This window comes from Natrinema sp. 74 (assembly GCF_046097095.1).
Lineage (GTDB): Archaea > Halobacteriota > Halobacteria > Halobacteriales > Natrialbaceae > Natrinema.
This window is the reverse complement of sequence record NZ_CP175698.1, coordinates 895,670-1,119,364: the sequence shown is the minus strand read 5'-3', so window position 1 is coordinate 1,119,364 and position 223,695 is coordinate 895,670. Positions and strand designations below refer to the sequence as shown.

At 64.3% G+C, this 223,695-nt stretch carries 223 protein-coding genes, 4 tRNA genes and 1 other RNA gene (1 of these 228 running past the window's edge); 100 read left to right on the top strand and 128 right to left on the bottom strand.

The window, feature by feature from the left end:
• Positions 1-253, bottom strand: partial view of a DNA adenine methylase gene (locus ACJ70B_RS05555; protein WP_408959423.1) — the start only. Its footprint begins 596 nt before the window's first position; the window shows 253 of its 849 coding nt (coding positions 1-253); the start codon lies at positions 251-253; its stop codon lies off the left edge, out of view.
• 141 nt (positions 254-394) lie between these two features.
• Between ACJ70B_RS05555 and ACJ70B_RS05550 the strand changes: the two genes are divergently transcribed.
• The 3 genes from ACJ70B_RS05550 to ACJ70B_RS05540 all read left to right on the top strand — a co-directional run bounded on the left by ACJ70B_RS05550 (position 395) and on the right by ACJ70B_RS05540 (position 4,444).
• Positions 395-3,064: a DUF1156 domain-containing protein gene (locus ACJ70B_RS05550; protein ID WP_408959422.1), complete on the top strand. Its 2,670-nt coding sequence runs from the start codon at positions 395-397 to the stop codon at positions 3,062-3,064.
• Between the two features lie 392 nt (positions 3,065-3,456).
• Positions 3,457-3,993, top strand: coding sequence for a hypothetical protein (locus tag ACJ70B_RS05545; protein ID WP_408959421.1), 537 nt, complete (start codon positions 3,457-3,459; stop codon positions 3,991-3,993).
• 67 nt (positions 3,994-4,060) lie between these two features.
• The gene (locus ACJ70B_RS05540) at positions 4,061-4,444 is read left to right on the top strand and encodes a hypothetical protein (protein ID WP_408959420.1); all 384 of its coding nucleotides are present in this window, start codon (positions 4,061-4,063) and stop codon (positions 4,442-4,444) included.
• Positions 4,445-4,466: 22 nt separating this feature from the next.
• Here the strand turns inward: ACJ70B_RS05540 and ACJ70B_RS05535 are convergent, their stop codons facing one another.
• The 6 genes from ACJ70B_RS05535 to ACJ70B_RS05510 form a co-directional block, all read right to left on the bottom strand.
• Positions 4,467-5,105, bottom strand: coding sequence for a hypothetical protein (locus tag ACJ70B_RS05535; RefSeq protein ID WP_408959419.1), 639 nt, complete (start codon positions 5,103-5,105; stop codon positions 4,467-4,469).
• Positions 5,106-5,112: 7 nt separating this feature from the next.
• Positions 5,113-6,870 carry a 5-methylcytosine restriction system specificity protein McrC gene (locus tag ACJ70B_RS05530; protein ID WP_408959418.1) on the bottom strand — a complete coding sequence of 586 codons (1,758 nt, stop codon included), beginning with the start codon at positions 6,868-6,870 and terminating at the stop codon, positions 5,113-5,115.
• The gene (locus ACJ70B_RS05525) at positions 6,870-8,099 is read right to left on the bottom strand and encodes an AAA family ATPase (protein WP_408959417.1); all 1,230 of its coding nucleotides are present in this window, start codon (positions 8,097-8,099) and stop codon (positions 6,870-6,872) included. Before ACJ70B_RS05525 ends, ACJ70B_RS05530 begins: the two co-directional genes overlap by 1 nt.
• A 1,860-nt stretch (positions 8,100-9,959) precedes the next feature.
• On the bottom strand, positions 9,960-10,439 hold the full coding sequence (locus ACJ70B_RS05520) for a hypothetical protein (RefSeq protein WP_408959416.1): 480 nt from the start codon (positions 10,437-10,439) through the stop codon (positions 9,960-9,962).
• A 176-nt stretch (positions 10,440-10,615) separates the two neighbouring features.
• A complete protein-coding gene (locus tag ACJ70B_RS05515) occupies positions 10,616-14,032 on the bottom strand; it encodes a hypothetical protein (protein ID WP_408959415.1) in 3,417 nt (1,138 codons plus the stop codon).
• Between the two features lie 347 nt (positions 14,033-14,379).
• Complete coding sequence (locus tag ACJ70B_RS05510) at positions 14,380-14,745, bottom strand: hypothetical protein (protein WP_408959414.1); 366 nt, start codon at positions 14,743-14,745, stop codon at positions 14,380-14,382.
• A 1,782-nt stretch (positions 14,746-16,527) separates the two neighbouring features.
• Between ACJ70B_RS05510 and ACJ70B_RS05505 the strand changes: the two genes are divergently transcribed.
• On the top strand, positions 16,528-17,325 hold the full coding sequence (locus tag ACJ70B_RS05505) for a hypothetical protein (protein WP_408959413.1): 798 nt from the start codon (positions 16,528-16,530) through the stop codon (positions 17,323-17,325).
• Positions 17,326-17,364: 39 nt separating this feature from the next.
• On the opposite strand, the gene ACJ70B_RS05500 is transcribed toward ACJ70B_RS05505, so the two are convergent.
• From ACJ70B_RS05500 to ACJ70B_RS05490, 3 genes are all read right to left on the bottom strand, one after another.
• Positions 17,365-18,393 (bottom strand): tyrosine-type recombinase/integrase, encoded by a 1,029-nt coding sequence (locus tag ACJ70B_RS05500; protein ID WP_408959412.1) that lies wholly within the window; start codon positions 18,391-18,393, stop codon positions 17,365-17,367.
• 1,595 nt (positions 18,394-19,988) lie between these two features.
• Positions 19,989-21,569: an acetolactate synthase large subunit gene (locus tag ACJ70B_RS05495; protein ID WP_408959411.1), complete on the bottom strand. Its 1,581-nt coding sequence runs from the start codon at positions 21,567-21,569 to the stop codon at positions 19,989-19,991.
• Positions 21,570-21,782: 213 nt separating this feature from the next.
• Positions 21,783-22,172, bottom strand: a complete 390-nt coding sequence (locus tag ACJ70B_RS05490; protein ID WP_408959410.1) for a pyridoxamine 5'-phosphate oxidase family protein — start codon at positions 22,170-22,172, stop codon at positions 21,783-21,785.
• A 223-nt stretch (positions 22,173-22,395) separates the two neighbouring features.
• Between ACJ70B_RS05490 and ACJ70B_RS05485 the strand changes: the two genes are divergently transcribed.
• The 3 genes from ACJ70B_RS05485 to ACJ70B_RS05475 all read left to right on the top strand — a co-directional run bounded on the left by ACJ70B_RS05485 (position 22,396) and on the right by ACJ70B_RS05475 (position 23,929).
• Positions 22,396-22,689 (top strand): hypothetical protein, encoded by a 294-nt coding sequence (locus ACJ70B_RS05485; RefSeq protein ID WP_408959409.1) that lies wholly within the window; start codon positions 22,396-22,398, stop codon positions 22,687-22,689.
• Between the two features lie 74 nt (positions 22,690-22,763).
• On the top strand, positions 22,764-23,492 hold the full coding sequence (locus ACJ70B_RS05480; RefSeq protein ID WP_408959408.1) for a hypothetical protein: 729 nt from the start codon (positions 22,764-22,766) through the stop codon (positions 23,490-23,492).
• Between the two features lie 179 nt (positions 23,493-23,671).
• Positions 23,672-23,929, top strand: a complete 258-nt coding sequence (locus ACJ70B_RS05475; protein WP_408959407.1) for a hypothetical protein — start codon at positions 23,672-23,674, stop codon at positions 23,927-23,929.
• Positions 23,930-24,016: 87 nt separating this feature from the next.
• Here the strand turns inward: ACJ70B_RS05475 and ACJ70B_RS05470 are convergent, their stop codons facing one another.
• Entirely contained in the window at positions 24,017-24,292 is a 276-nt protein-coding gene (locus tag ACJ70B_RS05470) for a PadR family transcriptional regulator (RefSeq protein ID WP_408959406.1), read from the bottom strand.
• 198 nt (positions 24,293-24,490) lie between these two features.
• Between ACJ70B_RS05470 and ACJ70B_RS05465 the strand changes: the two genes are divergently transcribed.
• Positions 24,491-25,054: an NUDIX hydrolase gene (locus tag ACJ70B_RS05465; protein ID WP_408959405.1), complete on the top strand. Its 564-nt coding sequence runs from the start codon at positions 24,491-24,493 to the stop codon at positions 25,052-25,054.
• A 45-nt stretch (positions 25,055-25,099) separates the two neighbouring features.
• On the opposite strand, the gene ACJ70B_RS05460 is transcribed toward ACJ70B_RS05465, so the two are convergent.
• Entirely contained in the window at positions 25,100-26,281 is a 1,182-nt protein-coding gene (locus ACJ70B_RS05460) for a hypothetical protein (protein ID WP_408959404.1), read from the bottom strand.
• A gap of 276 nt (positions 26,282-26,557) precedes the next feature.
• Positions 26,558-26,749: an HVO_0649 family zinc finger protein gene (locus tag ACJ70B_RS05455; protein WP_408959403.1), complete on the bottom strand. Its 192-nt coding sequence runs from the start codon at positions 26,747-26,749 to the stop codon at positions 26,558-26,560.
• 105 nt (positions 26,750-26,854) lie between these two features.
• On the opposite strand from ACJ70B_RS05455, the gene ACJ70B_RS05450 reads away from it, so the two are divergent.
• From ACJ70B_RS05450 to ACJ70B_RS05440, 3 genes are all read left to right on the top strand, one after another.
• On the top strand, positions 26,855-28,744 hold the full coding sequence (locus ACJ70B_RS05450; RefSeq protein ID WP_408959402.1) for a bacterio-opsin activator domain-containing protein: 1,890 nt from the start codon (positions 26,855-26,857) through the stop codon (positions 28,742-28,744).
• Between the two features lie 109 nt (positions 28,745-28,853).
• Complete coding sequence (locus ACJ70B_RS05445; RefSeq protein ID WP_408959401.1) at positions 28,854-29,042, top strand: DUF1328 family protein; 189 nt, start codon at positions 28,854-28,856, stop codon at positions 29,040-29,042.
• Positions 29,043-29,313: 271 nt separating this feature from the next.
• On the top strand, positions 29,314-31,284 hold the full coding sequence (locus ACJ70B_RS05440; RefSeq protein ID WP_408959400.1) for an aldehyde ferredoxin oxidoreductase family protein: 1,971 nt from the start codon (positions 29,314-29,316) through the stop codon (positions 31,282-31,284).
• Positions 31,285-31,503: 219 nt separating this feature from the next.
• Here ACJ70B_RS05440 and ACJ70B_RS05435 read toward each other — a convergent pair whose 3' ends face one another.
• Positions 31,504-31,896, bottom strand: coding sequence for a helix-turn-helix domain-containing protein (locus ACJ70B_RS05435; RefSeq protein WP_408959399.1), 393 nt, complete (start codon positions 31,894-31,896; stop codon positions 31,504-31,506).
• 231 nt (positions 31,897-32,127) lie between these two features.
• On the opposite strand from ACJ70B_RS05435, the gene ACJ70B_RS05430 reads away from it, so the two are divergent.
• From ACJ70B_RS05430 to ACJ70B_RS05420, 3 genes are all read left to right on the top strand, one after another.
• Entirely contained in the window at positions 32,128-32,787 is a 660-nt protein-coding gene (locus ACJ70B_RS05430) for a helix-turn-helix domain-containing protein (protein ID WP_408959398.1), read from the top strand.
• Between the two features lie 256 nt (positions 32,788-33,043).
• Entirely contained in the window at positions 33,044-33,706 is a 663-nt protein-coding gene (locus tag ACJ70B_RS05425; RefSeq protein ID WP_408959397.1) for a hypothetical protein, read from the top strand.
• A gap of 174 nt (positions 33,707-33,880) precedes the next feature.
• Positions 33,881-34,039 (top strand): FmdB family zinc ribbon protein, encoded by a 159-nt coding sequence (locus tag ACJ70B_RS05420; protein ID WP_408959396.1) that lies wholly within the window; start codon positions 33,881-33,883, stop codon positions 34,037-34,039.
• A gap of 39 nt (positions 34,040-34,078) precedes the next feature.
• Here the strand turns inward: ACJ70B_RS05420 and ACJ70B_RS05415 are convergent, their stop codons facing one another.
• The 11 genes from ACJ70B_RS05415 to ACJ70B_RS05365 form a co-directional block, all read right to left on the bottom strand.
• On the bottom strand, positions 34,079-34,531 hold the full coding sequence (locus ACJ70B_RS05415) for a pyridoxamine 5'-phosphate oxidase family protein (RefSeq protein WP_408959395.1): 453 nt from the start codon (positions 34,529-34,531) through the stop codon (positions 34,079-34,081).
• Positions 34,532-34,628: 97 nt separating this feature from the next.
• Positions 34,629-34,991, bottom strand: coding sequence for a hypothetical protein (locus ACJ70B_RS05410; RefSeq protein ID WP_408959394.1), 363 nt, complete (start codon positions 34,989-34,991; stop codon positions 34,629-34,631).
• A complete protein-coding gene (locus ACJ70B_RS05405; protein ID WP_408959393.1) occupies positions 34,991-35,251 on the bottom strand; it encodes a hypothetical protein in 261 nt (86 codons plus the stop codon). The genes ACJ70B_RS05410 and ACJ70B_RS05405 overlap by 1 nt, the downstream gene beginning before the upstream one ends.
• Before the next feature lie 50 nt (positions 35,252-35,301).
• Complete coding sequence (locus ACJ70B_RS05400) at positions 35,302-35,622, bottom strand: AzlD family protein (RefSeq protein WP_408959392.1); 321 nt, start codon at positions 35,620-35,622, stop codon at positions 35,302-35,304.
• Positions 35,612-36,403, bottom strand: coding sequence for an AzlC family ABC transporter permease (locus ACJ70B_RS05395; protein WP_408959391.1), 792 nt, complete (start codon positions 36,401-36,403; stop codon positions 35,612-35,614). Before ACJ70B_RS05395 ends, ACJ70B_RS05400 begins: the two co-directional genes overlap by 11 nt.
• A gap of 81 nt (positions 36,404-36,484) precedes the next feature.
• Complete coding sequence (locus tag ACJ70B_RS05390) at positions 36,485-36,694, bottom strand: hypothetical protein (RefSeq protein WP_408959390.1); 210 nt, start codon at positions 36,692-36,694, stop codon at positions 36,485-36,487.
• 76 nt (positions 36,695-36,770) lie between these two features.
• Positions 36,771-37,049, bottom strand: coding sequence for a ubiquitin-like small modifier protein 1 (locus tag ACJ70B_RS05385; protein ID WP_408959389.1), 279 nt, complete (start codon positions 37,047-37,049; stop codon positions 36,771-36,773).
• An 80-nt stretch (positions 37,050-37,129) separates the two neighbouring features.
• The gene (locus tag ACJ70B_RS05380) at positions 37,130-37,480 is read right to left on the bottom strand and encodes a hypothetical protein (protein ID WP_408959388.1); all 351 of its coding nucleotides are present in this window, start codon (positions 37,478-37,480) and stop codon (positions 37,130-37,132) included.
• A gap of 53 nt (positions 37,481-37,533) precedes the next feature.
• On the bottom strand, positions 37,534-38,049 hold the full coding sequence (locus ACJ70B_RS05375) for a hypothetical protein (protein WP_408959387.1): 516 nt from the start codon (positions 38,047-38,049) through the stop codon (positions 37,534-37,536).
• A 166-nt stretch (positions 38,050-38,215) separates the two neighbouring features.
• Positions 38,216-38,602 carry a hypothetical protein gene (locus ACJ70B_RS05370; protein ID WP_408959386.1) on the bottom strand — a complete coding sequence of 129 codons (387 nt, stop codon included), beginning with the start codon at positions 38,600-38,602 and terminating at the stop codon, positions 38,216-38,218.
• 58 nt (positions 38,603-38,660) lie between these two features.
• Entirely contained in the window at positions 38,661-39,524 is an 864-nt protein-coding gene (locus tag ACJ70B_RS05365) for an N-acetyltransferase family protein (RefSeq protein WP_408959385.1), read from the bottom strand.
• A gap of 1,751 nt (positions 39,525-41,275) precedes the next feature.
• On the opposite strand from ACJ70B_RS05365, the gene ACJ70B_RS05360 reads away from it, so the two are divergent.
• A complete protein-coding gene (locus tag ACJ70B_RS05360) occupies positions 41,276-41,740 on the top strand; it encodes a response regulator (RefSeq protein WP_408959384.1) in 465 nt (154 codons plus the stop codon).
• Positions 41,737-43,428: a bacterio-opsin activator domain-containing protein gene (locus tag ACJ70B_RS05355; protein ID WP_408959383.1), complete on the top strand. Its 1,692-nt coding sequence runs from the start codon at positions 41,737-41,739 to the stop codon at positions 43,426-43,428. The genes ACJ70B_RS05360 and ACJ70B_RS05355 overlap by 4 nt, the downstream gene beginning before the upstream one ends.
• Here ACJ70B_RS05355 and ACJ70B_RS05350 read toward each other — a convergent pair whose 3' ends face one another.
• From ACJ70B_RS05350 to arcS, 4 genes are all read right to left on the bottom strand, one after another.
• Entirely contained in the window at positions 43,429-44,448 is a 1,020-nt protein-coding gene (locus tag ACJ70B_RS05350) for an LLM class flavin-dependent oxidoreductase (RefSeq protein WP_408959382.1), read from the bottom strand. It abuts the gene before it with no gap.
• A gap of 86 nt (positions 44,449-44,534) precedes the next feature.
• Entirely contained in the window at positions 44,535-45,134 is a 600-nt protein-coding gene (locus ACJ70B_RS05345) for an HdeD family acid-resistance protein (RefSeq protein ID WP_408959381.1), read from the bottom strand.
• Positions 45,135-45,476: 342 nt separating this feature from the next.
• Complete coding sequence (locus ACJ70B_RS05340) at positions 45,477-46,148, bottom strand: SdpI family protein (protein ID WP_408959380.1); 672 nt, start codon at positions 46,146-46,148, stop codon at positions 45,477-45,479.
• Between the two features lie 120 nt (positions 46,149-46,268).
• Entirely contained in the window at positions 46,269-48,020 is a 1,752-nt protein-coding gene (arcS, locus tag ACJ70B_RS05335) for an archaeosine synthase subunit alpha (RefSeq protein ID WP_408959379.1), read from the bottom strand.
• Between the two features lie 170 nt (positions 48,021-48,190).
• On the opposite strand from arcS, the gene ACJ70B_RS05330 reads away from it, so the two are divergent.
• Positions 48,191-50,173: a hypothetical protein gene (locus tag ACJ70B_RS05330; protein ID WP_408959378.1), complete on the top strand. Its 1,983-nt coding sequence runs from the start codon at positions 48,191-48,193 to the stop codon at positions 50,171-50,173.
• 74 nt (positions 50,174-50,247) lie between these two features.
• Here ACJ70B_RS05330 and ACJ70B_RS05325 read toward each other — a convergent pair whose 3' ends face one another.
• Positions 50,248-50,610, bottom strand: coding sequence for a TRAM domain-containing protein (locus tag ACJ70B_RS05325; RefSeq protein WP_408959377.1), 363 nt, complete (start codon positions 50,608-50,610; stop codon positions 50,248-50,250).
• Positions 50,611-50,749: 139 nt separating this feature from the next.
• Here ACJ70B_RS05325 and ACJ70B_RS05320 point away from each other — a divergent pair, with 139 nt between their 5' ends.
• Together ACJ70B_RS05320 and ACJ70B_RS05315 are read left to right on the top strand one after the other, a co-directional pair.
• Complete coding sequence (locus tag ACJ70B_RS05320; RefSeq protein ID WP_408959376.1) at positions 50,750-51,220, top strand: Lrp/AsnC family transcriptional regulator; 471 nt, start codon at positions 50,750-50,752, stop codon at positions 51,218-51,220.
• Positions 51,221-51,382: 162 nt separating this feature from the next.
• Positions 51,383-51,703 (top strand): HalOD1 output domain-containing protein, encoded by a 321-nt coding sequence (locus ACJ70B_RS05315; protein WP_408959375.1) that lies wholly within the window; start codon positions 51,383-51,385, stop codon positions 51,701-51,703.
• Positions 51,704-51,781: 78 nt separating this feature from the next.
• On the opposite strand, the gene tgtA is transcribed toward ACJ70B_RS05315, so the two are convergent.
• Entirely contained in the window at positions 51,782-53,263 is a 1,482-nt protein-coding gene (tgtA, locus tag ACJ70B_RS05310) for a tRNA guanosine(15) transglycosylase TgtA (RefSeq protein WP_408959374.1), read from the bottom strand.
• A gap of 341 nt (positions 53,264-53,604) precedes the next feature.
• Between tgtA and ACJ70B_RS05305 the strand changes: the two genes are divergently transcribed.
• The 3 genes from ACJ70B_RS05305 to ACJ70B_RS05295 all read left to right on the top strand — a co-directional run bounded on the left by ACJ70B_RS05305 (position 53,605) and on the right by ACJ70B_RS05295 (position 56,567).
• Positions 53,605-55,068 carry a hypothetical protein gene (locus tag ACJ70B_RS05305; protein WP_408959373.1) on the top strand — a complete coding sequence of 488 codons (1,464 nt, stop codon included), beginning with the start codon at positions 53,605-53,607 and terminating at the stop codon, positions 55,066-55,068.
• 163 nt (positions 55,069-55,231) lie between these two features.
• Positions 55,232-56,332 carry an archaeosine biosynthesis radical SAM protein RaSEA gene (locus ACJ70B_RS05300; protein ID WP_408959372.1) on the top strand — a complete coding sequence of 367 codons (1,101 nt, stop codon included), beginning with the start codon at positions 55,232-55,234 and terminating at the stop codon, positions 56,330-56,332.
• Positions 56,333-56,411: 79 nt separating this feature from the next.
• Positions 56,412-56,567 carry a hypothetical protein gene (locus ACJ70B_RS05295; protein WP_408959371.1) on the top strand — a complete coding sequence of 52 codons (156 nt, stop codon included), beginning with the start codon at positions 56,412-56,414 and terminating at the stop codon, positions 56,565-56,567.
• 15 nt (positions 56,568-56,582) lie between these two features.
• Here the strand turns inward: ACJ70B_RS05295 and ACJ70B_RS05290 are convergent, their stop codons facing one another.
• The 4 genes from ACJ70B_RS05290 to ACJ70B_RS05275 form a co-directional block, all read right to left on the bottom strand.
• Complete coding sequence (locus tag ACJ70B_RS05290; RefSeq protein WP_408959370.1) at positions 56,583-59,759, bottom strand: PAS domain S-box protein; 3,177 nt, start codon at positions 59,757-59,759, stop codon at positions 56,583-56,585.
• Between the two features lie 129 nt (positions 59,760-59,888).
• Entirely contained in the window at positions 59,889-60,569 is a 681-nt protein-coding gene (gene purQ, locus ACJ70B_RS05285; protein ID WP_408959369.1) for a phosphoribosylformylglycinamidine synthase I, read from the bottom strand.
• Positions 60,570-60,821, bottom strand: a complete 252-nt coding sequence (gene purS / locus ACJ70B_RS05280; RefSeq protein ID WP_408959368.1) for a phosphoribosylformylglycinamidine synthase subunit PurS — start codon at positions 60,819-60,821, stop codon at positions 60,570-60,572. It lies immediately after the preceding gene.
• Positions 60,822-60,950: 129 nt separating this feature from the next.
• Entirely contained in the window at positions 60,951-61,265 is a 315-nt protein-coding gene (locus ACJ70B_RS05275) for a HalOD1 output domain-containing protein (protein WP_408959367.1), read from the bottom strand.
• 373 nt (positions 61,266-61,638) lie between these two features.
• Here ACJ70B_RS05275 and ACJ70B_RS05270 point away from each other — a divergent pair, with 373 nt between their 5' ends.
• Positions 61,639-62,589: a formyltetrahydrofolate deformylase gene (locus ACJ70B_RS05270; RefSeq protein WP_408959366.1), complete on the top strand. Its 951-nt coding sequence runs from the start codon at positions 61,639-61,641 to the stop codon at positions 62,587-62,589.
• Positions 62,590-62,735: 146 nt separating this feature from the next.
• Here ACJ70B_RS05270 and ACJ70B_RS05265 read toward each other — a convergent pair whose 3' ends face one another.
• The 5 genes from ACJ70B_RS05265 to ACJ70B_RS05245 all read right to left on the bottom strand — a co-directional run bounded on the left by ACJ70B_RS05265 (position 62,736) and on the right by ACJ70B_RS05245 (position 65,781).
• The gene (locus ACJ70B_RS05265; RefSeq protein WP_408959365.1) at positions 62,736-63,380 is read right to left on the bottom strand and encodes a dienelactone hydrolase family protein; all 645 of its coding nucleotides are present in this window, start codon (positions 63,378-63,380) and stop codon (positions 62,736-62,738) included.
• Between the two features lie 71 nt (positions 63,381-63,451).
• Positions 63,452-63,616: a hypothetical protein gene (locus ACJ70B_RS05260; RefSeq protein ID WP_408959364.1), complete on the bottom strand. Its 165-nt coding sequence runs from the start codon at positions 63,614-63,616 to the stop codon at positions 63,452-63,454.
• Between the two features lie 164 nt (positions 63,617-63,780).
• On the bottom strand, positions 63,781-64,188 hold the full coding sequence (locus ACJ70B_RS05255; RefSeq protein ID WP_408959363.1) for a DUF2267 domain-containing protein: 408 nt from the start codon (positions 64,186-64,188) through the stop codon (positions 63,781-63,783).
• A gap of 141 nt (positions 64,189-64,329) precedes the next feature.
• Positions 64,330-65,349, bottom strand: coding sequence for a phosphoribosylaminoimidazolesuccinocarboxamide synthase (locus ACJ70B_RS05250; RefSeq protein ID WP_408959362.1), 1,020 nt, complete (start codon positions 65,347-65,349; stop codon positions 64,330-64,332).
• 141 nt (positions 65,350-65,490) lie between these two features.
• Positions 65,491-65,781, bottom strand: a complete 291-nt coding sequence (locus tag ACJ70B_RS05245) for a hypothetical protein (RefSeq protein ID WP_408959361.1) — start codon at positions 65,779-65,781, stop codon at positions 65,491-65,493.
• A 229-nt stretch (positions 65,782-66,010) separates the two neighbouring features.
• Between ACJ70B_RS05245 and ACJ70B_RS05240 the strand changes: the two genes are divergently transcribed.
• From ACJ70B_RS05240 to ACJ70B_RS05225, 4 genes are all read left to right on the top strand, one after another.
• Positions 66,011-67,039 carry an ion channel gene (locus ACJ70B_RS05240; RefSeq protein ID WP_408959360.1) on the top strand — a complete coding sequence of 343 codons (1,029 nt, stop codon included), beginning with the start codon at positions 66,011-66,013 and terminating at the stop codon, positions 67,037-67,039.
• A gap of 121 nt (positions 67,040-67,160) precedes the next feature.
• Complete coding sequence (gene cofH, locus ACJ70B_RS05235) at positions 67,161-68,540, top strand: 7,8-didemethyl-8-hydroxy-5-deazariboflavin synthase subunit CofH (RefSeq protein ID WP_408959359.1); 1,380 nt, start codon at positions 67,161-67,163, stop codon at positions 68,538-68,540.
• Positions 68,541-68,646: 106 nt separating this feature from the next.
• Positions 68,647-69,405 (top strand): SDR family NAD(P)-dependent oxidoreductase, encoded by a 759-nt coding sequence (locus tag ACJ70B_RS05230; protein WP_408959358.1) that lies wholly within the window; start codon positions 68,647-68,649, stop codon positions 69,403-69,405.
• A gap of 62 nt (positions 69,406-69,467) precedes the next feature.
• On the top strand, positions 69,468-69,920 hold the full coding sequence (locus tag ACJ70B_RS05225; RefSeq protein WP_408959357.1) for a nucleoside deaminase: 453 nt from the start codon (positions 69,468-69,470) through the stop codon (positions 69,918-69,920).
• Between the two features lie 20 nt (positions 69,921-69,940).
• On the opposite strand, the gene ACJ70B_RS05220 is transcribed toward ACJ70B_RS05225, so the two are convergent.
• The 5 genes from ACJ70B_RS05220 to ACJ70B_RS05200 form a co-directional block, all read right to left on the bottom strand.
• On the bottom strand, positions 69,941-70,114 hold the full coding sequence (locus ACJ70B_RS05220) for a hypothetical protein (protein ID WP_408959356.1): 174 nt from the start codon (positions 70,112-70,114) through the stop codon (positions 69,941-69,943).
• A 68-nt stretch (positions 70,115-70,182) separates the two neighbouring features.
• A complete protein-coding gene (cofG, locus tag ACJ70B_RS05215; protein ID WP_408959355.1) occupies positions 70,183-71,355 on the bottom strand; it encodes a 7,8-didemethyl-8-hydroxy-5-deazariboflavin synthase subunit CofG in 1,173 nt (390 codons plus the stop codon).
• A 62-nt stretch (positions 71,356-71,417) separates the two neighbouring features.
• Complete coding sequence (cofC, locus tag ACJ70B_RS05210; RefSeq protein ID WP_408959354.1) at positions 71,418-72,122, bottom strand: 2-phospho-L-lactate guanylyltransferase; 705 nt, start codon at positions 72,120-72,122, stop codon at positions 71,418-71,420.
• 144 nt (positions 72,123-72,266) lie between these two features.
• Positions 72,267-73,451 carry a tubulin/FtsZ family protein gene (locus ACJ70B_RS05205; protein ID WP_408959353.1) on the bottom strand — a complete coding sequence of 395 codons (1,185 nt, stop codon included), beginning with the start codon at positions 73,449-73,451 and terminating at the stop codon, positions 72,267-72,269.
• A gap of 245 nt (positions 73,452-73,696) precedes the next feature.
• The gene (locus ACJ70B_RS05200; protein ID WP_408959352.1) at positions 73,697-74,614 is read right to left on the bottom strand and encodes a complex I NDUFA9 subunit family protein; all 918 of its coding nucleotides are present in this window, start codon (positions 74,612-74,614) and stop codon (positions 73,697-73,699) included.
• Between the two features lie 111 nt (positions 74,615-74,725).
• On the opposite strand from ACJ70B_RS05200, the gene tmk reads away from it, so the two are divergent.
• The 5 genes from tmk (at position 74,726) to ACJ70B_RS05175 (ending at position 77,271) form a co-directional block, all read left to right on the top strand.
• The gene (gene tmk / locus ACJ70B_RS05195; protein ID WP_408959351.1) at positions 74,726-75,331 is read left to right on the top strand and encodes a dTMP kinase; all 606 of its coding nucleotides are present in this window, start codon (positions 74,726-74,728) and stop codon (positions 75,329-75,331) included.
• 66 nt (positions 75,332-75,397) lie between these two features.
• Entirely contained in the window at positions 75,398-75,628 is a 231-nt protein-coding gene (locus ACJ70B_RS05190; RefSeq protein WP_408959350.1) for an Lrp/AsnC ligand binding domain-containing protein, read from the top strand.
• A 157-nt stretch (positions 75,629-75,785) separates the two neighbouring features.
• Positions 75,786-76,565 carry a potassium channel family protein gene (locus ACJ70B_RS05185; protein WP_408959349.1) on the top strand — a complete coding sequence of 260 codons (780 nt, stop codon included), beginning with the start codon at positions 75,786-75,788 and terminating at the stop codon, positions 76,563-76,565.
• On the top strand, positions 76,565-76,795 hold the full coding sequence (locus ACJ70B_RS05180) for an Lrp/AsnC family transcriptional regulator (protein ID WP_408959348.1): 231 nt from the start codon (positions 76,565-76,567) through the stop codon (positions 76,793-76,795). The genes ACJ70B_RS05185 and ACJ70B_RS05180 overlap by 1 nt, the downstream gene beginning before the upstream one ends.
• A 290-nt stretch (positions 76,796-77,085) precedes the next feature.
• Positions 77,086-77,271, top strand: a complete 186-nt coding sequence (locus ACJ70B_RS05175; RefSeq protein WP_408959347.1) for a hypothetical protein — start codon at positions 77,086-77,088, stop codon at positions 77,269-77,271.
• A gap of 50 nt (positions 77,272-77,321) precedes the next feature.
• Here the strand turns inward: ACJ70B_RS05175 and ACJ70B_RS05170 are convergent, their stop codons facing one another.
• The gene (locus ACJ70B_RS05170) at positions 77,322-77,852 is read right to left on the bottom strand and encodes a DUF5813 family protein (RefSeq protein WP_408959346.1); all 531 of its coding nucleotides are present in this window, start codon (positions 77,850-77,852) and stop codon (positions 77,322-77,324) included.
• Between the two features lie 225 nt (positions 77,853-78,077).
• On the opposite strand from ACJ70B_RS05170, the gene ACJ70B_RS05165 reads away from it, so the two are divergent.
• Positions 78,078-78,281: a hypothetical protein gene (locus ACJ70B_RS05165; RefSeq protein ID WP_408959345.1), complete on the top strand. Its 204-nt coding sequence runs from the start codon at positions 78,078-78,080 to the stop codon at positions 78,279-78,281.
• 183 nt (positions 78,282-78,464) lie between these two features.
• On the opposite strand, the gene ACJ70B_RS05160 is transcribed toward ACJ70B_RS05165, so the two are convergent.
• The 7 genes from ACJ70B_RS05160 to ACJ70B_RS05130 form a co-directional block, all read right to left on the bottom strand.
• Complete coding sequence (locus ACJ70B_RS05160) at positions 78,465-79,757, bottom strand: O-acetylhomoserine aminocarboxypropyltransferase/cysteine synthase family protein (RefSeq protein WP_408959344.1); 1,293 nt, start codon at positions 79,755-79,757, stop codon at positions 78,465-78,467.
• A 110-nt stretch (positions 79,758-79,867) separates the two neighbouring features.
• Positions 79,868-80,881, bottom strand: a complete 1,014-nt coding sequence (locus ACJ70B_RS05155) for a sodium:calcium antiporter (protein ID WP_408959343.1) — start codon at positions 80,879-80,881, stop codon at positions 79,868-79,870.
• A gap of 80 nt (positions 80,882-80,961) precedes the next feature.
• Positions 80,962-81,762, bottom strand: coding sequence for a hypothetical protein (locus ACJ70B_RS05150; RefSeq protein ID WP_408959342.1), 801 nt, complete (start codon positions 81,760-81,762; stop codon positions 80,962-80,964).
• Complete coding sequence (locus ACJ70B_RS05145; protein WP_408959341.1) at positions 81,762-84,413, bottom strand: alkaline phosphatase PhoX; 2,652 nt, start codon at positions 84,411-84,413, stop codon at positions 81,762-81,764. Before ACJ70B_RS05145 ends, ACJ70B_RS05150 begins: the two co-directional genes overlap by 1 nt.
• 429 nt (positions 84,414-84,842) lie before the next feature.
• Complete coding sequence (locus ACJ70B_RS05140; RefSeq protein ID WP_408959340.1) at positions 84,843-85,253, bottom strand: hypothetical protein; 411 nt, start codon at positions 85,251-85,253, stop codon at positions 84,843-84,845.
• A 269-nt stretch (positions 85,254-85,522) separates the two neighbouring features.
• Positions 85,523-87,091: a 2,3-bisphosphoglycerate-independent phosphoglycerate mutase gene (gpmI, locus tag ACJ70B_RS05135; RefSeq protein WP_408959339.1), complete on the bottom strand. Its 1,569-nt coding sequence runs from the start codon at positions 87,089-87,091 to the stop codon at positions 85,523-85,525.
• 163 nt (positions 87,092-87,254) lie between these two features.
• Complete coding sequence (locus ACJ70B_RS05130) at positions 87,255-87,518, bottom strand: hypothetical protein (protein ID WP_408959338.1); 264 nt, start codon at positions 87,516-87,518, stop codon at positions 87,255-87,257.
• A 125-nt stretch (positions 87,519-87,643) separates the two neighbouring features.
• On the opposite strand from ACJ70B_RS05130, the gene ACJ70B_RS05125 reads away from it, so the two are divergent.
• Positions 87,644-88,921 carry a DNA double-strand break repair nuclease NurA gene (locus ACJ70B_RS05125; RefSeq protein ID WP_408959337.1) on the top strand — a complete coding sequence of 426 codons (1,278 nt, stop codon included), beginning with the start codon at positions 87,644-87,646 and terminating at the stop codon, positions 88,919-88,921.
• 88 nt (positions 88,922-89,009) lie between these two features.
• Here the strand turns inward: ACJ70B_RS05125 and ACJ70B_RS05120 are convergent, their stop codons facing one another.
• Entirely contained in the window at positions 89,010-89,342 is a 333-nt protein-coding gene (locus ACJ70B_RS05120) for a hypothetical protein (RefSeq protein WP_408959336.1), read from the bottom strand.
• Positions 89,343-89,679: 337 nt separating this feature from the next.
• On the opposite strand from ACJ70B_RS05120, the gene ACJ70B_RS05115 reads away from it, so the two are divergent.
• From ACJ70B_RS05115 to ACJ70B_RS05105, 3 genes are all read left to right on the top strand, one after another.
• Positions 89,680-90,297 carry an ArsR family transcriptional regulator gene (locus ACJ70B_RS05115; protein WP_408959335.1) on the top strand — a complete coding sequence of 206 codons (618 nt, stop codon included), beginning with the start codon at positions 89,680-89,682 and terminating at the stop codon, positions 90,295-90,297.
• A gap of 161 nt (positions 90,298-90,458) precedes the next feature.
• Positions 90,459-91,268 (top strand): cohesin domain-containing protein, encoded by an 810-nt coding sequence (locus tag ACJ70B_RS05110; RefSeq protein WP_408959334.1) that lies wholly within the window; start codon positions 90,459-90,461, stop codon positions 91,266-91,268.
• Positions 91,269-91,324: 56 nt separating this feature from the next.
• Positions 91,325-93,175: an ATP-binding protein gene (locus ACJ70B_RS05105; protein WP_408959333.1), complete on the top strand. Its 1,851-nt coding sequence runs from the start codon at positions 91,325-91,327 to the stop codon at positions 93,173-93,175.
• 41 nt (positions 93,176-93,216) lie between these two features.
• Here ACJ70B_RS05105 and ACJ70B_RS05100 read toward each other — a convergent pair whose 3' ends face one another.
• Complete coding sequence (locus ACJ70B_RS05100) at positions 93,217-94,830, bottom strand: long-chain-fatty-acid--CoA ligase (RefSeq protein ID WP_408959332.1); 1,614 nt, start codon at positions 94,828-94,830, stop codon at positions 93,217-93,219.
• A gap of 202 nt (positions 94,831-95,032) precedes the next feature.
• Entirely contained in the window at positions 95,033-95,791 is a 759-nt protein-coding gene (locus ACJ70B_RS05095) for an SDR family NAD(P)-dependent oxidoreductase (RefSeq protein ID WP_408959331.1), read from the bottom strand.
• A 205-nt stretch (positions 95,792-95,996) separates the two neighbouring features.
• Here ACJ70B_RS05095 and ACJ70B_RS05090 point away from each other — a divergent pair, with 205 nt between their 5' ends.
• Complete coding sequence (locus ACJ70B_RS05090) at positions 95,997-96,482, top strand: STAS/SEC14 domain-containing protein (RefSeq protein ID WP_408959330.1); 486 nt, start codon at positions 95,997-95,999, stop codon at positions 96,480-96,482.
• Here ACJ70B_RS05090 and ACJ70B_RS05085 read toward each other — a convergent pair.
• Both ACJ70B_RS05085 and ACJ70B_RS05080 read right to left on the bottom strand, forming a co-directional pair.
• The gene (locus ACJ70B_RS05085) at positions 96,470-97,102 is read right to left on the bottom strand and encodes an alpha/beta hydrolase (RefSeq protein WP_408959329.1); all 633 of its coding nucleotides are present in this window, start codon (positions 97,100-97,102) and stop codon (positions 96,470-96,472) included. The two genes, ACJ70B_RS05090 and ACJ70B_RS05085, sit on opposite strands and share 13 nt — an antisense overlap.
• A 26-nt stretch (positions 97,103-97,128) precedes the next feature.
• Entirely contained in the window at positions 97,129-98,724 is a 1,596-nt protein-coding gene (locus ACJ70B_RS05080) for a M23 family metallopeptidase (RefSeq protein ID WP_408959328.1), read from the bottom strand.
• Positions 98,725-98,852: 128 nt separating this feature from the next.
• On the opposite strand from ACJ70B_RS05080, the gene ACJ70B_RS05075 reads away from it, so the two are divergent.
• From ACJ70B_RS05075 to ACJ70B_RS05065, 3 genes are all read left to right on the top strand, one after another.
• Entirely contained in the window at positions 98,853-99,716 is an 864-nt protein-coding gene (locus ACJ70B_RS05075) for an ArsR/SmtB family transcription factor (RefSeq protein ID WP_408959327.1), read from the top strand.
• Positions 99,717-99,863: 147 nt separating this feature from the next.
• Positions 99,864-100,706: a PspA/IM30 family protein gene (locus ACJ70B_RS05070; protein ID WP_408959326.1), complete on the top strand. Its 843-nt coding sequence runs from the start codon at positions 99,864-99,866 to the stop codon at positions 100,704-100,706.
• Positions 100,707-100,866: 160 nt separating this feature from the next.
• The gene (locus ACJ70B_RS05065) at positions 100,867-101,214 is read left to right on the top strand and encodes a hypothetical protein (protein WP_408959325.1); all 348 of its coding nucleotides are present in this window, start codon (positions 100,867-100,869) and stop codon (positions 101,212-101,214) included.
• Positions 101,215-101,259: 45 nt separating this feature from the next.
• Here the strand turns inward: ACJ70B_RS05065 and ACJ70B_RS05060 are convergent, their stop codons facing one another.
• Positions 101,260-101,769 carry an FxLYD domain-containing protein gene (locus ACJ70B_RS05060; RefSeq protein ID WP_408959324.1) on the bottom strand — a complete coding sequence of 170 codons (510 nt, stop codon included), beginning with the start codon at positions 101,767-101,769 and terminating at the stop codon, positions 101,260-101,262.
• Positions 101,770-102,009: 240 nt separating this feature from the next.
• Here ACJ70B_RS05060 and ACJ70B_RS05055 point away from each other — a divergent pair, with 240 nt between their 5' ends.
• The 4 genes from ACJ70B_RS05055 (at position 102,010) to ACJ70B_RS05040 (ending at position 105,184) form a co-directional block, all read left to right on the top strand.
• Positions 102,010-103,047: a hypothetical protein gene (locus tag ACJ70B_RS05055; RefSeq protein ID WP_408959323.1), complete on the top strand. Its 1,038-nt coding sequence runs from the start codon at positions 102,010-102,012 to the stop codon at positions 103,045-103,047.
• Positions 103,048-103,230: 183 nt separating this feature from the next.
• On the top strand, positions 103,231-103,677 hold the full coding sequence (locus ACJ70B_RS05050) for an AAA family ATPase (RefSeq protein WP_408959322.1): 447 nt from the start codon (positions 103,231-103,233) through the stop codon (positions 103,675-103,677).
• Positions 103,678-103,788: 111 nt separating this feature from the next.
• Positions 103,789-103,989 (top strand): hypothetical protein, encoded by a 201-nt coding sequence (locus ACJ70B_RS05045; protein WP_408959321.1) that lies wholly within the window; start codon positions 103,789-103,791, stop codon positions 103,987-103,989.
• Positions 103,990-104,371: 382 nt separating this feature from the next.
• Positions 104,372-105,184, top strand: a complete 813-nt coding sequence (locus ACJ70B_RS05040; RefSeq protein ID WP_408959320.1) for a TrmB family transcriptional regulator — start codon at positions 104,372-104,374, stop codon at positions 105,182-105,184.
• Between the two features lie 56 nt (positions 105,185-105,240).
• Here the strand turns inward: ACJ70B_RS05040 and ACJ70B_RS05035 are convergent, their stop codons facing one another.
• From ACJ70B_RS05035 to ACJ70B_RS05020, 4 genes are all read right to left on the bottom strand, one after another.
• Entirely contained in the window at positions 105,241-105,795 is a 555-nt protein-coding gene (locus tag ACJ70B_RS05035) for a metal-dependent hydrolase (RefSeq protein WP_408959319.1), read from the bottom strand.
• Positions 105,796-105,919: 124 nt separating this feature from the next.
• Positions 105,920-106,795, bottom strand: coding sequence for a hypothetical protein (locus tag ACJ70B_RS05030; RefSeq protein ID WP_408959318.1), 876 nt, complete (start codon positions 106,793-106,795; stop codon positions 105,920-105,922).
• A 114-nt stretch (positions 106,796-106,909) separates the two neighbouring features.
• Positions 106,910-107,962 (bottom strand): dipeptide epimerase, encoded by a 1,053-nt coding sequence (locus ACJ70B_RS05025; RefSeq protein ID WP_408959317.1) that lies wholly within the window; start codon positions 107,960-107,962, stop codon positions 106,910-106,912.
• A complete protein-coding gene (locus ACJ70B_RS05020; protein ID WP_408959316.1) occupies positions 107,959-108,975 on the bottom strand; it encodes a DUF1611 domain-containing protein in 1,017 nt (338 codons plus the stop codon). The genes ACJ70B_RS05025 and ACJ70B_RS05020 overlap by 4 nt, the downstream gene beginning before the upstream one ends.
• 430 nt (positions 108,976-109,405) lie before the next feature.
• Here ACJ70B_RS05020 and ACJ70B_RS05015 point away from each other — a divergent pair, with 430 nt between their 5' ends.
• The gene (locus ACJ70B_RS05015; protein ID WP_408959315.1) at positions 109,406-109,600 is read left to right on the top strand and encodes a hypothetical protein; all 195 of its coding nucleotides are present in this window, start codon (positions 109,406-109,408) and stop codon (positions 109,598-109,600) included.
• Positions 109,601-109,617: 17 nt separating this feature from the next.
• Here the strand turns inward: ACJ70B_RS05015 and ACJ70B_RS05010 are convergent, their stop codons facing one another.
• Entirely contained in the window at positions 109,618-110,550 is a 933-nt protein-coding gene (locus ACJ70B_RS05010; protein WP_408959314.1) for a Vms1/Ankzf1 family peptidyl-tRNA hydrolase, read from the bottom strand.
• A 29-nt stretch (positions 110,551-110,579) separates the two neighbouring features.
• Positions 110,580-110,972, bottom strand: a complete 393-nt coding sequence (locus ACJ70B_RS05005) for a DUF5802 family protein (RefSeq protein WP_408959313.1) — start codon at positions 110,970-110,972, stop codon at positions 110,580-110,582.
• Positions 110,973-111,338: 366 nt separating this feature from the next.
• On the opposite strand from ACJ70B_RS05005, the gene ACJ70B_RS05000 reads away from it, so the two are divergent.
• Complete coding sequence (locus tag ACJ70B_RS05000; protein WP_408959312.1) at positions 111,339-112,172, top strand: hypothetical protein; 834 nt, start codon at positions 111,339-111,341, stop codon at positions 112,170-112,172.
• Between the two features lie 86 nt (positions 112,173-112,258).
• Positions 112,259-112,918, top strand: coding sequence for a metalloregulator ArsR/SmtB family transcription factor (locus ACJ70B_RS04995; RefSeq protein WP_408959311.1), 660 nt, complete (start codon positions 112,259-112,261; stop codon positions 112,916-112,918).
• Position 112,919: 1 nt separating this feature from the next.
• Here the strand turns inward: ACJ70B_RS04995 and ACJ70B_RS04990 are convergent, their stop codons facing one another.
• Positions 112,920-113,558, bottom strand: a complete 639-nt coding sequence (locus tag ACJ70B_RS04990) for a DUF456 domain-containing protein (protein ID WP_408959310.1) — start codon at positions 113,556-113,558, stop codon at positions 112,920-112,922.
• Positions 113,559-113,636: 78 nt separating this feature from the next.
• On the opposite strand from ACJ70B_RS04990, the gene ACJ70B_RS04985 reads away from it, so the two are divergent.
• Positions 113,637-113,846, top strand: a complete 210-nt coding sequence (locus ACJ70B_RS04985) for a hypothetical protein (RefSeq protein WP_408959309.1) — start codon at positions 113,637-113,639, stop codon at positions 113,844-113,846.
• A gap of 35 nt (positions 113,847-113,881) precedes the next feature.
• Here the strand turns inward: ACJ70B_RS04985 and ppsA are convergent, their stop codons facing one another.
• The 4 genes from ppsA to thiC form a co-directional block, all read right to left on the bottom strand.
• The gene (gene ppsA / locus ACJ70B_RS04980) at positions 113,882-116,224 is read right to left on the bottom strand and encodes a phosphoenolpyruvate synthase (protein ID WP_408959308.1); all 2,343 of its coding nucleotides are present in this window, start codon (positions 116,222-116,224) and stop codon (positions 113,882-113,884) included.
• A gap of 180 nt (positions 116,225-116,404) precedes the next feature.
• Positions 116,405-117,304 carry a PhzF family phenazine biosynthesis protein gene (locus ACJ70B_RS04975; RefSeq protein ID WP_408959307.1) on the bottom strand — a complete coding sequence of 300 codons (900 nt, stop codon included), beginning with the start codon at positions 117,302-117,304 and terminating at the stop codon, positions 116,405-116,407.
• Between the two features lie 80 nt (positions 117,305-117,384).
• Positions 117,385-118,728, bottom strand: a complete 1,344-nt coding sequence (locus ACJ70B_RS04970) for an alpha/beta fold hydrolase (RefSeq protein WP_408959306.1) — start codon at positions 118,726-118,728, stop codon at positions 117,385-117,387.
• A gap of 138 nt (positions 118,729-118,866) precedes the next feature.
• Positions 118,867-120,306, bottom strand: a complete 1,440-nt coding sequence (gene thiC / locus ACJ70B_RS04965) for a phosphomethylpyrimidine synthase ThiC (RefSeq protein ID WP_408959305.1) — start codon at positions 120,304-120,306, stop codon at positions 118,867-118,869.
• A gap of 309 nt (positions 120,307-120,615) precedes the next feature.
• On the opposite strand from thiC, the gene ACJ70B_RS04960 reads away from it, so the two are divergent.
• The 4 genes from ACJ70B_RS04960 (at position 120,616) to ACJ70B_RS04945 (ending at position 125,329) form a co-directional block, all read left to right on the top strand.
• The gene (locus ACJ70B_RS04960) at positions 120,616-121,677 is read left to right on the top strand and encodes a TAXI family TRAP transporter solute-binding subunit (RefSeq protein WP_408959304.1); all 1,062 of its coding nucleotides are present in this window, start codon (positions 120,616-120,618) and stop codon (positions 121,675-121,677) included.
• 6 nt (positions 121,678-121,683) lie between these two features.
• Positions 121,684-123,690, top strand: a complete 2,007-nt coding sequence (locus tag ACJ70B_RS04955) for a TRAP transporter permease (RefSeq protein WP_408959303.1) — start codon at positions 121,684-121,686, stop codon at positions 123,688-123,690.
• Between the two features lie 57 nt (positions 123,691-123,747).
• On the top strand, positions 123,748-124,446 hold the full coding sequence (locus ACJ70B_RS04950; protein WP_408959302.1) for a phosphoribosyltransferase: 699 nt from the start codon (positions 123,748-123,750) through the stop codon (positions 124,444-124,446).
• 154 nt (positions 124,447-124,600) lie between these two features.
• Complete coding sequence (locus ACJ70B_RS04945; protein WP_408959301.1) at positions 124,601-125,329, top strand: sporulation protein; 729 nt, start codon at positions 124,601-124,603, stop codon at positions 125,327-125,329.
• 46 nt (positions 125,330-125,375) lie between these two features.
• Here ACJ70B_RS04945 and ACJ70B_RS04940 read toward each other — a convergent pair whose 3' ends face one another.
• Positions 125,376-126,833 (bottom strand): MATE family efflux transporter, encoded by a 1,458-nt coding sequence (locus ACJ70B_RS04940; RefSeq protein WP_408959300.1) that lies wholly within the window; start codon positions 126,831-126,833, stop codon positions 125,376-125,378.
• 165 nt (positions 126,834-126,998) lie between these two features.
• On the opposite strand from ACJ70B_RS04940, the gene mtnP reads away from it, so the two are divergent.
• Positions 126,999-127,856, top strand: a complete 858-nt coding sequence (gene mtnP / locus ACJ70B_RS04935) for an S-methyl-5'-thioadenosine phosphorylase (protein ID WP_408959299.1) — start codon at positions 126,999-127,001, stop codon at positions 127,854-127,856.
• Here mtnP and ACJ70B_RS04930 read toward each other — a convergent pair whose 3' ends face one another.
• The 4 genes from ACJ70B_RS04930 to ACJ70B_RS04915 form a co-directional block, all read right to left on the bottom strand.
• Positions 127,857-128,525, bottom strand: a complete 669-nt coding sequence (locus ACJ70B_RS04930) for a hypothetical protein (protein ID WP_408959298.1) — start codon at positions 128,523-128,525, stop codon at positions 127,857-127,859.
• 299 nt (positions 128,526-128,824) lie between these two features.
• Entirely contained in the window at positions 128,825-129,889 is a 1,065-nt protein-coding gene (locus tag ACJ70B_RS04925; RefSeq protein ID WP_408959297.1) for a segregation/condensation protein A, read from the bottom strand.
• Positions 129,882-133,454 carry a chromosome segregation protein SMC gene (gene smc / locus ACJ70B_RS04920; RefSeq protein ID WP_408959296.1) on the bottom strand — a complete coding sequence of 1,191 codons (3,573 nt, stop codon included), beginning with the start codon at positions 133,452-133,454 and terminating at the stop codon, positions 129,882-129,884. Before smc ends, ACJ70B_RS04925 begins: the two co-directional genes overlap by 8 nt.
• Before the next feature lie 93 nt (positions 133,455-133,547).
• Entirely contained in the window at positions 133,548-133,856 is a 309-nt protein-coding gene (locus tag ACJ70B_RS04915) for a hypothetical protein (protein ID WP_408959295.1), read from the bottom strand.
• Between the two features lie 148 nt (positions 133,857-134,004).
• Here ACJ70B_RS04915 and ACJ70B_RS04910 point away from each other — a divergent pair, with 148 nt between their 5' ends.
• On the top strand, positions 134,005-134,862 hold the full coding sequence (locus ACJ70B_RS04910) for an SDR family oxidoreductase (protein ID WP_408959294.1): 858 nt from the start codon (positions 134,005-134,007) through the stop codon (positions 134,860-134,862).
• Positions 134,863-134,864: 2 nt separating this feature from the next.
• The gene (locus tag ACJ70B_RS04905) at positions 134,865-136,940 is read left to right on the top strand and encodes an AMP-binding protein (protein ID WP_408959293.1); all 2,076 of its coding nucleotides are present in this window, start codon (positions 134,865-134,867) and stop codon (positions 136,938-136,940) included.
• A gap of 3 nt (positions 136,941-136,943) precedes the next feature.
• Here ACJ70B_RS04905 and ACJ70B_RS04900 read toward each other — a convergent pair whose 3' ends face one another.
• The 8 genes from ACJ70B_RS04900 to ACJ70B_RS04865 form a co-directional block, all read right to left on the bottom strand.
• A complete protein-coding gene (locus ACJ70B_RS04900; RefSeq protein WP_408959292.1) occupies positions 136,944-138,185 on the bottom strand; it encodes a hypothetical protein in 1,242 nt (413 codons plus the stop codon).
• Positions 138,182-139,465 carry a Glu/Leu/Phe/Val family dehydrogenase gene (locus tag ACJ70B_RS04895; RefSeq protein ID WP_408959291.1) on the bottom strand — a complete coding sequence of 428 codons (1,284 nt, stop codon included), beginning with the start codon at positions 139,463-139,465 and terminating at the stop codon, positions 138,182-138,184. The genes ACJ70B_RS04900 and ACJ70B_RS04895 overlap by 4 nt, the downstream gene beginning before the upstream one ends.
• Before the next feature lie 69 nt (positions 139,466-139,534).
• On the bottom strand, positions 139,535-139,924 hold the full coding sequence (locus ACJ70B_RS04890) for a helix-turn-helix transcriptional regulator (RefSeq protein ID WP_408959290.1): 390 nt from the start codon (positions 139,922-139,924) through the stop codon (positions 139,535-139,537).
• A gap of 86 nt (positions 139,925-140,010) precedes the next feature.
• On the bottom strand, positions 140,011-140,337 hold the full coding sequence (locus tag ACJ70B_RS04885) for a hypothetical protein (RefSeq protein WP_408959289.1): 327 nt from the start codon (positions 140,335-140,337) through the stop codon (positions 140,011-140,013).
• Positions 140,338-140,522: 185 nt separating this feature from the next.
• On the bottom strand, positions 140,523-142,064 hold the full coding sequence (locus tag ACJ70B_RS04880) for a cbb3-type cytochrome c oxidase subunit I (RefSeq protein ID WP_408959288.1): 1,542 nt from the start codon (positions 142,062-142,064) through the stop codon (positions 140,523-140,525).
• The gene (locus ACJ70B_RS04875) at positions 142,061-143,437 is read right to left on the bottom strand and encodes a transporter (protein WP_408959287.1); all 1,377 of its coding nucleotides are present in this window, start codon (positions 143,435-143,437) and stop codon (positions 142,061-142,063) included. Before ACJ70B_RS04875 ends, ACJ70B_RS04880 begins: the two co-directional genes overlap by 4 nt.
• Positions 143,438-143,537: 100 nt before the next feature.
• Positions 143,538-145,043: a permease gene (locus tag ACJ70B_RS04870; protein ID WP_408959286.1), complete on the bottom strand. Its 1,506-nt coding sequence runs from the start codon at positions 145,041-145,043 to the stop codon at positions 143,538-143,540.
• Between the two features lie 263 nt (positions 145,044-145,306).
• Positions 145,307-145,750, bottom strand: a complete 444-nt coding sequence (locus tag ACJ70B_RS04865; protein ID WP_408959285.1) for a hypothetical protein — start codon at positions 145,748-145,750, stop codon at positions 145,307-145,309.
• A gap of 208 nt (positions 145,751-145,958) precedes the next feature.
• Between ACJ70B_RS04865 and ACJ70B_RS04860 the strand changes: the two genes are divergently transcribed.
• From ACJ70B_RS04860 to ACJ70B_RS04845, 4 genes are read left to right on the top strand one after another with little or no spacing between them, the layout of a single operon-like run.
• Positions 145,959-146,525 carry a hypothetical protein gene (locus ACJ70B_RS04860; RefSeq protein ID WP_408959284.1) on the top strand — a complete coding sequence of 189 codons (567 nt, stop codon included), beginning with the start codon at positions 145,959-145,961 and terminating at the stop codon, positions 146,523-146,525.
• Between the two features lie 50 nt (positions 146,526-146,575).
• The gene (locus tag ACJ70B_RS04855; protein ID WP_408959283.1) at positions 146,576-147,589 is read left to right on the top strand and encodes a TIGR00341 family protein; all 1,014 of its coding nucleotides are present in this window, start codon (positions 146,576-146,578) and stop codon (positions 147,587-147,589) included.
• Positions 147,590-147,613: 24 nt separating this feature from the next.
• Positions 147,614-149,059 (top strand): hypothetical protein, encoded by a 1,446-nt coding sequence (locus tag ACJ70B_RS04850; protein ID WP_408959282.1) that lies wholly within the window; start codon positions 147,614-147,616, stop codon positions 149,057-149,059.
• A complete protein-coding gene (locus tag ACJ70B_RS04845; protein WP_408959281.1) occupies positions 149,056-150,027 on the top strand; it encodes a WD40/YVTN/BNR-like repeat-containing protein in 972 nt (323 codons plus the stop codon). The genes ACJ70B_RS04850 and ACJ70B_RS04845 overlap by 4 nt, the downstream gene beginning before the upstream one ends.
• 83 nt (positions 150,028-150,110) lie before the next feature.
• Here the strand turns inward: ACJ70B_RS04845 and ACJ70B_RS04840 are convergent, their stop codons facing one another.
• Positions 150,111-150,437 carry a 2Fe-2S iron-sulfur cluster-binding protein gene (locus tag ACJ70B_RS04840; RefSeq protein WP_408959280.1) on the bottom strand — a complete coding sequence of 109 codons (327 nt, stop codon included), beginning with the start codon at positions 150,435-150,437 and terminating at the stop codon, positions 150,111-150,113.
• A gap of 157 nt (positions 150,438-150,594) precedes the next feature.
• Between ACJ70B_RS04840 and gatB the strand changes: the two genes are divergently transcribed.
• Entirely contained in the window at positions 150,595-152,091 is a 1,497-nt protein-coding gene (gene gatB, locus ACJ70B_RS04835; protein ID WP_408959279.1) for an Asp-tRNA(Asn)/Glu-tRNA(Gln) amidotransferase subunit GatB, read from the top strand.
• A gap of 48 nt (positions 152,092-152,139) precedes the next feature.
• Here the strand turns inward: gatB and ACJ70B_RS04830 are convergent, their stop codons facing one another.
• The 3 genes from ACJ70B_RS04830 to ACJ70B_RS04820 all read right to left on the bottom strand — a co-directional run bounded on the left by ACJ70B_RS04830 (position 152,140) and on the right by ACJ70B_RS04820 (position 156,013).
• On the bottom strand, positions 152,140-153,264 hold the full coding sequence (locus tag ACJ70B_RS04830; RefSeq protein WP_408959278.1) for a S1C family serine protease: 1,125 nt from the start codon (positions 153,262-153,264) through the stop codon (positions 152,140-152,142).
• A 71-nt stretch (positions 153,265-153,335) separates the two neighbouring features.
• The gene (locus ACJ70B_RS04825; RefSeq protein ID WP_408959277.1) at positions 153,336-155,099 is read right to left on the bottom strand and encodes a Na+/H+ antiporter; all 1,764 of its coding nucleotides are present in this window, start codon (positions 155,097-155,099) and stop codon (positions 153,336-153,338) included.
• A 119-nt stretch (positions 155,100-155,218) separates the two neighbouring features.
• Positions 155,219-156,013 carry an N-acyl homoserine lactonase family protein gene (locus tag ACJ70B_RS04820; RefSeq protein WP_408959276.1) on the bottom strand — a complete coding sequence of 265 codons (795 nt, stop codon included), beginning with the start codon at positions 156,011-156,013 and terminating at the stop codon, positions 155,219-155,221.
• 141 nt (positions 156,014-156,154) lie between these two features.
• Between ACJ70B_RS04820 and ACJ70B_RS04815 the strand changes: the two genes are divergently transcribed.
• From ACJ70B_RS04815 to ACJ70B_RS04805, 3 genes are all read left to right on the top strand, one after another.
• Positions 156,155-156,289: a transporter gene (locus ACJ70B_RS04815; protein WP_408959275.1), complete on the top strand. Its 135-nt coding sequence runs from the start codon at positions 156,155-156,157 to the stop codon at positions 156,287-156,289.
• A gap of 115 nt (positions 156,290-156,404) precedes the next feature.
• A complete protein-coding gene (locus ACJ70B_RS04810) occupies positions 156,405-157,703 on the top strand; it encodes an NAD(P)/FAD-dependent oxidoreductase (protein ID WP_408959274.1) in 1,299 nt (432 codons plus the stop codon).
• Positions 157,704-157,868: 165 nt separating this feature from the next.
• Positions 157,869-158,081, top strand: coding sequence for a hypothetical protein (locus ACJ70B_RS04805; protein ID WP_408959273.1), 213 nt, complete (start codon positions 157,869-157,871; stop codon positions 158,079-158,081).
• 667 nt (positions 158,082-158,748) lie between these two features.
• Here the strand turns inward: ACJ70B_RS04805 and ACJ70B_RS04800 are convergent.
• Positions 158,749-159,468, bottom strand: a complete 720-nt coding sequence (locus tag ACJ70B_RS04800; RefSeq protein WP_408959272.1) for a metallophosphoesterase — start codon at positions 159,466-159,468, stop codon at positions 158,749-158,751.
• Positions 159,465-160,580, bottom strand: coding sequence for an archaeosortase A (artA, locus tag ACJ70B_RS04795; protein ID WP_408959271.1), 1,116 nt, complete (start codon positions 160,578-160,580; stop codon positions 159,465-159,467). Before artA ends, ACJ70B_RS04800 begins: the two co-directional genes overlap by 4 nt.
• A gap of 130 nt (positions 160,581-160,710) precedes the next feature.
• Between artA and ACJ70B_RS04790 the strand changes: the two genes are divergently transcribed.
• The gene (locus tag ACJ70B_RS04790) at positions 160,711-161,490 is read left to right on the top strand and encodes a MarR family transcriptional regulator (RefSeq protein ID WP_408959270.1); all 780 of its coding nucleotides are present in this window, start codon (positions 160,711-160,713) and stop codon (positions 161,488-161,490) included.
• A gap of 257 nt (positions 161,491-161,747) precedes the next feature.
• Here the strand turns inward: ACJ70B_RS04790 and ACJ70B_RS04785 are convergent, their stop codons facing one another.
• The 5 genes from ACJ70B_RS04785 to ACJ70B_RS04765 are packed head-to-tail and all read right to left on the bottom strand — an operon-like array spanning position 161,748 to position 163,958.
• Positions 161,748-162,515, bottom strand: coding sequence for a proteasome assembly chaperone family protein (locus ACJ70B_RS04785; RefSeq protein ID WP_408959269.1), 768 nt, complete (start codon positions 162,513-162,515; stop codon positions 161,748-161,750).
• Between the two features lie 6 nt (positions 162,516-162,521).
• Complete coding sequence (locus ACJ70B_RS04780; RefSeq protein ID WP_408959268.1) at positions 162,522-162,701, bottom strand: RNA-protein complex protein Nop10; 180 nt, start codon at positions 162,699-162,701, stop codon at positions 162,522-162,524.
• Positions 162,701-163,501 carry a translation initiation factor IF-2 subunit alpha gene (locus ACJ70B_RS04775; RefSeq protein WP_408959267.1) on the bottom strand — a complete coding sequence of 267 codons (801 nt, stop codon included), beginning with the start codon at positions 163,499-163,501 and terminating at the stop codon, positions 162,701-162,703. Before ACJ70B_RS04775 ends, ACJ70B_RS04780 begins: the two co-directional genes overlap by 1 nt.
• A complete protein-coding gene (locus tag ACJ70B_RS04770; protein ID WP_408959266.1) occupies positions 163,498-163,671 on the bottom strand; it encodes a 30S ribosomal protein S27e in 174 nt (57 codons plus the stop codon). Before ACJ70B_RS04770 ends, ACJ70B_RS04775 begins: the two co-directional genes overlap by 4 nt.
• A gap of 5 nt (positions 163,672-163,676) precedes the next feature.
• Positions 163,677-163,958 carry a 50S ribosomal protein L44e gene (locus ACJ70B_RS04765; protein ID WP_179262743.1) on the bottom strand — a complete coding sequence of 94 codons (282 nt, stop codon included), beginning with the start codon at positions 163,956-163,958 and terminating at the stop codon, positions 163,677-163,679.
• Between the two features lie 155 nt (positions 163,959-164,113).
• Between ACJ70B_RS04765 and ACJ70B_RS04760 the strand changes: the two genes are divergently transcribed.
• Positions 164,114-164,380 (top strand): HAH_0734 family protein, encoded by a 267-nt coding sequence (locus ACJ70B_RS04760; RefSeq protein WP_408959265.1) that lies wholly within the window; start codon positions 164,114-164,116, stop codon positions 164,378-164,380.
• 36 nt (positions 164,381-164,416) lie between these two features.
• Here ACJ70B_RS04760 and ACJ70B_RS04755 read toward each other — a convergent pair whose 3' ends face one another.
• On the bottom strand, positions 164,417-165,727 hold the full coding sequence (locus ACJ70B_RS04755; protein ID WP_408959264.1) for a hypothetical protein: 1,311 nt from the start codon (positions 165,725-165,727) through the stop codon (positions 164,417-164,419).
• 196 nt (positions 165,728-165,923) lie between these two features.
• Here ACJ70B_RS04755 and ACJ70B_RS04750 point away from each other — a divergent pair, with 196 nt between their 5' ends.
• The 3 genes from ACJ70B_RS04750 (at position 165,924) to ACJ70B_RS04740 (ending at position 167,139) form a co-directional block, all read left to right on the top strand.
• Positions 165,924-166,370 (top strand): GtrA family protein, encoded by a 447-nt coding sequence (locus tag ACJ70B_RS04750; protein ID WP_408959263.1) that lies wholly within the window; start codon positions 165,924-165,926, stop codon positions 166,368-166,370.
• Between the two features lie 66 nt (positions 166,371-166,436).
• A tRNA-Met gene (locus ACJ70B_RS04745) sits at positions 166,437-166,511 on the top strand.
• A 301-nt stretch (positions 166,512-166,812) separates the two neighbouring features.
• The gene (locus ACJ70B_RS04740; protein ID WP_408959262.1) at positions 166,813-167,139 is read left to right on the top strand and encodes a HalOD1 output domain-containing protein; all 327 of its coding nucleotides are present in this window, start codon (positions 166,813-166,815) and stop codon (positions 167,137-167,139) included.
• Between the two features lie 60 nt (positions 167,140-167,199).
• Here the strand turns inward: ACJ70B_RS04740 and ACJ70B_RS04735 are convergent, their stop codons facing one another.
• From ACJ70B_RS04735 to ACJ70B_RS04680, 12 genes are all read right to left on the bottom strand, one after another.
• Positions 167,200-167,730 carry a hypothetical protein gene (locus ACJ70B_RS04735; protein WP_408959261.1) on the bottom strand — a complete coding sequence of 177 codons (531 nt, stop codon included), beginning with the start codon at positions 167,728-167,730 and terminating at the stop codon, positions 167,200-167,202.
• Positions 167,717-169,060: an ABC transporter ATP-binding protein gene (locus ACJ70B_RS04730; RefSeq protein WP_408959260.1), complete on the bottom strand. Its 1,344-nt coding sequence runs from the start codon at positions 169,058-169,060 to the stop codon at positions 167,717-167,719. The genes ACJ70B_RS04735 and ACJ70B_RS04730 overlap by 14 nt, the downstream gene beginning before the upstream one ends.
• On the bottom strand, positions 169,057-170,151 hold the full coding sequence (locus tag ACJ70B_RS04725) for an ABC transporter ATP-binding protein (protein WP_408959259.1): 1,095 nt from the start codon (positions 170,149-170,151) through the stop codon (positions 169,057-169,059). The genes ACJ70B_RS04730 and ACJ70B_RS04725 overlap by 4 nt, the downstream gene beginning before the upstream one ends.
• Positions 170,151-171,227: an ABC transporter permease gene (locus ACJ70B_RS04720; protein WP_408959258.1), complete on the bottom strand. Its 1,077-nt coding sequence runs from the start codon at positions 171,225-171,227 to the stop codon at positions 170,151-170,153. The genes ACJ70B_RS04725 and ACJ70B_RS04720 overlap by 1 nt, the downstream gene beginning before the upstream one ends.
• Positions 171,228-171,229: 2 nt before the next feature.
• Entirely contained in the window at positions 171,230-172,177 is a 948-nt protein-coding gene (locus ACJ70B_RS04715; protein ID WP_408959257.1) for an ABC transporter permease, read from the bottom strand.
• A 6-nt stretch (positions 172,178-172,183) separates the two neighbouring features.
• Positions 172,184-173,830 carry an ABC transporter substrate-binding protein gene (locus ACJ70B_RS04710; RefSeq protein WP_408959256.1) on the bottom strand — a complete coding sequence of 549 codons (1,647 nt, stop codon included), beginning with the start codon at positions 173,828-173,830 and terminating at the stop codon, positions 172,184-172,186.
• 177 nt (positions 173,831-174,007) lie between these two features.
• Complete coding sequence (gene hpt, locus ACJ70B_RS04705; protein ID WP_408959255.1) at positions 174,008-174,577, bottom strand: hypoxanthine/guanine phosphoribosyltransferase; 570 nt, start codon at positions 174,575-174,577, stop codon at positions 174,008-174,010.
• A 49-nt stretch (positions 174,578-174,626) separates the two neighbouring features.
• Positions 174,627-175,289: a hypothetical protein gene (locus ACJ70B_RS04700; RefSeq protein ID WP_408959254.1), complete on the bottom strand. Its 663-nt coding sequence runs from the start codon at positions 175,287-175,289 to the stop codon at positions 174,627-174,629.
• A gap of 114 nt (positions 175,290-175,403) precedes the next feature.
• Positions 175,404-176,576: a bifunctional phosphopantothenoylcysteine decarboxylase/phosphopantothenate--cysteine ligase CoaBC gene (gene coaBC, locus ACJ70B_RS04695; protein ID WP_408959253.1), complete on the bottom strand. Its 1,173-nt coding sequence runs from the start codon at positions 176,574-176,576 to the stop codon at positions 175,404-175,406.
• An 82-nt stretch (positions 176,577-176,658) separates the two neighbouring features.
• Positions 176,659-177,393: a competence/damage-inducible protein A gene (locus ACJ70B_RS04690; protein WP_408959252.1), complete on the bottom strand. Its 735-nt coding sequence runs from the start codon at positions 177,391-177,393 to the stop codon at positions 176,659-176,661.
• A 75-nt stretch (positions 177,394-177,468) separates the two neighbouring features.
• On the bottom strand, positions 177,469-179,601 hold the full coding sequence (locus tag ACJ70B_RS04685; RefSeq protein WP_408959251.1) for an IucA/IucC family protein: 2,133 nt from the start codon (positions 179,599-179,601) through the stop codon (positions 177,469-177,471).
• A gap of 99 nt (positions 179,602-179,700) precedes the next feature.
• Positions 179,701-180,438 (bottom strand): FAD-binding protein, encoded by a 738-nt coding sequence (locus tag ACJ70B_RS04680; RefSeq protein ID WP_408959250.1) that lies wholly within the window; start codon positions 180,436-180,438, stop codon positions 179,701-179,703.
• Between the two features lie 133 nt (positions 180,439-180,571).
• Here ACJ70B_RS04680 and ACJ70B_RS04675 point away from each other — a divergent pair, with 133 nt between their 5' ends.
• The 3 genes from ACJ70B_RS04675 to trkA all read left to right on the top strand — a co-directional run bounded on the left by ACJ70B_RS04675 (position 180,572) and on the right by trkA (position 183,926).
• On the top strand, positions 180,572-181,759 hold the full coding sequence (locus ACJ70B_RS04675; RefSeq protein ID WP_408959249.1) for a M48 family metalloprotease: 1,188 nt from the start codon (positions 180,572-180,574) through the stop codon (positions 181,757-181,759).
• A gap of 108 nt (positions 181,760-181,867) precedes the next feature.
• Positions 181,868-182,389: an SRPBCC family protein gene (locus ACJ70B_RS04670; RefSeq protein WP_408959248.1), complete on the top strand. Its 522-nt coding sequence runs from the start codon at positions 181,868-181,870 to the stop codon at positions 182,387-182,389.
• Positions 182,390-182,588: 199 nt separating this feature from the next.
• On the top strand, positions 182,589-183,926 hold the full coding sequence (gene trkA, locus ACJ70B_RS04665; protein ID WP_408959247.1) for a Trk system potassium transporter TrkA: 1,338 nt from the start codon (positions 182,589-182,591) through the stop codon (positions 183,924-183,926).
• A 9-nt stretch (positions 183,927-183,935) separates the two neighbouring features.
• On the opposite strand, the gene ACJ70B_RS04660 is transcribed toward trkA, so the two are convergent.
• Both ACJ70B_RS04660 and ACJ70B_RS04655 read right to left on the bottom strand, forming a co-directional pair.
• Positions 183,936-184,982, bottom strand: coding sequence for an NAD(P)/FAD-dependent oxidoreductase (locus tag ACJ70B_RS04660; RefSeq protein WP_408959246.1), 1,047 nt, complete (start codon positions 184,980-184,982; stop codon positions 183,936-183,938).
• A 78-nt stretch (positions 184,983-185,060) separates the two neighbouring features.
• Positions 185,061-185,660, bottom strand: a complete 600-nt coding sequence (locus ACJ70B_RS04655; protein WP_408959245.1) for a heme NO-binding domain-containing protein — start codon at positions 185,658-185,660, stop codon at positions 185,061-185,063.
• Between the two features lie 267 nt (positions 185,661-185,927).
• On the opposite strand from ACJ70B_RS04655, the gene ACJ70B_RS04650 reads away from it, so the two are divergent.
• The 8 genes from ACJ70B_RS04650 (at position 185,928) to ACJ70B_RS04615 (ending at position 192,086) form a co-directional block, all read left to right on the top strand.
• Positions 185,928-186,728: a prephenate dehydrogenase gene (locus tag ACJ70B_RS04650; RefSeq protein ID WP_408959244.1), complete on the top strand. Its 801-nt coding sequence runs from the start codon at positions 185,928-185,930 to the stop codon at positions 186,726-186,728.
• Positions 186,725-188,323: a small ribosomal subunit Rsm22 family protein gene (locus tag ACJ70B_RS04645; RefSeq protein ID WP_408959243.1), complete on the top strand. Its 1,599-nt coding sequence runs from the start codon at positions 186,725-186,727 to the stop codon at positions 188,321-188,323. The genes ACJ70B_RS04650 and ACJ70B_RS04645 overlap by 4 nt, the downstream gene beginning before the upstream one ends.
• Positions 188,324-188,374: 51 nt before the next feature.
• On the top strand, positions 188,375-189,172 hold the full coding sequence (surE, locus tag ACJ70B_RS04640) for a 5'/3'-nucleotidase SurE (RefSeq protein WP_408959242.1): 798 nt from the start codon (positions 188,375-188,377) through the stop codon (positions 189,170-189,172).
• 313 nt (positions 189,173-189,485) lie between these two features.
• Positions 189,486-189,881: a helix-turn-helix transcriptional regulator gene (locus ACJ70B_RS04635; RefSeq protein WP_408959241.1), complete on the top strand. Its 396-nt coding sequence runs from the start codon at positions 189,486-189,488 to the stop codon at positions 189,879-189,881.
• Between the two features lie 154 nt (positions 189,882-190,035).
• A complete protein-coding gene (locus ACJ70B_RS04630) occupies positions 190,036-190,215 on the top strand; it encodes a hypothetical protein (protein ID WP_408959240.1) in 180 nt (59 codons plus the stop codon).
• 899 nt (positions 190,216-191,114) lie between these two features.
• Complete coding sequence (locus ACJ70B_RS04625; RefSeq protein ID WP_408960076.1) at positions 191,115-191,171, top strand: hypothetical protein; 57 nt, start codon at positions 191,115-191,117, stop codon at positions 191,169-191,171.
• A gap of 166 nt (positions 191,172-191,337) precedes the next feature.
• Positions 191,338-191,466, top strand: coding sequence for a hypothetical protein (locus tag ACJ70B_RS04620; protein WP_408959239.1), 129 nt, complete (start codon positions 191,338-191,340; stop codon positions 191,464-191,466).
• A gap of 191 nt (positions 191,467-191,657) precedes the next feature.
• On the top strand, positions 191,658-192,086 hold the full coding sequence (locus ACJ70B_RS04615) for a DCC1-like thiol-disulfide oxidoreductase family protein (RefSeq protein WP_408959238.1): 429 nt from the start codon (positions 191,658-191,660) through the stop codon (positions 192,084-192,086).
• A gap of 192 nt (positions 192,087-192,278) precedes the next feature.
• On the opposite strand, the gene ACJ70B_RS04610 is transcribed toward ACJ70B_RS04615, so the two are convergent.
• Positions 192,279-192,554: a hypothetical protein gene (locus ACJ70B_RS04610; RefSeq protein ID WP_408959237.1), complete on the bottom strand. Its 276-nt coding sequence runs from the start codon at positions 192,552-192,554 to the stop codon at positions 192,279-192,281.
• Positions 192,555-192,841: 287 nt separating this feature from the next.
• Positions 192,842-192,913, bottom strand: a tRNA-Ala gene (locus tag ACJ70B_RS04605).
• A 246-nt stretch (positions 192,914-193,159) separates the two neighbouring features.
• On the opposite strand from ACJ70B_RS04605, the gene ACJ70B_RS04600 reads away from it, so the two are divergent.
• From ACJ70B_RS04600 to ACJ70B_RS04590, 3 genes are all read left to right on the top strand, one after another.
• Positions 193,160-193,861 (top strand): class I SAM-dependent methyltransferase, encoded by a 702-nt coding sequence (locus ACJ70B_RS04600; RefSeq protein ID WP_408959236.1) that lies wholly within the window; start codon positions 193,160-193,162, stop codon positions 193,859-193,861.
• 194 nt (positions 193,862-194,055) lie between these two features.
• Positions 194,056-194,126: transfer RNA gene (locus ACJ70B_RS04595), tRNA-Gly, on the top strand.
• 152 nt (positions 194,127-194,278) lie between these two features.
• Entirely contained in the window at positions 194,279-194,446 is a 168-nt protein-coding gene (locus ACJ70B_RS04590) for a hypothetical protein (RefSeq protein ID WP_408959235.1), read from the top strand.
• 94 nt (positions 194,447-194,540) lie between these two features.
• Here the strand turns inward: ACJ70B_RS04590 and ACJ70B_RS04585 are convergent, their stop codons facing one another.
• From ACJ70B_RS04585 to ACJ70B_RS04570, 4 genes are all read right to left on the bottom strand, one after another.
• Positions 194,541-196,034 (bottom strand): ABC transporter permease, encoded by a 1,494-nt coding sequence (locus tag ACJ70B_RS04585; protein WP_408959234.1) that lies wholly within the window; start codon positions 196,032-196,034, stop codon positions 194,541-194,543.
• 49 nt (positions 196,035-196,083) lie between these two features.
• Positions 196,084-196,938 carry an ATP-binding cassette domain-containing protein gene (locus tag ACJ70B_RS04580; protein ID WP_408959233.1) on the bottom strand — a complete coding sequence of 285 codons (855 nt, stop codon included), beginning with the start codon at positions 196,936-196,938 and terminating at the stop codon, positions 196,084-196,086.
• A 428-nt stretch (positions 196,939-197,366) separates the two neighbouring features.
• Complete coding sequence (locus ACJ70B_RS04575) at positions 197,367-198,137, bottom strand: ABC transporter permease (protein WP_408959232.1); 771 nt, start codon at positions 198,135-198,137, stop codon at positions 197,367-197,369.
• Complete coding sequence (locus tag ACJ70B_RS04570) at positions 198,134-199,228, bottom strand: ATP-binding cassette domain-containing protein (RefSeq protein ID WP_408959231.1); 1,095 nt, start codon at positions 199,226-199,228, stop codon at positions 198,134-198,136. Before ACJ70B_RS04570 ends, ACJ70B_RS04575 begins: the two co-directional genes overlap by 4 nt.
• A gap of 157 nt (positions 199,229-199,385) precedes the next feature.
• Between ACJ70B_RS04570 and ACJ70B_RS04565 the strand changes: the two genes are divergently transcribed.
• Both ACJ70B_RS04565 and ACJ70B_RS04560 read left to right on the top strand, forming a co-directional pair.
• Positions 199,386-199,931: a GNAT family N-acetyltransferase gene (locus ACJ70B_RS04565; RefSeq protein WP_408959230.1), complete on the top strand. Its 546-nt coding sequence runs from the start codon at positions 199,386-199,388 to the stop codon at positions 199,929-199,931.
• A gap of 292 nt (positions 199,932-200,223) precedes the next feature.
• Positions 200,224-200,601 carry a hypothetical protein gene (locus ACJ70B_RS04560; RefSeq protein ID WP_408959229.1) on the top strand — a complete coding sequence of 126 codons (378 nt, stop codon included), beginning with the start codon at positions 200,224-200,226 and terminating at the stop codon, positions 200,599-200,601.
• A gap of 70 nt (positions 200,602-200,671) precedes the next feature.
• Here the strand turns inward: ACJ70B_RS04560 and ACJ70B_RS04555 are convergent, their stop codons facing one another.
• The 3 genes from ACJ70B_RS04555 to ACJ70B_RS04545 form a co-directional block, all read right to left on the bottom strand.
• Positions 200,672-202,450, bottom strand: a complete 1,779-nt coding sequence (locus ACJ70B_RS04555; protein ID WP_408959228.1) for an ABC transporter substrate-binding protein — start codon at positions 202,448-202,450, stop codon at positions 200,672-200,674.
• A gap of 111 nt (positions 202,451-202,561) precedes the next feature.
• Positions 202,562-203,410 carry a phosphatase PAP2 family protein gene (locus tag ACJ70B_RS04550; RefSeq protein ID WP_408959227.1) on the bottom strand — a complete coding sequence of 283 codons (849 nt, stop codon included), beginning with the start codon at positions 203,408-203,410 and terminating at the stop codon, positions 202,562-202,564.
• Positions 203,411-203,415: 5 nt separating this feature from the next.
• Positions 203,416-205,215, bottom strand: a complete 1,800-nt coding sequence (locus ACJ70B_RS04545) for an ABC transporter substrate-binding protein (RefSeq protein ID WP_408959226.1) — start codon at positions 205,213-205,215, stop codon at positions 203,416-203,418.
• A gap of 209 nt (positions 205,216-205,424) precedes the next feature.
• Between ACJ70B_RS04545 and ACJ70B_RS04540 the strand changes: the two genes are divergently transcribed.
• The 3 genes from ACJ70B_RS04540 to ACJ70B_RS04530 all read left to right on the top strand — a co-directional run bounded on the left by ACJ70B_RS04540 (position 205,425) and on the right by ACJ70B_RS04530 (position 206,976).
• A complete protein-coding gene (locus ACJ70B_RS04540; protein WP_408959225.1) occupies positions 205,425-205,703 on the top strand; it encodes a ribonuclease P protein component 4 in 279 nt (92 codons plus the stop codon).
• A gap of 95 nt (positions 205,704-205,798) precedes the next feature.
• Positions 205,799-206,047: a YhbY family RNA-binding protein gene (locus ACJ70B_RS04535; protein WP_408959224.1), complete on the top strand. Its 249-nt coding sequence runs from the start codon at positions 205,799-205,801 to the stop codon at positions 206,045-206,047.
• Complete coding sequence (locus ACJ70B_RS04530) at positions 206,044-206,976, top strand: mechanosensitive ion channel family protein (protein ID WP_408959223.1); 933 nt, start codon at positions 206,044-206,046, stop codon at positions 206,974-206,976. Before ACJ70B_RS04535 ends, ACJ70B_RS04530 begins: the two co-directional genes overlap by 4 nt.
• 33 nt (positions 206,977-207,009) lie before the next feature.
• On the opposite strand, the gene ACJ70B_RS04525 is transcribed toward ACJ70B_RS04530, so the two are convergent.
• Both ACJ70B_RS04525 and ffs read right to left on the bottom strand, forming a co-directional pair.
• Positions 207,010-207,810 (bottom strand): LolA family protein, encoded by an 801-nt coding sequence (locus ACJ70B_RS04525; RefSeq protein ID WP_408959222.1) that lies wholly within the window; start codon positions 207,808-207,810, stop codon positions 207,010-207,012.
• A 139-nt stretch (positions 207,811-207,949) separates the two neighbouring features.
• An RNA gene (gene ffs, locus ACJ70B_RS04520) (signal recognition particle sRNA) lies at positions 207,950-208,261 on the bottom strand.
• A 167-nt stretch (positions 208,262-208,428) separates the two neighbouring features.
• On the opposite strand from ffs, the gene ACJ70B_RS04515 reads away from it, so the two are divergent.
• The 3 genes from ACJ70B_RS04515 to ACJ70B_RS04505 all read left to right on the top strand — a co-directional run bounded on the left by ACJ70B_RS04515 (position 208,429) and on the right by ACJ70B_RS04505 (position 211,066).
• A complete protein-coding gene (locus ACJ70B_RS04515) occupies positions 208,429-208,737 on the top strand; it encodes a DUF5798 family protein (protein WP_408959221.1) in 309 nt (102 codons plus the stop codon).
• A 76-nt stretch (positions 208,738-208,813) separates the two neighbouring features.
• Positions 208,814-209,794 carry a PLP-dependent cysteine synthase family protein gene (locus ACJ70B_RS04510; RefSeq protein WP_408959220.1) on the top strand — a complete coding sequence of 327 codons (981 nt, stop codon included), beginning with the start codon at positions 208,814-208,816 and terminating at the stop codon, positions 209,792-209,794.
• A gap of 138 nt (positions 209,795-209,932) precedes the next feature.
• The gene (locus ACJ70B_RS04505) at positions 209,933-211,066 is read left to right on the top strand and encodes a class 1 isoprenoid biosynthesis enzyme (RefSeq protein WP_408959219.1); all 1,134 of its coding nucleotides are present in this window, start codon (positions 209,933-209,935) and stop codon (positions 211,064-211,066) included.
• Between the two features lie 47 nt (positions 211,067-211,113).
• Here ACJ70B_RS04505 and ACJ70B_RS04500 read toward each other — a convergent pair whose 3' ends face one another.
• The 4 genes from ACJ70B_RS04500 to ACJ70B_RS04485 form a co-directional block, all read right to left on the bottom strand.
• A complete protein-coding gene (locus ACJ70B_RS04500; RefSeq protein WP_408959218.1) occupies positions 211,114-211,524 on the bottom strand; it encodes a CoA-binding protein in 411 nt (136 codons plus the stop codon).
• 74 nt (positions 211,525-211,598) lie between these two features.
• Positions 211,599-212,231 (bottom strand): RAD55 family ATPase, encoded by a 633-nt coding sequence (locus ACJ70B_RS04495; protein ID WP_408959217.1) that lies wholly within the window; start codon positions 212,229-212,231, stop codon positions 211,599-211,601.
• A 177-nt stretch (positions 212,232-212,408) separates the two neighbouring features.
• Complete coding sequence (locus ACJ70B_RS04490) at positions 212,409-213,275, bottom strand: geranylgeranylglycerol-phosphate geranylgeranyltransferase (RefSeq protein WP_408959216.1); 867 nt, start codon at positions 213,273-213,275, stop codon at positions 212,409-212,411.
• A gap of 120 nt (positions 213,276-213,395) precedes the next feature.
• Entirely contained in the window at positions 213,396-213,578 is a 183-nt protein-coding gene (locus ACJ70B_RS04485; RefSeq protein ID WP_408959215.1) for a hypothetical protein, read from the bottom strand.
• A gap of 148 nt (positions 213,579-213,726) precedes the next feature.
• Between ACJ70B_RS04485 and ACJ70B_RS04480 the strand changes: the two genes are divergently transcribed.
• The 7 genes from ACJ70B_RS04480 (at position 213,727) to ACJ70B_RS04450 (ending at position 218,399) form a co-directional block, all read left to right on the top strand.
• Positions 213,727-213,801: transfer RNA gene (locus ACJ70B_RS04480), tRNA-Arg, on the top strand.
• A 165-nt stretch (positions 213,802-213,966) separates the two neighbouring features.
• Positions 213,967-214,206, top strand: coding sequence for a hypothetical protein (locus ACJ70B_RS04475; RefSeq protein WP_408959214.1), 240 nt, complete (start codon positions 213,967-213,969; stop codon positions 214,204-214,206).
• 123 nt (positions 214,207-214,329) lie between these two features.
• Positions 214,330-214,626 (top strand): hypothetical protein, encoded by a 297-nt coding sequence (locus ACJ70B_RS04470; protein WP_408959213.1) that lies wholly within the window; start codon positions 214,330-214,332, stop codon positions 214,624-214,626.
• A gap of 2 nt (positions 214,627-214,628) precedes the next feature.
• The gene (locus ACJ70B_RS04465) at positions 214,629-216,245 is read left to right on the top strand and encodes a DNA-binding protein (RefSeq protein WP_408959212.1); all 1,617 of its coding nucleotides are present in this window, start codon (positions 214,629-214,631) and stop codon (positions 216,243-216,245) included.
• Positions 216,246-216,551: 306 nt separating this feature from the next.
• The gene (locus ACJ70B_RS04460; protein WP_408959211.1) at positions 216,552-217,367 is read left to right on the top strand and encodes a hypothetical protein; all 816 of its coding nucleotides are present in this window, start codon (positions 216,552-216,554) and stop codon (positions 217,365-217,367) included.
• 341 nt (positions 217,368-217,708) lie between these two features.
• Complete coding sequence (locus tag ACJ70B_RS04455) at positions 217,709-217,921, top strand: hypothetical protein (protein ID WP_408959210.1); 213 nt, start codon at positions 217,709-217,711, stop codon at positions 217,919-217,921.
• A gap of 217 nt (positions 217,922-218,138) precedes the next feature.
• The gene (locus tag ACJ70B_RS04450; protein ID WP_408959209.1) at positions 218,139-218,399 is read left to right on the top strand and encodes a hypothetical protein; all 261 of its coding nucleotides are present in this window, start codon (positions 218,139-218,141) and stop codon (positions 218,397-218,399) included.
• Between the two features lie 6 nt (positions 218,400-218,405).
• Here ACJ70B_RS04450 and ACJ70B_RS04445 read toward each other — a convergent pair whose 3' ends face one another.
• A complete protein-coding gene (locus tag ACJ70B_RS04445; protein WP_408959208.1) occupies positions 218,406-219,071 on the bottom strand; it encodes a transcription initiation factor IIB in 666 nt (221 codons plus the stop codon).
• A 455-nt stretch (positions 219,072-219,526) separates the two neighbouring features.
• The gene (locus ACJ70B_RS04440) at positions 219,527-219,784 is read right to left on the bottom strand and encodes a hypothetical protein (RefSeq protein WP_408959207.1); all 258 of its coding nucleotides are present in this window, start codon (positions 219,782-219,784) and stop codon (positions 219,527-219,529) included.
• Positions 219,785-220,395: 611 nt separating this feature from the next.
• Between ACJ70B_RS04440 and ACJ70B_RS04435 the strand changes: the two genes are divergently transcribed.
• Positions 220,396-220,731 carry a hypothetical protein gene (locus ACJ70B_RS04435; RefSeq protein ID WP_408959206.1) on the top strand — a complete coding sequence of 112 codons (336 nt, stop codon included), beginning with the start codon at positions 220,396-220,398 and terminating at the stop codon, positions 220,729-220,731.
• Entirely contained in the window at positions 220,724-221,767 is a 1,044-nt protein-coding gene (locus tag ACJ70B_RS04430; protein ID WP_408959205.1) for a tyrosine-type recombinase/integrase, read from the top strand. The genes ACJ70B_RS04435 and ACJ70B_RS04430 overlap by 8 nt, the downstream gene beginning before the upstream one ends.
• Positions 221,768-222,272: 505 nt before the next feature.
• Here ACJ70B_RS04430 and ACJ70B_RS04425 read toward each other — a convergent pair.
• Positions 222,273-222,590, bottom strand: a complete 318-nt coding sequence (locus ACJ70B_RS04425; protein ID WP_408959204.1) for a hypothetical protein — start codon at positions 222,588-222,590, stop codon at positions 222,273-222,275.
• A gap of 404 nt (positions 222,591-222,994) precedes the next feature.
• On the bottom strand, positions 222,995-223,645 hold the full coding sequence (locus ACJ70B_RS04420) for a MaoC family dehydratase (RefSeq protein ID WP_408959203.1): 651 nt from the start codon (positions 223,643-223,645) through the stop codon (positions 222,995-222,997).
• Positions 223,646-223,695: the final 50 nt, after the last annotated feature.

Below are 223,695 nucleotides of genomic sequence, written 5' to 3'. Positions count from 1 at the left end.
GATCTCTTGCGTAGGGAGTCTTGTTTAGCCATTCTATGAGTTCCTCTTCGTGGTCTCGAAGCACTCCGAAGAACTGAACAAGGTCCCCGTCTCTGTCATTGTAAACCTCTGTGTGGCTCTCCTCCTTAGTGACGAGGACAGCGGCACTCCCGCCGAACACTTCAACGTAGCACTGGTGAGCCGGGAAATGTTCGATGATCCAGGGGGCGAGATAGGCTTTCCCTCCCGGATAAGGAAACACCGACTTAGTCATACGTCTCCCTTCTCAACGCCCAGTTATAACACTTCCACCATCAGACGTTCCGTGAAGGGATGGAATCTTAATTCGTTGAGTGGAGTCGTGAAGACTGCACACTTAAGGGGATAGTTCTGTATTCCTTTACCATACTGAATCATGTCTGAACAATCTGGGCCATCGCCCGAGTTGTCTGAGCGGTCGGAGCTTCCAATTGAGAGAGGTTTCCCTATTGAGCGCGTGAATGAGTTGGCCGAGCGAGAAGGGCGAGCGAAGATGTACTACCGCCCCATCTACACGATGCACAAGTGGTGGGCCCGGCGGCTTGGATGTGTCTTCCGTTCGATCTCGCTCTACTCACTCCTTGACGACCCAGATGCAATAGATGTTTTCGAGCCAGGTGACAATGGGGAGACACTGGCGAGTTGGAATAGCGATGACTCTACCGAGTTGGATATTGCTTCCATTCTTGAACGGGTCGATATGGCGGATCCCGAGAGTCTTTGGGAGCTGTACCCAAAGGATGTCCGCGTTGAAGATAAGAAGGTGCTTGACCCCTTCATGGGGGGTGGAACTTCACTGGTTGAAGCATCGCGTTTCGGAGCAGAGGTAGTCGGGAATGATTTGAACCCTGTGGCCTGGTTTGTCACAAAGAAGGAGCTTGAAGCTGGTCAGACAAACGTAAATCAACTAGAAGCTGCCTTTGAGAAAGTGAAGGCGGAGGTTGCCGAGGAAGTCACCCAGTATTACAGAACGCCCTGCCCTAACGGCGACCACGACGCGGACGTAATGTACAACTTCTGGGTTAAGGAACTAGATTGTGTCTCCTGCGGCCACACCGTACCGTTGTTCAAGGACTATCGAGTTGCCAAGGGTCGTTACGAGAACGACGATAAGTACAACGTTCTCTGTCCTGATTGTGGGGCGGTTACTTTAGTGGACGACTGGCAGTCCGAGAGCCTCTGCGATTGCTGTGGTCATGGTTTTGTCCCGAAGAATGGGAATGTATCGCGGGGAGGGAAGTACAACTGCCCTGACTGCGGCCAGAAGTACGCAATAACAGACGCCATCCAGGAACAGGGTCCACCAGATCTCCGTCTGTACGCGGTCGAATACTACTGTGACCACTGCGAATCCACCGGTGGGGAACGAAGTGAATATAAGGGGTACAAACGCGTCGAAGAGGCGGACATCGAACTCCTCAATGAGGCTATTGAGGAATGGGAGAGTAGTGGTGACCTCCATAAGTACGTACCCGACGAAAAGATCCCGGAAGGAGCGATTACGGCGTCCTCTGAGCTGGCCGGGAATGATGTCTTTGACCACGGATACGAGTACTGGACTGATATGCACAACGAGCGCCAGTTGCTCTCAATTGCGAAGATCATGCGGTCTATCGAAGATGTGGACCCCTCGTTGCGAGACTACCTCCTGTTGGCTCTAACGGACTCCCTTATGTTCCAAAATATGTTCTGTATCTATAACCAACCTGCAAACAAGGTTGAGGGAGTCTTCCGGATGAACTCGTTCGTCCCCACCTCAGAGACAATTGAGAACAATGTCTGGGGCGCTTCAGCAGGCCGAGGTACGTTCTCGAACTCGGTTGAAAAAGTGTTGAACGGTGTTGAGTATGGCTCTTCTCCGACAGAACGGTTCATTGAAGATGGGGAAACCCAAGAGACGGGGAAGTTCGCACAGCCAATCGGTGAGGAGTTTAGTCTTCACCAAGGGGATATGCGAAACCTCGATTTCGAGGATGAATTTGATGCAGTGATTACTGACCCGCCATACTATGACAACATCATTTACTCGGAGGTCTCTGACTACTTCTACGTCTGGCAGAAAATTCTGCTTGAAGATGAATACCCAGGATTTGGACACGACCAGACACCACGTACCGAATCAATCGTAACTAACCCGTATCTGGACAAAACAGTCGAGGACTTCGAAACTGAGATCGGGCAAGCCTTCGCCGTAATCCGACGAGCTCTAAAAGATGATGGTGTTCTAGCATTCACCTATCACCACTCTGATTCAGAGTCGTGGGGTGAATTACTTGCATCGTTATGTGCTAATGGATTCGAGGTCACAGCAACGTATCCAATCAGTGCAGACTCTAATAAGTTCATCACGGGTGAGGCCGTTTCCTTCGACATTGCTGTCGTGGCCCGCCCCATCGACGACACAGATCCCGCCTCGTGGAACTCCCTTCGCCGTGACATCTACCGGACAGCTCGCCGCACTCGCAAGCAACTCGAAGAGAACCGCGATCTCTCACGCGGCGACATCGGCGTGATGGAGATGGGCGCGTGTTTCCGCGAGTACTCCAAGCACCACGGGAAGGTGCAGCGTGACGGCGAGATCATGTCCGCCAAGGAGGTCGTCCAAGAAATCTACGGCATCATTCAGGAGGCCAGCGACATCGGCGTTGAAGACGTGTTCATCGATTTGCTCGACACGCCGAACCCCTCGTTCGACGACGTCAACAAGCTTTGCCGTGGGACGAATGCCACGCCGGAGGACCTCAAGGAGACACACCTATACAACCAGGACGAGGGCTTCGAACTCGGCACCTGGGACAACGAGAAGCGCCAGGCGTACATCCAGGAGCGCGTCAACGGTGACGGCGGCGAACACCTCTCGAACCTCGATAAGCTCCAGTTCCTGCGGTATCGCTACGAGAAGGGCCAAGCGGTCCAGAACTACGTCGAAAAGTGGGACGTCGATGACGACCTGCGGGAACTTGCCGGTCGGCTCGCCGACGTAACCGGCGACGACACGTACACGCGCGTGCTCGGGGACCGGGACATCACGAGTTACGGCGAATAGGAACCCCGACGCAGAACGCGAAGACAACGCTCGGTGGGGATTTTCGACAATCCATTTCGAGACTCCCGCTGAGAGTGCTTCTGTTGCTTGCCGCGCCCTTCTTCCTACAACCTGTCTAAGGCGAGTCGGCGATATGGTCGTGCCGTGAGTCTGCGTCCCGGGCCCTCAATCTGGATATTGGCCGTATAGGCTCTGTTGGGGCGATATAACGGTGTTCTCAGGGCAGAGGTTTTTACGCACCTGGTTATTTCACCTATGCCGAACGATGAGGGCAAAACAACAGCTCGAAACGGCGGGTCGTCGGCGAAGGTGGTCAAGAATTGACTCTGTCCCCCTTCTGACTCGAATCGTTCGATCAGCCGTTTTCTCGCGCGTAAAGAGTGGTAGTTGCGATGAGTGACACTGATCATCGGGTTCTGCTCGTGGGATCGATCCAACCATACTGCACGTTCTCGATCTCGCGGGACGAACGAGATACCCTTCTCCGGCATGTGACCAGAGAGATGGACAAGCAACGTTCAGATCCGACTAGGGACAGTATAGCACCGTGGTTGGAAAATCTGCGGCCCGTGATTGAGGAGTCCGTTTCGACACTCCGACTTGATATGTCGGACCACGCTAATCTGTCCACCCTCTTTACCCAGGTGATGGACTCAGAAGGCCTCCTGGAGCGGTTCCGGGAGGCAACTCCCGAGTGTTACTGGTGTGGTGATTCTGCCGACCGGCAGATAGACTTCCATGACTACTATCTCGTATTGGTCTGTAGCGAGTGCCTCGAAACGATTGATTCGTCGGATGGCCACTATCTTCTACAGGATCTCGATCCTACAATTACCCCTTCGACGACAATCGACTGTCGGGATGCCTCCGCCCACCAAGGAACGAACGAACAGCAGTCCACCTTGTTACAGTTCACCACCTCGGACTAATCGCTGACCACGAGTGAGCTCACGCTACCGTATCCATTTTTGTCCCTTCGGAGACGTTGTATCCGTAATGGCAGGCCCCGGACAGATACCCGGACGCTACAATCTTGTTATCGAAGGTGCGTATGAGACCTTCGAGCATCAGATTCCTGTGGAAGAGTTTGTACAGCAACTCCAAGAAGACGATGTTCCGGATAGTGTGAGTGTTGTTGGTCTCGCAGATGCCTTGGCGGATGAGGATCTGGCGAATGAGTTGGCCCATGACATGGATCGACGTGCAAACGATTTAGAGTACCAAAGTCCGACAGTGCAGTTCGTCGTCGAAGGTTCGTTCCATCGAAGTGGAAAAACGTACGATCTCCGGTACGAGGACGAACTTCACTCTCTCCAGCAGGTTTTCGGCCCCCAACTTGAACGGAAAGAGGATGGCAAGTGGCTCGTGGCACCGTTCTGACCAGAAGCCCTGAACCACGGAATCAATAGTCCACGATTTGTGCTGGCGTTAGTGTGATTGAGTCAATCTCCCCTCTGGCAAGCTCCTGTTTGAGACCGTTTTCACTGGTTAGTCGAAGCTTCGCTTTCGGGCCCGTATTAACTGCTTCAACGGATGCTGCATAGTACGATTCTTTCTCACCATCTACCCAGCATTCGACTTGAAGCTCTCCTCCTTCGACGTCGCCGCTCCACTGACGATCAACGTAATTCTGCCAGCAGTCTTCGCAAACCACGTCCATCTCTGTCTGAAGATCACCAGTAAAGGACTTAGGTTCGAACGAGATTTCATAGTGGAGAGGTCTCCCCCGACAGAGACGACGAGCCCCGATTAGTACCCCACCACCATCCCGACGAATTCTAACCAAGCAACTTCGAACGCCTGCGATATCATCGTCACCAAGGTCTACATACGATTTGCCGAGCTGGTCACGGCAACGTTCGCACGTTATCGACTCCTCTATAACGTCCTCTTGGAGTTCGAAGTGATCTCCTTCAATAGGAATTTTCTCTTTATCACAGAGACTATTCCAGCCGAATCCTTCGCTCGGAGGCAGATTATTGTCGTAGAAGACGTGTGTCGTTCCTCCGTTGGTCGTCCACTGGTACGGTGTTTGGTACATACTATCTCTATAAAAGCTTCAATGGGCCTTCTTTCTCAACGTCTCCCCCTCCGTCTAGGAAGTAGAGGTCGATCCACTCTTGCCCCTGGTCACGACAGAACACCGGTACGCACGTCGTCGTATGCTCGTAGCGCTGTTCACACCGCGTTTCAATCTGTTCTCGTGTCCAGTCGCCATCTTGCTCTAAGTCGTACCGGTTTCGGACCTCCCAAGAGTGTTCGTCGGCGGCAGCCTTGAGAACACGCAAGGAGAAATCCCGAGCATCCTTGAACGTGAACGGACCGCTCATCGACTTTGCGTTGCTCAGATCCGTCTCTTCGACGCCATCGAGGCACAGTCGGTTCTCCGCAACGGCGCGGAAGGCTTCGAGTTCAGCGGATTTGCGGACGAGTACGTCGTGCAGATAGTCGTGGACGACGTCGCCGTATCCGCCCAACGTGAACTCTTGCTCGGGCGAAACGATTTGCAGTTCGGCACCTGTTTGGGTGACTCGCCGTCGCTTCGGTTCAAGGAGCGGACACAGGAACGCGAATCGATCGGAGTGAAGCAGATACGCGTAACTGAAAAGCCGTGATCTGGACGGGGATTCCTTCACCGGATCGTGACCCTCTGCGTAGTATTTCGAGTCCAGTACAGCCAGTGTCTCGTCACCTTCCTGCAGGGCGTGGTCCGGTTCATGGTATATCTGCCCTTCACCCTCGAACGGGTTCACCGATGGTGACCGAACGGGTGTCACGTCGTCGAGGTCTCCGAGGTGGTCGTAAGACTTGATGTACGAGAGTTCGCGCTCGATGACGACCTGCGAGTACTGCTCGAACAGCGACTCCATATTCAGGACGTAGTCCACGACCAGCTCTCGTGGGCCGTCACGGAGTTGCTGGCCGAGCGACGACGACATCACTGCCTTGGCGACGTCGAACGCCTTCTGGTAGTACCGTCGCTGCTTTGGAAGGGCGCTGAGCGAGAGGTGTCGATACTCGTCCATCCGATCCAACCCGCTGCTAACACCTATACTCTCCAGGCGCTCCACCTCGCGGTGTACTTCCGAGAAGATTCGATCGTATGCAGGGTGGTCGTTTTCGTGGGTGTTCTGTCGGAAGAGTCGAAGGAGCGTCTTTCCAGCGAAGTGGAGCAGCGAGTTCACCGCGTTGTCGTACTCGGTCTCGTTGCGGATCCAGTGTGGCTCCAACGTCCCGCGCCCGTGGTTCAACAGCGTTTGTTCGACGTCGATCTCCCCACGTCCATCGAGACTGTCGAGCCGACGAATCACCAGGTCACGGATGTAGCCCTGCCGGTGAATCGTCTCCAGGCCATCCAAGTAGTTGATCGCCAGCACGACAAACACGTCGTCAAGATGGATATCGTCGGAGAGGAAATCCTGCAGCGGGATCCCGTGATACTCGATAGACCGGTTCTGGTTGTAGACGGCCAGGAGCATGTCGAAGATGTGTTCCCAGTCGATCTTCGGATCGACCTGGACTTTCGACGACGGCGTAAGGCTCACGACGCCGATGATGTCCGTCGCCTCAACGTGGAGTACCTCGTTTTCGTCGCCGTCTACTGTGACCGTGACAACTTCGTACTCCTGCTCACCATCGAGTGCCGCCTGGCTCTTCGTGAAGACGCCGGGGCTCTCCTGCGTGAAGGACGCGCGACGAAGCTGGTCCCCGATGGACGACGGACAGCCCTCTATCCGGATCTCCCCGCGCTCAGGGACGTTGAAGGTGTCCTGCCCGTACTCGTAAACTTCGTCAACCGTACTCATTACTCGTAGGAGCCCATCTGGCGTCGTTCCTGTTCGAGTTCCCGTTCGGCGAGCTCAGCAGCAGAGGCGAGATCGAACTCCTCGAACTCGCCGTTCATCGCGCGGTAGTGTTCCGCGATCCGCTCGATCTGTGGGAACGCGGCGGCGTTCAGGAGTCGCGGAACGATGTACGTCCGGAATGCTTGTCCGACCGCGTCTGTCTGGTCGTACTCGTACTCTCCGCCTTCCCGACAGCCGACGCCGAGGAAGACGGCGATGTCGCGGTAGTGCATCGGACCGAACCGCATGATCGACCCCTGCGACGTCGATTCATGGCCGTGATTGATTCCCTGGTAGTCCCGCTCGAACAGCCGGAGAATCTCGCTTTCTCCAAGATCTGTGTGGTCGGTGACGTGCGTGGTAATCCAGTCTTTGAAGAGCTGTCGGCGCTTGTCTTCCTCATATTCGTCCAACTCGATCATGGCGAACCGGCGGGTGATCGCGTTGTCGAGTTCGTTCACTGTCCGGTCGGACATGTTCATGGTACAGATGATATTCACACGCTCGTCCAGCTCAATAGTCTCACCTTCGTCGGTCTCGAAGATGGTCTGGTGGGGGTTCTCGATTGCAGTGTACAGCGGACCAAAGATCTTCGATATGTCCGCTCGCGTGATTTCATCGAGAATGACGCCGTATTCGACGTCGAACCGGCGAGCACGCTGAACGGCTTCGGACACGCACCCGAGTTTCGTCCGGTAGCTTAGCGAGTCACCGGTGTAGTCCGGACTGATGCCGCCGATGATGTCTGACGGTGTCCACGAGGGAGTGGCAGTGTTGAGGGTGTATCCGATTCCAGTCTCACGAGCGAGTTGCTTGGCAAACGTTGTCTTCCCTGTCCCGGTCGGGCCATACAGGACGACTGGTTTGCCAGTTTCGAGTGCTACTTTCGCGTTCCGCTCAACGTCGTTCGGAACGAGTATCTCTTCAGGTGTTTCGTCACCGCGGAGGCTCACGATACGTTTGAGCCGATCTGACGCCAAAGAAGACTCAAGTACGGCCCGTCGAACCTGGCCCAGACCACGCTCTCCGTCGTGGACCACGTCGAGTTTTTCCTCCTCAATCAGGTACTCTAGTACCTTCTCGTTCTCCGCGCTCTGGATTGCTTCGACGACGTCGTCGGTTACACGGCGAAGAATTCCGACTTCGTCTTGCGCATCCTCAAGCGTATAGTCGTCCGACGAGTCACTCATTATCGGATACAGGTAGTTCTGAGTATATAAAATCCCGTTCAAGAGCCAAGCAGATTCCTATTGGCCCACAGGTGCCAATATTCATCTAACCGTTCTTATTGACGCTGAGATATCGCTCTCCCCTGTCCATTATACCGGACATCGTTGATGGGGCAATATCCAGTTCGTCCTCCACTTCACGGTAGGTCGATCCAGTCTCGACCATACGGATTGCTTCGAGAGTAGTGACGAGTGACTGGCCGCACACGCCATTACGGCCGGGAATGGGTCATGTCCCCACCACGGACCGGGATCCGTTCGCTCTCTCTTTCCGGGGAACGCCGCCCCTACGGACGGCAGTTTGTCGACGCGCGCCTACTGACTTCAAAGGTGGCATATTCCGTTGCTTGGTGGGTCGATAGGCGCAGCGCACACTAAATACCACGACGGTCAGTCTTGGATTTGTGAGACTAGCGTATCTCGGCACACCGGACTGGAATGCTTTCTCCGTCGTACTCACCAGGGTAGCCGCGGTACAGTGTCTGTTACGGACAGACTCGATTGTTCTTTTGTGCTCGTAAATACCGAGACAGGTAGGTTCGACCGGGCGGATCGACGTACGTACTCGGGTACGTACGTGATCACGTACATCAAGCGGACGCACACTACTGCGTCCAGGCGAACCGTTGAACAACCGCCGATCCGAATGAGTCCCGGCCCACCACGACCGGGACTTCCACTCTGTTCGGGAACACAGCTGCCCCGTGTGGGCGGCATTTTGTCGACGCGGTCCTACCATCTTCAAAGGTAGTATATCCCACTGCTTGGCGAGTTGGTCGATGCGGCGCAACGATACACAACTGTTTACGATCACCAACTTGTGAGGCCGGTGTGCCGCACTCTGCGCAGCGGAGGGAATCACTCTCTTCCTCGTACTCGACCGGGTTGTTCCGGACTACAGTGTCTGTTATGCTCATACTCGTGTTTGTGTGTGGGCTCGTATGAGCCCCCGGCGTGGGGTGTCTACCTACCCACGTCCTCATGTACACGGCGACGTACTCGGGTACGTACGCGGTTACGTACAGTCATCACGTACGCGGGCTTATACGTACGTGCGCAACTATGGATATTGGACCGTCGGGCGGACGGGCACGTAATCGGCTATGGTCGATGATCCGTATAAGACAAGTAACACTGCCCGCGAAAGGAGGGGGTATGTCCGGAACTCTGCTTAACAGTAGTCGCCAATACGATTCCTTTATTCAGTGGTAGCGGTGAAACACGCGTTCCGTACATATGCATACTAACCGGCTAGTTCCATCAGAGAGCATTGAAACAAACTCTCTGGGAATCTTTCTATGACACATTCTTCCTGCTTGCCACCCCAATTATGTAGTATAGGTTATATGCTGCTCTCAAATGTTGAAACGCTGTTTTACGTGGAGTTATCATTTGGGAAACGCGCACTGTAACGGGGGGTGTCCGGAACTTTTTGCAGGCATGAGAGTAAGCCGGGTACTCCCTGGTTGAGGGCACGATATAACCGCTTGCGTACCCTTGTTCCCACCGAACGGTCAGTACAGACAAAGTAGGCTCCGAGCCAAATTGTGAAAGTGTTATCCGGAAGAGTGTGAACACACGGAAAACACGGCTGACAAGACCCATAACACTGAAACTCGCAATCCTTGTAAAACAGACCGGTCGAATCTGGACTGTGAAACGCGTTACAAGGACTGCATTTGCAGTGATCAACCCGTGAAGCTGGGGGTGAAGAGACTATACAGGAGTGTGAAAACACCGTGAAGCGGCGCGTCAACTCGCGTAAAGCTGAACCAAGAATTCGTGCAGAGGAGACCGACGCGGTCAGGGTTAGTGTTACTGTCAGTAGACTTCACCGGTCGGAACACTCACTGAACCGTCGCGGAACCACGGCGTCGCCATGTCCCAGTTCGCCAAGTCGTAGTCCTTGAACGTCTGTAGCCGCGACTGCCGTGGGTACCGGGCCGCTTTCTCACGGCCACCGTCACCGCGTCGCTTCGATTTATTCCGGTCAACCAGCTTGAACTTCCCGTGCTGCTCGCACCGAACCTCACTGAGACGCTTCGCTTCGCCATCCAGCGTCGCCTGACGCGCCCGCGAACGACGGCCAGCCGACTGGTCACCCAAGTACCGCGTCGTCTCTGGTGACAAGACAGTGTCCTCTAACAGCAACTGCTGACCCGACGCTTCCACACCGATCGCTTCATCGTCACCGGCTTTGCTAATCGCGTAACACCAGAGGTCCATCGAGGTCCGCCACTTCTCACCGTCAGGGCTCCGTTCGATGAGCCCCTTGTCGCGGAGGTAGCACTTCATCTCCATTGACAAGCTCGATTCACCCCAGCCCCAGGCCACAACTGGAGGGGCGAGGTTCCTGCGGATTTCTTCCCAGTGAGCCGCGAGCTTCCCTTCAGTCCGCTTCCGAAAGTTTCTCGCACGGTCCGACTGCCACGTCACCGTCTCGTTCGATGTTGATGTTGACAATCTCGATCACCCCGTTAGACCGTTCGGAGACGGTCTTCAGACGGCTCGTACACTTCCCCTTGCTTCTTCAACTTCGCCAGCTCGTGACCGAACTTGTCCTCACTCAGCCCTGCATCCACAGCGCGCTCTTGCACTCCGTCAACCGGGGCACCATCTTCGTGTTTGTCTTCGACGGTCTCGATGATGTCCTTGAGCTCCATCACGCGGTCGCGCTGCACATCTGCATCGATGGACGGACTGTTACCGTCAGTGTCACCGCCATCCGTCAGGACACTCTCCTGCTGGCTCTCAGCGGCTTCTGACGCGCCGTCAAGAGTTTCCTGTCCGTCACCGGGTTCCTCACTGTCAGTCCACCCAACACCCGGCTGGATCGACTGGAACTCCGTCGTTCCTGCGTCGATGAGGAGCTGGGTCTTCCCATCGTACTCGTCCACCTGCACGTTCGTGAGTCGGTATGTGTCGCCTTCCTCAATAGCATCAGGCGACCCGTCCTCGAAGTCCACGACTTTGATCGCAGTTGACGTGTCCTTCACAGTCCCACGTGCTTCGATGGCCGGGTGATCCGGGGTTTCCCAGTCCGTCACGGTGACCGTCACAGTTTCGTACCCGGTCCCGTCGTTCGCGCTCAACCCCGCAACCGGAGACGCATCCGGGTCATCATCGTCATCGTCACCGACAAGTTCCGGGTCGAATTCTGAATCGAAGTCATCCGAATCAAGGAATGCACGGATGTCGAACGCAGCAATCGCGTCTTCCGCGCGGTCGGTAAGGATACCGACCGCACGACCGACTCCCGTCGTCGGCTGAGACGTGCACGCTACGTACGTGTCTTGCTCTTCAGCCTCACCGAATCGGTCCGTGTAGTCCTTCGCGCTCCCGAGAAGATCCTCGTTCAGGTCGTGGTCGCGGATGTACTTGCTGACGGCGTCGAACGACTGATTCACGTTCACCCGGAGTTCTTCACCGGCCTTCCCGGCACGCACAACCGTGTAGTGCGTGCCCTTCTCCAGGTAGTCGGCGACTGCGGCGCGCTGCACCAGTTGCGTGAACTGGTCGATGTGCGTCTCACGCCCATCGCCTTCCACGTCTGCGACGTATCGGAGCGCATCATCGAGATCGTCTTCCGACGGGAGGTTCGACAGGTCTGCACCAACTTCTTCAGCGAACGACCGCATCACGCGGAACCCGAACGCGACCGTCTGCAGCCCCTGCACCTCCAGGTCATCGAGTTCCGTGTCCCATTCGGCGAGTTTCGCGGACACGTACTCACGCGCCGAGAACCACGCGTCCTCGAACTCGTCGTCACTCATCCCGGCGACGTACTGGTAGTACTTCACCGCGTGTTGCTCTAACCCGTAGTTCGCGTCCGGGAACGTGACGTTCCCATCCTCGTCAGTGACCGCGTCACCAGCGAGTTCCTTGAACCGCTGATACTCCGGTGCCCCACTCTCTGTCGGGGCGTTCGTGAACGTCGTGCTAATCGCACGGCGCTGCTCCGCGCTGCCGCGGAGCGACGTTTCACCGGACACGCACACCGGGGCTTTGAGGTGGTACTCGACCGTGGACTGGTCCGCCCGACCACGCTGCTCAACACCACCAGTAGCGACCTTCCGGAGGAGTTCGTGCAGGTTCGACTGCTGCCAATCAGGCATCTCACTGGTCTTGTACTCGTCAAGCCAGATCGGCACGCCGTTACTGCTGCTGAACGTCTTAATCTGCGCGAACTTCGTGTCTGTGGCGCTGAACGGCTTCTCTTCCATCCCGAACAACCGCTGCAGTACTTTCAGCGTGCCGGACTTCCCAACACCGGACTCGCCGGTGATGAACAGCAGGTTCATCGACCCGCTCGTGTCAACGATGCGTTCGCGGTGCGGGGCGGCGAACCACCACCCGAGAACCGGAACGAATCTCTCCGGGTCTCGCGTCCGGGTGAACAGTTCCAGCATCTCCGCGACATCACCGTTAACAATCTCGTCAACGTCGTGGTCGCCCGGGTTCGCTTCGAACTTCCGTTCGCTCGCAGCGTCCTGCTCTACGAAGACTGTATCCGGCTCGTCAACCCACCCATCAACACCGAGGACTCCGTTCGGCGTCACGAACTCGTCACCGGACCGGGCGAGCCCCATCGACTTCTGACCGGCCAGGTTGGGAACATCCTGGCGGCTGATGTACTTCCGCAGCAAGTCCATCACGTCCGTCTCGGCCCTGTTCGACTCGATCGTCGTCGAAAACCGCTTTGCGAGGACTTCGTCTTTGAACCGCCGGGCGTCGTTGAACACTCGCGGTTCAATCTGCAGTTCGAACTCTGACTCTGTGGGTTCTTCCGGCCGCACTTCGACGTTCGCCATCCGGTCCTCGCCTTGGACCGAGAGGAGTGACGTGACATCGAGTTCGAAGTTCAACAGCGTCGTGCAACTTGCCCACCCGGAACTACTGGCTTTCACGAGCTTCCCGTCGTAGTTCACAATGTCCGTTCTCGCGTCCCACAGTTTCCGCGTGAGGGTTCTGTGACGGTCAAGGAGCGCACACGAACTTCCATCTAACCGTGCTGCGAGGGGTTCTTTGATGGCGTCGTAGTCGTCGTCCGTTAACCGCGGAATCGCATCACGAACGGCCTTAATCTCACTCCCTGACGGCCATTCTGCGAGCGCTTCCTCTTCCTCTTCGGACAACTCTTCATCGTCATCCTTGTCGGAAAGGTCAGGCTCCTCCGGGCGGTCCTCGACCGGATTGAATTCTGCAGTGAACTCCGCCACAGTCTCTGCAGCCTCACGCTCACTCGGACTCCGCGTGTCATGCTTGCCGATCGGGCACGAGTCTCCACACGACTCTCCTTCATCGAGGACCCCGTAACCACGGAGCGTTGACAGTGACGGCGGTGCGTACCGACCGGACTCCATCATCCCCGCGATGTGATCGACTTGGTATTTCGTCTCCTCTTCATCAGCGCTACTGGAGTCTCCACCCGGCGCGTACTCGTCACACATGTGACCCGCGACGTCTTCGGCGTCATACCCTGCTGCGAGACCGCACATCGCAGCCATGAGGTTCACTTTGTGCGTGTTCCCGTGGTCGTCCGGGGCTTTCCGACGGAGCTGCAGTGCACGACCGTAACAGGCCGGGAGGTTCTCCGGCGACTCTGATGGAAGGTCTCCGTCCCAATCAACACCGCCTGACCCCGGCCGATACTTGAGCGCCTGCTTCCCATCGTACGTGATGTCCTGCAGGACGTCCTGCGGGTCGATAACACCGATTATCTCGCCGTCTTGTACGAGTTCGTAACTGGACTCAACACCTGGGACGTCGGTCGGTGCGACGACGTGACCGCTCACAGCGGAGCCTTTCACGTCGATGTCGTACGGCACGTCCGGGGCGAGCTCGAAGTCAGATGGGCTCAACGACCCGACTGGCTCCGCGACCCACGCATACACGTGGAATCCACCGTGCTGCGACTTTGCAAACGGGATCCCGTTCGGTTCCCCGGTTTTCCGCGCGGCTTCCTCAATGTCTTCGACCCCGTCACCTTCGTCCGGGTCGTCTGCCTTGTACAGATCGATATCAATGATGAGGAGTGACCGCGGTTCCTCACTGCTGTAGTCCTCGATATCGACGATCGCCCAGTTATCTTCCGGGTGCGCTTGCACTTCCTCGTGCGTGTGGACGTGCTCGGCCGCGTCGAAGTCCTGCGAGTACCCGCCCCACGAGTGCTTGGGGCGTTTGTCGTCAGGTCCGCGTGTCTGGATGTATCGCAGTGACTCGTAGTCGAATGCGAGGTCGTCTACCAACTACCTTCACCTCCGTTAACGCGTTCGACGTCATTGAGCGGCGCAACCCGCGGACTTGCGTCCTGTGCGTGCAGTTCTGCGTACTCCTCGTTCATGCGGGTGATCTTCCATATCTGATTGTCATGGTTGACAAGGTCTCCGGTGCCGATGACCGTCCCTCCGTCAGCAACCAGTTCACGGTCGCTTTCACGATCGTCAATGAGGAGGGCTTCGGCGTCGTCAGATGTCAGCACTGCCTTCACGTTATCGAGGTTGATGCGCGCGTCGATACCCTGGTGACGTGTATCCAGGTACACTGCTAGCTGACCGTCAGTGTTGACGAATTGGTGTGCGGCGTCGATGACAGTCCCGTCTTGCATCAGGACTGTCGCCGGTATTTCTGATTCGCTGCGTCCACTCTTATTAGGTTGGCTCTCGTATGTCATTCTGTGAACCCTGTGGTGAGGTGTTCACACGGCGGTTCCCGCGGGCACTGCCCGCGTTAGATTCCTTTGCATCGTCAACTTGGCAGATGCGAGTTTGTGGTGAGTGGCGACACAGTGATCGCGGGTCGCCGCCGTGCTTGTCATGTCATAAGAACAGGTAACAGATAAACGATCGCGCTAAGGTTCAAGTGGGTAAATCGAACAGGCGGTAGAGGGCCTCTAATTGATGACTACAATCCTCGTGCAGGTAGTCACCGACACCTATAACAATGAATTTTCGAAGAGCCATTCCACCATCATGCGATTCTCGAAATTCCATAACACGCCACACGCGAGAGATCGAGTGACCCCGTCACCAATGTTCCATAGCCCGTCACTCCCCACCGTCACGCGACCGATTTTACAGAGACGTTACTCAATTTTACACCCCGTTCAAACAAGTGTAAAATGTGATTCGGCGTCTCAAGTCTCAATACCGGAGAGTCCCCTTTCTGATTTACAGTTTTTACGGATTTTACACCTCTCATATGGAGGGGTATGTGCAAGATGGACCTCCTGCGGGTTACTCCGTTCGTGTCGGTATGTGTCTCTGTATACCCCCTCCGTTGAGATAGCGTAAAATCTGTAAAATCCGTATGCAACTGCTCGCCATGTTGCGGTTTTCGTTTTACAATCGGGTGTAACCCGGTGTGAACCGAGGAGGGATCCTGTGTAAAACCAGTCGTCGTTGGATATCGATGGGAGGGCGCGGCGGCTGCCACGCTCGATTGTGTTCCCCTCGCTAGTGCGTCTGGATCGATGGTCTCGATGTTCCTACTGTCGCTTGCGTGCGCGTGAGCGGTACGTGTTGGTCGATGAGGTTATGACACGTGTTCTGTCGTGGTAGTGTTACGCGGCGTGTGAGTGGTTTCTGAGACGTATCCTCATTCGTGTTCGTGTTACTGTCGGGGTGAGCCGGTGGTGACGTGTGAGCGGTTGTTGTCGTTGACAGGGTCGTTGCTGTCGATTGTGACTGTGACGACGTCGTCTGCACCCCGGGGTGGGTGCGTGACACTGTGGTTACTGCTTCGAAGCCCAGCGGCGTCTGAGTGACCACTACCACTGTCTCTCTCACGCGGAGGGTAAATCCCTCTACATCACCCCCCATCTTTGGACGAGATCGGCCGATATACTACCCTGGCAAACGGGAGCTACGCGCTTAGAGCGCATGCCAGGGTGGTATACCGCCTTAGCTACCCTGGTTCGATTCGCGGCGATTCCACGGCTGATGTCCGATCGCGGGATTTTGCATTGGTTCTCGAAATGGTCTCTCGGGAGTCGTTGAGCTGCGCGGCGCATGAGCGCAGTCACAGTGACACTGAAACGTCTCAACTTCCTGGGAGGTAAATCCTCCAACCCCACTACACCTAACACCCTCTTCGGACGAAACCGGCCGGTATAGACCCGCGCCAAACCAGTGTTACGCTCTTAGTTTGCTTGGCGCGGGTTCTAAAGTTCTTAGAACCCGCGCCACGATTAAATAGCTCAACGATTTGAGATGGGGTGGTGAAACGGGTTCTGCGTGGGGTTTCTGCACCCCCAGTTTCGTTTCTGCGGGGTATTCTGCGACGTGTTTTCGTTTCCGCCGGGGTGTTCTGCGAGTGGTTTCCTCCTGTGCCCGCAGAATCCCCCGCGAAACCTTATACCGGGCGGCACAGAATCTCTAACCGTGAAATCATGCCACAGGTAGATATCACAGAGTTCGGAACTGATGACGGCAACGAAGCAGAGAGTGACACTGCAGGGAAGGCCTTCGTCGTTGTCGTGACGGCAGAGACGTGGGGTGAGGTGGACGACTCGCTACGCCCAGCGCTCGCAGCGACACGCACAGTCGCTGGATCTGGTCTCGGAGCGGCGGAACGCGACGACATAACGCGAAGTGTCGTCAATCAGGAGGTCGAATTACCTGCTACTGTAGGTGTCGATCGGCAGGGGCTTATTGGGGTGGGGTCGTCAGCGAGTGATGTTGACATTGACAGTGCGATCGGGTACGCTACGCGGAGTGAGATCCCGCACTTCTTCGTTAACAACCTCGTCACTCTCGGTGAGTCACCGGGTGAGATTGCCGATCGGGTCAGGGAGTTGGTCGATGCTGGTGTTGAGGTGCACGTCGTCTCGCAAGGATTCGACATCACTGAGGATAACGCAGACGCGGTACTTGGGGTGCTGGATGGTCTCGATACCGATGGATTGGAGCTGCAGCGGCGGGCGGACGTCAGGGACGTGCAGCGCTGGTTGCCGGACAACGCTCAGGCTGGCCGCCCGCCGCTAGGGTATGAAAAAGTCGATGGGGAACTCGTCCCAGGCCCGCGGTTCGATGCCGTTCGCGCGGTCATCTCGGTGCGATTGAATGAGGATATCCCGAAGCAGAAGGCTGCGGATCGGTTAGGAGTGTCACCGAGAACGATCACTCGTGCTGAGGAGAATGCTGGTCGTTACGGTCTCGATGACGGGGAGGGTGACACTGAGGAGTAACGTGGGCGGGCCTGGGGTGCCTGTCCCGTCACCCACGGGTTACAGCCAGTCGATGCGTTCTCTCCGCTGCCGCATCCGAGATGTAGAATCTCGATGGTCGTATCTTTCTTCGATTATGTCTGTCCCGACGTTCATCCGGTCACTGACGACGTCTGCAGGGACATCTGACGCGAGATAATCAGTGATCGCTCCGTGTCGAATCGAGTGCGGAGCAGTGCTGGACGGGCACTTACTCGCAGCCATGTTATCCATTGCTTCGCACTCGTCCGGATCACGGTCATGCGGGCAGTCACCGCCACTATACGTGCACGGGCGGGTGACTCGGTACACGTTAAGCCGGATCGTATTCTTCGTGATTCTCCCGAATTCCGTCGTCAGCAGCGGGTCTCTGCGGTGGTCATCCTGCACGTCGTGACGGTGATGATCGATGTGATCATCGATAATTCTGCAGGTACGCGTGCTGACAGCGACCGCGCGCTCCCCTTTCCGCTTGTTCTTCAGTGGAGTGTCGGTGTCCGGGTTGTGTCGGAGTTCAATATATTCGTCTCGCGGGTGGTAGTGTTGCAGGTCGATTGCTCGTGCAGCTCCCATCCGCATCCCGGTTTCCCAGAGGATGCGGAAGAGAACATGTTGTAGGCTCGCGTACTGGTACTTATCGAGGTACTGCAGGATTTGCTCGGCCTTCTGTCGGGGGACCGTGTCGGTGCCTCTCGCGCCTGGGTCCGCGAGGGATGGGGAGTTAACAGTGTCATCGAGACCGTCGATACATCCGTTGATGCTGACGCAGAACCGCAAGAAGACACGGAGCGTGTCTAGGTTCGATTTGAGTGTTACGTCACTCACCGTCTGTTTCCGGTGGATTTTGAAGCGTTGAACATCGCGGCCGGTGACGTCGTTCAAGTTGTCAATATCTTCTTGGTCGCACCATTCCACGAAGCGTTGTAGCCTGTATCCGTGGCTTTGGAGCGTTGCGTCTGAGAGTTCGCGTTCTCGATCTTGTTTGTACAGTTCAACTGCGTCGCGCGGTGTGAGGGGTTCAAGCCCGTCGTCGGGAGAGTTTCGTGCCATTGTTCTGGGGCACGGGCGGGTTGGCGGGCCAAGCGCGTGCGCTGCCGTCGGCCTTTGTTGGTGGAAGCGGAGCGCAGGGGGCGGAGCCTGCGGAGCCCCCGAGCACCGAACCGCGAAACCGACCGGAGCGTTGGCCGTAACCGCGTTCTCGTGAGCGAAGCGAACGAGAGTCTGCGAGACGAACGCAGTGAGTCTCGCTCGATTCGAATTCGCGCCGGCCCACTTCTCCCGCATTTCTACGCCTTCGAACGACGGCCTTCGGGTGGCCGTAACCGCGTCCTCGTGAGCGAAGCGAACGAGAGTTTGCGAGACGAACGCAGTGAGTCTCGCTCGATTCGAATTCGCGCCGGCCCACTTTTCCCGCATCGCAAAACCCGCGAGCGACGCGTGGTGCGTCAGCGCCACGGATACGCGAACGGCGAAGCCGTGAGCCACAGCGAACGGTCTGCGAGGCGGGGAAACGGATCCAAGCAGATTCGAATTAGAGAGGAGCGTCGCTCCGACCGTGGTTCGATATCTGTGCCGGCCTACTGGATACATAGCCTTTTCCCGCCTTTCTGCACACTGATCGGGCGCTTGCGAGTCGGCAGGCTGACACTGTGTGGGACAACGTAGAAGCCGGCGTTCCCGAAATAGTACTCCGAAGCAGCGGTCACGACGATCGCTCAAGGGCGGTCCGATCCGACGCCTCGCTTTCCTCTGTGTTGGTCGCGATCGCCTCGAACCCGAAGAAGAGCAGCGATTCGGTTCGGAGAGTGACGGGCTTCGAACGAGCGGTCTATCGGCTTCACGTCAGACCGGACCTCAGTTCGGCGAGGGTTCAGCCGTCTCGAAGGCAGGCAGGGTCGATCGATGGCCGACACCACTCGTGTCTTCGGATTCGGCCGAGATATCCGTATCGTCCGAGCGGCACTTATCGTAACAATTAATGCGAATTGCCAGAAACAATATAGTGCCTCCGGCCCCCCATTCCCCACTTCCCCATCCGGAGGCCACCCTCACCACCGTTTTCACCACCGTTCCATTTCGAAACGACGCCGGTCGCAGTCTTCGATTGCTGGGTCCGCAGTGATCACCGTCACCTACCAGCGTAGCGACGCGAGAATCATTGGCAACCATCGTCAATCATTGCACTGGCCTGCGCGGCTTCCGTGAGCCTCTGGAACCCGTGTCCGATGGCGGCTCGCAGAGCCTCGAACGCCCGCTCGAGAGCGGCGAGTACCGCCACACGACACGGTCGATGCGGAATCGGCCCGTCTCTTGCTCAGTACGGCGACCTTGTGCTTGTAAGTGCCAGCATTATGGCTGCCGACGCCGTACGTTCTGTGGCCGGGGTTCGCCGAGAGACTGCCGTCAGTACTGTCTCTGCCATCATACCTACCCGGCCCGCCGTTTTGAGCCCGATCTGCGGCTCCGACGCGATAGACGCCACCTCGAGCCGACGGCTTTCCGAATCGAACGGGTCCCCGACACAACGCACGCTACGCGGTTCACAAGCGTGGCCGCGGTGAAGGGACGGACGCCGAAAGCGACGGCCGCGTCGAACCACGTTCGGTCGACGTCCCGGAACGCGGCGAATTCCCCGTTCAGTCCGTTCAGTCGAGTCGGAGTTCGATCAGCGACAGGTCATCAGATGGGACGGCCTCGGCGAACGCCGCCTCGATCTCGGCCCACGTCTCGGGGCGATGGGCCTCGAGCCCGAAGCTCTCGGCGAACGTCACGAGGTCGGGTGTGGTCAGTTCGGTCCCGGTGTGCTCGCCGCGGTGTTCGTTCTGTTTCTCCGAGATCAGCCCGTAATCATCGTCGTTGAACACGACGGTGGTAAAACCACAGTCGAGCCGGTTCGCGGTCTCGAGTTCCGCGGCGTTCATCAGAAATCCACCGTCGCCGGTGCCGGCGACGACGTTCGCATCGACCGTCAGATCGGCCGCCAACGCGCCGGGGACGGCGATTCCCATGCTCGCTAACCCGTTCGAGATCACGCAGGTGTTCGGCTCGTAGGTCGGAAACGACCGGGCGATCGCCATCTTGTGGCTGCCCACGTCCGAGACGAGCACGTCGGAATCAGCCATGGCCTCGCGCAACAGCGGCAGGGCGTTGCGAACCGTCACCGGATCGTCGTCGGCCGGTGGCTCCGTCACGGCCTCGAGCAGTCGCTCATGGAGATCGCCACACCACAGCGAACAGGCCTCATCCTCGAGTTGATCGTCGATGGCCTGCAGCGCCGCGCCGATGTCGGCGACGATCTCTACGTCGGGGTTGTAGTGTCGGTAGACTTCCGCGGGCTCGTAGTCGACGTGGACGATGGTCTTCTCGAGGTCGGGGTTCCACCCCTCGGGGTCGTGCTCGGCGATGTCGTAGCCGACCGCGACGACGCAGTCGGCGCGCTCGATCGCCCGCGCGGCCTCGTCCTCGGGGCCAGAATCGAGCGTCATCAGCGAGGCCGACTCGCGGTCGGAGATCGTGCCCTTGCCCATGTACGTCTCGACGACGGGGATGCCCACGCGGTCGACGATGGCCCGGACGGATTCGGACGTGCGGGTCCGCACCGCGCCGTTGCCAGCGAGGATGATCGGCCGCTCGGCGACTTCGATCAGGTCCGCCGCGCGCTCGACCGACCGGTCGTCGGGGTCCGGCCGGCGAACCGGATCGCGGCCCTCGATCGGGTCGGCATCGACCGACTCGGCGGCGACGTCCTCGGGAAACTCGAGGTGGGTTGCGCCCGGCTTCTCGTATTCGGCGAGCTTGAACGCCTTGCGGACCGATTCGGGGACGATCTCGGGATCGGCGATCTGGGCGTTCCACGCGACGATGGGCTCGAAGATGTCGACCACGTCCAGAGCCTGGTGGCTCTCCTTGTGAAGGCGCTCGCGGCCGCCCTGGCCGGTGATCGCGACGACCGGACTCTTGTCGAGTTGCGCGTCGGCCACGCCAGTCATGAGGTTCGTTGCGCCGGGGCCGAGCGTCGACAGGCAGACGCCGGCCTCGCCGGTCAGTCGGCCGTGGACGTCGGCCATGAACGCCGCGCCCTGTTCGTGGCGCGTCGGGACGAACCGGATCGACGAGTCTCGAAGCGCGAACAGGAGGTCCTCGATCTCCTCGCCCGGGACCCCGAAAACGCGGTCGACGCCCTCGGACTCGAGACAGTTGACGAGTAGCTCGGCTGCCGTTTGCATGGTCGTCCCGTCCACACCGCTCGCCATTAATCGCCCCCCGTCGACATCGGGCCGACCCGGGTGCTCGAGACGCGCTCGCCTCGTCTCAGTCCGTCTCCTCGGTCGACGAGCGTCGCGATGGCACGACCGCGATCGCGCTGTAGCGCGCTCCCCGACCGCTTGTTTCGCGATACATCGAGTGACGATGGCTTCCTTTGGCGATCGATTTGACGATTACAGGACCCGATCCGGACGAATCCGCAGCAGAACGCGCTCAGACTCGATCGGATTCGGATACTCGTCGACGTCCATGTACCGTCGGGCGAGTTCGTCGATGTGTTCTCGAGCGCCCTCGGTAGTGACCGCGTCGATCTCGCCGATCACCGAGAGGTGCCGGTAGGGGTCGTCGGGATCGGTCATGCTGACGCCGACGCCGGGGTTGTGCTCCGCGTTTCGCGCCTTCTGGCGGTGGCGTTCGGTGTTGACCAGCAGCCGGTCGTCGTCCGCGTCGTAGTCGATCCAGACCGGCGTGACGTGGGGCAGTCCGTCGTCGGTCAGCGTCGCGACGTGGGCGAACGTTTCCTTCTCGAATAGATCGTGGAACTCCTCGGGTATCGATGCCATCGATCCTCGTACGCCGGCCACGGGTTTGGCTGTACTGCCTACACTGATCGCAAGCGAACGGTCGCGGAAGCTGACGGATTCATCGATGCCGTCGGCAGACTGGACAAATGTCACGGATCATCACTGAGCAGGCAAATGACGGCTAACCGCTTATGCTGGTTCGTAGCATGCTCGCCGGTAGATGTTCGACCAAAAACGACCGACCCGCAGACGAGTACTGGTATTGACAGGCGCCTCAGCGTCCACTGCTCTCATCGCCGGCTGTGGCGGTCCGGGCGGCGGTGGAAACGGCACCGGCGGCGGTAACGAAGCGGAAGCCGAGGAAGGAACCGGTAACGGGCAGGACATCGAAGAAGAACCGGCCGGTGGCAACGCGACCAACGAGACGAACGAGACTGGCAACGAAACCGGCAACATGACCGGCAATGAAACCGGCAACGAGACTGGCAACGAGACTGGCAACGCAACCAACGAGACCGGCAACGAGACTGGCAACGCGACCAACGAAACCGGCTGAGCAGCGCTGCAAACGACGGTCCCGCTCGGCGCGACGGCGTAACCGTTACCGGACTCCGACACCTTTCTCGAGTGATGACCGACGGACTCGAGGCCGACGTAGAGGGAACCGACGAAATCGCCCAGCGGCGCGACGATGTCGCGGCCCGCGTACGCGCCCACGCCGGCGAAATAGCGCGGGAGCTCGCGGTGTTGCAAGGCGGCGACTACGGCCAGGAGACGTTCGATACCGACGGCGGCAGTTGGACGCTCAAGTACGAGGCCGGCGACGTGCAGTACCTTCGGTTCGAGCCGAAATCGGGCTCGGAGACGTACGTCGTCTCGAGCAAACGGCCGCCCGATCCCGGCGCTCTCGAGACGGCGATGGCCGACTACGACGCGTTCGTCGCGGCGTACAACGAGTACGTCCGCTCGTTCGACGGGATACTCGAGGACGTGCCCGACGAGTTTCCCGCGGTCGAATCGACGGCGGAGCTAGTCGCCGAACGGGATCGGGTCGTCGACCGCGTCCGCGAGGTCGGCGACGCGATGGCGGCCCAGCTCCACCGGTACGACGGCGAGTACGGCACCTACGCGACCACCGTTTCCGGCACCCGCTGGGAGCTGAAGTGGGACGGCGACGTCGCTTCGTATCTGCGCGTCGGCGGTTCCGACGGTATCTACCTCCTCTCGCAGTACGGCCCGCCGCCGGCCCCCGAGGTCCGCCGGCTGGCCGACGACGTGCCGGCGTTCGTCGACGACTTCAACGACCACGTCGACGACCTCGAGGCGGACTTAGAGCGGGTCAGCTTCGACGGTCGATAGCGGTGCCCCACTCTGTCGACCGCCGACGCTCTCGCGGCGTCCACTCGATTCTCTGCGTCCGCTTGATCCCGTCGGTGTCCTGCCCTCGCTCGAGTGGGCGTTCGAACCGATACCGAGCGCACCCAACCGCTCTATAGTCGAACTAGCAGCCGTTTTGTACGCTCTCGGCCTACGGGATAGTGGCGACGACGCTCGCCTGGACTACCATGGATGGCTCTGCCGACGGGACCGACGAGGGAACTGCCCACGAGTACGTGGCCGGCACCGACGAGGACGACATCGCGAACGCGGTGCTGTTCGACGCCGTCGTCGTCCGGTACGAATCCGGTCACGACCGCTGTACCCTCGTTCCCCACGACGCCACGACCGGCGAGAAACTGAACGCCTGGCTCTCCGCGGACCTCGAGACGGTCGTCGACCTCGACGACGCCCGCTGAGGACGACCCGTCTGCCGGCGGTCGCGCCGCCGACGCGAAGCGAGGCGCTCCCTGTCTGCTGGCCTCGAGAGAGGACAGTGCCGGGAGTCAGACGTCGACGTACTGGTCGACCCACTCCTGGCGGCGCTGCAGCGCGCGTCGGCCCTTCGGCGTCAGCGCGTAGTAGTTCGTCCGTCGGTCGAGCGCTCCCTTTTCGACGAGGTCTTTCTCGACGAGCGTATCGAGATTCGGATACAGCCTGCCGTGTGTGACCGGCTGATCGATGTAGTCGTTGATGTCGTCGAGAATCTCCTGCCCGGACGGTCGGTCTTTGCCTGCGATCACGTACAACAGGTCACGCTGGAAGCCAGTTAGCTGATCCATAGATCACCCTCTGAGTAACGACGTTCACCGTTCTGTGGCTTTGTTATAGGGCTGGTACGGCGTACGAGCGGCGCGGAACGCACCGCGTATGACCGTTGCTGGCCGTCCGCGCTCGACGGCGGTCGGCTCACTCGTCGGCCGTGCCTGGGTCGTCGGCATGACGGCGCTCTTTTGACGATCACCGCCGTAGCGGCCGCTATGCCGACCGATCCACTTGCTTGGGAGACCCGCGACAGTCGAGTAGCCTACTCCTGTCCGGGGTTCGATATCGTTAACGAATCCGTTCGTCTTCCCGACGGGACGGAAACCGACTTCGATTACCTCTCGGAATCCGCCAGCGTCTGCGTCCTTCCGTTTACCCCCGACCGCGACGTCGTCTGTATCGAGGAGTGGCGACAGGCCGTCTCTCGGGTCAGCCACGGCCTCCCCGTCGGCGGCGTCGAACCCGAAGACGACGACCTCGAGGCCGCCGCACGCCGCGAACTCGCCGAGGAAACTGGCTACGAGGCCGAGGAATGTGAACAGCTAGTGACCGTCGAGCCGGCAAACGGGATCGCTGACAGCCTTCTGCACTTCTTCGTCGCTGAGGGCTGTCGGCCGACCGCCGACCAGCGTCTCGACCACAACGAGAGCATTCGTCCGACGACCCGCTCGCTCGAGTCACTGACCGACGCGGTAGCCGACGGTGAGATTCGAGACGGGCGGACGGTGCTCGCCGTCTCGTACTATCGGCTGTTCGCTGCAACGCAGGGGTCAGCGTAATCGATACGCCGGACCGAGCGGTCCGGCGTTCGATCGGAGCGATCGTCAGCCGGTCTCGTTCGTCTGATTACCGGTTTCGTTCGCGCCGCCTGCGGTCTCGTTTGCACCGCCGGCGGCCTGCCGTTCGAGCGCGTCCTGCAGACCTTGCGCTTCGGCGAAGGTGAGGGAGTCGGCGGTGGCGTCGCTAATCGACATCGACCCCGCGGAGATCGACGAGATCGTCTCCCCGGTCGCCGTCGCGTTCGTCGCGTTGCCGGCGGCCGTCGCGTTCCCGGTCTCGTTACCGGCGGTCGCGTTCGTCGCGTTGTCTGCTGTCGCGTTCGTCATGTTGCCGGCGGTCGCGTTGCCAGTCGTCGCGTTCGTCGCGTTGCCCGCCGTCTGATTTCCGCCAGCCTGTTGCTCTAAGGTCTGGATGGTCATCGAGTCGATCGTGATCTCGCTGACGTTGAACTGCTCGACGGTCAGCGATTCGATCGTCTGGTCGGCCTCTCCTTGCGCGGTGGCGTTCTGGCCGTCACCGCCGTCACCACCATCGCCACCGCCGAACAGACCGCCGACGAAGTCGGAGATACCCTGAAGGATACCGCCCTCGCTCTCCTGGACGCTGAAGTCGTTGATCGATAATCGATCGGCGTTCATCGACTCGATCGTCATGTTCTGAATCTCCACGGTGTTCGCACCTTCATCGATCACTCCTGCAAGACCGCCCGATGCGTTGGTGGCGTTCGTCGCATTGCCGGCGGTCACGTTGCCAGTCGTCGCGTTCGTCGCGTTGCCGGCGGTCACGTTGGTGGCGTTCGTCGCGTTGGTGGCGTTCGTCGCGTTCCCGGTCGTGTTACCGAGTTGGTCGATGGAGACGTCCTGCAGCACCAACTCCTCGAAGGAGACGCCCGAAATCGTCACCTCACTGGACGCGTTTCCGCCGGTCTGATTGGTCGCCGATTCGTTGGCCGTCTCGTTCAGCTGTTGTTGTATCTCTTGATTGGCAGCGATATCCAACTGCTGCACGCTGAGCTCCTCGATCGTCGCGTTGTGTATCGTAACGCTCTCGAGTTGGAGCGTACCGACCTGTACGTTCTTCAGCGTTGCACCTGTGTCGCCCATGTCTCCGGCGTCGCCGTCCGTGGCTGTGGTCGTGGTCGTTCCACCGACGAGGGCGGGACCCCCCGAGAACGCGACCAACAACGCGACGAACGCGACACCGATCGTCCGCGGTCGTGAAACCATACGACCTGCTAAACGGCGGATCGTGGGCTAAAACGGGGCGACTGTTACGGAATTATCGTCCCGAAAGCGGTTCTTGTGACCGAACCCACAGGACTGCTCCCGACGCCGGTCGGGTCCGCTTTCCAATCTCGACTCCTCGCTAAACTCACCTCACCGTCCGTCGATTCGTCCACCGACCAGCGACTGTTTACTCGTCCGTTCGTACCGAAACACGCTATTGTGACGGTGAAACGGCCGCGCCGACTCGAGCGTCGGCGACGCCGGCCCGACGACGGGTTACTCGAGGCGGAGTTCCCTGGTCTCGATCGCCTCGCAGGACGGACAGACGAACTGGTATCGGACGCGTCCCCCCGACGTCGTGACGCGCCACCCGCCCTCGGTGTCGACGTAGCCACACGCCGGACAGCGCAGTTCCGATTCGTCGAACTTCTTCCGGAGTTGCTCGAACGGTGAACGGTAGACGGACATGCATCTAGCTACGCTATGGTACCATATAACACACTAGCGTTCTCGCCGTCGTGCGAACCGTCAGTCGGTCCCAATCGTTCTTAGTCGTCCCGCCGTAGGGAGCCCATGAATGATGTCGACGCGGATCGCGGTGGCGACGTCGGAGACCCCGCGGCAGCGGCGACTGCCCTCGAGTCCGTCGTCGATCCGGTCGTCGCGGTCGCCGACGGAACGATCACGTACGCGAACCCGGCCGCCCGCGACGCCTTCGACCTCGGCGAGGCCGACCGCGAGGCGGCGACCGCACTCGGCCCACGCTGGGGCAGACTCGCCGCGGCGATCGACGAGACGACGGTCGGTACTGCCCGCCGAGTCGCCCTCGCCGCGGACGACCTCGAAAGCGCGCGCGTCCACCGCGGGGCCGACGGCGCGACGATCACGTTCGGCCGCGGCGACGATACCGACGCCGACGACGCCGGCTCGCCGGCCGGGACGAGCGATCGACTGGGCAAAGACCGCGCGCTCGAGGAGGCTCCGGTCGGAATCACCATCTCCGATCCCAACATGGAGGACAACCCGCTGGTCTACGCCAACGAGGCCTACGAGGCGATCACCGGCTACGAGTACGACGAGATCGTCGGCCGCAACTGCCGGTTCCTGCAGGGCGCAGATTCTGATGCGGACGCGATCGCCGAGATGGCGGCGGCGATCGACGAGCAGCGTCCCGTCACCGTCGAACTCAAAAACTACCGCAAGGACGGCACCGAGTTCTGGAACGAGGTGACGATCGCCCCGGTCCGCGACGAGGACGGCCGTGTGACCAACTACGTCGGCTTCCAGAACGACGTCACCGCGCGGAAGGAGGCCGAACTCGCCCTCGAGCGCCGCACCGAGGAACTCGAGTACGTTCTCGACCGCGTCGAGGGGCTGATTCAGGACGTCACCGCCGTCGTCGCCGGTTCGACCGACCGCTCGGAACTCGAGGCCGAGGTCTGTACCCGGATCGCCGCGGAGGACGGCTACGACGGGGCCTGGATCGGCGAACGGAACCCCGCGACCGGGACGATCGACGGCCGCTCGAGCGCGGGGACCGGGCCCGGGGCCGACGACATTGCGACCGACGCCGACCACCCCGCCGCCGAGACGCTCGCGACGGGCGACCCCGCGGTCGACACCGTCGACGGGACGACCCGCGCTGCGTTCCCGCTGTCGTACAACGGCATCGAGTACGGCGTCCTGACGGTCCGGACCGATCGGGACCGCGCCGTCGACGACCGCGAGGCGGTGATCCTCTCCGCGCTCGCCCGCGCGGTCGCCAGCGGGATCAACGCCCGTGAGACCAGCCGCGTGCTCGCGACCGACGCCGTCGTCGCCGTCGAACTCGAGGTGACCGACCGCACCCTCGCACCCGTCGCCCTCTCGGCCGACACGGACTGCCGGCTCGAGTACCGTCGCTCGGTCCACCGCACCGGCGACGAGACGGCGTCGCTCTTCACCGCAACCGGCGCGAGCGCCGACGACCTGCTCTCGGCCGCGGCCGAACTGGCCGATATCGACTGCCGCGTCGTCGTCGAGCGTGACGACGAATGTCTGGTCGAACTCGCCGGTCCGACGGACCTCGTCGGCTGGCTCTCCGAACGCGGTGCCCGCACCCGAGCCATCGAAAGCGAGGACGGCCGCGCCCGGGTCACCCTCGAGATCCCTCAGTCGGCGAACGTCCGTTCGATCGTCGAGGCCGTCGAAGACCGCTACGACGGGACCGACGTCATCTCGTTCCGGCAACGCGAGCGCGACGGCGAGACGCGCGCTGAGTTCGCCGCTCGACTCGAGGAGGCGCTGACCGACCGCCAGTTCACCGCGTTGCAACGGGCGTACCTCGGCGGCTACTTCGAATGGCCCCGGCCGACGACCGGGGAGGAACTCGCCCAGTCGATGGGCGTCTCGCGGCCGACCTTCCACGAACACCTGCGGACGGCCGAGGCGAAACTCTGTCGGGCGTTCTTCGGGGACGTATAGCTGAGGGTCGGAGACAGTCATCGCTCGAGACCTGTAGCCCCCACTTAGCGCCGAAAACGGTCGCGGACGGTCGCCGGCGTTTATATGGTCAGCCGTGGGACTGATCGCTATGTTCGCGTTCGCAACCCCGCTTCAGATCGGTGGCGGTGGCTTCCTGTACTGGGCGATCATCTTTTTCGTCCTCGCGATCATCGCCGCCGCGGTCGGTGCCCGCGGTGTCGCCGGCGTCTCGATGGAGATCGCGCGCATCTTCGTGCTGATCTTCATCATCCTCGCGGTGGTCGCGTTACTGTTGTAGGCGCGCCACGACCCGACGCGGTTCGCCACGGCGGGGGCTCCGTCCGGCTACCCGCGTCGCCCCCGTCACGCGTCCGAGCGATCCGCCCGGCCGGAATACGACGATTACGGATCCACAGTTCCTGCCAGCGCTCGAGATCATCTCGCTCGAGCCACCGTCGCCGTCTTACTCGTTCGCGGCCCGCGTCTCGCTCGGCCGTAACCCCCTCCGGTTACGCTTGGGTGTCAACTCCTAACATGCTGGGCGTCGTAGATAAGGGGGAGCACTTACCATGACCGAACTCGGCGGATTCCAAGACAGGGTCGCCCGCATCGATCTCTCGGACGGTGAGGTTGCCTACGAGTCGATCGACGACGAGGACGCGAAGAAGTATATCGGTGCGCGGGGACTGGGTGTAAAGTACGTTTTCGACCAAGGGCCGGACGTCGATCCGCTCGAGCCCGACAACTTGCTCGCGTTCATGAACGGGCCGCTGTCAGGCACGCAGGTGACGATGAGCGGCCGGATCGCCGTCTGTACGAAGTCGCCGCTGACCGGTACCGTCACCGACAGCCACCAGGGCGGCTGGTCCGGTGCCCGACTCAAGTGGTCCGGCTTCGACGGGCTGCTCTTCGAGGGGCAGGCCGACGAGCCGGTTTACGCCGTCGTCGAGGACGGCGAGGTCGAACTTCGAGACGCCTCTCATCTCTGGGGGACCGGCTTCCACGAGACGCGCGATACGATCGAAGCGGAGGTCGAGGGCTCCTACGGCAAGAACCTGAGCATCATGGGGATCGGCCCCGGTGGCGAGAACGAGGTCAAGTTCGCGTCCATCATGAATGAGGACGACCGCGCCTCAGGCCGGGGCGGCACCGGTTGCGTAATGGGGTCGAAGAACCTCAAGGCGGTCGTCGTCAAGTCGAACACGAAGATGCCCAAGCCCGCGGACAAGGAGACCTTCATGGAGGGCCACCAGCAGGCGATGCAGGCCATCCAGGAGTCGGAGGTCACCGCGCCCAACGAGGGCGGGCTCTCGATGTACGGGACGAACGTCCTGATGAACATCGGCGAGGAGATGGACGGCCTTCCGACGAAAAACGGCCGCTACACCTCGACCGAGAGCATGCGCGAGGCCGAGGGCGTCGACATCGACGCCGAACGTGTCTCCGGCGAGAACGTCCGCGAGAACATCTTAGTCGACGAGCCGACGTGTCACTCCTGTCCGGTCGCTTGCAAGAAGGAAGTCGAGGTGACGGCGATGCACAAGGGCGAGGAGATGAACGTCCGCACCGAGTCCTACGAGTACGAGTCGGCCTACGCGCTCGGCCCGAACTCGGGCCACACCGACCGCGACGCCATCGCGCTCATGATCGACCGCTGTAACGACATGGGCGTCGACACCATCGACACGGGCAACATGATGGCGATGGCCATGGAGATGTCCGAGGAGGGCAAACTCGAGGCCGAGGGCGTCGACGGGCAGAGCCCGTCTGCTCGTGGGACGGAGTCCCACGCTGAACTCGACTGGGGCGACCACGAAACGATGATCGACCTGATCGAGCGGATCGCCCACCGCGAGGACGACCTCGGCGACCTGCTGGCCGAAGGCCCGCGCCGCGTCGCCGAGCGGAAGGACGCCGCGGAGAACTCGCTGGCCGTCAAGGGCCAGACCATCGCCGCCTACGACCCGCGCTGTATGAAGGGGATGGGCATCGGCTACGCCACCTCGAACCGCGGGGCCTGCCACCTGCGGGGGTACACCCCCGCCGCGGAGATCCTCGGCATCCCCGAGAAGGTCGATCCCTACGAGTACGAGGGCAAGGGCGAACTCACCGCCCAGTTCCAGGACCTCCACGCGATCAGCGACTCCTTCGACATCTGCAAGTTCAACGCCTTCGCGGAGGGCATCGAGGAATACGTCACCCAGTACAACGGGATGACCGGCCGCGACGTGACCGAGGAGGAACTCCTCGAGGCCGGCGAGCGTGTCTACAACTTAGAGCGCTACTACAACAACGTAAACGGCTTCGACGGCGCGGACGACTCGCTGCCCGCGCGCTTCCTCGAGGACGGCATCCGCGGGCAGGGTGCCAGCGAGGGCGAGTACTGCGAACTCGAGGAGATGAAAGCAGAGTACTACGACTACCGCGGCTGGGTTGACGGCGTCGTTCCCGACGAGAAACTCGACGAACTCGGCATCGACGTCGGCCCCGGGACGGGCGTCAGCGGCGAGAGCGGCGCGGCGATCTCGGGCGACGACTGATCGCCACCGGTCTCGAGCGACTCGCCGTCCAGTACTGATCTGGCGACGGCGGATTCGCCCATCGGGGTTCGGGCGACCGATCGACGAGTCGCATCGTTCGGAGGGCGCTCCCCGGTCCGAGTCGGAAAACGCACCTAGAAGATCGACGACCCGCCGTGATAGCCGTGACGGCGCGAACCGACCGGGAGCCACGATAGCGTCGGCGGTCCGTCGGACCGATCAGTCGTCGGCGACGGCGTCGGTGGCGGCCCGGCCTCCCTCGTCACCGGGCTTCGTCATCTCGACCTCGAGCCCTCCGCCGGCGACGGAGACGAGGATGTCGTCGAAGTGCTTGCGGTACTCGGTCGCGTGCTTGCCCGAGGTGTTGATTCGAACCCGCTCTTCGACCAGATCGGCCTCGGTCAGCAGTTCGACCTTGCGGTAGGCCGTCGACATCGGAATACCACACCGTTCTGAGAGTTCCGTCGCCGTCAACGACTCCTCGTTCGTCGCCTCGAGGATGCACCGGCAGGCGTCGTCGTCCAGCGCGGCCAGGACGGCTCGGGGGTCGACTGGACCCTCGCGCTGCCGTCCTTTCTTCGTCTCGTGTGCGTCGGGGTTCGTAGCGGACATCTGTTATACGTGCTCCTATCGACCCTGGCACCTCGAATCGATACCCATCAAATCGGGGTGATTTATATACTGTCGGGAAACTTCGTCGGGGGTGGCCGGTCTCACGCGCTGCTTTCGCGCGGTCAGCGGTGGCCCCTCGTCGCCGTCCGGACCGGGGGACGCTCGAGCGACGAGCGCCGGGCCGCGCCGGCGGACGGAGGGTTTAGGGTAGCGGGCCTCCATCGGTGAGTGATGGCCTCGGGGATTCGCGCAGAGGTGAAGATCGACGAGCCGGCCGACTGCGTCGTCGCGCAGGCCTCGGCCGAGACGAGCGGCCGCGTTCACTCCGTCTCGAAGAGCACGAACCCGTCTGCGCCCGAACGCGTGACCGAAGAGTTCATGCTCGAGCCGACAACCGACCCCGACGAAATCGACGTCGACGCGGATCTCTCGTCGAGCTTCTCGTACGGCTCGAGCGCGATCTACCGGTTCGAGCGCGACCTCGGTTGCGGATGCCCCTGTGAATGTATCGAGGCACACGACTGTCCGGTCACCGACGTCCGAACGACGGGATCGGCACTGTACCTAACCTTTCACGCACCGGACATGCACGGCTTACAGGCCGTCATCGGCGAGTTGCGCGAGCGGTACGCGACCCTCGACGTCCAGCGACTGCTCCGTTCCCAACGGGACCATACCGAACAGAACCTCGTCTTCGTCGACCGGAGTATGCTGACCGATCGACAGGCGGACGTCCTCGAGACGGCCCACCGGATGGGCTACTTCGAACACCCCAAGCGGGCGAACGCCGGCGATGTCGCCGACGAACTCGGTATCTCCGGCACGACGCTCACCGAACACCTCGCAGCGGCCCAGACGAAGCTGTTAAACGCGATCCTCGACAACGATTGACACGGTCCACTGGGCGTCAGTTCCGGCGTCTCCGAGACCCGCTTCCGGGGGACGCCGCTACCCAATCACAGCAGCCCGTATGCGCCGTTTCCTTCGCTCCGGTTCGGTGTCGATCCCGGCGCGTTGGCGATCGAGACGCCCACCACGACGGCCATCGGAGAGTGGACGGCTCGAGTCACGGTCCGGCGATCCGCTGAAAGAAACGTTTCAGCTTGACAGACATTTATTCTCCGCGCCAATCTACGGGAAACTGCCGATGAAACGACGATCGTACCTGACCGGCGTCGGCGGTGTCCTCTCGATCGGGCTCGCCGACCGCCCTCGATTCGGTAGCAACGCAACTGACAGTACGGACCCACAGTCCGAACCGGACGAGTCCGCGACGTCCCGCGGATCGCCGGCCACGGCGGCCCTTCGAAATCCGTCGTTCGAGGAGTACCTCACAGGATGGACCGTCGGGACCGACCTCCCAGCGGCTGCGGACGATCCGACGGTTCCGGTCGACCACGCCGTCTCGGTCACCTCCGAACGGGCGTCGGACGGGATGAACTCGCTTCGGCTGTACATCGAAGGTATCGCCGACGACGGGACGATTTGGGTCGAACAACCGGTGAACTTCACCGGCGTGCAGGAGGTCACCGTCGATGTCTACAGCCACCAGCAATCGTTCAACCGAATGTCGCAGGTGGCGTTCTTCGCCGGCACGAAGCCGCGAGACGGCCTCTCCGAGCGAGACTTCAACCGCGAACACGATATCGAAGATCACAGCGGTTGGAAGACGTATACCTATTCGGTAAGCGACCTCACGGGCGTCGCCACGCTTGCCGTCGGCATGAACGTCGTCTGGGAGACGGACATCCGCAGATTCTTCGACAACGTCCGCCTCGTCGACGAGCGCTCGACACGCGACGGTTCGTAAGACCACGGCGGGAGAGGGGGACCACTACAGGGGAAAGGACCACCGCAGGGGGATCTCGAGCCAAAAGAACGTATCGGAACCTACGGGCCGCCGGCATCGAACCGCAACGATATATACACTGGACGCTCTCGTAGAACGTACGCAATCGCGGGTTCGCGCCACGACCGCTCCGCCATGAGTAGATACGAATTCACGTGCCCTGAGTGCGGGCAGGAGATCGAGGTCAACGAATCGATGCGGGAAGCCACGCTCACACACGGGTGTCCGGTCTGTGCAGCGTCGGTGACGCCGGCTGACTTCGTGGCGGTGGCGGAGCAACAGACCGAAAACTGAGCGCACGACGATCCCGCCCGTCCCACGTCGGCGGTCCGCCTACGTCTCCCGGTCGACTTCTGTTCGCCGCCCGTTGAGCGTTTCGGGGACGAGCCGGTAGAGTTCGATGTTCAAGCTGTCTTTGCCTTCGGCCCAAATCTCAAACAGCGGCCGCTTTGCCGCTCCGTACTGTGCGATCTCGTCGGGCGTGAGATCCGCCGGCTCGATACTCTCAAGGTCGCCCGTTGCGATGATGCTCCGATACGACGACCCCGTCTCGTCGTAGACGACGAGGCGCGCCTGCGGTGTGGACTCGAGAAACTGGCGTTTCTCGCTGTCGGGCGTCGACACCAGCCGCATGTAGAACGCTCGCTCGTCGTCGCCGTAGCCGTACGAGATCGGAATCGCATAGGGTTTGTTCGTCCGCGCGAGCGACAGCACCCCAGTCTCGTGACGACTGAGGAAATCGTCGATCTCCGCGTCGGTCATCTCGGTCTCCTGATCGATGGCCATCGTCTCAATGGTTTGCCAATGGTGAAACGCGATCTTTAGCGTTGCCATCGACGTGAGAAGCGGTCGCGTCCGGCCCGTCGTCCGCCGCCGAGTCCGCTTAGTCGTCGACCCCGATGACGACCGCCTCTCGAATCTCGAGAGCCGTCTCGACCTCGTTTTCCCGGTCCGTCCGCCGGCCGATGCGGGTCAGCTGTTCCTCGTGTGCGCGCCGAATCGCCGACAGTTCGCGGTCGGTTGCACCGAGTTCTGTGCCGATCTCGTCCCAGTGACCCCACTCGACGAGGAAGATCTCGCACTCGTCGTCCGCGTGAAATCGCTCGAAGTCCCGACGATAGCGCTCGAGCGCCGGCTCCAGCAGCGCCTGCGCCCGGTCGATCAGGTCCGGCAGGCTGGTCGCTGGGACGCTCGCTTTGGCGGCCGTCAGCAGCAGTATCTGCCCCTCGATCGGCTCGCCCGCCATCAGCCACCCGCGCGCATCGCCTTCTGTGCGAACCGGTCGACCAGCGGCTCGAGGGTATCTTCCTCGCCCTCGAACACGACGGTCACCTCGGTCAACTGCAGCGACGGTCCGACGCCGACCTGCTCGGCGGACAGCGTCGCCGTCCAGTCGTCGCCCTCGACGGTGTCCTCGGCGACTCGCTCGCCACCCAAGTTCGTCAGATACCGGATCGCGAGCCGTTTGGAGATACCGCGAAAGGAGCGCTCGAGTCGTGTTCCCATACCTTCGGTTCGACGGCCGGACTGATAAAATCGCGTTCGCCGGTTGCGGGTCAGATAAACGCCCGGAACAACACGACGGCGCCGACGCCACTACAAAGCGCCAGCAGGATGTTCTCGGCCCGCCACATGACCAGCAACACGACGCCGGCCGCGCTCCACTCGGCCGGTCCGCCGGCCGCCAGTTCCGGCCCGAGGATCGCGATCACGATCGCGCCCGGCAGGACCGAGAGCCCCGCCTCGAATCGCTCGCTCACCTCGAGTCGGCGTAAGAGCCAGAAGCCGCCGACCTTCGCGATGGCGGTCACGAGCGCCATCGCGAGGACGGTCCCGACCACGAGCGGCTTGAGTGCAAGCGTGCCGTCACCGATCATGGCGGATCACCTCCACCGCGGCGGCCGCGAACCCGCCGAGCAGGATGTACCACCGACCCGGGAGGAACTCCGCAGCGGCGACGGCGGTCGCGAGCGCGACGAGCCACGGCACGAGGGTCGGGCGTCCCTCCCAGAGTTCGACCGCGAGCGCGACGAAGACCGCCGCGAGGACGAAATCGAGGCCGTACTGCGCCGGATCGCCGATCACGCCGCCGGCGGCCGCGCCCACGACCGTCGCGCCGACCCAGCAGACCCAGATCGCGATACCGGTCCCCAAGAGGAACGCGCCCCGGCCGCTACCGGATTTCAGTTCGCGCATCGTCAGCGCCCAGTTCTCGTCGGCCATCAACAGCAGGCTCCCGTAGCTCCGACTCGGCGAGAGTCGCTCGAGCCACGGCCCTAGTGCCGCCCCCATCAACGAGTAGCGCAGGTTGATCGCGAGCGTCGTGAGAACGATCGTCGCGATCGGGATCGGCTCCGCCCAGAGTTCGACGGCGACGATCTGGGCGGCACCCGCGAGGACCGTCGCGCTCATCAGCGTCGCCTCCGCGACGCTCAGTCCGGCCCGCCGGGCGAGCATCCCGAACGCGATTCCGTAACCGCCGACGCCGAGCGCGACCGGGAGGCAGGAGAGAAACCCGGCGCGGATTCCGGCTCGAGTGAACGTGACCCGCTCGCGTCCGTCGTCCGCTGGCGGTCGCGTATCGTCGGCTTGTCCGTCGGCTGTCCGTCCGCCGCTCTCACCGGGACCGCGATCGACGTCACCACCGTCGGTTCCCATCACGTCCTCCTCGAGTCGAACGACGCGTAAAGCGGTCTCGAAACCGCCCGCGGGCGGCGGCTTGATCGAGCGGGATCGATATCAGGAACCATACAAGAGTAGTCCGAGCGCGACGATTCCCGCGGCGAGTCCGTACGACAGTTCGCTGACGACGGCGAGGGCGATCGCGAGCAGTCCGAAGACGATGCCGAAGAACAGACACAACTGCTGGGCCGTCGTCCAAGCGTCGTCCCGGCCGATGAGCCACTCGATCCCGGCTTCGAATGGAAGAATAAGGAGATCGTCGAGCATGAATACAGCTGTGTTTCTGTTAGTAAAAAATATATCGGACGGTACTTCTCTCGCCTACGTGGAAGCCAGCGAACCGTCAGCCGCCGGCGACCGGCGGAAACACCGAGACCACGTCGCCGTCCTCGAGTGCCGTCTCGACGCCGGCCATATGGACGACGTTGCGACCGTTTTTCAGCACGCTCAACTGCGGTCGGATCGATCCGTCCTCGAGCAATTGCCCCTCGAGGCCTCCGTAATCGGCCTCGAGAGCCGCGAGCACGTCGCCGATGGTGGCATCGTCAGCGACCGTTCGCGTTCGCTCTTTGTCGCCGACAGCCTCTCGGAACGTGGCGAAGAAGCGGAGATCGACGTCCATACGTGTTACTTGTTGCCGGGCGGCATAAGTCCGGGCGGTCGGCGACTCCCGATTCGTGAGGGCGCGCAGTCGACCGCGACTCAGGCCGCCGACGCCACTGGCGAGGACGTGTACGTGATCGAGTCGAGTTCGGTCCGCTCGAGGGCGTCGTCGATTGCGCTCGCGCCGCGCGCTGCTGCCGCGTCCGCGTCGTCGGCCGCGACGCCGACCGTCACCGCGAACGCGACCGTGATCGCGTACGGATCGAACGGCGCGGTCGGGTGCTCGTAGACCTCGGCGTCCGTGACCTCCCAGTCGGCGATCGCCCCGTCACCGGCTAGTGTCTCGAGGGCGGCTCCGACCGTCGCGGTCGCGTCGTCGCAGGCGGTCGTCTCGGATCCCCCGTGAAGGGTGACGAGCGTCGTCCCGTTGCGGGACACAGCGAACTCCATGCTACTGCTAGCGAGGCAGCGGATTTGAACGCTTGGGCTGGACGCGTCGCCCGCTACCGCTCGTCTTCGTCGTCCGCCGTCTCCTCTCGTTCGATCCGGAACGGAATGCCGTGTTCGGACAGCAGCGACCGCATTCGCTCGACGCCACCGGCGGTGTCCCATCCCTCCTGCGTGTAGTGTTTGTAGGGATGGCGAAGCCAGGAGTACTCGCGATGGGCGAACACCTCGACGCCGTCGTCGGTCCGAAACAGCGCGACGTGGAGCTGCCGTTGCGCGAGCGCCGACTCGCGTCGTACCCAGCTCCCGGCCGAGAGTCGGCCGTCGTCGTGGACCTTCAGCGACGCGATCGGCTCCGGTTCGAACCCCATCTCCTCGAGCGTCGACCGGACCGCCGACAGGTCGCGCTCGACGATACCGACGTACTCTGCGGGGTGTTGTCGACAGACGGCGTACCCGCCCAGCGGCTCCTTGACTCGATGGAGTACCGGCAGCAGCCGACGGCGAACGCGCGTCGTCAGGTCGATCGCGTCGGTCCGATCCGAGACCGGTTCGTCGGAAGTCGTCGCCACAGCACTCTCTCTCGAGTGAACCCACTAAATCGTTACTCTATCGTGATTGTCAATTGCATTTTGCAGTCAAGGGGAGCAGGTATTTCGAGCCCTGTGACGGTTCAGATCCGTTTGGGAATATATTTCACGGTATGAACAGATCTCGGTCGATCGTCGTCTGCAATCGCTACAGGTCGCGCAGTCGAATACCGTCCGCTACCAGCCGTGCGTTTCGCTCTCGGTCGAGATGCTCCCCGAGTTCGTCGTGGTCGTGGAGCTGGGCGATCACGTCGGCGTACAGCGTCCGCCAGGCGATCGCGTAGATCGGCGATTGCCCCCACGCGCGTAGTTCCGGCACCAGTCCGTCGTACGTTTCGTAGCGCTCCTCGAACCGGTCGACCGCCTCGAGGACGCGACTCGCCGCCTCGCGGTCGTCGTCGGCCGCGTCGATCGCCCGGTTGAGCCGCGTTTCCCAGCCCGCGACCGCCTCCTGCATGTCCGTTGCCGCGGTCTCGTCGTCGGCCGGCAGGCGCTCGAGGATCGGTTCCGGGACGCCGAGTGAGATCTCGTCCATACGATGTAGTATGCGACTGACTGCCATGAAAATGTTCGCCCGAAGGCGGTGCCCCCGATCAGGGCCACGTCGCTAGCATGATCTCGTCGACGAACTCATCGTCGATGCAGTACTGACCCTCGTGTGTCCCCTCTTGTTGCCAGCCGTTGGCTTCGAGAAACTCGATCGCGGTCTCGTTCGTCGCAGGCACGCGTTGGTAGATCTTCTGGTACCCCTCGTCGGTGGCCCACTCGAGGCCGTACTCGAGCAGCGACGAGCCGATGTCCTGTCGCCGGTGGTCGGCATCGACGCCGACGGTCAGTTCGGCCGTGTGGCGAAGCGACGGCAGTTCCGGCGCGTCGACGTGGAGCCAGCCGACGACCTCGCCCTCCGCCGTCGACTCGGCGTCGTCGGTTTCGTCTCCTGCTGCCGTGGCCTCCTCATCGGCTTCTGACTCCGTCTCGAGAACCGCGACGAAGAACACGCGCGAACGCTCCTCGTTGGCCCTGACGAGCGCCGGCTCGCGCTCGAGTTCCGCCGTGACGTTCTCGGCGACGACGTACGTGCAGTCGTCGGCGACCGCCCGCATCGTCTCGACGATGCCGTCTCGATCCTCTTCGCGCGCCGGTCTGATCACGACGGTCCCGTCTTCGCACTCGAGGTCGCTCGGCGACGCCGAGAGCGCAATTCGGAGCGCACCGTCGGATTCGGTCAGGTAGCCGTCGTCTTTCAGCGCCGCGATGCACGACCGGAGATCGTCCGATTCCGGCGGAACGGTTTCGGTGTATGTGCCCGACCGCGCGGGCTTCGAGTTCGGCCGGTCGGTCTCGATTCGGATCGATCGCTCGAGTTCGGCCGGCGTGACGGCACCGTTACGCTCGACGTACTCGTAGACGCGACGCTGGACGTCGTCCTCGAAGGGGGTCGCCGGGTAGACGCTCATACGGACGGTCCCGTCGACCGTCGACATTAGTATGCGATCCGTATCGGCCACCGCCCGTGCCGGACGGCCGCGAAGTCCGCTATTGCTTGCAAGCGAGATTCGCTTCGACGACCGCTCGCGCCCTCGTCGCCCGGCCAATCGGTGATTAGTGCTCGGTCTCGCAGTATGGCATGTCGTCTGCCCGATCGACTATTTGCTATCGTGGTATTTGGTTTATGGCGCGGTGGGCGGTCGACACTACATCGTTCCGATCGAAACCGCTCGGCCGGTTACCCCCTCAGCGCGCCATCGTTCGACGAAAAACGTGATTCTCGGGGGCTCGATCGCGAAAACGGAGCGGTAGCGACGGTCGTCACCCCCGGCACACGCTGTTTCGGTGGCACTCGAGGGCCGTTTCGCTCGACTCGGTTTCGGATGGATGCTCGAGATGGTAGCACTGGGCAAGCGTCGCCAGAATGAGTTTGCCCTCGACAATCGCGAACTATTGGCCGATACAGCGGCGAGCCACCACCGAAGAGGGGTAGCGAATCGTGGACGATCATCTTCGCCGGCAACTCGCTCGAGGCGAACCACCCGTAGGGACTCCCGGAACCGTCCGTCGCGGTGGACCGTCCACTGGTAGGCGGCAACCGTGGCCCCCTCCGAGAGTGACTACCCGCCAGTTCGACCCGCTCGGTCGTGTCTCGTGGGCTCTGCGGCAGTGGAGGGTGCTCCGCACTCCCTCGCAGAGTATCTGTTCCGTGTCGGTCAGGTCGGACCGGCCGTCGAACGTGGGGTGCTCGCCGTTCAACACCTCGTCGAGTTCCGTGACGAACGTTTGCTCACCCAACTTGTAGTTCCGTTTCTCACTCGAGACGCGTTCACTAGCATCCTCTCGCGTTAGGAGTCGTCTGGCAACGGGCAGGCTAGGGTGAACGCTACTCGTTCGCATCCGGAATTCGGCCACCGCTGACCGAACGCACGTGCGCGACTGTCGGTATCCTGCTCTCTGCAGGCGGTGATCGACGGTGGCCGTTTCGGTCGTCGGCCGATTCGATCGCCCTCCGTGTCGATCTCCGATATCAGGTCCCCTTTCGACTTGACGCTCGTCGCGCTCTCGTGATAGCGGCGGTGCAACTGCGGAGCGGACACATAAATCACATATTGCGATATAGAACGATCGAAATTCAGAAACGGCCCGACGTCGTCTGAGGCCCTCGAGCCGCTGTTGTCCGGCGGCGGCCGGGTCCGGCCTTCCCGTTCGGGCCGACGGGCGTCGGCGAAGATCCGCCGCGCCCGCTATACGCTCGCTCGTGGGCAGCGACCGCCGACAGTGCCACGAAGGGGAGTCACCGCTGTCCCGTGAACCCGTCATATCGGTGGAGAGTCGCCCTCGCGTGGAGACGGCGCTACATTTACGCCGGTTGCGGCCGTTCGGAGCGTGCTATGGATTCCTCGAACTCGGCGAGCCGCCCCACTCTCGCGCCCGGGAACGGGCGATCGACTCGGCTGTCAGCGGCGTCGCCGTCGCCACGCCCGCCCGGGTCAGTGGTGATTCCGGCCCACGCCGCCCGTTGCCCCGGATTCCCGTCGGTTCGGTCTCTGACAGCGGCGTGGAACCCCACGTATATCCGTACTCGCCGAGAAAGGCAGGGTGAGATGAACGGCTGCAGTTCGGGACCGTGGGATCGGGGCGATCCCGCCGACGGCGGCGGGATCGGCAGCGATGCGCGAGCCTCACCTCGCACTCGAGAGACGGAGATCGATGACCAATGAGTGAGTCAGATACCTCTCGAGCCGAGCCGGCACAGATCCTCCTGGTCGAGGACAATCCCGGCGACGTCCGCCTGACCAAGGAGGCGTTCAAACAGGGCCGCATCGAGAACGATCTCCACGTCGTCTCCGACGGCACCGAGGCGCTCGATTTCCTCACACAGCGCGACGACTACGCCGACGCGCCGCGGCCGGACCTCATTCTCTTGGATCTCAATCTCCCCGGTAAGGACGGCGAGGACGTCCTCGAGGAACTCAAAGACGATCCGGCGCTGCGATCGATCCCGGTGATCGTCCTGACGAGTTCACGAGCGGAAGAAGACGTCGTCAAGTCCTACGAACTCCACGCCAACGCCTACCTCACGAAGCCGGTCGATCCCGACGAGTTCATCGAGACGGTGCGAGCCTTCGAGAAGTTCTGGTTCTCCGTCGTGCGGCTCCCCCCGGAGGTCGATAACCGATGAGCGAAACGAACACCCAGACCGGCAGCGAGCAAGGCCAGAAGACCGCGGACGCGCTTCGCATCCTTCTGATCGAGGACAACCCCGGCGACGCCCGTCTGATTCAGGAGATGCTCCGAGACACCGAGGAACTCGCCCAACGAGTGAGTCCGACCGAGGCGACGAACCAGCCCCCGGAAATTTCGCGTCAAACCCGCCTCGAGGAGGGGCTAGCGGCGGTCGAATCCGAACCGACCGATATCGTCTTGCTCGATCTGAACCTCCCCGACAGCGAGGGCCTCGCAACTCTCGAGACGGTCCACGAGGAGACCGGAGAGACGCCGATCGTCGTTCTGACCGGCGTCCGCGACCAGCAGGTCGGGGTCAAGGCGATCCAGCGCGGCGCACAGGACTTTCTCGTCAAAGACGAGGTGACGAGCGAACTGCTGGTGCGGACGATCCACCACGCGATCGAACGCGCCTATCAGGAGCGGGAACGACGCCAGCAGCGCGAGCGACTCGAGGCGCTCAACCGGCTCAACCGGGTCGGCCACGACATCACGCACGCGGTGATTACGACCGAGACGCGGGCGGAACTCGAACAGCAGGTCTGCGACCGGTTGACCGACTCCGACGCCTACCGGTTCGCGTGGATCGGCGGCGTGAACCCGGGCAACGACCGGCTCGTTCCGAAGGCGGCCGCCGGCGTCGAAGACGGCTACCTCGACGAAATCTCCATCTCCGTCGACGAGGACGACGAGACCGGCCAAGGCCCGGCGGGGACGGCCGTCCGAACCGGACAGGTCCAAGTCATGAGCGATCTCGAGACCGCGCCCGACTACGACCCGTGGCGAGCGGCGGCGCGCACTCGCGGCTATCGATCCAGTGCGTCGATCCCGATCGTCCACGAGGACCTCGTCTACGGCGTCCTGAACGTCTACTCCGATTCGCCGCGAGAGTTCGAAGGGCCGGAGACCGCCGTCCTCGCCCGGATCGGCGACGTTATCGCACATGCGATCACTGCACTCGAGCGCAAGGACGCGCTGGTCAGCGACGCCGTCATCGAACTCGAGTTTCGTGTCGACGCGATGGCTGAATCGCTGGTGGAGCTCTCGGCGACCGAGTCGTGTACGATCGAGTTCGAACAGCTGGTCGGCGGCGACGAGACGCTGCTGGCCTACGGTTCGGCGCGCGGCGTCTCCCAGGAGACGTTCTCCGAGACCGTCGATCGGACCGACGGGATCGGCGACGTTCGGTTTCTCTCGGTCGGGCGCGACGAGTTCGAGTTCGAACTCGTTGCCCCCGCGGCCGTCTCCCTGTTCGAGACGATCGCCACCCACGGCGGCCGCGTCGCGTCGGCGACGATCGCCGACGGCGAATTCCGGTTCGTCGTCGAACTCCCACGCGGTCGCGATACCCGTCGGATGATCGAACTCATCAAGGAACGGCGCGACGACGTGACCTACCTCGCTCAGCGTACCACCGAACGCGGCGACCGCAGCGATTCGGCCTCCCCGTCGGTCATCGAGGACGAACTGACCGACAAGCAACGCGCAGCCCTCGAGACGGCCTACTTCGCGGGCTATTTCGACTGGCCGCGCGGGAGCACCGGCGAGGAGATCGCCGAGCGACTCGGTATCGCCCCGGCGACGTTCAACCAGCACCTCCGGACGGCCGAGCGGAAGTTCTTCAATTCGGTGTTCGGCGAGTAGTTAGAGCCCCACTCCGTCCGCGAGGAGTTCGTGCGAGCGAATCACGTCGTCGTGGTCGGCGATGATATTCTGGACGATCACGTCGTTGACGCCGACTCGATCCGTCAGTTGCTCGAGCAGGTCCGCCACCGTCTCCGGGCTCCCCGAGATCGATCGCCGCCAGTCGCCGTCAGGAAGCGGATTCGGCGTCGGATCGGGCACGCCGCCAAGTTCGTCGATGGCCGCCTCGACCGACGGCGGCGAACCGACGACGCCGCGTCGCATCCGCTGGTAGGACGCTTCGGCGGTCGCTCGCAGCCTAGCACCCTCTTCGTCCGTCTCGGCGCAGGCGACGTTCATCGCGAGCATTCCCGTCGGTTCGTCTGGTCCCGCGCCCAGCGGTGAGGGCTCGAAGTGCTCTCGGTATGTCTCGAACGCGCGCTCGGCGAGATTCGGTCTGATGAACCCGGCAAAACAGTACCGAAGCCCGAGCTCGCCGGCGATTTCGGCGCTCGAGGGGCTCGAGCCCAGTACCCACGCTTCGGGAACGTCGTCGGCCGACCGTGGCAGTGGTAACTCGGCGTAGTCGTGACCGTCCGGAAAGCCGTCGTAGAGGTGAGTGACCGTCGCGTCGATCTTCTCTGCGTGGTCTTCGTCCGGGTTTCGCTTTTGGCGTTCGGTGCCAAGCGCTCGATCGGCGGCCGGAATCCCCGTCGCCCGGCCGAGCCCGAGATCGATCCGACCCGGTGCCAGCGCGTCGAGGGCCGCGAACGTCTCTGCCACCTTGAACGGCTGATAATGGTTGAGCAGGACCGTCCCAGAGCCGACACGGATCGCGTCGGTTTCGGCCGCGAGACGGGCGATCAGCACCTCCGGTGTCGTACTCGCGATGGAATCGGCCATGCCGTGATGTTCGGCCACCCAGAACCGCGAATAGCCGCGCTCCTCGGCCACTTGCGCGAGTTCGACCGTATTTTCGTACGCGTCAGTCGCGGTCCCGTCGGCGGGGACCGGCGCGAGATCGACGATCGAGAGGTCCATACGACCCGTTCGGGCCAGGACAGCCAATAACCGTTCGGTCTAGACGCCCGGGAAACAAAGCGGTGTGTGTCGGGTAAAAAACGGAGTTACGTGCCGCGCGGTTCGGTCGCGGGCGAGGTCACGTCCTCGGTCGACCGAGCGGCCATCGCGACGGAGACCATCGAAAGGCCGGTCACGAGGAGGTTTACACCCACGAGGAGTCCGATCGCCCAGGCTGCGGTCGCCGGAAAGCCAACCCAGAGGAGGGCGGCGAGGACGAGGCCGACGACGCCGCTGACGGCGACTGCGGTTCGACTTCGGGAACTGGGCATCCGCGTCGCCAGCACGAGTTCTGCGATCCCGTCGACGAGCAGATACGCCACGAGCGCGATCGTCAGGGTAAGCAGCGCGACGGCGGGTGCCGCGAGGACGGCGATGCCGGCGACAACCGAGACGACCGCGAGCGCGAGTTGCCAGAGCGAACCGCGCCACCCCCGCGCCGTGAAGGCATGGACGCCGTGGACGATGCCCCCCACGACGAGCAGCGCGCCGATCGCGAGCGATACCGAGAGCCCCGTGACGAACGGAAACGCCACCGCGAGGATGCCGATCAACCCGACGAGCACGCCCGCGATCGCGAGCGTCCGCCATTCGTTCTTGAGGGAGTCCCTCTCCGCGGACATGGTGTCTACAGTGTCGTTACTCATTGAACTCACCAACATTGACTACGTCGTGTGCGCATATAAAACAAGTATGTGGTCTGACATTATGTCGGGCAAACGGACTAGTCGGAAACGCGGACGAACGACCGTCTCGAGCGGTCTCGCGGAAAGCGCCGTCCAGTCGCACGTGACGATGTGGCCGCCGAAGCGCGGTTATTATTGTCGTCCGGACGACAGACCGACCCGTGACAGACGAGACCGACGCCGACCACCAGACCTGTGACCTCTGCGGTGAACGGGTCCCCGCCGCCGTCTACCACGAACACCTACTGAAAGCGTGTCCCGGCCGCAGGGAGTAGCCGCCGGATCTGGTCCGTGTCCGGACGCTCAGACGCCGGTGTCCGAGGGGGACTCAGTCCCGTTCTCGAGTCGTCGGTACTGATAGTATGAGTACGCCAGGGTGATCGCGGCCGTCAGGAGCGCTGGTACGACGAGGAAGTAGACGGCGGCGTCCCCGAAGAAGAGGCCGATCAGCGAGACGACGGCGGTGAGCTTGAACAGCCAGCCGCCGAGTTCGTGGGTCCGCTCCCAGACCGCCTCGCTGCTGAGCGTCCACGGCGTCCGGATGCCGACGAACCAGTTGGGTTCTGCGCGCGTGAGCAATTCGCCGACGGCGTAGAAGAGGGCGGCGACGCCGGCGATGACGAGCAGTGTAACATCGAACTCGTAGCCGAGGTTGAACGCGATGACGCCGGTGTGGAGGACGAGCACGAACGTCGCAACGGCGACGATAAACCAGTCGTAGGCGGGACAAAACGACTCGACGTTCGCTCCGAGCGGATCGATGCGAGGGGCCAGCGCGAAAAGCACCACCAGGACCGCCGAGAGCGCAGGAAGGAACGCAAGCGCCACCGACTTTGCCATCGTCCCGTCCGGCTCGCCGGCGGCGTTCCAGTGGGTCACGACCGAATCGGGAAGCGCCGGTGCCGCGAGGGCGCTCGCGACCCCGGCGAGGACGACGACCCCTCCCGCCAGCGTTAATCGCTGCGTCGTGTCCATATCGAGAGAGACGACGCCGGCGCTTATCAACGGGGTGGCCGGACGGCCGTCTTCGGCGTCCGTCCGGATGACGGGGGGTGCAGCGTTTGCCCTCGCGATAGCCGCGTTATCTCCCGGTGCTCATCGCTCCTCGACGTGGCGGACCTCGCAGGCGATGCCGCGCGTGCTCTCGGCCATCTCGCGGCCGAACATCGCGGCGCGGCCGACGGCGAACGCCTTCGGCCCCTCGATGATCACTTCGTCGCCAACGCGGATCTCCTCGTCGGCGCCAACGACGCCCGGCGCGAGGACGCTGCCGTGCGGAACGAAGCCGTCGATCTCGACTCGCTTTACGGGCGCGTCGCTCTCGAGCCACCGCTTGGCACCCTCGAGGGTAAAAGAGAGGGTGCCGTACTGGGGGACCATCGTCGCGAGCTGGGTGTCGTCGGCGTCGCGGACCTGAATCTTCGGGTAGCGACTGGTCGTCTGTATGTCTCTGAAGAGGTCGTCGCCGGCCCCGTCGCCGAGCAGGTAGTCCGCGATGGCGCGGACAGTGTTGTGCTCGCGCTCGCGTTTTGAATATTTGAGTTCGCCCGAGAGCGCCTCCGAGAGATTCGCGAGCGATTGCTCGTCGGTCGGATGCTCGTCGACGGTGTAGGTGATATCGAGATCGAGAGTCTCCTCGACCCGTTCGACGATGTCGCGGTAGCCCTCGTCAGGGACATGGGCGATGATCTCCGGGTACTCGTTGCGCTCGAGGTAGCGCTCAAGCACCGCGCTCACGAACTGCTTTTCGTCTTCGGACCAGCGACCTGTGACGACGGTATCGTAGTGCTGGGCGGGGTAGGTCGTCTCGAGTTCCTGGGGAACGACGCCGATGGGGCTGGTCATCGAGACGAGGTGTGCCCGCCACTGGACGGCGTCGTGGAACTGGCGGTGACTCTGGGACTCGCTGTAGGGCTTGGCGGCCGAACAGGGGACCAACACGAGCGGGTTTTGGAAGCGGTTTCGGTACCGCGTCGTCACCCGATCGGCAAAGCGCTGGATCTCCACTCGGCGCAGCGTGTCCGCGGTCGCGGCGCTGATCTGGGCATCTCGGAGAACGGGCGTGCGCTCCTCGATATACCCCCACTGGTCGTCGAGTTCACGCATCGCCGCCGTGAGCCACTGGTCCTGTCGGGCCTGGCCCTCGACGTAATCTCGCAGGCGGCCGTCCCGGATCCGCCGGCGGACGATCGCAAGTTCGGCTTCGAGCGCGTTGACGTTGTGTTCGGCGCAGTCCTCGCGCGTAAACTCCTCGCGCGGTTGCCGGCAGGCCGGACACGAGCAGGGGAGTTCGTCGAGGTCCTCGAGGAAGTACGCCTCGTCGGTCGTCAGATACCGCCCCTCGGTCCCTTTCACCACGGCCGCGGTCTCGTCGAAAAGGTCGACGCCCGCGTAGGCCAACAGGGCGACGTTTCGCGGCGTCGCGACCCCGGAGAACAGCAAGGCGGTGTCGGCGGGGATCGCCTCGCGGACGGAGACGACGGCCTCGACGAGCGCTGCACCGTGGCCCATCACTGACTGGACGTTCGAGAGGGCGTACGCGTCCGTTCCCTGTTCGTCGACGCGCTCGCTCGAGACGACGGCGACGCTGGGGTAGTCGACGTCGGGAGAGTCAACGGCGAACGATTCCTGCACTTCGTCGGGAGTGCCGCCGGGGAACGCTCGGTGGGGAAGGACGGTGAGCCGCGACTCGTCACCGTCGGGGAGCGCTCGCTCCTCGCTCCAGAGCGAGCCCGCGTCCTCGAGGACGTCGTCGACGAGTGCGGGCGTCGTTACCGGCGAAGAGAGGCGGAGTTCGCCCACGCGCGCGGCCCCGTCGCGTGCGTGTACTTCGAAATAGTCGGTCATACGCGATATGGCCGGGGCGAGCGAAAGAGGCTGTCGATAGCCGGCGACCGTCGAGTGCCGTCTCGTCCGAATCGCAACGGCGACTCGGTGTCTTTGCGAGCGGTAATTGGTATTGAACGCGTAAAGTCACGATAGTCAACCTTTAAGCTCCTGGAGTCAAAGATCGAACTATGACAGACCCTAAATCACAGCCGAAGCTGCGATCGAAGAAGGGAGTTAAAGCCTTCCTCGCCGTCCTGTTGGTCGCAGCCGTCGGCGTCGCGACGATCGGTTTACCCGCTGTTTACGGCGGCGTGACGACAACCGCTACCGCAGCGGAGCCTGCTGCAACAATCGAATCGTATGACAGCATTTCCCAGGCCGAGTCGAGCCTCGGTCCGGCCGACGAGGTCTACCTCCGCGATGACGGCAGCGCCGTCCTCCAGTACGACGACCAGGCAGATGCCTCCACGCTCGATCTCGGAGCCGACGTGAGTAAAGGGCTCGTCCACATGCTCATCGTCGATAACACCAGCAAGCAGAACGCCGACTACAAGGAGGCGAACTTCTCGGCGGTCCTAGACCAGAGCGGTCTCTCCGGTGACGGCTCGCTCGTCATGCAACAGCCCGACTCGCTGAAAGACCTCTCCGTCGACATCTCGGGCGAGGTCTCCGACGAGGCCAACCAGTTCGACGCGACCGCTTCCGGGACGTTCGAGAGTCAGGGCGCGGCCATGGGCACGGTCAGTACCGACGGGACCGTCACCGCCACCGCGGAGCGATTCAAGACGAGCGGCTCCGTCTCGGCCAACGTCGGGATGTACGCCGTCGGTGACATGCATATGGACGCGTCCTTGCGAGACACCGGCAGCAACTACGTCCTCGACGTGACGCAGAACCGGTCGGTCTCCGACTGGACGGCCGGCAAGTGGGAAACTCGCGAGAAGGCCAAACAGACCCTTCAAAACCAGTACGGAAATCTCTCGGATGACCTCGACGGAGTCGGCGAGGTCACGATCACCAACTACGACTTCGAAGAGCGCTCGACCGGACAGCACCGACTCAAACTCGACTTCACGGTCGAATATTCCGATATCGAAAGCGTTCTCGAGCAGCAACTCGCGAGCGACCCGACGACCGACCTGAGCCGGTCCGAAGCGAGCGAGATCGCATCGACTGTCTCCGAACTCGAGATCGAGACTCTCGACGTCACGTTCGATAGAAGCGGCGGCTCGATGGACATCACATGGGATATCGCCATCTCGAACTACGACGAACTCACGCTCGCGATGATCGACATGGCCGAGGCGAGTTCCACCTCCGGCGGTCTCGCCCAGGAGGACCTTGAGAGGGCCAAAAGCGCCATCAAAGCACAACAGGCGGCGAATCTCAAGTCGACGTTCGAATGGGATTTCTCGATGGAGCAGACCTCCAGCGAGGAGATGACACTCGACGCCACGGTCTCTGGAGACACGGAGAACTGGGGCTCGTACATCGATGAACTCAAGTCGAGAGGTATCAAGACGCCGAAAGACGTCACGTTCAGCATGACGGCCGAGACGAACGACGGCGAACTCGCGCTCGATGCGCAGTTCGAACTCGAGGCCGAGGATCTGGCCAGCCAAGCAGTCAAGAGCTGGGCGCAGTCGATACAGCGCGGTCCCACGGGCCCGACGATGTCCTCGGAGGCCAACCAGTTCATCACGGCACTGTCCGAGTCCGAACTCCAGGTTGCTCGCGTCGACGCCGACCTCGGTGACGGCACGGTGCGCGTCGAAGGCGGTGCGAAGTTCGAGAACATGAGCAAGATCACGGACACCATCTCCGGCACCCTCTCTGTCAGCGGGGTTGCAAGCGAGATGAACGGCGACACCGCGTCGATGTACGTCTACGTCGACAGTATGGGCGATGTCGACACCGCGTCGGCGACGAAAGCGGACATCGAACATCTCAGCGTAGTCGGTTCCGAGACGACCGTCCACGCGGCCGGCGAGTGGGACAAGGAGTTCCCGTCGGTCGATACAGAGCAGATGAACAACTACCTCGAGGGGAAGAACGGTAGCGACAAGAAAGACGACGAGAGCAGCAGTAGCATCCCCGGCTTCGGATTCGGAGCCGGTCTCACGTCGGTCGCCGCGTTGCTGACGGCGCTCGTCCTCCGGCGACGAACGTAGCGGGAATCGCCTTCCGTCGAACCAAGCGTTCTTTTATACTGACCAACGCCCAGCCGCGGGACCGTCGGTAGCGGTTAGACGGACTCGAGAAACCGCGCCGTTGCCGACGTGTGGCCGCGGTTGAACGAGAGGATCGAAATCCGGATGGCGTCGGTCACTTCGCAGTCCTCGGGGACGTCTTCGATGAAGACGACGAACCCTTCTACCTTGCCGACCGCTCGGCGCTCGCCGGAGTGATGGTCGGTGAACTCGCTGATAGCGACCGTTACGGTGTCGCCGATATCGACCGGTGGCTCGCGCTTTTGCGCCGCTTCGTGGCGCTCTCTTGAGCGTCGCTCGCTCACCGATCCGGCCCGGCCGCGGAGTCGTCTGAACAGCATCGCGCCGAGGGCGAGGGCGACGAGACCGCCGCCGCCGAGTATCGCTGGATCGAGCATACCAGAACGGTGCTCGCTCGAGTCTTCGGTGTTGCGATACTCGCCCTACACGCCGCGACCAACTGCGGTGCGTCGAGTACGCCGCGTTCGACGCGTCGGAACCAGCAAGCGCTTGCCACTCCGAGAACTACTCGCATCCATGGGTCTCGAGCTCGACGAGATCGACCGGGGGATCTTGCACCATCTACAGCGGGATGCTCGCCACAACACGGCGACGGACATCGCGGCAGATGTCGACGTGACGGCCAATACCGTTCGAAACCGCATCAGCCGTCTCGAGGAAGCGGGGGTCATCAAGGGGTACGTGCCGATCATCGACTACGAGCGGACCGAGCAGTCGATGCACATGGTCGTCCAGTGTACGGTGCCGATCCACGAGCGGGGGGAATTCGCGGAGGCGGCCCTGGATATCGATGGCGTCGTCGCCGTCAGAGAAGTGATGACCGGGCATCGAAATCTCCGGATCGACCTCGTCGCCGCCGATACCGACGAGATCACGGCGGCGGTGAGCCAACTGCAACAGCAGGGAATCGAGGTCGACGAGCAGGAACTGCTCAAAGCGGAGTACTTACAGCCGTTCGATAACTTCGGATCGGACGCCCTCGACTGAGGGGGCCGTCGAGCGGAGCCGTCTTCGAACGCCGTTTGTCGTGACCGATGAGAAGCGCTTTGACTGGCTCGAGAATTGCGGAAACCGAAACGTAATCGGTAGCGGTTTCGGTATCGTCACAACTCCCGTCATCCTTATGTATGCTCATCCGCTGACCACGTTGTGAACAACGCAATTAGCGGATCGTCCGGAAGCGGTCAGCGGTCGGTGAGCGTCGCCGTCGTCACCGCAGTCGCGGCGCGTCGAGATGTCGACCCGATCGAACTGCCGCCCCTCTACGAGTGGCTCGATCCGGACGCGCTGGACGCTCTCTTTGCGCCGATGCAACGCGGCGGCTCGCGAAGCGGTCACCTCGAGTTTACCTACGACGGCCACGAGATCACCGTCGACTGTACCGACGAGATGTCGATCACGGTTGACGGGACGCTGGTCGGCGACTCGGTCGCCGCGGAGTTCGAATCGGAGTCTCCGATCGACGCGTAACCCCCGTTCCGGACGCGACGCGTTTTTCGGTTCGAACAGACGGAGCGCCGCGGCGGTGATCCGACGGTGAAGCGGCAGCTACGTTCCGTCTGCGGCGAGATCGATGCGTGCGACGCCGTCGGGGACGCGCTCGAGCACGCCCGCGGGCCAACCGCGATGGGCGAGGGTGAGGTTGGTTTCGGGGCTCGTCTCCGCGAGGCAAGCGACGCCGTCGGCCGCCGCCGCGAGCGCCGCGCGATCCGTTCGCTCGGGGACTTCGGCGGTGAGCGGGTAGCTCTTCGAGAGCGCCCGCGGGAAGGGGCCGAACGGCGGCTGGACTCGCCAGACCGCGTCGTAGCCGTCGTCCGGCGCGGACCGATCGACTGTGAGCAACAGCGAGTCCGGCGCGGAGAGCCGCTCGAGCCGTTGGTGGTGGCGCAGGACTTCGGGGCGGCGCGCGCTCTCGTGGGAGGTGTAGAAAAAGGAGCCCTTCGAGACGGGATCCGAACGCTCGAGTTGGTCGGCGTGGTCGAGCAGCGTCCGGTAGCCATCGAGCATCGTCGGATGGGAGCGGGCGCGCTGTTCGACGAGTTCGAGCAGGTTGCCAGCGCGGATCGCCTGCTTGATCCGACGGATCTCGGCGAAGGTGACGTGGAGGTTGTGGGCGGCGAGTTCGGACTCGCGCTCGGCGTCGGATAGCGCGCGGAGGTCATCCGGTGAGTGGTCGGTACAGACGGCACACGAACAGGGGAGATAGTCGAGATCCTCGAGCGCTCGGGTGCCACGTACCGTCAGGTAGCGGTCGTCGCGGGCGTAGAGCGCGTAGGCGGCCGAGTCGAACAGGTCACAGCCCATCGCGACGGCGAGCGCGAACATCATGGGGTGGCCGGCCCCGAAGAGGTGGACCGGCGCGTCGGCACCCAGGCCGCGTTTTGCTGCAGCGACGACGTCGACCATGTCGTCGTAGCGGTAGTCGTTCATCAGCGGGACGACCGCGCCGATCGGGAAGACGTCGAGGTCAGTTCCTTCCGCGTGGCGACCGGCGTGCTCGCGCAGCTCCGGGTAGGTCGATCCCTGCACCGGCGCGCTGACGAGCATCTCGCCCGTATCGGCCGCGTCGGCGATCTCGAGGCGCTTTCGGGTGGTCTCGAGGTCGGCCTCGGCGCGCTCGCGGGAGACGTCCGGCGGCGTCGGGATGTCGACGGGAGTGGCGATATCGGAACCGATCTCGCGCTGGAAGGCGAGGATTTCCTCGGTCGTCACGTCGATCTCACCGTATTCCGACAGTTGGAACGACCCGGAGTCGGTCATGATCGCGCCCGGGAAATCGAGCATCTCGTGGAGGCCGCGCTCTCTGGCGCGCTCGCAGAGGGTATCGTCGCCGTGGATGATATAGGAGTTGGTGATGAGGATCTCCGCGCCGAACTCGTCGGCGAGTCGGCGAGGGTCGATGGTATCGAGATTTGGATTGATGACCGGTAACAGCGCCGGGGTTTCGACGGTGACGCCGGCACGCGGGACGGTGAGTTCGCCGATGCGACCGCCGGCATCGGTATCCCGGAGTTCGAAGCACTCGCGCATTGCCCGTCCGTTGGCCCGTCCGACGTAAGACCTGACGGTTTTCGACCGCTCGAGCGGCCGAGTCCGTCGCGGTCGGTGGGAGAGATGTTGACGCGCTGAAGGGAACTGTTCGATCGGCTGTCTCGAGGGTCGGCAGTCGCAACCCTACCGCTCGTCTCGAGGAAGTTGCGGTCCGTATCAATGCCATGGTCGTTCCGTCCTCACGGCCGAGACAGTCATCGATCGCGAGTGGTTGAACGCGAGATTAGCGTCCGCTGCGCGATTTCAACAGTGGCTTTCTCCGAGGCAATCCCGTAACAGTCGCCTCGTTTTAGCACGCACTCGAGGGTACGACGGAGCGCATGGTTTCACGACTGCAGACACTCGGCGTCGCCGTCATGGCGCTGCTGGTCGCACTCTCGGGGGGTCCCGCCCTCGCCGGTGCGACGGCGGCCGCGGATCACGACGCCGGAGACATGGGCGAAGTAGACACGGAAACGAGCGCGACGCTGCAGAACGTCACCGTCACGACGCTCGAACTCGAGAACGTCACGATCGAGAACGCGACGATCGAGGAGTTGACCGTCGAACAGTTCGACGCTGACGTCCAGCAACTACAGGACGAACTCGGCGTCGGCAACGAGAGCGCGAACGCGACCGCCACCGAAAACGAGACGGGCGACAGTGGCAACGTGACCCTCTCGGACATCCGGTTCGAGTCACTCGCGCTCAGCGGCGTCTCGCTGGACGACCTCGAGCGCGGCGGGGCGAACGCATCCGCCGACGTCGGAACGAACGCGACTGTCGACGGGGAGGTGAACGCGTCCGCCGACGACAACGAGATCGCGAACGACACGGAGATCGGTACCGAAACCGCCGGTAACGAGACGGAGATCAACGCCAGTGATACCGCGACCGTCGGCGACGACATCGCGGCGACGAACGACACCGACGGACAGGGACTGATCGACGAGAACGCGAGTCAGGTCACGATCCAAGACCTGACGATCGAGACGATGACCGTCGAGCAGTTGACGATCGAAGAGCTGACCGTCGGCGCGGACACCGGAGTGAGCGAACCGGCCGACAACGCGACCGAGGAGACCGTCACCGAGGACAACGCGACTGAGGGCAATGCCACCGAAGAGCCGTTCGAAGCGAACGTCACGGAAGAGCCGCCGTCGACGGAAGATAACGTGACGATCGGCGACAACCTCACCGAGGACAACGCCACGGACGGGAACCTCACCGAGGATAACGCCACTGACGAGAACGCCACGCAAGAGATCGAGAGCCTCACGGTCGAGCAGTTCCACGTCGAGGAACTGATGATCCAGTCGATGACCGTCGAGGAGGTCGAAGCAGCCGACCAGAACGCCGGCGCGGCGATGGACGGCAACGCGACGACCGAGACCAGGGCGAACGAGACCGAGGGCCTCGAGGGCGGCGCTGACAACGCGACGGTGACCGACGTCGAATCGGAGGGTCACACCATCGCTTCCCTCAACGCGTCGTCGATCACGATCGAGAACGCGACCGCCGACACCCTCTCGGTCGGCGATGCGAGCGAACTCGCTGGTATCAGCGGCAACGAGACCGTCACTACTGAGACCGAGATGAACGCGACCGCAGACGATGAGATGGAGACCGAAACGACCGTCGACACGAACGAGACCGACAACGTGACGGCGGACGACGAAGTGGAGACTGAGACACCGGTCGGCACGAACGAGACCGACAATGCGACGGCAGACGACGAAGTGGAGACCGAGACGACGGTCGACACGAACGAGACGAACGAGACCGACAACGCGACCAACAACTGACGCTGGGCCGCTCTAACGGCCGACCTTTGTTTTCTCGTCTCGCGTGTCTGACCACCCTCGAGCCGCGGCCGTGCGTCGTCTCGCTCGAGCGACCGCGAGTCGAGACGGACGCGGGCGACCCCAGACGAAGGCGCTTTAGGCGCTGGCCCGCTTGCGTTTCCTAATGAGTAAACCCACGCCCGAGGTCTACGAGCAGGGCAAGGGCATGGACGCCCACAATCAGGCGATGCGGGAGATCCGCTCGCGCAAGGAGGCCAGCTACGATCCCCACGAGCCGACCCGCGTCTGGCTCGACGAGGACAACACCCCCGACGGCGTCAAACAGAGCCTGACGATCATCCTCAACACGGGCGGCTGCCGGTGGGCCCGCGCCGGCGGCTGTACGATGTGTGGCTACGTCGCCGAGAGCGTCGACGGCGGGAGCGTGAGCCACGAGGCGCTGCTGGACCAGATCGACGTCTGTCTCGCACACGAAGCGGATAACGCCGAGGAACCGGCCGACCTCATCAAGATCTACACCTCCGGTTCGTTCCTGGACGAGCGCGAGGTCGGTGCGGAGAGCCGCCGGGCGATCGCCGACACGTTCGCCGACCGCGAACGCATCGTCGTGGAATCGCTGCCCGACTTCGTCGACCGCGAGAAGATCGGCGACTTCACCCGCCACGGGCTCGACACCGACGTGGCGATCGGCCTCGAGACGGCCACCGACCGCGTGCGCCACGACTGTGTGAACAAGTACTTCGACTTCGCGGATTTCGAAGACGCCTGCGCGGAGGCCGCCGCCGCGGACGACGACGCCGACAGCGGCGTCGAGGCCGGTATCAAGGCCTACCTCCTGATGAAGCCGCCGTTCCTCACGGAGTCCGAGGCCGTCGCGGACATGATCTCGTCGATCGAGCGCTGTGCCGACGTCGAGGGCTGTCACACCGTCTCGATGAACCCGTGTAACGTCCAGCGCTACACGATGGTCGACGACCTCTACTTCGAGGACGGCTACCGCCCGCCGTGGCTCTGGTCGGTCGCGCACGTCTTAGCGGAGACCGCAGACGTCGACGCCATCGTCGTCTCGGACCCGGTCGGTCACGGCTCCGATCGAGGCCCCCACAACTGCGGCGAGTGCGACGACCGCGTCCAGAAGGCGATCAAGGACTTCGATCTCCGGCAGGACCCGTCGGTCTTCGAGCAGGTCTCCTGTGAGTGTGAACTGACGTGGGAGACGGTCCTTGAGCGCGAGCGGAGTTTCAATCAGCCGCTGACGCGATAGCGCCGCCGCGGCGGCCCGATAGTTTCGCGAACCGGGACTTGGGACCAGCTACTTTACGGCCGACCGGGTAACGGTCGCTATGTCGCTGTCCGACTACCTGAACGAACTCGAGCCCACGCTGATGATCGCCGTCGGCTTCGTCCTGTTTATCTTCCCCGAGCCCGCGACTTCCGCCTTCGGCGCGGGGCTGATGTTACTCGGCGCAAGTTGGTGGTTCTACGAGTGGGGGCGCTAGCGGCCTCGCCGGCTTCTAATCGCCGGCGGCCGTCCCGCCGTCAGATATTGGCCCCACCGACTCCGGGTCGGCACGCGGTACCTCGAGCGTGACGACGGTGCCCCGTGGTTCGTTGTCCGCAAAAGAGAGTCGGCCGCCGGCCTGCGTGACGACCCAGTTGACCAGCCACAGTCCGAGTCCGCTCGCGTGTCTGAGCTGGGTAATCTCCCGGTCGCCCTCGAGCAACTCTCGTTCTTCCTCGGGTATTCCGGGGCCGTCGTCGGCGACCGTTAGCGTCAGCATCTCGTCGTCCGGGCAGTCCCGAAGCGTCACGTCGACCGTCGGCCGCGCCCGGTCGTTGTGTTCGACAGCGTTTTCGAGGAGCTGGAAGACGGCCGTCTGGAGATAGTCGCCGACTCGAGCGAAGCGTTGATCCGGGAGCGAGCTGGTGATTTCGGCGTCGTGCTCGCGCTCGAGACGATCGATCGCTCCGTCGATGGCTGCGGTGAGATCGATCGGGCCGGTCGCGATCTCGTCGCGGTCGAGGATCCGTTCGACGGTGCGAGTCTTCCCCGCGAGATCGATGAGTTCGCTCGTCCGCTCTTTGATGATCTCGGCGTACTCGCTGTCGGCGTCGTCGACGGCGTCGGCGAGCATTTCGGCGCACCCGTCGATAATGTTCATGCCGTTGCGCAGGTCGTGTCGCAGGACGCGATTGAGGATCTCGAGGCGCTTCTGTCGCTGTTTCTGGGCGGTGATGTCGGTATAGAGGCCGAAGCTGCGGTCCGAGGAGCCGTCGGTTTCCATCGGAACGATCCGCATCATGAACTCGCGCACCCCGTCGGCGGTCCGACGCGTGACTTCGGCTTCGACGGTCTCGCCGCGCTGGCTCCGCCGGTCGAGCGCAGCGGCCTCGTCTCGGGCGTTGGCGGGGACGAGAACGTCGTCGATCGGCTCGTCGACGATCGCCCCCTCGTCGTAGCCGAATACGCGCTCGAACGCCGGATTCACCGCTTCGACGATCGGATCGTCATCGCAATAGCGCGCGCTGATGACCGCGTCGGGGACGTTCTCGAACAACGCCGCGAACCGGTCGCGCTCCGTTCTGAGCCGTTCCTCGAACGCGATTCGGTCTATCGCATCGGTCACGTGAGAGAGCAACAGTTTCGCCAGTTCCTCGTCGGCCGCGGTGAACGCCGCCGGCTCCGTCGAGACGGCCCGAAACACCCCGTGGTCGCCGATCGGCACGCTCAGCACCGACTGCCGGCCGCCGATCTCCGGGACCGTCTCCTCGTCCGAGTCGACCTCGTCGCACCGACGGGGCTGTTGCGTGCGATAGGTCGTGCCGGCGATGCCGTCATCGAGCGCCCGTCGATCGGTGGAGTCGGTCTCGAAGCCAGACGAGACGGCTTCCCGGACGAGGTCGTCGCCGTCGACTCTGTCGACACAACAGTTATCAAAGCCGAGGACGTCTTCGGCGGCTTCGACGGTCAGTTCGTAGATCTCGGCCTGACTCTCACAGTCCTCGAGCCGCGAAGCGATGCTGTGGAGGCCTTCGATCTTCGCCTTCCGGTCGACCAGTTGCCGCTCCATGCGCTTGCGCTCGCTGATGTCGCGAGCGATCCCGACCGTCCCCTCGATCTCGCCGTCGGCGTACAACAGCGCCATGTTGACCTCGGCCGGCGTTCGCTCGCCGTTCGTCCCCGTCAGCGTGATCTCGTAGGTGGCGACGCGGCGTTCGTCGTCGGTCGCGAGCGCACGGATATGCCGACTCCCGCGTTCGACGCTCTCGTCGGTGAGAACCTTCGAGATGTGCTCGCCGAGGAGCTCATCGCGGTCGTAGCCGGTCTCCCCCACCATCGTGCTGTTGACGGTGACGAACCGCCCTTCGCGGTCGAGTCGATAGACGCAGTCGTCGACCGTCTCGACGACCGTTTTCGTCCGCTCGAGTTCGCGTTCGCGCGCCGCCCGGTCGAGGGCGGCTTCGGCCGTCGCTGCGAGCCCGTGGATCAGATGCATCTCAGCGTCGTCGAGTTCCGCGCCTTCCGGCGACGCCACCGTCAGGAGCCCGTGCTCGCCGAGCGGGTGGAGGATAGCCGTCCCGACGCCGATACCGAGATCGTAGGGAATCTGTTCCGCCGAGACGTTCTCGACGACGGTCGGCTCTGAAGCGGTGTACGCGTCCCAGAAGATGGTATCGTCCGATGCCATCGACGTGATATCGTCGGTGTGGCCGTCGACCGCCGCCGATACGCCGGCGAGTTCGAGCGTCTCGTGGTCGTCGTCGTAGAACCTGATCGCGGCGAGCGGCCGGTCGATCACGTCCCCGGTCGCCGTCATCACGATGTCGGCAATTTCGTCTGTCGACTCGGCTCGGAGCAGTTTCCGCGTCGTCTCCTGGAGCGCCTCGAGTGCGTTCGCACGCGTGATCTCGGCGGAGATGTCCTGTCCGAACGAGAGGACGCTGACGACATCGCCGTCTTCGATAAGTGGCGTGTTGAACCACTCGCAGGTCACCGTCGTTCCGTCCTTGCAGACATTCCGGTTTACCCGCCGGGACGGCCGTCCGTCGACGAGGCCGTCCCAGTAGTCGAGTAGGTCCTCTCGTTCCGACTCCGGGACGAGGAGATCGTCGGCGGATTCGCCCAGCGCTTCCGCCGCGTCGTAGCCGAACAGTTCCGTCGCGGCCGGGTTCCAGCCGCGGACTTCGAACTCGGGGGTCCATTCGATAATCGCGAGCGGCGACTGTTCGACGAGTAGCTCGAAGCGATCGGTGGACTCGTCCGGTACCGCTGACTGTACGGTTGCGTCTGAGACGGGCTCGGTGTGCGTGACCGACGGCCCGTTGCGGTCGACCAGTAGTTCGTCCACCCGTTCGGCGAGCGTTTCGAGTCCCTGCGAGCGAGGAACGTAGCCGTCGGCACCCGCGGCGACGACCGCGCCCGCGAGCGCTTCGCTGCCGTCGTCGGGATAGACGACGATCGGGACGGCGACTCGTTGCGCGCGGATCGCCTCGCAGAGTTCGACCGGATCGGCCTCGACCGCGCTCGCGATCACGACGCAGTCGGCACTCGAGAGCCCCTCGAGACACTCGTCGGCCGTCTGGACCGCGTCGGTCACCACGCCGCGTTCCTCGAGGGTGCGTTCGATGGCGGCGCCCACGTCCGGCCCGGTGGTGACGATGCGGGCGTTTGCTCTAGTATTCGATCCCATCCCCTGTATTCCACTCGTTGCAAAGGGACGCTGACACCATTACTGTTCGACTCGACTCACGATCTGAGTCGTGTTGGCCAATGGAACAGAAAGTGACAAAACAGGCCATCTCCGTCCCGTGTACGGCCGTTACGCGATCTGGAACCCTTCGAGGATTCCCTGCCCGTCGGTCGGCCCGATATCGGGGAGGGTCGCACGCTCGGGGTGGGGCATCAACACCGCGACGGTCTCGCGTTCGCCGATGACACCGGCGACATCGTGTTTCGACCCGTTTGGATTCGCTTTGGGACCGGTCTCGCCGTTCTCGTCGCAGTATCGGAAGAGGACCCGACCCTCGTCCTCGAGTTCGGCCAGTCGGTCGTCGTCGATCTCGTAGCGCCCCTCGCCGTGGGCGATGGGCACTTCGATGACCTCGCCGTCCTCGTAGGCGGCGGTCCAGGGCGTGTCCGCACGCTCGACGCGCAGGTAGACGTGTTCGCACTGGAAGCGGGCGCTCTCGTTGGTCGTGAACGCGCCCTCGGTGAGCCCGGACTCGCAGCCGACCTGCGCGCCGTTGCAGACGCCCAGTACGGGGACGCCGTCGGCCGCCGCCTCGCGGATCTCGTCCATGATCGGCGAGCGGGCCGCCATCGCACCCGCGCGGAGATAGTCGCCATAGGAGAACCCGCCCGGCAGGACGATGCCGGTCGCATCCTCGGGGAGACCGTCCTCGTGCCAGACGATCTCGGCGTCGATCTCGAGGTGCTTGAGGGCGCGTTCGGCGTCGCGGTCGCAGTTCGAGCCGCCGAAACGAATTATTGCGACGGTCATCTACCGTTCGTCGACCTCCACGTCGTAGTCGTGGATGGTCGGGTTCGCCAGCAGACGTTCGGCCATCTCGCCCGCGCGATCGCGAGCGCCATCCGCGGAGTCGGCCTCGAGGTCGATCTCGAAGCGGTCGGCCGAGCGCAGGTCCTCGAGTTCGAAGCCCAGTCGCTCGAGGGCACCTTTCGTGGTCTCGGCCTCGGGGTCGAGCACGCCGCGTTTGAGTCGAACCGTCACCGTCGCGGTGTAGGCGGTCATCACCTGATACCCCGTAACCGTGCTCAAAAACGCTTTCGTCTTGACTCCGCAATGCACATTCGTGGATATCGGATCGGACAACGGCGGTGAGCGCCGCCCGCGTCGCCACCCAGCAGTCACCTACGGCCACTATGCGGCTCGCGCGACGACGATATCCCCCGTCGCGTGGACGGTAATCGTGTACGCGTCTAGCTGAAACGTTACCTGCCCCGTGTTCCGACCGCCGGTGGTACCCGTCGGTTCGAACAGCGTCTCGAGGCTCTCGGGATCGATCCGGTCGTAGATGCGCTCTACGTCCGTCGGGTCGGTTTCGGCGAGATCTGCGATCGTCGAGACGATCGTCGCCGTCAGCGAGTCGCTTCCGTTCCAATTGTGTGAGACGAACGCCGTCTTCCGTTCGCGATCGATTCGTGATCGGCCGTGGTCGTGTGGTGTTGCCGTCATCGTGTTCACCCGTCGGCTGGCGACTGTCACTGTGCGTGACTGGAAATCCGTTCCACAGTGGGAGATATAAAACCCTGTCAGACAATTTACGTCAATTTGTACGACACAATAAAGGCAGCCACGAGACGGAGCGCGGTTTCGCTCGAGGCGATCGTCATGCGTCCGTCATACGCCTACCTCGAGACGACCGGTGGTCCCCGTTCGCGGCGGACGGCCGTCCCATGACACGCGAACGGACCGCGGTCTGATACACCGACCCGAACGATCGATGTGAGTCGTTCTCAGCGGCTTCGACGGAAAGCAGGACTTTTAGCCGCGCGCAAACTGAGTCCGTCGTGATGGAACGAGATCCGCTCGAGCGGAGGTGGCAGCGTTGACGACCGACGTAACCGAGATCACGGTGATCGGAGACGACGACACCGGGCTGATCGCCCGCGTGACCAGCCTCCTGTTCGAGCGCGGGCTCAACATCGAGGACCTCGATCAGGCGGTTCGCGACGGCGTCTTCCGGATGTATCTCGCCGTCGATACCTCGGAGATGGTCTGTACCGAGGCCAAACTCCGCGAGGATCTCCGCGACCTCGGGGACGATCTCGGCCTCGACGTGCAGGTCCGCTTCCCCGCCGACCGCCAGAACCAACAGCTCGCCGTCCTCGTCACCAAGGAGAGCCACTGCCTCGAGGCCTTATTCGAGGCCTGGGCCAACGACGAACTCGGCGCGGACATCGGCGTCGTCATCGGCAACCACGACGACCTGCAGCCGCTGGCCGAACACTACGACGTGCCCTTCCACGACATCGGCGACGAGGGCGGCCAGCAAAACGAGGACCGACTGCTCGAACTACTCGCCGAGTACGACGTCGACCTGATCGTCCTCGCGCGGTACATGCGGATTCTCAGCCCGAACGTCGTCTTCCGCTACGAGGACCGCATTATCAACGTCCATCCCTCGCTGCTACCGGCCTTCCCCGGCGCAGAAGCCTACCGGCAGGCCGTCGAGGAGGGCGTTCGCGTCGCCGGCGTCACCGCCCACTACGTCACGACCGACCTCGATCAGGGGCCGATCATCACCCAGCGCGCGTTCGACGTTCCCGACGACGCCGACATCGACGAGATGAAACGCCGCGGCCAGCCCCTGGAGGCCGACGCGCTGCTCGAGGCCGTCAAACTCCACTTGAACGGCGATGTGTCGGTCCACCGCGGCCGGACCTCGGTCCGGGAAAACGGTACCGAGTACCAGCTCGGCCTCCCCGACGAGGTTCGAGAGTTCACCCCGGACCGGCCGGTCGACGGAATCGGCAGCGCGGTCGCCGAGGATCAGTAACCGCGACACGGCCCACTGCGGTATCTCGAGAGGTCTCCGATTCGTTCAGTTCGATCGCGATTCGGTTCCGCCACGTCGTCGAACACGGTGTTGCCGGCGCGACCGGCTCCCGCCCGTCTCGGCGACGTGCTCTGTTTCGAGCCGCGTCACGCGAGGTGCATCGCGAACCAGTCAGCGGCCGCGTCGGCGACCGCCTCGAGTTCACCCGGCCCCTCGAACAGATGGCCCGCGCCCTCGACGACGTGAAGGTCGCGCTCGACGGTGAGCGCGTCGTACAGTTCGCGGTTTAACTCGCGGACGGACTCGTCGTCGCCGCCGACGATCAGCAACGTGGGTGCGGTCACGTCGTCGACGACTTCGGCCGCCATGTCGACGCGGCCGCCGCGGGAGACCACCACATCGATCGCCGTTTCCGGACGTGCTGCACCGCGGAGGGCGGCCGCAGCGCCCGTGCTCGAGCCGAAGTAGCCGATCGAGTCCGCGGTCAGATCGGATCGGTCGCGAACCCACGCGGTCGTCGCGACGAGTCGATCGGTCAGTAGTGGAATGTCGAACCGGTTCTCCCGTTCCTGGTCTTCGACCTCGGTGAGCAGGTCGAACAGAAGAGTCCCGAGGCCGCGCTCGCGGAGCGTCTCGGCGACGAACTTGTTTCGCGGGCTGTGCCGGCTGCTGCCGCTGCCGTGGGCGAAGACGACGAGCCCGGTCGCGTCCGGCGGCACGACGAGTTCGCCCTCGAGTGTCACACCGTCGACGGGGATGTCGGTGACGGTAGCGGTTCCGTCCGACGCCATAGTCGACGGTCCGCCTTGCACGGGGTTGACTGTTGGGGTCGCTCTCGTCCGTCGACGCCGTCGACTCCCAGTTACGCCGACGTATCCCAGCGCTCGCGGCAGTCGTCATCACAGAAGCGTTTGTAGACGGCCGTTCCGTCTTCGACCGTCGTGATCACGCGCTGTTCGGGGGACGATCCGACGGGATCGCCACACTGTCGACACTCGGGTCCGGCCTCATCCGTCGAGTCAGTCATCGGTTGACCGGTGGTCCGAGACCCACTTTAACGAATCCATTTCGGCCGTATCGGCCACGGTCGGCCGAGCCTTCCGGTTGGGCTCCGTGGCGGATACTTCCGGGTGATGAGCCGGTTCGTGATGACGAGAGGAGACCTCTTCTCGAGGCGACTCACGGCGTCCGTTACGCGTTTTCCCGGTCGATCGTGACGCCCTCGAACAGCGGGTCGAGGTCGTCGTCGAGTTGTGCCTTCAGGTCCCGGAGCTCCCCGTCGGTCAGCGCGACCGCGAGGGCGTCGGTGACTGCGTCGGCGTACCGTTCCGCATCGTCGGGCTCGATATCGGTGTCGCGGAGGTGCTCGCCGACGCGTTCGACGAACGCCGCCCGATCGTAGCCGGCCCCGTCGTGGTCGGCGTCAGCGATGGTCGCGGCCATCTCGTCCGGGAGTTGGGCGGCGACGTCCTTGGCTTCGCCGCCGGTCAGCGCCTCGCCGAGCGTCTCGAGGACGGCCTCGGTCGTCGTTCGTGCGCGGTCGGTCGTGTCGAGGTGGCCCGCCTCTTGGACCAGTCCGTAGAACTCGTCGTCTTGCATACGCGATGGGTCGCCGGTGATCGTTATCGGGGTTGGGCACTCACGTGCAAGCGTGAGTCGCGCCGCCGTCGGGAGCGACGTCCTCCCGTCAAGAGCGACGCACCACCGTCGGGAGCGACGCCCGTCTGGGCCGCCTCCCGCCTACAGCCGTTGGACCGCGCCGATCGCACTCGAGAGCGGCGGCGCGTCGAATAGCTCCCGACCGGTGTACGCGTTGGCTCCGGCACAGTACATGTCACGGGCGGTCTCGAGGACCGCCTCCTCGAGTGGCGCTGGCTCCGTGTCACACAGCGACTTCCAGTCGGCGACGTCCTCCCGTTTGGCCTCCGCTTTGGCGACATCGACGGCCTGGACCCACTCGGGCTGCGTGCGCTTGTGGTACTGGCGGAGCACCTCCTTCGAAAGCTGGACGCCCTCGTAGCTGAACCGATTCTCGTCGAAGGTGCCGACGACGTCGGCAACGCGGATCTCTCCCTGATAGTAGAGACACTCGATTTTGCCGTCTTCGTGGACCAATCCGGCGGAATCGGCCTGATCGGTGACGATTTGATTGACCTCGCGGGCGACCGACTCGAGGTCGTCGATCGCCGCTTGTCCGGCGATCTCGTTGGCCTCGTCGCGCTCGAGCTGGCGGTCGCTTTCCTCGTACTTCGTGGTGAACTCGACGATCGGCTCGGCTAAGTCGACGGCCTCGTCGGGCCACTCGTCGAAGTCGAGGCCGTGGTCGGCGGGTTCGGTCCGGCGTCGCAGGCTCGAGCCGACGGGGACGCGGTTGCGAAAGACGATCTCGAGGGGGATCAGGTAGTTCTCGCCGGCCGCGTCGTGATACCGGCCGTAGTCGTATTCGCGGCCCTCGTGGGGTAAGTCGGGCACCTGCGTCAGCCCGATGGCCATCTCCCAGGGCGGGTGGGAAGCGTCCTCGAGTCCGATGACGTCGCCGTTCTCGACGATACCGCGGTAATGGGTCGGCACGCCCTCGGCCTCGAGCAGCTCGAAATTGAACGCGCCCATCGTACAGAGGCTCGCGCCCTTCTGTGGGATCTGATCGGGCATCTTCCCCCAGTCGAACACCGAGTAGTCGTCGGTGAAGACGAACGAGCCGCGACCGAGGTCGTCGGCGGTCGCCTCCTCCTCGATGCGGAACTCTTTGACACTCGTCATACGAGACACCCCAGAACGTGGCCGCCGCCGCGGTTCATACCCCAGTTGCCGTGGTCGGACGGTAAGAAGGTTTCAGTATCCGTCCGGCGGATACGGTGCGGCCGCCAGTCCGACGGCGCGGCCGGTGATCGGGCCGCTCACTCAGTCGTCCTCAACGGTCGCGAGTAGTTCCTCGGCGTCTTCCCGCAGCGATCCGCCGAGTGACTCCTCCTCGACGACCTCGCGAAGCGTCGAGTTACACTGGGGCGTCGCCAGCGCCTCGAGGGCCTGCCGTCGGAACTGCTCCTCTAGGGTTTCCCGTCGAACGAGTGCCTCGAGTTCGTCGCACTCGTTGGCCGTTTTCAGCTCGCGAATCGCGGCCGCTCGCGTCTCCTCGTCGGTCGCTTCGTCGAGCGCGCGGTCGATGCATTCCTGTGGCGTCCGTGAACTCATACGAGACGGGACGTGGTCCGCTCTGATAGTTCAGGGACTTGCGTTCGACGAGCGCCGCGGGGCTGTCACTCCGCCCGCGAACATTCCGGCTTGAACCCTTTCCGGCTCGAGCACGAACGGCCGCGCGTGATCGCATCGAGTACACAGCAGCGCGTCGTCCGCGCGCGGGCCGGTGGTCGCCGCGACGGTCGGAACCCGAGTCGGCGTCCGACGGAGCGGTGTCGCTGAGATGGATCCGATCCCGTTTTTCGTCGGAGCCGTCCTTCTCGGCGTCGCCGTCGTGGACCTCCTGTGGACGACGCTTTGGGTCGAAGGCGGTGCCGGACCACTCACGTCGCGGTTGATGGCATGGACGTGGAGCGTGTTCAAGCGAATCGGTGACCGGAATTCGCGGCTGCTCACCCTCGCCGGGCCGGCGATCCTTGTTGTCGGCCTCTCCGTCTGGATCCTCCTTCTCTGGGCCGGCTGGACGCTCATCTTCGCAAGCGGCGCACATCCCCTCATCGATACGATCGATAAAGGGCCGCTCTCCTGGTTCGAGCACGTCTACGTCACCGGATACACGATCTTCACGCTCGGAAACGGCGATTACGTCCCGCGAGACGGCGTCTGGCAACTCGCGGTCACGCTCGCGACCGCCAGCGGGATGCTCTTTGTCACCCTGATCGTCACCTACGTCCTCTCCGTGCTCGACGCCGTCACGCAGAAACGATCGTTTGCAAGCGACGTGAGCGGGCTCGGAACGAGCGGCGACGAGATCGTCCGCGCCGGCTGGGACGGCGAGGAGTTTCGGGGCCTCGAGGTCCCGCTAAACGACCTCGCGTCGCAACTGAACACGCTCACGGAGAACCACAAGGCGTATCCGATCCTCCACTACTTCCACAGCAACCAGCGCAGTCGGGCACCGGTGGCGAGCATCGCCGCTCTCGACGACGCACTCACGTTGTTTCGGTTCGGGGTGTCCGACGGTGACCGCCCCGACGATATCACCGTGAAAACCGTGCGGGCGAGCGTCCACAGCTATCTCGAGACGCTTCACGACACGTTCGTCGAACCCGCGGATCGAACCCCGCCCGCACCGACCCTCGAACCGCTCCGCAACGCGGGGGTGCCGACCGTCTCCGACGAGGCGTTCGATGCCGCCGTCGTGGACCTCGACGAACGCCGTCGCAGGCTGCTCGCACTGATCTCCTCCGACGTCCGGCAGTGGCCGACATCGGAACCGATGTCGGCTGCGCCCAGCCCACGAGAACAGTGAGCCCGACGGCGGGCGGTCGACTGGCCCTTTCGCTCGAGGGGCCGATCGAAACGACCGAGCTCGCCCCACTGGTTCGCCGACTCCACCACGCTTTTCTCGCTGTACGGGTATCGTTTCTCCGATGGAGCGACCGGTGACCGAGGCCGACCTCACGTTCGAACACGTCCCCGAGACCGACCAGTCCTTCGAGAACGCGCTGGCGAAAGCACGCGACGGCGACCGACTGACCGTCGACGATGCGACCGAGTTGCTGACCACGGGGACGGACAGCGAGGGCATCGACCGGACGCGCAAGGAACGCGTCCTCGAGGCGGCCGATCGGCGCCGCGCCGAGGTGGTCGGCGAGGAGGTCACCTTCATCGCGAACCTGAACAACAACGTCACGACGGCCTGCAACGTGGGCTGTCTGTTCTGTAATTTCAAGGACGCCGCCCACACCTTCGAGCGCGAGACAGCGGTCGAGACGGCCGGCTTCACGAAGACACCCGCCGAATCGCGCGAGATCGTCGCCGACGCCGTCGAGCGTGGCATCTACGAGGTGACCTCGGTCTCGGGCCTGCACCCCGCGTTCGCGCTCGACGACGAACACCGGGAGATCCTCGAGGCCCACCCGAATCCGAAGGAGGTCAACTACAAGCCGCCGGCGGTCTACGACACCAGCCCCGGCACCTATACGGATCAGATCGCGGCGATGAGCGTCGGCGGCGTCCACGTTCACTCGATGACGCCCGAAGAGGCCTACCACGCCCGGCGCGGCACCGACTGGTCCTACGAGGAGGTCTACCGCCGGCTCAAGGAGGCGGGGCTGGACACGGTCCCCGGTACCGCGGCCGAGATCCTCGTCGAGGAGGTCCGCGAGGTGATCTGCCCCGGCAAGATCGAGACGGAGGGCTGGCTCGAGGCGATGGAGGCCGCCGCCGATGTCGGCCTCGGGATGACGGCGACGATCATGTACGGTCACGTCGAGAACGAGGCCCACCGCGCACTACATTTAAAACGAATTCGGGATCTACAGGACCGCACCGGCAATATCTCGGAATTCGTCCCGCTTTCTTTCATCCACCAGAACACACCGCTGTTCGAGCACGACGTGGTCTCCGGCGGCGCGAGCGCGGACGAGGACGAACTGCTGATCGCCGTCTCGCGGCTGTTCCTCGACAACATCGACCACATCCAGTCGTCGTGGGTCAAGTACGGCGACGAGCGGGGGCTGAAGATGCTCAACTGCGGGGCCGACGACTACATGGGGACGATCCTCTCGGAGGAGATCACCAAACGCGCCGGCGGCGGCTTCGGTGAATTCCGGTCGTTCGACGACTACGTCGAGATGATCTCCTCGATCGGCCGCGTGCCGGTCGAGCGCTCGACCGACTACGAGCGACGCCGCGTCATCGACCCCGACGACCCGCCATTTGGCCCGCAACTCGGGCCCAACGCCGACGGAACGCCGCTGTTGACCCGCGATGAGAGCGCGGAGCGAACCGCAATCGTGGACGACTGATCCGTCGCGCCGCCACCGCTGCCGACGCGAATTGGCCGGCCGAACCGGTCTCCTCCCGTTTTTCCGCCGTGAAATACTTTATGTGGCCTCTCGAGGGTCTATGGGTATGCGACTCGAAGGCAAGACAGCGTTTGTCACGGGTGCAGGGTCCGGCCTCGGCCGGAAAGCCGCCGAACTGTTCGCCGAAGAGGGCGCGACGATCGTCGCGGCCGATATCGACCTCGAGAGCGCCGAAGAGACGATCGGCCGCGTCGAAGACGCGGGACGAGGTGGGGCTGCGCTCGAGGTAGACGTGCGGGACGCCGACGCGGTCCACGCGGCGGTCGACGAGGCGGTCTCGGAGTTCGGTCTCGATATCATGCTCAACAACGCGGGAGTCAGCCACGAGCGTTCGAACGTCGAGGAGATCGACGAAGGCGAGCGCGACCGGGTCATCGACGTGAACGTCAAGGGCGTCTGGAACGGCTGTCACGCCGTGATTCCACACTTCAAGGAACAGGGCTCGGGTGCGATCGTCAACACGGCGTCGCTGGCCGGCGTCATCGGCGCACCGCAGTTGGGCGCGTACTCGCTCTCGAAAGGCGCAGTGGTCAACTTCACGCGCACCGTCGCGGCAGAGGTCGGCCCGGCCGGCGTTCGAGCAAACGCGGTCTGTCCGGGCGTGACCGACACCGCGATGCCACGAAAGAACCACACCGAGGAGGAGTGGGAGCAGACCAAAGAAGAGATGTCCCGCTATTACCCGCTCAAGCGCCTCGGCCGGCCGGAGGACATCGCCAACGCGATGTTGTTCCTCGCCAGCGACGAGGCCGCCTGGATCACCGGGGAGGAGCTGGTGGTCGACGGCGGCTTCTCCTGTTCGTAACGCCGCCGTCACGGCCCGCGGCGAGGGGATACCGTTTCGGTGGTGGCGACCGACGAACCGGTATGGCAAACGATGAGGTGTACGTACAGCGGGCGATCGACCGCTCGCGATCGGCGGTCGAAAACGGCAACACCCCCTTCGGCTCGCTCCTCGTCGTCGACGACGAGGTCGTTCGAACGGCCGAGAACACGACGATCACGGACGACGACATCGCCGCCCATCCGGAGTTCAAACTGGCCCGGTGGGCCGCACGCGAACTCGAGCCCGACGAGCGCGCGGCGTGTACGATGTACACGAGCACCGAACCGTGCCCGATGTGTGCGAGCGCGATCGTCTACGCGGGGCTCGGACGGGTCGTCTACAGCGTCTCGGTCAATTCACTGGCGGAACTTCGGGACGACGGCGTTATCGAGATTCCTTGCACGGAGGTCGTCAACCGGGCCGGCGGCTCGACGACCGTCGAGGGGCCGGTGCTCGAGGACGAGGGACTCGCGGTCCACGAGGACTATTTCTGACGGTCGCTCCTGCGGGATCGCTACTGCATTTCGTCGAGCGAACGGACGGTGTCCGACATGAGCCACGCCGTTTCGCTCTCGGGGTCCTCGAGGCTGATCGCGAAAAACGAGTCACGGCCCTCGTCGACGGTGATTCGGTATCCGCGACTTTTGAGCGTTCGCCCCTCGTCGGAGACGGGTCCAGGGGATGTCACACCCGTCCTCAGGGATAGCAGCGGATAACCGACTCGATTCGGAGCGAGCGCGAGCCGGCTCACGCCGGTCAGTCCGCGGCGGCCGCCGTCTCGTCGCGAAGCACCGCCCGATAGCGCCGCCCGGCCACATTGTCGGCCGCGAGCGCGTCTCGAATCGTCGGCGAGAGCCACTTCCGCCCACCGTCGGCACCGTCGGCACCGTCGGCGACCCGCCCGTCGAAGCCGTCCGTCCGGAGGTCGGCGGGCAAGAACCGCTCGTAGACCGGGAGCCGTTCACCGAGCGGGACGCCGGCGTGATCGGCGATCTCCTCGAGTTCGCGTAAGGCGGGCCACGTGTAGTCGGGGTTGATGTGGTCGTCGGTGACCGGCGAGACGCCGCCCAGATCGTCGACGCCGCAGTCGATCAGGTCCTTGGCGGGCGCGAGATTGGGGGGCACCTGCACCGAAATCTCCTCCGGTAACGCAGCGCGCGCCATCGCCGTCACCTGCCGCATCGTCGCGAGATCGGGCGAGCCGTCGGACCACCGCTCGTTGTCCACGACCGGCTGGACGATCACCTCCTGAATGTGATCGTAGCGCTCGTGGAGTGTTCGGATCGCGAGCAGGCTCTCGGCGCGATCCCGCCAGCTCTCGCCGATCCCCACCAGAATCCCGGTCGTAAACGCCACGTCGAGTTCGCCCGCATTTTTCAGTGTTCGCAAGCGTTGGCCGGGCACCTTGCGCCGCGGACCGGCGTGGGCCCCGACCTCGGCGGTCGTCTCGAGCATCACGCCCATGCTGGCGTTGACGTCCGCGACGGTTTCCATCTGCTCGCGGGTCTGGTCGCCGGGGTTCGCGTGGGGTAAGAGCCCCTCCTCGAGTGCGACCTCACAGGCCTCGCGCAGGTAGGTGTGGATCGAGTCGTGGCCCCACGCCTCGAGTTGCGTGTGGATCTCGGTGTAGCGGTCGTCGGGGTCGTCGCCGAAGGTAAACAGCGCCTCGGTACAGCCGGCGTCCGCGCCGCGCCGGCAGATCTCGCGGACCTCCTCGAGCGAAAGCAGCGAGGCCTGCCCCGGCGGGTCGAAGTAGGTACAGTACGTGCAGGTGTATCGACAGGCAGTCGTGAGCGGCACGAACACGTTCCGCGCGTAGGTCAGGCGCGGCGGCGCGTCGACGTCGTTCGGACTCACTTGCAGGAGGTCCTCGACGGCCCGATCGTCGACCGCGATATCGACGCCGTACTCGTCCGCCCCGGGAAACATTACCTCTGAATGCCGTCGCTCGGCACATAAGGGCTTGGCTTCGCGGCGTCCCGCCGCCGGCGCTACTCCGACCCTGCCGGCTCACCGCGAACGGCTGTGACTCGTCCCTCCCGTTCGGCGAGATCGAATCCGAGTTCGCGGAGATAGGACGGAGCGCGGTCGGTCTCGTGGCCGTGGACGAGCACCTCGACTATCTCGTCGGGTTCGTCGATATCCGTCGCGAGCTGAAACGAGTCAACCGTCTCGAGGGTGGCCCCGGCCTCGCGGGCGAGCTCGCGGTGGTCGAGATAGGAGGCTCCGTGGTAGTCGACCCGGAACGCAGGCTCGCGGACGACGAGCGCGTTCGTCCCGCCGGCCCGCCCCGGCGCGATCGCCACGTCGGCGTCGGCGGCGAACAGCGCCTCGAGCGCGGTCGGTGTCGCCAGCGCGAGGTCGGCCATGACGACGGCGACCGCTTCGGTGTCCTCGCCATCGTCTCCGTCCGCGTCGCTCTCGCTCCCACCGGGCAGTCGCGCGTTGACCGCCTCGGTGAGCGGCCGGTCGTCGACCGTCACCGAGGTCGCCGCTTCGACTTCGCCGGGCAACTCGAGGTCGGCGATGGAAAGTGGCGCAGTCGAGACGACCGTCGGCTCGTGGCCCGCTTCGACGACCGCGCGCAACACGTCCACGAGCATCGCGCGGGCGAACGCCGAGCGCTCGGCTGCCGTGAGTGTGGGCTCGAGGCGAGTCTTCGGCGTCTCGGCGGCAAACGGGACGACGACGCGCATCTGAATCAGATTGCGGTAGTCCGGGCGCGCTCAAAAGCACGTCGGAGTCGGGCTCTCGCGTCCGCGTCCGGACTCGATCTCGCGCCCCCCGACACGAGCCGAGCGCGGCCGCTCGAGCCGTCAGAAAACCGGATGAATGGTGGTCTAAAAGAGCGGCTCGAGTTCGTCCTCGTCGTCTTCGACGAGTTCCTCGAGGTTCTCTTCGCTTTCCTGCTGGATGTCGTCCATGTTGTCCTGGGCCTCGATGGCGACCTGCTGGAGGCGCTTGATCCGCGGGACGTTCGTGACGCCCGACAGGAGGATCGCCGCGGACACTTCGGGCTCCCCTCGCGGGAAGTCACCGCCGCGGACTTCCATGCTGCCCGTTTCCTCCTCGAGCCACTTGCGCCCGCGTTCGATGCCTTTCCGGTTTAGATACTCCGAGGGTCCAGAGAGGACGAGCAGGGCGCGTTCGGTCCCTTCGATCTCGCAGGGAAGGGTCAGTCGGCCGAGCGCGGCCTTGCGGACGAGGCTTGTGATGCGGTTCGTGGTGTTCGCGGCGTCGAGATCGTCGTCGCCAGTGCCGCCGTCGCCGGTGAATCGAGAGAGGAGGCCGCCGCCGCCGGAGTTGAGTTCGACCTCCTCGCTCGCAAAGCCGACGGTAGAGACACCGCCGCCGGAGAGCGTGTTGATGATCTCTGAAGAGTCGACGACGCTCTCGGCGACTTCCTGGCCGTCGCCGACCTCGCCGGCACCGAAGAGGATGCCAAAGCGGCGGACGATCTCCTCGTTGATTTGCTCGTAGCCGCCCTCGACGGACTCGCCGGTCTGTCGCCAGGAGTCGTTGTCGAAGACGAGCAGGTTGTCGACCTCGCGGACGAACGTCTGGAACGATCGAGCCGCGTTGAGCGTGTAGATTCCGCCCTCGTCGGTGCCCGGCAGGACGCCGAGCCCGTAGACGGGGATCGTGTAGATCCGCTTGAGGTGCTTTGCGAGGACGGGCGCACCACCCGAACCGGTGCCGCCGCCCATGCCGGAGACGATCAGGAAGGCGTCGACCTCGTGGGTCGGGATCGAGTCGATGGCGTTTTGCACCTCGTCGATGTCCTCCTCGGCGACTTCCGCGCCGAGCTCGTTGTCAGCACCCACACCGTGGCCCTTCACGCGGGCCTGGCCGATGAGTACGCGATTCTCCTGTGGAATGTTGTCGAGACCGATGAGATCCGCCTTCGCGGAGTTGACGGCGATCGCCGCCCGGACGATTCCGCTGTTCGTCCGATCGTCGTAATCGAGGAATCGATCGACGATTTTGCCACCGGCCTGTCCGAATCCGATCATCGCCAGCTTCATTGTTTGTCAGGGGGCTCCGTTGGATTGGTAACAGTGCGATGGAGGATATAAGTCTTGTGCTAAACTGAATTTCTTTATTAATTCCATATCGGCCCAAATCGGGCGACTGATGGCGTGTTCAGGCCGATATTTCGAGACGAAAACGACTTCTGTTCCGGACGGTGATGTTTTTCATAATACGTGTCTCCGACGGCCGAGATCGAACAGTGACGGCCGCCGTCCGGTAGTGAACGCGATACTCGCGCTTACGCCGCTTCCGCCGACTGCACCCGAGTACCGCTCTCGAGGCCGAGGTACGCGCCGAGCGTCGTCAGTGCAGTCGGGTCGCGACCGAACGCGGTCACGTCGTTGTCGGCGACGGTGTTGTCGACCTCGAGCGAGCGAGCCTGATCCGGACCGAACGGGATGAACGGCACCGGCCCGACGATCGTGAGCCCGAGCTTCGACAGCTCCATCGGAACCGGGACGATCGTGACGTCTGTCCCCTCGGCCGCATAGGCCAGTTCCGTCACGTCGGCGAGCGTGAGCACTTCCGGACCGGCGAGTTCGTACGTCTCGCCGACGTGAGCGTCGTCCGCCAGCGCCTCGGCCAGCATCGGAACCAGATCGCCGACCCAGATCGGCTGGAATCGGGTCTTCCCGCCACCCGGCAGCCCCGTCACGTGCGGCGTCGTCACCGTCTTCGTGAACGCGAGGAACTCGGCTCCGTCGCCGAAGACGACCGACGGGCGGACGATCGTCCACGCGAGGCTCGAGTTCCTGACGACCTCCTCGGCGTTCCCCTTGGCGCGAAGGAAGGCGGTCTTGCCGTTCGGATCGGCTCCGAGCCCGCTCATCTGCAGGAATCGGTCGACGCCGCCGGCCTCGGCGGCCCGGACGAGGGTTTCGGTCCCTCCGAGGTGGACCTCCTCGTGGGTTTTCCCCGTCGGCGGCTGGTAGAGCGGCGAGAGCGAGACGAGGTTGACCACGGCGTCGTAGCCCGACACGACGTCGACGATCGAGTCGTACGCGCTCACGTCGCCCATCGCCGAGTCGACGCCGTCGGGGAGATCGCCGGCGTCCGGAGACCGCGACAGTGCCGTCACCTCGTGGCCGCGCTCGGCCAGTTCCGCACACAGGTTCGTGCCAATGAAGCCGGTCCCGCCGGCGACGAGGATCTCCATACGCGGACTGTGCCGTCGCAGCGATAAATAGGTGGCCGCCTCACCGTTCGGTGCGACCGATGCTCGATGGATTGTGCTACATCTAAATACCGCTCTCCACGAGGTGGGACCATGCTGGTCACGCTCGAGGGACTGGACGGCAGTGGGAAGACGACGGTCTGGGAAGCCCTGCGCGACCGCTATCCCGAGGCCACCTTCACGCGCGAACCCACGGACGATTCGTGGTACGGCGATGCCGTCTACCGCTCGATCGAGGACGACGACGCCGACCCGCTGGCGGAGCTCTTTCTGTACACCGCCGACCACGCCGACCACCTCTCGCGGGTGATCGAACCCGCCCTCGAGCGCGGTGCCCTCGTGATCTCCGATCGCTACTCGGACTCCCGCTTTGCCTACCAGGGCGCGACTCTCGAGCGCTCGGAGCGCGTCGACCTCGCGGACCCTCTCGAGTACGTCGCCGACGTTCACCGACCGTTCTCGGTCGAACCGGACCTGACGATCTACCTCGACCTCGACTCCGAGACCGCCGCCGCCCGAGCGGGGACGACGAACAAGTTCGAACGCGCCGAGTATCTCGCCGCAGTTCGCGACAACTACGAACGACTGATCGAGCGCGACCCCGACCGGTTCGTCCGTGTCGACGCGACGCAATCGCCGGACGCGGTGCTCGAGGCGGTGACCGACGCGCTGGCCGAGGCGGGCGCTGGGACGCGCTGAGAGCCGTCCGCGACCGACCGCGCTCGGGCAAACGCTTTAGTCGTGCCACCGTGTACCACACGCTCGATGGTCCACGCGTTCATCATGGTGAAGACGGCCGCCGGAAAGTCCGAGGGGCTGCTCGCTGAGATCGGTGGCCTCGAGCCGGTCGCCGACGCCCACATCGTCGCGGGCAACTACGACATCATCGCGGAGGTCGACGCACCGGAGGTTTACGACGTGTTACAGACCGTCTCCTCGAGCGTGCAGGGACTCGGCGGTGTCACGGATACGAAGACCTACATCGCCATGGGATAGCGCAATCCGACTGGGATCGGCCGTTCCGCATCTGCTCTCGCTTCGGTTCGCTTCGCGTCTCCCCTGCGTCGCTGGTGTCGCTCGAGCGCCGCTGTTCGAACGATTACCATGGTACTCGGGGGCAAAGTTATTCACGGGGGCCGGCGTATCCCTGTCCATGCGGTTCGTGATTATCGGGGCAGGACGAGTCGGCCTACGCACGGCACGCGTCTTGCGCGACGAAGGCCACGAGGTGACGCTGGTCGAACGGGACGAGCCGACGATCAGACGCGCCCGTAATCAAGAGTTTCCCGCCGTCGAGGGCGACGGCTCTCGCGAAGACGTTCTCGAGGAGGCCGGCGTCGCAGACGCCGACGCCATCGGCGCGCTGACAGGCGACCTGAACGTCAATTTCACCGCCTGCATGATCGGGAACCACTACGACTGCCGGACGGTCATGCGGATCGACGAGGCCTACCGCGAAGGAATCTACCGCAAGTACGCCGATCAGGTCGACGAGGTGATCTACCCCGAGCGCCTCGGCGCGATCGGCGCAAAAAACGCCTTGCTCGGCGGCACGATCCGCGCCATCGCTGACATCGCGCCCCACCTGCAGGTCGTCGAACTCACGATCACCGACGCGGCTCCCGTCAACGGCTACACGATCAGCGAACTGCAGTTGCCCGCCGACGCGACCGTCCTCGCCTTCGGCAAGCACGATGGGGACCTCGGAATCCCGAACGAGGACCTCTCGCTCGAGGACGGCGACCGACTCGTCGTCCTCGCGGACTTCGACGTTCTGAGCGAGGTACGCCAACTGCTGGTCGGCGAGACGCCGGACGAGGCAGCCGCCAACGCGGGCTCAGACGCGCGCTCCGGCGCGACGGAACTACTGACGGAGACCGAAACTGACACAGCGGAGTCCGAACCGGAGACCGATACTGGAGGTGCCAACTAATGGTCACAGCGTTCGTCATGATCAAAGCGAACACGGGCGAGGCGGACCGGCTCAGAGACAGCATCGAATCCATCGACGGCGTGCGATCGGCCCACATCGTCGCCGGCGACGTCGACCTCATCGCGAAAGCCCAGGTCGAGACGCCGGCCGCGGTCAAGGAAATCGCCGCCACCCGCATTCAGGCCATCGAGGGCGTCGAGGACACGCAGACGTACATCGCGATGGATTAAGAACGAAGTTTTGCGCTGCGGATGCGCCGAAGGCGCACCCTCGGCAACAATTCGAGTAACCGCACTCTTTCCTCCCCTCCACTACGTTCCAGGTTGGTCGTCGGCCCGCTCGTTCGCGCCGTCGGCGCTCACTCGCGGCCAGTGACTGGGTACCGGCCTGCCCTCCCCCGGGTCGCGCGGCTCTCACGTCTGATCGAGCCGCACCCCCGGCCAGTATACGGGTCTATGTGTCCGTATGCAGCCGATCGGAAGTGAGCGTATTTATCACTCGAGCAACCCAATAGATCGACATGGCGAGTACGCGGCAGAAAGCGGCGATCGGGATCGCGATGGTTCTCCTGGGGCTCGTTCAGGCGTGGTCGTTCCGGGCGACGGGCGACCAGATATCCGCCGCGCTGGGGCTTCTCTACGCCGCTATCGGCGTCGGGTTCCTCTGGACCGAGGTCTATACGCACGACCGGCGTCCGGAGGAGTAGTTCGCCCGGTTCAGCGCCTTTCGCTTCGATATCGGATTTGTTTTCGTCGCTTAGAGTGGCATCCCGCCGCTGCGCCCGTTTTCGTCTGCGGCCTGCTGGCCGCGATCCTGGGCGTTCTCGAGCAGCGTCGCCGCCGGGCCGCGGTACTCGTAGCCGGGGATGAGCCCCTGCGCGTAGGTCCCTTCGACGAACTCGACGAGGGCTTTGGCGTCGGCGACACCCTCGGCGGCGTCCCAGGCGGTGTACTCGAGGCGGACACGGACCTCGTCCGTCTCGCGTTCGACGACGGGTTCGTCGTGAGTGCTCGTGTGTGCGACGCCGAAGGTGTCCTCAAGGCGGCGCTCGAGTGTCTCGAACCAGCCGTCTTCGACAACGGGAGCGACGACTTCGTCCGCGACGGCGGCGTCGAGCGCCGGGAGGGAAACGGTGACGCGAAATCGGCCGTCGCGTTTCCCCTCGGCGTCGTCGGCCGCCACGGTCGTTTCGAAGACGGTCGTCGTCAGTTCGTAGCCGTCGTCGGTCCGATCGAAGGCGTCGTGAGACTCGAGTTCGCGCTCGACGGGGTCGGGAAGATCGGTCATTAGGAGAGCGAAGGGGCGTCGCGGAAAAGGGTGTTACGTTGCGGAGGTCGGACGCAAAGCGGTGTCGGGGCCGCCAGTGGTGTCGGGGCCGCAAAGCGGTGTCAGGCTGTCGAGACGGACCCGGACGCAGTTTCGATCGTTCCGACCGTTTCGCTCGAGAAGTAACAAGTTGTTACCGAAAATGCGCCGCATTACTACGTGGGAAACCGGCCTCTATCCGATGAGATGAGTCTCGATAGACACGCTGCGGAACGTCGTCGGTTCGCTCGCCTCCTCGGGACGGACGACGACTGCGGCTCCGGTCTCCCGATCGGTGTGCGAAACGCCGACGAGGAGGCCGAGACCGGCGAAGACAACGTCGATCTCGACGGCTCGAGCGACGCTGCCTCGGACTCTCGCGCTCGCTGTCACTCGACTCGAGCGCCGTAGCTCCTTCTCCGCGGTCGGTCAACGGGTCGCGACGCTCTGCTCCGCTGTGCCCTCGGTGAGTGCCCCGCTCGGCGCGAGAGTGTGATCGAAGCGAGTGCGCTCGATGGTGGGGCTAGCTACAGCGAGGGCCTATTACCGGCAGCGATGCCGGTTGCGGCCTCTCCAGCACTTCTGGCCCTCGACTCACGTCTGTTCGATCGCCCGGTCGAGATCCGCGATCACGTCGTCGACGTCTTCGATGCCGACCGAGAGGCGCACCAGATCGTCGGTGACGCCGCCGGCGAGTTTCTCCTCCTCGGTGAGTTGCTGGTGGGTGGTGCTCGCGGGGTGGATGATCAGCGTCTTCGCGTCGCCGACGTTCGCCAGCAGGCTCGTGAGGTCGACCTCGTTACAGACCGTTTCGGCCGCGTCGTAGCCGCCCTTGAGGCCGAAGGTAATCATGCCGCCGTAGCCGCCCTCCAGATACTCCGCGGCGTTCTCGTGGGTCTCGTGGCTCTCGAGGCCGGGGTAGTTGACCCACTCGACGTCGGGATGGTCCTCTAAGTACTCCGCGACGACCATCGCGTTGTCGCAGTGTTTCTCCATCCGCAGAGGCAGCGACTCGAGTTTCTGCAGGGTGGTCCAGGCGTCGAAGGGGGCCTGCTGGTTGCCCAGGTCGCGCAGGCCGCGGGTGCGGGCGACGACCGAGAAGGCCATCTCGCCGAACGTCTCGTGGAAGTTGACGCCGTGGTAGGCCGGGTTCGGCTCGGTGATCTCGGGATAATCGCCCTCGTCCCACGGGAATGAGCCGCCGTCGACTAAGATGCCGCCGACGGTCGAGCCCGCGCCGTGGAGCCACTTCGTCGTCGAGTTCCAGACCAGGTCAGCGCCGTGCTCGAGGGGCCGGCACAGGTACGGCGTCGCGAAGGTGTTGTCGACGAACAGTGGCACGTCGTGGTCGTGGGCGATGTCCGCGATCCGCTCGATGTCCGGCGTCACGAGCGCCGGATTGCCGATCGTCTCGAGGTGGACGAACGCGGTGTCGTCGTCGATGGCCTCCGCGTAGGCGTCGTAGTCGAGCGTGTCGACGAATTTGGTCTCGATGCCACGCTTCTCGACGGTGTGAGTGAGGTAGGTGTAGGTCCCGCCGTACAGCGACGACGAGGAGACGATGTTGTCGCCCACCTCCGCGAGGATGAACGTCGCGAGGTCGAACGCGGCCATCCCCGAGGACGTGGCGAGCGCGCCGACGCCGCCCTCGAGGGTCGCGATGCGCTCCTCTAGCATCGCGTTCGTCGGGTTCATGATCCGCGAGTAGATGTTCCCGGTCTCCTCGAGGCCGAACAGGGCGGCGGCGTGGTCGGTGTCCTCGAACTCGTAGGAGGTGGTCTGATACAGCGGCGGTGCGCGGGCTCCCGTGGTCGGATCGGGTTCCTGCCCGGCGTGGACGCTGTTCGTGGCAAAGCGGTGCTCGTCCGAGTCTGAATCGTCGCTCATACCAGCGTCGTTGCATCGGCCCCTCGTAAAACCACTAGACGAACCCCCTCGAATCGTCCCTCGCTACGTCCGGACGCCATCACCGGCGGAGACGGGCTCGAGACTCACGATCAGAGCTCGAGCACGCTGCTAACTCGGAGGCTTTCGAGCACCAGCCAGCCGACGAAGGCCGCGTACAGCCCGAGTAACGTCCACGCCTCGCCGCGTGAGAGACGCATTTCGGTCCGTGAGATGCCGAAAAACACGATCGTCGCCAGCACCAGAAAACTCATCATCGGGACGATATGGGCGAAGGTTACCGTCAGCGAGCCGGCGACGAGGACGCCGGCGGGCACACAGACGAGCAGATCGAAGGTGTTGCTCCCGAGGACGTTCGCAAGCGTCACCGTCGGGCGACCAGCCCGTGCGGCCGCGATGCTGACGAACGCGTCAGGCAGACTCGAGCCGGCTGCCACGACGGTCATCCCCCAGAGGAACGACGGGGTGCCAAACGCGTCCCCGAGGCCGACCGCCGCCCGGACGAGGGCCTCGACGCCGACGACGATCACGACGAGGCCGACGCCGAAGCGGAGCCAGGCTCGTGCCGTATCGACCGACGTGTCCCCCGTTCGTCCCTCGTCGGCGGTGTCGAGGTACTGGGTGAAGACGTAGAGGCCGTACAGCGCGACGGGAAACGCCGCGAGTGGGCGCGAGACGTCGCCTCGAACGAGGCTGTCAGCCGCGGTGACCGGATTGTAGATGACCGCGAGCGAAAACGTCAACAGCAGCGACGCGACCGCGAGCATGTAAAACAGCGCCTCCTTGTAGACCAGTTCGCGCGTCGTATCGATGCCGCCGCCGAGCACCACAGCGAGGCCCGGAATCGCCAGCAGATTGAACACCGCCGAGCCGACGATCGCGCCGACGCCGAGTTCGAACGCGCCGTGGACCAGCGTCGCGAGCAACACGCTCACCAGTTCGGGCATGCTCGAGCCGACGGCGGCGATCACGGCACCCTGGACGACCGCCGGCAGGCCGTAGCTATCTGCGAGGTCGTTCGCTGCGTCCTCGAGCCGGGCGCTTCCGTACCAGAGGACCCCGGTTCCGGCGGCCGCCAGGCCGAGCAGTCCGACGATTTCGATCATCCCGATCGGTCGGTGTCGGTTTCCATACCGCTCGTTCGCCGCCGTGCGGGGTAAAGCCACAGTCTGACCGAACGACGCGGTCAGCGTGACCGCGCGAGCAGGGCGACCGCGATGGTGGCCAACGCGGCGAGCGCGCTTCCGACCGCGAAGCCGGGGACCGAATCGGACGGCGTGGCCGACTCGTTGGCGCTCGGTCCCCCATTGGTCCCCGCGCTTTCGGCCGCGGACGAGCCATTGCCGGCGACGGTGAGCGACCCCGCCTCGAGCGACGGGTCGACGCGGCTGCCGTCGTCAGCGTCGGCCTGAACGGCCGTGACGCGCAGGTCCGTCTCGCCGGCCGCGGTGGCGGTGACAGTGACGTGCGCCAGCGTGACGTTCGTCGCCCCGGGCGCGATGTCGTCGTTGAGATCGACCGCCTCGAGGGTGACGGTCCGGCCGTCGGCGGTCACGACCGGGTCGGTCGTCATGCCGTACTGGGCCGGATAGCTGGCGTTCGAAACTGTTGCGACGCCGTCGTCCGCGAACGCGAGGGTGACCTGGTAGCCGGCGAGACCCTTGGGGACCTCGGTGAGTTCGATCCGGTGCGTGCCGGTTCCGTTCGGTGCGACCGTGTCGTTCGAGACGACGATCGTGCTTTCGGCCGGTGTGCCAGTCGCCGCCGGGCCGGTGCTCGCGGGTGCACCGATATCGGCACCCGCGACGCCGACCGCGGGACCGAGTGTCAGTCCAATCGCGAGGCAGACGACGAATCCCAGCGCGAACCGCGTCCGGAGCGAACCGCCCGTCCGCGGACGGCTCCTGCTCCGCGATCCGCCCGTGTCGCCGTCTCGGCCCCCGCCCGCGAGCGCTGCCGACTTCGCGTCCGTCTCGGAGCTTGACATCACAGCTCGCCGTAGAGGTCGGCGACGTCGTCGTAGTCGATCTTTCCGTTTTTGTTGAAGTCAAACGCCGACTCGTTGAGTTGGACGGCGTCGGTCTCGAGGTTCTCGAACAGCAGGGTGACGTCCTCGTAATCGAGTCGACCGTTGCCGTTGACGTCCTCGAACTGGCCGTCGTCGTCGAGGTCGGTCGGAGCCTGTTCTGATCCCTCGCCGACCGGCGGCGGACCGACGACCGCGACCCCCGGACGGGGCTGGGTGTCGATCGCCAGTCCGTCGTCGTCGTCCAGCGAGTGGACCTCGATCGTGAGATCGGTCGTCCCGGTTCCGACACCCTCGAGGGAGAGCGTCGCGAGCGTGACGTCCTCGAGCGTCGCGCCGATTTCGTCCTCGAGGTCGGCGAATCGGAACTCGACGCTCGAGCCGTCGTCGGCGAACGACGGGTCGGCAGTGAGTTCGAGCGCGTCGCGATAACTGGCGTCGGTGATCTCGGCGACGTCCGGGTGATCGACGGAGACGGTGACCCGACCGCCCGCGAGGCCGTCGGGAATCGACGACAGCGTCAGGTCCACGTCGCCGGTCGTGCCGTGGCTGAGGGCGATCGAGTCGGTACGGAGAACGGCCGGCGGCTCGTAGACCCACAGCGCGTCGTTTTGGTACGTGCGGCCGAAGGTTCCTTTATCCTCACAGAGGAGCACCCGGCCGTCGTCTAACACCAGCACGTTGTCGACGTTGATGAGCGACTCGTCGAGGACCGACTGGGGATCGCTCTCGTTCGGTCCGACGACGACCGGTTCGAGCCGGGAGACGTTGTAATCGGCCTCGAGTTCGGCCCGGAAGAGGACGCCGGTTTGTACCTCGTCGAATCGGATATCACCGTGTTCGTCGGTCAGAGAGCCGCCGAGCGAGGAGATGCCGAAGTAGATGAAGTCGCCGGGCTCGGCCTCGTCGTGGGAATCGATTCCTTCGGCCTTGTTGAACTCGATGCTGGCACCGATCTCCTTGGCCGCGGCGCGGGTCTCGAGGAAGGGGACGCGACGGAGTTCCTCGTCGACGCCGTCGGGGCCGCGTTCCTCGTATTGGGCGGCCCACTCGACGATTTCCTCGTCGGTGATGTAGTCCTGATTGCCGTTGATCGCGACCTCCTCGTCCGCTTCACTCAGGGCCTGCTCGAGGTCGTCGGCCCAGTCGGTCTCGGCGTGGGTCTCGAGGTAGTCGACCTGCGTGACGTCGTCGTAGTCGGCGATCCAGGACTCGACTTCGGCGTTGCTCGCGGTGCCCATCGGGAGCCACTCGATAGCGAGATCGGTCTCGGCGACCGGCCCGTCGCCGATCTCGGTGGCCGTCATCGCATAGAGAGTGCCGCGGACGTCCATGCGGTCGTCGTACTCCGGCATCGGCTCCTCGGCGACGAACTTGTAGATGCCCTTCGCACCGCCGTCGGAGGCGAGGTAGACCGTCCGTTCGTCGGGTAACACTTCGGGACACTCCCACGCGGCGCGACCGAAGACGTGGTGTTTGACCGGCGTCGGCACGTCGGCGGTCGGCTCGGTGACTTCGACGATCTTGCCGTACCGGTAGCGGTTCGGAAACGCCTCGTCGCCGATGGGACGGGGCGTGTTCACGGTCTCGGTGCCGTCCTCGCCGTCGACCTCGCTCTGATCGATCGGCTCTGCACCGAGGTGATAGGCGTGTTTCTCGGTGTTCCGGTTGTTGTGCAGCCCCATCGGGTACGCGGATTCGTCGCCGAAGATTTCCGTGAGCGAGGCATCGACCTCGAGGATGTTGGGTCGGTTCCAGAACTCGCTGCCGCCGCGGAGGCCGACGCCGCTTCCCTGCTCGACGATGTCGCTGACCGTCGCGAGCCCATTGACCCGCGGGTGACCGTACTCCTCTTCGGCCGACAGGGGCGTCTCCCACGGGCTGAGGTCGCCGTAACAGTTGACTTTCGTCCCGCCGATCGCGCGGAACGGTTCGGTGTTCTCGAGTTCCATCGCGTTCTCGAGGTCGGCCTGTAAGTAGCCGTCTTCGTCCCGGTAGAGGGGGGTTCGCGTGATTCCGCCCGGTCGGATCTCGTTGTTGGTAAAGAGATAGCCCTCTACTCCCTCCTCGTCCGTCGAGACGAAGAAGTTCATGTCGGCCTGGTCGCCGATCCCCTCGTACGCGTCTTCGGCGATTTCAACGAGTTCCCTCCCGTCCGGCGTCTGCGGATGACCGAACCGTTCGGTTCCGCCGTTGATCTCGTCGCCCGACTGCACGAGGAGTCGGTACTCGCCGGCCGCCGAGAGGACCTGTTGCTCTTCGCGATCGGTTCGCGGCGGCTCGAGGTCATCGAACTCGTCGTTCTTGCCGTTGAACGTAAACCGGAAGTCGTCGAAGATGCCGACTCCGCCCGTGTTAAACGGCTCGAGATTGTCGGTATGGGGGCCCTGAAGACTGTAGAGGAGTTCTCCCGTGTCGAAGACGAACGGGCCGGTCACTTCGGCACCGAACGCCGTCGTCGAGAACCGATCGATGTTCCCCTTGACGTACGGCGCCTCGAGCGTGTCGTGTTCCTCGGGATCGGTAGCTGCTCCCGCGAGGCCGGCCGTCCCCGCACCGACTGCCGCTGCCGCTGACGATGCTATCAGCGTCCGCCTAGTGAATTCGACCATGCAAGCCGAGAAACCTACGATTAACTAATTAGTATTTATAATACAAGTCTGTATGAAAATGTAGATACTATAGGGTAACAGTCGGTGACGTAGTGGACAGAGGACTCTGACGTCTATAGATCGATATCCAGTTTGCGAGACGGATACGTAGCCGACGGCGGACCCATCCGGGAGACCGACCGTCCGGTCCGGCGGAGACGCAATTCGAAACCGCGAGCGGAAATCGACCCCTTTCCGAGCTGACGGTCACGGGATCACGCGATCATCACAGTCTTGTGCAGAACGCAGCCCCGCGACACGCAGACCGAAAGCCTGCACGACGGCGGTTCGAACGGTCACGGCGGGACGGCGATAGGACGGAGTGGGCGGGGACGGAAACGGGGTGTGAAAAACGAGACGTACCGATGGCGGAAACGGCCGGAGCGGCCGTCAGTCGAGTCCCTGCGCCGTTACTTCGGTCCGGATCTCTTCGGCGCGGTCGCGGACCCACGTGAGATAGCGATCGATCTCGGTCGGCGTCGACCCGTAGAAGGAAGCGACCCAGTCGCGGTCGGCCCACGGCAGCGTCATGAGGTAGGCGGCGAGGGTGTCCTTGCCGGCCTGGACGACCTCCGGGGGAACACCGCGCTCACCGGTGCCGTCCTCGACGAAGCCGTTGACGTCGAAGTAGACGTCGGCGTACAGACGGGCGTCCTCGAGAGTGTCGAACGCGATGTCGGTATGCTCGGGCGCGTCGAACCGGTAGCGCTCGTCGGTGTCGTCGTCGACGATGCGGACATCGAGAACGTACTCCTCGACGACTCGACCGGTGGGTTCGGGGGCGGGATCGGACGTGGACATCTCCGTGAATCCACTCGAGTACGAAACGGTATTGAACGTTGATATGATGCCTATTGTGCGCTCGTGAGCGGTCGATAGCGCTACCGGAAGGCGATCGCGACCGAGCCGAGTCGGCGTCGTGCCCGGGTCGCCGATCTCTGTCTCGCTTTCGGGCCGCCGTCGTCGGTCCGGTCGCCCGGAACGCCGAATGACCGTTCTGGTCGGCCGCGATCGGCTCCGAATCGACGGCCTCCGTGGCACGCTGGCCGCGGCCTCCCGCGACGGCGCGGCTACTCGAGCAGCGACTCGCCGGTCATCTCCGGCGGCTGGGCGAGGTCGATGACCTCGAGCAGCGTGGGCGCGATATCGGCGAGCGTGCCGCCCTCGCGGACGGTTCGGCCGCCGTCAGTCCCGTCCGAAGCACGGTAAATCAGCGGCACGTCGTTGTACGTGTGTGCCGTGTGAGGCTCGTCTTCGGTGCCCATATCGTCGGCGTTGCCGTGGTCGGCGGTGATCAGAACGTGCGCGCCGGCGGCCTCGAGCGCCTCGACGAGCCGCCCCAGTTGCTCATCGACGGCCTCGACGGCTTCGATCGCGGCCTCGTAGTCGCCGGTGTGGCCGACCATGTCCGGGTTGGCGTAGTTGAGGACGAGCACATCCGGATCGTCGGCCTCGACGATCCCGGTCGCGGTGTCCGTGACCTCGGGCGCGCTCATCTCGGGCTGCTGGTCGTAGGTCGGCACGTCGGGACTCTCGACGATCTCGCGGGTCTCGCCGTCGAACTCGACCTCGCGGCCACCGTTTAAGAAGTAGGTGACGTGGGCGTACTTCTCGGATTCGGCGATCCGCAACTGGGTCTTGCCCGCGTCGGCCAGCACCTCGCCCAGCACCTGTTCGGGCTGGGTCGGTGGGTAGGCGACCGGGAGGTCGAACGTCTCGTCGTACTGCGTCATCATCACGACCTCGGCGTCCGGCGGGGTCGTCTCGAACTCGTCCCCCCAGTCTTCGGGCCGAATATCGGCCAGCAGTCTGGTGAGCTGCCGAGCGCGGTCAGAACGGAAGTTAAACCAGACCACCGAATCGCCATCCTCGAGCGCGGGCCCGCCCTGCTCACGGCTTCGCCGTTCGCCGTCCGAGGCGCGTAGCGCCTCGCTCTCTATCACTGTGGGCTCGACGAACTCGTCGGTCACGTCGCGGTCGTAGGATGCTTCGACCGCCTCGACGGCCGACTCGGCCGTCCAGTCGGCCTCGCGGTTTGCGATCGCGTCGTAGGCCCGCTTTGTCCGCTCCCAGTTTTGATCCCGGTCCATCGCGTAGTATCGGCCGGTGACCGTCGCCACGTCGCCGGTCCCGTGCTCGGCGATCACGTCCTCGAGCGTCGAGAGATAGTCGCGGCCGCCGGTCGGCGAGGTGTCACGGCCGTCGGTGATCGCGTGCGTGACCGCCTCCACGCCGCGGTCGGCCGCCAGTTCGATCAGTGCGTGGAGGTGCGCCTGATCGGAGTGAACGCCGCCGTCGCTGACCAGTCCGAGGAAGTGGACGCGCCCGTCGTTTTCGCGTGCACGGTCGAACGCCCGGTTGATCGCGTCGTTCTCCCGGAAGGAGCCGTCGGCAATGGAGTCCGAGATGCGGGTGTATTCCTGATAGACGACGCGGCCGGCCCCGATGTTCAGGTGGCCGACCTCGCTGTTGCCCATCTGTCCCTCGGGGAGGCCGACGCGCCGGCCCGCCACCTCGAGCGTACCGTACGCGCCGGATTCCGCGAGCCGGTCGAAGGTCGGTGTCTCGGCCGCCGCGACCGCGTCCCTGCCGCCGTCACCGAGTCCCCAGCCGTCGAGGACGATCAGCGCAGCTTCCATACCGAATCGGAAACGAGCGCGTCGTAACTAGCTGTCGTTGTTCGTCACGAGCGGCCACTCCCGACCGCGATCGCCGGAACATGAAACCAATCGGTCAGGTTGCGTCGGCCGCTCGAGAAATGAACTGCGATTCGAGACCGAGACCGGACGGGACCTCGAGTCGTCAGTCGTCGCGGCGGTGGTCGAACGTCGCGCCGCAGTCGCCACAGACGGTGCCGCTACCGGGTTTGCTTCGCTGTGCGGAGACCGCGCCACAGTCGTCACAGACCATGAAGAGTCGCTTTTCCGGAGCCACGCCCGCCTCGAATTCGGCGCGGATCCAGGCGTCTGCATTCCCCTCCTCGTAGAGGGTGACGCCGGAACTGTGCTGTCGCCAGTTGACCGCGGTGTCGTCGGCCGCGACGGCCCGCGTGTCTCGCTCGGACATCGAGATATCGTCCCCTTCGAGCGTCCATATTTACGTTTTCTGATACATATTTACACGCCCTCGAGTTAACGAGCGATTACGCGGCGACCACTGGCTTTTTGCGGGTCGGGTGGGTGCCACCCGTCATGACGCTCGACCCGGTCCACTTCGACGGGATCGCGGCTCTCGCGGGGCGGATCGACCACGGCGCGGACGAGCGCGACCGCCGAGCCTTCGCCGAGACCGTCTGGGAGTCGTTTCTCGATCCGCTGTATCACGACGGGCGGACGGTCCTCGAGTCGGTCGACGAGCGAGCGCGACGGTTCGTCGACTGCGAGGCGGTCGCGTTGCGCGACCGCGAGTTCCCGACCGAACACGGCCTCGACGCGGGGACGATCAACCCGACGACGTTCAAAAACGGGCTCGTCATCGACATCGCACAGGCGGCGATGAGCGCGACGCCGAGCGATCTCGACCTCCACCGATCGCGGACGACCGTGATGACGGTCCACTCGAGCGACGAGACGATGACCGTCGACGAGACGTGGCGGAAGTTCGACGGCGGATACAGCCGGAGCCGCGCGGTCAAGATTCCGCCGCTGCCCCGGTTCGCCGAGGGCGTCGTCCACGCGCTGGCGCTGTATCTCGCCGAGAGCACGCACGCCCGTGACCACGCCGAGGCGGTCTCCGACCTGCTCGTCCTCGATGGCCCGCTGTACCCGCGGGGTCTCCTTCGCTGGGCCGACCAACACCCCGATCTCGCCGATTTCCTGCTCGACGACCCGCGGCCGACGACGGTCCTCGAGAACTACGTTCGCCTCGTCGAGGCGTTCGTCGACCGCGACGTGCCGCTCGTCGGCTTCGTCAAAAATCCCGCGACGCGGGTCCTGACGCGGACGCTCAAATCGAACCGCGACGTCGACGTCAGCATCCCGTGGAGCGACGACGCGGCGCTGTTTACCCGCCTGCTCGAGCGCGGCGAGTACGTCGACGACGTCGACGGCGACCGCTGGGAGCGCGATACGTCGGCGCTTTCCTACACGAACTGGTTCGTCTCGCGCGGCGGCGTCGACCGACCGCTGTCGGCCGAGGGAGACGCACTCGGCGTCGACCGGCGGCTCGAGCGCGCGGCCTACGAGGTCACCTTCTTCGTCATTTACGACCCGCGCGACGACCTGCTGTACCGCGTCGAGGCCCCCTACGCGTTCACGAAGGACCCCGACACGCGCGAGCGCCTGACGATGCAGTTGCTCCAAGACGTCGCCGTCGCCCACGGCCCGCCGACGATCGTCGACAAGGCCGACGAACTCGCCCGGATTAGCAACGCCGAGAAGGCCTCGCTGCGCGAGACGCTCGAGGATCGCTTCGACACGTCGCGGGATCGGACCTACGACGATCACCGGTGGGACGAACAGCCCTACTGAACGGTATCACCGTCGTTTCGTGGGAATCGGTTTCGAGACGCCAAGAGAAGCGATCTCCGACTCACTCCCCCCGCACCAACGACCGGAATCAGGCGTCGTTCCTCTCGACCTCGAGATCGACGTCGCCAGGATTGACCCCAATCCGGGCGAACTGCGTCCGGACGTGTTCCTCGGCCCCCTCGAGGGCCTGTTCGCGCGTATCGAAGCCGCGAGGCATGGGCGACTCGAACGCGAGGTTGACCTCGCGGCCGTCGACGCGCTGGGTCGATCCCCCGCTGTCGACCTCGTAGAACTCGTCGCAGACCCAGACGTACGCGGCGTCTTCGTCGGGCGCGCCGCTGAACGAGGGGGCTCGCTCACCCCGCTCGTACAGCGTCCCCGTGAGTTCCGTTCCGCCGGCCCGGCCGCATACCAGAAGCATACGTCCCTGTACGGCCCGCGGACGCAAAAACACCGTGGCGTCGCCCGTATAACTGCTCTCGCGGACGAAGCGATGGCCCGTCGTGACGGTCTGTCCCTCGAGCGACCGTAAGAGACGGATACGGCGCAGTAATACGATCTATCCACCAGTCGGTGACGGTTCAGACGATGATAGTCTCACGAGGTTGTTACAGACATATTTCCAGCGGCAATATCCGCTATCTGCCGTTCTCGCGGCTCTCAACCGGTTACTCACGGGTTACGAGAGTAAACAACTACTACCCGCCCAAATCGTTTTGGAAATGGGCTTATCCCCTATGCAAGGGTTTGAATGAACAATGAGTTCGGACGCTCACCTCGACGGCGATGGCACGCCCGATCCACTCGCGAACGTCCCGACGGAGTGCTACGAGATCCTCCGTCACCCACGACGGCTTCGCCTCCTCGAGATCCTCGGTACTCGAGGCACGCAGCTCTCGCTTTCTGAGCTGACGACGGAGCTGCTCGAGCGGACGGCAACCGACCGGCCGCGACGCGACGTTCGAATCAGCCTCGTCCACAGCCACCTGCCCCGGCTCGAGGACCACGGCATCGTCGACTGGGACGACGACGGCGTCGCGCTCGTCGATGAACCGCCGGTCCATCCCACCGACATCGCCGTGCTCTTGGACCTCTGTGAGACCGAGCGCGCCGAACGGCTGCTCGAGACGCTCGTCGACCCCGTTCGGATGCGGCTCCTCGCCGTGCTCGAGGACGACGACCAGCCGCTGTCGGTCGACCGACTCGCGGCCGAACTGACCGCGCTCGAGGGCGGACCGCTCTCGAACCCCGATCGCGCGAAGGTCGCGCTCCTCCACTCTCATCTCCCCGCGATGACCGACACCGGCATCCTCGAGTACGATTCCGAATCGGGCCTGGTGTCCCAGCGCGACCACGTCGTCTCGCTCGTCCAGTAATCACCGCTGCCGTCGAATCGTCCGTTCGAGGACGCGTCCAGCGAACCAGCCGTCGGTTCCCGTTCGACGCCGGTCGCGTCCGCTCGTCTCTCCCCGCACCGTTCCGTCGGCGATCGCAAAACGGTAAGTCTCGTCCGGTTCGTATTCGGAGACGACTGACGATGCATCTCAGGTCCGACGGCCGTGACGACCGGGCCGACGCCGCGCCGAGTGACGCCCGCGTCGGAGCCGTGGTCACCGCCGTCGCCGTACTGGTCGCCGTTTCGATGGTGGGTGCCGCGGGATCGGCCGCCGCGATCGACCAGGTCGCGATCGTCTCGCCCGACCGGGGACAGCTCTCGGCCGCGCCCGGCGAAACGATCGAGATCGACGTCACCCTCCAGAGCAGCGGCGGCCACGGCGGCGAGGGCGTCAGCGACGTGACGCTGGTCGCCCAGTACAACCCCGAATACATCGAAATAACCGACCTCGAGCGCGGCCCCTGGCTCGAGGGCGACGGTACCGAGGTCCGGACTGCGGCGGCGGTCGCGCACGAGCAGGGAACGGCCGTCCTCGAGCAACGGCGCGTCCCGGCCGCCGGAGGAACTTCCGGTAACGGTACGATCGCGACGCTGACCGTCCAGGTCGCCGCGGACGCGCCGGCCGGCGTGACGACGATCTCGTTCGCCGAGAGCGACGTCGGACTGACCGGCGACTGGCCGATGGCCGTCGTCGACGAGTCCGCCACCGTCGCGATCGACGGTGGGAGCGAGCCGCTCGCGTCGTTCGACCATCCCGACCCCGACGAACTGGATCTCGCGCTCGAGCCGAACGCGTCGAGGACGGCGAACGGTTCCGATGGGGCAGACGGCGAAGCGTCCGGGTCCGGCGTCGAGACGCCGGTTCCCGGTTTCACGATCGGGGCGGCGCTGGTGGCCGTCGTGTTCGCGGCAGGCGCGCTATGGGTCGGTCGGGACGGTCGTCGCAGGTAAACAGTCCGGCCCACTGGAGGGAAACGCGTTTTAGGGGCGGGCCAGATGGAGTCCGTATGACCGATCTGGGCGACTTCGGCGAGTTCAACGCCGACGCCGACTCCGACGACGGCGCGGCGACCGGTTCGTCGCCGTCGTCTTCGGGATCTGACGGACCGGAGAGCGCAAACGCGAGCGCGACGACCGACGGGACGACGACCGAGTTCGAATCGACGTCGGTCGAGCCCCGCGGGGAAGACGTCGGTATCGGCGCGATCTGCGTCTCTCAGGGATTGCGCGTCGCAGAAGACGGCGAGGACACCACGCTGCGGGCGTACGTCACCCGCGGCAACCGCTCGTCGATCCGCATCGGGAGCTATCTGCTCGCGCCCTACCCCGACGGCGAGACGCTGTTCTGTCGGATTACGGGACTCGAGTACGCCCAGCAGTATCACGCAGACGACGCGACGGAGATCCACGCGCGGCGGGCGATGCGCACCGACGAAATCGACGAATCGGATTACAAGTTCGTCGCCGAACTCGAGCCGGTCGCGGTCCTCTACGACGATGACGGCGAACTCAAGCGGCGGATGACCGACCGCGTGCCGAAACCCCAGACGGTGGTCCGGCAGGCCGACGACACTGAGGAGATCAAGACCGGATTGAAGATGCCCGACGACGGCGTCTTTCTGGGCCACCTCTCGGTCGGCGGCGAGAAGGTCCGCACCGCCGCGTCGCCGCCGACGATCGACTACCGACTGAAAGACAACTACGACGCGGGGGATCCGCTGGTCTTCCGGCACACGCTCGTCGCCGGCGGGACGGGGTCGGGCAAGACCCACGGCGCGAAGAACATCCTGCGCCAGTATCTCGACGACGACCGGACGTACCCGATGGACGACGGTCGCGAGGTCACCCCCGCCGTCGTCCAGTTCGATCCGCAAGACGAGTACGCCCAGATGCACGACGACAACCCCGAACTGGACGACGACTTCGCGCGCCGGCTCGAGCGCGAGGGGATCGCCTACGGCGGTCACGACGATACGACCGCGTTCGTCCCGAAGATTGGATCGGCCTCGTACGCGGCGGGCCACCACCGCGCCGAGCAGGTCGAGTTCACGATTCCCTTCTCGATGGTCCACGACAACCCGTGGTTGGTCGCGGGCAGCGGGCTGAACGACAACCAGTATGGCGCGCTCGTCAGCGTCTTGCTGCCGCGATTCCGGAAACAGTACGGTTCGGCGGGGACCTACGAGGAGTTCACGACGTTCCTCGACGATCCCGCCTTGCGCGAGGAACTCGACGAGTCCGGGCGGGTCCACGAGGCGACCTTCGACGCCGTCCGACGGCGCGTGCTCGGCTTCGATCACGTCTTCGATCAGGACGCCCGGCCGATCACGGACCTCGTCCACGAATTCGTCCGCCCCGGCGGGCTCACCGTGGTCCCGACCTACCACATCAACGATAGCCGGGCGACCGAGGCCGTCGTCCTCGCGGTCTCGTCGCTCATCATCGACCAGAAGCTCTCGAACGACCCCGACTACGACCGGATCAAGGAGACCCCGCTCGTGCTGGGCATGGACGAGGCCCACAACTTCCTGACCGACGCCGACTCGGTGCAGGCCGGCAAGGTCATTACAAAGTTCACCGAGGCCGCCAAACAGGGCCGCAAGGAACGACTCGGCCTCTTCCTCATCACGCAGGACCCCCAGGACATCCACGACGCCGTCTTCAAACAGATCAACACCACCGTCGTCCTCAACCTCGGCGACGAAGACGCCATCAAGAGTGTCAACATCCCGAGTAATCTCGAGTCGAAGGTTCCCTACATGGAGAAGGGCCAGATGGTCGTCTACTCGCCGGACAACTCCGAGCCGGTCGAGTTGATCGGACTTCCGACGTGTCTGACCCGACACGGCCGGGACTGACTCGCGACTCGAGAGGCGGACGGTCGCCCGTGGGACGCAGGTCACCCCTGCCCGACCATCGACTCCTCGTCTTCCCACTCCCGCTCCCGCAGTTCGTACTTCTGGAGCTTACCCGTCGCCGTTTTCGGGAGCGTCTCGACGAACTCGACGCGGTGGACGACCTTGTAGGACGCGAGCCGCTCGCGGGTGAATTCGGTCAGTTCCTCCCCGGAGACGGGCGGGTTCTGCGAATCGCCGGAAGACGGCACGACGAACGCCTTCGGCGTCTCGCCCCACTGCTCGCTGGGGGAGGGAATCACCGCCACGTCGGAGACCGCCGGGTGGTCGAACAGGGTGTCCTCGAGTTCGATGGTCGAGATGTTCTCCCCGCCGGAGACGATGATGTCCTTCTCGCGGTCCTGGATGGCGATCATCCCGTTCTCGTCGACGACGGCCAGGTCGCCAGTATGGAACCAGCCCTCGCGTTTGTCGTCGAAGGCCGCCTCGGTCTCCGCGGGCTTTTCCCAGTACCCCTCCATGATCTGGTTGCCCCGGACGAGGATCTCGCCGATCGTCTCGTCGTCCCACGGGACCGCCTCGCCGTCGTCGTCGACGACTTCGACCTCGGTGGCCAGCGGGGCGATCCCTTGGCGCTTTTTCAGCGCAAAGCGGCTGTCGCTGTCCTCGTCGATCAGCCGCCGGGTCGCGGACGTGCCGATGAGCGGCCCCGTCTCGGTCGCGCCGTACAGTTGGCGGAAGTGCCAGCCGAACGTCTCTTCGACCGTCTCGATGACGCTCTCCGGTGGTGCGGCCCCGGCCGCGGTGACGCGCATCGGGGCGTCGCCCTCGGTCGCGACGTCGTGTTCCTCGTAATAGTCGCCGAGCATGCTGAGGACCGTCGGCGCACAGCAGAGGAAGGAGACGTCCTCCGCGGTGATCCGCCGGAAGATCTCCCCCGCGTCGACGCCGCGCGTACAGACGTGTTTCGCGCCCATCCCCGTGATGGCGTAGATGTGGCCCCAGCCGTTGACGTGGAACATCGGCAGCGTCCAGAGGTAGACGTCGTCGTCGCGGATCTCGTGGTGGATCGTCACGAGCTGGGCGTGTAGCGACTCGGTCCGGTGGGTTCGCATGACGCCTTTCGGATCGCCGGTGGTCCCCGAGGTGTAGTTGATCGTGATGACGTCGTCCTCGCTCATCTCGGGCCGGTCGTAGGTCGGCTCGAGGCCGTCGATGAGCGCTTCGTAGTCCGCCCATTGCCCGTCGACGGCGTCAGCGTCGGTTGCGACGAACGTCTCCGTCGGCACGTCGTCGCGGATCGCGTCGATCTTCTCGGCGTACTCGTCGTCTGCGATGATGGCCTTCGCGCCGGCGTCGGTGAGCAGGTACTCGTAGTCCTCGGGGGTCAGCCGATAGTTCAGCGGCGTGTGGACGGCCCCGAGTTGCATGATCGCGTAGGCCGCCTCGAGGTGATAGTGCGTGTTCGGATCGAGCACCGCCACGCGGTCCCCTTTCTCGATCCCGTGCTCTTGTAAGACCGTCGAGAGCCGGTCGACCCGGTCGCCGAATTCGTCGTAGGTGAACCGCTCGCCCGTCGTCGCGACGACCGCCTCCTCGTCGCCGTAGTATTTGCGCGCCCGATCGAGAAAGTCGGTCACCAGCAGTGGCACTTCCATACGCATGGATCTCAAACATTGTTCATGATATTCTTTCCGGGACGGTGCGTCCCGTCCGATCAATTCCGTCACGGGTCGCTATTGTAGCGACTGCCGCACATGGGCCGCGACCGGAGCGATCGTACTCCGGGAGATCCGTTCGAGAAACGTGGCCGCTGAAGTAGTCCTTCGCCGTCAACCCACCAGCCGCCGTCGCGCCGACTTACTGTGCGAGATAGCCGCCTTCGACGGGTAACGTGGCCCCGGTCACTCGAGACGAGAGATCCGACCCGAGGAAGAGAATAGCATTTGCGATCTCCTGTGGATCCGCGAGACCGGGCATCGGCTCAGTGTCCTCGAACTGGGCTTCCATTTCGGGGTGTTCGTCGATCGTTCGCTCGATCATGTCCGTGCGGACGATCCCCGGCGCGACGGCGTTGGCGCGGATGCCCTCCTCGGCGTACTCGATGGCCGCGTACTTCGTGAGGTGGCTAACGGCCGCTTTTGCCGCTCCGTAGCCGCTGTACTGTGGAACCGCGACCTCGCCGCCGATCGAAGAGGCGCTGATAATCGAACCGCCGCCGTCGGCTTGCATCGCGTCGATGCCGTATTTCATGCCGTACCAGACGCCTTTCAGGTTCACCTCGAGGACTTGCTCGAAGGCGTCGGTATCGTACTCGTCGAGTCGCGCAACCGGACCCTCGATGGCCGCGTTGTTATACAGGATATCGAGGCCACCGTATTCGCTGACCGCGGTCTCGATCATCGCTTTGGCGTCGTCGGAATCCGAAACGTCCGTCTGAACGAACGTCGCTTCGCCACCGTCGGCCGTAATCTCGTCGACCGTCTCGGCACCCGCATCGGCGTCTACGTCGGCGATGACGACGGATGCGCCGTGCTCGGCGAACGTCTTCGCCGTTGTTTGCCCGATTCCGGACGCTGCTCCCGTAACGACCGCAACTTGATCCGCTACTAACTCCATCACGCGACGCTTCCCCGCGTTCGTTAAAATAGACACTGGTTTAGATGGTCCCATTCGTCCGAAAAAGCTATGAAAATCGGAACGAATTACACGTTGGTACCAAGGAATAATCATTGTTCTGTTCCTTCATTGGACGCACGAATTATCATATTCGGTACTCGGGAATCGGAAAGTATTACAGAGACTGGACAGCCACGGTCACGTAATGGCGTATTACGAATCGCCCGCGCTAACGGTGACATGGGATGGGGAACTTGGGGCAGTAACATTGAACTGGCACGACTTCGCACACAGCGACCAGTATCGCGAGGGGCTAAATCAGGGACTGGAACTCGTAAGGGAGAAAAACGCCAGAAACTGGCTCGCTGACCTCCGCGATCTCGGGACCGTCAGGCAAGACGATCAGCAGTGGACACACGAGGAGTGGCATCCGAGAGCGTTCGAGACATCCCTCTCGAACATGGCCATCATCCAGCCCGAAAGCGTCATCACGAACCTTTCGGTCGATGACCTCGTCCAGGAGGTCGGCTCGAACGTCACGTCACGCATGTTCGATAACAGGCCCGACGCCGAAGCCTGGCTTCGCGAGCAACGGCAGAGTCACCAGCGGACGCAACTGGGCGATTCCAATCAGGAGCGAGAGCACGAGCAGTCATCGAGCGAGACACTCCGCGACAACTATCGAGAGTAGCGAGCGGATTTGCACGCCGACTCGCACAACGCCGGGCCGAGAAACTCGATGACTGCGTCGGCGACCGCCGGGTGCTGGTTGCGAAAGGAGTGGTCGCTCGGAAGCGCCGTGACGACGGCACCGTGCTCGGTCGCGCGGTCGACGACCGGCTCCCACTCGGCCGTCGTGTCTCGTTCGCCGTAGAGCACCTGTAGTGGACACGCGATATCGGCGACCGCCTCGAGCGCATCGAGACTCTCTCCGAGTTGCGCCGTCGGTGCGAGGACGGCGACGGCGTCGGGATCGGTGTCGGCCGACACGAGCAAGGCGAGCGTCGCGCCAAAACTGTAGCCGAAGACGCCGACGGGGAGGCCGTCGTACTCCTCGCGCGCCCACCAGACGGCGTTGCGAACGTCTGCGCGCTCGCCGTGGCCGTCGTCCCACGTGCCGTAATCGAAGCGCAGGCAGGCGATGCCGACCGCGCTGAGCGCGTCACTGACGGCGACGAGGCGAGGGTCGCTGCGCGAACCGCCGTGTCGGGGATGGGGCGGGCAGGCGACGACGATCGCCCGCGGATCGTCGGTCGGTTCCTCGAGGGTGCCCCGAACGTCACGACCGCCAGGGATCAGAACGTCGCGCATGGCAGGTCGTTTCGGACCGGTGCCAATCAATCCTCGGCGTCGAGGGCCGCGGATGCGAGCCCGTCAAGGGCGGCGTCGCGGGACGGGAACGACTCGCGCGAGCGACGCTGCTCGTACTCTCCGAGGGCGACGTAGCCGACGAAGCCGGCGAGGTAGGCCACCACGCCGAGCGTCTGGGTGCCGATCTCGAGGACCGAGCCGGCCCCGCCATATCGGATGGCCGCGGCGACGAGCGCGAGGCCGACGGCGATGCCGAGGCCGCCCGGTCGGGACTCGTAGCGGTCCCGTTGCAACACCGCCGCCCGGACCCACCAGCCGACTGCGAGCGCGACGCCGGCGGCCAGCAGGAGCGCGACGGTGGCGCGGGAAGCGACGATCGGTCCGAAGAAAGCGACGCTGCCGCCGACGCAGGTCCCGAACGCGCCGCGTTGCAACGCGGCGATCCCCTCACCGTTTCCGGTCGCCGACCGGTAGCCGTCCGTCGCGCTCTCGACTGTGACTGCTTCGCCGTCGTCCTCGTCCGGACTCGAGCCCCGGTCGGCCCGGTCGACGTGGGCAACGCGTTGGCCGGCCGTGATGTACGTGCGGCCGTCGTCCGGGGCGTCCTCGAGCAGTTCGCCGATCGATTCGTCCCCGGTGTGCTCTGGGTCGTCCGCGTTCGCGCTGGGCCACGCCGCGTCGACGGTGCCGAAGCCGATCGGGAGCCCCGCCGCGAGTTCGAACCGGGGGTGGTCCTGCAGTTGGAAGTGGAGGTGTGGCTCCGAGGAGTTCCCGGAGTGGCCACAGCGCCCGATCTCCTGCCCGCGCTCGACGCGGTCGCCGGGGGCAACCGACACGCTGCCGGGAACCAGATGGGCGAGACAGCTGTACTCGTCGGGAGCGTGCTGGATCACGGCGTAACAGCCGCGGATGTCCCGCTTGAGCGGATGGGAGAGCCCGCCGCCGCGCGGCGACTCGAAGTCGGTGTCGAAGACGTCGACCACGACGCCGTCGGCGGGGGCCAGAATCGGTTCGTCGTAGCAGTAATAGGAGTCCACTGCGGACCCGGAGCCGGCGGGGGACGTGCGTCCGTCCGCGTCGGTGAGCACGAAGTCGTAGGCGTATCGCTGGGTCACCGGGAACCACGAGTGGGAGTAGTCGTGGTCGTAGCTGCCGTTGACGACGGTCCAAGTGCCGTCGAACGGCAATCGATAGGAGGTCTGTTGGTCGTAGCTTCCGGCGTCCGGGAACCTCCCGCGGTGGCGGACAAACGCGACGCCGGTGCCGAGCCACTGGGCGAAGTCCTGTGCCAGCATCAGCGGGTTGACGAACGTCAGCGGCATCGTGAGGAACCACGCCGCGTACTCCCGCCAGTTGCCCATGTGGATCCAGTCGGTCGGCTCCTCTCGTTCCTCGTCGGCTCCGCGTCGCAACGCCAGGTCCAGCAACGGCGAGACGAACGGCCAGAGGAGAAAGAAGAAGAAGACCTCGAAGATCTCGAGGGCGGCAAGCGAGTCAAAGAGGTAGCTCGGAATCGCCAGCAGACCCAACAGGGTCAGATACATCGGCTCGAACGACCGCAGCCGACGCCGAAGCCGAGTGGCGAGCGTGGCCGATTCGGTGGTGTGTATCCGTTCGGTCATCGACGTAACGATGGAGCCGAGAATACGTAATCGCTTTGTGAAGTGGAATTCATGAGTCGTAGTAGCATGGTCCTATCACTGCGTGTGAGTCCGGAACGACCGGTGCGGCGTCGAGACGACGATCGGCTATGACGGACGGCGAATCGGCGGCTGCGGTTCGGGACGCGTTCTCCCTGCTCGGTCACGAGATCCGCCTCGAGATCCTGCTCGCCTTGCTCGAGGACTGGCACGCGGTCTACACGGAGCCGCGGTCGTATGCGGAGCTGATGGACGCGGTCGGCATGCGCGACAGCGGGAAGTTCAACTATCACCTCGACAAGCTTCGGGGCGTCTACGTTCGGGAGGTCGAGGGCGGCTACGTGCCGACGGCGGCCGTGACGGCGCTGTACCGGGCCGTGCTGGCTCATCGGCCGGCCGAACGACCTGCGGACGCGCGGACGCCGTCCGATCCGACGCCGATCGACTCGCGGTGTCCCCGCTGCGACGCGGAGGCGGTGCTGCGATACGAACGAGGGTTCGTCACCGTCGCGTGTTCGGCCTGCGAGGAGTGGCCCGGCTTCACGTATCCGTTCCCGAAAAACGGGTTCGCGGGACGGAGCGCGGACGCCGTCGCGCGCGAGACCGCGCGCCGCGCCCGGTTCCACGTCGGACTGGCTCGGACCGGCCAGTGTCCCTTCTGTGCGGGGACGACGACCGTCGATCCCCGCCTCGAGGACGGGGCGGACATCGTCGAGATTTCCTGTGACACCTGCACGTTCCTCGTCGGCGTCGACCCGCTCTCGCCGCTGCTTCGGGACGGTCGCGTCGCCGCGGCGCTCACCGACATCGGTGTCGACCTCGAGCGGCCGGACTGGGAACGCCCCGCGCCGACGACGCGAGTCGAGTCGTCGGATCCGGTTCGAATCGCGCTCGCGGTCGAGGGCGATACCGGAACGGCGACGATCGTCGTCGACGACTCGCTCACCGTCCGATCGATCGACGTCGAGCGGTAGCCGACCCGCGCGTTCTCCGTCCGCCTTCGATAGCCGTTGATCGGACTGGCCGGTCGACGGCACGCGGTCACTGCAGCGTGAGTGTCGTCGCATACTGACTGTTGCCGAAGTGATGTTTTTAAGGCCGGAGATCCATACGTTGCGAGTATGGGCATCCTCTCTCGGACTTCCTACGTCATCCGGTCGAAGCTCAACTCGGTGCTCAACCGGGCCGAAGATCCGACCGAAACGCTGGACTACTCCTACGAGCAGATGCGAGACCAGCTCCAGCAGGTTAAACGCGGCATCGCCGACCTTACCACGCAGAAAAAGCGCCTCGAGATGCAAAAGCGCCGCCTCGAGGAGAACGTCGAGAAGCACAACGATCAGGCTCGCACGGCGGTCGAGCAAGACCGGGAGGATCTGGCGCGGCGCGCCCTCGAAAAGAAGAAGACGAAGATGAACCAGATTGAGGATCTAGAGCGCCAGATCTCCGATCTACAGGGCCAACAGGACAAGCTCATCAAACAGAAAGACGAGCTCCAGACCCGCATCGAGGAGTTCCGCACGAAAAAGGAGACGATGAAGGCACGCTACGAGGCGGCCGAGGCCAGTTCGACGGTCTCGGAGGCGATGACCGCCACCGGCGAGGAGTTCGAGGACGTCGGTCGCGCCATCGAGCGCGCCGAAGAACAGACCGAAGACATGGAGGCACGCTCCGCCGCGATGGACGAACTCCACGAGTCGGGCGCGTTCGACGACGTCATGTCCGACAAGGACAATATCGACCGCGAACTCGAGCAACTCGAGACTGACAGCGGCGTCGAGGCCGAACTCGAGACGCTCAAGTCCGATGTCGGCGCGGGCGAGACCGAATCTGGGGCCGACTCCGAGACGGAGACCGACGCCGCGGCCGACGTCAACGAGGACGAACTCACGGAGCTCGAGACCGACGATCAGGAGGATGTCGAGGCCGAACTCGCGGAGTTACGGGACGAGGAGAACGCGTAACCTGCCGTCGGACGCACGGCGGACGGGGTCCGGCGAATCCGCGTCGCCGTCGGTCGAGCCTCGGTGCTGAGTGTGGCTCTCGAGCCGTCACGTGCGCTTATTGTCCCCGTCGGTGTAGCCGGGAGAAACGGTTACTATTGGCTGTGAAATATTCACACACATGGGTGAGACAGCTGCGTTCGATTCCATCTCGCTGACCGCTCAGGTGGTCCTCCTGGGCGTCGCCGACCTCGCCGCCGACGGCGAAACGCCGATCCAGACGCACACCGTTCGACGACACTGCACGCGACGCCTCGAGAACGCGGACACGGCGGTCGTCGGGACGATCACCGAGGCGGACGTCATTCGGTCGCTGTACCGACTCGAGGATGTAGGGCTTGTCGAGGAACACGAGCCGTCGTCGGTGTCCCCGATCGGCAAGGGACGGCCGGCGTACTCGCTGGCCGTGAGCGTCGACGCGGTGTACGACGGGGTCGACGACTCGCTGCTCGAGGGGGCGGCCGACTGAGTCGCGGACCGACGCGGGCGACGGCCACAGCGCCCGTTCTGCCGGTCACGTCGGCGTTCCCAGAACCGTGATATCGTAGCTCGCGACGTCCGACGGGGATTCGAGGACGATGACCTGGAACGCCCACATCGAACCGGCGTTCAGATCCCCGGTGCTGGCAAGATATCGGCCGAGGAGGACGTCCGAGTCGTCGTAGACTCTCGTTCGCACTTCGACGATCTGGATCCGGCTACTACCGCTGTTTTCGACGGTTCCCTGGATGGTCGAGCCGAGATAACCGTCTTTGACGACGAACTCGTGGTCGGTCACCGCGAGGGCGTTCAGCGGTGTCACCGACGTGCTCGATTGTTGGTCGGCGAGCGCCGCCGCTGCGGCCATCTCGGTCGCCGATCGGCTGGCGTTACCGCTGGTGTTTATCTCGCCGACGACACCGTTTTCGTAGGTCGGCTCGCCGCCGATGCCGCCGCTGCCGGTACAGCCGGCGGCCACGGCTGCGATCCCCGTACCGAGCGACGCGAGGACGCGTCGTCGACTCGTCGGCCCCGATCGGGTCATCGTCGCCGGACTCGCGTCCGCAACCAGTTACCGTTACCGAACATATCTCGTACCGACGAGACGGACGTATTTCAGTGCCGCCCCTGAAGGGGCAGCGACCGGTTCGGTCGCCGTCTCGACGGGTCGTGACGCGACCGGGGTTCGGGTGTCGGTCGACCCGCCACGACTTCGGCTGTTGCCACCTGGCCGTAGACGTGTGCAACGCAGTCCCTTATTGCCGGGTCGATGGAACGTATCGGTATGGGCTCCTCGGAGAGCGACGAGACGCTCGAGACCTACGGGGCCGAGATCGGCGCGGGGTCGCGGGTTCGAGAGTGGATGCTAATCGAGGGCGATCGGGTGTTGATCGCGGTCGTCCTCTCGATCGCCGTTTTCTTCCTGTTGCTCTTCTTTCACGGGGTCGGCATCGTCTCGTTCGTTAACCCGAACTCCGTGACGCGGGTAGCGAGTGGCATGATCGCGGGGACGTTCTCGCTCGTGACGCTCGTCGTTTCGATCAACCAGCTGATCCTCTCACAGGAGTTCGCATCGGCCGGCAAGGCACAGGAGCGACTCGAGGCGGTCGTGGAATTTCGCGACGATATCGCCGACGAGACCGATGTCTCCGCAAGTCCGGTCTCACCGACGAGACTCCTCGAGTTACTGCTCGCGTCGATTTCCCAGGACGCCGACGCGCTCGCCGACGCCGTCAGCGACCACGACGAGGAGGTGCGGCGATCGATCGTTCGGTACGCCAACACCGTACGGGCAGAGACCAACCGAGTTGATGAGACCCTCGAGCACACGTCCTTCGGAACGTTCAGGGCCGTGTTCGCGGCGACCACCTACGACGAAGACTGGCAGTTGTACGTCGGGACGCACTTCCGAAACGCGTACGAGGACTCGCTGTCGCCGACCGCGATCGACCGTCTCGAGGACTTACTCGAGTCGCTGAAGCTGTTTCACATCGCCGGCGAGCAGTTCAAGACGACGTACTTGCAGCGGGAGCTGACCAGATTCTCGCAGTTGACGGTCTACGCGGGGGTTCCGTCGATCCTGTCTGCGATTTTCATCGGGCTCCTGTACGCCGATATCACCGGCCCGAGCATCAACATCGCGGCGCTTCCCTACGTCGTCATCGGATTGATCGTCGTCGTCCTCTCGCCGCTGGCCCTCCTCGTGTCGTTCATCCTTCGGACCACGACGATCACGCGCCGAACGGCGTCGACCGGGCCGATGCTACCTCAGAAGGGGCCCGAAGAGGGACCGTTCGACGTGAGCTACGGCGACGACTGGTAGCCGCTCTCCACCGAGGCGACGACCGGCCTGTGTGGCCGTGACTGACCCGTTTTATGCCTACTGGCGGCAGTGCCTCGTGGAGCGTCCGTCGAACGGATCGACTTGATCGAACGCGTACTCGTCGCGGATCGCCGTTGCGTCCGAATCGACTCATTGGTATGGCGGCGACCGCTATCGACGGCCGTGATCGTCGTCATCTGCGGGCCACCGGGCGCGGGTAAGACCACCCTCGCAACCCGCGTTCGTGATCGACTCGAGCGACGTGGCCGCGCCGTCCGGCTATTTCACTCCGATGCGTTCTCGAGTCGCACCTACGACCAGTTGGCCGAGCGAGTCGCCGACGCACCGGCGACGGCCGTCAAGTTGGTCGACGGCACGTTCTACCGCGGCGAGTGGCAGACCAGATTCCGAACGCTCGGCGACGTCCGATTCGTCCGCGTGACCGCGAGCCTCGAGACCTGCCTCGAGCGCAATCGACAGCGCACCGACTCGATCAGCGAACAGGGCGTGCACGTCGTCTACCGGGAGTTCGAGGCACCCGACGCCGACCTGGTGATCGACACCGACCGCCGTGAGCCGGCGACGGCGGCCGATCGCGTCGTGACCGCGATCGAGACGTGGCTCGAGTGAGGGTGTACCAGCAGACAACGGCCGGCGCGTGCCGCCGGCCATCCAAGAGCCGCGTTCGCCCGTCGCGTTGTCACCCGCATTTTCATTACAGAGAATATCGTCCCTCCGGCCATGGATCTCAGAAACTGGCTGCACTGTCCGGCGTGTTCCGAAGACAACACGGTGAGCGTCCTCGCTCACGACACGGACATCGTTCTCGAGTGTTACGAGTGCGGCCACATAGCCGAGTTCACCGTCGGACAGGACGTTCCGTTTCAGGACCTAACCGGCGACTTACCTGAGGGTGTCGCCGACGACGGTCGTTCCGAGTGATCGCCCGCCCGATCATGGGGCGATCCATCGGGTTTCGCGCCGCTCAGTAGGTGATAGCGGTCGGCAATCGCTCAGTAGATAACAGCGATCGGTAATCGCACTGATGTTCCCGACCGAACAGGTCCGAAAACGGCCTCGGAGCGGATCTCCACCTATCATCGTCGGTGACAGGCGACGAGTCCCGTCGTGGTTGGGCCGTAACGGGACTCGTCACTCGCCCACTATCAGATGGATTGCTAAATAATTGTGTGATGATTCGAGTGACAACACAATTTAGACTCGTTATTTTAGTTTAAAACACTGTCAGTGAAAATAGAAAAGATGAATCCTTTTCCATCTCCGAATCCTATCTCGGGTGTTCGAATATGTTCGTGGTTGGGCCATGACACCGGATGAAACAATTCAGGAGGCGATCGATCTGTTACAGGACCTTGGGCTTCAAGAGTACGAAGCGCGCTGTTTTGTGGCGTTAAATCAGCTTCCTGACGGGACGGCAAAGGAAATCCACGAAATATCCGAGGTCCCGCGAACGAGGGTGTACGACGCGGTCCGCGTTCTCGAGTCCGAGGGGTTGATAGAGGTACAGCACTCGAACCCGCAGCTGTATCGCGCCGTCGACATCGACGAGGCGACACGGTCGTTGCAACAGAAGTACACCGATCGGATCGACACTCTCGAGACCCATCTGAAAAACGCGGACGTTCACGAGTCCGAGGAGAACGATCGCGTGCAGGAAGTCTGGTCGCTGTCCGGTAACGAGGCGATCGAGTCGCGCACGCTCGAGTTGATCGATAGTGCGGAGTCCGAGATCGCGCTCGTCGTCGTCGACGAGTCGATGCTGTCCGAGACGTTGTTCGACGCGTTAGAGCGGGCGGTCGAGAACGGTCGCTCTGTCTTGCTCGGCGGCAAGACCGACGCGATCACGGACCGACTCAGAACGGAACTGCCGACGGTTCGCGTGTTCAAGACGAGTCTCGATTGGCTCACCGGCGTTGCGGACGGTGACGAAGTCGCCGTCAGCCGCATTCTGCTCGTCGACCGCGAACGGCTTCTGATCGGGACGTACTATCCGGACGGCGGCGACGAGCGGAGAGAGAGTGCCGTCTTCGCCAGCGGCCTCGAAAACGGCCTCGTCGTCTTGCTTCGTCGACTGATCACGACGGGGCTCCCGGCCGTCGACGATCCGGTGGACTGACCGGCATCCGTCTCTCGGCGGCAGTTCGACGAGATGCCGAGACCGACCGGCGGCGACTAGGTGCTGTCGATCCGATATGAGTGGTCGGCCGTGTCGCTGGTGTAGGCAATGGTGAGGTGGAGGAACACCGCGACGGTCAGCAGACCGACGTTCCACCAGGGCGAGTTATACCAGAGCAGATCGACCGACACCACCTGTTCGTAGACGGGCCAGAACGGTTCGATCGGTTGCGCGACATCCGGAGCCGAGAGCATGTCCGCGAACAAGTGACTGAGACCTCCCACGAGGAGCGCAGCGACAGCGAATACGAACAGACTCGTGGTATCGAACCGTTCGCTCTCGAGCCAGCGGTCGATCGGGCCGTCGAGTGCGCGGGCGACGACCGCACCGCCGAGGACGCTACTGGCGACGACGAAGGCGACCGTGTGGACGACGCCGTGGTGGTGGACCAATCTCGGGACGAGCCACTGGAGCCAGCGGTCGATGTCGGGGAGCAGCGCCGCCACGACGGCGAAGCCGATGAAGGCGAGGCTGACGCGCTCAGTCCAGACGAACCAGACCGGGACGGTCCAGAGCAGGCCCATCGCAATATGGCCCATTATGTCGACCATGGGAGCGGAATCTATGGGCTCAATCCGGATAACAGGCGAACCTGTCTCTGCACACCGATGATACGTAGCGACGTGGCGTCTTGACGTTCTGTGTTTCCGCCACCCCTCACGCGGTGTGGCCAGGTTACGACCATAGATCGAGCCCGAACGGATCGGGGAGTGCGACCTCGTTGGGCGTCAGATCGGGGACGAGGTCGTCCGGCAGCGCGTCCCAGCCGAGGTCGTCCTCGCCGGGAACGGCGTCGGTCTCGAAGCCGGGGTCGTCGGCCGGCGGCAGATCGCGGTAGGCCGACGGCGGCGCGTCGTGTGCATAGACACCGTCGGGGTGGTCGACCGCCCAGACGTGGAGCATACAGGGCGTTCGACAGGGGATGTCGAGTTGTCCGTCCCCGAACTCCCCCTCGTAGGCCTGCTGGTAGTACCACCACGCGAACCGTCCCGGGAGGCCGGTGTGGGCGTGCCACGGCGCACACCGGTCCCCGTCCTCCTCGTCGTACACCGCCGGCGGCTCGACGGCCTCACCGCCGCGCGTCGCGATGAACATCACGCCGAGCGACCGCCACGACTCGTTGTCGACGAGGACCGACTCCGGCCGTTCGGGATTCAGAATCTCGTCGTCGCCGATAAAACTCGGGCTGAGCCAGTGCGACCAGCTATCGTCTCCCGTCTCGAGCGTGTCGAAGTACGGTTTGAACCCCGCATCGACAAGCGTCCCGACATCGGGAAACTGGCGCTCGAGATGCTCGCTGACGGCGGCTCGGATCGACACCGTCGCCGGGTGGTCGTCTGTACAGCCCGCCGCGGTCGTTCCCGAACAGGGAGTCATCGCGGGCTCGAGGCTCGTCTCTTCGCAGCCCCCGTCTAACCCTCCGGCGACGTCGAGGCCCCCACCGTCACCGTCGGCCTGTGCCGTTCCGACGGTCGACAGCGCGACCGTCCCCGTAACTGCTCGGAGCAGCGCTCGTCGGCTGACGTTCGGATCGTCGGTCCCGTCGTGCATTCCAACGGATCGACACCGGCCACCGGTATGAAACCGTGTTGCCGATGAGCCGGACAGTCCCCGACGCCGACGGAGCGAAGCAGCGACTCGGACGCCGACGGAGCGGAGAGGCCGTCAGCCGAACTCCGGCTCGAGGACGGCTCCCGTGCCCGGCCGCTCGAGGTCCGACAGCGCGATCCGCCCGCCGGGCATCGGGACGCCGTCGGCGGGATCGTCGGCCAGCAGCAACGAGCCGTCGAGATCCGCGTAGTCCAGCAGCGGCGCGAGGTGGCAGGCAGCTGCGATCGAGGCGTTCGATTCGGTCATACAGCCACACAGCACCGCGAGGCCGTGGGCGCGCGCGGCGCTGATCAGTCGTCGTGCTTCCCGGAGGCCGCCACATTTCATCAGTTTCAGGTTCACGATATCACAGCGGTCCGCGACCCGCGGAACGTCCGCGAGCGTTCGGCAGGACTCATCGGCGGCGATCGGCAGCGCCGCCCGCTCGTGGACGAACGCGAGCCCCTCGGGGTCGTCGGCGGGGACCGGTTGTTCGACGAACGTCACGTCGAACGCGGCCAGTCGGTCGATCTTGCGGACCGCCTCGCGGGGCCGCCAGGCCTCGTTCGCGTCGACGAACAGCCGCGCGTCGGGCGCAACCGACCGGATCGCCCGGACGATCTCGAGGTCGCGGTCGGTCCCGAGTTTGACCTTCAGCGTCCCGAAGCCGCGTTCGCTGGCCGTCTCGGTCTTCGCGCGCATCGTCTCCGTCTCGTCGAGCCCGATCGTGTAGGATGTCTCGAGCGTCTCGTCGGGGTCGAGTCCCCAGCACCGGTAGAGCGGCACGTCGAAGCGCTTCGCGACGAGGTCGTGCAGGGCGATACCCACCGCCGCGCGGGCGCTCGGGTTCCGCCGGACCGTCTCGTGCATGCGCCACTCGATGCGCTCGAGTCGGTGGGGATCGCCGACTTCCTCGACGACCGAGAGCAGGTCGGGCAGGACGGCTTCGACCGTGGCGGCGGTCTCGCCGTAGCGAGCAGACGGCGCGGCGGCACCGATACCGACCGTTCCATCGCCGTCCGCAATCCGGACGAACACCGCGTCGGTCTCGGTCGTGGTCCCGCGGGCGATCCCAAAGGGGTACTCGAGGGGCAGCGAGCGCCGTTCAAACGCCGTCTCGAGGGTCATCCGAGCGCCTCGAGGACGTCGTCTGTTCCAAAGCGCAACACGTCGGTCGCGGGCGCGCCGAGCGCGTCGGCGTACTCCTCGACCGCCGTGTGGGCTGCGTCGTCCTCGAGGCCGGCGGTGTTTATCGTGCCGGCGACGACCTCGCTTTCCGCGACCGGCGCGGCAATGCTCTCGTAGAGATCGACGTAGGTCGGGATCGACGGCAGCGCGAACGACTCGTAGCCGTGAATCGTCTCGCGGCCGGCCTCGTGACAGAGGACGAGTTCGTCGGCCATCGAGCCGTGGAGGATTCCCAGCGTGACCGGCGAGTACGCCGGGTGGACGATGCTGCCCTGTCCTTCGACGAACAGATAGTCGTGGTCGTCGCCCTTCTCTGTGATCAGCTCCTCGACGGCTCCCGCGGTAAAGTCGCCGACGACGCGGTCGATCGGCGTCCCCCAGCCCTCGATGAGGATGCCGGTCTGTCCGGTCGGGATCACCGCGGCGTCGCGGCCGGCAGCGCGGGCGGCCCGCGCCAGCTCCATCGTCGTCGTCATCTTGCCGACCGAGCAGTCGGTGCCGACGGTGAGGATCACCTCGGCGTCGACCGCGCCGGCGACGCCGTCGGCGACGGTGAGATCGTCGGGCGGGTTCCGCACGTCTCGCAGTTCGCAGCCGTGTTCGGCCGCCAGCCGGGCGAACTCCTCGTCTTCTCCGAGGAAGTAGTGGAGCCCGGAAACGACGTCCCAGCCGTACTCGAGCGCCGTTCGAACGTCGTCGCGCCACGTCTCGTCGAAGCCACCGCCAATCGGCGCAATCCCGACGAGGAGGGCGTCGGCGGCGTCGGGGTCGAGGGCGGCCGTGTCGGCGACGATCGGAGCGTCCTGAACGTCGGAGACGAAATCGGCGACTCGCCGACCGGCGGCGTCCCTGTCGAGGACCGCGACGACGTCGTGGTCTGCGTATCGGAGGACCCCGAGGGCGGTCTTGGCCCGGTCGGGGAACTTCTCGTGGGCGAGGATCGCGACGCGCATAGCAAGACATAGACGAGCGGTCACTTAACGGTGGAGCCATCGGCGAGACGATCCCGACTCACCGTCGTCGGGCTTTCGTCGCGCTCGAGGGTGCTGCGGGACCGCAGAACCGCGCTGTGCAGCGCCAGCGTCGAGAACCGTCTCGAGTCGTTGCCACCCGTTCCACGTGACGAGTTCGAACGCGGACACACTCGATCGACCGTCCATCTTCGTCGATCGAATTCCCATCCTCGAGTGCGAACCCGTATCAGGCCGGCCTCAAGCACGCTCGAACCGCCGCCCGTGACGACCGTTTCGAGAGCGGTAACAATCGCTTTCGGCTCGGTTTCCTGTGCGGTTCGGTTTCACGTTTCGGAACGGTCGATGCGGGTCGGTCGCCCCCGATCAACGGGCAGTGCACTTATGTACACAGGCCGTGTCAACGAGTACCATGAATGGTGTCCTGAACGAGACGACTAACAAGATCCACAAACGCGAAGCCGGTCGGTCTGACTTCCAGACGAGTTGCGGGGCGACCTCTCACGTCGCACACGAGAACCTCCGACTGATGCCCGTCGAACGGGCGATCAGCGACACCGACGCGAACCGCTGCGGGCGCTGTTTCGCCGACGGCGACGGGTACTAACGACGACCGAGACTCCGTCAAAGCACCTGCAGTTCCGTCGTCCAGAAGGAGCGAACGGCGTCCTCGAGCGCCGGCTTCGGATCCCCGGTCGCGTCTACGGCGGTCGTCGCGGCCGGCTCGAGCGCTGATTCCTCGACGAGCGTATCGACGACGCCGCGCTGTCCGACGAGATAGAGGGGCGTTTCGGCCCGATCGCCGCCGCGTTCGTACGCGGCCAGCGCCTCCCGGCAGCGCTCGAGGTGGTCGTCGATCTGTCCGTCGCGAATCCGCTCGAATCGGGCCTGTGAGAAGCCGCCCTTCGAGTGGCTCCCTTTGACGTCGCTCTCGAAGCCGCGGTAGTCGACGCGCTCGTTGTCATCGTAGACGCCGAGTGCGAACAGGTCCGTTCGAACCAGCGCGAGCGCGTGACGGCCGGTCGGCAGGAACCACTCGCGCTCGAGGGCGAAGCGATCGTTCCACGTCGCCTCGCGGTTGGAACGGACCGGCGGCTCGAGGGTCACCGCGAGTAGCCCGGCGTCGTCGACACAACAGAGACACGGCGCAGCGTTATCGACGAGCGCGGTCCGGTCGCCGAGGACGTCGGCCAGGTCCGCCCGAACGGAGTCTGCGAGGCCATCGTCGTCGACAGCGACCGTCAGCGCACCTTCGGGGTCGGTCCGAAACGACTCGAGGCGGTCGAGGACCGCTTCGAGACGACCCCCGCGCAGGTGGTCGCGACGGCGAACGGCGAGCCCGGACTCGTCCTCGTCGATCCGCTCGAGTTCGCCCTCGAGTTGGGCGATGCGGTCCTCGAGCCGGTTACTTCGCTCTTCGGCGTCCTGTCGCGCGGTGGCGGCCTCGGCCCGACGCTCGGATTCGGCCTCGTAGCGCTCGCGCAATCGGTCGTTTTCCTCCTCGAGGTCGTCGATTCGTTCCTTGAGCGATGCGCGGCCGAGCAACTCGTCGAGCATCCGGCCGAACACGGGAAGCGAACCTACTTCTAGGTTCCGGCGGTAGGGTGGCCGTCGTCGGGCGATCCGTCGCGTTCGGGTCGCCAGTCACCGGTGAACGCGAGCAGTTGTCGCGCCCGCTCGCGACGCGCGAGGAACACCTCTCGGAGCGAGGGCGGGTTTCGAACATCGGTCCCCTCGAGCATCGATTCGGGCAGCGCGAGCGTGTTCGTCGGCACGTCCGCCGCGCCGTGGACGGGGAAGTGCCGGGTCTCGAGTTTCATGACCAGCGGGGTATCGAGGCGCTCGAGGCCGTCGCCAGTCGCGTACACCTCCTCGTTGATGCGCTCGTGTTGTTCGTCGTGCATGACTGGGTGGTTCCCGTCGGTCGGGGTCACGTAGAGGCGTCCGAGATAGTAGCTTCGGGAAAAGACCTCGAACATGCTAATTAGTACCACGGTTCGAACAAACATAACTGTTTCCGGATAGGTTTAAACCGGCGTGCTATCAGACCGGTCGCCGCGGCGTCGTCGGCTCGGCCTCCGGGCCGACGGCGCAATCTCTCTGACATCAGACCGGTTTTTCGGCGATTCGACGGTGTGTAGGCCGCGATTGACGAGACGAGAACCGGACGAAACGGTTCGAACAATCGCCCGAAATCGAGGCGGTTTTTCGGCGTCGACGACCCGTCGTGACGAGAATTGCGGACGCCTTGAACGCTCAAAACGAATTTCAGCCACTGCTTGGGACGATTAAACGGTACGAACGAAGGTCCGTCTTTTTAGTATATTCGGTCGGACAACTAACTAATGACCACCACCCGGTCGGTTGCCGTCCTCGTGGCCCTCGCCGTCGTCGGCCTCACGGTCGCGCCGCTTGCAAGCGGTGCAGTCGTGAGTTCGTTTACCGCGGCTGAAACCGGCCAGTCCGAGACGGCAACGACGAACGCGTCCGTCGGGACGCTGATGCAAGCGAGCGCAGCCGATACCAAGAACGCAGTCGAAACCGGCATGTTCGACGCCGCCTACGAAACGGCGGACAACGAGAGTCGAGCCGAGGTCGTTCGTGATCGAACGGCGACGCTCGAGGCCCAGTTGGACGGGCTGAAAGCCGACCGTGCCGAACTCCGAAACCAGAGCGAGAAACTCTCGCGAGGTGAGTACCGCGCTCGAATGGCGAAGCTGACGGTCGAAATCGCCAGCCTCGAGCGGTCGATCGAGCGAACCGAACGCCGCGCCGCCGAGGTCGGCGTCAGCGAGGACCGCCTCGCGGAACTTCGCAACACCGCAGCGACGATGCGGAAGAACACCGCTTCGAATGCCGGCCCCGGCGCTGCAGCGGTCGCTCGCGGGCTCTCCAAACGCAACGGCCCGCCCGACGGTGCCGGTCCGCCGGACGCCCATGGGCCCCCGAGTAGCACGCCCGGAAACGGCCAGAACGGTAACCAGGGAAACGGCCAGAACGGTAACCAGGGAAACGGCCAGAACGGTAACCAGGGAAACGGCCAGAACGGTAACCAGGGAAACGGCCAGAACGGTAACCAGGGAAACGGCCAGAACGGCCGATCACCGGGCACGCCGCCCGCTGACCCTGGAAATGGCAACGGCGGGACCGGAGCCGGCGCGGGCGGTCCCGGAAACTAACTCGTCGGGTCCGAGTCGGTCGCCGTTGACACGTCGTGCCCGGCGAGCAGACACGCTTTTCAGCGACGGTCACTAACCCCTCGCCGATGGACTCTGCCGCGTTGTTGGATCTACTTGGCAACGAAAACAGGAGGCGAATCCTTCGGCTGCTCGCTCGTAAACCCTGCTACGTCACCGAAATTTCCGACTACCTCGGCGTGAGTCCCAAGGCCGTCATCGAACACCTGCGAAAGCTCGAGGAGGCGGGGCTGATCGAGAGCCGCGTCGACGATCAGCGGCGGAAGTACTTTCATATCGCCCGAAACGTCCGGCTCGAGGTCACCGTCTCGCCGTACGGCTTTGCGAGCAAGAGCGCGTATCCGGCCAACAACAGCTTCGATATCACGACGTGTCGCCATCTCACTCTCGACGTCGCGTGGGACGACGCGGACGATCTAGACGAGTTGCTTGCCGCCTTAGAGGATCTCGAACGGCTCGAGAACGAACTCTCGCTGGCCCAGCGGTGGGTTCAGGGGCGGCTCTATAACGTCCTCGAGCAGATCTCGGACAACGTCGGTGCCGGTTCGGAAAGCCGAATCTACGCCGACCTGCTCGCGAGCATCCGCTCGGAGCCGAAATCGGTCGACGAACTCAGCGACGATATCGAAGCCCCGCGAAACGTCGTCGCCGACTTGCTCGAGGTGATGGCCGACAACGGCGTCGTCCGCCGAACCGAGCGGGGCTGGGAGCTGACGACGAACGGCTGAGTCAGCCGATGTCCCTCGAGAGCCCGTTGCGCAGGTCGCGACCGAAGTAGTAGGCTACGAGCGACGTGAGCAGTCCGACGGCCGCCCCGATCGCAACCACCGATCCGGCAGAGCCGGCCGCGATGAGAACGGCGTAGTTCAACACCGCCGCGACGCCGCCGACCGAGACGCCGGCGGCGCTCACCTCGAGGTAGCGGCGCTTCGACGTGATCAGGCCGACGAGGAACGCGACCGCGCCCATCCCGATCACGCGGCCGGCGATCGGCAACACGGTATCACCGGCCAGCAGACCGGCACCGACGACGAGGACGAGCGCGAGGAACGCCTTCGGCGAAAAGTACCGGCCGAGCGAGAGTCGCGATGTCACTGATGAGAGCAGCGACGACGGCGCGAACCGCGACGAACTGCCGTCGGCGTCGGGGCCGCGGTTGGCGTCCCCCTTGCGCTCGCGGTCGGTATCGAGATCCGGACCGGCGAACTCGTCGGACGAGTTCGGCCGGTCCGATGCGTTCTCAGGGGACGCTTCGCCCGCGCCGACGCCGGAGTCCGAGAGGAGCCGGTCGGTCTCCTCGAGGAGGTCGTCGGTACCGCGGCCGTCCCGGTTCCGGCTTTCGGTCACCTCGTCCGAACGGTCGCCCATATGTCAACGAAGGTTGCCCGTTGTCATGGACCTTTCCCTGGCCGCAGCGTATACGGGGACGGCCGTTCCACGGGAACCATGACCTGGGCTGCGACGGCGACGTTCGGGCTGTGCTCCGTCGGGGTCGGCGCGTTCATCTACGTGCTCATAGCGAACCTCGAGCCCCAGCCGGAGTATCCGGAACTGATGACCGACGCGCTGCGGCTTATCGGACTCGGAATCGCGCTTGCCGCAGTAGCGATCGGGATCGTCTTCCTCTGGTCCGCCGGGCAGGCCTACGCGTGGTGAGAGCGAGAACAATCGACGCGTCGGAGACGTCGCCGTCAGCGAACCGAGTCGAGCAGGAGCTTCTGTTCGACGCGCTTGACTTCGTGCTGGACGTCGCGGACGGCGTCGATGTTCGCGGAGATCGAGCCGATCCCCTCGTTGACCAGGAACTGGACCATCTCCGGCTTGGAACCCGCCTGGCCACAGATGCTCGTGTCGACGTCGTGGTCACGGCAGGTTTCAATGACGTCGCCGATCAGCCGCAGGACCGCCGGGTGGAGTTCGTCGAAGCGGCCGGCGACGTTCTCGTTGTTCCGATCCACGGCGAGCGTGTACTGGGTGAGATCGTTCGTGCCGAACGAGGCGAAGTCGATGCCCGCCTGGGCCATCTCCTCGACCGAGAGCGCGGCCGCCGGCGTTTCGATCATTGCGCCCCACTTGCGTTTCTCGGGGTCGATCCCGGCTTCTTTCATCAGCTCTTTCGCTCGATAGACGTCTTCGGCGTCATTGACCAGCGGGAGCATGATTTCGACGTTGTCGTAGCCCATCTCGTAGAGCCGCCGGAACGCCTCGAGTTCGTGGGCGAAGACGTCGGGTCGGTCGAGCGAGCGCCGGATGCCGCGGTAGCCCAGCATCGGGTTGTGTTCCTCGGGTTCGTCGGCACCGCCCTCGAGCTGGCGGAACTCGTCGGTGGGGGCGTCCAGCGTTCGCACGCGGACGGGGCGGGGATAGAACTCGTCAGCGACGCCGCGGATGCCGTCGACGAGTTCCGTGATGTAGGCGTCCTCGCCGTTCTCCTCGATGTAGTTGGCGGGCGTCTGGTTCAGCGAGAGGATCATGTGCTCCGTTCGCAGGAGGCCGACGCCGTCCGCGCCGGTCGCAGCCGCACGTTCGGCGGCTTCGGGAATCGAGACGTTGACCTTGACCTCGGTGGCGGTCATCGGCTTGACCGGCGACTGCGGACGGACCTCCTCGACGGGTTCGGTTTCCTCGTCGGGTTCGACTTCGGTTCCCTCAAGGACGGCGCCTTTGTCGCCGTCGAGGGTGACGACCTGGCCGTCCTCCAAGACGGTCGTGGCGTTGGTGGTGCCGACGATGGCGGGGACGCCCAGTTCTCGGGAGACGATGGCGGCGTGGCTGGTCATCCCGCCCTCGTCGGTGATGATCCCCGAGGCGCGTTTCATCGCGGGCACCATATCGGGCATCGTCATCTCGGTGACGATGATGTCGCCCTCGCCGACTTTCGCCAGATCGTCGAGCTTGGTAACGATCCGCGCAGGCCCGCTGACCGTCCCCGGACTCGAGCCCAACCCGTCGACGATTACCTCCCCCGAACTCGAGCCGCTCGAGCCGGACGTGGCACCGTTGGCGCCGTCGGCGGTCTGGACGCCGCTGCCGTCGGTTAGGCCCTTCGCGGCGTCGACGCTGCCGGTCGCCTCGGCGGCGTCGTTTCCGCCTTCGTCGATCGTGGTGATCGGCCGAGACTGGAGCATGTAGACCGCTCCGTCGACGATGGCCCACTCGACGTCCTGAGGTTCGTCGTAGTGGTCCTCGACGCGTTCGCCTAAGTCCATCAGCGCGTCGATTTCGTCGTCGGAGATCACGCGTTCGGTGCGCTTGTCCTCGGGAACTTCGCGCTCGACGGTCTGGCCGGTCTCCTCGTCCTTTTCGTGCATCACCTTCTTTTCGGCGACGGTGACGTCGACCGAGCGATCGGCGCGCTCGACGACGTAATTGTCCGGGGAGACGGCACCGGAGACGACGGCTTCACCCAGTCCCCAGGCGGCCTCGATGATCATCGTCGGATCGCCCGTCGAGGGATGGCTCGTGAACATCACGCCGGATTTCTCGGCGTCGACCATCTGCTGGACGACGACCGCGATATTCACGGCGGAGTGGTCGAAGCCCTGCTCCTGACGGTAGTAGATCGCCCGCTGGGTGAACAGCGAGGCCCAGCACTCGCGGACGCGATCGAGGAGGTCTTCCTCGGTGACGTTGAGGAACGTCTCCTGTTGGCCGGCGAAGGAGGCGTCGGGGAGGTCCTCGGCGGTCGCCGACGAGCGCACCGCGACGAAGGCTTCGCCGTCGCCGACCTCGCGGTAGCTCGCGAGGATCTCGTCGCGCAACTCGTCGGGGAATGGAGTCTCGAGGATGAGTTCCTGTGCGCGGTTGGCCGCGTCGGCCAGGGCGGCCGAGTCGTCGACGTCGACGTCGACGGCGGCGAACAGTTCCTCGTCGATTTCGGCTTCTTCGATGAACGATCGATAGGTCCCGGCGGTGACGACGAATCCCGGGGGGACGGGCAGCCCAGCGCCCGTTAACTCGCCCAAAGAGGCGCCTTTGCCGCCGACCTTCTCGAGGTCGCCGGCACTGATCTCGTCCAGCCAGAGTACAGCCATCTCTAGGTGCGTGGTCACTGGACCGAATAAAGAAGGTTGCGAACAGACGCTCGAAGTCGCAACTCGCGTCCGAATGAGTTTCTAACGCGCGAGGGAGCAGGCGGACTGTTCGATCGCTCCTATCGATGAACCGCTGTCATCGGACGACGATGCGCTCGCCCGACCGGCGCGAATCAGCCGTCAGGCTTCGAGGATCTCGTCCTCGTCGTCCTCGGGGACGACGATCGAACCCTCGAGCGCCGTCACGCCGTGGCCGCCGACCCGCACCACGTCGTCGAGGCGAACGCGGACCAGTCCCGGCCGATCGACGTAGTGGCCCTGCTCGAGGCGGAGTTCGTCGGGGAGATCGTCGTCGAACGCGCCGAAGTGATCGAGATACGCGCCGACGGCCCCGCTTGCGGTGCCGGTGACGGGGTCTTCCGGGACGCCGGCTCCCGGCGCGAACGTGCGGCCGTGCAGCGTCGAGTCGGCCTCGAGCGCGTCGAAGGTACAGAGGTAGACGCCGGCCGCGTCGACGTCGTCGGCCAGCGCTTCGATCGCGGCCATATCCGGCTCGGCGCTGCCGACGTCCGAGAGGTACGTGATCGGGACGATCAGAAACGACAGCCCGGTCGAAGAGACGGCCAGCGGGAGGTCGGCGCTCGCCCCCTCGAGCGCGGCCGCGTCGACGCCCAACGCGTCGGCGACGCGGTCGTAACCGACGTCGACCTCGCTGATCGTCGGCTCGTCCTGGGTCATCCAGACCGTGCCGTCATCCTCGACCTCGATCTCGAGGACGCCGACGTTCGTCTCGAGTGCGGTCGGTCCCGGCTCGAGGCCCTCGTCGCGGAGGTGTGCGAACGTCCCGATTGTCGCGTGGCCGCAGAGATCGACCTCCTGATCGGGCGTGAAATAGCGGAGTCGACGGTCGGCGGCATCGCTCGAGCGGAGAAACGCCGTCTCGCTGACGGCCATCTCGTCGGCGATCGCCTGCATCTGGTCGCTCGAGAGCCCGTCTGCGTTCGGGACGACGCCGGCCGGATTCCCAGTCAGCGGTTCGTCGGTGAAGGCGTCGACCTGCAAGACCCGAATCGTCTCCATACGATGTGGGTCGGACGACCGGCGTATCAATCCTCGGTCCCGCGGCCGTCCGGATCCCGGCGGCCGTCACGGCGGGTCGGCTACAGGTCCGTTATCCAGCCCGCGAGATCGTCGACGACTCCCTCGGCCACGTTGTTCTGAACGGCGTAGGCGAACTCCACCGACGGCCCCTCGCCGGGCATGAACAGGTGATTAAGGCCGCTGTAGGTGTCAAACGCCGTTTTGGACCCTCCCTCGAGTTCGGAGCGCCACCGCTCGAGGTCGTCGGCCGCGGTGACCTGAAAGTCGCGTTCGCCCTGGAGGAAGTACGCCGGCGCGTCGAGTCCCGCCGCGGTCTCGAGGTGGTCGTACGCCGCGAGGCTGTCCCAGAACGCGCCGGGTTTTCCGAGGAGCGTCGCCGTCGGCTCGTAGTCGCCCGACCGGACCCGGTCGATCTGATTCGTCCACTGGTCGTAGACGCTCGCCAGGTCGTCCCACTTGAGGGAGCCGACCGAGACTTTGTGCTCGAGTTGCTCGAGGGTCAGGTCGTGGTACGGTCGGGCCGGCGCGGCCAGGCCGACGAGCCCGGCGAGATTGCCGTCTCGGGCGGCGATCCGCGGTGCCGCGCGGCCGCCGAGGCCGTGGCCGACGACGACGATTCGGTCGGAGTCGACACCGTCGACGGTCCGCAGTCGCTCGACGGCGACCAGCGCGTCGTCGACGGTGACGCGATCGAGGGTGTACGAGCCGGGTTCGACCTCACAGGTGGGGATGCGCTTGTCGTATCGCAGGGTCGCGACGCCCTTCGAGGTGAGGCCCGCGGCCAGATCTTTGAACGCCCTCGTGCCGCCGCGGTCGTTGTTTCTGGTCCCCGCGCCGGCGTCGTGGACGAGGACGACACCGGGAACGTCCCCAGAATCGTCGGTCGGCGTCGCGACGGTTCCCGGCAGCGAACAGTCCGCGACCGAAAGCGTCACATCCTGCTCGGCGATCGCGTTCGGTTTGACGTACGACGGTCGGGCGTAGTCGTCGACGATCCCACAGCCGATGAGTCGCGACTTCCCGTCGACGACGGCGCGGAAGTCGTGGTCGCCGCGGTCGAACGAGAGCGTCAGATCGACCACCTCATGACCGCTTTCAGTCTTTTTCTTCGAGTTGGCGATCTCCTCGAACGAGCCGCTGACGGCCGTGTATCCCATCCAAAGCCGCTCGAGCCGGGCGGGATCACCGCGTCTGCTACGTTCCAATTTCGCGAACCGCTTGCTCGCCCGCTCGAAGTTCTCGTTCGCAATGTCGTCGATCAGCGCTGTCGTGACATCGGTGGGGGTACTCGAGCCGTCGTCGTCGTTGTTCGTTTCCTCGGCGAGTGGGTTGGAACAGCCGGCCATCACTGACGCCGTCGCCGTCGATACCGCCGCGAGTACGGTCCGTCGTCGGGGTGCCATCGTTGTCGGACCCTCCACGCTATGTCGGATAAGTACGAGGTCGATTCTCTGTGACTGTACTCGGCTTTGATAACCAACGGTCGACGGCTGTGCGGGCGTTTGTCAGGCCTCGAGCGCTGCCGCCGCGGTCGTCGGCGGTCAATCGTCGCTCGCTTCCTCGAGCGGATCGGTGTGATCGGCCATCGGCGGTAACTCGCCCGAGGCGTGGGTGCCGACGGGCGGCCGGTTGACCGACGCTGCGGGCGAGTCCTCGAGGTCGGTTCCCGCGCCGTCCTCGAGCGATTCCATGTCTCCGTCCGCGCGCGCGTCTTGGTCGATGCGCATTGAACAGAACTCGGCCCCGCACATCGAGCAAAAGCGGGCCTCCTTGTAGTTATCGCCGGGCAGCGTCTGGTCGTGGAACGACCGCGCGCGCTCGGGGTCAAGCGCAAGGCGGAACTGCTCGCGCCAGTCGAACTCGTAGCGGGCCTCAGAGAGCGCGTCGTCCCAGTCGCGCGCGCCGGGCCGTTCGTTGGCAACGTCGCCGGCGTGGGCAGCGATCCGGTAGGCCGCCAGCCCGTCGCGGACGTCCTCCTCCTCGGGGAGACCGAGGTGCTCTTTCGGGGTGACATAACAGAGCATCGCGGCTCCCGCCTGCGCCGCCATCGCGGCACCGATGGCGCTCGTGATGTGGTCGTAGCCCGGCGCGATGTCGGTCACCAGCGGTCCGAGGACGTAAAACGGCGCGCCGTCGCAGACCTCCTGTTGGCGCTCGACGTTCTCGGCGACCTTGTGCATCGGCACGTGGCCCGGCCCCTCAACCATCACCTGGACGCCGTGGTCCCAGCCGACGCGTGTGAGTTCGCCCAGCGTGTCGAGCTCGGCGTATTGGGCCTCGTCACAGGCGTCAGCCAGACAGCCCGGCCGGAGACTATCACCGAGGCTGAACGTCACGTCGTGCTCGGCGAAGACCTCACAGATCTCGGGGAAGAGCTGATACAGCGGGTTCTGCTCGCCGTGCTCTTCCATCCACTTGGCCATGATCGAGCCGCCCCGCGAGACGATCCCAGTCTTCCGGCCGTCGGTCAGCGGCAGGTGCTCGGCTAAGATTCCCGCGTGGATCGTCATGTAGTCGACACCCTGCTCGGCCTGCTTTTCGATGATCTCGAGCAGCAGATCTTTCGTGATGTCTTCGGGACTGCCCGCCTGCTTGACCGCCTCGTACAGCGGCACTGTCCCGAGGGGCACTGGCGAGTGGTCGATATGGGCCGCCCGGATCTCGTCTAAGTCGCTTCCCGTCCCGAGATCCATCACCGTGTCCGCACCGTAGTGGACCGCGGTGTGGAGCTTCTCGAGTTCCGTCTCGAGGTCGCTGGTCGTCTCGCTGTTGCCGATGTTGGCGTTGACTTTCGTCGAAAACTCCCGACCGATGATCATCGGGTCGAGCGCGCCGTGGTTGCGATTCGCCGGGATTACGGCCTGTCCCTCGGCGACTTGCTCGCGGACGAACTCGGGGTCGCGGTTCTCTCGCTCGGCGATGCGCTCCATTTCGGGCGTGACCGTTCCCTCGCGGGCGGCCTGGATCTGGGTGCGTGCCATCGATAACTAGGTTATACTACGGCGTTATAAATAGCTAGTTCCGACCTCGGAACCCGTCATGGTATCGTCTTCCCGTGGCGAAGAGCCGGACCAAATACGGAGTCGGCCAGCGATGGCGGGGTGAGAACGATCGGCTGCGAGGTCACTCTACGTTCGCGTTCACGAGACACTCCTGAAAACCTGTAGCGTCTGTTTCTGCAACTCCGGTTCGTCGCGATGACTGTCGTCGTTAGCATTGGAAATATATGCTATTGAACGTCATACAACTTTACAATAGTTTCATTGGCCACGAGGAAGCGGATACTGTGTATGGTATCAATTACCAGGCGTAGGGTGCTGGAAGCGGCGAGTGGGATCGGAGTCGGTGCGTTAGCCGGTTGTCTCGGCGGCGGTGGTAACGGTGGTGCGACGTCGCTGAGCGTCGGCATTCCGAGCGCGAGCACGACGACCGGTGCGGCGAGTAACTCCTTCCAGCGAGTCGTCAAGAACCAGTCGGGCGACACCGAGCCGGCCGGCGAGATCCGGTGGCAAAACCAGGAAACGGGTGGGGACCCGCCGAGCCTGCGACAGTTCTCGCAGGGCAACCTCCAGGCGCTGACTGCGGGGAACTTCATCGTCGCCTCGGCTCAGGAGGATCTCCCGCCGTTCCAGGAGCGACCGCTGGACACGCTCCCGAACCAGCTGTTTTCGATCACGCCGCTGCACATGCACGTGCTTTCCGTCACGGGGTCCGGTATCCAGACGACCGACGACCTCGTCGGGAGCAACTTCTGGCCGCTGCCGCCTCAGTGGGGACTGCGCCAGCAGGCCGAGACCGTCTTCTCGAACGCCGGCCTCTGGAGCGAACTCCAGAACTCTGACTCGATCGTCGACGCCGGTACCGGCGACGTGGCCGGCCTCATCGAGGAAGGGAACATCAACGCGATGATGGGGTACGGTGCTGGCTTCACGAACCTCGCCGGCTGGGCGACGGAGGTCGACGCCCGCGCCGACCTCCAGCTCGTCTCGTTTTCCGATAGCCTCGTCGAGGCCGCGAACAATACCCGCGGGACGAGTCACAGTCGGATCGACGTCTACGGGTGGCAACAGCAGAACTTCCAGCAGAATCAGATGGACGTCTACGGCGCGGACTTCCAATTCTGGATCGACAGCGGCGTCTCCCGCGATGTCGGCTACGAACTCGCGACGATCAGCAACGAACACACCGCGGCGATTCAGGAGGGCCAACCCGCCTACCTCGACCACAGCAAGCCCGAGACCATGGCTAGCCTCTATCTCGAGGATGTCCCGGTCCATCCGGGGCCGTACGACTTCCTCGAGGAGCAGGGCGTCGACATGAGCGCGTACACCCGCGGCGAGACCAGCGGATAGTGGTCCATGAGCGAGACCCAGAGCGAGCCGCCCGTCCGGTCGCCGCTGGCGCTCCGTCGCGAGCACCTGCTGAACAATCTCGTCACGGTTGTGGCCCTGCTTTTCTGGGCTCGGGTCTTGCTATACGCGCTCAATCAGGAGGTACCGCGAGCGAAGTACGGTGCCGTCTTCCTCGCCGGTGGCGTTCTCATCTACACCCTCGACGAACTCAGGGGACTCGAGCGGGGCGACTGGCTCGAGCGCCTCGGGTTGTGGGCGTGTGCGATCATCGGCGTCGCCGTGCCGGCCTACGTCTGGGTGCACTACGAGGTGCTCGAGACGACGCGGATCGGGTACGCGTTAGGCTACGAGTACGCCATCGGCGGTCTGTTCGCGCTCGTCGTCCTCTATCTGACCTATCGGGCGTTCGGGGCCGCCTTCGCCGGCGTCGTAGTTGCCTCGATCCTGTATGCCTTCTACGGCAACCTGATCGCGGGTCTGCTAGGCCACGGCGGCATCGGAATCAGGCAGATCATCAATCTGCTGACGATGGAGTTCGACGGCTTCTTCGGCTCGATCACGCAGATCGTGGCCGCCTGGGTCGCGCTGTTTTTACTCTACGCGGGGCTGATGCGCGGTTACGGGGCCTTTCAGCTCATCATGCGGCTGTCGTTCCGGACGGCGAAGTACCTCCGATCGGGGGTCGCCCAGTCGGCGGTGATCTCGAGTCTGATCGTGGGGTCGATAAACGGGGCCCAGACGGCAAACGCGGCGATGACGGGCTCATTTACGATTCCGTTGATGAAAGAGAGCGGAATGAGGGCTGACTCGGCCGGCGGGATCGAAGCGGTCGCTTCCTCCGGCGGGCAGATCATGCCGCCGGTGATGGGCGCGGCCGCGTTCGTCATGGCCTCGCTCATTCCGGGAATCGGGTACGTCGACGTCCTCATCGCCGGGATCATCCCCGCACTGGTGTTCTACATCTCCGTGGCCATCGGCGTCCACTACATGTCGGTCAAGCAACTCCCCGAGGGCGGTATCGACCTCGAGCAGCGCATCGACGACCTCGAGGAGGGATATCACCCGGTGATCGAGGCGATCCGCTTTGGCGTGCCCTTCGCCGTGTTATTGTACACGCTGGGAATCGCCCAGTGGACGGTCATCAGCTCCGCGCTGTACACCTGCGCGGCGATGGTCCTGACCGGCGCGGGAATCCCCATTGCGCTGAGCGCCGTCGACAGCGACGAGCGCGTCGGCGAGACGAGCCTCGAGGCGCTGAAGAACACGATCTCGGGATTCAGATTCGGCGCGGTCACACTGGCACCGATCGCGATCATCATCGCGGCGGTCAACGGGATCGTCGACCTGCTGAACGCGACCGGTCTCCCCGGCAAACTCTCGCTCGCACTGGTCGGCGTCGCGGGCGGGGTCCTGTTGTTCACGACCATCCTCGCGATGGTCGTCTGTCTCGTGCTGGGACTGGGGATGCCGACCGTGGCGGCGTATACGATCGTCGCCTTATTGATCGCGCCGACGCTGACCGGTGAGTTCGCCATCCCCTCACTCGCCGCGCACTTCTTCGTGTTCTACGCGGCGATTCTCTCGGGGATCACGCCGCCGATCGCCATCGCGGTCGTCGTGACCACTGGTATCGCCGAGTCGAACTTCTGGAAGACCGCCCTCGAGGCGCTGAAACTCGGCCTGCCGCTGTTCGTCCTCCCGTTTACGTTCATCTACAACCCTGAAATCGTGACGGGTGGCTTCGATCTGGCGACGGCCGGGTCGGGCCTGATCGTCCTGCTCGGTGCGGTCGCGATCACCCACGGTCTCAACTGCGCGCCGCAGCCGTTCGGGGCCCCGTCGCCGCTGAGCTACGGCGTCCGCGCGGTATACGTCGCACTCGGCGTCGCCGCGATGGTCTGGCCGGCGACGATGCCCCGGATCGGGGCCGTCGCCGTCGCGCTCGTCCTCATCGGGCTCCAGACGCAGGTGACCCGCGATACCGGCTTCGGCCCCATCGCCGAGGGCGAGTGAACCGTTTCAGCCAACTTAAGGGGCCCGCGCTCGAGACACCGGGTAGGTGGCCATTAGATGTCCGACCTACCGGACGATTTCGACTGCACGATAACCAACTGGGAGTACATTTACGGCCTGTGTCGCGACGTGGCCGACGACGTACGCGACGACGAATTCGAACCGGACGTCGTCGTCGCGCTCGCTCGCGGTGGCTGGTTCGCGGGGCGATGTCTCTGTGACTTCCTCGGTCTCGACGATCTGACGAGCCTGAAGATGGAACACTACGTCGGCACCGCCGAGAAGTCCGGCGAGCCGACCGTCCGCTATCCGATGCCGGAAGGCAGCGTCGAGGACAAGGACGTACTCATCATCGACGACATCGCTGACACCGGCGGCTCGATCGAACGCGCCTACGAGTACGTCGACGACCGCGACGCCGGCGAGGTCCGCACCGCGACCCTCCAACTGCTCGGCACCAGCGAGTTCCAGCCCGACTACGTCGGCGAACAGCTCGAGGAGTGGACCTGGGTCGTCTACCCGTGGAACTTCATCGAGGACATGGTCGACCTCATCTCGAGCGCCATGGAGAAGGCCGACCAAGAGACGTTTACGAACGACGAGATCCGTCACTTCCTCACCGAACACCACGGCGTCGAACGCATCGAGATGGAGATCGCCCAACCCGACCGGCTGCCCGAAGTCCTCGCCGAGATGGACCGACGCGAGGTGCTCGAGTCGGCCGGAGCCGACGAATGGGCGCTCATCGGCGACTAGCGTGTCTCGGCCGATTTGACCGTTCGCTTCTCGACTTCATCCGCCGTCACTGCTCCGACGCCGTCGCTGTCCGCCGTGAACCCAACCGTCGTCGATCGGCGCTGGTGTCAATCAGACAAAGTATTTAAGGGACGGCTCCGATCCGTCGTATCGGATGAAACGCATTCTCTCGAGCCTCGGAATCGGTTCGGCGACGGTTGATACGGTCCTCCCAACGACGCTTACGGCGGGCGATTCCGTCGACGCGCGCGTCGATGTCACCGGCGGCAACGACGCGCAGGAAGTCGACAGCATCTACTTCGCGCTGGCGACGCGCTACGAGACCGACGAGAGCCGCGGCACGGCGAAGATCGAGACGTACGACCTCGCGGACTCCTTTACCATCGAACCCGACGAGGAGCGGTCGTTTACCGTTACCATTGACGTGCCGTACCACACCCCCGTCACGCTGGGGCGAACGAACGTCTGGCTCGACACCGGCCTCGATATCGACTGGGCGGTCGACCCGGACGACCGCGACCCCATCCAGATCGAGCCCGATCCGCTCCGCGAGACGCTGTTCGACGCCCTCGAGTCGCTCGGCTTTACCCTCCGAACGGCCAAGTGCGAGGCCACCGAGTCGCTGTTCGCGAGCCGCCGCTTCGTACAGGAACTCGAGTTCGTTCCCCGATCCGGCCCCTTCGCGGGCGATCTCGACGAACTCGAGGTCGTCACGCTCCCCGAGGAAAACGGCTTCGACCTGCTGCTCGAGGTCGACCGCCGCGGCGGTCTTCTGGCCGAACACTTCGACGCAGACGAGCGCTACGACCGCGTCTCGCTCCAACCAGGCGACGAGGCCGACCTCGAGCGTCGGCTGCGAGCGGCGATCGAGCGGAATCTCTGATCGGGAGTCTGCCCCGACTCACCATCCGCGGCGGTCCCGACCGCCGTTACTCCGCGACCGACTCCGACTCGGTCGCCTCGGCCGTGCCCTCGGTCGGCCTCGAGCCGTCCCCGCTATCGCCGACGATCGACCGCTTCCACGTCCCCCGCGTGAACCACGCGGTGGCCGCCACCGCCCCGGCGATGTCGCCGATGACGACGCCCGTCCAGACGCCGGTCGGTCCCCAGTCCGCGACGAAGACGAGCGCGTAGGTGACGGGCACGCGGACGATCCAAAGCCCGAACACCGCGAACGCGAGCGCCGTCTTCGTGTTGCCGGCCCCGCGGAACGCACCCTGAACGACCTGCAAGACGCCCATAAACGCGAAGCCGACCGCGGCGAAGCGGAGGTAAGTCGCGCCGTAGTCGATCGTCGCCGCTTTCCCCGCCGCGTCGGCGGTGACGAACACCGAGACGAACGATTCGGGGAACAGCGCGGCGACCGCACCCGCCGAGAGCATGATTGCCGCGATCGCACCCGCGGCGATCCGGACCGCTCGAGCCGCCCGGTCCGGTTTCCCCGCCCCCAGGTTCTGGCCGACGATCGTGTCCGTCGCCTGTCCCAGCCCGAGCGCCGGCAGGAAGGCCAGCGAGATCAACCGGTTGCCCAGCCCGTAGGCCGCGACGACCGCCGGCGGGAAGGTTACGACCATCGCCGTCATCGCGACGAGTGCGAGGGCCGTCATCGACTGCTCAAGCGCCGACGGCGTCCCCAGCCGCGTGATCTTCGCGACGTACGCCCAGCGCGGGCGGAGGTGTGCGGGCCGGATATCCGGCCCGACATCCGTGTAGTACAGCAGATAGAACCCGATCAGGGTCGCGAGCGCGCGCGAGATGAGCGTCGCGACGGCAGCGCCTTCGACCTCGAGACGTGGGAACGGGCCGACGCCGAAGATGAACAGCGGATCGAGCGCGAGGTTGAGGACGACGCTGACGAGCATCACGCGCATCGGTGCACGCGTCGTCCCGTAGCCGCGCATGAGCGCGACGAAGACGTAGAAGCCGAAGAGAAAGGGGAGTCCGAGGAAGAAGATCCGGAGGTAGCCCGCCGCGAGCGGAAGGATCTCGGCACCTGTCTCGGCGTCGGCGGGCAGGGCTGCCAGCATCGGCTCGGTCGCGACGAAACCGAGCGCGCCGAGGGCGGCGGCGACGAGCGAGACGAACGACAGCGTCTGGCCGGCGATCAGCCCCGCATCGCCGCTTTTCGCGCCGGTGTGCTGGGCGATCAGGATCGCGCCGGCCGTCGTGAAGCCGCCGCCGACTGCGATCAGCAAGAAGAGAAGCGGAAAGGCGAGGCTTACCGCCCCCACCGCGTCGGGCGAGAGCGCGCCCAGCCAGAAGGTGTCACCCACGTTGTAGGCGACCTGCAGGAGCTGGATGACCACCAGCGGCCACGCCAGTCGAAGCATCGGGCGGACGAGCGGGCCGTCGGTGAGCCCGCCGTCGGACTCCTCGCGAACTGCCATAGCCCAACAGTGACGACCGCGCTACTTGGGTGCTCCTGAGCCGTGATAGCGCCGGCCACTGCCGGCGAACGGTCGCTCTTCCCACGCTCGTCGGCGGCTCGCGCCGCCGGACGGGAGCGAGGTGAGATCCGGAGCTTTAGGGCGCTGGTCGACGCATTGCTGTGCATGACCATCGGCGTTATCGGCGGGAGCGGACTGTACGAGGCGCTGCCGCTCGAAAACACGCGCAAAGCGGCGGTCTCGACGCCCTACGGCGAGCCGAGCGAGGCGATCACGATCGGGGAACTCGGCGGACGGGACGTGGCTTTCCTCCCGCGTCACGGCGCGGACCACCGGCATCCGCCAAGCGACGCGCCCTACCGGGCGAACCTCTACGCGCTCAAATCGGTCGGCGTCGACCGCGTGATCGCGACGAACGCGGTCGGGAGCCTGCGCGAGGACCTGCCCCCGCGGACGCTGGTCGTCCCCGATCAGCTCTTCGACCGGACCAAGCACCGCTCGCCGACGTTCTTCGGCGATGGAATGGTCGTCCACATGGGATTCGCGGAGCCGTACTGTCCGGCGCTGGCCTCCCATTTGGCTGAATCAGCCCGCAAGGCGACCGACGGCGACACCGGGGTCGAGGAGGACGGCACCTACGTCTGCATCGAGGGGCCGCAGTTCTCGACGAAAGCCGAAAGCGAGTTCTACCGGTCGCAGGGCTGGGATATCATCGGTATGACCGCGATTCCGGAGGCCAAACTCGCCCGCGAGGCCGAACTCAGCTACGCTACGATCGCCGGCGTCACCGACTACGACGTCTGGAAAGAAGACAGCGAGGTCTCTCTCGAGGAGGTCCTCGAAAACGCCGCGGCCAACGAAGACGCCATCAACGCAGTCGTCGAACGCGCTGTCCGGACGATGCCCGACGACTTCGAGAGCGAGGCCTGGACCGCACTCGAGGGGACGATCAACACTCCCCCGGAAGCGATTCCTGAGGCGACTCGCGAGCGCGTCGAGTTGCTGGCCGGCGACTATCTCTGATTACTCGAAAGCGCGTTTGAGCTCGAGCGCCGTCGTCTCGTCGGTCCGGTCGACGCGTCGGGCGGACTCGAGTCGGGGCGTGTCGGGTGCCGCGGGGGGCGTCGTGGCCGCAGCCGACGCATCCGGGCTCGAGCGCGACGGCCGTTCGGGCTCCGATCGGTGGCCCACATTTGCCGTCTGGTTCCGGTCCCCCGTCGCAGCGTGTCCCGGTGTCGGCTCCGGCGACCGGTTTGAAGCAGGATCGTCGCTCGCGGCGACGCCGTCCTCGAGCGGCGCGCAGTCGGGACAGAAGTCGTTGTGCCCCCACTCGAGGGTGTGTAGCGGCACGCCGAGGACGACGATTTGCTTGGCGTAGCGGCGATGTGTTCCCGACTCGGCAAGCGTTCCGCAACGAACGCACTCGCGTCGCTCGGCCCCGAACGGCTCCTCCTCGAAGCGGTACTCGAGCCCGAACGCGTGGGCCGGATAGAGCGGCAGTTGACTCGCGAGGTGAAGGCCGACGAGGGCCAGTAGGAAAAGCAGCGCCGAGACCCACATCCCGATCACTGGGTCGATAACGGTGATCGGCCCGACCAGTGCTCCTGCGAGGAGGGCGATCGGAAGCAGTTTCCGGAGCAGCGCGAACGTCTCGACCCAGGTGCGAAAGAGGACGTCGTCCGGTCTGGGCATCGCCCCGACGTTTCGCCGGTGCGGGCTAAACGCTTGTGGGCGCGAGAACAGGACCGAGGACTGTTGAGTTGTGCGTCAATATGTCTAACATAGGGCCAATACTCCAGCGAAGAGGCTACCGACGGCGACGGGTTCGACGACACGCCGGTAAGCGACCTCACCGAAGCCGATGTCGACCGGCGGTTGGACGCACCAACGAGGTGCCGGTCGTCTCTACGCCGGTAGCTGAGAGGAGGTTCAATCATTCGTTTTGAATCTCGGGTTCGAACGGCAGTAGCGACACCGTCCCACCACGGGGGTCAGTCTGCGATCGCTTCGCTTGCCTCGGGCTCCACCGCGACCCGCTGTATCCAGAGGTCGCCGAACAGTTCGTCCTGCTCGAGCGTGACTCGCCCGCGATGGGCCAGAAAGAGCAGTGCGAGGTAGGTCATCACGCGCGTGCCGCCGATCTCGTCGATCTCGGCGTAGAGCACTTCGTCACGGCCCCGCTCGTAGTGGTCCTCGAGTTCGGTCTCCACGTCGTCGATGACCGACTCGATGTCCTCCTCGTGGGTCGTGTGGGTCACGTCGTCGCTGGTCGGCTCGTCGTCGACCCGGACGTCGTCGTCCGAGTGGTAGTTTAGCTCCTGGACGCCGCGGTCGTATCCCTTGGGAGAGTCACTCGTGTCGTAACTCCGGGACTCTTTCCACCAGGTGTCGCGCTCGGCGGTCCGCAGTTCGCGAACCAGTTCGTCCAGCGTCTCCGGCTTTCCGCGGGCGTGTTTGCGCTCGAGTCGGCGCTCCATCTCTTCCTCGAGGTTCTCGATGGGATCGTATCCCGACGGGTACTCCCGGTTGCCTTCCTCGGCGTCCATCGCGCCGTCGTCGGCGAAGGGAGCCTCCCACGGCGGGAGTTCCGCTTCCTCCTCGGGCTCGTCGGCCGCAAACAGCTCGTCGCTTTTCATCCGCAGAAGGACGCTCGCGTAGAACAGCGCCCGCCCCGATGTGCGGAGGTCGGCGTCCTCGATCGCCTCGAGGAACTTGTCGGTGACGCGGACGACGTCGATATCCCACGGATCGATCTCGCCGTCCTCAGCGAGTTGGACGAGCAGTTCGACGGGCTCGACTTCCTCGTCGTCTCCGTCGTCCGCGGGATCGGCCCCGGCGTCGGTGAACTCGAGGACCGACTCGTCGGATCCGTCCAGACTCGTCTCGCCCGGTCGCTCGCGGTTCTCGTGGCCGGTGATGTTCAGTGGAACGTCGTCGTCGGCCCCAGATTCACTGCTCGCGGCTTCGCCGTTCGGTTGTTCAGAGTCGCTACCAGACTCCCTGCTCGCGGCTTCACCACGCGCTCTCTCGGAGTCGCTACCCGACTCTCTAGTCATCGGCAGGAACCTCCCCACTACTCAGATCGATCCCGGTCACCGCGCTCACGTTGTCCTGTTGCATCGTGACGCCGATCGCTCGCTCGGAGCGGTCGAGCATCGCTGAGCGGTGGGAGACGACGACGAACTGGGCCTTCTCGGAGAGTTCGTCGACCATCTCGCCGATGCGCTCGGCGTTGACCGCGTCGAGGAAGGCGTCGACCTCGTCTAACGCGTAGAACGGAGCCGGGTTGTGCCGCTGGATCGCGAAAATGAAGGCGAGTGCGGTCAGCGACTTCTCGCCGCCGGACATCGCGTCTAACCGCTGGATCGGCTTGTCGCCCGGCTGGGCCTTCATCGTCAGCCCGCCGTCGAAGGGATCGTCTTCGTTCTCCAAGTGCAGCGTTCCGGTCCCCTCCGAGAGCTTCTCGAAGATCTCCGTGAACTGCGCGGCGATTTCGTCGTAGGAGTCCATGAACGTCTGCTTCTTCTGGGTCTCGTACTGCTCGATCCGGTCGCGGATGCCCTCTGCTTCCTCGACCAGCGTCGCCTTCCCCTCCTCTAACTCCTCGAGATCGGTTCTGACCTCGTCGTACTCGTCGATCGCGAGCATGTTCACCGGCTCCAGCGCCTCCATGTCGGCGTCGAAGACTTCGATCATTTCGAGGACGGTGTCGTGGTCGGGCACGTCCTCGGGGTCGTAGTCGCCGACTTCGCTCTCGAGGGACTCGATCTCCCACTCTAAGCTACTCGCGCGCTCACGGGCGTCCTCGAGTTTGCTCTCAACGGCGTTGACCCGGTCTTGCTGCTGGTCGCGTTTCGTCCGGGCCTCGGATAGCTCCTCCTTGAGGTCGCTCCGGTCGGACTTCAGTTCGGTGAGCTCTGCCTCTAACTCCTCGACCGCCTCGCGTTTGTCCGCGAGTTCGTCGCGCTTTCCGTCGATCTCCGCTTCGAACTCCTCGATCCGCTCTTCGTGTTCGGCTTTCCGATTTTGCGCGGCTTCGATGTCGTCGTGGCGGTCCTCGATGGCGTCCTCGGCGTACTCCTTCTCGAGACTGAGCTCGTTTACCTTGCCGTCGAGCTCTTGAATGCGGTCCTCGCGCTCGTCGATCTCGGCCTCGAGTGTCTCGATCTGCTCGGTCAGCTCGGGGATCTTCGAATCGGCGAGTTCCGTCTCGAGCTCGTCGATGTCGGCTTCGATCTCCTCGACCGCCGCCGTCTTCGACTCGATCTCCGCGGAGATCTCGTTCATCCGCTCGTCGACCGATTCGCGCTCCTCGCGGAGCTCTGCGAGGTCGTCCTCGAGGTCCTCGATCTCCGTCTCGATGCGCTCGCGTTTCTCGTCGAGCCCCTCGAGTTCGGACTCGATCGATCGCACCTCGTCTGCCGCATCGCTCTTGCGGTCGCGGGCGTCGTCGAGGCGCTCCTCGACGTCGCGCAGTTCCTCGCGGAGGGATTCGCGTTCCTCCTGTAGTTCGGTGATCTGTGTAGCGACGCGCTCGAGTTGGCCTTCGCCACCGCCGGTAAAGGAGTAGCGGGAGCCGCCGCCGGAACCGCCGGTCATCGCGCCGCTTTTCTCGACCAGATCGCCGTCGAGCGTGACCATCCGGTAGTCGCCCATGTACGAGCGGGCGGTCTCGATGTCCTCGACGACCAGCGTATCGCCGAGGACGTACGAGAAGACGCCGGCGTACTGGTCGTCGAAGTCGACGAGGTTGTACGCGAAGTCGACGATGCCCGGGTCGCTGGGAGCCGACGACAGCCGGCGCTGGCTCATGTCCGTCAGCGGCAGGAACGTCGCCCGGCCCGCGTTGCGTGATTTGAGGTGTTCGATACACTGCTGGCCGATGACGTCGTCGTCGACGACCACGTTCGCGAGCCGGCCACCCGCTGCCGTTTCGCATGCTACGGCGTACTCGCCCGCGACAGTCCCGAGTTGGGCGACCGCGCCGTGGACGCCGTCGATCCCCGAATTGAGGATCGTCGTCACCGCGCGGCCAAAGGAGGAGTCGCCGCTCTCGCCCGCATTGGCCTCGAGTTCGGCATACTCCTGCTGTTTGGCCTGAATCTCGTCGTCTAACTCGTCGAGGTCGGACTGGAGCCGACGCTTCTCGCCTTTCAGGTCGTCGACGACCTCCGCGATGTTCGACCGATTTCGCTCGGCTTTCTCGAGTTCGCGCTCGAGGTCGTTACGTTCGCTTTCGATTTCGGGAATCTCTTCGCGGCGGTCCTCGATCGTCGCTTCTTTCTCGCCGATGGCGTTCGAGCGCCGTCGGGCCTCGTCGAGCAGGCGGTCTTGCTCGCGCTGGAGGTCGTTCTTCTCGGTTTTCGCGTCCTCGAGTTTGTCCTTTCGCTCTGCGAGATCGGCTTTGAGCTCGTCGAACTCGGTGTCGACGGCCTCGATTTCGGCCTCGAGGTCGTCGCGTTCGGTCTCACGTTCCTGAATCTCGCTTTTGATCGAGGCCTTCTCGAGTTTGTGCTCGCGCATCTCGCTTTCGAGGTCGTCGATCGTCTCCTGCTTGCGATCGATCTGGACGAACGCCTCGCGGCGTTCTGATTCGGCCTCCTCGATTGCCTCCTTGCTGGCTTCGACTTTGTCCTCGAGACGCGAGATGTCGCCTTTGATCTCCTCGATTTCGCTTTTGATCCGGAGCTGTTCGTCCTCGCCCTTGCGCTCGATTTCCGCGTTGAGATCCTCGAGGTCTTCCTGTAAGCGGACGACTTTCCCCTCGCGTTCGTCGAGTTCCCGCTGGAGGTCGCGGAGTTCGTCCTCGCGGTCGTCGACCTCGCTCTCGAGGGAGTCGAGTTCGTCGCGTTTCTCCTCGAGTTCGCTGGCCTTCTTGTAGCCCTCGTACTCCTCCTTTTCGCGGCGCAGGCGGCGGTAGCGCATGGCCTGCCGGCGCTCGTCGGCCAGCTGGTCGAGTCGGTCGCGTTTCTCCTCGATGCGGAGTTCGGCCTCGTCGATCCGCTCTTGGACCGTCTCGAGTTCCGCGAAGGCGTCTTCCTTCTTGGCGTCGAACTCTGCGACGCCCGCGATCTCGTCGATGATCTCCCGGCGGGCGTGGGGCGTCATGTTGATGATCTCGGTGACGTCGCCCTGCATGACGACGTTGTATCCCTCCGGGGTGACACCGGCCTGTGCGAGCAAGTCCTGAATGTCAGAGAGGTTGACCGAGCGGTCGTTCAGGTAGTAGTAGGAGTAGTAGTTGTCTTCGGTCTCCTTGACCCGCCGTCGAATCCGAATCTCGTCGACGTCGCCGATGTCGTCGCTGCCCGCCGCGTTGACGACCTGCGAGCGCTCGAGAGTCGTATCGGAGTTGTCGAGGATGACCTCGACGGTGGCCTCGCGGGGGCCGGTCGAGGCGTCGCCGTCTTCGTGGCCGGGGTTGTAGATGAGATCGGTCAGCTTCTCGGCGCGGATGCCACGAGTTCGGGCCAGTCCGAGCGCGAAAAGGACGGCGTCGATGATGTTCGACTTACCGGAGCCGTTCGGGCCCGTGACGACCGTGAAGTCCTCGTAGAACGGAATCTTGGTCTTTCGGCCGAAACTCTTGAAGTTGTCTAGGACGAGCGCCTTGATGTACATTCTCGTTGCGAGTCCTCCGTTCCGCAGTACCCGTCGCCGCGGAGTCGGATCGCGGTAGCGCTCCCGTCCTCTCCGCCGCGGCGTCGGCCGCAGTTACGCGACAATAATGTCGTCGCTACCTGAGTCTTCCGTTTCGTCGCCGGTCCCTCGTTTGTCGTCGGCGTCGGCCGTCGCTTCGGCCACCTCGTCGGGTTCGGCTTCGGGCGTCTGTGCCGCTTCCGTTTCCGACTCCGACTCCTCGCTGCGCCGATCGGGGACACGCGTCGGGGTGTCAGCATCGAGTTCGGCCTCGAGGACGCGGATCCGCTCTTTTGCCTCTATCAGTTCGTCGGTCAGTCCCTCTACCGTCGACTCGAGTTCCGCGACCGTCGATTCGAGTTTTTCGACACGATTGTTCGACATACCGTCTAGGGGTCGATCCGCCCACATAAACGTACGTCAGACGACCATAATATTCCTTACATTTGTGTGAGTCGACGCCCGCGCTCGGTCGTGGTCGAGCGCCGACCACCTTTATCGTGGTCCGTGCAGTCGGCTACCGTGAGAACGCATGTCCCAGCAACAGGTCACGGCGCCTACGGTCTCGAGCGAGGAGATCTATCGATTCCCGGATAATTCGTTCACTGGTCACAATGTCTGTCTCGTGACGGGCGCGGCCTCCGGTATCGGCCGCGCGACCGCGCTGGCCGCCGCCGGCAATGGGCTGACCGTCGCGGCCACCGACATCGACGAGGACGGGCTCGCGGGCACGGCCGACCGTGGCGAGGACCTCGGCCTCGAGGGGACGATCGAGCCGGTCCCCGGGAACCTGACCGACGACGACGACATAGAGCGCGTCGTCGAGGAGGCCGCCGAGTTGGGCGACATCACGTATCTCGCGAACGTCGCGGGGATGCAACACATCGATCCGATCGACGAGTTCCCGATGGAGACCTATGATCGGATGCACCGAATCATGCTCCGGGCACCGCTGTACCTCTCGAAGCTCTGCATTCCGCACTTCCGGGAGACAGCGGACGGTACGGGCTGTGTCGGCAACATGGCCTCCGTCCACGGCCACTACGTCACCAGCGACAAGGTCGCCTACAACGTCTCGAAGTTCGGCCTCCGCGGGCTGACCCAGTCGATCGCCGCCGAGGGCGACGGGAAGATCCGGGCGTTCTCGATCAGCACCGGCTACGTGAAGACGCCGCTGGTGACGGCCCAACTCGAGGACACGGCCGAACAGCGCGGCATTTCGGTCGACGAGGTGATCGAGGACGTGATGCTTGGCCAGTCTCGCGTCACGGAGATGATGGAACCGATCGACGTCGCCAATCTTTTCTTGCTTGGCTTTTCGGACCTCGGCCGACACTTAGACGGCGGCGACCTGTTGTTTGATGGTGGCATGACCCTTACCTACGAGTAACAATGCCCGGGAACACGAGTCCGAGTCTCGAGGACATCGACGAGATCGTCCACGAGCCGAGTCGGGAGTTCGTCGAGTCGACGAACGTCTACGACTTCATGCAGGAGTACGGGATCGAGGACTACGACGAACTCATCGAACGAACGACGACCGACCTCGAGGGCGAACCCGACAGTGGCGTCGACTGGTTCTGGGACGAACTGGTCGACTACCTCGGGATCGAGTTCTACGAGGAGTACGACGACGTCCGGGACGACGAAGAGGGGCCGCAGTTCACCGACTGGTACCCCGGCGGCGAACTCAACGTCGCCCACAACGTCGTCGACCGGCACGCCGACATCGACGAGGAGCGGCGCAACACGGTCGCCACCATCTGGGAGGGCGAAGACGGCGAGGTCCGTGAGATTACTTACCACGAACTCCACAGGCAGGCGAATCAGGTGGCGAACGCCCTCGAGGAGCGCGGCGTCGAGACGGGCGACACCGTCGGGCTCTACATGCCAATGGTCCCCGAGGTCGTCTCGATCCTCTACGGCTGTTTCAAAGCCGGGGCGATCGCCGTCCCGATCTTCTCGGGATTCGGCGTCGACGCGGCCGCGACGCGGATCGAAGACGCCGAGCCGAACGTACTGTTCACCGGCGACGGCTTTTACCGGCGCGGCGACCCGGTCTTCCTGAAGTCAGCGGCCGACGAGGCGATTGCAGACGCCGGCCACGTCGAGCACACGATCGTCTTCGACAGACTGGGCTCGAGTACCAAAACGAGCGAGCACGAAATCCCGTGGGACGACGACCGCGACGAATGGTGGCACGACGTCGTCGAGACGCGAGACGACGAGTACGAGACGAAATCGCTTCCGAGCGACCAGGAGTCGATGCTCCTCTATTCGTCGGGGACGACGGGCCAGCCGAAGGGGATCGTCCACACCCACGCCGGCGTACAGGTCCAGTGTCCGAAGGAGGTCTACTTCGGGATGGACCTCAAGCCCGCCGACCGATTCTTCTGGGTGTCGGATATCGGCTGGATGATGGGGCCGTGGACGCTGATCGGGACGCACACCTTCGGCGGCACCGTCTTCATGTACGAGGGTGCACCGGACTACCCCGATCCCGACCGCTTCTGGGCGATGATCGACCGCCACGACCTCACCCAGTTCGGCATCTCGCCGACCGCGATCCGGGCGCTCAGAAAGCACGACAAGCGTCAGCCGACGTCCGACGAGCCATCCGGCTCCGACGGAGCCAGAGACGACGAGTGGCTCTCCGGCCACGACCTCTCCTCGCTGCGAATCCTGGGGTCGACGGGCGAGCCGTGGGACCCAGAATCCTGGCGCTGGTTCTACGAGAACGTCGGCGGCGGCGACGCCCCGATCATCAACATCTCCGGGGGTACCGAGATCTGCGGGTGTTTCCTGATGCCGATGCCGACCCAGCCGCTGAAACCCTGTACGCTCGGCGGCCCGGGTCTCGGGATGGATATCGACATCGTCGACCGCGAGGGCAACTCGATCAAAGACGACCACGAACGGGGCTACCTCGTCGCGCGGGATTCCTGTCCCTCGATGACGAAATCGCTGTGGTCGGGCGACGAGCGCTACTTAGAGGAGTACTGGTCGACGTTCGAGGACATGTGGAACCACGGCGACTGGGCCCAGCAAGACGAGGACGGCTTCTGGTTCCTCCACGGCCGCGCCGACGACACGTTAAACGTCGCCGGCCGCAAGGTCGGCCCCGCCGAGGTCGAGGGCGCGCTCATCGACCACGACGCGGTCAACCAGGCCGCCGCCATCGGCGCGCCCGACGAGACGACCGGCACCGCCGTCGTCGCCTACGTCGTCCTCGAGGCCGGCCGCGAGGAGACGGACGACCTCCGGGAGGAACTGTACGCGCAGGTCGGCGACGAACTCGGCAAACCGTTCCGCCCGCGCGAGGTGCTGTTCGTCGACGAGTTCCCCAAGACGCAGTCGGGCAAGATCATCCGCAGAGCGATCCAGGCGACCTACGTCGGCGAGGACCTCGGGGATATGAGCAGCATCGAGAACCCGAGGGCGTTGGAAGAACTCGAGGACGCGCGATAGCCGTCACCGACCGGCGTCGCGCCCGCTCGAGCCTGACCGCCGATCGCGCTCGATGATGACGCCGCCGGCTCCAACCGCGACGTCGACGGGGGCGGTCGCCAGCCCCGCATCGACGTCTGCACTCGAACGGGCGAGCGCGAGGCCGAACAGCGACTGTTCGGTCGGCGTCTCGCGTGCGAGCCAGCGGACGCTCTGGTCGCGTTCGTAGAGTCGGCCGCCGCTTGCGACCGCGACCGCGTCGGAACCGATCGACCGAATCGATTGCAGGTCTCCCTGACCGACGGACAGCGGCGTCCAGTTCTCGCAGTGGGGGTCGTACCGGTAGGCGATCCCGTCGGCTCCGGCGATGAAGACGGACGCCTCGTCCGCCCAGACGTCCTGGAAGTTGACCTGTGCGTTGTCGACGCCGATTCGCTGCCACTCGTCCGTCGGGGAGGTGTCCGTCGGTTCCGTGTCCGCCGGTGTGCCGTCTCTGGGATCGCTGCTCGGAGACGGGCGCTCGCTCGAGTCGTCGGATCGGGTCTCGAGGTAGGCCCCGCCGCTGGTGTCGACGGCGTAGAATCCGTCGGGGCCGGCAGTCAGGCCGGTGATCGTCGACCCGCCGCCGGGTTCGACGACCGCGCCCCAGGTCGGACAGCCGTCCTCGACGATGCACTCGAGGACTTCACCGGACCCGTTCGCAACGCGGACGCGCTCCGAATCGGTCTTCCCGGTGACGGCGATCGCTTCCCAGGTGCTGGTCTTCTCCATCGGCGCGGAGTAGTCACTGAGGTGGCCGTCGGCCACGTCGTAACACCCCAGCGCGCCGCTGTCGCCGGCGAACCAGAGCCGGCAGCCGTCGTCGGTCGCACCGATGGCACGCAGGGTGTTCTCCGCGACGCCGGGGCCACGTTCCAGGAGGACGCGCCAGCCGTCGTCGCCCCGGTGGAGCAAGAGCCCGCCCTCGCCGCAGGCGTAGGGGCCGTCCTGTCCGTGGACGACGTCGTAGAGGGTCTTCGATGCGGGGGAATCAGCGAGTTCCCAGCCGGTCGCCGCGTCGTCGCTCGAGCCGGCTCCGACACTCGAGGCCGCGCCGCCGGTGGGATCGCCGTCGGATCGCGGTTCCCCGTCGCTCGTCGAGCCGTCGGCGGGACGGGTCGCCGCACGGTCGCAGCTCGCGTCGTCTTTCTCGTCGCTCTCCGGTAGCTCGATGCGCCCCAACCAACCGCGAGCGTCGCGCAGCGACCGCTCGAGCCGGTCGATCATCGAATCACCTCGTGGGCCGCCGCGACGCGAGAGAGCCCGACGCTGTAGGCGGCCTCGCGCCAGTTCAGCCGACAGCTCTCGCGCCGATCACGCACGTCGTCGACCGCGCCGGTGAGCGCGTAGCCGAACTCGTTGGTCGCGCAAGCGTCGCTCATTCGGTCACGGCCGTTGCTGCCGAGCCACTCGAGGTGGGCCGCGATCGGCCGGCCGACCGTCGCAAGCACGTCGGGGACGACGGGGATATCGCGCTCCGCGAGGACGGACTGGCCGCCGGGAGTGACGCTCCCGGTTGCCCCCTCGACGACGAGGTCGGCCGCGATCGCGTCGGCGTTTTCCGCGGTCACGACCGTCGCGGGCTCTGCGAGGACCAGCACGTCCACGTCCCGTTCGAGGACGTTCTCCGTGCCGGTCATCGTCCCGTCGTCGTACGCCGAGAGCGCGTCCGGCCGCTCGAGGTAACTCGGGACGAGGTCCGTATCGAGCCCGTTCTCGCCTTCGGAGGCGGTGAGCCCGGCCTGATCGCTGCACATGGCGATGACGGTACCACCCTGGAACTCGAGGAGGCGGGCGGCCGTCGCGCCGAGGTGGCCGGTGCCGTAGACGGCGATCGTCGCGTCGGACAGCGGCCGGTCGTGGTCGGTCTCGAGGACGTCCTGCGTGACGTGGGCGACGCTGTGGCCGCTTGCACGAGTGATCGCCCGTATTCCACCCAGCGCCGGCGGTTTGCCGGCGACGGCCCCGCGTTGTGGGCCGTCGGGGCGAGCGTCGACGGCGTCGGCGACCTGCGCCATGGTTCGTTCGTCGGTCCCGACACCAGGAGTGAGAACGTCGGTTTCGGGGCCGACGCCGGTGACGCGGGTCGCGTACGAGCGAGTGATGCTCACTCGTTCCGAACGGGAGAGCGTCGTCGGATCGATCGCAATTCCGCCCGCGGCACCGCCGAAGGGAACGTCGGCGATCGCGGCGCTGACGGTCGTCGCGGCCGCGAGGCCGGCACAGTCGTCGCCGGTCAGGCCGAGAGCGTACCGATGTGGCCCCAGGTAGGGGCCCCGAACGCCGTCGTGGCGAACGCGGTACCCCTCGCAGACGCCGTGGGAACCGTCGTCGCGTTCGAACGGCACCGTGATTCGCTGTCGCTGGCGGGGGTAGAGGAGTCGTTGCTCGATCTCGTCCGGAAGCGTGAGACGACGCGCGGCAGCGGTCGCGTACGTCCACGGGGCGTCGAGATCGGGGTCTGTTCGGCTGGGCTCGTCGCTATCGGTGTCGTGAAATGAGGTCATGGTAACGGGGATGGAGTCGGCAAATCGCACGTCCGCGACCGCCGCCGATGCGAACGCGGACGGGTGGGGTCACGGAAGGTCGCAGAACAGGCAGCGACGCTCCCACTCGTAGTGTTCCTCGAGGCGTTCGTTGGCGTGCGTACTCGGCCGGTAGGCGTTGGTTCGGCCGTCGAGTGGATGTTTCTCGACGTAGCCCTCTTCGACGAGTTCGCCCAGGTTCTGGTAGAGCCGTCCCTGGTTGATCTCCTCGTCGTAGTAACAGTCGAGTTTGTCCTTGATGACGAGTCCGTGGGGGTTGCGGTCCGCGAGCAGCCGGATGACGAACAACTGGTCGCGTTTGAACCCGGTGAGGTTCGTCAGCGGCCGCGGATTCGAGATTTCGTCGGTCGGCCGTTCCTCGCCGTCGTCGGGACTCGATTCGTCACAGTCGTCGGTATCGGTGGGGGTGTGATTCGACATCGGTTCATCATCGGCGGCGACGCCGCCGAAACTACGCGCGGGGATCGAACCCGCAGCCGGCCCGGATCCGGACGTAGCGAGCGGCCTCAGGGCCCGAACTCCTTTCGATGTTCTCGGTAGAGAACCGCGACGAACACCGCGAGCGGGAGCAGACCGAAGATCACGAGCACGAGTCCGGCATCGATGGTGGTGGGAAGTTGTAAGTGAGTGAAGAAGTACGACAGGACGCCGATCGCGGCCGCGAGCAACAGCGTGATACACGACGCGACGAGTCCGAAGCTCAGCTTCCGATACGTCCATTTGAGGTTGTCCGACCGGCGCAACAGGTTGATCAGGACGACGGTCGACGGAATCGTGATGGCGATCAGTTGAACGAGCATCAGTGCGACGTCGGTGCTTGGGGTAGTTGACATGAATGAGGGGATGACCGCCGGACAGCGGGCGGAACGCGCATCTGCGGTGGTCGAGTATCGATACAACTGATCGACGCGGCTACCGTGGCGATCGACAGGACGGTCGCCATCGAGACGCTCGTCGCGACCGAATCCGGTTCGCTGGCTACGCGGGCGGCGAGCCCGGTCGGACGACAGCTCGGACTCTACCGCCATTCGCGTGCGTGCGACGGACCGTCCGCGAGCGACCACGGATCGTCGGGTGCGGAGCCTTCGCCCACCAGCGCGCGAGCGAGGGCCGCGAGGAAGACGAACTGGCCGGCTGCGATGACGTAGACTCCGACGGTCGCGAGCCGGTGAAGCGGGGCGTAGGCCGCCGGATACGTCGCCGCCCGTCGCGGGAGCTGTGCCAGCCCGACGACCAGCAGCGCGCCGAACGTGACGGCGATTCCGACGACCGTCAGCCAGCCGTGCAGCCGGGCGAGCCCCGGCTCGAGCCGCCGTCCCGTCAGAAGCGGACACCAGTAGTATGCGCCGGCGACGAGCGCCAGTCCGACGAAGCCGGCCAGCAGCAGGTGGAAGTGAGCGACGACGTAGTAGGTCCCAGTGTAACGGATATTGATCGGGACGGCGGCGAGGAAGACGCCGGTGACGCCCCCGCCGACGAAGAAGCCGACGGCGGCGACGGCGGCCAGCATCGGCGCGGTATAGCGGATCGCGCCGCCCCACAGGGTCGCGAGCCAGGTGTAGAGCTTCGCCGAACTCGGCAGGGCCACCGCCAGCGTGGTGAACATAAAGACCGTCCGAACGGACGGGCGCATGCCGGTCACGAACATGTGGTGGGCCCAGACGGTAAAGGAGACGACGCCGATCGCGAGCGTCGAGTAGACCGATGAGCGGCGACCGGCCAGCCGTCGGCCGGCGAATCGCGGTAGGATGTGACTGACGATTCCCATCGGCGGCAACACCAGAATGTACACCAGCGGATGCGCGAAGAACCAGAACAGGTGTTGCCAGGCCAGCGGCCCGCCGTCGCCGATGAGAAAGGCGGTGCCAAACGTCCGATCCGTGAGCAGTAGTGCGACCGTGACGGCGAGCACGGGAAAGGCGACGACCGACATCGCCGCGCTCGTCAGCACCGTCCAGGTGAACGTGTCCACGTCGAGCCACCTGATCTCGCGACACCGCCGGATCGTGACGACGAAATTGATCGCCGTCGCCGCGGTGCCGACGGCCACGAGCAGGAGACCGACCAGCACGGCGTCGACCGCCGGGTTCGGCGACAGGATGCTCAGTGGTGGGTACAGCGTCCAGCCGCTCGCGACCGGCTCGAGTCCGGCCAGGCCGAGAATTCCGCCGATCGTGCCCGCCCGGAGCGACAGGGCCGCGGGGACCTGCAGCCAGAACGCCCAGACGCCGAGCCGGGGAAACGCGGTCCCGTCGGTCCCGGTCAGCGGCGGGACGGCCGCGTAGGCGAACCCCCAGATCGCCGGCAGGGCGAATAGGAACAGCATCGTCAACCCGTGAGTCGTGAAGAAGGCGTTGTAGGTCTCGGCCGTCCACCGGTCGAGTTCCGGTGTGACCAGCGCGGTCCGAAGGAACAGCGCGTCGAGCCCGCCCCACAGTCCCATCGCGAGCGCGAGGCCGAGATACCAGCGACCGAGCCGACGGTGGTCGATCCGTGAGAGCCCGGCGAGAGAACGGCCGGCCTCCTCGAGTGCCCGTCTCGGCGTGGATGCCCGGCTCATCGGTACCCGTCGAAGCTGAACGCACGGACCAGTTCGCGAACGCCAAGCAGGCCGACGGTCGTCGCGGCGGTGACGGCCACGACCGGATCGATCGCGTACAGCACTCCGCCGATCAGCGGCGCGGGAACGATCGCGGCTCGGACCGCCGTTCGGACCTCGGCGGGGAGTTCCGTCCCGGGGACCGGCGCGGCTCGAGCGCTCGTCCCGACCGTCGGCCGGATCGGATCGATGGCGGTGCGACAGCCGAGCGCGCCGAACAGGGCGGCGATGACGGCGGCTCGAGCGGGCGCGGCGACGAGCGCCATCGGGAGCAGCGAGACGCCGGTCAGGCCGAGCGCGAGCAGGTGTCGCCGATCGATTCGCGAGATGAGCGCGGGTGACGCCACTGCACCGAGGACCGCGCCGCCGGCCTCGGCGAGGACGAACAGCCCGAACGCGGCGGCCGGCGAGAGCGAGAGGCCGCCGACCGCGAGCCCGATCGATCGGTACTCGGCGATCAGGAGGATCAGATACGGAACGATTCCCGCGATCGACACTCGGACGAGCGCGTCGCCGATGACGGCCCACCGCCGGCGGTCGGGGAGCCGCGAGACAGCGTCCCGGACGACGGTGAGGGTGGGGGTGGCGTCGTCCGATCGTCCGTGGCTCGGCGGCCAGTCACCGAGTAGCGGCGGGCGGTCCCGAACGGTTCCCAGCGCGATTGCACCGACGAGGGCGGCCGCAGCGCCGGCCGCCGCGAGGAGCGCGAAGCCAGCACCGACGGCGTCGGCGCTCGCGACTGCTGCCGTCGCAACCACCGCGGCGGCCGCGACGCCGATCGCACCGACGACGATCCGCGTTCGCCGGTCGGGCACGGCCACCCGTCGGGGCGATCGATCGTCGGTCTCGTCGGCCTCGAATGCCGCCGCCCTCGAGCGTGGCGTCGCGGCGCGCGTCTCGCCCGGCCATAGGCGTCGCGCGGGCCCGCCGGCGTGCCATCCGCCGAGGAGGATGACGCCGAGTGCGAGCCAGCCAAGCGCGGACAGCGGCGTTCCGAGCAGGGCGTCGAGCGTCGGTGCGCCCGCCCAGGCGAACAGGCCGATCGCGGCGAGGGTCGTCGCCAGCACGGCGGCCACCGTCGACTGCACCTCGAGTTCGGTCGCCGTGTCGCCGTCGGCCGTCCCGAACGGTCGTTCGAAGGCTGCGACGGCGACGCCCAGCCCGAGGGTCGCGAGCGAGCCGACGACGATCGGGCCGTAGCCGAGCGCGGCGAGGAACTCGGGGAGGTAGCGTTCGGTCAGGCGGATCAGCCCGTGGGTCGCCACGAGGGCGACGAGACAGACGAGTCGGACCGGATCGCTACGGTCGGTGCTGTCGGTCGATGGTAGTGTCATGAGTACTGAGACGGTGGGATCGATTGGTTGGCGGCGCGAGACTGTCGGCTCGAGCGGTCTGAACAGGTCGGACGATGTGGCGGCCGGGGTCGGTGCGCTCTTACTCTAGCCCGCGGTCCTCGAGCGCGTACGCGATCCGCTCGAGGGTCTTGTGGGCGTAATAGAGGACGCCGGCGACGTGGGGTGCAAGTCGGTTGCCGAGCCGGACGCGCTGGTCGGGCTCGAGGGCGACGTAGAGCTGGACCGCGAGGATCGGGGTAGCAACGACGTTGAACAGCGCCGTGAACGTCCCTGAGACCGAGCCGCCGGCCGCGCTGTGAGCCGGTACGAGGCCGAGACCGCCGAAGACGAGTTCGACGGTGAGGCCGGCAACCACCGCCGCGAGGAAGAACGCGACGAAGATGACGGCGGCCATGCGGGTGCCGTAGTAGCGCCGGTAGGTGCGAACCAGTGGGAGGATCAGCAGGTCCGCGAAGATGAAGGCGAGGACGCCCCCGAAGGAGACGCCGTTGTCCCAGAGGACGACCGCGAAGGGGACGTTGCCGACTGAACAGAGGAACGTCACCGCGCCGACGACGGCCCCGAGGACGACGTTCGAGACGGACCGGACCGCGGTCCCCTCCGCGCCGACGCCGAAGAGGGCGGTCCACCACGCGGTCGGGACGAGCGCTGCCAGCAACCCGGCGATGAGAAAGCCGAGCGCGATGTCGCGCCAGAGCATATCCCACTCGCGGATCGCGTTCGCGGTCGCCGACCGCCAGCGGTCCGCCTCGAGCAGTTCGGGGCCGGCGGTGACCCCCGCTCGATCATCGCTGGGATCGTACGCACCGCGACACCCGCCACAGCAGAAGTACCGCCGTTCGCCGTCGAACTCTCGAGCGATCGTGGCTTCGTCGGTCGGATCGGCGGCCATTCCGCAGGTCGCACACTCGATCTCCTCGAGCGCCCGCGCGTGGGCTCGCGCCCGTTCGACCCACGATTTTGGGACGAACCGGCGGTAGACGACCGCGATGACGGCGACGGCGACGAGCCCGCCGACGATCTCGGCGGCGGCGAACTGCCACCCCAGCAGGATCGTGACGACGAGCGCGAGCTCGAGGACGAGGTCCGTGCTGGCGAACTGGAACGCGCCCAGACTGGCCGCGGCCGAGGCACCCTTGGTAAACAGCGTCCGGGTCGTCGCCACCGCCGAGAACGAACAGCTCGAGGAGGACGCGCCGAAGAGAGTGCCGTAGCCGATCTCGCGCCAGCCGTCGTCGCCGAGGTAGTCGGTCAGGCGCTCCTCGGAGACGAACTCCTGGACGGCACCGGTGATCGTAAAGCCGAGGACGAGCGCCCACCAGGTGTCCCAGGCCATCCGGGCGGCGATGAACACGCCCTCGAACAGCCCGAGGACGAACGCGCCGAGCAGTCCGACGAGCCGGGCCGCGAACGCGAGCCCGCCGCCGTTCGGCGCGACGGATCCCGGCCCGGTCGACTGGGCGACTGCGATCGGCCACGGTGCAAGCTCGCTGTGATCGATCGCAAGCGACAGGACGGCGAGGAGCCGCCCCGCTGCCGGTGCGATGCTGGACGCGTCGGTGAGAGGGGGTATCGCTGAGAGCATGGCGGGGGATCGCAGTGACCGTCCGTGAGGACGTGAACGAGGAAAGCGCCCGACCGAAGCCGCCGATCGGACAGTAGCGACTGTGGTGTTCGGCCAGGGGGTCATCCGCGCCGGTGGCGCGTCGCCCGGGCCTACCAACAGCAATAACCAATAGATTGCGCCCTATAAAAATGGACGAAACCTAGAGAATTCGGAGTACAACCGAAGCGTTCGCCAGGTTGACGACGGACGCTCGGTCACCGTCGGTGCGACGGGGTGCTCGCTTAGCGGGCCAAGAGCCCGATCTCTCGGTGGCGGTTGTAGAGATAGGCGAGACAGACCGCGACCGTCGAGAGCAAAAACGCGACGACCGCGATCGCGATTGCGATGCCGAACCCGGCCACCAGCCCGGAGAGGATGCCCAGAAGCAGCGGTGTGGCGACCGCCGCACCGACGTAGATCTCCCGATCGGGGGTCCACGAATCGGTTTCCGTCGCGACGAACTCCACGTCGCGCCAGAGCGCGGGCAGCGTGACGGCACCGCCGACGGCGACGACGATCAGGAGCGCGACGCTGCCGAGACCCGTCGCCAGCACCGAGCCACCGCCGGTGAGACGGGCGAGCGAAACGATTCCGAGCAGACTCAGGACGGGATACCCGATCAGCACGTACCAGTACCACGGCGCGCGGTCGGTCGGATTGACGGGTGCGAAATCACTACGTGACATGACGCACCCGGCGTACGAACCACCGCCTCATAAGCTGTCTAGATACATAATATTATTACACAAAATAATCGAAACATACGTCTAGGGCGGCGTATGGGTCCGTATCTTTATTGTAGATACTCTCAGTATTGTGTCAGTTTATACCATTGGCACCGCTAGCCGGGATGCACGGTCGGACCGCACTGCCGGTCCGATCGACCTCCAACAGATGATTGGTAAATACGCATTCTGTCCGACCAGCGGTGCCTCTCTCTCGCGAGAGGTTCATTACGACGAACACGGCCGCCCCGAGCGCGTCCCCCAGGCCGACGACCTCTCGCCGAGCGCAGCCCTCGACGCCCCGCTTACGACGGGCGAACGGCGCTCCTCGAGGCGTGCGCTCGTGACCTATTTCCGGCGCTGTCACCGGCGTCACACCGATCCGGACGACGAACTCTCCCGTCGCGCCGCGCTCGCGATCGGTCGGCTCAAGCGGACGGCGACGGGACGCCAGGAGCGCGATCTCATCGTCTGGTACGCACTCGGCGAGCGACTCGCCCGCGACGGGGTCGACGTGACCTGGATGACGGCCCACGCCGAACCGCGGTGTCCGGCCTGTGGCGGTCGACTGACGTACGTCGTCGGCCCCGACGGCCCGATCGGCCGCTGTGGCGGTTCCTGTGACGACACCGGCGACGATCGCCTCGAGACGATCCGGGAAACCGTCTGCTCGCTCTTTGCGCGAACTTTCCCCGACGATCCGACTCCAGATACCGATGCACTCGAACTGCTGTGACCGACCGCGACGGGTATCGTCGGTCCGGCCCCGCTACGGAAACGTCGAACATGCGTCTGTTGACGGTGCTTACCTCGTCGGCGTCAAGTACCGACGAGGTCACGGCCATCATCGAGCGCCACGACCTCGAGTACAGTCTCACCGACCACGCCGACGGCGAGAGCCGGACGATCACGGTGCCAGCCCCCGCACACGCGGTCGAACCGCTCGAGGACGATCTGGCGGCCGTCGAGGGCGACGTCGCGATCGTCGTCGAGGAGCCGATGGCGATCGTCGGGCGCGGCTGGGACGACTCGCCGCCGGACGGCCGACGCGAGTGGCTGTCCTTCGAGCGCATCTCGCGCAGCGAACTGCGATCGAAAGCCCAGTCACAGTTGCCGTCGCTCGTCATCTTCGCCGCGATGACGGCGATCAGCGGCGTCGTTGCCACGACCGGCGTCCTGCTGAACTCGCTTGCCGTCCTCGTCGGCGCGATGGTGATCGCCCCGCTGCTCGGGCCGGCGATGGCCTCGAGCGCCGCGACGGTCCTCGACGAACGCCGGCTGTTCGTCCGCGGCGTCAAACACCAGTTGGTCGGCATCGGTGTCGCGACGACGAGCGCCCTCGCGTTCGCGATCTTCGCGCGGACCTCGCGAGTCATCACGGGCGCGGTCGACCTGCAGGCGAGTCTCGGGCTCGGCAGTCACGGCCTGCCGCCGTCGCTGCTCGTGACCGTCGCGGTCTGTTCGGGCATCGCCGGCGGGCTCGGCATGGCAACGACCGGGATCACCGATCTCATCGGCGTGATGATCGCGGCCGCGATCATGCCGCCCATCGGCGTCGTCGGCGTCGGCGTCGCCTGGGGCCAGCCCGAAGCGGTGCTCGGCTCGCTCGTCGTCGTCGCGGTCAACGTCATCGCCATCAACGTCGGCGCGATCGCAACCCTCTGGACCGTCGGCTTTCATCCCTCGGACCGCTCGCGGATCAGGACCACCAGAGGTGCCATCATTCGGCGGGTCGTCGTCCTGACCGGCCTGCTACTGCTCTCGATTCGCCTCCTCGAGGCCGTCTCGAACGGCCTCTGACCCACCTCGAACCTCATCAGCTCCATGACTGACGATCCGTCACCACCGACCGCCGACCGGGAGTCCGACCGGACAGTGTCCTCGAACGACCGCCCGAGCGAACGCCCCGAACGATCGCCCGAGCCGAGCCGCGAGTCCGGCCGCTCGAGCGACGACGCCGACGGACGACCCGACGACGATGACCACGTCGATCGCGCGGATCGCACCGACCGCCACGACGGCGACGAATCGCCGCTCGCCGTCTCGCTCATCAGCTACGTCCTCCGGCTGACGGTCACCGCGCTCGCGGCCGGCGCTCGCCTCGGCTGGGCGGGCGTCCGGGTCGGCGCACAGTATCTGACCGACACGCCGTCGCGACGGCGCGCCCGGCGGTGGCTCCTGCTCGAGGGCGATCGGCGGGTGATCGTCGGCGGGTTCGTCGCCGGTATCTTCGGGCTCGCGCTCGTCCTCGGCGTCAGCGACGTCATCGGCGTCCGGGAGAGCCGGTTCGTCACGACGATGTTCAGTACGATGATCGCAGGGCTGTTCTCCTTCATCCCGATCGTCGTCGCGGTCAACCAGCTGATCATCTCGCGGCTATTCGGCACGCCCGATCGGCTCACCGACCGCATCGCCGGCGTTCACGAGTTCCGCAGCCGCGTCGAGGCCCAGACCGAGGGCGACGGCGTCAGCCCGACCGATCCCGCCCCGTTCCTGGCCCGGCTGGCCGGTACGATCGGCAGCCGCGCCGACGAACTCGCGACCGTGAGCAAGGAGCTACAGCGGCCCGCGGCGGGCGACGGCGAGCGAAGCACCGTGGCCGACGCCGAGGACGATGTCCCGATCTCGGCCCTCGAGTCCATCCGGAGCTTCGCGGTGCGTACGCGAGATCACACGACGGCTCTCTCCTCGCGGCTCACCGGCGAGACGGAGTCGGTCTTCGCAGTCGTCCTCCCGACGATCGATCACGACTACGCCGGCGCGGCGAACGAGGCACGGCGGCTCCGCCGGCGCTTCGACGGGGAGCTATCGGACCGGGCCGAGTCGCTGCTCTCGGAGCTGCGCGAACTGTTCGTCACCGTGGACGCGACCCGGCAGTACTTCACGACGATCTACCTCCAGCGCGAACTCGCGCGGCTCTCGCGGCTGATCACCTACAGCGGCACCGCCGCGATCTTGCTCTCATCGCTGGTCATCATGATCTACGCCAGCGGCTACCCGCCGGTCGCATTCGAGGGGTGGCTGCTCGTCCTCGTGAGCCTCGCGCTCGCGGTCGCGTTCAGCCCGCTCGCGGTGCTGTTCGCCTACGTCGTCCGGATCTCCGCGATCCTCATGCGGACCTCCGCGCCGGGCGCGTTCACCCCGCCGGGCGAGTTCCACGAGTCCCACGACTCCGCCGGCGTGACTCGACCGGCCGAGATGGACGACCCGTCTCGAGCCGCCGACGCCGACGCGAGTGCCGACGCGCACTCGAGTCGGAACGAGCCATGACCGCCCGGCACCCGTCCAGACGCCGCGTGCTGGCGACGATCGGCGCGGCGGCCGGGTCGCTCGCGCTGGCCGGCTGTGGCGGTCCCGACGGCGAGTGGGTCGCCGTCGAGGTCCCCACCGACGCGGCGCTGTACGACGTGGTCCCGACGGCCGAGGGTGCCTACGCGGTCGGCGAAGACGGCGTCGTCCTCGCGCGCGAAGACGGCGACTGGACCGTCGCCCTCGAGCACGGTCTCTCGGAAGCCGGCGACGGGCTCCGCACTGCCGCGGTCACGAGCAACGGCCGAGTGCTGTGGGTCGCCGGCGACAGCGGCGCGCTCGGGCTGTACGACGTGGTCGCCGACCGCGCCGTCGACCTTTCGGCACCGCTCGAGAAGACGACCTCGTGGACGGCGATTGCGGCCGCCGGGCTGGCCGGCGACGAGCGCATTACGGCTATCAACAGCTCCGGAGAACTCCTTCGGGGGCGGCGCGACGGCGCGGACGTGTCGTGGGGCGAGGTCAGCAAACCGGGCAGCGGCTCGAGCGTCACCGATATCGCGCTCACGTCGCTGGCCTACGGATACATCGTCGACACCGACGGCGGCGTCTTCGAGTCCCGCGACGGCGGCGTTACCTGGACCCGCATCGGGATCGACGGTGCGGGGGTCGACTTCGCGGCGGTCTCGGCGATCGACAGCGGCCACGTCACGGTCGCCGGCGGCAACGGCGTCGTCTACGGCTACAACGGCGTCGACTGGTCGCGTGCGACGGTGGGCGAGCAGCCGATCGCGGCGCTCGCGCGTAATCGCGATACCGCGATCGCGGTCTCGTCGTCGGGCACGATCTACGAACGGAGCTTCGACGGCTGGGAGCCGCTCGTCCGTCTCCGGTCCGGTAACGACCTGCACGCGGCCGCCCTCGGCACTGCCCGTTCGCCGCGGGTCGTCGTCGGCGAGTCGGGAACGGTGTTCGAGCGACGCTACTGACGCCTCCTCGACTGGGTTTCGCCCTCTCCCCCGACGCACCAGTTGGTCGACGGGGATGCGTGTACGACAGGGAGGCATCACGCCTAGTCCCGTTCGACGTGCTGGCCCCAGTAGCCCGGGTGCTTCCGCACGACGAGGTCGTCTGCAACCGACAGCTGACACGACAACCGGAGCCCCGAGTCAGGACTGTGGGGCGGGAGTTTGAGCCGATGGCGCTCTCTTTCAGTCGGCTCACCGGCGTCGCCATCGACGATTTCGACGGCACACGTTCCGCACATCCCGTTGCCGCGACAGTTCGCATACTTCGCGCTCCCGTTGTGCGGGGAGCGCTCGGCGTTGAGCAGGGTCTGCCGGAGATTGTCTCCGATCTCGGCGTCGATCGCTTCGCCCTCGAATTCGATCGTCGGCATGCGATACCGTGCCACTCCCAGGCACAAATACGTGTGACCGAGCCGCGCCGTCCGCGGTGACTTCGACGGCAGCGGCCGGTCGATGCCGAAGCCGACATCGAACGCCCGCGAGTCCGTCCCGTTACGTTTTACCCCACCCGTCCCGAATCGAGGCCCAATGACTGCCCAGACCGTCCAGCAGGGCGACCTCGTGACCGTCATCGGGCTCGAGGTCCACGTCCAGCTGGAGACCGACACGAAAATCTTCTGTGGCTGTTCGACTGAGCCGGCCGACGAGCCCAACGAGAACGTCTGCCCGGTCTGTCTCGGCCTGCCGGGGGCGCTGCCGGTGTTAAACGAGGCCGCCGTCGAGGCCGCCGTCAAGATTGGCAAGGCGATCGACGCCGACATCCCAGAAGAAACGCGATTCCACCGGAAGAACTACTACTACCCCGACCTGCCGAAGAACTTCCAGATCACCCAGTACGACGAGCCGATCTGTCAGGAGGGCGAACTCGAGGTGGCCGTCGAGGGAACCCGTCGCACCATTGAGATCGAGCGCGCTCACTTAGAGGAAGACCCTGGGAGCCTCCAGCACGTCGGCGGCGGTGGCGGCATCGACTCGGCCGAGTACACCCTCGTCGACTACAACCGCGCCGGGACGCCGCTGATGGAGATCGTCACGGCCCCCGACTTCCGCGGCCCCGGCGAGGTGCGGGCGTTTCTGGCCGAACTCGAGGAGGTCCTCGAGTACCTGGGCGTCTTCGACGCCGAGCGCGACGGCAGCCTGCGGATCGACGCCAACCTCTCGATCATCCCCGAAGAAGAGATCGACGGCGACAACACCGACGAAATCGGGATGGACGCGCTCGAGGCAGCGAACCGAACGGAGGTCAAGAACATCTCGAGTCACAAGGGCGCAGAGAAGGCCTTGGCCTACGAGGAGACCCGCCAGAAGAACGCGATCCAGCGCGGGCGCGCGGTCGAACAGGAGACCCGCCACTGGGACGAGAGCCGCGGGATCACGGTCTCGATGCGCTCGAAAGAAGAAGAGAAAGATTACCGCTACTTCGAGGAGGCCGATCTCCCGCCGCTTCGCGTCTCGGGCTGGAAAGACGAGATCGCGATCCCGGAACTTCCCTCGGCCCGTCGCGAGCGGTTCCAGGCGGAGTACGGTCTAAGCGAGGAGGCCGCCTCGAAACTCACCTCGACCAAGCAGGTCGCCGACTTCTACGAGGACGTCGCCGCCGAGTTCGACCCCGACCTCGCCGCCACCTGGGTCGCGGACAACCTGTTGGGCGAACTCAACTACCGCGACATCGAGATCACCGAGATCGAGGGCCGACTCGACGAGGTGACGCGACTCGTCGAACTCGTCGCTGACGACGAAATCACGGCGAAAAACGCTCGAGAGGAAGTTCTGCGGTCGATGCTCGACGACGGCCGGACGCCAGACGAGGTCGTCGCCGAGGAGGGACTCGGCAAGACCGGCGAGGACGAGGTCCAGCAGGCCGTCGTCGAAGCGATCGACGAGAATCCGGGTGCCGTCGACGACTACGAATCGGGCGACGACGGCGCGATCAACTTCCTCGTGGGCCAGGTCATGCAAAAGACCGGCGGTAGTGCGGACCCGGGCGACGTAAACCAGTTGCTGCGGGCCGAACTCGAGAGCTAGCCGCTTTAGCGGGGTTACCGAAGAAATCGAGAGTCGACCGCAAACGCCCTACGTCGTCGTTCGTGGCTCGGGTCGCTCGCCGAGCGTGACGCTGACGGTTTGGCGCTCTCCGTCCCGGATGACGGTCATATCGACGGTCTCGCCGGGCCGGGTCTCGGTCAGTATGTACCCGAGAAGTTCCTCCCGCGTTTCGACGCTCTGGTTATCAATCCCGACGATGACGTCACCGCCGACCGGCACTCGCTGTCGGTTGACGATCTCGAACCCGGTCGGCCCTTGGAGCGCGTCGCTCGCGGGCGAGCCGCGCAACACGCCGGCGACGTAGACGCCGCTGGTCACGTTGAGGTCGTTCGCCGCCACGATCGATCTGGTAAGCGGTGCCGGGCGGATGCCGAGGTACGGATACTCGTACGTGCCGTTCTGGATGAGTTCGGGGACGATCTGGTTCACGAGCGACGCCGAGATCGCGAAGCCGATGTTCTCGCCGCCGCCGGCCCGATTGACGCCGGCGACCGTCCCGTTCCCACACAGGACGAGCGGCCCGCCGCTGTTGCCGGGGTTGATCGGGGCGTCGGTCTGAATCGTGTTCGGAAGCGTGCCGGTCTGCGTCGGCATCGTCCGATTGACACCGCTGACGATGCCGGAAGTGATGGTGCTCTCGAGGCCGAAGGGGCTACCGAGTGCCGCGACGCGTTCGCCCGGCCGTGGCATCCCGGTAGCCACCGGGAGGGACTCGACGTACGCCGGCGTCTCGTTCACGCGGACGACCGCGAGGTCGGCATATGCGGTCGCACCCACGACTCGGCCCGTGCGGAGTTCACCCTGACTGAACCGGACGCCGACGATCCCGCTTTCGTTAACGACGTGTTCGTTGGTCACGACGTAGCTCGTCCCGTTGTCTTCGTTCAGGTCGAAGACGAAACCCGAGCCGAGCCCGCGGACGGTCTGTATCTGAACGATCGAGTCGATCGTCCGGTTGTACAACTGTGCGTAGTTACACGTCCCGTTACCCGCCTGCTGGACCTGTCCAGCGCCCGCGGCGGTCGCGTTCGCAGTGGCCTGCTTCGCCGGCGACGGCCCCGTGGCCGCCGTCTGTCCAAGCGTCGCGACCGGCACACTCGCAACTGCGATGGCGATAACGAAAACGAGCGTTAGCGTTTGTTTCGCGCCCATGCCACGCTGTTCGACATCGAGCCGACGGAAAAAGTGCCGGCCAGCACTTGCTTTCGAGCGGCGAGGAACGGCTACTCCGCTGACCCCCGTTCGCTGGCCTGTTCGACGTCTTCGGTCTCGTCTCGCTCGGCGAGAGCAGCGGACCGGAGCCCGAACTCCTGTGCTCGCCTGCGCCAGAACTCGTCGTACCGCTCTTCGGTCTCGCTGACGGTACTCCGGCCCTGATCGATCCGCGACAGTTTGAGGTTGACTTCCTCGAGCAGGGGCTCGCCGACCTCGTCGCCGACGACGCCGTCTCGAATCGCGTCCATGATGGCGCTTTTCTCGCGCTTGAGCACCTGCCGTTCTCCGATGAGGAGCTCTTCCCGGCGGATCTCGGGGTGGTCGGACAGAAGCTCGGAGATCGTCTCCTGCAGGGCCGTCTTCTCGCGGCCGTACTCGGCGCGGAAATCCTCGTATACGTCGCCCGGCAGCCGGTTGTCCTCGTATAGTTCGTCGGCGGCCGCGAGCGCGCTGTCGACCATCCGGGCGCGACCGACGAGCATCTCGTAGAGCTCTTCGGCTTCCGAGCGCCGGACGACGTCGAGCCGGTCTAACAGCCGTCCCATCGTCAGCCCTTGGACGATGAGGCTGAACGCGGCCACGCCGAAGACCATCGCCCGGAGCTCCTCGCGGAAGGGAAACGGCGCGCCGGCGGCGGTCTCCGTCGGGAGCCCGAGGACGAGCGCGATGGGGATCGAGGCGTGCAGGCCGCCCCAGACGAGGACGTGCTGGTCTCGCAGGGAGACGTCTACGTTGGCGACGGAGTTCGTGACGCTCATTACGGGGTACACCACCAGCGCGCGTGCGAACAAGACTAGCATGATTGCCAGCCCGATGAGTTGGACGTGCGTCAGTAGCTGTCCGATTGGCGTCTTCGCCCCGATGAGCAGGAAAATGAGAGTGTTGACCAGGAACGCGACCGTCTCCCAGGCGTTGAAGACGCTGATCTTCGTCTGCGGGCTCATCGCGTACTCCGCACCGCGGTTCCCGATGAAGAGGCCGGCGACGACGGTCGCGATGACGCCGCTGAACTGCACGCCGGGGACGGCGTCGCTGAGCGTGTGTTCGGCCAGTAGGAAGCTCCCGTACGCGAGGATCAGCGTCAGGACGATCTCGGTCATGTACTCGTCTAAGTTGACCATCACCCGATACACCGCGTAGCCGGTGACGAGGCCGACGATCACCCCTCCGAGGATGGCCACCACGATGTCGAACGCGAAATCGGTGAGCCGCGTCGGCTCGAGCAGCGCCGACGTTTCGGGGCCGAATTCGACGATGACGGCCAGCAGCGTCGAGAAGAGGACGACGCCGACGCCGTCGTTGACCAGGCTCTCGCCTTCCACGAGGACGGCAAGGCGGTCGGGCGCACCGAGTTCCTCGAACAGCGCAAGCACCGAGACGGGGTCGGTCGGCAGGATCATCGCGGCGAACAACAGCGCGACGATCAAGGGAATGCCGAAGACGTACTGACCGAAGACGCCGAGGACGATCACCGACAGCACCAGCCCCGGGACCGCCAGCGCCAGAATGGGGCCCAGATACCGCCGGAAGTACTCGAGGTCCGTGGTCGCCGCGCCCTCAAAGAGCAACGGCGGTAACAGCACCAGCAGGATGAGGTCGTGACTGAGTTCGATATCAACGCCGATATCGATGACGGAGACAGCTAACCCGGCCAGCAGCAAGGCGATCGTGTAGGGGAATCGGCCGATTTTGGCGACGAAGATACCTACTCCGGCGGCGATGATGAACACCGTGAGCAGGTCGAGCAGTTCCGCGGCGACTTCGACGGCCATATCGAACGTAGGCCCAGCGGACGGGAAAACGCTGGGCCGGCAAGACGGCGACCGCGACCGGTTTCCGTGAGCGGAGTTGACGGCGTCGGTGATTCGAGGGGGTCGGTGAAACGTTCGCTCTACAGCCCCTCCTGCATCGCCTCGAGGTCTTCCATCGCGTGGCCGCAGATGACCCGCGCGTCGTGGCGGCGCTCGAGGTCCTCGACCGTCCGCAGGCTCTCGAGCCAGTGGCGTTTGCTCCAGAGCAGTTGGCCGCCCATCGGGAGTCCCAGTTCGTAATTCTCGCGCGCGTAGGCTAGATCGCCCGCGAGGATCACGGTGCCGACATCGTCGAGCTCGAGTCGCACGCCGAGCAGGCCGGGCGTGTGACCGGGCAGGTGGAGCAGTTCGAGGCCGTCGAAGAGGTGCCGCCGATCGCGGTGGACGACCTCCCAATCGAGATCGCGATCGAAGTCGCCGGCGACGTAGGCGTCGTCTCCCGCATCGGTGTTGGCGCTGTAATAGGCGTGTTTCAGTTCTTCTTCGTGGACGACGATCGGCGTATCGGTTCCCTCGAACGCGTAGAGGCCGCCGGCGTGATCGAGGTGGAGATGGGTCTGGATCACGTAATCGATATCGGCGATCTCGTAGCCGGCGTCGGCCAGATCGTCCTCGAGCGGGCGGAGGCCGGTGTGTTCGAAGGCGGCGTAGAGGTCGGCGGGCCAGTGGCCGTCGGCGGCCTCAGGGTGGGAACCGGTGTCCCAGAGGATCGTTCCCTCGGGGTGGTCGATGACGATGTTGTAGACCGGTCCCTCGCCCATGACGGTGTCCGGATTCGGTTCGTCGGCCGTTCCGAGGACGAATCCCTCGATGGTGTTGTTCACGTCGCTGGTGATCCGGCCGCGATCGATCGGCGTGAGCGTCGCGTCGACCATACCCGATCCACGACCGGACGGCGCTTATGACTGTGGGAATCGGTGACGCGTTCGATCCCCGGCACACCGGTTCGATGATCGGTCCGGTTCGGCTGTCGATGCTTGCCGTACGTCTACCCGTCTTCGTGTCGTCGGTGGGACATGGTCAGAGCTTCGACGATACTCCTCGTCATCGGCGTCGGTTTGCTGTTCGTTCCGATTCCGCCCGTGGCGACGATCCTCGGCGTCATCGTGATCCTCGTCGGTGCCACAGTGCGGATCCTGACGGATCACTGAGCGGCCGATGCCATCGATGACTAGAGCCGCCCGAATCCTGCCCCGTATCGTCGAGTCCACGGGGCCAACAAAACCGTGGACCCGACTTTTGTTGGCCGGCGTGTGACGATTTCGTATGGCTTCACACCCACGCGTTCTCGTCGTCGGCGGCGGGCTCGCCGGCCTCGTCGCCGCCCGCCACCTCGCCGGCGGTGGCGTCGACGTCACGCTGCTCGAGCGCCGCGAGACGGTTGGCGGCCGCGTCCGTACCGCAGCACGCGACGGCTATCGGTTCGACCGCGGGTTTCAGGTGCTGTTCACCGCCTATCCGGCGGTCCGTGCCGAACTCGACCTCGACGCGCTCGATCTGCGCCGGTTCGCGCCCGGAGCCACCGTCGCTGGCCCGAACGGACGATCGACACTCGTCGACCCACTGCGGGAGCCGGCGACCGTTCTGGCAACGGTGTCTAACCCGTCCGTTTCCGTCGGCGACGCACTGCGAGTCGCACGCCTCTGGTGGGAGCTTCGACGGACCGATCCCGACGCGATACTTGCGGACGGCGAGGACACCACCATCGCAGCCACCCTCCACGCACGCGGGTTTTCCGACCGATTCATCGAGGACTTCGTCGCGCCCTTCTACGGCGGGATCACCCTTGACCGCTCGCTGGCGACCTCGAGTCGCGTCTTCGAGTACACGTTTCGAACCCTCGCGGCGGGCGACATCGCTGTCCCGGCCGCCGGCATGGGCGCGATTCCGGCCTGGCTCGCCGACCGCGTCCGCGAAGTCGGCGGGACGATCGAGACGGAGACGGCGGTCAAGTCGGTCTCGGCGACCGGCGACTCGAGTGGCTCTGACGGGGGCGTCACGGTCGGGACCGAGGTCGGAACCACCGAGGCAGATGCGGTCATCGTCGCGACCGACCCGCCGACGGCCCGCGAACTGACCGGGATCGACGCGATTCCGACCGCGGCGCGGGCCTGTGTCACCCAGTATTACGCGCTGCCGGCCGCAGCCGACCTCGAGACGGATCGGCGACTCCTGTTGAACGCGACCGAAGCGGGGCCGAACCACGTCGTCCCCCACAGCGCGGTCGCCCCGGAATATGCCCCTGACGATCGGACGCTCATCAGCGCGACCTTTCTGGGCGACCGCGCGGAACGCGACGCCGAACTGGCCGCACAGACGCGGTCGACGCTCACGTCGTGGTATCCCGACCGACAGTTCGACGCGCTCGAGCCGGTCCACACCGCGCGCGTCGAGTTCGCCCAGTTCGCACAGCCGCCGGGCTTTCGCGAGCGGCTGCCGGAGACCCGCGACCCGGCGGGGTCGGTATATTTGGCCGGCGAGTACACGCGGTGGTCGTCGATCCAGGGCGCGATGGAGAGCGGACGGCGAGCGGCGACGGCCGCGATCGATGACGTATCGCAGTGATCGCAGTGAGACGTCTCGGACCGGGCGCCGTCCGATCGAGTTCGCTTTGCACGGCGGTCGAGCCGTCGGTCCACGACGGACTCGGCTCTACTATCACGGAGTTGCATTTGCAACAACGGAACTGATTTCCGTTCCCGACCAACCGAAAGACAGAGCAGATCGTCTATGGCCTCTGATAGCCTCCTCGAAGGGACGTCGCTGACCGGCCGGCAGGCGGCGATCGTCTTCCTCACGTTCCTCGCCCTGATCATCCTCGCAGGGCTGCTCCTGATCACGTTCAGCGACTTCTTCAAAGAGCTGGTAACGTTCGTCCAGCCGACCGGCGCTCGAGTCGGCGACGCGCGCGGCGTCGCCGCGCACCTCGGTGCCGGACGGTGAGAAGTCGCCGGCGCGTTATCGATAGAGAGAGTTCCCTCGTTCCGTTAGGTGACGATTCGGACAGCGATAGATGGTTTACTAACCACGTATGCGAATCAACTATCAAAGTGAATACGTGACAGAATAGTGTCCTTAGATCAGTAAATTCTTATCCGGATGTGGACATAACAATGGTATGGACGCAGCAGCACGAGGACGGGCAGCGGGAGTGTGTGCAGGTCTCACGGTCGGGCTCTGTCTGACTGTCCTTCCGTCTGTTCTCTCCGGTCCGTTCGTCGGGAGCTTCCTCGGTCTCGGCTGCCTCCTCGTCGTAACGGGGGGAGTGGGCTACGTCTCAGGGAGTTGGGCACTCAGCGTGGGCGGCTTCCTCCTCCTGTTTCTGAGTGCCTTTCCGTTATCGCCGTTTATTGGCGGCTGTTTGGGATGTGCCTGCGATATTCCAGAGAATTACGTTTATTGGAAGCATATTCGAATAGATTTCTCGGTCGCATCACCGGCAGGGCTGGGACCGGCCGCTCGCATAACTGCTGACCCTGCCAACTGCATCTGTGGGTGTCCGTACTACTATCTTCCGCTCGTCCCCCTGTTCGGAGGATACGTACTGGTACTCCTTGCCGTTCTCGATATCGATCTGCGGTCCCTCACGTGATACGAAAAATAGCTACTGTCACAGCAGCCGACGCAACTCCCCCAGCGGGGGGAACCAGAGCGTCTCGCCGCTCGAGTCGTCCCTGACCGCCGGATGAAAGCCGTCGGGGGTCCGGACGAGCGGCGTCTGGAAGTCCCGGCCGCGCATGCCGTTGACAGTCGCGCCCGCGGCGAGGCGCGTAAACGCAGGGAGGACGAGCACGGTCGCACCCGCGTCGGCGTCGGGGCCGTAGAGCACGCAGGGCCGTTTGCGCCCGTCGATCGACAGCGCCGGATGATCGTGACCGATAACGTACCGCTCGGCGGCCGATTGCGGTCGTTCGTGGCCGTGACAGACGACCGTTTCCCCGTCGGCCAGTCGGTACTCCGCCGCCGTCTCCCCGTCGAAGACGGCCTCGAGCATCGTATCGTGGTTCCCGGGCGTGACGATCAAGTCGGCACCCGCCGCGTCGACGGCGTCGACGAATCGCTCGAGGTCGCGCTCGACGCCGCGCGGAAGCCGCGAGAACGAGTGGAGCAGGTCGCCCGCGACGACGACCGTGTCGGGGTCGGTCGCCGCGAGATGCCCGCGAAGGCGTTCGACGACGTCGGCCCCGTCGCCGATGGGGGCCTCGACGCTCGAGGCGGCCGCTTTTCCGAGGTGGACGTCCGCGAGAACGAGTGTGTCGGCGGCGGGGAACCAGACGGCGCGGTCGCGGACGGCAAACGGGACGTCGATGTCGACGCCGGACTCCGTCATTGCTCGATCTTATGGTCGGAATCGCCGCTGGCGCTCGAGCCGGCGTCTCCCTCGGACGCGCCAGCAGACGCCGTCGTCCCACCGTTAGAGCGTCGTTCCGACGGGGATCGCTCGCCGCCGTCGGCCCGCACGTCCTGTCCGAGCGCGTCGGCGAGGTCGTACTCGGTGCCGGTCAGGATATAGAGGACGTCCTCGAGGGGTTCGACGACTTCGGGGAGGATGCGCAAGACGAGGTACGTAATACCCAGCAGCGCGATGATCGATAGCGACTGGGCGATGAAGTTGTGGGCGACGATGTAGGAGGTCTGGTTGGCGGGCGCGCCCATGAACTCGGTCACGACGTAGACGAGGGGATCCTGCTGGAACCAGCCCCACGGAGAGGCCAGTCCGATGAAGACGTTTCGAGCGAGGTTGAGAATCCAGATGATACCGATGGCGAGCGTAAAGGCTACGGCCTTCCGCTTGATGGACCCTCTAACTGCGGCGATGAGCCCGCCGAAGATCGCCATGCTACCGATCCCCGTACAGGACGTGACGATGTAGGTCGTCCGACCGGTCACCGTCTCGTCGAGATCGAAGGCGAAGCGGCTCTGATATCCGTTTGCACCCTCCTCGATGCCGGGGCTGTGGCCGAGCAGTTCCATCCCGAAATGGGTCTGCGCGGCGGTCGTCTCGATCAGCCAGGTCCTGACGAACGGGATCGTCTCGACAGGGAGGTAGATCAGTCCCATGAACGCGACGGCCTTCGAGAGGAGCAACAGCGACTCGCGGCCCCGGACGAGCAGATAGCCGGTATAAGCACACAACGGCAGCGCCGCGAGCGTCAACAGCGTCTCGATCGGGCTCTTGACCTCGAGGTAGTAGTGTGGGACCATCGTCAGCCAGAAGACGCCGAAGACGACCCAGGCACCGGCCGCGACGTATCGCGCGAGGTCGACGTTCCCGTACCACTCGAGGACCATCGCGACGACGAACGCGGTGATCGCGATCCAGATGATCGAGTCCGAGAGTGGGATCGAACCGATGCTCATGGCCGCGAGCGTCGCGGGCCCCGTCGTCACGAGGTCGATGACCGCGCCGGAGGGGACGGGCGGCGCTGATAAAGCCGGCATACTCAGGCTGACCCGATGGACTCTCGCGCTATCAACCTGACGCCTCGAGACCGTCGTCTAAACTGTCGATCGTCTCACCCGAACTGTCGACCGTGTCTCTTTTTGCGGCCCTGCCGAAAAGGCTAGTCGTATGGTCGACGTCCTCGATAACAAGCGGGCCGCGACGCGGTTTCGTATCCTCGTGCAGATCGCCGAGCGCCAGCCCGCGGTCAGTCAGGGGGAGATCGCAGAGGAGGTCGGCGTGACGAGTCAGGCCGTCAGCGAATACATCCGCGAACTCGTCGACGACGGCCTCGTCGAGAAGGAGGGGCGATCGCGCTACCGAGTCACCCGCGAGGGCGTCGACTGGCTCTTTCGAGCGGCCGACGACGTTCGCCGGTTCGCCGACCACGTCACCGGCGACGTACTGGGTGCGATGAGCGAGGACGCCTACATCGCGACCGACGAGATCGAGGAGGGCGACACCGTCTCCCTGTCGGTCGAGGACGGCCTGCTCCATGCGACCCCCGGAAACGAGGGACCTGCGACCGGCATCGCCACGACCGACGCTGCGGCCGGCACCGACGTTGGGATCACCAGTTTCGAGGGCGTCATGGAACTCGAGCCCGGCTCGGTTACCGTCCTGCAGGTCCCCTCGATCCGAACCGGCGGCAGCCGCGCAATCGACGACGAGACCGTCACCACCGCCTGCGAGGACGCCGATCTCGTCGTCGCGACCGGCGTCGAGGCCGTCGTCGCCTGTCGGCGGGCCGGCACCGACCCCGCCGTCACGTTCGCGGTCGGCGACGTCGCCGCCGACGCCGCCAATCACGGCCTCGCGGTGACCGCCATCGCCACGACCGACGCCGTCGGCCGGGTCACCGACGCGCTCCGGGACGAGGATGTCTCGTACGAAGTCCTCGAGGGCTGAGCCTACACGCCGGCGACGGTCGTTCCACTATGGTAGCCACTGACCGTCACTGCTGAAGACACATACACCACGTAGCGCCTGCTACGGAGCAGTATCGACTGGCCCGACAGACGGTCGCGTCGACTGAAGACGCCGACATTGATTCCACTCGAGAGTGCGATGGAACCCGTTGTGGCCACCGAAACTGCGAGAACCGGCCGCTGAACACACGTTTCTGACTCGAACGGCCGGGAAAAACCGACGCCGCGCCCGTCCCGTTACCCGATATACCGCAGATCGTCGTCGGTCGGCACGTCCATCTGCTGTTGTTGTTCCATCTCTTGGATCTTGCCGATAACTTCCTCCATCTCGTCGGCCCGCTCGTCTAAGGACTCGTAGTCGAGTTCGAAGCCAAGCACCGTCTCGAGCACCTCGAGGACGGCGCGGGCGCTTTTGGGATCGACGAGGTAGCCGCTGGTTTCGCCCATCAGACAGGTTGCCTCGAAGCCGCGGCGCTCGCCGAGGCCGAGCAGGAGGCCGGAGACGCCGACGATACCGCCGGCGGGCTCGTCGTCGCGAAACTCGACGCCCGCGTCCTCGAGGTCGTCCAGAAGCGACTCGTCGTTGACGGCACCGACGACGGCGTACTCTTCGATGAGTTCGCCCGTCGGCACGCCGCCGAGTGCGTACACCGCGGTCGCACCGAACTCGTCGGCGATATCGAGGAAGGCGTCGGTCAGCACGTAATGGCCCTCGTTGGTCTGGGCCTGATGATCCCCCGTCAGCAAGAGGAGATCGCGACCCTCGGGAACGTCGACGGCGTAGATCTCCGCACAGGTCAACTCAGAGACGCCGTCTTCGACGCTCACCTGCGGCGGGAACTCGCGAGAGTAGACCCGCCGGACGAGCGTGCTCTCGCCCTCGAGTTCCTCGAGGAGGTGTTCGACGGCGAGGGTGCCGACGTGCCCGACCCCCGGCAACCCCTCGACGAGGACGGGGTCGTCCAGTTCGACCTCGGCGACTGCGTCGATCTCGAGTTCGTCCATACCGTATCAGCGGCGGCGACGTTTAAGAGCGCGTCGGTACTCGCCGTACGGGTCGTTCGGATCGAACGGTGCCGGTGCGCTGTTTTCTGCCGGTTCGCCACACTCAGGACAGGTGTCAGAAAGGGTATACACCGGGCGATCGTGGGCGTCGCGCCACGCCGAACATACCCGGATATCGGATTTCATTACTCGTCGTCGGTCCGGCGCTCGCGGTGGTACTCGCCGCTGCCGCCGTGGCCCTCGATCGCGGTGATCGCTCGCTGTGCGCTTCCCTCGAGTTGGGATTCGGCGGTTTTGTAGTTCGGCGCTTGCACTTTGATGCGATACTCGGGCGCGCCGACGTAGCTCACTTCGAGGTCGACTTCGTCGGGAATCTCGCCGTTGCCCGAAGCGGCTTCCAACGCTTCGCGGATGCCGTCGACGCCGGTGGGCGAGGGGTTCTCGAGGTCGACGTAGCCGGTGACGTTGACGTAGGGTACCGAGACGTTCTCGCGGGCCGTCTCGACGATCGATTCGACCTCGCCGTCGTCGAGGTCGGTGTCGGCGAGGGCCTCCTCGCCGTGGATCGCGGCCTGTTTGAAGCCGTCGTAGAGGCTCCCGTGGGCCCCGATCAGCTCGTTCGCGATCGCGGTGTAGTCCTCGTCGTCGATCTCGTCGCCGAAGGCCAGCTCCATCCAGTTGTCGGCTTTCTGTTCGTTTTTCCACTCCTGGATCTTGTCGGAGCGCTGGTGGTCGTTGACGTCTTTCAACGAGAGGTCGATCTGCTGGGACTCCTCGTCGACGTCTAAGACCTTACAGACGACGATCTGGCCCTCGCGGACGTGATCGCGGACGTTTTTAATCCAGCCGCTTGCGACCTCCGAGATGTGGATGAGTCCGCGCTTGTCCCTGTATTCCTCGAGATCGACGAAGACGCCGAAGTCCTCGATTTCGTCGATCTTGCCGACGACGAGTTCGCCGGGATCGGGCCAGCCGCTGTACTTCATCGTGATTCGACGGTCTCGACGATCTCGTGATCGATCTCGGCGTTGCCGCCGGTCGGTCGTGCGAGCGTCGTTCCGCAGACGGCACAGGCGACCTCCGTGGCGGCTTTGCCGAAGACGGTCTGTTCGTTCTCGCAGTCACTGCATCGAACGCTGTAGAAATTTCCTGCCATTGGAATCACTCCTGGAACTCGAGTCGGCCGGCGCGCCATCCCTCGCGGAGGTGGGCCTTGCCGCATTCGCTGCAGCGGTACTTGAGGTCGGTTTTCTTCGTAGGCTTTTCGCCGGCGGGCACTTTCGAGAAGCGACCGGAGTTCCCGATCGACGAGGAGTTCCGTCGCGTTCGGCGGGCGTCCCATTTCATGCCCGAGGAGCGGCCGGTTCGGGACTTCTCGACTTCGTGTTCGTGATGTTCGTTACAGAACGGACAGTACGTATTGAATCGGCGTGGCATCTGCATGGTTATCTCACTTGCTGTGGCCTATGGCAGCGCCGTTTAAAACCCGTTTGGTTCGTCGGCGCGATCCGCCGTCGCCGCTCCTCTGATCGTACGAGGGCGGATCGGTTGTCCGCCCCTCCGAAGCGTTTAATCGTCTCTCCTGTGAACGCTCGCCCATGAAGCAACTCATCATTCACGGCGATCCCGGAATCCGAAACGGCGCGGTCGTCCGATACGATGGGGAGGAAGTGGTCTGTTTCGGGATCAACCGAAACGGCGAGTATCACGGCCCCGACCGAGTACAGCTCTGGTGTACCGTCGGTACCGAAGACGAGTACGAGGATTACGAGAAGCGAAACTTCACGCCGCACTTTCTCGACGTCGACCGCGTCGACGCCGAGGACGTCGACGTCGTCCGCGCAAAGAGCGATCTCGCCGTCTGAACTGCCGCTGGTTGTCTCGCTTTCCGAACTCCGTCCTCACCGCCGTATCCGGATCGGCCACGTGACCGAGACGGTCAGGTCTCGCCAGCGCCACTCTAGGATCGCCCAGGCCACCAGCAGGCCGATCGTTCCGACCGAGGCGGCCGTTTCCGCGACGCCCATCCAGGGCGGCCGGACGAACAACAGCCCGTTCCTGATACGTGAGGGGACGACGCTCGCGAGCGCGTCGGCGTGGCCGGACTCAGCGCTTTCGGCCGTCGTCTGACTCGAGGGGAGCTCGAGGGCGGCCGCGGCCTCGCCCCCACCGCTTTCCGGCGGCGTTCCCAGTCGCTCGGCTTCGTAGGGTAGATCGACTGTGAGCGATTGGACGATCTCACCGTCCGTATTGATCTCGAACACCCGGTCACCGGTGGAACTGGTGATGAGCGTATGGCCGTTCGGCAAGCGGTCGGCATCGCGGGGCCAGGCGACGGCGGGATCAGTGAACTCCCAGGACTGCACCCACTCGCCATCGCGGCGCTGGTATTCGACGATCCGATCGTTCTCCGAGTCGGCGACCAGGACGGCCGGTCCCCCGCGACTCGCCGGAATGTAGTCGGGGTTGTGCTGTTCGTAGAGCACATTGCGGTCGTTCTCAGCGCCGAGCGTCCACGACGGCATTACGCCGCTCTCGTTGAGAAAGACGACCCGATCGTGGTTTCGAAGCGAGGCCATCACGCGGCCGTCGGGGAGCAGTTCCACGTCGTTCAGATGCGCCCAGTCCCCGTCGTAGGAGCCACCGCTCTCGAGCGGGAAGGCCGATTCGACCTGCCAGCTCCACGTCCGAATCCCGCTCGAGGCGTTGACTCGGGCAACCGCGTCGTCGTCGAAGTCGGCGACGAGTAGTTCGTTCGTCCCGATCAGGTCGACGTCGTGCCAGCGCCCCTCCTCGGCTCGGTGACTGTGGAGACGCGTCCGCTCGCCGGTCGAGAGGTTCACCCGCTCGACGACGTTTCGTCGGCAGTCGTGACACGCCGCCGGGTGTTCGGTCGTGACGGCGACGACCGTCGCGCGGGTTCCGGGAACGGGGTCGACGTCCCAGTAGGTCGCGAATCGATCGTCGTAGTAGACCGTCTCGCCGTCGTCCGTCACCGCGAACAACTGGCCGCCGGTGCCGGTATCGGCGATCTGCTGGGCCGTGACGACCGTTACGTTCGCCCAGTCGACGTCGGATTCGGCGTCGATCGTGTCCGCGTATCGCTCGTTGTAGTCGGCCGTCGCCCTCGCAAACGACAGGCCGAGAAACGCGAGCTGTGAGACGAGCACGAGACCGATGCACAGTCGAAGTAGCGTCCGCCGACTCGGCATGTACCGTCTCCTCCCTGTCGCTCCGGATAACAGTACTGGAAGAGGGCGGCGTTAAGCGCTTCCGATCGAATCGGGACCGGCTGTGACCGGCCGGTCGGAACTGCGACCGAACAATCACGTTCCGCCGGCCGATATGCGTAGCAACCGCAAAAGGGAAATCGGCGGCGTCGAACTGGAAAATACACTCGAGACCGACATGACAAATTCCCTTATAGAGGCGGTCCGAATGCGGGCCCGCGCGTTGTTTGCACCGGCCCGCTTTAGCCAATTCGCCGGGGTTGGCTTCGTCGGTGCGACCGTCGATATCGTCGTTCTCGCCGCGTTGAGCAGCGTCACATCTCTCGTATGGTTCGTTGCGAAACTCATTTCCTGGGAACTCGGTATCACGGTCATCTTCGTAATCAACGAGCGGTGGACGTTCGCGAGCCACGGCGATGGGGGAACGCGAGCGGTGAGCCGTCGGTTCCTTCGCTCGAATGTCGTCCGACTGGGCGGGTTAGCGGTGACATTGGCGGTGTTACGGGTACTCGTCGAACGCTTCGATGTCTGGCTCGTACTGGCCAACGTGATTGGAATCGGCGTCGGATTCTTCGTCAACTACACCTGTGAGAGTCTCTACACGTGGAAGGTCCACCGAGAGTAGCGGTAGAAATCCGCATACGGCAGCCGAATCACAACCCTTAACTAGCACACTCGGTTACGAGATGGTAGCGGGATGGGATAGCCAGGAGATTCCGGCGGGCTCATAACCCGCAGACCGGTAGTTCAAATCTACCTCCCGCTACTTTTCACGGATTCAACGACGTGCCTGTACTGGGGGAGCAGATTCTCAATCCGCGAAACACGTCGAGTCGGCTACGTTTTGATGCTCACAGCGCTAGCCACGTCGCTCTTCGATACCAATAATGTGCAAAATACGATTGGTAAGTTCGACGCTGACCACGAGACCGTGGGAATAGAGCGGACGTCGTGCAACTGAACCCATTCTGGAAGTGGTTGTATGTTCGACATAAATTGATTACCGATCCGTACTTCCAAAGCTAGCAGGGTGTGCGTTGAAGGCCGTCCACTCGGTAGCTTATCACATGGTGTCGGAACAGGGCTGTGGTAACTTCATCGCCGACGGCGGTTCGGCGTTCGTCACGGAGTTCGATGCCGACGAACCGGCGGTACGTGCAATTTCACGTAGTCTCGCCGCCGTGAAAGGTGTCTCCGAAACCGAACTCGAGCCGTTGTACCACCGGATCGAACTCGATGCGCTCAACCGAATGATCCGGCACGCCAACGGACGCGACGGGTCCGTCCGAGTCGAGTTTAGGGTCGAGAAATGCACGGTTCACGTCACCGATAAACGGGTCATCCGGATCCGTTTCGATGACTGCGGACGTTCGGTGATGAACGGCGACCGCTGAGCCGTCGGTGACCGAAAGTGAGGGACGGACAGTCGCGATAGCCAACCAGCGTGCGGCAGGTCACTCCTCGAGTACGATCTCGGTGCGGTCGACGAGTCCGCGGTCCGCAGCATCGTCGCGGGCCAGGCGGACGCTGAGCTCGTGCGTCCCGGCGTCGACGGGTGCCCACTCGTCGTCGGCGACCTGCATTCGCTGGGACCACCGCCGGTGAAAGCGCTTGCGCTCGCGCCGAGAAAAGGAGAACGCGGTCGGCCGGTCGGGCATCACCGGTGGCACCTGCGAGGCCTCTCGACAACCGTCGACGGCCCAGGTCCAGCGGGTCGGCGAGTCGGTCCGGAGTCGAATCGGAACGGGGAGTCGGTTGCGGAACTCGACGGTGATCGCGACCGGTTCGCCGCGCTCGTAGCGGCGGTTGTCCGTCGACACAGTGACGTCGATCGCCCGGTGGCGCAACGCCGTCGGCGCGACCGCGTGGCTGAGCGCCGCCCAGTCGATCGATCGACTGCCGCGCTCATCGTCGCCGCTCGCCGCAGAGACGAACGGCCCTTCGTCGGGACGCTCGCGCATCCCGGCGTCGTCACGTCGTTTCATCGGTCACCCCCTCGAGTGCGGTGTCTGAGTCGGTTGCCCCTCGGGCGTCGGCGAACCGCTCGTCGAACCGGTGGCAGGCGATCGGATGGTCGGCCGTCCCCGGTGTCAGCGGCGGCTCCGTCGTCTCGCAGGGCGTCTCGAACGCCGACGCGAGCTGTGTGCGTGCGGCTTCGAGGTCGCCAGCAGCCGCGGCCTCGAGCGCGTCCGCGAGGACGGCATCGGCGTCGGAATCGGTGAGCCGCTGCGGGAGTCCGATCGCCTCTCGGATCGCCAGCGGAACGTCCGCCCGCTCCTCGGATCGGGGGAGCAGCGCCTCGAGTCCCGCGTTCGTCTCCACTGCATCGTCGAGGCGGGTTCGAAGCGTCATCACGGCACGGAACGCGTCCGTCTCGAGGTCGTACTCCGCGGGCGGGATGACCCTCGGACAGCGCGTATGGAACCGACAGCCGTCGGGCGGATCGGTCGGTGACGGTACGTCTCCGTCGAGGACGATCCGGTCGCCGTCCCAGCGGGGATCGGGTTCGGGAATCGCCGACAGCAGCGCCTCGGTGTAGGGATGCGAAGGAGCATCGAAGACCTCCGCGGTGGTCCCCGTTTCGACGAGTTTGCCGAGGTACATCACGGCCACGCGGTCGGCGACGTGCTCGACGACGGAGAGATCGTGAGTGATAAAGAGGTAGGTGAGATCGAACTCCGCCTGGAGGTCGGCGAGCAGGTTGCAAATCCCCGCTTGGACCGAGACGTCGAGCGCGGAGACGGGCTCGTCGCAGACGATGAGATCGGGTTCGACCGCGAGCGCGCGGGCGATGCCGATCCGCTGGCGCTGGCCGCCTGAAAGCTCGTTCGGATAGCGGGTAGCGTGGTCGGCTCGCACCCCGACCGTCTCGAGTAACTCCCGGACGCGCTCGTCGCGGCGCTCGGGCGGGACGACGTCGTGAACGTCGAGGGCTTCGCCGACGATATCGCCCGCGGTCAGCCGCGGGTTCAGGCTGGCGAGCGGGTCCTGGAACACGTACTGTATCTCGGTCCGTAGCTCGCGGAGGGCAGAGTGTGCACGCTCGGTCAGTTCCCTGCCGCGGTAAGCGACTGAGCCGGCGGTGGGCTCGAGCAGTCCGACGAGCATCCGGCCCAAGGTCGTCTTGCCGCAGCCGCTCTCGCCGACCAGTCCGAGCGTCTCGCCGGCGCGAAGCTCGAGATCGACGCCGTCGACGGCGCGGACCGTCTCGCCGCGGCCGAGCAGCCGCTCGAGGAAGCCGTCGGCCGTGGTGTAGTGTTTCTCGAGGCCCTCGGCCCGAAGCAGCACCTCACCGTCTCCGGCGGTCGCCGTCATTTCGACTCACCCGACCGTCGTCGCTCGCGACGGTCGCCCGCTTCGGTTCCCTCGTCGGGGTCGCCTCGAACCCGTACCTCGTAGTCGAGTCCGTCCTCGAGATCGCCGGTGTACTCGAGGCAGGCGGCAACGTGGGCCTCGGGATCGCCCTCGTCGGGCGTAGCCGACTCCGTCTCGACCAGCGGTGGGGCGTGGCGGGCACAGCCCGCCTCGGCGTACGGACAGCGCGGGTGAAAGCGACAGCCAGTCGGCGGGTCCACGAGGTCGGGGGTCGTCCCCGGAATCGTCGTGAGCCGCTCGCGGTCGACGCCGAGCCGAGGCGTCGCGGCCAACAGCCCGACCGTGTAGGGGTGTTTCGGGTCGTAGTACAGCTCTTCGACGGGGGCGCGCTCGACGAGCTCGCCGGCATACTGGACCAGCACGCGATCGCACAACTCTGCGACGACGCCGAGGTCGTGGGTGACCAGCTGGATCGCCGTTTCTGATTCGCTCGCCAGGTCCGAGAGGAGCTCGAGAAGCCCTGCCTGTACCGTGACGTCGAGTCCGCTGGTCGGCTCGTCGCAGATCAGCAAGGCGGGATCGCACGCGAGCGCCATCGCGATGACGGCTCGCTGGGCCATCCCACCGGAGAACTGGTGGGGGTAGTCCGAGTAGCGCGCGGCCGGCTCCGGGATAGCGACCCGCTCGAGGAGTGCGATCGCTCGGTCGCGGGCGGCGTCGTCGCTGACGCCCTCATGAGCGCGGATCGCCTCGGAGATCTGCTCGCCGACGGTGTAGACGGGGTTGAGCGCCGCCCCGGCGTCCTGAAAGACCATCGCGATCTCGTTTCCCCGGAGCGCGCGGAGCTCGTCGGCCGACAGCTCGCGGACGTTCGTCCCTCGAAAGCGGATCTCGCCGCTGACGATCTCGCCGGGGGACTCGATCAGGCGAAGCAAGGCGAGGCTGGCGGCGCTCTTCCCGGCTCCGCTCTCGCCGACCAGCCCGACCGTTTCGCCGGCGCGAATTTCGTAGCTGATCCCGTCGACGGCGCGAACCGGGCCGTCCTCGGTATAGTAGCGGACGGTGAGGTCCTCGACCTCGAGCAGCGCCATCAGCGCAGCCGCCTCCGTTCATCGCTTACGTCCCGGCCTGGGTCGAGTGCGTCGTTGAGCCCGTCGCCCACGAGGTTGATCGACAGCACGAACAGGAAGATGGCGAGCCCGGGGAAGACGGTGACGTGCCAATCGCCCCGGATCAGCGAGTCTCGGCCCTGCGAGAGCATCGCGCCCCACTCGGCGCTGCCGGGCTCGAGGCCGAGTCCGAGAAAGCCAAGCGCCGCCGCGGTGAGCACGACCGTCCCGACGTTGAGCGTCGCCTGGACGATCACGGGCGCGATGGCGTTGGGGACGACGTGTCTGCGGACGATCTCCCGATCGGGGACGCCGAGTGCCCTGGCCGCGGTGACGTACTCGCGTTCTCGGATCGAGAGTACCTCGCCGCGGAGCAGTCGGGCGTAGCCGATCCAGCCGGTGAGGACCAGCGCCACCACCACCGTCCAAAATCCGCTGCCGAGGACGGGCACCGGCTCGAGGATCGGGACGAGCGCGATCGCCAGCACCAGAAACGGGAAGGCGTAGAGGACGTCGACGATGCGCATGAGTATCTCGTCGGCCCAGCCACCGAAATATCCCGCGATCGCTCCGAGCGGAACGCCGACGCCGAGTGCCAGGACGACCGCGACGAGCCCGATGCTCAGCGTGTACCGGCCGCCGACGAGGACCCGCGAGAAGAGGTCGCGACCGGCCCAATCGGTCCCGAACGGATGCGTCGGAGAGGGTGGGGCGTTCGCCGGCCCGACGAACGTCTCGCCCGGCCCGTAGGGGGCGAGCGAGAACGGCTGCAGTGTGACCGTCACCTGCGCCGTCGACACCTCGATCGGCCGGGCGACAATCGCCAGGACGGCCATCGCGACAATGACGCCGAGTCCGATCGTCGCCGATCGATTCCTGCGGAACCGACGCCACGCGTTCCGGAGCCGTCGGCGGTCCAGTCGGTCGCGGTGCGATTCGGTCGTCGACTCGAGCGTCGTCGGACTCGAGTCGAATTCGTCTCGCCGGGCTTCGACGGCCTCGTCGAAGCCGTCGATGCGAATCCGGCCGCGCTCGGAAGATGGCTGTTGGTCACTCATCGTCAGTATCGGATGCGTGGGTCGAGAATCGCGTAGACGATATCGACGAGCAGGTTCGCGAGGACGATCGCGACGCCGACGAGGAGGACGGCCGCCTGAATCACCGGGTAGTCCCGCCGGAGGATCGAACGGACTAGCAGCCGTCCTAGTCCCGGCCAGGAAAAGATCTGCTCGACGACGACGGCACCGTCGACTAAGAACGCGAGCTGAAGGCCGGCGACGGTGACCACCGGGAGCAACGCGTTCCGCAGGACGTGTTTCAAGATCACCGTCCGTTCGCGGAGTCCTTTCGCACGCGCGGCTCGAACGTAATTGGCGTCGAGTTCCCCCAGCATCGACGACCGCAGCAGTCGGGTGACCAGCGCCGCCGAGGCGGTCCCGAGCGTGATCGTCGGCAACAGCATGAACTTTGCGGTCGCGAGGCTGACGAGCGGCGCGTCCGGTGGAATGACTCGGAACCAGCCCAACCGGACGCTGAAGACGAGCAACAGGACGAGCCCGAGCCAGAAGTTCGGCGTCGCGATCCCGGCCAGTGCGGCGACCCGGCCGAGTTCGTCGGCCGGCTCACCCCGCTTGACCGCGGAGACGATCCCCGCCGGAATCCCGATCGCGAGCGCGAGCAGCCACGCCGCCCCGCCCAGCGCGACCGTCGCCGGGAGCCGGTCGGCGACCGTCGCCGCGACGTTCCGACCGGAGATCACCGACTCGCCGAACTCGAGCCTGATCGCGTCTCGCAGCCACAGCAGATACTGTTCCCACACCGGTTGCCCGAGGTGGTACTCGGCCCGAATCGACGCCTCGACCGCCGGGCTGACGTCCCGGTAGCCGGTGAGCACGTCGACCGCGTCGCCCGGCAGCAGGTGGACGAACGAGAACGTCAGCGCTGAGACTCCGAGTAAGACCGGGATTGCGACCGACAGCCGCGTGATGACGTAGCGACCGAGCGACATCGTTGATCAGTTTGGATGGACGTACTCGTCGGCGATCTGTTCTCGAAACGACTCGCTGACGTACTCCTCGAGCAGCGGCGAGATCGGCGTGTACCCGACTCGCCCGACGCCGTAGTAGACCCGCTCGAGGATCGCTTCGCGGGGCAGCAACATGTTACAGCCGCGGCGGACCGCCGGCTCCGAAAACGGCGGGAGATAGGTCGGGTAGAACACCACGTCGTATCCGCCGCTGACGCGACGACCGACGCCGTAGGCGGCGTCGTCCTCGAAGTCTGCGATACTCGCCGACGGCACCCCGTAGCTAACGTGGATATCACCACCCTCGAGTGCGGCCTGCCGCGACGATTTCTCCGTGATGATCTCGAGGCGAACGGTCTCGATCGGTGCCGTCGCTGGGACCGATTTGTCGCCCTCGAACCAGTGCTCGTCGAACCGTGTCAGCCGCCAGTGGTTGCCGCTGTCGTGTTCGGCGAACTGATAGGGTCCGGTTCCGATCGGCTTCGACTGGAGGTCGTGCTCGCCCTCGATCGCCGCTATCGGGACGATCGGCACGTTGAACAGCGCCTGCTCGAACGGGCCGTACTCCCGCGAGCAGCCGATTTCGATGGTGCGATCGTTGACGACCGCACTGGTCTCGTACCAGTCGTACACGTCGGCTTCCCGGCTCGTCCCTTTGTACCGCTCGAGCGACCCTTTCACGTGGTCGGCGGTGAGTTCCTCGCCGTTGTGAAAGCGGACGCCGTCGCGGAGGGAAAACCGGTAGGTCGTCTCGTCGAGGCGCTCCCAGTCGGTGGCGAGCATTGGCTGAACCTTGCCGTCGAAGTCGACGCCGACGAGTTCCTCGTAGATGAGCGCTGTCGCCTGACTCGAGACGGTTCCGTTTATCGCGACGGGATCGTAGTTGGTCACGTCGCTCCCGAGGTCGCCGACGAATTCGGACGTCCCCTCGAGTTCGGTGTAGACGCCGGCCCAGGGGGCGTAGATGGCGTAGTACGACCCCGTTCGGAGCGGATACGTCTGCCAGTCCGTGACAACGTCGCCATCCCAGACGTGGGTCGCCTCGCGAAAGCGGACGAACGACGCCGGCGAATCGGCGACGAGTTGTTCCTGTAGGTTCTGATATATTTCGACTCGCTTTTCGAGGTTGGTTTCCGTGAGCCCCGCGTCGATGTACCGGTCGACGGCCTCGTCTTTGTAATGGCCGACGTTGAATCCGTCGGGCGTCCAGTTGTCCGAGTGAAACAGCAGATCGACGTAGTCGCTGGGATCCCAGCCGCCGGTCCAGCTCGCGACGAACATGGCGTTCTCGTTGTTGTCGGCCGCACCGACCATGAGGTCGACGTGGGAGCTGAACTCTCGCCGCTCGATCGAGATATCGAAAAAGCCCGTGTCGTTCAGTTCGTTCCTAAGAAGCTGTGCGAGCTTCTCCCGCTCGCCGTCCTCGGTGATGGCGATGGCTGTCTCGAACGGCGGATCGATCCCCGCCGCATCGAACCCCTTTTGAATCAGTTCCTCGGCCGGTCCGTCGGCCGTGATGTCGTTGAACTCGATGCAGCCCGCCAGCTCAGCGACCCCGACCGCTCCCGCGCTCTTCAGGAGTGAACGCCGCCGTAGCCGACCGCGTTCACCGTTACCGACACGCTCCCCTACCATCGCCATGGGATTCAGAACCTGTCACTATATTCCTTCTGATGGGGGCGGCACCGACCGGCTCGAAATCAAAACACTATGCTCAAATTACTTTCATGTATGCATCACGTTCGATCTCGAGAGACGTGAATGCCGGTTTCCGACGGCGAGACGCAAGCCGAGCGTGGCGGCCGACGGCGGCTACTGGTCGCCCTCTTCGTCGACGATGACGACCTCGCCGTCGACGACGTCGACGTTGATCAACGTCTTGACGTCGTAGCCGGCGTCGTCGACTTTGTTCTCGCCGCCGACCTTCTTGATGACCGCGACCGTGTCGACGACCTCCGCGCCGATCTCGTCTAACGCCGAAAGGACCGATGCGAGCGTGCCCCCTGTCGAGAGGACGTCGTCGAGGACGAGCACGCGCTCGCCCTCGCGGACGTCGTTGATGTACATCTCGTTCTCCGAGTACCCCGTCTTCTGGGAGATCGCGACCTCGTCCTCGAGGCCGTACTCGCGCTTCCGGATGACCGTCAGCGGGATGTCGGTCATCAGCGAGACGGCCGTCGAGATGTGAATCCCCATCGCCGCGGGGGTGACGATCCGGTCGACCTCTTCGAGCTCGGCCTTCCGAATGATCCGGATGACGATCTCGCGCAACAGCGTCGGGTCGAGCTTGGGGAGGCCGTCGCTAATCGGGTGGACGAAGTAGTGATAGCCGTTCTTTTCGATGATCGGCGCTTCGAGGAGCGACTGCTTGAGTTGATCCATGTCGTGGGTCGGACGGAAGCGGAGTAAAAGTTGGCGATCCGCCGAGCGCTCACTCGTCGGTGCCGTAACTGAGTTCCGGCGGCTGGTCGCCGTGGCCAAGGCGCATGTTCCGCTCGTGGTAGATGTGTGCGATCGCGGTGAGCGTGAACGTCCCCGCGATGACCGCCGTCCAGATCAAATCCGCCACCAGCGTCAGCGGGTAGATCCGCAGCCACAGTGCGGCGACCAGCGCACAGCTGATCGCGCCCAGCGAGAGGTAGAGTTCGCGCCAGGCGAACTCCCGTCCGGGGACGATCTCGAGGTAGACGCTGATGTCTCGCGTTCGCTCGGTCGCCTCGATGACGCCCCGATCGGAGTCGAACCGGAGGATACCGGCCGTGTCCATCTTCGGGAGGTGCGTCTGCTGTAGCGTCGTGTAGACCCGCTTTCGCTGCTCGGGCGTGACGCCCTCGAGGGTCGTATCGTACTCCCAGGCGGCGACCTGTTGGGTCAAATCGCCGAGCTCGACGGGCCGATCGTCTTGCTTGAGAAACTGGAGCACGTAGCGACGCCGCTGGTTGCGCAACACCTCGAAGATTTCGCCCTTCGTGAGTGGATCGTCGGCTGGATCGGAGGTGGCGTCCGTGCCGGTGTCGCCGTCAGAAGCGTCAGTGTCCGTGCCGGCGTCCGCGTTCCCGTCCGCCGCGCGCTGTCGTTGCGCCACGTCGATCACCTCGAGCCGCCGGCCGGTGCCGGTAATTCATTCGCGTTCAGACCTGTTCGGAGACCCATTAGTTCGGTCGAATGAACCGCACCCATATAGTTCTCCTGACGGCTCGCCGATCGATTAGTCCGCGTTCGGACCGTCGCCCAGCACCGCGGCGATCGAGTCCGCGATTTCGCCGCCGAGGCCGGCTTTCGTCCCCTCGTAGCGGGCGGCGTCGGTCGCGTGGACCAGCAGCGCTTTCGTCTCGTCGGCACCCATTACGCTCGCGTCGTTGGCGACGACGAAGGCGAGATCGGCCCGCTCTAAGGTCGTCCGGGCCTGTTCGATCATCGCCGCCTCGTCGCCCGACGTTTCGGTCTTGAAGCCGACGATCGGCAGTTCGGGGTAGTCGGCACGGAGCTCGTCGATCAGCTTCGGCGTCGGCTCGAACTCGAGGGTCAGCTCCTGGCCCGAGCGGATCTTTTCGTCGCTCGTCTCGACGGTGTAGTCGCCGATCGCGGCCGCCGAGACCATCGCGTCGGCGTCGTCGCAGGCTTCGCGGGTGGCCGCGAGCATCTCCGCGGCGCTCTCGACCTGCCGAACGTCGGCGGAGGGGACCTCGGGGCCGTCGTGGACGAGCGTGACCGCGGCCCCGCGGACGTAGCAGGCCGTCGCGACGGCCCGGCCCATCTTGCCCGACGAGCGGTTCGTGATGATCCGAACGGGGTCGATCGACTCGCTGGTCGCCCCGCTGGTGACCACGACGTGTTCTCCCTCGAGCGGTCGGTCGTCGGCCGCTCGCGCGACGTCGCAGACGATGGCCTCCTCGCTGGCGATCTTGGCCTTGCCCTCCTCGATTCGCGGGTCGACGAACTCGATCCCCCACTCCGAGACGGTGTCGATCGCCTCGAGCACGCCGGGGTGGTCGTACATCGGCTCGTGCATCGCGGGTGCGACGACGACCGGCGTATCGGCTCCGATCGCGGTCGTCGCACACGTCGTAACGGGCGTGTCGTCGACGGCACCGGCGATCTTGCCGACGGTGTTGGCCGTCGCCGGAGCGATGAGGAATACGTCGGCCCAGCCGTCGTACCCGCAGAGTTCGACGTGTTCGACGCTGCCGGTGATCTCGGTGACGACCTCGTTTTCGGTGGCGAACTCGACGGCCCAGGGGTGGATGATGCCCTGCGCGCTGTCGGTCATCACTCCGCGAACGTCGGCGCCCTGCCGCCGCAACTCGTGGGCCAGTTCGACCGTCTTGACGGCCGCGATCGACCCCGTCACCCCGAGCGCGACGTTGACTCCCTCGAGCATTCGTCTGCTATTCTCTCTCGGAGTATGTTAAGCGTAGCGAGGCGTCGTCGAAACGCGCGCCTCGCGGCTCGCCGCGACGACCCTACTTCTCGGCCGCGAGGTCGACCCGTTCGGCGAGCCACTCGAGGGTCCGATCGACGGCCTCGGGATCGGTGCCGGTCACCTTCAGCCGGTTTCGCCGCTCCGTGTCGGGATAGCTGCCGATCGTCACGTCGAAGCGCTCGCGAGCGCCGGCGACCGCGTCGACCACCGACGCCTCCGGCTGGGGCGTGTACGCCACCCGCGAGACCGCGTCGCCGCTAAACTCCGCGGCAACGCGCTCGAACAACGCCCGCATCTCTGCGGGCACGCCCGGGAACGCGTAGACGTTCTCGAGCACGCAGCCGGGACAGAGCCCCTCGGGGTTGAGCACCGGCCGACCGCCCTCGGGCAGCGCCGCCCAGGCGTCGACGTCGAAGTCGAGATCCTCGGCCGTGACCGTCTTGGGATCGAGGTTCCGGTACTCAGCCACCGTCTCGAGGACGTCCCGCCGAACGGACTCGTCGACGACCAACTCGCGGTCGAACGCGTCCGCGAGCGCGTCGGCGGTGACGTCGTCGTGGGTCCCGCCGAGCCCGCCGGTCACGATCGCGGCGTCGACGGCGGTCGTCCACTCGTCTATCGTCGCCGCGATGCGGTCGCGGTCGTCCGGGATCGTCAGGATTCGATCGACGGTCGCGCCGCTGTCGGTCAGCCGGGTTGCGAGCCACTGCGCGTTCCCGTTCGCGATGTCTCCGGCGAGCACTTCGTCGCCGACGGTGAGGATGGCGACCTCCATCGACCGACTCGAGGCGGGCAGACGGCAAAAGGATACGGTCGTCTACCGAACTGACGGGGAGACGGCCCGCGGGTCTTACTCGGGCGCGTCGATCCGCTGCCGACCCGCCTCGGAGAGCGGGTTCGATACCTCGCTGGTCACGTACTCGTGGCGTTTCCCCCGCAGACGCATCGCGGTCAGCGCCTTGTGGACCGTCGGCTCATCGAACAGCGCGCGCTCGTCGCGCCGGAGCCGCTCGTCGGAGATCGACGCGTCGTCGGAGAGCCGTTCGAACGCGCGTTCACACCGTTCGCGGATCCGGTCCCAGCAGGCCCGCTCGTCGACGCCCTGTTCGAACGCGATCGTCGCGACAAGTTCCCCGAGGTGGTTCTGGAAGAGCGCGTAGTACAGCTTCCGGTGGAGGTCGGCCTCGCCGTCGGCGTCGAGGTCGGAGTCCGGATACGGCTCGAGCGAGAGCCCGCGTTCGCCGAGCCGGCCGCGATGGACCCGAATGCCGCCGAGATCGCGCACCAGCGTCGCGGTCGGCCGCGCCTCCCCGTCGAAGACCACCAGGCTGTTCTGGAGGTGACTCTCGAGTGCGACGCCGTACTTGCAACACAACAGCAGGTGCTCGGGGACGACGACCGCCGCGTAGCGCTCAAGGAACGCGAGGGCGGCGTCTACGGTGCTCGAGACGCCCGTCAACGCGCCGTAGCGCTCGATCAGGTCGCAGACAAGCGGCCGTCCCGAGGTCGGCGCGTCGGCGACGAGGCTCGCGGCGACCACCGGTACCGCGCCGTCGGGGATGAGCGGGTGGGCGTCGGGCGGTGACCGAAGCAGTCCCGCGAGGTGGCGGGCGTCGTCGTACCCGTCGCCGCTCGGATGGGGACTGCCCGGCGGGTCGTAACACGTCGCCGCGGGCTCGGCCAACACCCCCAGCGTCTCGAGTCGCTCCCGGCGCTCGATCGCGCGGACGATCTCGGTCACCCGCGGTCCGTTGGCCACGGCGTGGGGCGACAGCGTGCGGACGACGTTCGTCGTCTGGACCGGAATCGCGAGCTTGAGACGCGACAGTGGCCCGTCGGCGGTGCCGGCTGTGTCGTACGGGACGACGGTCCGGAGGTTGAGCTGCGGCGTCGCCGGCCGCGAGTAGTCAGGGATTGGAACGACGCTGCCGTCGGCGAGTCGATCGGCGTACCGGTCCGGAATCGTTCGGTGATACTGCAACGGGTGGACGGGAACGACGGCGTACTCGTCGCGCCCGCAACCTTCGGGAAGCGCCCGCTCGAGCGCACCTGCGAGCCCGTCGAAGGTCTCGACGAGCCGATCGGTCAGGCGGTCACCGTCGCCCGCGCTCGTCTCGAGGGCGCGCTCGCGGTCGATCGCGACGAATCGGAGATCGATCCGGTCGGTGAACTCGGGCGCGTACGCCGGTCCCTCGGCGGGGGTCATCCCGCGTCGGATCTTCCCGCTCGGATGGAAAGGGTGGCCGTCGGTGACGATCCGCTCGAACGCGGACGCGGAATCGGCGGCCGGAACGGCGTTCGCGACGGCCGTGAGCGGCGACTCGCTCGCCGGATCAGCGTCGGCCGCGGCACGCGACTGCGCGCTCGCGGCGAGGCGCGCGAACGCGAGGTTGGCGACGCTCTCCGCCACTTCCGTTCGGATCCGCTCGGCCTGTGCGGCGTCGCCGAACGCGCCCTCGCACTCGAGGAGCGGGACGAGATCGACCGGGTGCGAGACGCGCTCGGTCACACCGTCGGCGGCCGACCAGCGACGGACCGGCCCGACGAGTCGGAACCGGTCGTAGCCGTGCCGTGCTGCGATCTCAGCGAGCAAGGCGCTCCGAGCGGACGGGAGTGGAACCAGTGCGATCTGGCGACGGTCCTCGGAGCGGGGTGCGACGATCGACCGCAGTCGCTCCACGTCGAGCGCCGAAAGCGGCTCGGGCTCGGCGGGAACGTCCGGCTCAAACGGCGATTTCGACGACTCGAGGGTCACGAACACGGCGTCGGGAAGACTCGCCGGATGGCCGCGGAGCAGCCCGCGAACCAGCCGGTGGCAGATCTCGCGGCGCGCGTCGGTCAGCGCCTCGAGATAGGCGGCCTCGGCTGGCGTCGAGAGGTCGTGTGCCCGGGCGTATCGGGTCGCAGCGCCAAGCGTGGCTCGTTCCGCCGCCGTGGCGAGCGATACCCGCCGCCGGTCCGGCCGGTTCGTCCCGTCTCTCATTGCGAAAGGTAAGATGGGACTCCGACGCGCGTCGAGTTAATTCACCAGGGGTGTGGTGTAGCGACCGCGAACGGGTCGCGGCGCTGGCTGCGTGGCCGTTCAGTCCTCCGCGACGCTCGGATGCATCGTCGGCTCCTCCTTGAGCGGCTTTTCGAAGGCCTCGAGCATCCCCTGTCGAGCACGCTCGTCGCGCTCACGGCGTTCCGCGTCGTCGATCTCCTCGCAGCCCGGCGGAACCTCGCGCCCGCGGCCGGTGAAGTAGCCTGCCGGGACGACCCAGTCGTGATAGAAGTTGGCGTCCGAATCGTGGATGACGGCGAGTCCGACCTTCGCGCCGTGGCCGGCCGCGACGATGGTCTGGTGTGGTTCGTCCGCGAGTCGGCCCGCGGCGTAGACGCCGTCGACGGCCGTCCGGCCGGCCTCGTCGGTATCGACGAAGTGCTTGCTTCCCCGTTGGATGCGACCCACATCCAGCGGGACGAGATACTCGCTGTCCGACCACGAGGCCGCGATCACCCGTCGGGCCTCGAGCGGGTCGCCGCCCTCGGTCTCGAGGACGAACCCGGCCTCGAGATCGTCTTCGGCGACCGGTTCGACTCGCGTCACACGGCCGAGTTCGAACGCGGTGCCCGCGTTTCGGGCCTGTTCGCGGCTCAACTGCAGGTACCGACGGGCGTCGACCCCGTCGGGGAAGCCGGGATAGTTCTCGAGGCTGGCGTTGCGCGCGAGGATTGACTCTCCCCCGTCGATGACGAGGGTGTCCAGTCCCGCACGAGCGGTGAAGATCGACGCGGCGAGGCCGGCGACGCCGCCGCCGACGATGCAGACGTCTCGCATGGCCCTCGCTTGGCCCGCTCGAGTATAGAAGGTTGCCGTCTCCGACACCGGTCGCGGCCCGCGAACCGGCGATCGTCGTACTTGTGTCGGGCCATCGACAATATTTTGATCCGCGGCGGTAACCGTTCGAGTAATGCTGGCGGCTATCGCACTCATCGTCACGCTCGCGGTGGGTCCGTTCCTCGGCTTTCGCGCGTACGCTCGCCGCGTCGAGTCGACGGACGCACCTATCGAGGACCGGCTGCATCGGTTGAATCGCGTCCAACAGGTGGGCGGATTCGTCCTGCCGATCACCGGCATCCTCAGTCTCTACGCGCTTGATCTGCTAGATCGGGCGACAGCGCTCGTCGGCACGGCCGGTCCCGAACTGTTCGGGCTCACCGTCCTCGAGTTCGGCGCGGTCATCCTCGTCACGTTCGGGATCGCTATGCTCCCGCTGGTCTCGATGGCACTCGGAACCTATCCGACGGTGCGGTCGCTCCGCGACACGTCGGCCTCGATGTGGAAAGTCGCGAAGGGGGTCGTCCTCGTGATGGCGGCCAGCGCCATCTCGGTGACGATCGCGCTCGTCGGATTCTTCGGAATTACGTCCGTCGTCGGCTCGTCGTTGCCCGTACTCGTCGGGACCCTCGGGCTGATCGTCTTCGTCTCCTTCGGCCTCTCGCCGTACCTCGTCCTGATTGCCCAGGACCGCGTCCCACTCGAGGGAGAGCGCCGCGAGCGCATCGAACGGCTCTGTGCGGACCTCGGCTATAGACCGCGCGGGCTCTTTTTGCTCGAGGGCGAGTCCACCAAGACCGCCAACGCCCTCGTCGCGGGCACCGTCCCCGGCTTTCGGTACGTCTTCCTCACGGATTACCTGCTCTCGGCGTGTGACGACGACGAACTGCGCGCGATCGTCGCCCACGAGTTCGGTCACGTCGCCGGCCGCCACCTCTGGCAGCGCGGGCTTTTGACCGTCGCCGTCTTCGGCGGCTGGATCGTCGGCGTCCAGCAGTTCGGCATGGGCGGGCTCGAGGAACGGTTCGGCTTCGTCGGCTTCTTCCTCCCGTTTATGGCCTTCTATCTGGTGTATCACGTCGGGTTCCTGGGCGGGGTGGCCCGTTGGCAGGAGTTTCGCGCCGACGCCTACGCGGCCCGCGAAGCCGGTCGCGAGGCGACCGTAGACGCCCTCGAGACGCTCGCCGATGCGAACGATACCCGTCGCGAGGCGGGGTTGCTCTACAGTCTGGCGACCCACCACCCGCCGATCGGGAGTCGCATCGACGCGCTCCGGAACGCCGGCGACGGCGAGCGATCGCGGCCGACTCCGGGTGACTGACGGCGGCTCGCCGCCGGCGACGGAGCCGCCCTGCTTGCGGGGGCCACTCGGGTCGATTTCGGCCGTTCGAAGGGGAATCCTTACGTTCGAACCCGCCGTACGACGGTCGTGGACAGAATTCTCCTCAGTACGCTCGCCCACCGGTCGCCCGAGGAGGTCTTTCCGTACGTGCGGTCTTTCGCCGACTACCCGCGGTACACCGACCACCTGAAGGAGGTCAGGATCAACGGCAACGGCGGCGTCGGTTCCGTCTACGACCTCCGACTGGCGTGGTGGAAGTTAAGCTACACGGCTCGCTCGAAGGTCACCGATATCTCCGCACCGGAGTCTCTCCGATGGCAGCTGGTCAACGACATCGACGCCCGCGGCGAGTGGCGCGTCGAACCCGAGCCCGACTCCGCGCCGGTGGACACGGAGACGGCCAGCCGAATCTACTTCGAGGCCGTCTACGATCCTCACTCGGCCGACGAGAGCGCGATTTCGCTCCCGCGGTTCGTCTCGCTGGACTGGGTCGTCCGAAAAGTCGAGCCCAAACTGCTCGGCGAGGCAGAGTCCGTCGTCGAGCGGCTGGTCGCTGACATCGAAGGCCGCCGCCGCGAGGTCGAACTCACGATCCACGAGATGCCATAAGGGGCGGCGCTCACTCCTCGTTCTCGAGGTCCTCGACGCGTTGCTCGAGGGCCGTGATCTGCCGATCGTCGTCGCGTCCGCCGGTGGCGCTCGGGCGAATTCGAGCAGGCCGAACGCACTTATCGCTCGGTGGAAACAGACCTGCTATGAGCAGCGCCCGTACTGCCTCGCGGCCGCGGTCGCATCGGGTGAGACGCCGATGCGCGTGATCGTCGTCGGTGCGGGACAGGTCGGCTCGAACATCGCCGAGAGCCTCGCCGACGAACACCACGTGGTCGTCGTCGACGCCGATCCCGACAAGGTCGACTCGATCACCTACTCTCACGACGTGTTAGCTCTCGAGGGCGACGGGACGTCGATCGAGACGCTCGAGGAGGCCGGCATCGGGAAGGCGGGTCTGGTGATCGCGAGCACCGACGTCGACGAGACGAACATCGTCATCTGCGGGGCGGCGAAGGCCGTCGGCGATCCGTTCACGATCGCTCGAGTCAAGAAGACGAATCTCTTGCGAACGTGGGAGTACTCCGCGGGCGCGTTCGGCGTCGATTTCATGGTCTGTACGAACCTCCAGACCGCGGAGACGATCGTCCGTATTGCCGACCTGCCGCGCGCTCACGACGTCGACACCTTCGCCGGCGGCCTCGTCCGCATGGCCGAGTTCGAGGTGGACTCGGAGAGCCCCATCGCCGGCGAGACGGTCTCGGAGGCCGATCGCTACGAGTCGCTGACCTTCGCCGCCCTCTTCCGGGACGACGGCGTCATCGTGCCAACCGGCGACACGGTCATCAGCGAGGGCGACGCCATCGTCGTCATCGGGTCCGCGGAGAGCGTCCGCGCGTTCGCGGGCTCGTTGACGCCGGCCCCCTCGCTCGAGGACGTCAACGAGATCGTCATCGTCGGTGGCGGCGAGATCGGCTACCAGACGGCCCGGCTTTTCGAGGACGAGGGGCTCGAGCCGCGACTCGTCGAACGCGATCCCGGGCGGGCGCGCGAACTGGCGGAGAAGCTACCGGAGACGATGGTCCTGCGCAGCGACGCGACGGACGTCGACTTCCTCGTCAGAGAACACGTCGATGAGTCGGATCTCGTCGTCGCCGCCCTCGAGAGCGACGAGAAGAACCTGCTCGCCTCCCTGCTCGCGAAACGGATCGGCGTCGAGCGAACTATCGGCGTCGTCGAGGCCAGTGAGTACGTCGATCTCTTCGAGACGGTCGGGCTCGACGTGGGGGTCAACCCGCGGCTCGTGACCGCCGAGGAGATCACTCGCTTTACGCGCGAGCGAGAGACCGAGAACGTCGCCATGCTCGAGTCCGATCGCGCGGAGGTCCTCGAGATCGAGGTCGGCCGCGACAGCTTACTGTTCGAAACGCGGATCGGGGACGCCATGGCCCGACTGCCGAGCGGGATCGTCATCGGGGCGATCACCCGCGACGGAGCGCTCGTCACCCCGCGGGGCGACACCGTCGTCGAGGGCGGTGATCACGTCGTCGTCTTCGTCGATACCGACGTGATAGACGAGGTCACGTCGGCGCTGTAGCCCCCGCAATCACTCGTCTACGACCCGCGAACCGACTTCGAGTCCGTTGTGCAGCGCCGCGTGGAGCCGTCCCTCGCCGACGACCCAGTCGCCGAGACAGTACAGGCCATCGCGCTCGGCGCGTCGGAGGGGCTCGGTGGCCACGCCCGCGTCCGGCAGCGCGTATCGCCAGCCCTGGTGGTCGGTCCAGTCGGGCTCGCGCAGACGGTCGTCGGCTAACAGCTCGGCGGTCAGGTCGGCGAGGCGCTCGAGGTTCGCCGCCGGCGGCTCGTCGTAGTGGTCGACCGACCACTCGGGGCCGGCCTGCACGATCAGCAGCGTCTCGCCGTCGGGGACGTGGCCGGGTTTGCACTCCTCGCGGCTGATCCAGCCCACTTCGTGGTCCCTGTCGCTGTTGACGAGCGCGTAGTAGGGCCGCTCGAGTTCGAACGGATAGTGGAAGACGCCCGTCCAAATCGTCCGGTAGGGGACGGCCCCGGCGGCGTCAGCGAGCGTTTCGCGGACCGGAGACTCCCAGTCTGCCGACCGCACCAGATCTGCGGTCTGGGGAGCCGGCGGATTCAGGAGAACGGCGTCGAAGGGGCCCCACCGCCGGCCGTCGGCGTCCTCGAGCCGCCACGTTCCGCTATCGCCGTCGTCTTCCCGAATCACCGTCTCTACTCGCGTCTCGCGGTGGACGGTCGCATCTGTCCGAGCGAACAGCCGCTTTGCGACCTGCGTCAGTCCCCGCCGGTAGGTCCACTTGTGATCGTCGCGGTCGTCTCCGTCCGAGACCGTTCCGTCCGCGTCGAACGTCCAGACCGGGTCGGTGATGTCGACCAGCCCCTCCGTATCGAGCGTCTCGGTGAGCAGATCGACGACCCGCTCGTCGTCGGATTTGAGATAGTTCGCGCCGTAGTCGTAGACAACGCCGTCGCGCCGCCTCGTCGCGGCCCGCCCGCAGAGGCCGCGGGACTTCTCGAGAACCGTGCTCTCCGTCTCGGCCGCCGATTCCTCGAGCGCGTGGGCCGCGGCCGCGGCGGCCGCCCCCGCGCCGACAACTCCGATTCGAAGCATACGCGGAAGGTGAGACTCGAGGCGTCAAGTAAGCTAGCTCGAACAGCGGAGCCCATCGAGACGCGAGCGGCGGAGCCCCTACGCCGTCGGTTCGAACTCCCGTTCGATCACCCGCTCGGCTTGCTGACGCGGCGTCGCAGCGCCGACGGCGACGATCTCACACTGCGACGCGCCGTCGTGGCGACAGCGGTGTTCGTAGACTTCGAGGCGCTGATCGTAGTGGTCCCCGATCCCCTCGAGCAGCCCCATCGCGACTTCGCACAGCCCTCGCCGTGAATCGTAGGTGACGACGACCACACCCTCGTCGAGCCGCGTCGCAGAGATCGCGGGCGGTTCGTACTCGAGCGTATCGCTGTTTCGAAGCGCCTGGTGAATCGTCTCTTCGACGTTCTCGACGAGCTCGAGTGCCCGCCAGTCGTCCTCGATGTAGACGCCGTACATGTCGACGAGCGTCGGGACGACGTGCCGGCCGAACGTCCGGAGGAGGTCCGATCGCTCGATGCCCGAGAGTTCCACTGCAGCCTCGACGAGGGCGACGAGGTCGTCGTCCGGATACGCGGAAACGGGCGTGTAATGAACGCCGTCCGCGTCGGCCTGCTCGCGGATTCGGTTCCATGTCTCCTTGTCGTACGTTTCGACGACGAACCGCTTCAATCCCGTAAAGATAATTCCGTGCATGCGTGCTCTGTCGCCCTCGGTCGGAAGTCACCCGTGCTTTCGTTGGGTCGGACGTGACTATCACCGTCGTATTACTTTCATATAAATATATCCCTAAACAAGAGCGAGCGTCGCCTCGGACCCGAAGAGCGTCACGGCAGAGCGTCGCGGTGCGTGGCGTCTCGACGGGCGTCCAGCTATCGCTCGCCGACCGTCTCGATCGAACGGACACTCGAGGAAGGCGATCGATCGAACGGCTTTTGCGACGCCGGCAGGTAAGAGCGGACGATGGACGTACTGATCGTCGGCGCGGGGTCGATGGGGACGTGGTTCGGGGACGCGATCGACGCCCGGACCGCGTTCGCAGACGTCGACGGCGACGCCGCGGCCGCCGCGGCCGAGCGAGTCGGGGGCGAGGTTGCCGCCCTCGAGGGTGAGGGGACGTACGACGTCGTCTGTCTCGCGGTCCCGATGACCCACGTCACGGGGGCGATCGCCGAGCAGGCTGACCGTGCCGAGCGGGCGGTCGTCGACGTCTCGGGCGTCATGGAACCGGCACTCGAGGCGATGGCGTGCCACGCCCCGGAGCTGGAACGGGTGAGTCTGCATCCTCTTTTCGCGCCCGAGCGCGCGCCCGGTTCGATCGCCGTCGCCCGCGACCGATCTGGCCCCGCAACCGACGACCTCCTCGCGGCGCTTGCGGCCCGCGGGAACGAGTTGCTCGAGACGACGGCCGCGGACCACGACGGGGCCATGGAGACCGTGCAGGCGTCGACCCACGCCGCGGTCCTCTCCTTTGCCCTCGCGGCCGAGTCGGTCCCAGACGGGTTCGAGACGCCGATATATAAGCGACTCCGGCGACTCGCCCGGCAGGTGACCGATGGCACGCCGCGGGTCTACGCCGACATTCAGGCGACGTTCGACGGGGCCGACGCGGTCGCCGACGCCGCAGCCGACATCGCCGCCGCCGATCCCGAGGAACTCGAGGCGCTGTACCGGGAGGCAGCGGCGAACTGGCACGGCGATCCCGTGGCCGGGACCGACGGCGACGGTGACGATCCGGACGAGTTCGGAGGTGACGGCGCGTGAGCGACCAGCGCGAGGCGATCCGCTCGAACGCGAAGTACCTGCGTAACGTCCGGCCGATCGATCCCGAGGAGATCTGCGAATACGTTGCGGGGAATCCGCACCCGGCGGTCGTCCGTCAGCACCTCCGTGAGGACGCCGCCGCGCTGGGCCTGATCGAACGCGACGACGGCACCTTCGTCCCCGTCAGCGATGAGCCGGTCCGCCCCCTGCAGGGACCCGTTGAGCGGTTGCCGGCCGACTACGAACGCCGGCTCGAGGACCTGCTGGCCGATCGGTACGGCCCGAACTGGGACGAAGGCGCGTCCGGCGACCTCCTCCGGTCGACGATCCGCCGGTTCAAGGCGGCCTACCTCGAGGGGCGGCCGGTCGAGTACGACGACGACGTGGCGGCGGGGTATGCGATCTATCACCTGCCGGGCTACTACGCGGCGGTCCAGTACGCGCTTGACGACCTCGCCGATCGGGGGCTGCTGGGCCGCAATCTCCGCGTCCTCGACATCGGTGCGGGCGTGGGCGGCCCCGCGCTCGGCCTCTGTGACTACCTGCCCGACGACGCCCTCCTCGAGTACCACGCGGTCGAGCCCAGCGCGGCCGCGGACGTCCTCGAGGACTTGCTCGGGGCGACGGGCCGAAACGTTCACGCAACGGTCCACCGGACGACCGCGGAGGCGTTCGATCCGAGCGACCTCGGTGCCGGGGGTGACGGTGCCGGCGACGAGTTCGATCCCACCGCGCCGGACGACGGGTTCGATCTCGTGCTCGCCTGCAACGTCCTGAGCGAACTCGACGAGCCCGCCGCGGTCGCGCGATCCGTCCTCGAGACGCTCGCGCCCGAGGGAACCTTCCTCGCGATGGCTCCCGCGGACAAACACACCAGCGTCGACTTGCGCGACATAGAGTGCGACCTCGAGGGGCAGCGGCTGTGGAGCCAGGAGGAAGTGATTTCCGACCCCGAAAGCCTCGGGGAGGCCGCGGCCCGCCGGCGCGGCGCAGTGACCGTTTACGGGCCCGCCGTCCGACTCTGGCCCGGCGAGACCCCGTCGGACCGCGGCTGGTCGTTCGACGTGCGACCCGACCTCGCGGTGCCGGGGTTCCAGCGCCGACTCGACGAGGCCGCCCCTGCCGACGACGACGAGCATGCGCCCGGCGAGTTCGTCAACGTCGACGTCCAGTTTTCGTACTCCATGCTGCGCCTTGACGGCCGACGGCGGATCGAAATGAGCCTCGAGACCAGCGAGTGGGCGACGATGGCCGAGATGGACCGCCACGTCACGAACCGGATCGATCTCGTCGCGGCGAAACTCAGCCGCTCGCTGAGCGGGGAGGGCGACGGGAGCGACGCCACCGGAGGCGGCGGACGCGGTGACAGCGGCGGTGGCGGTCGCGCGAATCCGCTGTTCAAGATCAGCGACGGCAGCGAGGCCGTCGATCACTACGCCGTCGTCACGAACGAGACCGCACTCAATCGACCGCTGCTCGAGGCCGACTACGGCGACATCTGTTCGTTCGAGGGGGCGCTGGCGCTGTGGAACGACGACGAGGAGGCCTACAACCTCGTCATCGACGAGGAGACGATCGTCGATCGAATCGCTTAAGCCGCTGCCAGAAGCGGTGGGCTTTTCGCACCGCCGCCCGACCGGCGTGACATGAGCGACGACCTCGAGATCCTGCTGACCAACGACGATGGGATCGACAGCACCGGAATCCGGGCGCTGTACGACGCCCTCTCCGAGCACGCGAATGTGACCGTCGTCGCACCCGCCGGTGACCGCAGCGCCTGCGGCCGGTCGATCTCCCACGAGGTCGAGGTCGACGACCACGAACTCGGCTACGCCGTCCACGGGACGCCCGCCGACTGCGTCGTCGCCGGCCTCGCCGAACTCGGCCCCTTCCCCGACCTCGTCGTCGCGGGCTGTAACAAGGGCGCGAATCTCGGCGAGTACGTCCTCGGACGCTCGGGGACGATCAGCGCCGCTGTCGAGGCCGCCTTCTTCGATGTCCCGGCGATCGCGACCTCGCTGTACGTCCCCGTCGACGACACTCCTTTCGAGGAGATGACGGTGACGACCGAACAGTACGCCGAAGCGACCCGCGTGACGACCTACCTCGCCGAGCGCGCGCTCGAGGCGGGCGTCTTCGATCACGCGGCCTATCTCAACGTCAACGTCCCGCTACCCGACGGCGACCCCGCGCCGATCGAGGTCACGCGTCCTTCGAAGCGCTACGAGATGGACGCCGAACGCGACGGTGCCCACGTCACCCTTCACGACCGCGTCTGGGACGATATGGACCCCGAGACGCTTCCCGATCCCGAGGGGACCGACCGCCGTGCCATCGTCGAGGGCCGTATCAGCGTCTCTCCGCTGACCGCGCCCCATTCGACGAACCACCACGAGGCACTCGACTCGCTGGCCGACTCCTACCTCGAGACGGCTGATCACTGATGAGTCGTTTGCCCCATCACCGCTCGAGGTACGTCGCGTCGAAACCGCCGCTCGAGCGGGGAAGGCAGTGGTTACCGTCGGTGTCACACGACTGGTACGTGGCCCCCATTGGGCGCGACCGTGTTGGTCGGCGAGCCTGTCGGTCGCGTAAAGTGATAACTGACTTGCGACCTGCAAGGCGGCCGCTATTCGACGGCGATACCGTCACGATAGGTACGACGTAATCGTCAACAGGGTGTGTAAAATATGGAACATAAAATCAAGGTAGGTGGGCGTTCAAGCTGCAGTAGTCCCAACGGAGCGTGATCAATAGATGGTATTCAGCACACTTTGGACTCGTATTTCGTCTCTCTGGCGTCGTTCGGCCGACGACTCTGTAGCCGACGAGTCCGCGACAACGGTGACCGAGGAATCGGACGAGAATCCTGACGACGAAACGCTAAGCTACGCCGAAGAGATCGAATACGGCGTCGACGAACGCGAGCTGCCGGACGAGGACAAGATCCTCAGGATGCTCGTCAAACGCGGCGGGCGCGTCGACCAATCGACCATCCACGAGGAAACCGGCTGGTCGAACGAGCGCCTCGAGGAGGTCATCGACCGCATGGAGGACGACGATCAGATCAGTGCGATCACCGTCGGTCGCAAGCGCGTGATCTGCCGGCGCGGCTTCGAGCCGAAAGGCTACCGCGGCCACCTCAACGAATAATTCGTCGGCCACCGGACGGCGACGGCACTCTTTCTCGTCGATCTCTCCTGTCGTCGCGGTCACGAGCCGTCATTCGGTCGGCAGCCCGGGCGACCACCGCGCTATTTCCCCGCCCAGATTTATCCGAGCCGCCGGCGTAGCGACCCCGATCCCGATGGAACTCACGATCGAAAACGCGCAGGTCGTGGTCGACTACGACGGGACCGACTACACCTTCGAGGTCGTCGGCGACGACGAACTCGAGTACGCCGATACGAGCGCCCCCGAAGCGACGGTGCCGGACGCGGTCCTCGAAGCGCTCGAGACGCGAGGGTACATCGTCCACCGCGAGTGAGCGACCCGCCCCGCTCGTCACGACGCGTTTTCGCGGCGAAAATCGTCAGCGTTGATCACCCACTTTTCGTGGTTTTCTCCGCTCGGTTGGGGATGGCACACAGAGGCGATGTCACGCTGCTCGCAAAACGAGACGCACACGCGATACGTCGTCGACGTCACGGCTTCGGAGTACGATCACGTGGAAGGGGCACAGCTCGGCTCGTGGCCGACCGGTTCGAACGATACTGCAACCCTCCACCGAAACGCGACCGTCAGTCTGGCGTTTGACCCGATGACGTACTACGATGACCAGCCAAAGCGCAAGGAGACGCTGAACGGCACCGTCATCGCCACCGACGCACAGACGTTCGGAACGCTTCAGTTCACTCCCGGCGGCGACTCGACGGATCCGAGCCTCTCCCTTCGCGTCGCGGGGCCCCACTACAAACCGAACGGGACAGTCAACGACGGCTACTACGAAGCGTTCCTCCCCACAAGCCTCCTCGATTCGTGGGGCATCTCCGACCCGAGTACGCTCGAGGCGGCCTACCAGAACAACGCGACGTCGATCACCGCCGCGTCCGTCTCCGGCGGACTGTACGTCGACATCCCCATTCACTACTCCAGCGGGACCGTCAAGTTGACGCCGAACACCGACTCGAACGACGGATCGGACGGGTTCGGCGCGTTAGATGACGGTACGAGCGGCGACGACACGACGGACGACGGGAATGCGAGCGACGAAAACACGCCACCGAAACGCCGGCAGCCGGCGATGGAGACGAGGAGCCGACACTCGACGATCGCGACGAGTCGGCCGATAACGACACGAACGAAACCGAACTGGAACGCAACGAGTCGAGCGAGGAAACGGCGGCCGCCGACCGCTCGAGTGACGGCACGCCCGGATTCGGGTCGATGCCAGCACTGGTCGCCCTCCTCGCGTCGGCGCTGTTTGCCACGCGTCGCGAATAAACCGGCCATACCCTCCGTTTTCGGGCAACGGCCCATCTCGTGGTCGCTATCGTGAACGATCGCCAGTTCGATATAGAGCGTCTCCGCGAACGATCTCTTTTCGGACGGTACTGTCCGGTTCCAGTGACCGTCATGCTTAAGCGATCGAATTGCGAACGAAGACAGTATGCCCTCAGAGGAGTTCCTTGACGGCGAATCGCTTACCGGACGACAAGCGGGAATCATCTTCGCCAGTTTCCTCAGCTTCATCATCCTCTCCGGGGTCGCGCTGGTGCTTTTCAAAGGCGTCTTCTGACGATCGTCTCGAGGTCGGCGAACGGACCATCCATCGTCCGTGTTCCGGCTCCGTCTCTAAACCCGGAGACTGAGTTCGGAACGGGGGATGCCGCGTTACTCGCTCGACCAGCGTGACTTTCGTTCATCGCCGGTCCCGAAAATATCGCAGGCCGACGCTTCACGAGGCTCGCTGGCGTAGTGATTCCTGTGATGGACTGCGTTCCAAAGCTCGTCTACGACGACACCTGTCATTTCTGTACGTGGTCTGCTACGTTCGCCGTCCGCCGAAGCGATATTCAACCGGTGAGGCTCTCGGAAGTCCAGAACGGACGCTCCCGACTGAGTGACTTCGAACGCGATCACCTTCCGGCGGATTACGAGGAATGCGCACAGTTACTCACCGAAACCGCCGTGTACTCGTGTGGCGCTGCGATGGAAGAATCACTCATCATCGCTGGCATACTTCCTCGACGACCGATCGAGTTTCTCCGACAGTTCGAGACGTACGGGCGGCTGCGTGAGAGAACGTATCACTGGATGTCAAACAACCGTGACTACCTGGCGAACGTGATCGGAAGAGATCCTCCCGTCAGTGACCACGTCTCTGACGATGACGTCTATCCGAAGCGGTCGTCCTAACCCTCCGAACGCTGCGGAGAGCGAACGCGGAACCAATACTCGGTGACACCGGATCTCCGTATCAGCGAAATGCGACGGTCACTGACGGTGAAGATATCCTCGAACTGAAAGAGAACACAGTCGCGTAGCGGTCCTCGCTCCTTCTATTTCGGTTACTCCTTGATCATGATTCGATCTACGCCCTATAGCAGTTCACTCGTCGATTATCTGGTTCGCCCGTACGATGACGTATATCAGGACGAGTCCAGTGCCGACTGCGAGAATGAACTGGCTTACAAGTATGTACAAAAAGCCAAGCCCGATGGTCAACCCTAATAGGCCCTGAAAGATGACCCGAAAAAGGATCGGAATAAGAGCGACCAAGACAATAGCTCCAATGAGCCGTGTAAGGGGTAGTGCTTCTTGGATGAGTTGAACAGTATCGAGTTCTCCGGTGTCAAAATCGAAGAACGGTTTGGAGGGCGACATCTTCTAAAGAGGGTTATTTCATAATAATATATTTTACGACTAGTATTAGCGAAGCGAGCCGCCCATCTACATTCCTTCGCCAGCAGAGAGCCCGGCCAACTCCCAGCGCTCGAAGATCAGCGTTGCCTCGTCCTAATACGACGGGGTCCGCGTGTCGACGGGTGTGAACCAGACGTAGTCACATGACCCACGAACAAGTGCTGAAAGCATCGACTCACGGATAGCCTTCAGAACACCCTCAAACGCCCGTATTCGGGAATTAGAGGCCTGATACGGCAAAACAGCGATGGACTCGCCGGGATTTGAACCCGGGGCCTCTCCCATGCCAAGGGAGTGATCTACCTCTGATCTACGAGCCCTCGTTCGCATTCCACAGTTTCCGTCGGGAATAGATAAACCCCTCGAATTCCTCGAGCCCTCGTCATGGCACCACATTCCTCTCGGTCGATCCCTCGTCTGGATCGCACGGTCTTTGTCTCGAAACAGGGGTCGATAGCGATGCTCGCACGACGGCTCTGCGTACAGGTTCACGCTACCTCATACGGTCACCCCGTCACTCGGTGGGTTACGAACGTTTTTTGCGTGTCTACCGACGACCGTCACCGATGGCCAGGGATCAGGACCGAGGCCGAGATCGAGAAACGGGCCATGGTGACTCCGATCGCCGTGTCGATGTTCGAGACACCTACGATCGGATCGCGAGCCACTTCGCGTCTACGCGAGAGTACGCCTGGCCCGAAGTCGAATCGTTCGTCGCGACCCATGCATCCGACCGCGCTGCCGGCGTCGGCCTCGATCTCGGCTGTGGCAACTGCCGCCACGCCGAACTGCTCGCCACCAACCTTGAGTCCGTCGTCGGCCTCGACGTCAGTCGCGGATTGCTCGAAACGGGCCGTGAACGGTCGCGCGAGCGCGGGTTCGATGTCGAATTAGTGCAGGGAGATGCCGCGGCGCTTCCGCTTGCGACCGACATCGTCGATGTCGCGGTCTACGTCGCGACGCTGCACCACCTACCGACGCGAACAGGTCGCCGGGACAGCCTCGACGAACTCGCACGAGTGCTTTCACCCGACGGTCGCGCGCTCGTCAGCGCCTGGTCGACCGCCCACGACCGGTTCGATGAGACTGCAGGCTTCGATACGACCGTCGAATGGACGCTTCCCGACGGCGAGACGGTCGATCGGTTCTATCATATCTATGCACCCGACGAGTTCGAGGCCGACCTCGTCGATAGCGATCTCGAGGTCTTCGAGTGGACACTCTCGAGCGGGAACTGTTATGCGACGGTGGCGGGGGCGAGCGACTGACCGTTGCAGAGTCGTCGTTCTGTCCTTCGTCGAGCGCGACCTGTCGGAGCCGCAGCTCTCGTTCGGTGGGTGTTCGCTCGAGCGGCCGTCGGAATCGCGATCGACGGTCGGTTCGGCCGCCGCCGCTGGCGGCCCCTTCAGGGGCCACGGCGAAAAGGAAGAGCCTTAAACGTGGAACGAAAATCCGGGAGTGCGCGCGGATGGTCTAGTGGTAGGACCTGAGCCTTCCAAGCTCATGGCCCGGGTTCAAATCCCGGTCCGCGCATCACCGTTCTCCGCATCGGCAGCGTCCACTCGAGCGTAGCGCCTCCCAGTCAGTAAGCCAGCGACCCACGGACAGGGTTCATGCGAAACTGGACGAGAGTAGTTCGTAGCTTCCGGGGTTCCTCACGGAGACAGTACACGGTCTATCGACCTATGAGTGAAGCAACCGAGAACATCGTCCTCGTACCCGAACCGTCAGCGAAACACCTCAACCATCGACAGCGCGTCTCCTACCGAGACCATCGGAGCAAGCTCGTCGACTGGATGCTCTCCGGGGGAAATGATCCGAACCGATCGATCAGAACGACGATGCGTGGGTGACTCGGTCCTACGAGCTGCGAGTTGCTGGAGATCCTCCTCGACAGGCCGCTCTATCGTGATGAGATTCAGACACCGTGAACGCCAAGATTACCTCTTAGTCGGCCCGTCGAGCGAACCACTGACTGAGCACTGCGAGTCCCATCAGGTGGATGACCACTCCCACGAGGAGGAAGACCGGCCAGAGTGCTTCGCCGGCGATTCCGGACACGACGGCCTTCACGGGCCAGTACGTCGGCAACACCCCGATCGCGAACTGGAGGGGTTCCGGGATGACGACGATTCCGACCGCGGGTCCGAGGATGACGAGATTGATGAGTTTACTGATGGCAATGCCTTCGATGGTGTTTGACGCCACCGTCCCGAAGACGAACGCGATAGCTGGGCCACTGAGTGCCCCGACTACCGCCGATCCGATGAGAACTGCTGGCGGTACCTGACTACGTCCGATGATAACGAGGGCGGGGAGAATCGCTAGTAGGGTGAGGACGTACGCTGCTATCCCCCGGTACAACAGATAGCCGCGGGCGGAAAGCGGACTGACGCGATAGGCGGCGAGGACACCTTGCTCGCGGTCTTCGAGAACGAACATCCCGACGACGAACCCGTAGATTGCCGGGCCGAAGGCCACCATCGATCCGACGATGACGGGATAGTGCGGCTCGAGTGCGAACATAGGCGCGGCCAGCTCCGCCACCCTCGGAGCACCGAGTCTGACGACGACCGCGAGCGCGAACGGCCCGACAGCGGCGATCGCCAACATCGGGTCCCGAATCCAATTGCGAAGATCGGCCAGTATCAGCCCAGCCCAGGGCGATCGTGTGGCGAACGAAGACTGACCGCGTTGCTGCCACGATCCGGGGACCCTCCCTCCGCCGAGTTGACGGCCCGGATCGCCACCGCGAACGACGTGCTGGCGGAAGGTGCGGCGAGCCCAGAGATACGCGATAGCGTTGCCGACGAAGAGGTATCCGAGGCCGTAGGCCACCTGCCATGCAGGTGGTGATCGAAACCCACCTTCGACGAGGAGGAGTACGGGTTGAGCGGGCAGGAGGTAGAACAAGGGTGTCTCGACGAGCCCCACGTACCCGAACAGCGGGAGGAACAGGACTGTCCCCCACCCGACGGCGCTGATGAAGTACTCGTTGACGGAGTCGTACCGAGCAACTGCGACGAACCCGATGAGGGCGAACAGGGACGCAGAGAGGCAGACTCCGACGAGAAGCAGTCCTAATCGGGGCGTCGTGCCGTGTCCCAGAACAGCGACGAGAGCGGACGCGATGACCGCGAGCAGCGATAGCGTCAGTACCTTTGACGCGAGGTATCCCCTATCGCCGAGCGGCGATGTTACCAACGCGTCCAGCACCCCTTCCTCCTTCTCGAACAGTACCATCGAGGCGATGAAGTAGAAGCCGAGTATCGTCGGATCGGTGACGATGAGGAGCACTGCGGCATCAGTGCGAAGTCCAGACCCCACTACCTGGAGGCCGAGGATGAACGTCACGGTAAGAACGGCGTAGACGGTGTAGAAACCGTACTTGACCTGAAGTCGCACGTCCCACGCTATCATCGTCCGGAGCGCGCTCACCATACTCACGTACGTAATAGTCCACTGGTGTCCGTTCGATTCGAGAGACTCGTCACGTCAACGCCTCACCGGTCACTTCGATGAACACGTCCTCGAGCGTCGCCTCCTCCGTGTGGATCGTTTCGATATGACCACCTCGTAGCAACTGTCGGAACTCGTCGTCGGTGTCGAGGTCAGTTAAGGGGAACTCACGGTCAGCAAGCACCCCGTCCGTACGGTACTCCACGAGGACGGTCGGTTCGCCGTATTCGAGCTTCAGCGTCCGAGGTGCGTCGATTAGCGCCAACCGGCCATCGACGATGAACGCGACGCGATCACACAACTGGTCAGCGACGGTCATATCGTGGGTCGCCAAGAAGACTGTCGTCCCGTTGGACCGGATGTCTTCGATGACGTCTTTCATCGTACGGGCGTAACCTGGATCGATACCCGCCGTCGGTTCGTCGAGGAACACGAGCTCCGGGTCGTGGACGATCGCACGAACGAAGTTTAGTCGCATCTGCATGCCCTTCGAGTACGTCCCGACTCGGCGATCCACAGCGCCAGCCAATCCGACCCGGTCGAGCAGTTCGATCGGATCGTGAACTGCGCCACCGTAGAGCGAGGCGAACAGTTCGAGGTTTTCCCGACCGGTTAGCTTCTGGTAGAGATTAGGCGTCTCGGCAGCCACCCCGATTCGGTTGTACAGATCGCTACCCCACTCGCTGACCTCTCTATCGAATACCGTTACCCTACCTGCGTAGTCGTCGAGCAGTCCGATAAGGACCTTCTGCGTCGTGCTTTTCCCGGATCCGCTCGGACCGAGAAATCCGAATATCTCGCGGTCCTCGACGGAGAAATCGAGTCCTCGAAGTGCGGATTGATCGGCTCCGGCGTACGTATACTCGAGCCCCTCGACGTGAAGCACTACTCGATCGTTGGTCTCGAACGAGTATAGTAGTTCTCGACCGGCCGACGGATGATGGGTCGAAGTAGTGTGGAACGGAATCCTCTACCGCTCTGTCCCGTTTGTATGGCTGGTATTTTGTCGAACGCTCCATCCCGTATTGGAGGTCGTGGCGCTGACCCTCTCACAACCGGTGGCGTCATGGTCGTATTGGGACTCTCGAGGAACGACACGTTCGAGGCGAAGACAGAATTCCTGTCGCAGGTGGTGAGACGATCCGATAACGGTGATACCACAGTCGAAAGTAGACATCACTATCGAGAAGTGACTACACTCATGGCCCGGGTTTAGAACCCAATCCGCGCACTCCTTGCGTCTTCTCCTCTCGACGTTCCAGATTCCAGTGTCGAACGCTCAGTCTCGACGACACTGGTCGACTGTCGTGAGGTTTAGACTGCCTCGACGCGCCGGAACAGCGCCGTTCCGATTGCGACCATCGCGGCCGAGGAGACGACGAGCACGCCGAGATCGACCGCAATGGAAAACGACGAGGTGCCGACCAGCACCGCCCGTAGCCCGTCGACACCGTACGTCAGCGGGTTCGCGTAGGCCAGATACCGCACGGAGCCGGGGAGCCCCTCGAGTGGATACAGCGCACCAGAAAGGAAAAAGAGCGGGAAGATAACGAACTGGACGATCAGACCGAACCCCTCGCTGTCGCTGAACTGAGAGGCAAGCGCGATTCCGAACCCGACGAACGTGATCGCAAGGAGGACAAGGAAGACGACCGCGAGCGGCACTGAGAGGACGCTTACGGGCGTGAACCCGAGGGGGATCGAAAGGACGAGAATGAGCAGCGCCTGGACGAGCGCCGTCGTCGAGCCACCGGCGATCCGGCCGAGGACGATCGAGGTGCGACTGATGGGTGCGACGAGAATCTCTTTCAGGAAGCCGACATCCTGATCCGCGAGGATCGAGAGGCCGGCGAAGGAGGCCCCGAACAGCATCGTGAAGCCGACGATTCCGGGAACGAGGTACTGAAGGTAGTCGACATTATTGGGGAGTCCCGGGATTGCCATCCCCCGAAACCCGAATCCCATAAAGACGAGAAAGAGCAGCGGCATCGCCAGCGAGCCGACGATTCGCGATGGCGATCGGAGGAATCGCTTGGTATCGCGCAACCAGAGGCCGTAGATCGCCCGTCCGTCGACGACTTTCATGACCGGTCCTCCGCCGAAACCGTACTCGAGTCGTCGCTCTCCGCCGGCGGACGCGACCGCTTACCGCCGTCTCCCTCCTGCGAGGCGATCGCCGGCTCCCCGTTCGAGCCGTCTGTACTGCCGGTTGCGAGCGTCGCTCCGCTTTGAGACTCGCTCACCGTCGACCGGTCGGTTAGTTCGAGGAAGACGTTCTCGAGGCTCGGCTCGCGGAGGTCCACCGAGGAAATGCGGACGCCGGCGTCGTCGGCGAGGCGGACGAGGTCGGCGATGCGTGCGTCGCCGTCGTCGACTGTAATGCGGACACCACCGTCGATAGCGGTGTATTCGTGGCACCACGGTCGCTGCTCCAACTGGCTGAAGAGCGCGTTTGGATCGTCGTCGCGAGCGAGCGCGAGGGCGACGGCGTCGCCACCGAGCGACGCCTTGAGCGCTGCCGGTGTATCGATCGCGACGATGTCGCCGTCGTCGACGATCGCCACGCGATCGCAGAGGTGGTCGGCTTCCTCGATGTAGTGAGTTGTTAAGACGATCGAGACGCCGGCCTCCTCGTTCAGCCGTTCGATGTACTCCCAGGCGTCCCGTCGGGTGCGTGCGTCGAGGCCGACGGTCGGTTCGTCGAGGAAGAGGACCGCGGGTTCATGGAGTAGGCCGCGGGCGATCTCGAGGCGGCGTTTCATGCCACCGGAGTAGGTGCCGACGGGGTTGTCGCGCTCGGCAGCGAGACCGACGAGTTCGAGGACCTCATCGATGCGGTCGGTGCGTTCGGCCGGGTGCTGGCCGTACAGTCGGGAGTGAAACGCCAGGTTCTCCGCGCCGGTGAGGTCTTCGTCGAGTGCGGGTTCCTGGAAGACGATTCCGAGACTGGAGCGGACCGCTCCCGTTTCGGATCGAACGTCGTGGCCGTTGACGGTTGCGGTGCCCGAACTCGGCGGGAGGAGCGTCGCTAACATGTTAATCAGCGTCGATTTGCCCGCACCGTTCGGTCCGAGCAGGCCGAACAGTTCACCGTGTTCGACCGCGAAGGTCAGATCGTCGACCGCGGTCACGCCGTCGAACTCTTTGGTGATGCCGTCGACGTGTATTGCTGGCATGGGATTGTCCCTATCTTTGACTGAACGGCCAGTCAATAAACGTTCGTCGCTTCCGGTGGTTATTCTCGAGCCGTCGTCGGGTAGCCGTTCGACAGTCTCGTGCCGAAGACTCGTCGAATCCCGCATGTTGTAATAGTCGGGTCGCGAAGCGACCGCTGTGGAGTACGAACTGCTCGGCTGGCCGCCCGACGGCCCGAAACTGCGACTCGACCACGAACGGTTCAGCTACGCCGGTAAGTTCGTCATGACGAACACCGGTAAGGCGGTGGCTCGAGCCGACGATGGCCGACTCGTCGCGGCGGTTGCCTTCAACGAGGATCGGACCGACGACGAGACGCTCTGGCTGCGCTACGTGACCGTCGCGCGCAACCGGCGCGGAGAGGGCATCGGCCCCGTCCTCCTCCGACTGGTTCGGGATCGCGCGCTCGAGCGCGGCTACGACCGGCTTCGAATCGCCGTCAACAACCCGTACGCCTACGAGGCGCTCTACCGGTGCGGGTTCGCGTATACCGGAGCAACGACGGGAATCGCCGAACTCATCCTCGAGTATCCAGTGCCTACTGACGACGGGGACTGGAACGAGCGCGAGCGCTATCAGGCGGGGCTCGCGGAGTTTCGCGAGCGCGACCTCTCCGACGGTGAAGAGCAGTTTCTCGCGTCGCGACGCGACAGCGACCCACCCGAACTCGCGTCCGGCGATTGATAACTGCGGGTCTCGGCTCGTTCCCGCCGCCCGTTCGACCGGGGGACACGTCAAGGGGTAACTTCCCTCGACGGGGCCGCCGTCTCGCAGTTCGGTTATAATATAGTAGCACCTGAACGCCATTGCACACCTGATCGCACGACGGCGTTGCGATCAGTATGTAACTCGTTTCAGTTACTACTATACGTCCTGTCTTCGTGCAAGCGAGGGCGGTCGTAAAGCGCAGCGACGGATCGTCGTGCGCGTCCGAGACATGGCAACCCTTTTCCCCGGCGCTCCAGAATCCGAGTATATGACGGACGAAAACGAATCCCCTGACGGAGACGATGCAGGCGAGGGTAGCGAGGAGAAGTCCTTCCGCGAGCGAGTCGAGGAGATTCGCGAGAAACGCGCCGAAGAGGGCGAGGGTGAGGGCGACGCCCCTGAGAGTCCGTTCGGCGGCGGCGGTGGCGGTCCGGGCGGCATGGGCGGCAACCCGTTCGCCCAGATGATGGGCGGTATGATGGGCGGCGGCCCGGGTGCCGGCCCCGGCGGTCCGGGCGGCCCCGGTGCCGGTGGACAGGACGAGAGCAACGAGGAACTCGTCCGTGAAGTCCGACAGCTCCGCGACGAAATGCGCGATCAGACCCGCGCGCTAAAGCGTATCGCCGACGCGCTCGAGGACCAGTAACCCGACTCGACGACTCGACGTTTTCATTCCGCTGCCCGCCGCCCAGCGACGCGTAACGCGGCCGCGACGACTACTGTCTGACCCGAAGCTGGCCGCGTTCGTCGTACCGGAACCCTGCTTGTTCGAACGCGGTCTGTGCCGCACTCACGTCGACCTCGCCGTCCGTTCCCAGGAAGGGTAATTCAGGGTCTTCGCCCTGCCACTCGAGGCTCTCTGGAACCCACTGTTCGCTGACCGGCGTGGCGATAGGCCGTGCGTTCCCGTGGAACACGGTCTCGACCAGCCACTCCTTGTCGACCAGTTGGGCGATAACTCGTCGAAAACGCGGATTGCCAAACGGTGCTTTCCGGGCGTTGAACCCGAGGAAGTAGAACGTCCACGAGGGCGACTCGACCAGCCGGGTAGTGTCAGACCCTTCGACGCTGTCGATGATGTTCGTCTCGAGTGGCGTACTCGTGACGTCGGCGATATCGTCTCTGACGGTGTTGACCGCCGTCTTGCTGCTCGGAGAAATACTGACGGTCCATTCGTCGACGGTCGGCTCCGGGAGATCGACTCCGGCTCGACGCGTGAAGTGAGAATCGAACCGTTCGAATACGAGTTGCTCCCCCTGGGTCCGACTCGAGAACTGATAGGGGCCGCTCCCGACCGGCGGAACGTTGTTCACGGTGACCGCTTTCGTGGTCCCTTGTGTGATACTGACGCCGCCCGGTCCCGTCGCATCGGTAGTCCGCTCGCGCCAGATATGCGCGGGGAGAATCGGTACTAGGAAGGCGCGCTCGCCGGCCGCCCGATTCGTTTCGACCGTTATCTCCAGTCGATCCTGGCCGCGGACGTCGATCGACTCGACGGCTTCGACCCGGCCGCGATAGTGCGGGGCCGGAACGGGGTCATCGTGGTTTCCGAGGGACATATCCTGCAGAAATCGGTAGGTAAAGGCGACATCGGCGGCGGTCACCGACACGCCATCATGGAACTCACAGCCGTCACGGAGGGACACGTCCGCCGTTTTTCCGTTCCAGTTCCACGATTCCGCGAACCACGGCCGAACGTCTCCGTTGGGATCGTCGACGGCCAGCGAGTCGTAGAGCAACTCGATCAAGAGACCGCGACCGCGGTAGTCGACTGCAAGCGGATTGAGGTTTTTCGTCGGTCTGGCGTCCGTGTGGCTCGCACGCAGCGTATTGACGCCGACGTCCGGGTCGAGGCCGAGATAGCCGCGCCGAGTTGCGAGATGACCCTCTCCCCAGCCGTCGAACCGATCGGTCCTAACGAGTCGGTGTTCGTCGGGGATACAGATCGGAACGAACGGCTGGACGGTCGCGATCGACTCGAGGGCTGCGGTGACGGCTTCACGGCGCCTATCGCTCGAGACGCGACGTTGCTTCTCGAGGAAGCCGTCTACGTTTAGGTTGGTAAATCCAAACGGGTTCTGCCAACCCGATTCGTCGGCGTACAGCGAGTGCAACGCCTCATAGAGGAAGTCCGGATCGGTGCCACCCGGATGGCGTCCGATACAGATATCGAACTCGTGGTCGTACAGAACCGTTCGGCGGAAGTCGACGCCGGACCGGACATCGTACGAGACGTCGATTCCGACCGTCTTGAAGATACGTTTCAGTTCGTTAGCAATCCGAATGCTCTCTCTGTCGCTATCTGCGGGGTGGGTGGTGATTGCCAGCGAGAGTTGATCGATGTTATTCCGAGTGACGAGGTCTCGGACCCGTTGCAGGCAGCCGCTGGTCGAGACCGTCACCCCGGTCGCCGCTGCTAACGCGGCGCGACGGCTGATGGAGGCGTCGTCAGCGTCGCCGCTGCTCCGTGTCGGGGCGGCCCGTCGTCCCTTCATTTCACTCGTCTTTCATTGTTGCCAGCCACAATATAACAGTATTGTGCTCCCGTATGGTGTCTACCCCCATCATGTTAGTGGGCCGCGGGCGGAGACCACCGTGGACGCATCTCACTCCAGCTTGCGGTCCCAAAGCTGAGAGAGCTGATCGCCGAACCGCTCTGAAATCGACCAGCGCCCGACGAGGCGGTCGGAGGCGGTGACACAGAAGGCGGCAAGCAACAGTCCGGCCGTCACGTCGATACCCCAGTGAATCCCGAGGTACATCGTCGAGGTCGCAACGCTTGCAGCCAGCACGACCGCAACGGGGAACCACTTCGGGAACGACGACCGCGTCATCGCCGCGAACGCGGCGACGGTCGCCGACATCGAGGTATGCAACGATGGGAAGACATTGGTGTTGGTGTTGACTTCGCTTGTGAGATACTGGTACTGCGGATGGGTGTCGTACAGCATCGTCGGTGCGAGTTCGGCGGGCATTATGTTTCGGGGACCGTACGCGATTACGAGGATGTACAGGATCAGTCCGATCATGTAGTTAAGCGCGTACGCCGTCAACAGCCGACGGAACATCCGGGTGTCGGAGAGCGTAAAGTACGCGACGACCGGGAAGATCAGCAGAAATGTGTAGCCGTAGACGTAGATAGTCGAGAAGTACGCCGTCAACTCGGCGGTCGCGATCGACTGAAAGATCAGGATGAACTCCCCTTCGATGTTGTAAAACATCGCGGTTAGATGGTACCCGATCTCCCGCGAGATCTCCGGTGCCATCTGCCTCGCGACCCTGTTAATTAGTAACACGACAATCAAGACGGCGATGACCGGCGCAGTTGTCCTAAGCCGCGATCGCCACTCCGCTCGCGTTCGTGCTAGCCGCTCGCGGCCGACGAAGACGGCTACCGAAACCGGGACCAACGTCGCAATGGCGATGACGAGCGGGATCAAAACCTCAGCGAGCATCGCTACTAGTAGTTAGCAAGCAAGCGACCGTTATTATCGTAACGGAACCCGGCCGCCTCGAACGCCGATTTCGCCGCTTCGACGTTGAGACGGCCGTTCGAACCGACGAAGGGCGTCACCGGGTCCTCACCGGTCCACTCGAGCGACGCGGGAACGCATTTGCCGGTAACCGGCGTCGCGGTGGGCGTGGCGTTGCTGTAGAACACGTCATCGACGATCGCTTCCTTGTCGAGCAGTTGTGTGATCGCCCGGCGGAAGTGGGGATTGCTGAAGGGCGCATTCCGGACGTTGAATCCGATATGATAGAACATCCGCGACGGTGATTCCAGTCGCTCGACGTCCGACGAGTCGGAGATTGCCCCCAGCGAATGGGCGCTGAGCATCGACGCCGTCAGGTCCGCGTTACCGTCTTCGACGCGATTGATCGACGAGACACTGCCGGGGTCGACGGTAAATCGGAGTTCGTCGACGGTTGGTCCGGACAGTGCGACGTCGTCTCGGAGCGTGAAGTGATCATCGAATCGCCGGAGGACGAGCGTCTCGTCTTCGGTCCGAGTTTCGAACCGATACGGGCCGCTGCCGATGGGCGGAACGTTGTTCGCGGTGACGACGCTCCACCGTCCCTGTGGGGCGGTGAAGTCGCCGGCGGCGGCGTGCTGATTGACCCGCTTTCGCCAGACGTGCGCTGGAAGGATCGGAACGGTAAACGCCCGTTCGGCGACCTCACGGCTACTGGTTACGGTGATTTCTAGCTGATAGTCGTCCTTCACGGTGATTTCGTCGACGATGCTGACATGCCCTCGATACTGGGGCGCCGGAGAACGGACGTCTGCCCGTCCCAGTGACGTGTCCGCGAGGAATCGGTAGGTGAAGGCGACATCGTCGGCGGTCACCGGCTTCCCATCGTGGAACGTACACCCCTCTCGGAGGGAGACCGTCGCCGTTCGGGTCGCCGTCTCATCGCGGTCGCTCGTGTTCGAGTTCGTAGCCTTCTCGGTCCACTTCCATGAGTCCGCGAGCCACGGATCGATAGTGCCGTCGCGTTCGCTTCCCAGCGAGTCATAAAGCAGGTCGATCGTCGTCCCCTGCTTTCGGAACGTCGCCGAGAGCGGGTTGAGATTTACCGTCGTACGGCCGCTGGTCAGGAGGGCGTGCAATTGGTCGACGCTGTCGGCGGACTCGAGTCCGAGATAACCGTGTCGGGTCGAGAGGTCGCTGTCGGTCCAGCCGTCGAACCGCTCAGCGTCGGCGACGCGGATTTCGTCCGGCAGACAGATCGGTTCGAAGGGTTTGGTCTGTGCCAGCCCCCGAAGGACCGATTTGATGTGGTCGATCCGTTCAGTGCCGTCAGTGCGCCGCTGGGCCTCAAGACGGGTATCGAAGGCTATGTTGGTGAATCCGAAGGGGTTCTGCCAGCCGGCTTCGGGCGCGTACGTGGAGTGGAGGGCTTCATAGAGGAAGTCCGGGTCGTAGTCGGCGGGGTGGAGGCCGATGTACAGGTCGAAGTCCTGTTCGATCAGGACCGTCTTCAGGAGTTCCGATCGCGACCGCATATCCATTGACACGTTGATCCCGACCTTCTTAAGGCGGTCCTCAAGTCGGCGGGCGATTCGAATGTTCTGTCTGTCTGCGTCCGCTGGAACGGTGGTGATGGACAGCGAAAGGCGGTTATGTCCGCTCTGGTTGACGACGCTTCGGACGCGATCGATACAGCCGCTGGTTGCGACTGTTGCGCCGGCGACACCGGCGGCGAGAAACGAGCGTCTACTGACGCCGTCTGTAGGCGGGGAGGGATTCCAATTCATTCAGTTCTGACACACCTTATTTGATTCGATATATAACAATACTGTGCACTCTGTTCGGATACGAGGCAGGGTAAAGAATCTTTTCAAACCGTGATACATTCGGCACGGGTGAATGATTGTCACGGATCGGTACCGGTCGATTGACGAACGCCGCGGTCGCCTCGCCGTCGGAGCGCAACACCAATAGGTCGACCGACGAAACGGGACGTATGGACCTCGCCGCCGAACGGATCGATCGGCTTCACGATCTTGCTCGAGCGGCGGCAGCGGACGAGGAGGCTGATCGCGCTCGCTATTACGTTCGACTAGCGCGGCGGGTCGCGGAGCGAAACCGACTGACGCTGCCCCGTGAATTCCGGCGCTTTACCTGCGACCGGTGTGACGCGTACCTCCGGCCGGGAGCGAACGCTCGAGTTCGGTTGCGAGACGGCCACGTGGTAATCGCGTGCGATTGTGGCGCACACGCCCGGTATCCGTACGAGGAGTGAGTTTCGTCCTATCGGGGGTGGCATCGCGGCCGATCGCGACCGCGTCGGAGTTCGATTCGAGAAGATTGAAACGCCTCGCTTCGTTATCCAGCGTCATGGATAAACAGGAACTCAAACAGCGAGCACACGATCTCGACGTCACCGTCTGGGTCGGCAAGAGCGGCGTCGACGCAGTCGTCGACGAACTCGATGACCAACTCGCGACACGCGACCTCGTCAAGGTGAAATTCCTCCGCGCTGCCCGCGCGGGAAGCTCGACCGACGAGAAGGCGGCTGACCTCGCCGACCGTGTCGACGCCGAACTGATCGACACGCGTGGACATACCGCAGTCGTCCATCGATGAGCGCCGTTCCCGAACCGACGCCGCTACAGAACGGGGAGTTGGGTCCGATCGGCAAAGCACTGGAGAGCACGGATTTCTTTGGGACGTCACTCGCCGCGAGCGCGGAAGGCGTCCTCCGGTTTGCGATCGCGTTCGTCGCGATTTGGCTCCTCGGTCGATACGTCGTCCTCCCGATCGTCGAGCGGGCATTAGACGGGCGGGGGCTCGACGAGCACGCCAAGAACCCCTTACTGATGCTCTCTCGGTTCGGGGTCGTTTTCCTCGCTTTCACGGTCGCGTTCGGCTTCGGCGGCTACGGGAACTTCCTCGTCTCGATGGCTGGCATCGCGGCGGCCGGCGCGCTCGCGGTCGGACTGGCGATGCAGGACGTGATCTCGAACTTCGTTGCCGGTGTCTTCATTTACACGGACAAACCGTTCCGGATTGGCGACTGGATCGAGTGGGACGATGGCACGTACGCGGGTGTCGTCGAAGATATCAGCCTCCGCGTCACCCGCGTCCGAACGTTCGACAACGAACTCTTGACGGTGCCAAACTCGGCGCTTACCGACGGCGTACTCAAAAATCCCGTCGACGCCGATAAGCTTCGACTGAAATTCGTCTTCGGCATCGGCTACGACGACGACATCGAGCGGGCGACCGATATCATCGTCGAAGAGGCCAAACGCCACCCCGACATCATGGACGACCCCGAACCCTCCGTTCGGCTGACGGAACTTGGCTCCTCCGACGTCGGCCTTCAGTCGCGGTTCTGGATCGCGAATCCCTCACGCGCGGACTTCGTTCGGACCCGCGGCGAGTACGTCACCGCGGTCAAACAGCGCTTCGACGAGGCAGGAATCGATATCCCCTACCCCGTTCGGACGCTCGAGGGCGAGCTCGATATCGAGAGCGGCGGCGGACAGAGCGTCGTGCGGCCGGCCGAATAGTGACGATTCGCCGTCAGTGGACTACCGGTTCCCTCAGGTGATGTTCTGGACGGTCGCGTTCGCCGGCGGCTCGAACGCGAACGTCTCGTCGTCTAGACCGCTGTTGAACGTCACCGATTCGAACTGCTCGACCATGACGATCCGTTCCTTGCCCGGTACTTTGAACACCACTTTTTCTTTGAGCGGGTAGTTATACTCCGTGTCGATCCACAGCGTCTGCTCGACGACTCGGAGTTCCTTCCTCGGGTTGCTCGTCTCAAGCGCGTATACGAACTCCGTGTCGCCGACGATCGCGGAGATCCCCTTTTCGACCGTCTCGTTTTTCGCTTCGACATCGAGGACATGCGTCTCGCGGCCCGCAACCTGGTCGGTCCCGTTGTACTCGATGTCGTATTTCTCGAGGTTCATTGCGGCCATTTCGGCCCGACTCGACCGGACCTCGTCGTTCGTAAACGGTTCCGCTGGTTCGACGTATTGTGCGACCCCTGCGTTAGGATAATAGAACCAGTTCTTCGTCGCGTTCGATACGTAGACGTTTCCAATCCGTTTCGAGTTGGGGGCGTCTATCACCTTCGTCCGCTGGTCGACGTACGGACGATCGTACACTTGCATGACTTCGGTGAGCGTGTGGCTCCCGTTCGTTACTTTGTTCCGCCGCACCCCCGTCACGTCCACGAGATCGTCGGCGTGAACGTACGCGCCCTCGAACACCGCTTCGGGATCGGGAGTGGACGCCTCGCGCTCGCTCGAGGGTGTGTCGAGCGCGGCACACCCGCTCAGCGAGACACTCACGGCGAGTAGAACCAGAATGACTGCGAACCGACGGTTCGTCATGAGGAAAGATGCTTGATAACACTAGAATAAATTTTCGCATCTACGCGCCCGAACCGCACGCGTCGTTCGGTCGGCGACGGCCACGAGACCGGCGACGAGACGGAGCGCTGCCGCTCGTGGAGGACAAAATGCCGTATGAATGCGGACGGCCGCGGTGGCCCGGCGTTCCGGCCGGGGGAATCCTGGTTGCCTTCTCCACCCCGCAACCCGTCGAGCGACAGGTGTCCGGCGGTCCACTGCTCGCTTCCGCGCCTGATGGGCTGTCGCCGATCAACCACGATGGGGCGTCCCTGCGGACGGCCACCGTAGACCGCTGTCCCCGACGGACGAGGCTTCTCTGTTGGCTCCCGGGGCCCCGGTCGGTCTGACCGGACGCCCGCGGTGTTCGGTCCCCGCTAATGACCATAGCGCGGGTAACGAGCAGGGCCAAACTGCCCGACCTAGTCCACTCCTTAATAGGTGATGACCACTTATGGGCCTTTCGTCTCCGCGATCGAGGGATGCAAGCGCCTGACACTGCTTCGGCGGTACCGAACGCGGGAGGACTTCGGAGGTTCGTCACCGTCGCTGCGACGGACGAGGAAAAGGCCCATTAGCTCCCCGACACATCGTTCGACCATGGGACTCGGCAGCACCGCGAAGAAGATTCAGGCCCTCTCGGACCGGGCCGAGACGATGTACAAACAGGTACAGAAGCTCCAGAAGCGGATTACGGGGCTGGAAGAGAAAACGGACGAGACCAACGAGACGGTCGCCCGGCTGGACCACCAGCTCACCGAGCAACGCGAGCTTCTGCTCGCGATCGCCGAGGAGCAGGGCATAGACGGCGAGGAGATCCTCGCCGAGGCGGCGATCGACGAGGCCGACGTCGACGAACCGTCATCGAGCGAGCGCGACGCGACCGCCGGCGAGACGACAGCCGAGTAGTCCCGAACGCGGGCGCAGGACGGGGCCGACCAGACCGGGACAAGAGCTAACAGCGGCGGTATCTTTTGCCGGGACGATGACGACCCACGAGGAGCCGGTCGACTCCGTCCTCGAGACGATCGGTCGAACGCCGCTCGTCCGGCTGCAGGATGGTCCGGCGGACGTGCCGATCTACGCGAAACTCGAGTCGTTCAATCCTGGGGCCAGCGTCAAGGATCGGATCGGCCGGTACATGATAGCACGGCTGCTCGAACGCGGCGACGTTTCTCACGGCGGCACGGTCGTCGAGCCGACCGCCGGTAACACAGGTATCGGCTTCGCGATCGCCGCCGAGCAGTTGGGCCTCGAGGCCGTCTTCGTCGTCCCTGAACGGTTCAGCGTGGAGAAACAGCAGCTAATGGCCGCACTGGGCGCGGACGTGATCAACACGCCCACGGCGGACGGGATGGACGGGGCGATCGAGCGGGCCCACGAGCTCGCCGCGGAACTCGAGGACGCCGTGGTTCCCCAGCAGTTCTCGAACCCGCTGAACACCGAGGCTCATTACGAGACGACCGCGCCCGAGATCTACGACGCCCTCGACGGCCGCGTCGGTGCGGTCGTCGCCGGCTGTGGCACCGCCGGCACGCTCATGGGGATCGCCCGCTACGCGCTCGAGTGCGATCCCGAAACGCGCATCATCGCCGTCGAACCCGAGGGCTCGGTGTACGGCGATCTCCTCGGCGAGGACCGCGAGGAAAGCGAGTACAAGATCGAGGGGATCGGCACCCACGATACCGCGACCAACGAGTTGTTCGAGCCCGAACTCGTCGACCACATCGAGGCGATCGCCGACCGCGACGCCCACGACGAGCTCAAACGGCTCGCGCGCGAAGAGGGGCATCTCGTCGCCTCGAGCGCCGGTGCTGCGAGCGTCGCCGCCAAGCGGGTCGCCCGTCGGATCGCCGACGGCGATCTCGACGTGCCCCACGAGACGGTCGTCACGATCTTCCCCGACTCGAGCGAGCGCTACCTCTCGAAGGGGATCTATCGCTCGTTCGAGGAGTGGACGTCGTAGGCCCTACCCGGACCACACGTCCGTCTGACGGCTGTGGACGGCCGACGAGAAATCGACCACCCTCGAAATGACCAATTCGAGGGAGATAACGGCACAGCAACCAGTACACTCTTTTGATCCCGTGAAAGGAGAGCGAATATGACTCGGTTGCCGGACGCTCGTTACGCCGATGTGGCTGTGTCGCCCGCCCTTCGATCGAAAATCGAGGGGTACTCCGATCAGGGCGGGCTGTTGGGCGCGTTCACGTACTTCTTTACCGTTCTCGAGACTGACGACGCGGATCTCGCCGCGACGATCGCCTCGATCCCGACCGATCTCTTCGTCACGAGCGCGCTCCACGACGACGCGATCGACGAGGCCGACACGTGGAAAGCGGATCGCAAACGCCGTCTGAATGGACACGTTTCGGCGGGTGATCTCGTCTATTCGAACGTCGTCGAGGCCGTGGCGGAGACGCCTGCCGAGATCGACCTTAGACCAACACTCGCGGTCGTCCGCGAGATCGGAACGGGTCAACTCGCCGAAGAGACGTTCGACGTGACGACGGCGACCGTCGATGACGCGATCGCCCGCGTCGAGGCCCGCGGCGGCGTCTGGGGCGACCTCGTCGCCGAACTCGTCGCAGCCACCGGCAGCTATTCCGACGCACAACTCGAGTACATTCGGACGATCGCGACCAACGGCCTGTTCGTCCTGACCGTCATCGACGACCTCGCCGATCTGCCGGAAGACGTCGAAAACGGCGTCGCCACCCTCCCGCTGGTCTGTTTCAACGACGATCCCGATACGTACCGGTCGACCGCAGCCGTCGCCGACGCCGTCCTCGAGTCCGACGTTCCTGACCGACTCGAGGCCCTCCTCGATCGGCGGCGGACGGCGGTCGACGACGCCGCGGCCGAGTTGTGGGCGTCGCTCGACCGGTCGGACACCACCCTCATCACGGCCGCCGCTCGCGCGCTGTCGTGGTACTGCGAGTCGAACTGCTCGGTTCCGATCGCGGAGACGGTCTCGCCGGCACAGCAGCGAGAGATCCGCGATCGACTGACGGGTGACGATCGATCGACGCGCCGCTACATCGCCGAGTACGTCGCCGAACTGCCGGTCGCCATCGACGCCGACGAGATCGGTGCCGCCGTGGCCGACCTTCCCGACGAACCGCTCGTCCGAACGGCGATCCGCCTGCGCCACCTCGAGACCGTCGTCGACGAGTCGCTCCATACGACACTCGAGGACGCGCTGGCGGAACTTCGAACAGCATCGACTTCTAACTGACCGCAGTCCCGCGATCGGTCGATCCCGGTCCGTGTTCGCCGTCCGACTTAGGCGACCAGCCGTCGGTGTTGGACCTTCATACACCGATCCTGCACGACGGCCCGCCCATCGTCCTCCGCGCGGGTCGCCGCCTCGTCGTCGCGGATGCCCTGCTGTGTCCAGATGACCATCACGTCGTCGCGTTCGAGCGCCGCGTCGACGATGTCGCCGACCTCCTCGCTGGGACGGAAAATACAGACGACGTCGATCTCGTCGTCGATGTCCGAAAGCGAGTCGTAGACCTCGCGGCCGAATATCTTGTCGGCATAGGGATTGACCGGAAGCACGTCGTAGCCGTGCTCGAGCAAGTACTTTGGCACGTCGTGGGCCGCTTTCCCCGGCGTGCTCGAACAGCCGACGACGGCGATCGTGTCGTAGTCGAGGATCTCCTCAAGTTCGTCTGTGGAGTCGACTGGCATAGATGTCGCTACGCGTTCGAGCGATAAACGTGCCGTGGTCACGGAGGCCGTCTAAGCGGCCGCCGGAGGCGCGACTACGACGAGAAGCCGGCCGTCCGGACCGTAGGCTCCTCGCCGTCGGCCGATTCCTCGAGTTCGAGGACGCCGTCGAACAGCTGTTTGAGCGTGTTCATCGTCTGATCGTCGTGGGCCGTCGAGTCGATGACGTAAACGCCCATGGCGTCGGCGCTCTGGATTCGACCCGTAAAGACGTGGAGGAACCGGAAGACGGTCTGCAGATCGGAGTACATCAGCAGCGTCGAAACCGAGTGGAGGAGGACGCGGTTCTCGGTGAGCCCGCGGCCCTCGTAAAACTCTTGGAGGAACTCTGAGAGTTTGATTCCGATGCCGGTCATATCGACGGGTGAAGAGGCGTACTTGATCCGCGGATCGTCGTCGATAGTTCCGATACCGCGCTGTTTCGTCACGCAGTCGACGACGCCGACGTCCGGTTCGACGCCATCGTCGACGTGATCGTCGAAACTCTCGAGGACCTTGTCTGCGCTGTCTTTCGTGGTGACGACGATCGACCCGTCACCGCGATTCGCACCGCTTGCGAGAATATCGAAGGCGATCCGCCGCTTTCCCGTCAGTGGCGGGCCCGCGATAAGCACGTTCATCCCCGGATCGATCTCGACGTCCGGAAGGACATCTGCGAGGTCGTACATACCAGATACTCACATCCACCGCCGCCGCGACGACAGCCTGGTACCGCCCGCTCCAGCGTCCGGCGCGTTGTATGGAAATATGCGAAGTGGCTTATAGTACTTTTGATTAGAAAACGCGCTCGCAGACAGTTAGTACGTCGCGGCGGTCGATCGGGCCCCAGCAGCTTCGCGTACGCGCTATAACGCCGGCAGCTCGAGGGCGGCGCGGCCGACGATAAACGCTAACGCAGCGAGGAACATGCCGTACTTAAGTCGCGACTGGCCCGCCGTCGGATTCCGGAAACTCTCGTAGGCGGCCGCGAGCATGACCGCGTCGGCAGGGGCGACCACCAGCAGGTAGGCGACCCCGAAATCCCCGCGGACGTACGGCAGCGGGCTCGCAACCACGGCCACGGCGAGGAGGACGGCGGCGACGGTGAGCGCCCGGCGCTCGCCGATTGCGATCGGGAGCGTGTTCAGTCCCTCTTCGCGGTCGCCCTCGATATCCTCGACGTCTTTGACGATCTCTCTGGTCAGCGTTGCGATCGCCGCGAGGACGAAGAGAACGATCGCCGGGACGAGACCTCCGGCCCCGCCCTCGTGTACCGCCGCGGCTCCGAAGAGGAACGTACTCCCAACTAAGTAGGCGACCAGCGCGTTGCCGAGCCCGGGAAGTCCCTTGAATACCTCGGTGTAGGCCACCAGTGCGAGGAGATTGACCGACGCGATGCCGATCGCCAGCGTGGGCAGCGCCAGCGCGAGCGCGACCGCACCGGCGAAGAGGACGACGCTGAAACCGAGCGCGCCGCGCGGACTTACCGCCCCACGGGGGATCGCCCTGTCTGGCCGGTTGACTCGATCGATCTCGCTGTCGAAGTAGTCGTTGATCGCGTTCCCCGCGCCGACCGCGAGGCCCGTTGCCGTCACTGCTGCAGCGACCGCGAGCAACTCGCCGGTCGCGCCGCCGGCGACGAACGCCCCGATAAAGGTCAGCACGCTCGCGGCGACCACGTTTACCGGCCGGGTCAACTCGAGCAACCCGCGAACCGTTTCCCCCGCTGTCATAGGGTGGAGTGGTCAGGCGGCCCGGTTAAACGGTGCGATCCGTGGTCGGTGCGCTCGCTCGAGGGCGACCCGACGAACGCGACGCGGGGAGCCCGACCCACGCACGATCGGGTCGGCGGCTCAGCGCCACTGCTCGAGGTCACACAGCGCGTCGCCCTCGAGCTCGAGCCACTCGGTCATCCGCTCGTCGCCACTCGCGTCGGCCGGCACCGCGGTCCAAACCCGCTCGTCGTCGGTGAGTAACTCGAGCGCCGTTGCGCCGGACTGCGCCTCGTCGGAGGTGTGGGTCCCGTTCACCGTCATAGCACGGCCGGAGAGTCGGTCCCGATACCAAAGCCCCCCGCGGTGATTGTCACCGAGTGAAAATCTCCGGTCGCCGACCGTGTCATCCCCTGTCGGAAGCGCTGCAAATCGAGTGACTTATACGGACCCATCGGGAACGAAGCGGTGAGGGCGCTTAGCTCAGTCTGGACAGAGTACTTGGCTTCGGACCAAGCTGTCACGGGTTCAAATCCTGTAGCGCCCACTCGCAGACGGCTCGCTTCTCAACTAATACTAACCGGCCCGTAGAGGAATTGAGGTCTCGGTTTTCGCTTATTTCCCCGGTCAGCCGAAGAGGATCAGAATCTGATCCAAACGGGCGACGGGTTTCGACCCCGCTACGTCATGCGGTTTTCATCACAAACGTGAGGTGGTCGGCGTGACGGTTACGCTGGGGCCATCGGTCGACCATTCGACGTGTCTACACTGCGGAGCCCATGTCAGTGATCGATTCCGGCGCGTTTTCGGTGACGACGATGACCAAGCACATCGTTGCGGCTCATGTGATTCGTATGCCCGGCTAAGCCGTGGCTCCGCCGCGGGTCAACCCGTCTCGATTCCGGACCCGGAAACATCGCTTGGCCGCCACGGCGGTGAGCCCGATGTCTAACGGTTCGTTCGTCCGAGCGAGCGAACTGTACGATATCGAGAGTCGAACGCCCATCGCCCATCCCGCGACGCAGGCCACTGACGAGCAAGTTCGGCAGGCTCTCGAAAATTGGGGTGGATCGCGGTGAGCGTCGACGCCGATCGGGACGATCGCGACCTCGAGGCCGAGTTAGCGAGTTCGACAGCTGGCCGGACCGGTATCCCAGTCGATGCAGTCTGCGTCGGTTGCGGGCGGACACGCGTCAAGCGTGCGACGCTCGTGGAGATGGAAGTCGATCCCCAGACTGATCCATCGATCCTCGAGGCGACGGACTGTACGTCGTTCAAGCACGTCTGCTACGGCTGTCAGACCGTGACGTGGTGGAATCCCGTCGCCGTCCTTACTGGGCTACTCGAGAGCGAACGCGAGCGAGGTGAGTAGCGGTGTCGCAGGTTGAGACGACGCCCCACGAGATCGAGGGCCGCTGGAAGTGGCCCGACTGGGGCCGCGGTCCGTACGATGCCCTATCGTCGGTGATGCTCGGCCCGCCCTTCGAGGGCTACCTCGAGATCACGACCGAGATCGACGGCGAGCCCTGGCACCTCGAAGTCAGCTACAGCAAGTCGGGGTTTGCGCCGCGACTGTCGGATGGGATCAACGCCGAGCGTCTCTACGAGTGGGATATCGTGGGCCGTGGGCGCGGCGAGCGGAAGGCGTCGTACAACATCGGCCCGCGGTTCCCGAACATGCGCCACTGGGAGAGCGGTGAGCGGTTACAGCTCCCGTGGGAAAATCAGGTCGGGGAGGTCGACGGCGTCGACGTCGAGTTCCACACGAGTAACATCGAACCCGAGCGCGGCCTCGAGTTGCTACCGGAGTTCTTCGCGGCCGTGTTCAATCACGCGGGCGAGCGCGTGCATCCCGAGTACTTCCGGACCGAGCCCCACGAAGCGAGCCGGATGTGGGCGTACGAGCGGTACGTTCGGATTCGACGGGAGTGGGCAGAAAAGCTCTCGTCGGCTGGTGTCCTGCAGAAGGTCGCACACTACCTCTCCGACCTCGAGGGAGTGAAAGCCGAACTTCACATCGATAATCGGGAGGTAGTGAATCACCAGAACCGGCTGTTCTTGAACCCTACGTCGGCCGGCGAGCTACTGCCGGGCCACACCTACGGGCGGAAGTTCGAAATCTACCAGCTGAAGGACCCGGACGCGGTGTCGAAGGATCACCCGTCGTACCACCCAAAAGTGGAGGTGCTGGTCAACAAGTCGATGAACGACAATGAGGCGTGGGCGTGGGCCGATCGTCACGAGGTGACCGAGCAGATCGAGGAGACGCTGTTGAACGCGCTTCACTGGGAAGATATCCCGCTCGGTCCCGACGGGAGCGGCGTCTACGTCCCCGACGATCACTTCGACGCGGTCGCCCGCGATGACCTGGTCGAACTCTACGAAGACCCCACGCCCCGCCTCGAGGCGAAGACGGATCACCTATTGATGACGACGCTCCGAGATATGGGCGAGACCGCTCGCGACGTGACCGAGACGGTTGCGACCGACGGCGGTGGCACGGTCGACGATCTCGCCGACCAGCTGGGGAAACACCCCGCGACGATCTACCGGGCGATCTCCGACCTCGGCGAGATCCTCGAGCTAGATCGGGGCGACGTATCGTTCCGTGCCCGGAAGTACCGCGAGGAACTCCGGTCGCTCGTCGAGTCCGCCGAGTACGCGATCGAGAGCTACGCCGATCGGATGCAACACATCATGGGGCTGGCCGATCACGTCGCCGGGTCCTCTCCGTTTCAGGAGTGGCTCGCGAAAAACGGTGCCGACCTCGAGTTCGACCAGGGCGAGCCCCGCCGGATGCGGATCGATACAATTCTCTCTCGGTTGAAGTCCGATAGCTTCGAGAACGTCCAGACGATCGCCAGCGAGGCCCTCGAGAAATGGTCGAAGTCAGGGAACGATCCGACGGTCCTCCGCGGAGCTGAGTTGACCTGGAAGACGCCCGGCGGCGGGACTGAAACCGGGTTCGTTGGCGCGGTTGCAGATCGCTAAACCGCCCGTGTAGTGGTAACACTGCCGTTTTCGCTCTTTTCTACAAGTTCAGTTGCATAACAGCGGTGCCTAGGCAACGCTGGTTGTAGTCCATTTGTCGAGGCCGGGGTCGGAACCGTGATCGCACCGCAACGCCGGCGGGGTCGTTTCGCGCTTCGCGCGAAAGCCCCCTTGGCGGGTGTCGCCAAGGCGACAACGGCAAAAAATACAGTGTTGAACCCCCTCTCTTTGCAGAAGAAATCCAGTAGAAACACACGAAACAAGGGTATAGATATATCTGGTTAGAATAAGGTCAGCTAAACTAGCATGAACTCTCCGGAGGATGAGGAAGAGTTGACCTATGAGGGTATCCATGAGGTATCTGACCATAATCTTGATTTACTCTTTGAAGAAGTTCACAGAAAAGTTGAAAGCCAGGTTGAATTGAATAACCGGATTGAAGATCATGCCCGAAGTAGAGTGAAAATCATTTTTATTTTATGTGGAATACTCATAAGTTCACTCTCGTTAGTAACGTCAGTAATAGCGTCAAATAATGTGGGTGTTTGGCGAATAATTGCTAATATGGGTAATCAAACTTATTACACCCTAATGGAGGTGTCTTTTATTGGTGGAAATTTGGCACTGATTCTGATGGGAGTTCTTTTCATACTGCTCTTTGCATATATCGGAGCAGCATTTGGGCAACTGTTCGTAATTTCCCTATATTGTAATCTATCTGCTGCAAGAACCGCATTGGTGAGTTCATCTGCTTCTACTGGTAGATTACAAGATAGTATCCATGACGGATCCAACATGAAGGAGCCAAAAAAGTGTATTCTCTACGATTACGCAGACACTATTGCTATGAATAATATGATCCTCGAAGAAAAATGGAGAGATAAGAAAGAGGGGGATCAGTATATGATCCGTGCTTTCACCAATATATTCGCCCTTTTTATTGTTTTTTACTTTGTATTTATACTGCGACATTCAGTAACTATATTGGGTGCGCTTTCGATATCGGTTTTGTACCTTTCGTATAGGGCAGCAGTGGTATTTGGATATTTTGAACATACATCTGCCGGAGATGTAATAAAAAATATCGCGGATAATTACATGCGGTTGCGCCACCAACGTTAGAGAACCCCCTGATGAGATCATATTCTGAAAATTGTTCACCTACTCTGTGCAGTACACGCAGATCACGCGCGTTGCGCGCTGTTATATATATGCCTCCGCTGGCCACACACCGCGCGCCCATCGGTCGCGACGCTCCCGGTCGGGAGCGAGCAATGAGTGGTGGGCCAGTGTTCACTACACTAAAGGGAGGTGGTTGAACGTTTACACTTGGACATCGCCGCGCTGTCGTGCGATTACTGGTTCGGCGGTGTTCAAGAGATCGAACCGACGGAAACGCTCCGTTCCAATTGGAAAGGCAAGGTTCAGAAAATCTTATACCAAGGCGGGTTGCCGCCGGCTGCATGGTGCTGTACAAGCTCCGAAACTTGGACAAGAACTCCGCTGGCGTCACGCTCCCGAAAGGCGATCTCCGCATCGAGGGCCTTCTCGACGAAGATGGCGATCTCGAGGGAGAACATCACGTCCATATCCGCCACGTCGACGACGGGGAGTGGTCGGTCAAGCTCGTCGAGGAGCTCGAGTCGGAATCAGAGCCACCGAAACGGGGTCTTTGAATCCAACCCCCTGGGGTTGCTCGCGAATGTATACGGAGACCTCGATGTATGCACCCTGCCGTGGGCGATGGGCTCGTGAGGTGCATAGAATCGGGACCGATCCGTCTGGCCCCCGCCGTGATCACGCCGTACTCTCGAACCCATTCATAAAGGACCGACCGGTCGCTCACCGGCGAGCGACGCGAAGCGACCCCCCATGCATACCCTCGTTTAAACCATGACCAAGCGCACCAGTCTGAAACTTACGGATGACCGGCAGCGGAAACTTGACCGTGCAAGCGCGATCGTCGCCAAAGACGAGTACGACGATCCGCCGATGTCTGTCGTGATCGATGCAGCGTTAACCCATTTGATTGAAAGTGAAGAAAATGTCAAGGAAGCTAGGAAGAAGTATGATCCAAAAACTATACAGGACATTTCGAATACGTCGGTTCTAGGCCTGAAATATAGGACAAGCATCGAAAGTCAATGGAGGTAATGCAAGTCAGAAATCGTACTCGCCTTCTGAGGCCAACAATTCTATCTGTTCTTGATAGCCATTCCTAATAGTTTTCACACCCGCTCTACTAACATCTGCAACCTCTCGTTGTGTCTTTTTCTCGTTGTTCAATAGACATGAGACATAGAGTGCAGAAGCTGCAAACGCAGTTGGTGATTTTCCAGAGTACAACCCATGCTCTTCAGATAGATCTAAAATTTCTATAGCTGTTTCCTCCACTTTATTACTTAAATCTAGCTCCTCAGCATATCGAGGAATATAGTCTCTGGAATCTACAGGGCCGGCTTTCAAATCTAGATTCTCGACTAAATCAGAGAACGTTCGTTTTAAGGGTCCTTTCCCAATCTCACCAGCCCTTGCTATTTCTGCCGCAGAGTACGGTTCGTTTTGTGTTCGACAAGCTGCATACACAGCCCCACAAGTCAAATCGCACAATCTATGTCGTTGAATAACCCGCTTTTTTAGTGACCTTTTGTAAATTGCTTTTGCCACTTGGCTTATCTTAGTTGGAAGGTCTCTCTTATGACATATTTTCTCTATCTGGTAGTGAGCGACTTCAAGTGTCTCTTCACCCCATTCTTTTGTCCCAACATACTGTTTTAGCAACGATTCTATTTTGTCATCTTCAACGTCCTGAATCTGTTCGTACATGTTAATTATCTTTAACTAATGTATTCAGAAGTAAAGTGATTATCACTATGAGAACGGCTTTATTCGTTTCCAAAATGAATAGTACCGCTTCTGAAGCAGTTATCCATCCGGCATATACAGAACAACTCAAAGAAAATATGAGTAGCATAGTTAGACCGACCGCAGCCAAGATCAGCCCCGACGAACCGGCCAGTTTAAGTAGGGGGGTTGGGTCCCCTGTTCTAAATGACCGCTTCTTACTCAAGTACTCCGCACTGGGAGCATCCACTCTCACCAGTGCGGAAACAAAATGCCGCAAGTCCGGTCTCCCGGTGGATGTTCATACACGTCAGTAAACTATCCATGCATAAAAATGGCTCGGTCAATTGAAGCATAGAATCTGTATTTGCCTATATCACCCAGTAGAAGACGTTTACCATCTTTCTTCGGGTATGCACTACTGACCGGTTGAGTGACTATTCTATTTCCCCAGCGTTGAGTTCATCTGAGAGTGATTTCTGGCCTTTATCCGTAATCCACCATACGTATGTTCTTCCTGCCTCTTTCGACCCGAGTAAATTTGAATCTGAAAGAGGGTGCAATCGCTTCAGAATTCCTGAATTCGAGAACTCAAAGTGATCGGCTACCTCTGCTGTCGTTACAATTGGGTCTGAAGACGCCTCCACAAACTCTAGAATCTGTTTATCGTCTACTGTTTCCTCCCGGCCTACCATTGCTGTTTTTGGCGTAATCCAGCCCCATATGATGATAGGGTTTGTAATATCTATACAGAAACTAGATTATATATGGCTATTAGTTTCCACATAAGAACTAAGTGGTTTCCATATAGAACCTATTTCACAGGAAGCCAGACGGACCCACCGCTGCCCGGTCGGGTCCTCAGCGAGAATGCGGACCCGGTGTTAGGGCCACCGGCCCGCCTGGCTTCCGTAGATAGGTACGGAAGCATGCAAACGCACGATACTGCGGGGGATAAAGCCCTCGTTCGACCGAGTCAGACGTATCGACGAAGAATACTCTCGCGGGTTCAGAGAGAGCGAACATCAACGCGATTACCGAGCCTGTCCTGCGGTTTTGCTTTCCGGCCAGTTTCCGGTCACTTTCCGGCCACGGGGTACAGTCCGTCTTTCCGCTGTTTTCAGCCGGCAGAGCGGATATCGGTGTTTTCCGGCCACCGCCGCTGTAGGAATATAACCCGACCGACCGTTCTTCCGTGTATGTCTGTGACCCTGACTGAAGCGCTGCCAGATCCGGCCGTCCTACTCGGCGGCTGTGCTGGTACGGCACTACTTCGGAGCGCGCTCGGAGTACCGGGTGGTGACCGATGAGCGACGAGTTCCTCGCGCTCGAGGCGCAACTCGAAGTCCTCGAGCGGCAGGCGGACGCGGTCGAACGACAGACCGAGGCTCTCGAGGCGATCGCCACGGAGATGCGGTATCAAAACGCGGCGCTGTGCGAGATGGTCGCCTGTCTTGCCGATCTCTCGGCTCGCGTCGACGAACACCATATGCCGGACCACCCGCCGCACGATCGGTCCGGGCCCGCGCTACAAACGTGGATTCACGATCGCCTCTTCGAGCGCGACGAGCTCGAAGCCGATCGCCCTGAGTTCCGCTGGGGAAGTCCGGAGAATTGGAACGGTGGTGGTTACGATGACTGACGACCTCGAGCCGATCGCCCCACAAGAGGCGGTCGAACTACACCTTGATGCGATGAAGGATGGGTCCGCGGAGTGGACCCAGACGAGTCACAAAAGTGACCTTCGGGCGTTCGTCGAGTGGTGCCAAGAAAAGGGCGGCATCGACAATATGAACGAACTGAACGGCCGCCACCTCTACCAGTTCCGCGTCTGGCGACGCGAAGGCGGCTACTCGAACGGGAAAGACGGGGAACTCGCGAAGAAGACGCTACATTCGAATCTCACCACGGTTCGTGCGTTCCTTCGGTTCTGTGGCGATATAGAGGCTGTTCATGAGGATCTGTATCTCAAAGTACCCCTGCCGGACCTCTCAATCGGCGACGAGGTAAGCGACAGCAAGATTGTCCCCGAGCGGATTCCACCGATCCTCGAGTACCTGTCGCGCTACGAGTACGCAAGCCGGGACCACATCATTTGGACGTTGATCTGGGAAACCGGCGCACGTCTTGGCGGCGTCCGTGCGATCGATCTACAGGATTGCGAACTCGACGGTCGCGACCCCGGCATCGATTTTATCCACCGACCAGATACCGATACCCCGCTGAAGAATGACGGGCCCGGCGAACGGTATAATCGGATCACCGAAGAGACCGCTCGAGCGGTACAGGACTACATTGATGGGCCGAGAGTGGACGTGACCGACGACCACGGTCGCGACCCGCTCATTACGACGAAACAGGGGCGGGTGAGTCGGAGCTGCGTTCGCGATACGGTCTATCGGTGGACGCGACCGTGCCACCGCGGCGAGGACTGCCCGCACGATCGCGACCCCGAGACGTGCGAAGCGATCGACCACACGCATATGAGCAAGTGCCCCTCGAGCCGGTCCCCGCACGATCTCCGGAAAGCACGGGTGACGAAGTACCGGAACGACGGCGTCCCTCGCGGTGTTGTCTCCGACCGACTCGACGCTTCCGAGGAGATCCTCGATAAACACTACGACCGCGCCAGCCGACGTGAGCGAGCAACGCGACGCTGGAAAATAATCAACAAATGATGTCCATGAAAACTGCAAGCAAGCAGGTAGATACGATCGCGACACCTAACCCCTGTAGCGCCCATCTTGTTCCCGTTTGGTTCGGGACGAACACCACTTCTAGAGTAGAGGCTGTGAGGGGACTCGCTTTCGGCCGTTGCCTGTTCTGAAACAGGAGCCAAATTGGATACAACGCGGGAACCACGACGCTCGGCGAGCGCTCTCGAACGAGGACGTTTACGCCGACGGTGGATTCGCTCGGTCCGCGAGCGGAACTGCGTGTCGGCTATAGTGTCACTCAATCGCGAACCCGGTTGCTGCGATCACGAGTCCTGCGAGCAAGAGTGGATAGCCAGGGTCGATAGCTAGCCCGAAAATCGTAACGTGAAGCCCGAAAACCATCATTTTGAGTCCGGATTGCTTTGATTGTCCTTCTGACATTCGATTCGGAAATCCGGCACCAGGATTACCAGTGTTTGGATTGCCGGCCACGGTCGGCCTCGGCCCGCGATCGCGACTCGAGCGCTCAGTCGTCGGCCGCGAGCCACGACTCGAGCCGGTCGACGACGGCTTCGGCGATGGCCTCGCCGATTCGGTCGGGCACGTCGGAGAGGTCCCAGACGTAGTCGCCGTGCCGGGTGACGGTCATCAGGTCGACGTAGCCGCGGCGGTCCAGTTCGAGCAGGAGGTCCTCGAAGACGGATTCGTTGAGGCGACAGCCAAGCGCGTCCTCGATGGCGTCGGTCAATCGAGGCGTCGTCGCGACGGTGCTGTCCTCAAGAGCGGCGTCGGCGATCGCGGGGCCGGTCGTCGGTATCGACGGAGATGGCGGCCGATCGGTCATGTTCGGACATCGGTTGTGCCCGTGGTAGTAATAGGTCTGGTGATAGTCACGGACGCGCGAAGACGGTGGATCGATGTCGATGTGAGATCGCCGGCGGAACTCGGTCTGCCGTGTTCAACGGCGGGTGACGATTACATCGGAGAACGATTGAGCGGCCGTGCGATCCTATGTGGTAGCGCCTCGAGCGCTCTGCCGGTCCGAAAACGGTGTTCACACTGACGGCGGAGAATTTCCGTACTCTCCCGGTCGGTTCGGTCACGTCGTCCGCTCGCGGCGCTTGGTGGCGTTTGTATGGCTGTGGGCTCTCGTTCTACATACCGAACTCTTACAGTAGAACGAGTCGTGAGTCGCCGCTCGTCGGCCGAATTGTTCTCTCCCGGCGGCCGTCGAACTGGACCGGCTCGTTACTCGTCGGGCGGTTCGTTGATGATGACGACGGCTTCGCCGTCGATGACCGGCTCGTCGTCCTCGCCGAAGACTCGCGTGTGCAGCCGATACCGATCGCCGCCGAGGTTCTCGACGATCTCGCACTCGGCGGTGACCGTCTCGCCGATCTGGACCGGTCCCGTGAACTCGAGGTCCTGCGAGAGGTAGATCGTCACGCCCGGCAGTCGGGCCAGCGCGGCGCTGATCGTGCCGGCGACGAGAGTACCGTGAGCGATTCGGCCACCGAACTGGGTGGCGTCGGCGAATTCCGACTCGAGGTGGAGCCGATTGGTGTCGCCGGAGACCTGCGAGAACGCGGTCACGTCGGCGTCCGTGATCGGTTTGCCAAACCGGACGTAGTCGCCGACGCCGAGCGATGCGTACTCGTCCGTCGAGCGCTCTGAGACCCAGGTTTCGTCGCCGAACGCGACTTCGGAAACCGAGTCAGTAGTCGTCGCCGGTTCCGACTCCGGCGGTGACGGCTTCTCGTTCGAGGAGAGCCCCATCACGGCGAGGAGGGCGTTGTTGGCCTCGAGATAGCTATTGAAAACGTGTTTCGAGATGCTCGTCCAGTCGGCAGTTGCTGGCGCGGAGTCGACACCGTCGGTGTCCGGGCATTGACTACTCATAGTGATGGAGTGGGTTTCGTCGACTGTGCTGCTTCCACCTCAGTATAGGA

Bases quoted from the DNA above. Each gene is read 5' to 3' on its own strand.
- ACJ70B_RS05550 (WP_408959422.1), top strand. From the start codon at position 395: ATGTCTGAACAATCTGGGCCATCGCCCGAGTTGTCTGAGCGGTCGGAG.
- ACJ70B_RS05545 (WP_408959421.1), top strand. From the start codon at position 3,457: ATGAGTGACACTGATCATCGGGTTCTGCTCGTGGGATCGATCCAACCA.
- ACJ70B_RS05540 (WP_408959420.1), top strand. From the start codon at position 4,061: ATGGCAGGCCCCGGACAGATACCCGGACGCTACAATCTTGTTATCGAA.
- ACJ70B_RS05535 (WP_408959419.1), bottom strand. From the start codon at position 5,105: ATGTACCAAACACCGTACCAGTGGACGACCAACGGAGGAACGACACAC.
- ACJ70B_RS05530 (WP_408959418.1), bottom strand. From the start codon at position 6,870: ATGAGTACGGTTGACGAAGTTTACGAGTACGGGCAGGACACCTTCAAC.
- ACJ70B_RS05525 (WP_408959417.1), bottom strand. From the start codon at position 8,099: ATGAGTGACTCGTCGGACGACTATACGCTTGAGGATGCGCAAGACGAA.
- ACJ70B_RS05520 (WP_408959416.1), bottom strand. From the start codon at position 10,439: ATGGAGATGAAGTGCTACCTCCGCGACAAGGGGCTCATCGAACGGAGC.
- ACJ70B_RS05510 (WP_408959414.1), bottom strand. From the start codon at position 14,745: ATGCAAGACGGGACTGTCATCGACGCCGCACACCAATTCGTCAACACT.
- ACJ70B_RS05505 (WP_408959413.1), top strand. From the start codon at position 16,528: ATGCCACAGGTAGATATCACAGAGTTCGGAACTGATGACGGCAACGAA.
- ACJ70B_RS05500 (WP_408959412.1), bottom strand. From the start codon at position 18,393: ATGGCACGAAACTCTCCCGACGACGGGCTTGAACCCCTCACACCGCGC.
- ACJ70B_RS05495 (WP_408959411.1), bottom strand. From the start codon at position 21,569: ATGCAAACGGCAGCCGAGCTACTCGTCAACTGTCTCGAGTCCGAGGGC.
- ACJ70B_RS05490 (WP_408959410.1), bottom strand. From the start codon at position 22,172: ATGGCATCGATACCCGAGGAGTTCCACGATCTATTCGAGAAGGAAACG.
- ACJ70B_RS05480 (WP_408959408.1), top strand. From the start codon at position 22,764: ATGACCGACGGACTCGAGGCCGACGTAGAGGGAACCGACGAAATCGCC.
- ACJ70B_RS05470 (WP_408959406.1), bottom strand. From the start codon at position 24,292: ATGGATCAGCTAACTGGCTTCCAGCGTGACCTGTTGTACGTGATCGCA.
- ACJ70B_RS05465 (WP_408959405.1), top strand. From the start codon at position 24,491: ATGCCGACCGATCCACTTGCTTGGGAGACCCGCGACAGTCGAGTAGCC.
- ACJ70B_RS05460 (WP_408959404.1), bottom strand. From the start codon at position 26,281: ATGGTTTCACGACCGCGGACGATCGGTGTCGCGTTCGTCGCGTTGTTG.
- ACJ70B_RS05455 (WP_408959403.1), bottom strand. From the start codon at position 26,749: ATGTCCGTCTACCGTTCACCGTTCGAGCAACTCCGGAAGAAGTTCGAC.
- ACJ70B_RS05450 (WP_408959402.1), top strand. From the start codon at position 26,855: ATGAATGATGTCGACGCGGATCGCGGTGGCGACGTCGGAGACCCCGCG.
- ACJ70B_RS05445 (WP_408959401.1), top strand. From the start codon at position 28,854: ATGTTCGCGTTCGCAACCCCGCTTCAGATCGGTGGCGGTGGCTTCCTG.
- ACJ70B_RS05440 (WP_408959400.1), top strand. From the start codon at position 29,314: ATGACCGAACTCGGCGGATTCCAAGACAGGGTCGCCCGCATCGATCTC.
- ACJ70B_RS05435 (WP_408959399.1), bottom strand. From the start codon at position 31,896: ATGTCCGCTACGAACCCCGACGCACACGAGACGAAGAAAGGACGGCAG.
- ACJ70B_RS05430 (WP_408959398.1), top strand. From the start codon at position 32,128: ATGGCCTCGGGGATTCGCGCAGAGGTGAAGATCGACGAGCCGGCCGAC.
- ACJ70B_RS05425 (WP_408959397.1), top strand. From the start codon at position 33,044: ATGAAACGACGATCGTACCTGACCGGCGTCGGCGGTGTCCTCTCGATC.
- ACJ70B_RS05420 (WP_408959396.1), top strand. From the start codon at position 33,881: ATGAGTAGATACGAATTCACGTGCCCTGAGTGCGGGCAGGAGATCGAG.
- ACJ70B_RS05415 (WP_408959395.1), bottom strand. From the start codon at position 34,531: ATGGCCATCGATCAGGAGACCGAGATGACCGACGCGGAGATCGACGAT.
- ACJ70B_RS05410 (WP_408959394.1), bottom strand. From the start codon at position 34,991: ATGGCGGGCGAGCCGATCGAGGGGCAGATACTGCTGCTGACGGCCGCC.
- ACJ70B_RS05405 (WP_408959393.1), bottom strand. From the start codon at position 35,251: ATGGGAACACGACTCGAGCGCTCCTTTCGCGGTATCTCCAAACGGCTC.
- ACJ70B_RS05400 (WP_408959392.1), bottom strand. From the start codon at position 35,622: ATGATCGGTGACGGCACGCTTGCACTCAAGCCGCTCGTGGTCGGGACC.
- ACJ70B_RS05395 (WP_408959391.1), bottom strand. From the start codon at position 36,403: ATGGGAACCGACGGTGGTGACGTCGATCGCGGTCCCGGTGAGAGCGGC.
- ACJ70B_RS05390 (WP_408959390.1), bottom strand. From the start codon at position 36,694: ATGCTCGACGATCTCCTTATTCTTCCATTCGAAGCCGGGATCGAGTGG.
- ACJ70B_RS05385 (WP_408959389.1), bottom strand. From the start codon at position 37,049: ATGGACGTCGATCTCCGCTTCTTCGCCACGTTCCGAGAGGCTGTCGGC.
- ACJ70B_RS05380 (WP_408959388.1), bottom strand. From the start codon at position 37,480: ATGGAGTTCGCTGTGTCCCGCAACGGGACGACGCTCGTCACCCTTCAC.
- ACJ70B_RS05370 (WP_408959386.1), bottom strand. From the start codon at position 38,602: ATGGACGAGATCTCACTCGGCGTCCCGGAACCGATCCTCGAGCGCCTG.
- ACJ70B_RS05365 (WP_408959385.1), bottom strand. From the start codon at position 39,524: ATGAGCGTCTACCCGGCGACCCCCTTCGAGGACGACGTCCAGCGTCGC.
- ACJ70B_RS05360 (WP_408959384.1), top strand. From the start codon at position 41,276: ATGAGTGAGTCAGATACCTCTCGAGCCGAGCCGGCACAGATCCTCCTG.
- ACJ70B_RS05355 (WP_408959383.1), top strand. From the start codon at position 41,737: ATGAGCGAAACGAACACCCAGACCGGCAGCGAGCAAGGCCAGAAGACC.
- ACJ70B_RS05350 (WP_408959382.1), bottom strand. From the start codon at position 44,448: ATGGACCTCTCGATCGTCGATCTCGCGCCGGTCCCCGCCGACGGGACC.
- ACJ70B_RS05345 (WP_408959381.1), bottom strand. From the start codon at position 45,134: ATGAGTAACGACACTGTAGACACCATGTCCGCGGAGAGGGACTCCCTC.
- ACJ70B_RS05340 (WP_408959380.1), bottom strand. From the start codon at position 46,148: ATGGACACGACGCAGCGATTAACGCTGGCGGGAGGGGTCGTCGTCCTC.
- arcS (WP_408959379.1), bottom strand. From the start codon at position 48,020: ATGACCGACTATTTCGAAGTACACGCACGCGACGGGGCCGCGCGCGTG.
- ACJ70B_RS05330 (WP_408959378.1), top strand. From the start codon at position 48,191: ATGACAGACCCTAAATCACAGCCGAAGCTGCGATCGAAGAAGGGAGTT.
- ACJ70B_RS05325 (WP_408959377.1), bottom strand. From the start codon at position 50,610: ATGCTCGATCCAGCGATACTCGGCGGCGGCGGTCTCGTCGCCCTCGCC.
- ACJ70B_RS05320 (WP_408959376.1), top strand. From the start codon at position 50,750: ATGGGTCTCGAGCTCGACGAGATCGACCGGGGGATCTTGCACCATCTA.
- tgtA (WP_408959374.1), bottom strand. From the start codon at position 53,263: ATGCGCGAGTGCTTCGAACTCCGGGATACCGATGCCGGCGGTCGCATC.
- ACJ70B_RS05305 (WP_408959373.1), top strand. From the start codon at position 53,605: ATGGTTTCACGACTGCAGACACTCGGCGTCGCCGTCATGGCGCTGCTG.
- ACJ70B_RS05300 (WP_408959372.1), top strand. From the start codon at position 55,232: ATGAGTAAACCCACGCCCGAGGTCTACGAGCAGGGCAAGGGCATGGAC.
- ACJ70B_RS05295 (WP_408959371.1), top strand. From the start codon at position 56,412: ATGTCGCTGTCCGACTACCTGAACGAACTCGAGCCCACGCTGATGATC.
- ACJ70B_RS05290 (WP_408959370.1), bottom strand. From the start codon at position 59,759: ATGGGATCGAATACTAGAGCAAACGCCCGCATCGTCACCACCGGGCCG.
- purQ (WP_408959369.1), bottom strand. From the start codon at position 60,569: ATGACCGTCGCAATAATTCGTTTCGGCGGCTCGAACTGCGACCGCGAC.
- purS (WP_408959368.1), bottom strand. From the start codon at position 60,821: ATGACCGCCTACACCGCGACGGTGACGGTTCGACTCAAACGCGGCGTG.
- ACJ70B_RS05275 (WP_408959367.1), bottom strand. From the start codon at position 61,265: ATGACGGCAACACCACACGACCACGGCCGATCACGAATCGATCGCGAA.
- ACJ70B_RS05265 (WP_408959365.1), bottom strand. From the start codon at position 63,380: ATGGCGTCGGACGGAACCGCTACCGTCACCGACATCCCCGTCGACGGT.
- ACJ70B_RS05260 (WP_408959364.1), bottom strand. From the start codon at position 63,616: ATGACTGACTCGACGGATGAGGCCGGACCCGAGTGTCGACAGTGTGGC.
- ACJ70B_RS05255 (WP_408959363.1), bottom strand. From the start codon at position 64,188: ATGCAAGACGACGAGTTCTACGGACTGGTCCAAGAGGCGGGCCACCTC.
- ACJ70B_RS05250 (WP_408959362.1), bottom strand. From the start codon at position 65,349: ATGACGAGTGTCAAAGAGTTCCGCATCGAGGAGGAGGCGACCGCCGAC.
- ACJ70B_RS05245 (WP_408959361.1), bottom strand. From the start codon at position 65,781: ATGAGTTCACGGACGCCACAGGAATGCATCGACCGCGCGCTCGACGAA.
- ACJ70B_RS05240 (WP_408959360.1), top strand. From the start codon at position 66,011: ATGGATCCGATCCCGTTTTTCGTCGGAGCCGTCCTTCTCGGCGTCGCC.
- cofH (WP_408959359.1), top strand. From the start codon at position 67,161: ATGGAGCGACCGGTGACCGAGGCCGACCTCACGTTCGAACACGTCCCC.
- ACJ70B_RS05230 (WP_408959358.1), top strand. From the start codon at position 68,647: ATGCGACTCGAAGGCAAGACAGCGTTTGTCACGGGTGCAGGGTCCGGC.
- ACJ70B_RS05225 (WP_408959357.1), top strand. From the start codon at position 69,468: ATGGCAAACGATGAGGTGTACGTACAGCGGGCGATCGACCGCTCGCGA.
- cofG (WP_408959355.1), bottom strand. From the start codon at position 71,355: ATGTTTCCCGGGGCGGACGAGTACGGCGTCGATATCGCGGTCGACGAT.
- cofC (WP_408959354.1), bottom strand. From the start codon at position 72,122: ATGCGCGTCGTCGTCCCGTTTGCCGCCGAGACGCCGAAGACTCGCCTC.
- ACJ70B_RS05205 (WP_408959353.1), bottom strand. From the start codon at position 73,451: ATGAAGCTGGCGATGATCGGATTCGGACAGGCCGGTGGCAAAATCGTC.
- ACJ70B_RS05200 (WP_408959352.1), bottom strand. From the start codon at position 74,614: ATGGAGATCCTCGTCGCCGGCGGGACCGGCTTCATTGGCACGAACCTG.
- tmk (WP_408959351.1), top strand. From the start codon at position 74,726: ATGCTGGTCACGCTCGAGGGACTGGACGGCAGTGGGAAGACGACGGTC.
- ACJ70B_RS05190 (WP_408959350.1), top strand. From the start codon at position 75,398: ATGGTCCACGCGTTCATCATGGTGAAGACGGCCGCCGGAAAGTCCGAG.
- ACJ70B_RS05185 (WP_408959349.1), top strand. From the start codon at position 75,786: ATGCGGTTCGTGATTATCGGGGCAGGACGAGTCGGCCTACGCACGGCA.
- ACJ70B_RS05180 (WP_408959348.1), top strand. From the start codon at position 76,565: ATGGTCACAGCGTTCGTCATGATCAAAGCGAACACGGGCGAGGCGGAC.
- ACJ70B_RS05175 (WP_408959347.1), top strand. From the start codon at position 77,086: ATGGCGAGTACGCGGCAGAAAGCGGCGATCGGGATCGCGATGGTTCTC.
- ACJ70B_RS05170 (WP_408959346.1), bottom strand. From the start codon at position 77,852: ATGACCGATCTTCCCGACCCCGTCGAGCGCGAACTCGAGTCTCACGAC.
- ACJ70B_RS05165 (WP_408959345.1), top strand. From the start codon at position 78,078: ATGAGTCTCGATAGACACGCTGCGGAACGTCGTCGGTTCGCTCGCCTC.
- ACJ70B_RS05160 (WP_408959344.1), bottom strand. From the start codon at position 79,757: ATGAGCGACGATTCAGACTCGGACGAGCACCGCTTTGCCACGAACAGC.
- ACJ70B_RS05155 (WP_408959343.1), bottom strand. From the start codon at position 80,881: ATGATCGAAATCGTCGGACTGCTCGGCCTGGCGGCCGCCGGAACCGGG.
- ACJ70B_RS05150 (WP_408959342.1), bottom strand. From the start codon at position 81,762: ATGTCAAGCTCCGAGACGGACGCGAAGTCGGCAGCGCTCGCGGGCGGG.
- ACJ70B_RS05145 (WP_408959341.1), bottom strand. From the start codon at position 84,413: ATGGTCGAATTCACTAGGCGGACGCTGATAGCATCGTCAGCGGCAGCG.
- ACJ70B_RS05140 (WP_408959340.1), bottom strand. From the start codon at position 85,253: ATGTCCACGTCCGATCCCGCCCCCGAACCCACCGGTCGAGTCGTCGAG.
- gpmI (WP_408959339.1), bottom strand. From the start codon at position 87,091: ATGGAAGCTGCGCTGATCGTCCTCGACGGCTGGGGACTCGGTGACGGC.
- ACJ70B_RS05130 (WP_408959338.1), bottom strand. From the start codon at position 87,518: ATGTCCGAGCGAGACACGCGGGCCGTCGCGGCCGACGACACCGCGGTC.
- ACJ70B_RS05125 (WP_408959337.1), top strand. From the start codon at position 87,644: ATGACGCTCGACCCGGTCCACTTCGACGGGATCGCGGCTCTCGCGGGG.
- ACJ70B_RS05120 (WP_408959336.1), bottom strand. From the start codon at position 89,342: ATGCTTCTGGTATGCGGCCGGGCCGGCGGAACGGAACTCACGGGGACG.
- ACJ70B_RS05115 (WP_408959335.1), top strand. From the start codon at position 89,680: ATGAGTTCGGACGCTCACCTCGACGGCGATGGCACGCCCGATCCACTC.
- ACJ70B_RS05110 (WP_408959334.1), top strand. From the start codon at position 90,459: ATGCATCTCAGGTCCGACGGCCGTGACGACCGGGCCGACGCCGCGCCG.
- ACJ70B_RS05105 (WP_408959333.1), top strand. From the start codon at position 91,325: ATGACCGATCTGGGCGACTTCGGCGAGTTCAACGCCGACGCCGACTCC.
- ACJ70B_RS05100 (WP_408959332.1), bottom strand. From the start codon at position 94,830: ATGGAAGTGCCACTGCTGGTGACCGACTTTCTCGATCGGGCGCGCAAA.
- ACJ70B_RS05095 (WP_408959331.1), bottom strand. From the start codon at position 95,791: ATGGAGTTAGTAGCGGATCAAGTTGCGGTCGTTACGGGAGCAGCGTCC.
- ACJ70B_RS05090 (WP_408959330.1), top strand. From the start codon at position 95,997: ATGGCGTATTACGAATCGCCCGCGCTAACGGTGACATGGGATGGGGAA.
- ACJ70B_RS05085 (WP_408959329.1), bottom strand. From the start codon at position 97,102: ATGCGCGACGTTCTGATCCCTGGCGGTCGTGACGTTCGGGGCACCCTC.
- ACJ70B_RS05080 (WP_408959328.1), bottom strand. From the start codon at position 98,724: ATGACCGAACGGATACACACCACCGAATCGGCCACGCTCGCCACTCGG.
- ACJ70B_RS05075 (WP_408959327.1), top strand. From the start codon at position 98,853: ATGACGGACGGCGAATCGGCGGCTGCGGTTCGGGACGCGTTCTCCCTG.
- ACJ70B_RS05070 (WP_408959326.1), top strand. From the start codon at position 99,864: ATGGGCATCCTCTCTCGGACTTCCTACGTCATCCGGTCGAAGCTCAAC.
- ACJ70B_RS05065 (WP_408959325.1), top strand. From the start codon at position 100,867: ATGGGTGAGACAGCTGCGTTCGATTCCATCTCGCTGACCGCTCAGGTG.
- ACJ70B_RS05060 (WP_408959324.1), bottom strand. From the start codon at position 101,769: ATGACCCGATCGGGGCCGACGAGTCGACGACGCGTCCTCGCGTCGCTC.
- ACJ70B_RS05055 (WP_408959323.1), top strand. From the start codon at position 102,010: ATGGGCTCCTCGGAGAGCGACGAGACGCTCGAGACCTACGGGGCCGAG.
- ACJ70B_RS05045 (WP_408959321.1), top strand. From the start codon at position 103,789: ATGGATCTCAGAAACTGGCTGCACTGTCCGGCGTGTTCCGAAGACAAC.
- ACJ70B_RS05040 (WP_408959320.1), top strand. From the start codon at position 104,372: ATGACACCGGATGAAACAATTCAGGAGGCGATCGATCTGTTACAGGAC.
- ACJ70B_RS05035 (WP_408959319.1), bottom strand. From the start codon at position 105,795: ATGGTCGACATAATGGGCCATATTGCGATGGGCCTGCTCTGGACCGTC.
- ACJ70B_RS05030 (WP_408959318.1), bottom strand. From the start codon at position 106,795: ATGCACGACGGGACCGACGATCCGAACGTCAGCCGACGAGCGCTGCTC.
- ACJ70B_RS05025 (WP_408959317.1), bottom strand. From the start codon at position 107,962: ATGACCCTCGAGACGGCGTTTGAACGGCGCTCGCTGCCCCTCGAGTAC.
- ACJ70B_RS05020 (WP_408959316.1), bottom strand. From the start codon at position 108,975: ATGCGCGTCGCGATCCTCGCCCACGAGAAGTTCCCCGACCGGGCCAAG.
- ACJ70B_RS05015 (WP_408959315.1), top strand. From the start codon at position 109,406: ATGAATGGTGTCCTGAACGAGACGACTAACAAGATCCACAAACGCGAA.
- ACJ70B_RS05010 (WP_408959314.1), bottom strand. From the start codon at position 110,550: ATGCTCGACGAGTTGCTCGGCCGCGCATCGCTCAAGGAACGAATCGAC.
- ACJ70B_RS05005 (WP_408959313.1), bottom strand. From the start codon at position 110,972: ATGTTCGAGGTCTTTTCCCGAAGCTACTATCTCGGACGCCTCTACGTG.
- ACJ70B_RS05000 (WP_408959312.1), top strand. From the start codon at position 111,339: ATGACCACCACCCGGTCGGTTGCCGTCCTCGTGGCCCTCGCCGTCGTC.
- ACJ70B_RS04995 (WP_408959311.1), top strand. From the start codon at position 112,259: ATGGACTCTGCCGCGTTGTTGGATCTACTTGGCAACGAAAACAGGAGG.
- ACJ70B_RS04990 (WP_408959310.1), bottom strand. From the start codon at position 113,558: ATGGGCGACCGTTCGGACGAGGTGACCGAAAGCCGGAACCGGGACGGC.
- ACJ70B_RS04985 (WP_408959309.1), top strand. From the start codon at position 113,637: ATGACCTGGGCTGCGACGGCGACGTTCGGGCTGTGCTCCGTCGGGGTC.
- ppsA (WP_408959308.1), bottom strand. From the start codon at position 116,224: ATGGCTGTACTCTGGCTGGACGAGATCAGTGCCGGCGACCTCGAGAAG.
- ACJ70B_RS04975 (WP_408959307.1), bottom strand. From the start codon at position 117,304: ATGGAGACGATTCGGGTCTTGCAGGTCGACGCCTTCACCGACGAACCG.
- ACJ70B_RS04970 (WP_408959306.1), bottom strand. From the start codon at position 118,728: ATGGCACCCCGACGACGGACCGTACTCGCGGCGGTATCGACGGCGACG.
- thiC (WP_408959305.1), bottom strand. From the start codon at position 120,306: ATGGCACGCACCCAGATCCAGGCCGCCCGCGAGGGAACGGTCACGCCC.
- ACJ70B_RS04960 (WP_408959304.1), top strand. From the start codon at position 120,616: ATGGTATCAATTACCAGGCGTAGGGTGCTGGAAGCGGCGAGTGGGATC.
- ACJ70B_RS04955 (WP_408959303.1), top strand. From the start codon at position 121,684: ATGAGCGAGACCCAGAGCGAGCCGCCCGTCCGGTCGCCGCTGGCGCTC.
- ACJ70B_RS04950 (WP_408959302.1), top strand. From the start codon at position 123,748: ATGTCCGACCTACCGGACGATTTCGACTGCACGATAACCAACTGGGAG.
- ACJ70B_RS04945 (WP_408959301.1), top strand. From the start codon at position 124,601: ATGAAACGCATTCTCTCGAGCCTCGGAATCGGTTCGGCGACGGTTGAT.
- ACJ70B_RS04940 (WP_408959300.1), bottom strand. From the start codon at position 126,833: ATGGCAGTTCGCGAGGAGTCCGACGGCGGGCTCACCGACGGCCCGCTC.
- mtnP (WP_408959299.1), top strand. From the start codon at position 126,999: ATGACCATCGGCGTTATCGGCGGGAGCGGACTGTACGAGGCGCTGCCG.
- ACJ70B_RS04930 (WP_408959298.1), bottom strand. From the start codon at position 128,525: ATGCCCAGACCGGACGACGTCCTCTTTCGCACCTGGGTCGAGACGTTC.
- ACJ70B_RS04925 (WP_408959297.1), bottom strand. From the start codon at position 129,889: ATGACTAGAGAGTCGGGTAGCGACTCCGAGAGAGCGCGTGGTGAAGCC.
- smc (WP_408959296.1), bottom strand. From the start codon at position 133,454: ATGTACATCAAGGCGCTCGTCCTAGACAACTTCAAGAGTTTCGGCCGA.
- ACJ70B_RS04915 (WP_408959295.1), bottom strand. From the start codon at position 133,856: ATGTCGAACAATCGTGTCGAAAAACTCGAATCGACGGTCGCGGAACTC.
- ACJ70B_RS04910 (WP_408959294.1), top strand. From the start codon at position 134,005: ATGTCCCAGCAACAGGTCACGGCGCCTACGGTCTCGAGCGAGGAGATC.
- ACJ70B_RS04905 (WP_408959293.1), top strand. From the start codon at position 134,865: ATGCCCGGGAACACGAGTCCGAGTCTCGAGGACATCGACGAGATCGTC.
- ACJ70B_RS04900 (WP_408959292.1), bottom strand. From the start codon at position 138,185: ATGATCGACCGGCTCGAGCGGTCGCTGCGCGACGCTCGCGGTTGGTTG.
- ACJ70B_RS04895 (WP_408959291.1), bottom strand. From the start codon at position 139,465: ATGACCTCATTTCACGACACCGATAGCGACGAGCCCAGCCGAACAGAC.
- ACJ70B_RS04890 (WP_408959290.1), bottom strand. From the start codon at position 139,924: ATGTCGAATCACACCCCCACCGATACCGACGACTGTGACGAATCGAGT.
- ACJ70B_RS04885 (WP_408959289.1), bottom strand. From the start codon at position 140,337: ATGTCAACTACCCCAAGCACCGACGTCGCACTGATGCTCGTTCAACTG.
- ACJ70B_RS04880 (WP_408959288.1), bottom strand. From the start codon at position 142,064: ATGAGCCGGGCATCCACGCCGAGACGGGCACTCGAGGAGGCCGGCCGT.
- ACJ70B_RS04875 (WP_408959287.1), bottom strand. From the start codon at position 143,437: ATGACACTACCATCGACCGACAGCACCGACCGTAGCGATCCGGTCCGA.
- ACJ70B_RS04870 (WP_408959286.1), bottom strand. From the start codon at position 145,043: ATGCTCTCAGCGATACCCCCTCTCACCGACGCGTCCAGCATCGCACCG.
- ACJ70B_RS04865 (WP_408959285.1), bottom strand. From the start codon at position 145,750: ATGTCACGTAGTGATTTCGCACCCGTCAATCCGACCGACCGCGCGCCG.
- ACJ70B_RS04860 (WP_408959284.1), top strand. From the start codon at position 145,959: ATGATTGGTAAATACGCATTCTGTCCGACCAGCGGTGCCTCTCTCTCG.
- ACJ70B_RS04855 (WP_408959283.1), top strand. From the start codon at position 146,576: ATGCGTCTGTTGACGGTGCTTACCTCGTCGGCGTCAAGTACCGACGAG.
- ACJ70B_RS04850 (WP_408959282.1), top strand. From the start codon at position 147,614: ATGACTGACGATCCGTCACCACCGACCGCCGACCGGGAGTCCGACCGG.
- ACJ70B_RS04845 (WP_408959281.1), top strand. From the start codon at position 149,056: ATGACCGCCCGGCACCCGTCCAGACGCCGCGTGCTGGCGACGATCGGC.
- ACJ70B_RS04840 (WP_408959280.1), bottom strand. From the start codon at position 150,437: ATGCCGACGATCGAATTCGAGGGCGAAGCGATCGACGCCGAGATCGGA.
- gatB (WP_408959279.1), top strand. From the start codon at position 150,595: ATGACTGCCCAGACCGTCCAGCAGGGCGACCTCGTGACCGTCATCGGG.
- ACJ70B_RS04830 (WP_408959278.1), bottom strand. From the start codon at position 153,264: ATGGGCGCGAAACAAACGCTAACGCTCGTTTTCGTTATCGCCATCGCA.
- ACJ70B_RS04825 (WP_408959277.1), bottom strand. From the start codon at position 155,099: ATGGCCGTCGAAGTCGCCGCGGAACTGCTCGACCTGCTCACGGTGTTC.
- ACJ70B_RS04820 (WP_408959276.1), bottom strand. From the start codon at position 156,013: ATGGTCGACGCGACGCTCACGCCGATCGATCGCGGCCGGATCACCAGC.
- ACJ70B_RS04815 (WP_408959275.1), top strand. From the start codon at position 156,155: ATGGTCAGAGCTTCGACGATACTCCTCGTCATCGGCGTCGGTTTGCTG.
- ACJ70B_RS04810 (WP_408959274.1), top strand. From the start codon at position 156,405: ATGGCTTCACACCCACGCGTTCTCGTCGTCGGCGGCGGGCTCGCCGGC.
- ACJ70B_RS04805 (WP_408959273.1), top strand. From the start codon at position 157,869: ATGGCCTCTGATAGCCTCCTCGAAGGGACGTCGCTGACCGGCCGGCAG.
- ACJ70B_RS04800 (WP_408959272.1), bottom strand. From the start codon at position 159,468: ATGACGGAGTCCGGCGTCGACATCGACGTCCCGTTTGCCGTCCGCGAC.
- artA (WP_408959271.1), bottom strand. From the start codon at position 160,580: ATGCCGGCTTTATCAGCGCCGCCCGTCCCCTCCGGCGCGGTCATCGAC.
- ACJ70B_RS04790 (WP_408959270.1), top strand. From the start codon at position 160,711: ATGGTCGACGTCCTCGATAACAAGCGGGCCGCGACGCGGTTTCGTATC.
- ACJ70B_RS04785 (WP_408959269.1), bottom strand. From the start codon at position 162,515: ATGGACGAACTCGAGATCGACGCAGTCGCCGAGGTCGAACTGGACGAC.
- ACJ70B_RS04780 (WP_408959268.1), bottom strand. From the start codon at position 162,701: ATGAAATCCGATATCCGGGTATGTTCGGCGTGGCGCGACGCCCACGAT.
- ACJ70B_RS04775 (WP_408959267.1), bottom strand. From the start codon at position 163,501: ATGAAGTACAGCGGCTGGCCCGATCCCGGCGAACTCGTCGTCGGCAAG.
- ACJ70B_RS04770 (WP_408959266.1), bottom strand. From the start codon at position 163,671: ATGGCAGGAAATTTCTACAGCGTTCGATGCAGTGACTGCGAGAACGAA.
- ACJ70B_RS04765 (WP_179262743.1), bottom strand. From the start codon at position 163,958: ATGCAGATGCCACGCCGATTCAATACGTACTGTCCGTTCTGTAACGAA.
- ACJ70B_RS04760 (WP_408959265.1), top strand. From the start codon at position 164,114: ATGAAGCAACTCATCATTCACGGCGATCCCGGAATCCGAAACGGCGCG.
- ACJ70B_RS04755 (WP_408959264.1), bottom strand. From the start codon at position 165,727: ATGCCGAGTCGGCGGACGCTACTTCGACTGTGCATCGGTCTCGTGCTC.
- ACJ70B_RS04750 (WP_408959263.1), top strand. From the start codon at position 165,924: ATGACAAATTCCCTTATAGAGGCGGTCCGAATGCGGGCCCGCGCGTTG.
- ACJ70B_RS04740 (WP_408959262.1), top strand. From the start codon at position 166,813: ATGGTGTCGGAACAGGGCTGTGGTAACTTCATCGCCGACGGCGGTTCG.
- ACJ70B_RS04735 (WP_408959261.1), bottom strand. From the start codon at position 167,730: ATGAAACGACGTGACGACGCCGGGATGCGCGAGCGTCCCGACGAAGGG.
- ACJ70B_RS04730 (WP_408959260.1), bottom strand. From the start codon at position 169,060: ATGACGGCGACCGCCGGAGACGGTGAGGTGCTGCTTCGGGCCGAGGGC.
- ACJ70B_RS04725 (WP_408959259.1), bottom strand. From the start codon at position 170,151: ATGGCGCTGCTCGAGGTCGAGGACCTCACCGTCCGCTACTATACCGAG.
- ACJ70B_RS04720 (WP_408959258.1), bottom strand. From the start codon at position 171,227: ATGAGTGACCAACAGCCATCTTCCGAGCGCGGCCGGATTCGCATCGAC.
- ACJ70B_RS04715 (WP_408959257.1), bottom strand. From the start codon at position 172,177: ATGTCGCTCGGTCGCTACGTCATCACGCGGCTGTCGGTCGCAATCCCG.
- ACJ70B_RS04710 (WP_408959256.1), bottom strand. From the start codon at position 173,830: ATGGTAGGGGAGCGTGTCGGTAACGGTGAACGCGGTCGGCTACGGCGG.
- hpt (WP_408959255.1), bottom strand. From the start codon at position 174,577: ATGGATCAACTCAAGCAGTCGCTCCTCGAAGCGCCGATCATCGAAAAG.
- coaBC (WP_408959253.1), bottom strand. From the start codon at position 176,576: ATGCTCGAGGGAGTCAACGTCGCGCTCGGGGTGACGGGGTCGATCGCG.
- ACJ70B_RS04690 (WP_408959252.1), bottom strand. From the start codon at position 177,393: ATGGAGGTCGCCATCCTCACCGTCGGCGACGAAGTGCTCGCCGGAGAC.
- ACJ70B_RS04685 (WP_408959251.1), bottom strand. From the start codon at position 179,601: ATGAGAGACGGGACGAACCGGCCGGACCGGCGGCGGGTATCGCTCGCC.
- ACJ70B_RS04680 (WP_408959250.1), bottom strand. From the start codon at position 180,438: ATGCGAGACGTCTGCATCGTCGGCGGCGGCGTCGCCGGCCTCGCCGCG.
- ACJ70B_RS04675 (WP_408959249.1), top strand. From the start codon at position 180,572: ATGCTGGCGGCTATCGCACTCATCGTCACGCTCGCGGTGGGTCCGTTC.
- trkA (WP_408959247.1), top strand. From the start codon at position 182,589: ATGCGCGTGATCGTCGTCGGTGCGGGACAGGTCGGCTCGAACATCGCC.
- ACJ70B_RS04660 (WP_408959246.1), bottom strand. From the start codon at position 184,982: ATGCTTCGAATCGGAGTTGTCGGCGCGGGGGCGGCCGCCGCGGCCGCG.
- ACJ70B_RS04655 (WP_408959245.1), bottom strand. From the start codon at position 185,660: ATGCACGGAATTATCTTTACGGGATTGAAGCGGTTCGTCGTCGAAACG.
- ACJ70B_RS04650 (WP_408959244.1), top strand. From the start codon at position 185,928: ATGGACGTACTGATCGTCGGCGCGGGGTCGATGGGGACGTGGTTCGGG.
- surE (WP_408959242.1), top strand. From the start codon at position 188,375: ATGAGCGACGACCTCGAGATCCTGCTGACCAACGACGATGGGATCGAC.
- ACJ70B_RS04635 (WP_408959241.1), top strand. From the start codon at position 189,486: ATGGTATTCAGCACACTTTGGACTCGTATTTCGTCTCTCTGGCGTCGT.
- ACJ70B_RS04630 (WP_408959240.1), top strand. From the start codon at position 190,036: ATGGAACTCACGATCGAAAACGCGCAGGTCGTGGTCGACTACGACGGG.
- ACJ70B_RS04620 (WP_408959239.1), top strand. From the start codon at position 191,338: ATGCCCTCAGAGGAGTTCCTTGACGGCGAATCGCTTACCGGACGACAA.
- ACJ70B_RS04615 (WP_408959238.1), top strand. From the start codon at position 191,658: ATGGACTGCGTTCCAAAGCTCGTCTACGACGACACCTGTCATTTCTGT.
- ACJ70B_RS04610 (WP_408959237.1), bottom strand. From the start codon at position 192,554: ATGTCGCCCTCCAAACCGTTCTTCGATTTTGACACCGGAGAACTCGAT.
- ACJ70B_RS04600 (WP_408959236.1), top strand. From the start codon at position 193,160: ATGGCCAGGGATCAGGACCGAGGCCGAGATCGAGAAACGGGCCATGGT.
- ACJ70B_RS04590 (WP_408959235.1), top strand. From the start codon at position 194,279: ATGAGTGAAGCAACCGAGAACATCGTCCTCGTACCCGAACCGTCAGCG.
- ACJ70B_RS04585 (WP_408959234.1), bottom strand. From the start codon at position 196,034: ATGGTGAGCGCGCTCCGGACGATGATAGCGTGGGACGTGCGACTTCAG.
- ACJ70B_RS04575 (WP_408959232.1), bottom strand. From the start codon at position 198,137: ATGAAAGTCGTCGACGGACGGGCGATCTACGGCCTCTGGTTGCGCGAT.
- ACJ70B_RS04570 (WP_408959231.1), bottom strand. From the start codon at position 199,228: ATGCCAGCAATACACGTCGACGGCATCACCAAAGAGTTCGACGGCGTG.
- ACJ70B_RS04560 (WP_408959229.1), top strand. From the start codon at position 200,224: ATGACGGACGAAAACGAATCCCCTGACGGAGACGATGCAGGCGAGGGT.
- ACJ70B_RS04555 (WP_408959228.1), bottom strand. From the start codon at position 202,450: ATGAAGGGACGACGGGCCGCCCCGACACGGAGCAGCGGCGACGCTGAC.
- ACJ70B_RS04550 (WP_408959227.1), bottom strand. From the start codon at position 203,410: ATGCTCGCTGAGGTTTTGATCCCGCTCGTCATCGCCATTGCGACGTTG.
- ACJ70B_RS04545 (WP_408959226.1), bottom strand. From the start codon at position 205,215: ATGAATTGGAATCCCTCCCCGCCTACAGACGGCGTCAGTAGACGCTCG.
- ACJ70B_RS04540 (WP_408959225.1), top strand. From the start codon at position 205,425: ATGGACCTCGCCGCCGAACGGATCGATCGGCTTCACGATCTTGCTCGA.
- ACJ70B_RS04535 (WP_408959224.1), top strand. From the start codon at position 205,799: ATGGATAAACAGGAACTCAAACAGCGAGCACACGATCTCGACGTCACC.
- ACJ70B_RS04530 (WP_408959223.1), top strand. From the start codon at position 206,044: ATGAGCGCCGTTCCCGAACCGACGCCGCTACAGAACGGGGAGTTGGGT.
- ACJ70B_RS04525 (WP_408959222.1), bottom strand. From the start codon at position 207,810: ATGACGAACCGTCGGTTCGCAGTCATTCTGGTTCTACTCGCCGTGAGT.
- ACJ70B_RS04515 (WP_408959221.1), top strand. From the start codon at position 208,429: ATGGGACTCGGCAGCACCGCGAAGAAGATTCAGGCCCTCTCGGACCGG.
- ACJ70B_RS04510 (WP_408959220.1), top strand. From the start codon at position 208,814: ATGACGACCCACGAGGAGCCGGTCGACTCCGTCCTCGAGACGATCGGT.
- ACJ70B_RS04505 (WP_408959219.1), top strand. From the start codon at position 209,933: ATGACTCGGTTGCCGGACGCTCGTTACGCCGATGTGGCTGTGTCGCCC.
- ACJ70B_RS04500 (WP_408959218.1), bottom strand. From the start codon at position 211,524: ATGCCAGTCGACTCCACAGACGAACTTGAGGAGATCCTCGACTACGAC.
- ACJ70B_RS04495 (WP_408959217.1), bottom strand. From the start codon at position 212,231: ATGTACGACCTCGCAGATGTCCTTCCGGACGTCGAGATCGATCCGGGG.
- ACJ70B_RS04490 (WP_408959216.1), bottom strand. From the start codon at position 213,275: ATGACAGCGGGGGAAACGGTTCGCGGGTTGCTCGAGTTGACCCGGCCG.
- ACJ70B_RS04485 (WP_408959215.1), bottom strand. From the start codon at position 213,578: ATGACGGTGAACGGGACCCACACCTCCGACGAGGCGCAGTCCGGCGCA.
- ACJ70B_RS04460 (WP_408959211.1), top strand. From the start codon at position 216,552: ATGAACTCTCCGGAGGATGAGGAAGAGTTGACCTATGAGGGTATCCAT.
- ACJ70B_RS04455 (WP_408959210.1), top strand. From the start codon at position 217,709: ATGGTGCTGTACAAGCTCCGAAACTTGGACAAGAACTCCGCTGGCGTC.
- ACJ70B_RS04450 (WP_408959209.1), top strand. From the start codon at position 218,139: ATGACCAAGCGCACCAGTCTGAAACTTACGGATGACCGGCAGCGGAAA.
- ACJ70B_RS04445 (WP_408959208.1), bottom strand. From the start codon at position 219,071: ATGTACGAACAGATTCAGGACGTTGAAGATGACAAAATAGAATCGTTG.
- ACJ70B_RS04440 (WP_408959207.1), bottom strand. From the start codon at position 219,784: ATGGTAGGCCGGGAGGAAACAGTAGACGATAAACAGATTCTAGAGTTT.
- ACJ70B_RS04435 (WP_408959206.1), top strand. From the start codon at position 220,396: ATGAGCGACGAGTTCCTCGCGCTCGAGGCGCAACTCGAAGTCCTCGAG.
- ACJ70B_RS04430 (WP_408959205.1), top strand. From the start codon at position 220,724: ATGACTGACGACCTCGAGCCGATCGCCCCACAAGAGGCGGTCGAACTA.
- ACJ70B_RS04425 (WP_408959204.1), bottom strand. From the start codon at position 222,590: ATGACCGATCGGCCGCCATCTCCGTCGATACCGACGACCGGCCCCGCG.
- ACJ70B_RS04420 (WP_408959203.1), bottom strand. From the start codon at position 223,645: ATGAGTAGTCAATGCCCGGACACCGACGGTGTCGACTCCGCGCCAGCA.